A 192,662-nucleotide genomic window follows, 5' to 3' on the forward strand; every position below is an offset into this window, starting at 1 on the left:
CCTGTGGATGCGTTGGTGCATTGACTAAAGCACGATGTCGAGTCGCCTTGACCGTGCCATCGACATCAAAGATTACCCATCGCGCTCCAGTGCGGTCACTCAATCCCATTGCGGTGTTCATTTCAATTGGATGTGCCAGTAAATCCATCTCAAATAAGCTTCGCAACTGTTCAACAGCAGATTCATCGACATCGGCTAGAAAACGACTCAAGGTCGCTGCGACTGGACACCTTGCTCGTTTCCAGACTGACATTAGCACAGGTTTAACGCTCTCTAGCTGCTCGAAAAACAACTTTAACGTTTCGACTCCACTGACCGCATAAGCGAGAAGTAAAAGCACAAAGTCACACACCTCATACTGTCCCATGCGTCCGCGACTGACTCGAACCTGTTGCTGCAACTGTTCGAGTAAGCCACTCTGATTCCAGTATTGTCCTACCAATAGTGCTTCCGCTAACCAAGTTGGAATGGCAAGATTGGATTGTTCTGTGGTGGTAACTTCTAACAAACCTGCTACAGTAAAGCTAACATTGTTTTCTGACATCGGGAACTGCCTCCATGCAGGACAACTCGATGTCTTTTCTTAGCGAATTTAGCGAACTTTAGAATCCCCTCTCTGTCTTGTTTCTAGCATTTATCTCTGCACTGGTTGCGTATCTCGTGGGCACAGGGAGTTAAACCTGAGTCTGGCTAGTGGGGCTTTCACCCACATCAAATCAAGAGTTCAACCTTAATGGTTGGTGTAGTTATGGATTCACCTCACAACGAATCGCACAATTTTTCGAGATGCCCCTTGCTATAAGAGGCTGATACTATCCTAAATCGCAAATTTTGCCTGGTGCAGCGTTACAACTCTATTAAAGTAAGCACGCCTGAAAAAAGCTATCAAACGGATTTTAAGAGATCACCAACCTTAATTTCTATTGTTGACGCTGCACTACTCATCATTTTGCAATAATCGCGTAGATGAAGCCAAACATTTTGGCAATTCTATCTCTTTATCGCTTCAAAGGGTACATTCTGAACCTAGGAAATGCAGTGGCAGCGTAGTTGATCAGCAGCTTCGCTTATCTGTCGTGCTTGAACCCAGTTTAAGCCTTGATGTAGTGAGAAGACTTGAGGCAAACAATCTTCCTGTCTTCGTTGTTTCCTAAAGCCCTCTGAATTGATGCCCAACTGAATAACACATCCTCAGCACATCGGCTGTATGCGCCTGAAGAGCGAAAGCTGAGTAAAGCTATTGAGTTGGAATCAGCGATCCAGATAAACTAGAAGATGACCTACCAGTTCGTGAAGGACTAGATGTTGAACCAATAGCCTTCAACTTCGCAACTCGCTGGTTTAAAGCCTCCAACTTTCCCTGAAGCTCTTTAAGACTAGCCACAGTTGCCATATCTGCTGTTGCTGCGGCGATTAACTCATTTACTCGATCAAAACAAGTATTCAAATCCCGCACAAACTCCCCGCGCCTTTCCTGAAGACCTCCACCGGTAGTCCCATCCGAAAACTTTGCCCAGCAGCCATATCGGGTCTCTAATGATCCGAATGCTTGCCAACGGGGATCATCGGGTAGTAGATCAGCAAAATAAAGATTCTTTCGCTCTGCCTTGGTCATATTATCGCCAGTATCCTCATGTTGCTTGGCAAACTTGAGGATATTCTCCTCTCTAGCGGTTGATAATTCAAGACGTGGTGCAGAAGGAGTGAAGGCGGCTAGATATCCTTGTTTCTCTCCGGGTGCTTTTGTAGATTGAAGTTGAATAAATTGTCCAATGTCGATCGCATAATTGTCCCCTGATCCGATCGGGTCCTTCTCCCCTTGCCCTTTACCGTAAATTCCAATCAAACCTCCATCTCGGTTAAAGACATGACCACCACTAATGCCTTGCTTTCCTCGAATTGTGGTTTCGAGCGTATAGTTGCCTGGAATCTGCCCGACTGGAATAACTTGTTTAATCTCCCCAATCAAATTTCTTCTAACTCGCTTACCCTTTGCACTTGACTGAGGCCAGCCAGATACTAGAATCGGCTCAGACAGTGCAGAAGATACATCTGCTAGAGCTACAGTTGGATACTTTTTGTCATTATAGAATGTAAGAACAGCTAAGTCTGTTCCACGAAAGCAGTCTTGGTCTATTAAGTTAGCATTGTCGCAGCTCTGTCCAAACCGATAAATTTGAGGAATGTGTTCAAAGATCTTTTCTGACTCCTTTAATGTATCTCCTGAAATCCCTCCTTCTGGGTGAACTGCTCCATCAGCCGTGCGGATGCCGTATCGTGTATCTACCAGATCAACGACATGGGCATTGGTAATCACCCAATATCGATAAAGAGAGCGAATCTTTGGATCTCGCTTCGCCAAAGAAGAGGCGCGGTTTAACTCTCGTGCAATAATAACACCAGAACCAGCATCCTTTGCCTCTTCCGCTGACTCAACTTGTCCTTTGCTCAAGTCACGCCCAATCAATACAGTTGTTGCTCTGGCAACTGCATAAGCATTTTGAGAAATCGGCACCCTTGCTTGAGCTAGATGCAGAATGGTCGCTTGAATAGGCGAAGAAAAGGCAAAAATACAGAGAAGGAATACAACAGTAATCGCCCACGTCTTTTTGAGAATCATCATTCAGGATTACCTTAAAGTTTAGCGGGGTCGGAGTTGCTGTTCAAGTGCCTCAACTTGAGCAAGCGTTTGCTTATATTGCTGATTGAGTTCAGCAATCTCATTCTTCTTGGCTAAATCTGCTGTTGCAGCCGCAATCAATTCATTTAACCGATCAAGTCCAGTTGCGAGCCATTCGGCAACGTCTGCTCTTACTTCAGGGTGCTCACTGCCGCGCCATCTGCCATTTTTACATGCTATTCCTCTACCAATTTCATACCGTTCAATTAAACTTTGAACAGTCTGAAACTCCGAAGACCCAGGGCTGAGTCCACGGCACTGAGACATTGACGTGACTTGAGCAAGAAGTTGACTAGACAGCGGTGTTGATCCAACCCACACTACTAGCCCAAATAAGATTGCTCCTAAAGTAAGGCTAATTGAACGCCATTGTTGCTTAGTCATAGATTATGCTATTTCCTTAGAGATGTAACTGTAGTACGAATCTGATCTAATAGCCGCCTCGATATCTTTAAGTCGTCAGATTTTGCTAAATCTGCTGTACTTACTGCTATTAATTCATTCGCCCTATCAAGACAAGCATTGAGTGTACCTGCCAACTCGATTCGGGTGAGCGGTCTGTAGCCCCGAAATGTTCCATCTGTGAAAGCGGCAATACAACCGTATCTTTCCATCATCGATTTCAGCGCTTGGAAATAAGGATCATTGGAGTCAACATCAGTGACTTTATCGATGCTAGTCACCTGAGCAATCAACGCTGGTGGAGTCGCAGCTTCTGCACCACCAATTAGTAGTTGACCTATGAGTAGAAATAGAGTAACAAGAACTGCTGTTAGCGATAAGGCAATTGTTCGCCAAATTTGCTTAGACATAAAACACCGCGCAAGAAATAGTAAACAATGGTCTACCTGCCTATTTGACAGTTCGCAGCAGCGCTATACTAAACCTGGGCAGGAAGAGAAAATTTCTGCGGTTAAGCTGCGAATTTGAGTTGAGAACTCATCTCGATTTTTGTCTTGTGGCACAGTCAGCAGTAAATTGCTTGAATGACCGCTTTCTCACCACTGCGGATGATTGAAATAAAATGCGCTACAACTATGAGAATCCCAACACCTCTAGGGTCGATCGCTTGTTACATACGCATTGAAATTTGGTTGCAGGTCTGACAATTTCTTGAGTATCTACTGTAGCTAGATCGGAATTTTAAACTACCAAAAACCTGAATCCATTAGTCTGCCACCAACGCTGAAGGACGAATGTTCTAGCCTCTTTTAACGGGGAAAAGATTATTGCAAACAGCGTTGCTATCCACTCTAGTGTCAAGCATAAAAAATTTCTTGTGCCGCTCATCACAACTTGTCCTCAATGCTACCAGGATCGCAGAGCCGCACTCACCAAGCTAATTCCAAAGAGTGCTAGAGATACTTACTATACTTATTTACAGTAATTTCTCAGTTTATCGAGAATTCTCTACAAAAATTTAAGAATGTTATTTTGTTAATCCGGTCTTCAACTGAAGCATTCAGATACACAGCGCATAATTTGAAGAAGATGAGTGACTATACCAAGGAACGAACGAGCGTAACCCTCTAAGCCGAGCGATCGACATCTTGAATCGTCTCCCTTCAATTACGCCAATTCCGGCAGATGAGTAGTTAGCTTCGATTGATACTGCGATCTCATCCATCCCCATTTAGCCTTGCCCTCCATCCACACAGCGCAGCTTACTGTGTGAAGGTTTATTCACAGAAGACCCTCAGAAGCAAATCACCTAGAATTTTCAAGCGATCGAACACACTATCCGAGCCTATACGCTTTACACGCTGAACGCATTCAAGAGCGCCGCGATCACAGAAGTCAGCGAAGTCACCCTCAAATTTAGCATCAACAGTGAAGCAGGGGTTCCCTACATTGCCAATGCAAGAGGCGGCTGTAACTTGGAAATCAATGTCAAATGCCAATTTCCCAAGAAAGTGGAGTAGTAAGCATTGGTTCTCTTTGCGATCGCTGTTTCACGCTCGATTTCATTCAGTGATCGCTCTATCTAAACCTGCTCTTTTGCCGACTTAACCCAACGCTCAATCCCTCGCCGCGTTAGAACTCCCTTCTCTGTAAACGCCCGAACTTCTCGCTTGTGTTGCGTTCCATAGCTGACGTGAATCGGTCGATCGCTGCCATAGAAATACAGTGAATCAAACGGCGATCGCTGTTCCAAAATCCACTCGACAAGCCGATCGCTCTCCACCCCCACAATCCGAAAATCACAGGCAGCACCTAAGCGATCGCAGTAATACTTGCCGTTTCGATTCTTCTCATGCGCCATGTGCTGATCTCGACTCGGATCAACTCGTCCGTTTTTGATGCCTGTCTCTGGATCTTTCTGACTCAGAAACCGCTTTAAGTTCTTTGAGCAGAAGCCATAGGTCAACTGGAACCGCTCCCGACCAAAGTGAGCGATCGTAGGATCGAGAATATGTTGACATAGGGCTTCTAATGCTGGAATTGTCTCTTGCAGGTTCTCAGGGTAAGGATTAATCTGAGCCACATACTTTTGGTATGTTTGTGTACAGGTACATAACTCTTCAAGCGTCAGATATTGCCCGAGCCGCATTTTTCGCACTGCCTAAGTTGGATGAAGCGGGTATGCTCGATTCTCTGTCGTATCTGATCTTACCTGTTGGGACGCAAGCCGTAGGTCGCATTGAATGTCAAAACTGTGTAATGTGTTTGCAAGGTGAAGTCAGAGCCATCGTGAAAAGCCTAACCGAACGTTCTCATACCTACTTGTTGCACCTTGTTGCTGAAGCAAATCCAACACTAAATCTATCACTCGCCGTTCGTCATTGGCTTCGGAATGCCAAACTTTCGCGCCACTTGAGGGAAACGTTGGACTACCTCTGCGGCTGTCCAGGAATTGCCGGTGAGCAGGGATAGCTTATCTCTACATCAGGAATCATCTCATCTGTGACGATCTCATACGCTTCCACTCCCGCATAGAATAATTCTTTGCATTCCACCTCACGTCCGTTACATTTCTTCTTTGCACCGAGCTTACCAATATTGAAGCTTACTAGCACGACTGAGCCATACTCACGCTTCGGCAATCCGTATGTGTAGGGATTCTGAGTAAATTCTGTGCTGATTCTCTCCCATTCTTTTGCTATGAATTTAGCAATCGTTGCACCTACTCATCATTTTATCGACAAGTTCCTATCAAATGAAATGCGAGCGCTTTGCGGTCTTGTAGGAATTTTACCGGTAATGTTATGGGTTGCCGTCGTCTACCTCTTGGGTAGTGGCATTGCTCGAATAATCGAACAATGAAGTACTTTCGCTCAACTATCCTGATGCTTGGTAGCCATCAAAAATTGGAGCCGTGTTTGATGAAGTTCCATCATGAGATGTTGTTATGCCCCACTTGTTCACAGTTTTCTAACAAGGCGGATATCTTGATACCACTTTTGGAAATTGCTCAGCGAGTTGTCCATCTGTCCACCGTTCGCCTGCTGGATGTCTGGGATAGTGAACGTCAAGCTCTGGTATAATCTCACCTGTCATCGCTTCATAGGCGAAAAGAGCAGCATAGAATAGCTCCTCACATTCAATCATCTGGTTCTGATGATCGAGCAGATCAGCGACTGTTTCTGGATCTGCGATCGCATTGACAAACGCCTCGCGTCCCTGACCGACTAACCAGCGACAAAAGTACTCAAAGCCATCATCCGAACAAAAGCCTTGAATCAGCGCTGCGACTCCCCACAAATCCCATCGGTATGCTTCAACAATCTTGTCATGAAAAATCTGCTGAAATTGAACAATCCGATCCGGGGAAAGCTGAGAAAGAATCTGCTGTAACTGAATAGTTTGTGTGGCACAATCATTCACTTCCGGTCGGCTCTGCTCAATCAACTCCCAAAATTCTACTTCAGTCATGAGACTCTCCGTTTTAGTGCTTGGTCTTTCAAAACTCGCTTGACTGATGGCTTCAACCTCGCAGATGCACCCACTCTGATCCTCTTCATTTAGTAGGAGAGCCAAATTAAACCGCTCGTTGGGTTTGGGTTTCGACTGCGCTCAACCCTCGAAGAATCGGGTGTTGCGCGTTGAGCGGAGTCGAAACGCATCTTACGATTAATCTCACCCATCTACTTTCTATCTGTCACAACACGATTTCACTCAGCCAAGCATTGTTTGTAGAGGTTCAAGCGCGATCAAGTGATAGGTCAACTTCAGTTGATCAATGGGCGGTGGGTATCGAGTTGTTGCTTCGGCATCTCGATCTCTGCTAGGGTCGCCATCGCATATTCCTCCACAATACAGTTCAAACCGGAGTTGCCATGATGATGGCTGTAAGCCTGTTCAGACTGAGGTCGTACCGAATCCGAGAGGTGTGAAATCGATTTTGCTTAGACTAAACTGACAGGGAACGAACGATCACTTCACACGGGTTGAGCAATGCCTGCTAAAAACTCTCACAGCGGTCTTGCCACAGCACTTCATAAATGCCGCGTTCCAGTGCCTCATCGGCGGCTTGGCGCTGCTGTTGCCGCCGTTGGATCTCTTCTTTCCTCAGGGTTGGCATCATCCGTATTCTGTACTGCTCGATCGGTCCTCGATAGACGTAGTACTTCGAGGACAACAGTGCCATCACGTCTTGTACCACTTGTTTGACCTCTGCCTCAGTGGGCGGAACGGCTCCTTGACATGCCATTGTTCCTTACCTCTTGCTGTGTTGGAAATGATTCAACGATGACGATGAAAAACTCGCTTGGGAACTGAATTCACATCGATAGCGATTCACAAGATTTTGCGGATCAACTAGTCCTTGGCAATAGGCTGGCTTGGCCTGAACGATTCGCTATCGGCAGAAATATTCAAAACCGTCATTACAGCAATCCTGTTTGATTGAATAACTCTGGATACTCATCGGCGTAAACCACCCTACCGGGAACTTCTCGGTACTGTCCATCCGAGAAACAATGTCGCCAATGTTCATGGTTGTCCTGAAACACATCAATTCTAGGATTGCAGCTTGTGTCTACAAAGGGCGAGATTGCTGCAAATAGCACAGACTCATCTCCAGCTTTATCAGCCCGATACTCTATGATCGCAACACTGCCATCCGGTTCCTGCACAGCCCCCAATGACCAAGCCCTTAATGCTTCAATCAACGTGGTAAACCCCTCAACTGGCGGCAAATGTCCCCCTCGATAGCCTTTTTTCGTCGTATTGGTCGTGCGGTCGTAGGTCATAGCTGTGCCGAACTGCTCGATCATCTCTGGCTGGTAAAGCGTGTGAATCGCCGTGAGTGCTGCCGCAACCTGAGTCTTAGGAATACGAACGTGATGAAATGAATAGTAAACTAAGTGCCCCATAACCCTATTTCTCCTGACCTAGTATCTTGCTTGTTCTCATTCATGCCGATTGGCGACTGTTTGAAGACAGAAACTTCCTTTTAGTTCGCTATCTGTTTTGCTTTTTCGCCCACTTGTCTGCCACGATTCCGCCATGACTCATCTGAGTGGAACTGAGGCGTAACCAGTGTTTGAATGCGCTGAATCTGCTGGCGAATTTGCTCACTGGTCTGACCATTCATGCGGCTTTCCAGCACGATCGGGACGTGGGGCGGAAATTGTTCGATATGTGGAACCCACCACGTCGTTGGCGTAACCATTGTGTGATTGTCTTGATAACCATCGTTGTCCGAGATGTGAATTTCCAGCACCCGATTTGGGGCGAGGTTCAAGACCTGCAATTTCTCAGCAAGGGTCTCACGATGCCACAGATTCAAGTGTGCTAGGTCTACTACAAGCTCGACGTTCGGAAGTACTGCAAGCAGAGCTTCGACCTCTTGTGCAGTTTGCAGCAGATATTGTCCAGCGGAATCAGACGGGTCTGGATACATTGTTTCTACTCCTGGCCGAATACTGCGATGCCTTTGGCACACGGGTACGTGCTCGTAACAGAGTGCTTGAAGCTGTTGGAGATGCCGCAAAAATCTTTCCCAATCTGAGATCGCATCGTGCTGAGCAAGTACGCGACCTGCATGGACAGAATACGCTTCGATTTGCATCACCGCCAGCCAATCGGTCAACCGCTCAAAATAGCCTGCATCAAAGCGCTGTGCCAGGTTGACCGATCGATGTTCCTGCCAGCCGATCGCATGATGCGCGCGATACTGCATTCCCCGTTGCCGATAGTGCTGTAGCACGGCAGTCGTATCCAGGGTCGGTTTGACTCCGAACTCGCTTCGCGAGAGCCAAGGCACCGCTAACTCCACTTGCCGAGTGCCTGCTGCCCACAACACGTCGAGCGCAGTGCGCGTCGTGACTCCCCCATAGGTCGATAAACTGATCCACAAATTACTCATACACTTGCCTCCATCAGGGACTTCAACTGCACTTGTACGGGCGTACGCATGAGCAAGCGAACGGCGCAGCCCAAGGGATAACAATCTGTCAATCAATCGATCGAGCGTCGCATCGGATAGCGGAATGTCGCAACTAGGGGGTGCAGGGTGAGTAAATCGCCGACAAATGCCAAGACACAACTCAGTTCTTGGCGTAATTGCTCTTGTTGCTCGATCGACCAATCCAACTCCGTAAACTGGGGGGCGGGTAGCTCACTCCAACGCTGCGTCGGCTTCAATTGATACGCCAGTTCGTACTGCTGCTGCTCGAATTCACACCGGCGATAGTGCATCGGATTGCCTGGAATTAATTGAGAGATCGCCGCTCCGATCGATCTCGTCCAACTCCCGATCCCGATCACCAACTCATACCGGTACTCCGTGTAGTAACTTTCATCGTTGTATGCCCAGTCATCCACATCGACTCGGTGTTCGATCAGCACAACGGGAAACGGTAAATCATGCAAGATCCAAGTCTCGAAATCTGCACTGAGTTCCGGTTTGTCACTCGCTAAGCGCGAGCCAGTGGAGAACCCATCCGTCATCTGGTTGCGAAAGGCGACTTCCCCCAACAAACAACGAACATCAGGGGCGATCAGGGACTGCAATTGTGCAATCACAACGGCAGACTGCTCAATGAAACCGTGTTCTTCCGCGTCTAATGCCTGGATCTGCTGAGTGATGGTCTGACTCAGTTGAGCGAGACGAGGTTCGATTTGGGCTTGATGGGATCGGCGCAAGGCTTGGTAGCCCTCAAGGTCAAGAGAAAGTGTCATAACCGTAGAAGGATAAAGTGAGTATCGTACATTTGTATTGCTTTCCCGAGTTCAGATCAACCGTAATGGGGCAAGGAGCTGAGTGACTTAATCCCACCACGCCCAGACGATCGGAGCGGGGAGACCTGTCCCCAACAATCGTTCTGCTTGCTCCAACGTGTATTGCCCCACTCCGCACCCCCAAGCATCCGCCATCTGAAGCAGTGGAGCAACACTCGCTTCGGATTGTGCCAGGATGTACAGCGTGTCTAGGTTCCAGTGTTGTTCTAAGTCCCGTAGCGGCAGTAAGCCGCAGGCTGGCAGTCCGGCTTCATCGCCCCGCAGAAACGGTCGCCCCATGAGGAACGATCTCCACAAGGAGCGATGCGCTTCGAGGTCGCGCAACACTTGAGCCGCATCAAAGCGTCCGGAGCTAGCATTGATCAACTGCGCGATCGCAATTTCTTGACTGCTACAGTCACCAATTGGCTTCGTATTGTTCCACAGCATCGTTTTACTCTAAAACAGGGTGCCCACCACAGTTGATCACACCATTCCTGGGTCTGGAACGCGATCGATTAATCTAGGTAAGAAGAAAGTTTGTGCCACAAATACCACAATTGCAGTCAGCTCTTGTACTACCAACGCTTGCAGTTCAACAGCGATCGTCATATTTGCAAGCGTTGGCTCAAATTGCTCCAGAACCTTCTGCCATTGCACTGTGCGATCAACCGCATCCGGTGGAACAGCAAACGAGACTTGCACCGATTGCACCCAAGTACCAAGTCGTACCTGCATCTGTACCTCGACCGAAGCTGATGCGATCTCATATGTAATCGACTGAATTGCTTCAATCTGCACTGGCTGATCGCCCAGTATCCACTGCTCGAAGTTATCTGACAAGCCCCAAGGCGCAGCCGGATGCAGCGTTAGTACTTCCTTAACAAACTGTTGAAACACCGCCGTCTTGAACAGCGATCGTGCATCCGCAGCAAGATATGAACGGAGCTGGGCGAGTTGAGTGGTATGAGCTGCCATTAGTACTTGCTCTTGGTGATGCAAGTGCTGCATCTGCTCAGCAAAGTAGCGGTGAATTTCGTGCAGGTGTGCTTTCAGTGTTTGACGATCGCGCCAGCGAGACTCCGCGATTTCGGCGAGCAAAGTATCGAGCGATGTGGGCAGAGTCGATGAAGTTATTTTGGGAATTGACTCGATGATCCAGGAGCCGAGCATTGACCAACGGGTGTGAAGTCGGAGATTGGGGAGTGTTTGCACTTCAATGGGGACAATTCGCACTTGTTCGGCAGAATCTTGATAAGAATCGGTGCGATTGATCTGTTCGATTAGGGCTTCGGTCAAAAGCGATCCTTGCTGAAGTCGTTCCCACAGCGGTTGGCGATCTTCCGGGGTATAAGCTTGAGCGAGAAGTGGGTACCACAGTTGAGAATGAGTCAGAATATGAGCGGCAATTTCTGTTTCGGACTCAGCTTCGACAATGCTGCAACTGCAAGGATGTAAACCTTCGGCATCGGCGTGGAGAATGGCAAATAAAGACATCGTTCTTTCCTCGAATAGTGAGTTCGGTGGACTGTGAGAAAACGTCGCGATCGGAGTCGATCGAGCAATGCTGGTCACGCGCTATCGCGTTGTCGTTTTGCTGAGGTACCAACTACAACACGACTGCTACGGGGATGAATCTCAATCCAATTGCCACTTAGTTCTTTTCCCATTGCTTTGGTTACTAATTCAAACAAGGCTACGGTACGAGCAGTGAGAAAAGCTTCAAAATCATCACTCCATAGCGTTTCTGGCTCAATACAATGCGATCGTAGAATTGCATCCAGTCGAGCTTTGGGAATGCCTTGATTGACTAGAGCTTGTAAATACTGGCTAGGCGCTTTACTCCCAATGCGCTGGTTACTCAATTGTGACAAGGGTGTGCGGTTGACCAAACAGTTATACTGAGTCGCTAGAATGCCTTGGTCTTTGCAATATGCAATCGGGAAAACGTGATGACTGTCGATCGCAGCACGAAAGCCTTGCACATCTGCCAATGTTTCTCCAGTGGCAAAGTCGATCGCGCCTTCTCGTCGGAGCAGTGCATTGACACTCTTAAAAATTGCCCCATGCCGTCGCTGTACTGCTAGTAACCGTGAGGGCGTGAACGATGCTTCGAGAATCGTAGAAGGAACAGCGTGATCTGTGAGCAACCAGTCTGGAACCTCTACCATGTCTTTTGATGCTCGCACTTCATGCCAGGAAGTATAAAGCGCGGTACAACTACCACACCAAAACCATTGCGCTAATTTTGTGCGGGCTTGCTCGGTCGGGTATCCCGTCACAGTTAAAATCGCGGCAAGTGCAACCAGTTGAATCTGATATGGCACTTCTTCAGCCGCTAACACTTTTTGTCCATGTAGAAATCGTGCTGCCGCTTCGTAGCCGATCGTTACTCGCTCGGCAAGGTTACGATACTCATCGACAGATAGATCGAGGACTTCGGCTCGTCCACAGGCAACCGCAGGCAGCTTTTGTGGCAGGGCGTTGGTTTGCTTTAGCAAGGTTTTAAGAACTTGCTGTCGTCGGGTATAGGTAGCAACCAAGGTAACGCAGGCTAAGAAGTCCATGTCGCGCAGGGATTGCAGGACTTGATGCTGCTTTATGCGCTGTTCGCGCATAATCCAATCGTCACGCAAGGAAAAGTCCGCACCTGCAAAACACGCAGTCGCTAAGTCAAAGAAGTTCAGTTCGGTACTTTGTGTATTCGTTTTTTCAAACACGCGACATACCGCAACTTTGGGCAGTTCAGGTTTGAGTTGAATCACTGGAATTTGATAATGCTCGAAGCGTTTGATAACATCTTGCTCGAACCGATCTAGCAGCGCTAACTTCTCTCGACAGTAGTTCCAGTACTGCGAGTATTGCTGCCGCCATTGAGCATAAGAAAAGACTTGTGCTACCGGAAATAGGGCGGATTGGTACTGTGTTTCTGCGGAAAAACCGGAAGTAGATTCACTGGTTGTACGAGACGATCGACAAGCAACACTGATAATCGCAGCTTCGCGATCAACTGTGGTATCGATCGCTTTCGCCATATCGAGGTAGTAGCAGCGCCGACTCGTTTTGCGGGTTCGCTTATCTTTAATAAGAACTGGTGCGTTAGAGAACAACGTCATAAACAAGGCGGTTGCCCGCTGTTGCCCATCTAAAATCAAGTGCGTCGGTATCACATTTGTGCAGTGTGTTCCCTCAACCGGACGCGGTCGAAATTGCCGATTACCGGATTTTGTGTCGTGAGCAGCATCGTTAGTTTGCTCTAATAACAGAATCGAGCCAACGGGCCAACCCTGACTGACACTCGCAAGCAGTTGAATCACGAGATCATCTGTCCAGCAAAAACTGCGCTGCAAGTCGGGAATCTGTACTTTGCCTTGACTGATTCGCAACAGTAGATCTGGCAGCGCTTCTTTCGTAATGTCGAAATTGGAAATGATCGAATTCACCATTGAGTCCTGTAGGAGGTGAGCGAGTAATCAAAACAAAGCGGTGGATTTAAATGGTTTTGAGCAATGATTGCCGAATGCAAAATTGGCATTACAAAATTACGATCGAGAACTCTCACTGATTCAGTGCAGTCTTGATCTCTAAAACCTGTGTACTATCGTCATGCTGTAGCTTAAAGACTGAGTTAAACAAATTCAAGGCTTTTTGCGGTGACTTACTCAGACATCATGATTTTTTATTCATGCAAGGAGTCGTGTGGGACGGTGATCACACCCGTCTGATGAAGATGTTGAAACTGATTGAGCAAATCAACTTGCCGGAGTAGATACAGAACTGCTTTGGGGCGGCGCTGAAAATTCGGTCCCCAATTCTCAATCGTGCCTGGACTCAGTTTGGTTGCCTGAGCCAGCGCTCGAATACAAGCTTTTCGATAACTTTGTGCCGGATCGATCGTGACCCATCGTTCACAGTACTGCGAGGGTTCCAGCGGGCATTGACGCAACACTGAGATCGCCGTTAGTACTGATAAATTTTGTTTCGCCATGCCATTGCCATCACACCACACTCCGGTTGAATGCAACAACAAGACCGAAATCGCAGCGGTCTCCACGGTCTTCGCTGATCAGACTGTGCCCGTTCTACGATAGTCTAGTCGTCTCAAGTGATTCAACCAACACCAGAAGTCAAGCTAGCACCGGGGACCAATCCAATCCTAGCTTGACGGATTTTGAGACTATATAGCCTCTGAAAGCAATTTTAAGCCATTCAGTCACTATATAGCCTCTAACTTGTCATATAGTGTGAGTAAGAGGCTCATGCCTAAAAAAGGGCAGAAAAAATTGCGCGGACAGCCAGAACTGTACGATGAGGTGAAAGGGCAGGTGAATTTATCGCTGACCAGCACCAGTGTGCAAGGACTTGATGAGCAGGCGGCAGCGATCGGGCTGTCGCGATCGGAGTTTGTGGAGCAGATCGGGCGACGGCTCTTATCTGTGATTTCTGATGCGGACAAGGAAATACTTCGTGAGGCACTTCAGCATCTAATTGAGAGGGCTGAGGCAGAATTATCAGACCGATTGCAGGAGTCCTCAACGACAAATTCTGGAGCGGAAACAGTCCAACAGCAAATTGAGCAGTGGAGGCAGATGTTAGCCAAACTTGTGTAAGGAAGACATTTACAGGGGAATATTGCAATGTTGAGAAGCTGATATTCCAGTGATTAGCGTACTTATTTCAAGATTTCCTGACAAGGTTGCCCGTTGCCTAAAGTCGATGCGCGATCACAATGAGTGCAGAATTATACTCGTCTAGCTCCGATCTCTAGTTTCGAGTAACAATGGAAAAAGAGATTATCCAAGACTAAGGAAAAGAGAACCATTCAGTAGTAGAAATTTGAGTGTGTCCAAGTTTCAGCCTTCGTGATGCCCTCTCTAAACCAATGCTATCAATCTGAGCCAAATTTATAGCGCCTTACATCCTATATATCCTCTGAACTTCTGTAGGATAGGCATTAAAGCCAAGACTAACCACTCGACTTTCGCATCTTTGCTACCCCCACCCGTGGAGAGACAGACAAGTGGAGAAAAAACTACTGCGAACGATTCACGCATGGCTGAAAGCCCCCGAAAGCGTTCTCGAAATCCTTTGGAAGTACAGCGTAACCTACACGCTATTGATCAACAAATTGTTTCAACAAATTCCCCAAGAGCCTAATTTTCCAAAGTGGCAAGCGGAGGGTGAAGTTGAGAAAGCTGCCGTTGATCGCCTGATTGCACCCTGGAAAAAGCAGGGAGCGTTTGCGGGTATGCCTCAGCGCTGGTACGCCTCAGCAGGACATCTAGTTACAGACTGCTACAAAGCTTGGTTTGCTCAGCAAAGCAAGACCATTTTGTCGCTCAAAGGAAGTCAAAGATGGCTTGCTGCTTTGCTGCTTTACTCAGAGTATATGCCGCTTCATAAGTTTAGCGAATCCCAACTCTTGGACACTGCACAGCAAGTCTTAAACGCAGCGCGTCAAGAGGTTTTGGAGGCGACCGAATCCCGACCTGGAACAGACCCAAAACGTAGCCTGTTCAACACCCTCCTGCAACACCATGAAACAACGTCTAGTGCGCTGACGCAGTGCGCGATCGTCTACCTGATTCAGCGCCAATACGAGGTGGGCGAACCGATGTTGGAGCCAGACGAACTTCAAAAAGCGATCGCAATTAAGCAGAAAGAAATTGAGAACTTAGAGCAGCAGCTAAAAGCCCAGTATCCAAAGGGGCGCGATCCATTGGGAGATCGGTTTGAGGCAGAAATCAATGCTGCGATCGCAGGTCCAGTTTTGAGCGGAGGTCCAGAAGCATATCAAGCAGACCTAGAACGCTGGTTGATTCGGCGACAAATTGATCCGAGGCTCAAGACACCCCCCGATTTGCAGTTTGAAGGCGATGCAGAAGTCGATCAAAGAGAGTTAGAGAAATGGAGTGAGCAGCGGCAAATTCGGTTGTTTGAGGAAACGCCGTATCCTCTGATGTTTCGCACGGGAACCGATTTGCATTGGTCAAAGGAACCCGTCGTTCGGCAAGCACGATCCGTCGGAACCTCGCAGAGCGAATCGCTGCCTGAACCTGTTCCTTCCACTCGACCGAAAAAGCGTCGCAGCAAACGCCAGAAGCGCCGCAGAGTGCCGCAAGAGCGTATCTGCGTCTCATTTCACTCGATGCGGAAATATCAATTTCAACTGTTTTGCGGACATCGGCAATTGGGCAGCAATTCTCATTATGACTTTTGACTATCCAAAGCCATGAGAACGCGGTAGGGTAAAAGAGTCAAAAGCCCCTTCAGTGAGTCGAAAACGTTGACCCCGACCCGCAAGTTTGACGGCATCATTGGGTTCTTTCGCGACGTGCTGCAAACGTTACCGGACAAGCGCACGGGAAAGAACACGCGGTACAGCATGGAAGACGCAGCATTAAGCGCGTTCAGCGTGTTCTTTACGCAAAGCCCGTCGTTCTTGTCGTATCAGCGGACGATGGCAGACACAAAAGGAAAAAGCAACGCCCAGAGCTTGTTTGGGGTACATCAAATCCCGTGCGACAACCAAATTCGGGAGTTGCTGGATGGGGTGGAACCGCAATGCGTTTTTCCAGTGTTTGAGGAAATTCTGCGGGTGCTGGACGAAACCGAACACTTGAACGAGTTGCGGGCGGTTCAGGACACCCTGTTGGTCGCAATGGATGGGGTGGAGTACTTCAGTTCCCACACGATTGCGTGTCCTCAGTGTTCGACGCAAACGGCGAAAGATGGGACAGTGCGGTACTTCCACGCTGCGGTCACGCCCGTCGTCGTTAGCCCAGGACATTCGACGGTGCTGCCGTTAGCGCCGGAGTTCATCGTGCCGCAAGATGGACACCACAAGCAGGATTGTGAGATCGCAGCGGCAAAACGCTGGTTGACCCAATAGACCTCCTGCACGAATCCTGATCACAGATTTGAACTCCTGAAAAGAGGACTAGATGCCACTCAGGAGACTGATCAAATGTACGATCGCATTCAACACCTGCCACCAAAATCGTTCAAACGCAAGTGCGGAGTGAAGCGTGAAACCTTCGAGAAAATGGTTGAAATTCTCAAACCCAAGCTGATCCGAAAAGGCAAACGAGGCGGACAAGGCAAGTTTGGAGTCGAAGATCAACTCTTGATTGCGATGGAATATTGGCGCGAGTATCGGACTCAGTTCCACATCGGACAAAGTTGGGGGATTCATGAAACGACCGTGGGGCGCATTGTGCGGAAAGTTGAGAACAGTTTGATTCGGTCGGGCGAATTTCGGCTTCCGGGCAAGAAGGCGCTGCACTCGCCTGATGCAGGGTGGAACCTCCTGTTAGTTGATGTCAGCGAAAGTCCGATTGAACGTCCAAAAAAAAACAGCGACCTTACTACAGTGGTAAGCAAAAATGGCACACACTAAAAGCGCAAGTCGTCGTAGACTATTTCAGCGGTCAAATTGTCTGCACCGCATTTGGCAAAGGGCGCAAGCATGATTTCCGCTTGTTCAAGGACTCGCAGTTGCCGACCCAACTTGAGCAACTCTGGGTGGCAGACCGAGGCTATCAAGGCATCGCCAGACTTCATGCTTACAGTTGTACGCCCTACAAAAAATCGCGCAAGCGTCCGCTCTCCAAGCAAGAACGTCAGTTTAATCGACAATTAGCGCAAGTTCGTATCACGGTGGAGCATACCTTTCGCAAGTTGAAGATTTTTCGCATCTTATCGGAGCGCTACCGTAACCGTCGCAGGCGATTTGGGCTACGGTTCAACTTGATCGCAGGCTTGCTGAACTATGAGCTTGCTCATCCAATTTGATTCGTGCAGGAGGTCTAATATGCCGAGACGTATCGTTCGCATCGAATCACGGTCTTGGGCGATGACCTCTACTGTCACGAACCGTTCGCTCAGGATCTGTTGCGCGAGTCGTTTCATTTCATTCTGGTCTGCCGTCCCGACTCGCACAAAACCCTGTATGAGCATTTGGAGGGCATTGCCTTGCCTACGGTCGAGCGCAACCGCTGGACTGGAAAAACCGAGGAAACTTATACCTATCGCTATCTCAATCAAGTGCCGTTGCGCGACGACGATGAGGCGCTGTTGGTCAACTGGTGCGAACTGACGATCACTCGTGCTGACGGCAAGCAACTCTACAAAAATGCCTTTGCCACGGATCATCTCATCACTGACGAAACAGTCGAAGCAATCGTTGAATCGGGTCGCACTCGTTGGAAAGTAGAAAACGAAAATAACAACACCCTTAAAACCAAGGGCTACAACCTAGAACACAATTTTGGGCATGGCAAACAGCATCTTGCCTCACTGCTGGCGACTTTCAATCTCTTGTCGCTGCTGTTTCATACGCTGCTGGACTTACTCGATGACAAGTACCGCTTGTTACGGCAACATTTGCCCACGCGCAAAACGTTCTTCGACGATCTGCGTGCCTTAACTCGCTACTTATTGTTCGAGAATTGGGATCATTTGCTGACCTTTATGATTGAAGGACTGGAGTTAGAAGTCCCGCCCAACTCCAGTTGATTTTTCATAATGAGAATTGCTGGCAATTGGGTGACTTCAAACAGATTGTGGATGACCACTGTACAAGAGAAGCGTTGAAAGAGCAGAAGTTTGATGCTGCATGTCTACTCTTACGATCAGCAACGCTCGTTTGGGAAAAAGATGAATCGCTAGAGCGCCAGCATCAAAAGCGAATCAAACGGCAATCCAACGGTGAAGGCTCTGATGAGACAATTCCACCGTGGTTAACTCATCGCTTGTCGTTGCACTGCGCGATCGACGATGAAGTGATGACTGTCGAAGGCATTCAAGACGTTCTACAACGAAAGCTTGAACCAACCATCAAAACGTTGAAGACCCTGAAGAAAAATCGAAGAGAACTGCTGAAGGTGGCAGAAAGCGAGGCGCACTCAAAACCAGCGGAGGGCGACGTTCAATCGCGATCGCCAAAAACACCTCGGAAGACCACTCAAAAGAAGGAGCAGAAAGCACTATCAAAGACAGAAGAAAAGACGCTCAAGCAGCAGATCGACGATCAGCAATCGAGAATCGCGGCGGCAAAAACAAGGCTGCGATACCTCCATCAAGCTCCTCCTAATCGCCCACGCAAGCCGATCAATCAGAGGCAAGACCATCTCACGATGGGAATCAGTTTCGGACGCAAAGATCCGATCGCACTCGCGACCATTGATAGTCGCAACGATTCAGTCGTGCTGGAGTGTTCGACCGAGACTCTCCTCGATATTGCAAATCAAGGCAGCACCTATCAACAAGTCACTCAACTGCACAAGCAGCATCAAGCGATCGTCGAAAAGCGATCTCAACGTCAAAAACGACAGCGATACGAAGAGCGTTCTTCAGAAGCAAACGCCAGAGAGTACACAGCACGGGTAATTGCATCCGCGATCGTGGAGTTAGCGATCGAACTTCAGGTTGGCAAGATCGTTTTGCCTAACTTAGATGGGATTCGTGAACGGGTGGAAGCAATGATTCGTGTGGAGGCTGAAGCGGCTCATCCCCATCATGTTGAAGCACAGAATCAGTACTGTAAGGACATCCGAGCGAGTTACCATCGCTGGAACTATGGTCAGCTTGCAACCGCGATCCAGCGTCGATCGGCAAAATCCGAGCTTCCAATTCGCTTTGTGTCTCAGCCTGTCGCTGAATCGATGCTAACGATCGCAGCGTCAATGGCAAGATTGACCGATCAAAACCAGGAGCAGACCGCCTGATTTGAAAGAGGCACACATCTCTAAACAGAACCAAGAAAACTGCATACAGCTTGCCAAGCTTGGTGTTTTCATGGTAGACAAAAACTGGGTCGTTTTCGTGCTTTCCGTCCCTGTACGTCGCTTGCCGTTCAACCGAGGTTCATTTAATTGTGAATGAATTAGATTCCCATCTCACGTCGGAAGAACCCTGCCAAGGAGTTTCGGCTACCTTGGTACGGGGGTATACTGGCTTGCGGCTCAAAACGCGCCACATGGCTTGAGCCTATCTCTCATCATATCTGACAAACCGAAGCGGGAGCAAAATTCCTGGGAGGTTTGGCGAAGTGATTGAACTGCTAATGTAACGTTCGATCTCTCTGATTCTACCAATTGAAAACCTTTGATTCTGGGCAATTTCAGCCGAAGTTTAATGAATCGATCGAGGATTGGCAAAACGCAAGCAGAATCGCAAGTGATGTCAGGGATTGAGCATGCTAGGGTTTCTGTGGAAATCTTGGTCATGCACAGGCTGAAAGATTGCTGCTAATCTGCATGTCGTAGGCTTCTGCCAAGGTTTTTGTGGAAATCTTGGTCATGCACAGGCTGAAAGGCTTACATTCCAGAACAGTCCGTACTACCCACGCCCGTTTCCGTAGAAATTTTGGTCATGCACAGGCTGAAAGTAGCGTCTCGAACTTCAGCTTCAGAGCTAACGGGTTTTCGTGGAAATCTTGGTCATGCACAGGCTGAAAGATTGGCATGATAGAGGTCAAGAAGACGGTCGCAAGTTTCCGGCGCGATTCTGGTTGTGAACAGACTGAGATGATGATTTTTGAGATAGGTTGAAAGGACTGCCTGACCCTGGGCAATACGAGTTTGGCATTTACCAAGATGACGGGCTACTCGATCGTCCTAGTTCACAAGGTTTTGAGCAAATAAATGGTTAAAAAGTTGCAAGTCGTTTCTAATTTAGATTGAAAAAGTGCAGCAAAGCCTAAAATCCTCTTGGTGCTTGATTTTGAGCAAATAAATGGTTAAAAAGTTGCAAATAAATGGTTAATTGCCAACAACAAACATAAAAAATTGCCTGACTCTTAAAAGCCCCCAGAGTCAGGCAGTCTACCTGTAAGGACGCTCTTGACCGGATACGCTAAACAAACTTAGTTGCCCCCTAGTTGCTTAGTTTTTCCGAGTGCGTTCCTCAGATTTGAATCTATTCTCAGTTACACACCGACCGAATCCCCTCGCAAAAAGTACTTATTTTTACGTCAACCAAAAGTCGAATGCGCGATCGCTCTCCGTGATTTCTCCCTGCACACTGACTGAAAATCGGCTCAATCCAGGCGGTCTTCGTCGAGAGCGGATAAAATTGAAGGACTTCTGGTTTATCGATCGATTTATGCTCGTTCCTCTTAGCCGTAAAAAGTTTGAAGATCTGATCCCGTTTGTGGGAACTGGCGCTCAGTATAAGTATTGCTGGGGAAAGTTTCCAGATGTTCTTAGACGAGTTTTGATCTCGATTTCAGCGTTGGCAGTGGTGCTGCTGATTCGGGTGTTCTTCGGAACTGGGGAACTCCAGGACGTTTTACAGGCGGTGACATTCTTTATTTCGCTGTTTGCGTTGGTGTATTGGTTGTGGAGTCCGGCAGTTCAGGCAGCGCTCAAAAATGCCGAGTGTCGGCGCTATAAGTATGCGGGATTTTTCCGGGGTGAAGTGTTTGACGTGTTCGTTACGGATGAAGTCGTCAGTACTCAGGAGAGCGTGAATAATCGGGGCGATTTGGTGGTGACGGAGAATCGCGAACGGCGGATTAATGTCGAGGTCGGAGATGAATCGGGGTTTGCCACGCGGATTCAAGTGCCACTGAAACGGGAACACCAAGCGATTCGGATCGGGGATACGGCGGAAATGGTGGTGATGTCCGATCGACCGGATTTAAGCCGAATTGCGAAAGTCAGCGATGTATTTGTGAGTCGGGTTGGGGTTTGGGTGAGCGATTATCCGTATTTGCGGCGGGATGAATTTGAGTCGGTGAGTCGGAAATTGGTCGCGATCGAGGTTGAGGATGAGTACGAAGAGCGTCCTCGACGGGCAGAGCGCTATGAGGAACAGTTTGAGGAACCGCCTGTGAGGAAGCGGATTCCAAAATCGAAGCGTCGATCGCGCAGATAAGCAAGGGGTGTGAGGGATGTAGAATTTTTCCTCACACCTATTTTTTAATTGACGTTCGTTCCACCGTAAGCTTGCCAAGCAAGATCAACCAGTGCATTGACGATCGCTGCTGCGACAACGGCACTGCCTTTTCTGCCTTGGGTACGGATATTTGGAACCAGTGAATCACTCAATTGCGCTTTAGCCGTTTCGACATCTAGAAATCCGGAGGGAGTGGCTACGACTAAAGTAGGCTTAATTTCTTCGGCTTGAATGAGGGCAGAAAGGGTCATCAATGCGGTTTGAGATTGACCGACGACGAAGATTCCTTCGGGGTAGCGTTTTGCTAAGGTTTCGATTCCCCAGGCTGCGCGAGTTTTTTCTTTTTGGGGACGGGTAATCGTCTCCATGCTGCAATAGATTGGATTGGCGAAGGTGTTTTGGATATTGGTATTGATGCCAACTTGAACCATTGGGACATCGACAATGATTGTGGTTCGAGCCGCGAGGGCTGCTGCACCGGATTGTAGGGCGAGATCAGAGAAGTGAATCAGAGATTTGTAGTCGAAGTCTGCTGTAGCGTATATGGCGCGGCGAACGATTTCGTATTCAGCCGGGGAAAGTGTGTGATCGCCTACTTCTCGATCGATGATTGCCAAACTTTGTGCGTCGGTCGGATGCCACTCCATAAGCGTTAACCGTGAAGGTGAATGATTTTATGTTACTTTTTTTACATTAATTCGGAGCTTTTTCAGTGTACTCGGATTTCGCGAAATTGCATGGCAAAATCAAAGGATTGCCATTGCTGAAAGCTTATGATTTTCGATGCGCGTCACTACTGGATTAGAAATGCTCATGTGCCTGCTTCGATCGTAGTGAATGGGAATAAATGGACGAGTCGAAAATCCCCCAATGATAATTTGCTGCACGTCGATTTAGAGATTGTCGATGGGGCGATTTCGGCAATTTTGGCAGCGGGAACGTATCAGAATTATGCGTTTCCGTCGATCGATTTGCAGGGTGGAATGGTTTGGGCGTGTTTTGTCGATTTGCACACGCATTTAGATAAAGGTCATATTTGGGGACGGGCTGCAAATCCTGATGGAACATTCGACAGTGCATTGATGGCAGTTCGGAAAGATTTTGAAAAAAATTGGACTGCTGAAGATGTCTATCGTCGGATGGAATTTGGTTTGAAATGTAGTTATGCTCACGGAACGAAAGCAATTCGGACTCATTTGGATTCGGCAGGAAAACAGGGCGCGATTAGTTTTGAGGTGTTTCGGGAACTGCGGGAAAAATGGGCAGATCGAATGATTTTGCAAGCAGTTTGTTTAGTTTCATTGGATTATTTCTTAACACCTGAAGGAGAAAAACTTGCGGATCTCGTTGCAGAATCAGATGGAATTTTAGGCGGAGTAACCTTTATTAATCCAGAGATCGATCAGCAGATCGATCGCGTTTTTTCAATGGCGAAAGAACGCAAGCTAAATTTAGATTTTCATGCTGATGAAAATGATGATCCGAACTCAGATACATTACGCCGAGTTGCGGAAACTGCGATTCGACAAAAGTATCGTGGGAAAACGGTTTGCGGGCATTGTTGTAGTTTGGCTGTTCAGGAAGAAAGCGAGGCGGAAAATACGATCGCACTCGTGAAAAAAGCAGGAATCGGGATTGTTAGCCTGCCAATGTGCAATCTTTATCTACAGGGCAGACGACCCGGAAAAACTCCGAGATGGCGCGGTGTGACGTTATTACACGAGTTAAAACAAGCGAAAGTTCCAGTTGCGATCGCGTCGGATAATTGCCGCGATCCGTTTCATGCCTATGGCGATCATGATGCGTTAGAAGTGTTTAGCCAATCCGTGAAAATTGCTCAGTTAGATCATCCATTTGGGGATTGGGCGAATGCGGTTACGTCCACGCCTGCGGATTTAATGGGATTGCCGAATGTGGGACGAATTGGGGTGGGATTGCCAGCGGATTTGGTGTTATTTAAGGCGCGGAACTATCGGGAATTGTTATCGAGATCGCAGCACGATCGAATTGTCCTGAGAGACGGGAAAGCGATCGATACAACTTTGCCGAGTTATGCCGAACTAGATGATTTACTCGAAAAATAGAGAAAGTTATAGAATGGGAACAAATCTTAGGCTCATCGACTTTTGGAGGAGATGCAGCAAATGACAGAGCAGCAGCAAATTCTTGAATACATTGAAGCGCTTCCGGGTGAATCGGTAAAAGCGATCGTGCGGGAATGGGTGAAACAGCCTGATGCGACGTTAAACAATCTGCGACAACTTGCAGAAGCCGCACATCGTCACAAAGATATCGATACAACGGTTGGATTTCCGAATCTGACCGAAGACGAAATTTTAGAAGAATGCGAAGCCCGCCTGATACAACATTCTCAAAATCAGCGCGGCATTCCTCACGATCAGGTAGCGCAATGGCTTCAGAGCCTCAGTAGTGATGATCCATTGCCATGTCCCAAGTCACTTGGCTAGAGCAAGCTCTAAGCGACATTCAGAGGCATATTGAAGCTTTACAGCAGAGTTCACCGGATGCGGTTAGCGAGTTTGCTGATGTAATTATCACTGCGGGGAACAGTCTTGCAACCTTTCCAAAGCGATATCCAGTAGTGCGTCAGAATTCCGTGATTAGAAGAATGCCTGTTCCATTTGGAAAATATGGCTATTGTCTCTACTATGTCGTGAGTGACGATGATGTGCTAGTTCTACAAGTGATGCACGGGCGAGAACTTAGTCCCTATTAATGAAGCCTGTCATCGTGTGCGAATTTGTCGGTAAACTTGTTAAGCTAATCGGATTATTGATGATATGGGTATTCAAGCGACTCGCGGAACACGAGATATTTTGCCGGAAGAGATCGGCAACTGGCAACGAATTGAAGCGATCGCTCGTGAAACATTATCACGCGCCGCTTATCAGGAAATTCGGACACCGATTTTTGAGCAGACCGATTTATTTGAACGAGGCATTGGGGAAACAACCGATGTCGTTGGGAAAGAGATGTATACGTTCAAAGATCGGGGCGATCGATCAATTACGCTCAGACCAGAAGGAACGGCGGGAGTGGTGCGATCGTATATCGAGCACGGAATGCAGGCTCAGGGCGGAGTTGCCAGGTTGTGGTACACAGGAGCCATGTTTCGGTATGAGCGTCCCCAAGCAGGTCGGCAGCGACAGTTCCATCAATTAGGGGTGGAGGTTTTAGGAAGTGGGGATGTGAGAGCGGATGTGGAAGCGATCGCGATCTCTACCGATATTCTGCAAGCGATCGGATTGAAAGATCTTACCTTGCAATTGAACTCGATCGGGAACGCAGACGATCGACAAAACTATCGCACTGCATTAATTGACTATCTCACTCCGTTCAAAGATAAGCTTGATCCGGATTCTCAAACGCGACTAACTAAGAATCCGCTGAGGATTTTGGACTCTAAAGATGCACAGACGCAAACAATCTTAGAAAATGCGCCAAGTATTTTAGAGTATTTGAGTGCAGAATCGAAAGAGAGATTCGATCGTGTTCAAGCTTTACTGCAAGATTTGGGAATTCCTTGCAATATCAATGCGCGATTAGTTCGGGGCTTGGACTATTACACGCATACTGTTTTTGAGATTCAGTCGGACAACTTAGGCGCACAGGCGACCGTTTGCGCGGGTGGACGGTATGACGGATTAGTTTCGCAGTTGGGCGGAGCGGAAACACCAGCGATCGGGTGGGCAATGGGATTAGAACGATTGGTGATTTTGTTGCAGCAACTAGAGCAAAATCGACAAAGCACAATTGATTTCTATGTTGTTTCTCGTGGAGAGAAAGCAGAAGCACAAGCATTAAAGCTGGCTCAAGCAATGCGGCGGAATGGATTTGCAACTGAGCTAGATATGAGTGGGAGTGCGTTTGGAAAGCAATTCAAACGGGCGGATCGTTCTGGTGCGAAAGCTTGCTTAGTTCTGGGAGATGCGGAAGCTGAAAATGGAACAGTGCAGATTAAATGGTTAAAGAGCGGGGAACAAAGCGCGATCGCACAATCTGAACTGCTGGAGAATGTCGATCGACTCAGGCAACAACTTTCAGAAAGTTAGTCTCGTTGCGTTCGTGGATTGTTCGTTTACCCGCTATCTCGCCCGGAAATGAATCTCCGGGCTAATTGAAGAAACCCCTCTAAAGAGGGCTGAAACTGCCTCTTAGGGGGCTTCAGTCTCCTTTCGTTCAGTAGGAAGTAAACGCTCCGGGCGGACTCCATCGCAGCAATCAACTCTCATACACAAAATTTCGGACAAACTCACCTCACCCGTTTGCGGAACTATCCAGTCTAGTGATGTATCTCTGAAATAGAGAGCTATGCAATCTTCAATTCGCCTCACTTAGAATTGAAATTCCTTCTCCTGCGTCTGCCGTTGATTAATGTATTGCGATTCGGATTGAGAAACTTACATTACAGCGCCATTCCAAATTCCTGAAATTCATCACCACAGTTTCGCAAACATGGCTAACTTAAAATTCTTTGCCGGGATTGGCACTGCTCTGATCCTCAGTAGTTGTGCAGCTTTGAATACAGTTGCACAAAATACAGTCGCACAAACTCCAGCAGCAAAACCAGCTAAAAATAATCTGATTGGGCTTTTTATTGTTAAACGGGACAATCTGAAGCAGCAATATCGAGGAGAAATTTTCCCGATCGCACGTTACAACAATGGACGTTACACCGATGCGAGTGTTGATGTCACGCTGGATATGCGACAAAACGCGAACGAGGCTGAAATCGTCAAACGCAATGCAGCGAAAAGCGTTTTGAACACCAAGCCGACTTTTAATGCACTCAATTCTCAAGGCGGTTCAATCGGTAAATTCAGCGTCGATCGATTAGGAATCGGTCAGTTTGCTTGTTCATCGGTTTTGATTGGACGTGGCAAATTGACCGGGCAACCGAGTGTTCAAGCTGCATTTAACCAGCTTCCAACCTTAAGTGAAAGGCAATTGCGTGGTGTCTCGAACGGTCGCGAGTTTGATGAAACTTGGCGATCGACAATCGCAACCCAACTGACTCCAACTGCTGCTCCTGCACTCAAAGTCACTACGCCTCAATTCGATCAATATCGCAAAGATCTCCTGCGGATTGGAACAAGTGAAATTGCGAAAATTAAAGAGGCGCAAGCCGTTCAAGGATCGGTCGAGTTGATTGATGCACAGGTGTTTGATCTCGATCGAGATGGTAAACATGAAGTGTATGGCAAACTGCGGAAAGCTCCTGCAACTCCAGTGAAACCTCCTGTCGATCGAGCGATCGTCACCTCGATTTATGCCAATGTTTGGTTGGGGTACGCTGCACCCCAAGCGAAAGTGCTATCAACTCAGGTCGTGCCTTACTATGTTCCTTCGGGTGAAGTTGCAAGAGCTTATCAGGTGCTTGGTACAATTGATGCAAATGGTGACGGTAAACAAGAAGTGCTGATTCAGAACAATGGTTATGAGTCGATTACTTTCAGCATTCATGAACTGCAAAACAATCAGCTTAAACCTGTGTTTACGGGTGCGGGTTACGGGTGTTAGGCATATGTCTAAAATCCGGTGACAACGAGAGTTTAGTGTAGAGCGGGTTTGCGGATGAATAAACAGATCAAACTTCGCAAACCCGAACATTGCTCAAACGGGATGAATGCGATCGCATTCAGAATTCTTCGGGACCTGGATTTGCAATGCAGAATAATTTGTTGGCATAAAAGCAAGCCAATTGAACAGAAATCATGTTCCCACAAATTCTGCTGTTGTCTATCACCGTTCATAGAGTAAGGCTGCTAGTTAATGTTCCCTAACGTCATAACGGTTCCAATCAGCGGCGACGAGAAAGCTGGAAACGAAGCGCGAAAACTTTGCTCGTCCGCTGCATTGGGGTTGTTATGGCGTGTCCTCACGACTAACTTCCCGTAGGATCGACCCACTCAATTTTGTGTCGGGTTATCTATCTGCTGTTGAAGTTGCTGTAACTCTTCAATTGACAGCCCTGTGATACGAGCGACAATTGCGATCGGTAAGCCTTCACGTAAAGAGTTAGTAGCAATCTCTCTCTGTTTCTTGACCTCGCCCTCCGCGAGGATTGATCGATAAACCGTAGACTCTTGCATAATGTCCCTCCGCAATACCCGATAAATGATCTCGTCTTCCAATTTTAACCCAGCTAAAATCCCTGACGCTGCCATCAAATTTGCCTGAGTTTGAGAATCGCTAATCTGATCCACTTTCTGGGCAGCTTGGCGCAATGTCTCCTCGGCATCTGCACTCTGCCCTAGAACTGCAAAGGGAATCAGCCCAGGATATTGCAAGAACAGTGAAGCAGGTTGCTCCCACAAGCGAATCACATCAAACTCATGCCGAGTGCGTTCCATCGTGAAGCTCGTCTGATAAACCAAAGGGGATGCGGTCTGCTTCAGATAAATGACTACTTGGTGCATCGGCTTGGTCGAATCTCTTCGGTATCCGCGCAACCGATAATCTGTCACGCGAAATGGAATATTGTCTTTCGGAAGCGTCTGAAACTCGATGTGCAAGATGGCTTCGTCTGATTCGAGGAAAATCAAGGCATCAGCCCGAATTGGATCAAGGGAGAGTTCAGAGGGTTGGAGTTCTGTCATGGTGACAGGTGTTCCCATGAGCCAACTGGCGAAGTCAGCGGAGAAATGTTCAGCGAGGAATCGGCAGGTATCGTCGTACATAGAAACAGTAAGATTGTACGCCCTATGAGCCGATTTAGGTTTGAGAGAATCTAAAGTTTGATTAACGCTCGTATATTGCTTCTAGTCGAATTAGTTATCGAGCAATTGCGGTCAATGCCTCAATGTAAGTGAACTGTTTTATTGCAGCGCTGCCACATTGGGCATATTCGATCTTCAAACGGCGACCTGGAACCATGATTACTGGTATCCAACTAGCTGTAACGTTAGCAATGTCTTTATCAAGATAAATTTTTACTTGAACACCCTTTTCATCAATTAAATAGAAATGAGGCGGTTCGCTTCCACTGTATAGGTCATCCTGCCCAGCTTCAACCAGAGTCATTATGTGACTATTGCCTTCTGGGTAACAACCTGATGCAGTTCCAAACTCTGACGAAAATAATTCTTGTGCTGTTAATGCTGGTGCTGCTATATCAGGAGGAGGAGAAGGAAATCCAGAATTTGTGTGGTTAATCGTTGTATTGTTGTTAGTCGTATTGTTTGTAATGCTGTTATTATTACCAACTTGAACATTGCTATTAGGTGCATTTATATTTGGAGTGGCATTACTTTTAGTAACTTGCTGTGTACTAGATTGTGTATTAGAAGGAGCAAGAATGGTATATCCAAGCGCAATCATTCCTGCCAAACCTGCAAGAACACTTACTGCTACGACTACAGGATGGTCTCCCCAATTTTTCCACGTCATGTCCTGCCTCGCGACATACGCCAATCTTGAGCCAATTTAACTTTGAACACTAGAAGACACACCTTCATCGAAATTTTATCAAAAATTGAACGGCATAACTATTATTTCTTCTGATTAGAACTTCTCTATCGGAATAATATGCTTCCGCAAGGAATTATCTGGTTTGGAATCGGCATAAGTCCCTATTCTTTAGGATTTATACCAATTCTAAACCGGATAACTTCTCAATATGAGCAATTATACAGAGTGGGTCTGCCGTTCCTTGCTCTTACTTGGAAGAAAAATCTCTTCTCTATTCCACAAAATCCTCAGTGTTCTCAATTATAAATTGAGCCATTTCGTTAAAGTCTGGAACTGAGCTAACTTTGAAAAAAGACCCAGTTCACGATCGAATAAAAGCTTGAGTCTCAAAACCCGCTCAATCTCTATCCGCAGCATCAACTCGTGATCATTCATCGAAACATCACCGTAAATTCTGCCTGAAAAAATCCCGCCTTCCATAAAGAAAACGGGATCAAAATTGAAGTGTCAACTCAACCTAAACCGTCTGCTTCTCACGCGCTAAGAACTTCTCCAATTCAGTCAGCGCATCCGCATCCACTTTTGTTTGCATTGGGCAGAATTTAGGTCCGCACATCGAGCAGAATTCAGCCGTTTTGTAGATATCAGCAGGTAACGTTTCATCGTGGTACTCTTTAGCGCGTTCTGGATCAAGCGACAGTTCAAATTGCTTGTTCCAGTCGAAGTTGTATCGTGCTTTCGACAGTTCATCATCTCGATCGCGTGCCCCCGGTCGATGCCGCGCAATGTCCGCCGCGTGTGCAGCAATCTTGTACGCGATCAATCCGTTGCGAACATCTTCAGCATTCGGTAGTCCTAAATGTTCTTTTGGCGTGACATAGCAGAGCATTGCAGTTCCGTACCAACCTGCCATCGCAGCCCCGATCGCAGAAGTAATGTGATCATATCCAGGAGCAATGTCAGTCACAAGCGGACCCAACACATAGAAAGGTGCTTCAGAACACTCTTCCATTTGCTTACGAACATTGAACTCGATTTGATCCATTGGAACATGTCCAGGACCTTCGACCATCACTTGCACATTGTGTTCCCAAGCTCTGCGAGTCAGTTGTCCTAAAGTTTTAAGTTCGGAAAGTTGAGCTTCGTCAGAGGCATCGTGAGTACAACCCGGACGGAGAGAATCGCCTAGGCTAAAGGACACATCATATCTTTTGAAGATTTCAATGATGTCATCGAAGTGCGTATAGAGTGGATTTTGCTTGTGATGATGCAACATCCAGCGAGCAATGATACCGCCACCGCGAGAGACAATTCCAGTAAGGCGCGATCGCACCAACGGCAAGTATTCGATCAACAACCCAGCATGAATTGTCATGTAATCGACTCCTTGCTGAGCATGTTTCTCAATCACATGCAGAAAATCATCAGGAGTCAAACTTTCGAGATTGCCGTGAACACTTTCGAGAACTTGATAAATCGGAACCGTTCCGATCGGAACTGGAGAAGCTTTGATAATCGCCGTCCGAATCTCATCCAAGTTGCCGCCACCTGTGGACAAATCCATCACGGTATCTGCGCCATATTTCACCGCTAATTGCAGCTTGGCAACTTCTTCACTCAGATCGGAAGAATTGGGCGAAGCACCGATGTTGGCGTTGACCTTACACTTGGAGGCAATCCCGATCGCCATCGGTTCCAGATTCGGGTGATTGATGTTTGCTGGAATGATCATTCGACCCCGCGCAACTTCATCGCGAATCAATTCAACTGGGAGATTTTCCCGTTGGGCGACATAGTGCATCTCTTCAGTGATTACACCATTTCGGGCATAGTGCATCTGAGAAACGTTGTCCTGCCCTTGACGTTTGGCAATCCAATCTGTCCGCATAAATTTTTCCTCTAATAAGTCGCTTCCCTTCGCTGGCATTACCCAGTCTCAGGTTCTAAGGGTTTGTTCTCAGCCCATGTGGACACCCCTAGCTTGATTGCTTATGGTATCAGGTTGGCGACAAAAATACTCAACTTGTACAGTTCGTTGCTGATGTAAAAAGATTGATGTCGAAGTGCGATCGCTAATTTACTCGAATCGAAGTTTCCGGCAGATTCGCCAAGCCCCATTTAATGATTGATCTCAACACAGGACGCAAGCTCTCGCCTTGCTCAGTGAGTTGATAGTTCATTCTGCGCGAATGATTGCTATAGGGTTGTTTTTCGATCAGTTCTAGTTCTTCAAGTTTACGGAGTCGATCGCTCAAAATATTGGTCAAATGCCTTCAGGAGATTCAACAAATTCCACACTGACCTAATTCCATTACAGATTTTGAAACGTTTACAAATCTCTACCGCTGGCTAGGTGAATTTTCCCGGTCGAGATTCTATAAGTACGATAGGTAAGCTGTGACTTGATGGAAGCCGTTGTTTTGGTGTAATTGGAGTTACTGATTTCTCGTCCATCGAGTCGCGTGAAGTGAGTCAAACTCTAGCCACTTGGTGGAACGTTGTTATGAATCAACTGATTTCAACTGTTTTGCAAAACTCTGAAGAAAAAGCAGTTCTTCAGCACATCATCGATCGATTTCGTCGATCGGATCAGCGATACATTCTAAAAAATGACATTCTCCAAGCTTTTGCTGAATACTGCCAAGAAACTCGCAAACCTGCACACTTTCTACACGCTTCACATCTAGCACATCTGATTCAGTACAGTCACGAACTGTTACTCGAAGACGATCGCGTTTGGGTAATTCTGCGATCGTGGATTGGCAGTCAGGAAATTTGGGCACTCGATTCTGCACTGACTGAATGTGAGGTGATGCCGCCAAAAGCCTTGCTCGAAGCTCGCGATCGCTTTGTGGGTCGTCCCCAAGCCAATTTATTCGAGATCGATGTTACTCCTTTCTATGAGGGAAGTCCGACGATCAATGATCCGCGCAACATTGGTGAGGGTGTTGGCTTTTTGAATCGCTATCTTACCAATCAAGTGATTGACGATCGCGATTATTGGTTGAACATTCTGTTTGATGTGCTAAATCGACATCAGTATGATGGCATTCCATTGTTAACCAACACTCAGATTCAGTCTGGGGAACAGTTAGCGAAGCAGATTAAACAAGCCATTCAAATTCTCCGATCGCGCCCTGCTGAAGAGCCGTATGAAAAAAGTCATCTAGAGTTACAAACGCTCGGATTTGAGCCTGGATGGGGCAACACAGCGGAACGTGCACGAGAAATGATGGAATTGTTGGATCAAATGATCGCAACGCCTCAAAGCGCGATTCTGGAGGCATTTGTTGCACGATTTCCTTCCGTGTTCCGAGTTGTATCTATTTCGATTCATGGTTGGGTTGGGCAGGAGGAATTAGGACGACCGGAAACCCTTGGACAAGTGGCGTATGTGCTGGATCAGGCACGCAACCTCGATCGACAATTGCACGAGAACATTGAACTGGCTGGATTGAACATTCTCAACATTCAGCCTCAAGTTATTGTTCTGACTCGATTGATTCCGAACTGTGAAGGAACTAGCTGCGCCTTGCCGTTTGAAAAGATCGATGACACGGAAAATGCTTGGATTCTGCGGGTTCCATTCCGAGAATTTAATCCGAAGGTCACAGACAATTGGATTTCTAAATTTGATATCTGGGGCTATTTGGAGACTTATGCGATCGATGCCCAAGCTCGACTACTTCAGCAAATGGGCAGTAAGCCTGATCTGATTATTGGAAACTACAGTGATGGAAACTTAGTTGCAGCATTGATGGCACGTCAGCTTAACGTGACGCATTGCAACATTGCTCACTCACTCGAAAAGCCAAAACATCTATTTAGTAACCTGTACTGGCAAGATCTAGAACCGCAGTATCATTTTTCCGCGCAATTTACCGCAGATTTAATCAGCATGAATGCGGCTGATTTTATTGTCACTTCGTCGTATCAAGAGATCGTGGGTTCTCCGGAGACGATCGGGCAGTACGAATCTTATAAGTGTTTCACCATGCCGCAGCTTTATCATGTGACCAACGGAATTGAATTGTTTAATCCGAAATTCAATCGCGTTTCCCCCGGAGTGGATGAGCGGGTCTTTTTCCCGTATACAAATCCGCGATCGACCCAAGACCGCGATCGCATTTCGGATCTGATTTTCGAGCAAGAATCTCCGACCATTTTTGGCAAGCTTGCTGATCCCCAACGCATTCCTCTGCTTGCGGTTGCGCCATTGACCGCTGTGAAGAATTTATCGGGACTCGTGGAATGTTTTGGTCGGAGTCCCGAACTTCAGCAGCGTTGTAATTTAATCCTTGTCACTAATAAACTTCGCGTTGAAGAAGCCATTAACGCACCCGAAGCCGAAGAGATTGAAAAATTACACCGTCTCATTGACCATTACCAATTGCACGATCAAATTCGTTGGATTGGCGAACGCCTGTCTAATCCTGATCTCGGTGAAATGTATCGCTGCATTGCCGATCGCCAAGGAATTTTTGTTCATTTTGCTCGATTTGAAGCATTTGGCAGAGTGTTGCTCGAAGCGATGATTTCTGGACTACCATCATTTGTAACTGCATTCGGAGGAACCACGGAGATTATCGAAGACGATAGACATGGATTTTTGATTAACCCTACGGATTTGGAGGGTTCGGCGCGGAAGATTCTAGAGTTCATCGATCGTGCCGAAGCTGACCCCGATTATTGGCAATTGATGTCAAATCGCAGCATTCACCGGATTCAAGATGAGTACAATTGGACACGACATACGCAGCGTCTTTTACTGCTGACCAAACTGTATAGTTTCTGGAACTATGTGCATCGTGATAGCCGAGAGTCTTTGCTGCACTATCTAGACGCTCTATTCCATCTGATTTACAAACCCAGAGCCGAACTGATTCTAGAACAACACCAAAACCAATAACTCCCGGAGTTTTTGTGCCATGACCCAGACCGACCGCTCTCTCTTGATCTACACCGACTGGACAGTGATCGAACCCGAATTCGATCCAAAATTGCTCAATTCCCGTGAAACTGTTTTTACGATCGGGAATGGCTATCTTGGTACTCGCGGCAGTTTTGAGGAAGGCTTTTCTCAATCCCAGGCTGCTACTTTGATTCACGGTGTTTACGATGATGTTCCTGTCGTCTATACCGAGTTGGTGAACTGTCCAGATTGGTTGCCGCTGTTGATCATTGTGGACGGCGATCGCTTTCGGTTGGATCAGGGTGAAATTCTCAGTTACGAACGTCAGTTAGATGTGAAGCGGGCGGTATTAACTCGATCGGTAAAATGGCGTAGTCCAAATGGAAAAACTGTCTCATTAAGCTTTGAACGATTCGCAAGTCTGGCAGATGAGCATGTTGTCGGATTGCGCTGTCAGATTACACCCGAACAAGATGCGATCGTTGAAGTACAAGCAAGTATCAATGGTTATCCAGAAAATCAAGGTTTTAACCATTGGGAACAGTTAGGACAAGGAAAAACCGAGCATGGTGTTTGGTTGCAAGTCCGCACTCGTACTTCACATATTGAGCTTGCAATGGCTTCGAGCTTGTCATTAATTGGTGCAGAAGGAGCAGTTCAAACGACGAATGTTCCAGGCTATCCAACGCTGATGACAACATTCATGGCTCAGGCTGGAGAAACGATTACGATCGAGAACTTGATCACAATCTACACCTCTCGCGATGTCGAAGCTCCAGTAAAATTTGCTCAGTCTAAACTTGCTGCACTCCCTGACTATCAAACGCTTTTTGCAGCCCATGAACAAAGCTGGGCAGAAACTTGGGAGCAAAGTGACATCATCATCGAAGGTGACTTACGTGCTCAATTTGCAGTTCGATATAACTTATTCCAATTGTTGATTGCCGCTGCTCGACACAACGATCGAGTCAGCATTCCTGCGAAAACGCTTTCTGGATTTGGCTATCGCGGTCACGTTTTCTGGGACACAGAAATCTTTATTCTGCCGTTCTTTACCTTTACTCAGCCGCATCTCGCTCGAAATCTACTCACCTATCGCTATCACACGATCGAGGGCGCACGTCGTAAAGCTGCTTACTATGGCTACAAAGGCGCAATGTACTCCTGGGAAAGTGCGGATACAGGCGACGAAGTGACTCCGAGATGGGCATTACCAAAAGATCCGTATGGGGAAGACATTCGGATTTGGTGTCGCGATCGCGAGATTCACATCAGTGCCGATATTGCTTATGCTTCTTGGTACTACTGGCAAGCGACCGAAGATGATGAATGGATGCGCGATTATGGTTGCGAAATCATTCTCGATACAGCAGTGTTCTGGATGAGCCGAACTGAGTGGAGTACACGCTATGAACGCTACGAAATCCGCGAAGTGATTGGTGCAGATGAATATCATGAGCATGTGGATAACAATGCTTTTACGAACCGAATGGCACAGTGGCATTTGGAAAAAGCAATCTATATCTATGATTGGCTAAAAGAGTGTTATCCAGAGCGATTAGAAGACTTGTGCGATCGATTAAAGATCACGCCAGAACGTCGATCGCGCTGGCAAGATATTGCAACGAATATTTGGATTTCGTACCATCCGTCAGGCTTGATCGAACAATCAGAAGATTTCTTCAAGCTCAAAGATATCAACCTTCAAGACTATGAGCCGCGTACTAAATCAATGCAGGCAATTCTTGGGATTGATGGAGCAGATAAAGCTCAAGTTCTGAAGCAACCAGATGTATTAATGCTGCTTTATCTCATGCGGCAATCTGAAGAGTTTCCTTACTCAAAAGAAGCTTTAGAAACGAACTGGAACTATTATGCACCTCGAACCGACATCACCTATGGATCATCTTTAGGTCCTGCGATTCATGCGATCTTAGCTTCAGATCTAAGCATGACCGTTGAAGCTTATGAGAGATTCATGCAGGCTGTGTTAGTCGATCTCGAAGATACTCGCGGCAATGCTCATGAGGGTATTCATGGCGCGTCCGCAGGTGGCATCTGGCAAGCCGTTGTGCTTGGCTTTGGAGGTGTCCAATTTGGCGATGAACCTTTTGCACACCCGCATCTTCCCCCCGGTTGGACGCGGCTAAAATTCCGCCTGCATTGGCGCGGCAAATGGCACGACTTTGATCTAAGACCTGATTCATCCAAAACAATCATGACTGATTCTTTGAACATTCAAGGCGCAATCTTCGACCTCGATGGGGTCATCACCGATACAGCCGAATATCATTACCGCTCTTGGCAACGACTTGCAGACGAGGAAGGCTTGCCCTTCGATCGACAAGCCAACGAAGCTCTCCGAGGCATTTCTCGCCGTGAATCTCTGATGAAAATCATTGGCGATCGTTCTTACAGCGAGGAGCAAATCCAGGAAATGATGGAGCGTAAGAACAATTACTACGTTGAATCGATCGGGACTATTTCACCGGATAATTTGCTGCCTGGGGCAAAAGAATTGCTTAAAGAACTGAAACAAGCAGGGATTAAGATTTCTCTCGGTTCAGCAAGTAAGAATGCTCTTCCTGTGATTGAGAAGCTAGGAATTGCAGATTTGTTTGATGCGATCGCAGATGGTCACAGTGTAGAACGTCCCAAACCTGCTCCTGATCTGTTCCTGTTTGCTGCAAAAGAACTTGGACTTGCTCCAGAACAGTGCGTTGTGTTTGAAGATGCTGCTGCGGGAGTCGAAGCTGCTTTAGCAGGACACATGTGGACAGTGGGATTAGGTCCAGAAGAGCGTGTCGGTGAAGCTCACGTAGTATTGTCCAGCTTAGAAATTCATTGGACGGATTTACTTGCACAATTGCAGCAAGCCGCGAAAGAAGAAGATAGACAGGCGGAATTGATTCGATAGTGTTTGGATGAGTAGAAGAGGTCGATTATCTACCGATCGCTTCTACTCATCAATTGACTAAATCGCTTTAGAAAACGTTGGAGTCGTTTGCTCACCAAGGTATTGATCGAAGACTGCTGCAATATTACGAATCAACAATCGTCCAACTGAGGTAACTTCGATTCCATCGCTCGATCGCTCGATCAATCCATCCGCTTCTAGTGTCTCAAGTCGTGGAAGCGCTTCATCAATATAATCACTGAAATCACGATTCGAGAGTTGAAACTGACACATTAACTCCATAATCACTTTCCGCCGAATCAGATCATCTTGACTCAGCAAAACTCCTTTCTCGATCGGGAGGTTGCCAGCATCGATCGAACTATAGTAGTCGTTCAAACGCTTATGATTTTGCACATAGACGTTTTGCAACATACTAATCGAAGTGACACCAAAACCGAGCAGATCCGTTTCAGGCTTGGTTGTATAGCCTTGGAAGTTGCGATGAAGTTGTCCGGCTCGTTGTGCGATCGCTAATTCATCATCCGGTTTAGCAAAGTGATCCATGCCGATAAAGACATAGCCTTTCTGTGTCAATTGCGCGATCGTTTCTTGCAGAATCTTGAGTTTTTCAGCAGAATTCGGCAGTGTGCTCTCCGAAATTCGTTTCTGAATTGGTTTGAGCCAAGGGACATAGGCAAAGTTGAACACAGCAATGCGATCGGGATCTAAAGCGATCGTCTTCTCAACGGTTTGTTGAAATGTTTCTGCGGTTTGAAACGGTAAGCCATAGATTAAATCTACATTCACGCTTTCAAATCCAGCTTCTCGAATCCACCCCATTGCCTCGAATAACAGAGCTTCAGGCTGAATTCGATTGACCGCAGCTTGTACTTGGGGATTAAAGTCTTGAATGCCAAAACTAATGCGATTAAAGCCAATCTGTCTGAGAAAGTGAACTGTACTACGATCGAGATAGCGCGGATTGACCTCGATCGAGAGTTCTGCGGCATCATCTATCTGGAAATAACGATGCAATTGGTTCCAAAGAAACTCAATTTGCTGTTGATCTAGATAGTTCGGTGTGCCGCCGCCCCAATGGAGTTGGTGAACTTTGCGATCGGAGTTGATCAATTGAGCCGTTTGGCGAATTTGACGTGCCAGATAGCCTAAATAAGGTTCTGCTACTTCTTTTCGCTGCGTGATGATCGTATTGCAACCGCAGAAGTAACAAGGCGTTTCGCAAAATGGAATGTGACAGTAAAGGGAAAGAGGCGTTTGCTGACTGTTGCCGAGTTCGATCGCGGCTCGAAAATCATCAATGTTAAAATCAGCACTTAACTCTGTAGCGGGTGGATAGCTCGTGTAGCGAGGTAGAGGCTGATTGTATTGATTCAACAATGTCGCATCGAATTCGACAGTCTGTGATAGTTGTTTCATCAAAGTATTCCTTATTGTTGCAAAACGGATTCTCGTGGGGTTGAATGCGCTGTGCTACCAGGACGATCGTATTGAATTAGCAAATTCAAAGTTTGCGGATCGATCGCAGTTCTCACATCGGTTTCAAGTTCATGTAGCACATCTCGATTCAGTCCAAACGCAGAATTCGCTTCTGCAACTATTTGTTCAATCTCAAGGCTGGTTAAAGATAAGCTGTCTAAGGCTTGGCGATATTGTTCTTTGAACGATCGTCTCGCTTCAGGAGTCGCAATTTGATCGAACTCGTAGAATTGAGTTCCTTGATTCGGAGGGAGCGACAAAGTAACTCGAATCACATTCTTCAGATGTTGTCCACCAGACAAATCGCCCATGTAGCGCGTGTACGAATGAGCAATAAGCAATGCAGGATTCGTATTCGCTAAAGTTTGAATGCGATCGACATAACACAATCCAGCCTCAGAAGCGGTAATCTGCGATCGCCAATTTTCACCGTAATAAAATTCCAAATCGCTCGCCAAAGCTTCAGTCCGATTCAGTGCTGGAAAGTAAATGGCATGAAGAATCGGATTGTCTTTTCGCTTTAATGCTGCTTCCAAAGTGCTGTAAACAAAGTACAGATTAGCAAACAGCTTGCGTAATGGTTCCCGTTCAACAACGCCTTTGGTAGCACACTTCATAAAGACCGTGTTTTCTGCAAGCGTGTGCGCGTTTTGAGTTTCTTCTCGCAAACGAATCGATAAATCAGACATGATGATTATCTCCTAATGAATTTCAGAGCGGGATAGTTCAGCATCAATTGAAGGCAGGAAAAAGAGTCGTAACATCTGCCAAACAATCACCGCAATCCAAGGTAGTTTTTGAATCAGTTGAATGAACTTCGGACGAGCAGAATTCGAGATATCTGTTAGATGTTGATTCGCGATCGCACATTTTTCCAATCGAGGAAAGAACTGCGGATGCTCCGTATCTAAAACACTCGGAAAAGCCCGTTTTGTAGTTTCATTCGTGTGTTGAATCACATCTTTGTTGTACTGCTGTGGATCAATTCCCAGCGAATCGTAAAACGACGATCGCTCTAACACAGTCAAAGTGTGAGTCACAAATACAGTGAGCAGAAAAAATCTCGCCCAGAGTTTCGATCTCCAACCTTTCCAGAGCTTAGACTGCGATCGCAACAACACTTTGAAGAAATCACCATGCCGATTCTCATCCTGACACCAATGCTCAAAGTAGCGGAACAATGGATAGAATTGCAGATCGGGATGTTGTTCAAGATGGCGATACACCAAGATATAACGCCAGTAACCAATCTTCTCTGATAGATAGACCGTGTAGATCACCCATTCTGGCGGGAAAAAGGTATAGGTTCGATGCTTCGTGAGATAGCCCAAATCTAACGACAGTCCAAAATCTGCCATTGCTTTGTTCAAAAATCCCGCATGACGCGCTTCATCTCGTGCGAGTAGATGAAATGCTTCTGAAAGGAGCGGTTGGCTAGTTTTGAGCTTGCGAGACAGTTCCTTGAACAATAAGAAGCCAGAAAATTCTGACGTGCAGGAACGCTCTAGAAAATCAATAAAAGCTCGGCGCGTTTCTCCACTAATCTGAGTCCAGTCTTGCTCAAACGTGTTGTCGCGAACAAAGTGATAGCGATTGTAATCTGCCCGAAGTTCTGCGATGACAGCTTCGAGTTCTGCTGCTTGCTCAGATAAATCCATCTGAGCTACTGCATCAAAATCAGTCGTGTAAAATCGAGGCGTTAATAGTGTTTCTTGAACAGGTGTTTTGATCCCAGAAGTTTGATTCGGTAATTCAGGGCGAGAAGTTGCACTGACCATAGCGCGAAAGCTCAAATGACGTGACTTGCATCACTTTCTCTGAATCTGCGATCGCTCACAAGTATGTTACCTCTTGTTCTAGATAGTTACTTCAAGTAAAGCATTGAGACGCACACAGGCTTAGAGTCGTTTCTAAAGAAATGTTGATTGAGCAATTTTCCAACAGTCCTGTGCGATCGCCCAATCTTCCTCGGTATGAATCACCAGCACTCGAACTTTCGACGATGACATTGCAATATCTTGATCCACAGGTGAAGCTTCATTTTTAGCTTGATCAATTTCAATCCCTAACCAGCCAAATGCCTCACAAGTGCGCGATCGTATCATTGCAGAATTTTCACCCACACCAGCAGTAAACACGATCGCATCGACTCCCTCTAAGCTTGCGATCATTGCGCCAATGTGCGATCGCAGTCGATGAATGTAAGTATCAATTGCCAGTTTTGATTGTTCTGTGTTGGCATTGAGGACTTGCCGCAGATCGCTCGAAACTCCGGAGATTCCAAGTAAGCCTGATTGCTTGTTTAACAGCTTTTCAAGTTCATCGATCGAATAATGACCTTCTCTCATCAGATACAACACAACACCCGGATCAATTGAACCCGATCGGCTTCCCATCATCAAACCTTCTAGTGGCGTGAATCCCATTGTTGTATCAATGCTCTGACCATTCCGAATCGCAGCTAACGAGCAACCGTTTCCTAAATGACAAGTCACTAACTTTAAGCTATTCAACTCGCGCTCTAGCAATTGAGCCGCACGATTCGCGCAATACTGGTGACTAATTCCATGAAAGCCATATCGCTGGACTCCTTGCTCGTACCATTCATAAGGAATGGGATAGATGCTTGCTTCAGGAGACAAAGTTGAGTGAAATGCGGTATCAAATACTGCAACTTGAGGAACATCCCCTAAACTTTGCTCGATCGCTTCAATGCCTTGCAAGTTTGCTGGATTGTGTAACGGCGCAAATCGAGCGAGATCCTGAATCGTTTCTTTCACCGATCGATCAATCAGAGTACTTTGACGATGCTGTTGTCCTCCGTGAACAATTCGATGTCCAACGATGTCAATTTCGCTCTTGTGCTGAATCACTTTCGTCTCACCTTCAAACAGCGTTTTCAGCATTTGTTGAGTGTCGGTTGCTCGATCGCTTGAATCGATCGTTTGTTCAATCTTCTTTCCGTTCGCTTTGATTTTCAGCACGGCTTTTCCAGATTGAACTGTCCAATCGATCTGAGCTTCCCATAAAGGATGTGGCGGATCGATCGGTAGTGATTCATTCAGATCGTAGAGACAGCTTTTTTGACTGCTTGAACCAGCATTGAGAACGAGAACTTTCATCAATAAGCCTCCAAATTCGTCAATCGAAGCGACTCTACTTTAACGGTTCCATCCTTCAAACAGCATAAAAGAAGCCAAAGAATCACTTCTCTGGCTCACAATCTTTGAGTAAAACCAATAAAGCACAGACCGACGTTAGGAGATTTATCGAAAACAAATTACCCGCTGTCTTCGGCTTCGCTCAGTCAGCTAGAAATTGCGCCCTGAGCGAAGCCGAAGGGCAGTCTCTCAGACGGTAAGCTCTTTCGTAGAAATCTCCTTAGAGAACGCCCATATTCGACAAGCCGAGAATCACACCTGCACCGAGAATGTGACCAAAGCAAGTACTTCCGATCACCGCAGGCAAGCCAAAACCCCCAAACATATTCGAGGCTGGCATTGCAGGCGGCGCACTCGGAGCTTTGATTGTGAACTTCGCAAACGCGATCGCGAATACATTACAGGCGATCATCACTGCGGCGACGGTGGGACTCCACTCTAACGTTCTCGGCGCAACTGCCAGAATAGTAGAAGTTAACAAGATCGTTTCTCCTCTTCTTTCACAACACAATGTTTTGAATAGTGAATTTCTACCAGAATCGCTAATCTCACAGTCTAAATCGCAGTAATAGTTAATGTTTCTATGCAGTCTGATACAAAGACTCACTGAGTTATATTTATTACACCCATTAATCTACGTATCATTCCGAAAAAAAATAGAGTGTTCTATCTAATACACAAATCTCCGAAATTGCGATTATTCATTGATTAGTTTCTATTTTCAAATGATATCGATCGCTGTATTTTGTCTCACAAGTTCAAAGCAAGTAGAAACAGTGAACAATTCGGCGAAATCGCTTAAAACCCAATAGAGGTAGGAAACTTCAGGCGCGATCGCATTAAGTTCAATTAAAAAAATCGGTATATCCCACTACATTCAGTATGAAAAACATACAGATATTACTTGATTATTTGGTAAAGTTACCAGTACCCTAAAGATGACCTGAAATACTGAGGGTTTTAACTCTGATTCCCTAAAATATCGCCATCTCGATCGTAGTTAAACTAAAACAGTTCCTGCGATCGCTTTCCGTCATTCGTCAGGAGTTGATACCGAATTGAGTGAGCAAACAAAATCGCGATATCAATTCGGGTGAATCTTAATTTTTCGTTGGAGGAAGTATTCGGAAATCAACATCAGGTCAGCGAACTATCGTTTAGGTGGTTCGGATTTTTGTATTTACGAATGGAGAACTAAAGTATGAGGGAATTCCTCTATCTTCATCAAGTTTCTATTAAGATGGCACGAATGTTCTTTGTCCTGATAGGCTTCCTATAAGTGAATTGCCGTCAGCTTTTCCGCCGATCACCGAATAAACTTTGTCGATGAGAAATGCACCTGCAATCTGTGTAGAAGCGAACTTTATCGATCGAAAACTTCGCCTAATGTTTATGGTTAGCTATGGTTAGTCACAGACCGTTTCAACGCCTCCAACCGATGCCACTGTTGGCACAATTAATTAGCCGTCGCGTCGATGGATGCTTACAAATTATGAGCGGCTCGACCTCTTGGTTACTGTATTTGGATGAGGGCAAGCTCGCCTTTGCAACCAATTCAGCACAACCCTTCGATCGACTCGATCGCGTCCTCGACCAGATGATCGATCACGTTCCTTCGCTCAAACTCCTGAATCGATCGCATTTACGGCAGTTTGAAGCGGTGTCTGGTAGCTATCCGGCAAATAGCGCAGATTATCAAGCCATTCAATGGTTGCTGGATCAACGGTTTTTAGAACTATCGAGCGCACGGGAACTAATTGAGTTGATTGCGATCGAAGCTCTGAAACCGTTTCTCACCGTGACCGAAGGAATCTATGAAATCATCGCAAAATCGAGTTTCTTAGACTATCCCGATCTTTGCCAATTAGATTTACGCCCGATCGTAGAGCGCTGCCATACAGAACTACGAAGAGTGACAGTTCCCAAAGCCACCAGTTCAGATGCAGCCCTTCCTTTACCCAGCCCAGTTCCAAGCATTCCCGCTTCACAGACGAGACCTTTAAGCTTTGCACCTCCCACAGAACCCGCAACGGCAAGAATTCCAGTTCCGACCACTCCAGTCCCTCCTGCGGTAGCAACTCCGACCGCTCAGGCACAATACACGATCGCTTGTATCGATGACAGTCCGACCGTCTTACAAGCCATCAGCACCTTTTTAAATGACTCTAGTATGTCGGTGATCATGATTAACGATCCGGTAAAAGCCTTGATGCAGGTGGTTCGGAGCAAACCGGACATTATTTTGCTCGATGTGGGAATGCCGAATTTGGATGGATACGAACTTTGTTCTTTGTTACGTCGGCATCCAAACTTTAAGCAAACTCCGATCATTATGGTGACAGGACACACTGGATTCATCGATCGAGCCAAAGCCAAAATTGTCGGAGCCACGGGCTATCTGACGAAACCCTTTACCCAATCGGAACTGGTGAAAACTGTGTTTCGATACCTCAGTTAATTCATGCCCCTTTTTATTTGCTGTGAACTGTTATGAGCCTAACTTTAATGGGAACGGTTTTAGTCGTTGAAGATACGCCCTCCGAAATGGAACTACTGAGCCATTATTTACGCGAAGGTGGCTATAGTGTGATCGGGGTTGTCTCTGCCAAAGATGCACTCACGAAAGCGATCGAGATTAAACCCGATGTGGTCATTACCGATGTGGTGATGCCGGGAATGAGCGGATTTGAACTATGCCGCAGTTTGAAGAAAAATCCCGAAACTCAGAAAGTGCCGATTATTATCTGTACTTCTAAAGGACAGGAAATCGATCGCTTGTGGGGAATGCGACAGGGTGCGGATGTCTACATCACGAAGCCATTTACACGAGAGCAACTGATTCGCGCTGTGCGATCGGTCGGAGGATAACCCGTGGATAACTCAGTTTTGACCCTAGCAACGACCCGTCGCGGCGAGATTACGCCCCCGAATCTAGGAGAAAGCTATCTCAAATTTGAAGTCGGACAAGGCACACAAGTCGGCTTACCGATGCGACAGGTTCAGGAAGTGATGGTACTGCAACCGCGCTACCTCACCCCGATCCCGAACATGATGCCAGGACTTCTAGGCTTGATGCACCGTCGCAGTAAAGTCTTGTGGGTGCTTGATCTGGCAATGCTACTGGATGTTGGCAGATTAGATTACAGTCCGCAGCAATATGACATCGTGATTTTGAGGACGGGATCGATCGCAGTGGCGGCAGCCGTAAAACGAGTCGATGGCATTGCTTGGGCGCTCCCAGATACGTTGCAACCTGTTCCGAGCCATGTGACAAAAGGACTGATTCCTTATTCCCGCGCCTGTATTTTGCAGGCTCAAGACGTGATCTTCATGCTGGATGGTGAAGCGATTTTACAAGCGCCGCTCCTCCAGCATTCTTAATGTTTGTTCTCTGTGTTCTATTCATCAGGCGATCGTATGCACTTATTTCTCATCTACCCTACCTACCCGTTCAAGAACTTTGACTTATGGTTGATCAACTAAACACAGCCCAGCGGGATCAGCCCGTCCAACCTGCTGTGATCGAATTGCCCTCAAAAGCTACGACTGTAAAACGTCCGACCCTGAATCAGGTTCCCTCAGTCGCAGCTTTGAAGCGATTAAGCCTGAAAACGAAAGCGACCCTTCTCGCGATCGCAATTGGAACGCTGCCTGTTCTGGCAATTGGTACGATCGCATACACCTTTGCGAATCGATCGATCACCAGACAAATCATTGCCGCAGAAGAAACATTGGCAAGTACGCTGAGTCAACGAGTGACAAGCTTTATGGCAGAGCGGACGGCGGATGTCCAGTCACTCTCAAGCATCCCGGTGTTAACGGTTCCAGCGGTTCGAGATGCGGTCTCACAAGATGAGAAACGAGCGCTCCTCGAACAATTCATTGAAGCGCATGGAGTCTATGAAGGCGTAGCCCTGTTCGATCTGAATGGCAATGTGGTGCTGCAAAACGATCGCAGTTCGATCGGGTCACAAGCGGATCAGGATTATTTCCGTGCTGCTGTTCAGTCGAATCGTGTCTTGATCAGTCGTCCGATTCGTTCTGATAGCACTGGCGCTTATATGGTTTACGTCACGGCTCCGGTTCAAGAAAGCGGAACCAATCGACGGACTGGGATTATTCGGGCTGTGATGCCAATTAAAAGTTTGGCATCGGAACTACAAAACTACAATCGAACAGGGGCAGAATTTAGCATCTTAGATGCGAGTAATCAGATCTTCCTCTCCTCGCAAGAAGCTAAGATCGGACAGATTGCAACTTCGGTGTATTCGCAGTTTTCGGAAATTCAATCGCGTCGATCGCTCAATTCTCGCGTGATTAATTCTACGATTGGCAACGATACTGAGGAAGTTCTCACGAGCTTTGTACCGTGGACGGGACGCGATCGCTTACCTGATCTCGGCTGGGATGTTGTACTTTCTGTACCGACTGAAATCGCCTATGCTCCTCAGAGACAGCTACTTTGGACATTTTTATTTGGAACCGGAGCGGCGGTTGTTCTAACTGGATTGTTGGCGAAATGGTTAGCCGATCGTGCAACTCGTCCGATTCTGGCAGCAACGAGCGCAGTGAAAGAACTTGGAGAAGGTAAGTTAGACACACGCCTGACGGTTCGGAATGAAGATGAGATCGGCGTTTTGGGACGCAACATCAACTTGATGGCAGGACAGTTGCAAACCTTTGTCGATCAGCAAACCGAAAGTGCCGATCGCGCTCGATTATTGAATCAGATCGTGGTGAAAATTCGTCGATCGCTTTCTCCGGATGATATTTTCACTGCGGGTGTTGATGAGATTCGAGATTTTATCAAAGTCGATCGCGTCGTCGTCTACCGATTTGCACCGGACTATCAAAGCGGCACGATTACGACAGAATCGATCGCTCCCGGTTGGACAAAGGCACTGGGTAAGATCATTAACGATCCGATGGAAGCTTCTTTAGTCGATCGATATCGCGATGGTCGAGTTTGGTCGATGGAAGACTTGCGGAAAACGAGCCTAACGCACTGTCACTGTGAGATTTTGGAACGTTTAGAAGTTCAAGCGAACATTGTGGCTCCGATCATGCAGAACAAAGAATTGATCGGGTTACTCTGTGCTCATCAATGTTCAGGTCCGCGTCAGTGGAAAGCTGAGGAAATCGACTTCTTCGGACAGTTAGCGGCTCAGATCGGATATGCACTCGACCAGGCGATCTTGCTGCAACAAACTGACGAAGCCAGAAAAGCCGCAGAACTACTCTCCGAGGAACGGCAACAACAAAAAGAAGAATTGCAAATGCAACTTATTGATCTGTTGAGCGATGTTGAAGGGGCAGTAGACGGTGATTTAACCGTTCGGGCAGATGTGACCGCTGGAGAAATTGGAACGGTTGCAGACTTCTTTAACTCGATCGTAGAAAGTCTCCGTCAAATCGTCACCCAGGTGAAAACAGCAGCCGTTCAAGTGAACGATTCGCTGAACACTGATGAGCAAGCAATCCGCCAACTTTCAGCAGAAGCCGTCAAACAAGCGGATGAAACGACTCGAACGCTGAACTCTGTCCAAAACATGGTGCGATCGATTCAAACGGTTTCGCGCAGTGCCCAACAAGCTGCCGATGTTGCCCGTGAAGCTTCTTCGACCGCTGAAGCAGGCGGAATCGCGATGGAGTTAACGGTACAGAACATTCTTGGCTTGAGAGATACGATCGGTGAAACCGCGAAGAAAGTGAAACGCTTAGGTGAATCTTCTCAGCAAATTTCTAAAGTGGTTTCGCTGATCAATCAAATCGCGATGCAAACGAACTTACTCGCAATTAACGCTGGGATTGAGGCAGCGCGGGCAGATGAAGGCTCTCAAGGTTTTGCTGTTGTCGCAGAAGAAGTGGGGGAATTGGCAGCACGATCGGCAGCCGCAACTCGTGAAATCGAACAAATTGTTGCCACGATTCAGCGTGAGACTTCAGAAGTGGTCGAAGCGATGGAACAAGGCACCTCTCAGGTCGTGGAAGGAACGAGACTTGTGGATAACGCGAAACAGAGTTTAGAGCAAATTCTGTTAGTGTCCCGACGCATTGATGATCTGGTGCAGTCGATTTCAGATGCAACCGTAACTCAGGTACAAACCTCAGATGCGGTCACACAGTTGATGCAGGACATTGTAGAAGCAGCGGGACGAACTTCTGCGGCTTCGCTCGATGTTTCTCGATCGCTGCGGGGAACCGTGGATGTGGCAAAAGAGCTACAGGAATCAGTGGGCGCGTTTAAGGTGAGCTAACCGATGAAGCAAGATAGAGAGCTTGAAATTCGCCGCCAGTTTCTCGACGAGGCGCAAGAGTATCTAGACACGCTGGATGCCACGATTTTGGGAGTGTCGAGTCATCCGATCGATGCTGCCAAAGTGAATGCAGCATTACGAGCCGCGCACTCGATCAAGGGGGGTGCGGGAATGATGGGGTTTCAGGTTCTCAGTGAGCTTGCCCATCGGCTTGAAGATTCCTGGAAGGTGCTGAAGATTGATAAATCGATCGCAGTTACTCCGAGATTAGAGAATTTGTTGTTAGCAGCGGTCGGCTGTTTGCGGCAGGTGGTGGAGTTCGATCGAGACTCATTACAGCGTCATCAAGCTTCTTGTGTGGATGCGAATTGGCTCTCGGTTGAAGCCTATCCCGTATTTGATGCGCTGCACTCAGAATTGGGTGATCCCCAAGAAGAAAATGCAGCATCGGTACTGTCTCCCGAAGAAGGTCAGGACATTGTGCCATTGCTGTTCGAGAGTGAAGTCGAGGGCTGTTTACAGCGATTGGAAGCCGTTTTAGCGACACCAGATCAGCCTTGTTTGCGCGAGGAAGTTTCGATTCTGGCGCAAGAATTGGGCGGACTGGGTGAAATGCTGCAATTGACCCATTTTATTCATCTTTGTCGATCGATTTCGCAACAGGTTGAAAATTCAGAAGTCGAAACGATCTGGCTTGCTGAAAATGCGCTGAAGTCTTGGCGAACGGCTCAGATGTTTGCGATCGCAGGTCAATACGATCAGATTCCCGTGTCGATCGAGGGTTCACTTCCAGACCTCTCTGACTTCACCGAAATGTCGTCTGTGCTTGAACCGAGTGTTGGGGATTGGTTTACTGAAGCACTCGATACGATTGACGAAGCAGGATACACCGATTTTCAACCGATTCCGGCTCCTGCAAGATCGGCTCCTCCTGAACCTCAAGTGACTGATTTCAAAGTGCTGGAAGCAGAACCCGAACCTGTTTCAGTTGCACAGGATGAAGATGCAACAGTGCGCGTTCCGGTGCGGCAGTTAAATCAGTTGAATGATTTATTTGGGGAATTAACGATCGATCGGAATGGTTTGGATCTGTATCACAAGCGATTAAGAGCACTGTCAAGAACCTTGCACGAGCGAGTACAAACCCTCGATCTGGTGAACTCGAAACTGAGAATGGCATACGATCGCGTCACTTTAGTTGGACAGCGAGCGTTAACCGATGGATCAAGCCGTCGAGCGGGATTTGATGCGTTAGAACTCGATCGATATGGCGATTTGCACTTGCTTTCTCAGCAGGTGATGGAAACGATCGTACAGCTTCAAGAAGTTACCGAAGATATCGATCTCAGCTTGGATGATACGGATCAAGCTGCTCGGAATTTGAACAAGACCGCGAAACAGATGCAGAGTGGTCTGTCTCAGTTGAGAATGCGCCCAATTTCGGACATTTTGAACCGTTTTCCTCGTGCCTTGCGGGAATGGTCATTGCAATATGGGAAGCAAGTTCGATTTGATATGGGCGGTGCGGGGACATTGATCGATCGTAATATTCTCGAAACTCTAAGCGATCCTTTGATGCACCTATTACGCAATGCGTTTGATCATGGTATTGAATCGCCGAACGTGCGGGAAACTCGTGGTAAATCCCCGGAAGGAGTGATCGAAATTCGAGCTTCAAATGAAGGAAATCGAACGGTGATTACGGTTCGAGATGACGGGGAAGGAATCCCGATCGACAAAATTCGCGATCGAGCCGAACAGATGGGGCTTGATCCCGTGTTACTTGATGCGGCTCGTGATGAAGAACTGTTGTCGCTGATTTTTGAACCTGGATTTAGTACGAGCAGTCAAGTCACAGCTTTATCCGGTCGCGGTGTTGGAATGGATGTGGTTCGGAGCAATCTCAAACAAATCAGGGGCGAGATTAGCGTCAACACAAAAACAGGAGTGGGCACAACGTTCACGCTATCTGTTCCATTCACGCTTTCGACGGTCAAAGTATTGCTCGTGGAAAGTGCTGGAATGTTGCTGGCATTCCCGACCGATGTGGTGTCTGAACTGTTCTTACTGCAACCGGATCAGGTCATTCAAACACCTGGTAGTGAAGTATTGAACTGGCAAGCTCACATGGTGCAACTGGTTCGACTGCAAAAATGGCTCCGGTTCAACTGTCCGCGAATTCCACACGGCTATGAAACGCCTTCCACGATCGCATCTCCGAGTGTGATCATTCTCCATCAAGACCCACAATGGTTCGGAGTTCACATCGATCGCTGTTGGGGCGAACAAGAAGCAACCATTCGGAAAGTAGAGGGCAACTTAGGCTTACCCACTGGATTTAGTGGTGCAACGATTCTCGGTGATGGTCGCGTTGTCCCGCTCGTGAATGTCACAGAATTGATTCGGTGGATTACAAGCTGTGAGCGATCGGAAGCCCAACCCGCGATCGACAACACATTCCGTGATCAACTTAGAGCCAGCTTAACGCCCCGTCTAGAACTTCCCGGAAGTTCAACCCCAACTGTTTTAGTGGTAGACGACTCGATCAATGTACGGCGCTTCTTAGCATTAACGCTAGAGCGATCGGGCTATCGAGTCGAACAAGCCAAAGACGGACAGGACGCGATCGAGCGCCTCGAAGCAGGTTTAGCCGTACAAGCGGTCATCTGTGATATTGAGATGCCGCGATTAGATGGTTATGGATTTTTAGCAAAACTGCGATCGGACAATCAACTCTCACAGCTTCCCGTGATGATGCTAACTTCTCGGAGTGGCGAAAAACACCGAAAGCTTGCTGAGAACTTAGGCGCATCGGCATACTTTTCAAAACCCTATAACGAACAAGTTCTATTACGAACTTTGGAAAATATGGTTCAATCGGCTGTCCCAGCGTGAGGGTTTTCGTTTGGCAATTTCGTCTGAAATGTTGTCAAAGAAAACACTCGAATTGCGACAAAATCCCTTTTAATAACTCTAAGAACGTCTGTTCGATCAAAGTTGTTTGCTGCGTGACAAATCCGGGAAGCCCCCTAAATCCCCCACGAGTGGGGAACTTGAAGTCAGATTTGTTTTGAACTTTCAAAGTCCCCCATTCTGGGGGATTTAGGGGGCAGAAGCCGATTGCAACGAAGCGAAACTGTCGATCGAACACCCGTTCGAGGAGTGATTTGTTCCCCCGCGCCATTTTTCTATGTTAGACACCCCACCCGCTTCCATCACCGCTCAATCTCGCCGCGCTCCAACCTCGACAAATTGGTTTCACAACTTATCGATCGGACGAAAACAGCTTGTCGCGCTCTTAGTCTGTGAGCTAATTCCAATTATCGGACTCGGCATCGGTTCTACGATCGTACTGACGAATAGTCTCCGCACTCAGCTACTTTCGCAAGCCAAATCAGAAGTTGCGGTCACTGAAACGAACTACAACATCAAAATCAATCAAATGGGCTTCGGATCACGTGGACAATCCGACAATCCAGCGATTATTACTGCGGCTAGAAACCATCAGCGCAACGAAAATCTCGCACCCGATTTGCAAACTCAACTACAACAAATTCTGCAAAACGAAGTCAAAGCGCGACGGATGGAATATGCAACCTTAATCGGCAAAGATTTACGCATTGTCGCAAATGCTAACAAAGCTCGATCGAAAGAAACGGTCACAAATTCAGGTCTAGTTCCTCTCATTCAACAAGTTCTCAAAGATGGGCAACAAGTCAAAGCAACCAGCGTCATCAGTTGGGATGAACTCAGCAAAGAATCACCGCCTTTACCGGATGGATTCGCGAAGCAAGACGCACTGATTCGCTATGTTGTCACTCCAGTGCGCGATCGAGAAAATTCAGAACTCATTGGTGTTCTCGTATTCGGAGACATTGTAAATCGCAAATTACCGATCGTTGAAAATACAATCAACGCCTTTGATGGTGGCTACAGTGCTGTGTATTTTCGACGCGAGAACAATGAATTTGGTGTAGCAACTGCACTGAGAAGAGATACGAACAAACAGTCTCAGATTGATATTGCGTTGTCTGATCCAGCAATTCTAAAATCTGCGATCGAGGCAAAAGGCGAACCTGTCACACAGCGAATTGATATCAATGGGCAAACCTACACCGTTGCAGCCAAAGCAGTTCCCAACCGCATTGTCGAAACACCAGAGGGCGCAGTTCCCGTGATTGATGAGAATTCAAGTGCAGTAGTGGTACGAGGAACTCCAGAACAGAACTTGAATCAATTGTTGTGGAACAGTCTTCAACAAGAAGCGATCGTATTTGCATTAGTGATCGCGGCAATCATTATTTGGACAATGATCTTCCGTCGCATTGTGCTTAAACCGATTCAGGAATTGCAGCAGACTACGGAAGCTTTTGCAAACGGAGATCGAACGGTTCGTGCTCAGATTTTTGCTAAAGATGAAGTTGGACAACTAGCGATCGCATTCAATCAGATAGCGGATAGTATTAACGATTCCGAAGTCTCTTTAGCAAATGAAGTCGCAAGACAAGAACAACAAACGCGAGAAGCTGGAGCCTTGAGCGAAATTACAGTGAGAATGCGTCGATCGCCCAATTCAACACAGATTTTACAAACTGCGATCGATGAAACTCGGAGCTTTTTGAAGCTCGATCGGGTTGTGGTTTGTCAGTTCACGCCAGGTTCAGTAAACGGAACAGTGATTGCTGAATCGCTAGAAAATCAGAATCTCAGCGTTCATCAGAAGTCGATCGCAGCACCTTTGGGAGTCGATCAATTAGAACAATACAGCACTCAATCCGCTTGGGTGATCAAAGATGCTGATAAAGAGATGAACGAGAGCTATCGTCAGCAACTTGCAGCATTTAACACCAAAGCTGAAATTGCTGTACCACTTAAACAAGACGATCGTATTGTAGGTCTTGTTTGCGCTCAGAGTTGTGAACATGCTCGTGATTGGCAAGCCTCCGAAATTACCTTTTTCACACAGCTTGTTGCTCAGATGGGCTATGCCTTGGATCAAGCAAAATTACTGCAAGAGCGGCAAGCTGCGCTACAAGATGCTGAAATTCGGAAAAGCTCGATTCAACAACAAATCATTCAACTTCTGGGCGAGATCCAGAATGTTTCTGCTGGAGATCTAACAGTTCGAGCGAATGTTAGCGCAGACGACCTCGGAACAGTTGCCGACTTCTTTAATGCTGTCGTTGAAAGCTTGCGAGATCTCGTTCTCAAAGTCAAACATACTTCAACTCAAGTCAGTCATCTCGTCAGTCAAAACGAAGATGAGGTAAACCATTTAGCCGAGCAAGCCCGCCAACAAGCGCAAGAAACAACTCGCACTCTAGATTCAGTTGAACAAATGACTTTATCGATGCAAACTGTTGCTGAACGCGCCCAAAAAGCCGCGATCGTGGCACAGAACGCCACCAATGCAGCCAAATCTGGTGAGAGCGTCATGGATTCCACCGTTACCAGCATCTATAGTCTCAGAGCAACGGTAGAAGATGCCACCCGCAAAGTAAAACAGTTGGGCGAATCTTCTCAGCAAATCGGTCGCGTGGTTTCCTTGATCAGTGATTTAGCCACTCAAACCGATTTGCTGGCGATCAATGCGAGTATCGAAGCCACTCGTGCAGGTGAACATGGTCGCGGTTTCGGCATCGTCGCGAATGAGATTGGGGAACTCGCTTCTCGATCGGCAACTGCGACTCGTGAAATTGCAGCATTGATTGAAACCACGCAGCAACAGATTACCGAAGTCGTGGAAGCAATGAACCGAGGAGCGACACAGGTTGTAGAAGGTGCACACCTCGCCCGAAATGCTAAGCAAAGTCTCATTCATGTGGTTCAAGTTTCCGAGCAAATGGATAGCTTAGTCAATTCGATCTCTGAAGCAATGATTTCTCAGGCAAATACTTCGCAATCGGTCACGGAATTGATCAAAGAAGTCGCTCAAGTTTCGACTCTGACTTCAGATTCATCAGTACGAGTCTCGAAAGCATTGCGGCAAACGGTCGATGTAGCAGATGAACTTCAATCCTCGGTTGGAATGTTCAAGATACAAGCAGGCGATCGAGATTAGACGTTCTCTAAGAGGGTGTTTTAACAGTAGTCGTTGATTGCCACATCCGCCCGTGATTAGAAATCACGGTCTATCAGCACAAAGTCCGTTAGAAACGGACTAAAGCAGGACGATGAGGGAATTCAACCCGTTTGAACGGGTTTCTCTCCGATAGACCGTGATTTGCAATCACGGGCGAATGCAATCGCAGCAACGGGTCTCTCAATTCCTTTAAAGCATCGACTAAACAAGGAGGTCTATTGTTTAGTCGATCGAGGTTTTAAGGAAACCTGAACTTGACCCCTGCTCTATAAATCGATGAACGTCATTCACACGGCTGGCTGTTTTCTCCCAGATACCTACGGCGGTACAGAAGTTTATGTCGCTGAACTCGCACAGCATTTAGACCATCAAGGCATTTCGTCGATCGTGGCGGCTCCGCGTCCCGGTGAAGTCGAACACTTCTATCACCACGGCAATATTGAAGTTTATCGCTATCCCACTCCAGCAAATCCTTCGACCTCAGAATGGCGCGAAATCGTTCCGCATGAAAATTTCGATCGCTTTGCAACCTGGCTCAAACACCAATCGGCTGAAGTCTATCACCAACATTCTTATCGATTCGATTGTGGTTTCCATCATCTACAACTAGCAAAGAAATTGGGTATGAAAACGGTTGTTACCGTTCACATTCCCGAACCTGTCTGTTTGCGGCAAACCATGATGTACAACGGCACTGAAGCGTGTAACGGCAAGATCGATGAAGCTCAATGTGGAGTCTGTTTAGGAATGTCTGACAAAGTACCCGTTACGATCGCACAGACACTCGGCAAGCTTCCTCTCTCGATTGGACAAGCTGCAAAACGCAGACTCCACAAAGCATCCTCGCCAAGAATCCGACAATTGGGAACGACGATCGCGACTCCCGCACTGGTCGCAAACCAACGGCGCAAAATTCAGCAAATGGCGGAACTTGCCGATCGCTTAATTATGGTGTGCGAATGGATGTACGAAGTCTTTGTCAGAAACGGAGTTCCTAAAGAGAAATTAGTCCTCTGCAAACAGGCTTCTCCAGTTCCCGCACAGTTTCATCTCAAGCGACCCAGACCCACAAATGCACCTTTACGAATCGGATTTCTAGGACGATGGCACGAAACGAAGGGAATTCACATCTTGGTGGAAGCGATCCAGCGATTGCCAAAAGACATTCCCGTTACGCTGATCATTCATGGTTCGCTACACGGCAAGTTTCATTCTGGTGGCGAAATCCTCGCACGAGTGAAGACCTTAGCAGAACAAGATCCTCGAATTCAGATCAAAGACCTGTTGAAACGAGATGAAATTGCTGATGCGATCGCACAATTTGATCTCTTAGCGGTTCCCTCTCAATGGATGGAAACGGGACCATTGGTGGCAAAAGAAGCTCATGCCGTTAAAACTCCAGTCCTCGGCTCACACTTAGGCGGCATTCCAGAGTTAGTTCAGCATGGAGTCGATGGCTGGCTCGTTCCAGCGCGAGATGTGGATGCTTGGAGAGATGCGATCGCACATTTAGCGACTCATCCTGAAATTGTCGATCGACTTCAGCAAAATATTCGATCGATCAGAACCTTTGCTGAAGTCGCAACAGAGATGAAAACGGTTTATGAAGCTCTTTTAAAGTAAGCAACGGAGAGCCAGTTCTGAATTGCTTGGCTCTCCTACAGATGCTCACGATTCGTCGTAGGCTTCGAGATCGAGTAGGTAAAGATACTGTTCGACCAGTTCTGGGCGTTGGAATGCGATCGCTCTTAACAAATGCCAATCCTTCAGCCCTTCAAACGCATCAGTATAGGCATCTTGCTCCAAACGTGTTGCCAATTCTGCAATATCGGTCTCGGTCAATGTGGACACGTTAAGATGTCCCAAGCTAAATGCAGTCATCATACTGACCTCCCGCTAGTTTCCCCTTAATCCAAATTTTACTTCAGAAGCTAGAGGCAGAATCAGAATAAAATTTTCGTTAACGATCGATCCGGTTGAAAACTTTACAAATTTATCATGACCTTCACCGAGAAATTAGTTTAGGAGAGATAAAACCCAAACTTCCATCAACCGCCCGGAGTCTTGCCAATACTGTGCCGCAGATTGAAGAATGTCTTGAGCAATCTGCCACTGATCAGGTTGGGATTTTGCAAAGATATCGGGTCGATCGTAGATCAGGATATATTTTCGAGCAGGCAACCAACTTAAATCGCGGATGCACTCATCAAACGCATCCCAATTCTTACCAAAATAAGCTGGAAAGCTCATGACTTCAGCCGCCTCACGCAGAAAATCTTCTTTAGTAGCAATCTTTCTGCCATCTAAATAGAAAACTTTTGCTCCCTCTTGAGAAGCACTTTTTACGGCTTCCGCCTGAAGATCAAGTGCGGAACGTTGCTGCAACTGCACAGGTTTCCTCCGTTAACTAAGGGGTCATTAAGACCTCCTGAAAACTATTGTAGTGGTCATTTGTGTAATAGATCCCGCCACCTTGACCCATTACGATTCGTCTCGCTCCACGATCGAGACTTCCAGGAGTTTCAACGGTGTACTCCCGGTAGTAATTTGAAGGCTTAACAGGAAGCTTCTTCTCTAAATTCTTGAAGACAGAACCATCTTGAGGATAAGAAAAGCTTCCTCTAGATTGAATTTGCTGGAGAGTCGCTTGGGCTTCAGGAGTTAAATCACTCACTTTTACCTGTTGCATATCAAGACAATTGACTTTGCACAAATTTGTATACTTCATTCAGAACGAGAGGCGAAATCTCGTGTCCAATATCGAATTCGTGATAGTCGATCGACGTTTCCAATTTTTTTAAATTCGCTTTCGCCCGATGCGCTGCTGCCAGTGGCACAACTTGATCCTGCCGTCCATGCACCATCAAAATCGGTGAAATTTTCGCTCCAGGACGTAATGCGCCATGTTGATATCCGCTCAAAATCATCAATCCTGCTAACGGCAAAGACAATCCGACATCTAACGTCATTGCGCCCCCTTGAGAAAATCCGCCCAGAATCGTCCGCGATAAGGGAACTCCAGTCTGTTGCTCCAGAGAATTGAGCCAATCTGTTAACTCTCGTCGGCTCGTTTGCAAATCGGATTGCTGAGTGAAATCGGTTTGAAAATTGGCATTCGAGAGGTCGTACCACATTTTTCCTTCAACGCTGTAGGGATGCGGAAATGGGGCATCGGGGAGAAAAAATTGGACATCAGGCAGATCGAGCAAAGAGCAGAGGAAAGCGACATCTTGAGCATTTGCGCCCCAACCGTGGAGCATAACGATCGAGGCTTTGGGCGTTTCAGATTTTGCAGGAATCGCGATCGCGTTCAACATAGAATTTCACATCTCATCCAGTCGATTGTAAGCTTATAAGGCTGGCAAGCCACAGAGTTCGACACTTCCAGAACTCTTCATAGAATCTGCTCCGATTTTGGCGTACATTTGAATGAATGGTACAGGCTGAAAAACCGCTAGGACGTGACTATACAAATCTGGGGTGTCCCCACACGACCGCCTAGAAAGCAGTAATACCAAGAGGTAGGAACGTCCTCTCTAAAAACCGAGCTATCCAGCAGATAGCGCCAAACCTAGAAAAAGCAAAACTTGGTTACGGAACAGTACGGCGGGGCACGCCGGAACTGGGGGAGAAAGGCGTAACGTTGGTTGCGTTGAAGCGTACCCGAAAGCTTGAGGAGAGCCGCCCTCTAGGTCTTTTGCGAATCAGACTAGACATCTCGTGGCTTTGACACGATTGCTTGGTTTGAGTACTGCCCGTGTACTCTCAGCGAGGGGAATAGGGACGTAAAGGTTTACGGCAGACTCGAAGATCCAAGAATCCCACGCTGTTCACAGGTGGGAGTGTCAAAGATCTCTTTCTACTTGGGAACTAAATCGATGGCACGTTTGGCACTTCTTAGCGTCTCCGATAAAACTGGATTGGTCGAGTTTGCGAAGCAGTTAGTTGAAGAATTTGGCTTTGATATTATCAGCAGTGGCGGAACGGCTCAGACCTTGAAAGCGGCAGGTTTGCCCGTGACGAAAGTTTCAGATTACACGGGATCACCAGAGATTTTGGGCGGACGAGTCAAAACGCTGCATCCTCGGATTCATGGTGGAATTTTGGCACGTCGAGATTTACCAGAACATTTGGCAGATTTGGAAGCGCAAAATATTCGTCCGATCGATTTAGTCGTGGTCAATCTCTATCCATTTGAGCAAACGATCGCGAAACCGGGTGTGACCTTGGAAGATGCGATCGAGCAAATCGATATTGGCGGACCTGCAATGGTTCGAGCTTCCGCGAAGAATTTTGCCAATCTCACGATTTTGTGTAATCCGAATCAGTATGGAGCTTATTTAGAAGAGCTTCGGGCGAATGGAGAAGCTTCGATCGCATTTCGGCAAAATTGTTCGCTTCAGGCTTTCAAACATACGGCAAGTTATGATTCTGCGATCGCAGCGTATTTAGAAAAGCAAACGGAAGCAACATCGTTCACGCTAACCGGAACGCGAATTCAAGAGTTACGCTATGGAGAAAATCCACATCAATCTGCGGCGTGGTATCAAACTGGAGCCGTTCAAACTGGATGGGCAGCGGCGACGAAGCTTCAAGGAAAAGAACTGAGCTACAACAATTTGGTTGACTTGGAAGCGGCTCGATCGATTATTGCTGAGTTCACAAACGATGATCCCGCTGCAACGATCATTAAACATAACAATCCTTGCGGATCTGCAATGGGCGCAACGATTTCCGAAGCGTATGAGAAAGCGTTTAATGCAGATTCTACTTCGGCGTTTGGTGGCATTGTCGCATTGAATCGTGCGATCGATGTTTCCACTGCAACCGCACTAACCAAGACCTTTCTCGAATGTGTCGTTGCACCCGGAATTGATCCAGAAGCTCAAACGATTCTGCAAGCGAAACAGAATCTTAGAGTGCTAGTACTTCCCGATTTGAGCAATGGTGCAAAAGAAAACATCAAACAGATTGCAGGCGGATTCTTAGTTCAAGCCGCAGATGATATTGTTGCTGATCCGAATAGTTGGCAACTGGTGACTGAGAAAAAGCCCACTCCAGAACAGCTTGCAGAATTGCTGTTTGCTTGGAAGATTTGTAAGCATGTTAAATCCAATGCGATCGTTGTGACTCAAAATCGCACTACGATCGGAGTGGGCGCGGGACAAATGAATCGCGTTGGATCTGCCAAAATCGCGCTTGATCAAGCAGGCGAAAATGCCAAAGGTGCAATCCTTGCCTCGGATGGATTTTTCCCGTTTGATGACTCGGTGAGAACGGCAGCAGCAGCGGGAATCAGCGCGATCGTACAACCGGGCGGAAGTATGAGAGATAACGACTCGATCGCGGCTGCCAACGAACTCGGAATTGTCATGGTTCTCACCGGAATTCGGCATTTTCTTCACTAGAAATTGTGATAAGTTTTATTACAATCCTCACAAGAAGAACACGCTCTTATGTCCCCTGAATTCCTTAACACCCTCAAGGTCTACAGTCAGTTTGTCCATCCAGTTTTGATGTGGGTTTTGCTTGCGTTGACTAGCTATGCGCTGTACACAGGATTTCAATGGCGACGGACTCGATCGGCACAAGGCGATTTGAAAAAAGAACTGATCAAGCAGAAGTTCAACATCAAACATCATCAAATTGGTGCGATCGTGCTGTCTTTGATGGTGGTTGGCTCGATCGGTGCAATGGGCGCAACTTATATCAATAGCGGTAAGTTATTCGTCAATCCTCACTTGATTGCTGGACTTGGCATGACCGGATTAATTGCAATTTCAGCATCACTCACACCGTTTATGCAGAAAGGGCAAGAATGGGCACGAGTTAGCCATATCTTGATCAATGTTGTGATTACTGGACTGTTTGGTTGGCAGGCTGTGACTGGAATGGGAATTGTTCAGAACATCATCAATCGAATGTAAGTCGAACCATTGATGCAATTGAATCTGCATGATCCGGTGATGGGAACTGTCCTATCACCGATTTTTTTGTGTCCGAAATCTGAGAAAATTTTCCTCAAAATATTACAGGGTCGCGACAACAGTTCGAGTCATTGTCCTTTAGCTGTGAAATCACGAGGTTGCCATGAACCCCAACCCCTTTCGTATTCCGCTCATTCTCCTGTCACTCACTGGTTTGGTTGCGTGTTCTTCCGCCAGTCAAACATCCAGTAAAACCGAATCTTCTCCAACCACTTCTGAGCAAGTCACTCCAGTTAAATCTGAAGAAAACACGAATGCAGCGGAAGCTTATTATCAGCAGCTTTTAAGCCAGTATGGACAGGACTGTTTAGAGTGTTTGAAGCCTTTAGAATTTGACTTGAAACAAGCGAAACGACCCGGTAATGCTTCTGGAAGTAATGCAGAAGACAACCGCCAAGTGAATGTTCTTGTCGCATTGGATTCCTCTGGATCAATGGCAGAAACCGCAGGCGGACAGGTCAAAATGGATTCGGCAAAAAGCGCGATCGATAAATTCGTCAATCAACTCCCCAAAGCCTCGAACGTAAGCCTCTTGCTTTACGGACACAAAGGATCGAGTCAAGCCGCAGACAAAGCCGTTTCTTGTGCGGGAATTGAAACGGTCTATCCGCTGTCGCCCTTGAATGCCCAACGGTTTCAAAGTGTGGTGAATGCGGTTCAACCGACTGGATATACTCCGATCGCAGCAGCACTCCAAAAAGCCAGTACCGTTTTTGCAAATGCGAATGGGGATAGTAATCGAAACATTGTCTATGTCGTTTCTGATGGCTTAGAAACTTGTGGTGGTGATCCGGTTACAGTAGCCCGACAGCTACAGAGTTCTAATGCAAAAGTGATTGTGAATGTGATTGGTTTTGATGTGGATAATGAATCGCAGCGACAATTAAAAGCGGTTGCAGAAGCAGGCGGCGGAAAATTCATCTCGGTTCGCACCGCTAAAGAACTCGACAATTCACTAGACGAGTTCAACAGAATGATGGATTTGACTAACTATCGATTTACAGCAGGCATGAATCAAACGAATGTTCGCTTTGACGCGGGGCGGGTAATCACGAACTTCCGATTCTGCGTTGGTCGCAAATTGACCGATGAACGATTCGACATCATGAGAGCGGTAACAAATGCCCGATCTAACCAAGAGCCGAATGCGGTTCATGCGAACTATGTTGAGGAACAGTTGAAGAAACGCCATCAGAATCTTGAATCGTGGCGAGATCGAGTCGTTCAAGGGTTTGAATCTCAGCGGGATGTGACATTGGAGCAGATTCAGCAGGACTTGAATCAAGTATTGCAGCAAAGTCCCAATCCCTGATTATTTGCGATTCGATCGATTTTTGATCACCCGTCCAGGACTAATAAAGGAAATGCCTTGATTACCACCTGTGTTGATCATGACTGCTTCGATCGCTGGATTTGAGATATCTTTCTGAGCGACCCACTCCACAATAAAAGAAGCCCCTGATCCCCCAGTTCGATCGGCTTCTGCAATCACAAAATCAGTAGCGGCGAGGGCATTGAGTTCGATCGGTTTCTCCAAATACTTGCGGACGAGTTTGCCATTCGTATCGTAGTAGTTTGCAGAAGTCACGGTCATTGGCTGAGACAGATCGGTATTTCGGACACTCAGCGTTGCAGTTAGATCCATTCTGCGACCTGCCTCCACCATGTAGATGTGCGAATAGATTGGAACATAAACCGTTTGACCTTCAGCGATTTTCGTCTGATCTACGGTGACTGTTTTTAATTGGGGGGTCGGAGGCTGTGAGACGGATGGAGCTTGCACTTGATCACAAGCCGTTAAACAGGCAAGCGCAAAATAGAGCCAGAAATATCGCTTCATGATTCGGGGTTGCCTCTGCTTCAAAGGAATCGATCCGAATCGTACTGATTTCCCGGTCTTGCTTCAAGCGATTCGATTCCCGTTGGGGTGTTAAACTGTAAACAGCATTTAACCCTCGAACAATGCGCTGGCAAGACGTTCTAAATGACCCAAATCTACAAGATCTTCCCTTCAAGATTGAGCTTAATCAGTGGGGACAGGTTGTGATGAGTCCTGCCAAACCCAAACACAACATTTATCAAGGCATTATTCAAAATCGCTTAAACGCATTATTAACAGGTGGATTAGCGTTACCAGAGCTTGCAATCCAAACGGCGGATGGCGTTAAAGTTGCAGATGTCGTTTGGGCATCGAACGCACGACTGGATCAGCTTGAAGAGGAAGAAGTGGCTTCGATCGCACCCGAAATCTGTATCGAGGTGAAATCGGGAAGCAATACGATCGAGGAAATGCTGACGAAAAAGAACTTGTATCTCGAAGCGGGCGCGATCGAGGCTTGGTTGTGCGATCAAGCGGGAAACCTGAAATTCTTCGATCGGACTGGTGAACTTGAGCGATCGCGAATTGTTCCCGATTTTCCCGATCGTATTCAGCGTAGATCTTGATCCCTGCCTGATCCCCGACTTTGAAACTGATCCCCAATTAACAAAACTTAGTCACAATTTTGCCGTACAATTTGGGCAACGATCCGCCCACTTACCCCAGAATCCCTATGAGCATTGGATATGTTGCCTTAGTGCTGCACGCTCACCTCCCCTTTGTGCGTCATCCTGAAAGCGACTTTGTACTAGAAGAAGAATGGCTCTACGAGGCGATTACTGAAACTTATATTCCTTTAATTCAGGTGTTTGAAGGCTTGAAGCGCGATGGCGTAGACTTCAAAATCACCATGAGCATGACTCCGCCACTGTGTTCAATGCTGGCAGATCCGCTTCTACAAGATCGCTACGACGAGCATTTATCAAAACTCGAAGAACTGGCAGAACTGGAAGTCGAGCGTCATGCTCATTCCGGTCACATGAAGTATTTGGCAGAACACAACGCCAAAGAATTCAATGCGGTTCGCAACACTTGGGAAAAGTACGATCGTAATTTGATCACGGCTTTCAAACAGTTCCTCGACTCGAACAATCTCGAAATCATCACCTGTGGTGCAACTCACGGTTATCTCCCGCTGATGAAGATGTATCCGCAAGCAGTCTGGGCGCAGATTCAGGTTGCGTGTGAGCATTACGAGAAAACTTTTGGTCGTCCGGCAAAAGGAATTTGGCTGCCGGAGTGCGCTTACTACGAAGGCGTAGAACGGATGTTAGCCGATGCTGGATTGCGCTACTTCCTCACGGATGGACATGGAATTCTCTATGCGCGTCCTCGTCCGCGATATGGTAGCTATGCTCCGATTTTCACAGAAGCAGGGGTCGCAGCATTCGGACGGGATCACGAATCATCACAGCAAGTTTGGTCATCGGAAGTTGGCTATCCTGGAGCCGTGGAATATCGAGAGTTCTACCGCGATTTAGGTTGGGATGCAGATTACGAATACATCAAGCCGTATGTCATGCCCAATGGTCAGCGGAAGAATGTCGGCATCAAGTACCACAAAATTACTGGAAAAGGGTTAGGACTAGGCGATAAGCAGCTTTACGATCCATACTGGGCGCGGGAAAAGACAACGGAACACGCCGCTAACTTTGTCTATAACCGAGAAAGCCAAGTTTCACATTTATTCAACATCATGCACCGTCCGCCGATCATTGTTTCACCTTATGATGCGGAACTGTTTGGGCACTGGTGGTATGAAGGTCCGATGTTCATTGACTATCTGTTCCGCAAAGCCTGGTTTGATCAAGAAACGTTTGAGATGACGCACTTAGCGGACTATCTGAGAAAGCATCCGACTCAGCAAGTTTGCCGCCCATCTCAATCGAGTTGGGGTTACAAAGGCTTCCATGAATATTGGCTGAATGAAACGAATGCTTGGATTTATCCCCATTTGCATAAAGCTGCTGAGCGCATGATCGAGCTTGCAAAACGCGAGCCTGCGGATGAATTGGAGTGGAAAGCATTGAACCAGGCAGCACGAGAATTGCTGTTGGCACAATCTTCTGACTGGGCGTTCATTATGCGAACCGGAACAATGGTTCCTTATGCAGTGAGAAGAACCCGATCGCATTTAATGAGATTCAACAAAATCTACGACGATCTAAATCACGGCAAAGTCGATTCGGGTTGGGTTGAGAAAGTTGAAGCGATCGACAATATCTTCCCAGACATCAACTACCGCGTTTACCGCCCGTTGTAACCTGTGGAAGCGCAACCGAGAGAACTGGTTTTATATGTTACGGATCAAGGCAATTGTCCGTTTGAAACTTGGCTTTCTGGGTTGCGCGATCGACAAGCCCGAATTCGGATTAGAAAGCGGCTCGATCGGGTCGAAATGGGAAACTTAGGCGACTACAAATCCGTTGGTTCTGGTGTTTTTGAACTTCGGATTGATTACGGACCGGGATATCGAGTTTATTTTGCTGAATCTGCGACGACGATCGTGCTGCTCTTGTGCGGTGGAGACAAAAGCACTCAAGATCGAGATATCCTGGTAGCAAAGCAGTATTGGAGCGATTTTCAAGCCAATGCCAACGACTAAAAGCTACCATACCTTTCTCATTGAGTCTTTGAGAGATCCAGAAGAAGCAGCGGCATATCTGGATTCTGTTTTAGAAGATGGCGATCCGCAACACATTCGTTTAGCTCTGAAAAATGTGGTGGAGGCTCGTGCCCAAGCGACTGAAGTAGAAGAGGCTGCAAAGTGGCAACACTGCTATGAATCGCTAGAGAAAGGAGAAATGCCAGATTTATTGATGTTAGTTGAGCTTTTGAATCAATTGAATATGAGATTGTCGATCGCTCAGAAATCATAACAATGCAAGTTCTCCATATCAATCAGAAAGATATTGCAGGGGGAGCCGCGATCGCTGCAAATCGCCTGCATCAAGGACTACTAAAACAAGATATTGATTCTCGATTCCTAGTTAGCCGCAAAGAAACAGAGAGCGATCGCGTTTCTCTGATTCCCGCTGCATCCCGCACTGAGAAACGAATTCAGCGATTTACTGATCCATTGGGATTTACGCAGATTCATTTACTTTCTACTTTCAATCTCGGAAATCATCCAGCCTACCAAGCTGCGGATGTGATCAACTTTCATAACTTACATGACGGGTACTTTAACTATTTAGCGATCGCACACCTAACCCGCAACAAACCCGCAGTGCTCACAATGCACGATATGTGGTCGGTGACTGGACATTGTTCATTTAGCTTCGGATGCGATCGCTGGAAAATTGGATGTGGGCAATGTCCAGATCTAACAATCTTTCCGCCAATGAAGCGCGATCGAACTCGGTGGGAATGGAAGCTTAAACAATGGAGCTATCAGAACGCAAAATTAGCGATCGTGGCTCCGAGTCGATGGTTAGCTTCAGTTGCAAGAGAAAGCCCATTGTTTCAACATTTTGCAGTGCATCACATTCCGTATGGGATTGATACTGAAGTGTATCGACCACTTGATCCAGAGCAATGTCGGAGACGATTGAACATTCCGAAAGGGAAGAAAGTTCTATTGTTTGTAGCAACTCATCTTCAGGAATGGCGCAAAGGTGGAGATTTATTATTTGCTGCACTGCAACAGTTACCCGAATCGCTGAAAGCTGAAACTGTGTTACTGATGTTAGGTGATGGAACTGTGCAAGAGATTGGAATTGAAACTATCCCGCTCGGTTATGTTCAAGATGAGAACTTGAAAGCGATCGCATACTCAGCCGCAGATTTATTTGTATTTCCGACTCGTGCGGATAACTTACCTTTAGTGCTTCAGGAAAGTCTCGCTTGTGGAACACCGATGATTTCTTTCGATATCGGTGGAGTGTCGGACTTAGTGCGACCAGGAACTACTGGACATTTAGCAAAACTGGAGGATGTTGATGATTTAACTCAGGGCATCGTGACGTTGCTGGAAGATGGAAAATTACGATCGCAGATGAAACAACAGTGTCGATCGATTGCTCTTTCAGAATATCGACTGGAGTTGCAAGCAGAGCGATATCTAGAACTGTATTCAGGTATAAGTTCTCTCGATCGGTAGACAGGAAACCGCGATCGTCCATCGTAGGATAGAGCAGAATCCTAGACGAACTGCGCCTTTCATGACCTCACAGCCTCTCAAATCCTTGAGCGAATACCAGCGCTTGCCGCGATCTGCAACTGATACTCAGTACTACAAACAGTATCTAGAGACCGTCTGCAATAATGCAACGTTGGCACTGTTCGTCATGGATGAGTATCAACAGTGTGTATACATGAATCCCGCCGCTGAACAGCTTACGGGGTACACATTAGCAGAAGTCGAAGGGCGGACATTACACGATGTGATTCATCACACGCGACCCGATGGAACGCCTTATCCATTGTGTGAATGTCCAATCGATCAGGTGTTTCCCCAAAACAATCAGGAACAAGGCGAAGAAGTGTTTGTGCATCGAGATGGACACTTTTATCCGGTCGCTTATACGGCAAGTCCGATTCGAGAAGAAGGACGCATCATTGGAACGGTAATCGAAGTACGCGACATCACTCAAGAAAAATTAGCCCAACAAGCCCAGAAAGGAGCAACCGAACGAGAACGGCTCTTGCGCCAAGAAGCAGAAACCGCTAAAGAACGGGCAGAAACCTTGCTGCAAAGTATTACCGATGCGTTTGCGGTTCTCGATCGCGATTGGCACTATGTTTATGTCAACGAAGCGGCAACAAAATTACTAAATCGCACCGAGGCACAACTGATCGGGAATCGAATGTGGGATGTGTTCCCTGATCTAATTGGAAGCACGATCGATACCGAATATCGTCGAGCCGTACAAGAACAACGCACGATCGGTTTTGAATTTTTTTATCCGAGTTGGAATCGTTGGTATCTCAATCGCATTTATCCGTCCAAAGCTGGAGCTTCGATTTTCATCACCGATATTACCGATCGCAAGCAAACCGAACAAGCATTGCGCGACAGTGAAGCGCGATTTCGGAGCTTGTTCGAGTGCAACATGATTCCGATCGGGATTTGGAAAGTCAACGGCGAATTGGGCGATGCGAATGATGCACTCCTTGATTTGATTGGCTATACGCGCTCAGAACTCGAATCGGGACAAATCAGTTGGAAAGAGCTTACCCCGATCGAATGGGCAGAACGAGACACCCAAGCGGTTGAAGAAACTATCGCTCAAGGATACTGTACGCCTTATGAGAAAGAGTTTTTTCACAAAGACGGACGGCGTATTCCGATTTTGATCAGCGGTGTGAAAGTGCGTGGGGATTCTTGGGGTGGATTTTTCTTCGCGATCGATCTCACGCAACTCAAGCAAACGGAAGCCGAACTGAGAGAAGCTGATTCGATGTTGGCTTCCGCATTAACAGCAGGTTCTATCTATACTTGGCGTTGGCGAATTCAGGACAATTTAGTTTCGACGGATGCGGCTTTTGCAAATTTGTTCGGAGTTGATCCAGCCGCCGCCGCGAAAGGTTTACCGATCGAGTTTTTCCTAGATGGAATGCACCCGGACGATCGAGAACCTGTTGCGACTGCGATTCAAAAAGCGATCGCCACGGGTGAGGACTATTTAGCAGAATACCGAGTGCGATCGGCAGATGGCAAACTCCGCTGGGTTGCAGCACGAGGACGAGTCGAATACGATGCGGAAGGCAAGCCGCTCTCGTTCCCTGGTGCGATTTCCGATATTACTGAGCGCAAACAGATCGAGGCAGAACTCGAAGAAACTGAAGAACGGTTGCGACTTGCGATCGAGTCTGCAAAGCTCGGAACTTGGGATTTCAATCTGACGACCGGACGAATTATCTGGAACGATGATTGCAAAGCGATGTTTGGTGTCCCACAGGATGTCGAAATTACTTATGAGATCGTTGAACGAGGAATGCACCCAGACGATCGAGATCGCGTGAATCAAGAAGTTCAGGCAGTCTTCGAGCAAAGGAGTTCAGGCGAACAAGTGATCGAATACCGAGTGATTGGGCAGTCCGATAGGGTGGAACGCTGGGTTTCATCACGCGGTAAGGTCTTTTATGCAGCCGATGGCACACCGCTCCGCTGGATTGGAACTTTGTTAGATATCACCGAAGTGAAACAGCGAGAAGTAGAACGACAGCAATTGCTCGATCGAGAAAAACGTCTGCGCGAACAAGCTGAACAAGCAAACCGGATCAAAGATGAATTTCTCGCGGTGCTGTCTCATGAACTGCGAACGCCGCTGAATCCGATCCTGGGCTGGGTTCGGATGTTGAGAGCCGATAAATGTCCTCCAGCTAAAGTTCCACAGGCATTAGAAACGATCGAGCGCAATGCTAGACTCCAATCGCAACTCATCGAAGATTTGCTCGATGTCTCGCGAATCCTTCAAGGCAAGCTGACTCTAAACACAGATTTAGTGAATTTAGTAGACACGATCAAAGCTGCCTCAGAAACCGTACAACTTGCCGCAGATGCGAAAGCGATCGAACTTGTTCTCAATTTTGATCCGAATGTTGGAGCGATTCGAGGAGATGCTAATCGCTTACAACAGGTGTTTTGGAATTTACTCTCGAATGCAGTGAAGTTTACACCTGCTGCCGGACGAGTTGAGGTATCCCTCTCGCAGATTGGCACTGATGCAGAGATTCGGATTCGTGATACTGGAAAAGGAATTCGATCGGAAGTGTTGCCATATATTTTCGATCGCTTCCGTCAAGCCGATTCTTCTACCACGAGGCAGTTTGGCGGATTGGGATTGGGGTTAGCGATCGCACGTCATTTGGTCGAGCTTCATGGTGGAACGATCGCGGCTGAGAGTCTGGGTGAAAATCAAGGCGCAACGTTTACGGTAAAATTGCCAATTTCAAAATTTCAACTGCAACAAGACACTCCAGAGTTGCCAGAATCGAGCCGTAATTTGGCTGGAATCAAAATTCTCGCAGTCGATGACGAACCCGATAATCTTGATTTCCTGGTGTTTTTGCTAGAGGCAATGGGCGCGATCGTACAAAGTGCCTCGTCTGCGATGTCTGCGTTCGAGAAGCTGGCTGAGTTTCAACCAGACTTATTAATTAGTGATATTGCCATGCCAGATCTTGATGGCTATCAATTGATTCAGCAGATTCGAGAGCAAAGTGATGTGCCTGCGATCGCGCTTACTGCTTATGCGGGCGAAACCAATCAGCGGCAAATTCTTGCAGCAGGATTTCAGCAACATTTAGCCAAACCTGTTGACCCGGATGAATTAGTCAATGCGATCGTAGCTTTGTTGAACTAAGAAAAGGGCTGTTTGTCAGTCAGTCCACAGGCTGCACAACTGGTTCTGATGACAAACAACGCCCACTCAACTGCTCGAACAGTTCCACGATAAGCAATTCTTTGGGTCAGCCACATTCCCCAGACGGGTACTTTTCGCGATCGAAGTCTCCCCACAGATTGACGGATTCTCTCGTGTCATCCGAAACAATAGGAAGACTTACAGCGTTAAGGTCTGACTATGGCGAACACAACAGAGACAGCAAATATTGATGAAACGATCGCGCTTTTACAGTCTGGATTAGTCTCGATCGATCCTGATGTTGCGGTTGACATGATTGAATCCTGGCAGCAACAGCTAAAAGGCACAGAATTTGCAGAAACGTTAGGAGAACTAAAACTAGCGATCAATGGTGGAATTCGCAGCGGTGAGATTGGCTCGATCATGGCGGATCTCGGTAAGCAGTTAAACACGGCTGCAAGCTCACAAGAGGGCGAAGTGGCTTCCAAGCTTCAGCAGTTAGCACAAGTTATTTCTAGTGCAATGCAATCGTAGATCACGATCGCAATACAATCACAACGCTAAGAAGTAGTACTATACCTTCTTAGCGTTTTTTGATTCTTAGAGGGTGTTTGAGAAGCAACTGTTCATCGCATTCACCCGCCCGGAAATGAATCTCCGGGCTAATCGGGGGGAAGCCCACTAAACTGGGCTAGGAACTCCGCATTACTCTCTTAGCCCGCTTCAGCGGGGTTTCCTCCATTAGCTCGGAGATTCATTTCCGGGCGGACTGGCAACGCAGCAAAGCCGCTTTTTATACTCCTCAAACATCCTCTTAGTAGAGAAACACAGAACCGTTACTTTCAACGCGCATGGTTGGACTATCAATGCCTAGATCCGTAGTAGCATCCAGCGTCACCTCGATCGTATTTGGTGCAGATTGTTTCGGAGTGATGTTGAGCAAGCCCGAATCTTGTCGATCGAAAGTCAAAGTCGTTGGAACTCTCAAGCCTTGCAGCAACACAGTTCCCCGTCCTGGTAAAGTTCTAATCTGTGTATCTCCGATCGCTTGATAAGAAATCGCAGCATTTGTGAGATTGATCAACGTGACGTTTACTCGATCGCCATTTAGCGTGATCTGTGCTTTAGGTTGAAATTGAGATTCGAGTGGGGGATTCACGGTAGGTTTAGCTTGAGCAAACACAGGCGCAACTGATCCACCCACTGTTACAAGCGTTGCTAAAATTCCAAATCCGATTTGTTTTCGCATCATTCATCTCCGAAGTATTTGAGCTTAACCGAGAAGTGATATGTTTCTTCTCATCATCCACATCATACCCAGCCAATATCATCGATATCATCCTTTCAGTGTTTGAATTTTGTACATAAAAAAGGGGCAATCCTAATCGATCACCCGTTGTTAAATTCCTGATTTTATCAATTTCTAAAACAATGATCTATCGCTGCAAGACCGCTGGAACACTTTTGCTGTGTCCATTTCGCTCGAATCTCTCAGCTAACAACTGGCGATAAACTGCTTCGTAACCATCGACCATTTGTTTCACGCCAAAGTTGTTTTCAATATGCTTCCGACAAGTGAATCGATCGATTAAATTAATTCGTTGCACTGCTGCCACACATTCGTCAACGTTTTGACATAAAAATCCTGTTTTCTCATCGACAATCACTTCAGAAGTTGCACCCAATTCCAGAGCGATCACAGGCGTTCCTGCTGCCATCGATTCGATCATCACAAGTCCAAACGGTTCACGCCACGTAATTGGAAATAGAGTTGCGATCGCATTTCCCATCAATTGATTCTTCTGCACATGATTCGCTTCGCCTAAATATTGAATCTGTTCACCATCAATGTGCGGTTTGATTTCCTGCTCGAAATAATCCACATCCACTCGATCGACTTTGCCCGCCATTTTCAGCGGATAGCCTGAGCGTTTCGCAATCTCGATCGCATGATGCGGACCTTTCTCCGGAGAAAGTCGCCCTAAAAAAGCCAGATACGGGGGTGCATCTGGCTCGGAATAGAATTGATGAGTAGAAGGATCAATGCCGTTATAAACCGTGGCTACATAGTTCAATCCTAATCGGGGTTCTCGCTGCGTATTAGAAATACTCACATACGGCTGTGATTTGGCGAAACTAAAGGCTTTCTGATTATCAAAACTGAACGTTCCGTGTAGCGTGTGAACCGTTGGCGTTTTTACCAATTGAGAACAGGCTAAAGCGCCAAATCCAATATGTGAATGAATAATGTCAAACTCATGAGCATTTTGGTAGACGCGGTTCAACTGAATCGCTTCGTAAACGGAATGCTCTTTCACAGCAGGATCAAGGCGTAACGCACTCGGATGAATTGCCTCTAAATTTGCCTGAGTCGTCGAATCTCCAGTCGCGAACAAGGTCACTTCATGTCCCCGACGAACTAGCTCCTCGGTTAATAGACTCACGACTAATTCCGCTCCACCATAAGCAGGCGGCGGAACCGTTTCCCACAAAGGAGCAATCTGAGCAATCCGCATTGTAAGCCTCCGAACTAAAGTGATTAGTCCGGACAGTACGCGATTCTGCGGAATTTCCACATCTTGCTACAGCATTACACCTACGGATGGAGGTATTGAACGTTGCTAATCACACAAGTAGAGGCTGCCATCCAATCAAAGGTTTGTTCAAGCTCAGTGAGGTTAATCAAGCCATACTGCCATAGAACGATCGGGAGTAAATTGGGTGACTGTTCGCATTGTTGAAGCGCCAATGCGATCGAGTTGGATGAAACCTTCAATTCATCCGTAAGAAATTGGATTAAGCGGGTCGGTTCAGGCATGAGACTCTTCAATCACTTGGATTCGACCAAGACGAATAGCATAAAGTAAGCGATCGATGGCTTGTTTCTCTTCGTCGCTGATCTGGTTTTCGAGTCGCACTCGTTTGAGTTGTTCGCAGTCTTGAGCGGTCATTTTGCCGCTGCTGCTGACTTCTGCGAACAAATCAGAGAGTAGATCAGATGGGAGGGGCAAGTCGTTCATCGGGAATCCTAGTAAGGCACTGTGATATTACTATCGGCTCTTTGGCGGAAAACTTCGGTGACAGAATTAAAGCTTGTCCTGTGACTTTTTATTCCCTAGAGAGTGATAGATATCACGCTTTTAGGAGGAAATCCGATGACGACTGTAGTGAGTTCGTATTTGCCTGATACTGGATTGGTTCAAGCAGCAATGAGCGCGATCGATGCGTTTGAACAATCGAGCGCAGCGGGAGTTTGGGCGTGTTTGGATAAACCGACGATCGTTGCAGAACTGCGATCGCGGGTGAGCAATCCATTTCAAATTGATCAAGGAGGACAACCATTTTGTGGTCCTGCCAGTGTTTTATTTGAACTGGTTCGTAAACAACCGAGTCGCTATGTGCAGATTTGCCGAAATTTATTTGAAAGTGGCGGATTTCAAGGCAAAACTCAATGGATTCGAGCAGATGAATCTCTGCGGGGAAATGTCGATCGTAATCTGCGAATGAGCCAAGCAGATTGGATGGTGTTGGCGACTTTACGCGAATCCGAAACGCTGCTGTTTCCAGTAGAGCCGAATGCGCCTGATCTAATTCGTAACTTGGCGGGAATGACGAAATCTTGGGAGATCAAAGGCTGGATTCGAGAGCTTTTGGGCTATTCGAGAACGAATTATCATCAGGCGTATTTGTTCAATGATGTGGAGGCGATGAATCAGTCGATCGCGGCGATTCAAGCAGGTGGCGTTGCAATGTTGCTGATTACTGCTGAAGGACTGTTGCAAGATAATCCGCCGATTCCGTTTCCGAGTCATTGGGTGACGTTGTTGGGCGGGTTCGTGGTGAATGGCGATCGAGTCCAGTTTGATGTTTACACTTGGTCGAAGCAGGTAACGATTCAGACTGATATGAACTCGTTTAAGAAATACTTCTGGGCGAGCGTCACGGGGCTGTAATCCAATGCGAGGCGGACAAAAAATCTGTCTCGCAAATCGATCAAAAAATCGCGAACTTTGTCGATAGAATAAGTACCTGTTCTATCCGGGCTAGAGTTTATGTCTGTCCTGTCATCTGCGCCATTCTCCGCTGCTGAAATTGCTTCTGAAGGGATTAAGCCTGAAGAGTACGAGGAGATTGTGCGGCGCTTGGGTCGCCATCCGAATCAGGCTGAATTGGGAATGTTCGGCGTGATGTGGTCGGAACATTGCTGCTATAAGAATTCGCGACCGTTGTTGAAGCAGTTTCCGACGGAAGGCGATCGCGTTTTAGTCGGTCCCGGTGAGAATGCTGGAGTCGTTGATCTCGGTGATGGTTTGCAGTTGGCGTTCAAGATCGAATCGCACAATCACCCGTCTGCTGTGGAGCCGTTTCAAGGCGCAGCGACAGGCGTTGGCGGAATTCTGCGGGATATTTTCACGATGGGTGCAAGACCGATCGCGCTTTTGAATTCGCTAAGATTTGGAACGCTTGATGATGCCCGGACTCGCAGAATTGTAAATGGCGTTGTGGCTGGAATCTCACACTACGGGAACGCGGTCGGGGTTCCCACGGTTGGCGGTGAAGTGTATTTTGATCGAGCTTATTCCGGCAATCCTTTAGTCAATGTGATGGCATTGGGATTGATGGAAACGACTGAGATTGTGAAGTCGGGCGCGAAAGGATTGGGAAATCCGGTGCTGTATGTGGGATCGACTACTGGGCGAGATGGGATGGGCGGTGCGAGTTTTGCGAGTGCGGAACTGAGTGATGAATCGATCGACGATCGACCCGCTGTGCAAGTGGGTGATCCGTTCTTAGAAAAGTCCTTGATCGAAGCCTGCCTCGAAGCGTTCAAAACAGGTGCAGTCGTCGCGGCTCAAGATATGGGCGCAGCAGGCATTACTTGTTCAACTTCAGAAATGGCGGCAAAAGGCGGAGTTGGAATCGAACTTGATCTTGATTTGATCCCAGTTCGAGAAACGGGAATGGTTCCGTATGAGTATTTACTTTCAGAATCCCAAGAGCGAATGCTATTTGTAGCAGAAAAGGGACGCGAACAAGAACTGATTGATGTTTTCGAGAAATGGGGACTTCATGCGGTTGTTGCAGGGAAAGTGATCGAAGAAGAGATCGTTAGAATTCTGTTTCAAGGTGCGATCGCGGCTGAAATTCCCGCAACGGCTCTGGCAGATAACACTCCGATCTATCATCGAGAGTTACTGAGCGAACCTCCTGAATATGCTCAGAAGGCTTGGTCTTGGACAGATGAGAACTTACCAAACTGTGATGAAAAGGGAATTAACAATCACTCTTGGAATCAAGTTCTGACAACTGTACTCAATGCTCCAACGATCGCATCAAAACGTTGGATTTATCGCCAATACGATCACCAAGTTCAAAACAATACGGTGTTACTTCCTGGTGGTGCAGATGCCGCAGTGGTACGAGTTCGACCGCTTGCCAATTCTCAAAGCGCTTCGGTCACTCCTGATCCAGCCACATTAAACAGAGGAGTTGCAGCCACCGTCGATTGCAATCCGCGCTATGTCTATCTCCATCCCTACGAAGGTGCGAAAGCTGCGGTCGCAGAAGCGGCTCGGAATCTGAGTTGTGTTGGTGCAGACCCGATCGCAATCACGGATAACTTAAACTTCGGTAGTCCAGAAAAGCCGATCGGATACTGGCAACTGTCCGAAGCCTGTCGCGGATTGTCCGAAGCTTGCCGAGAATTTTCCACTCCAGTAACAGGCGGAAACGTTTCGCTATACAACGAGACTTTAGATTCTGAAGGTAAACCAGAGCCGATCTATCCGACTCCAGTAGTAGGCATGGTTGGATTTATTCCAAACCTCGATCGTATTGTTGGACAAAGCTGGAAACAAAGCGGTGACGTGATTTATCTGCTTGGAGTGAAGCTTTCAGAATCGCTCAGTTTAGGAGCTTCTGAATATCTCGCAACAGTGCATCAGACGATCGCAGGAAAGCCCCCAACCATCGATTTCGATCTAGAGAAAAAAGTTCAATCTGTAGTTCGATCGAACATTCGTAGCGGTTTGATCCAATCGGCGCATGACTGTGCAGAAGGAGGAACCGCGATCGCGCTTTCCGAATGTTGTTTCGGACATCAACTTGGTGCAGACATTCAAATCTCTGAGACTTCTGCTCGACTGGATCAAGTCCTCTTTGCAGAAGGTGGCGCGAGAATCATTGTTTCCGTCAAGCCTGAATCTGCCGCAGAATTTGAAGCTGTCTTAACTTCGGAACTCGGCAATCAGTGGCAAAAAATTGGGATTGTTGGCGGAGGATCATTGCAGATTTCGATCGCCCAAAAACCGATTATCAACGCTACGATCGCAGAGTTATACGCGGGTTGGTCGAGTGCGATCGAGAAAGGGCTAACCGAATAGCTCTCCGTTGTGTGCGATATTAAGGAAATGTTAAGACCCTTGTGTTCTTCAACGTTCTGATTGCTGTCTAATTACGCAAAACCAAGCCTATGCTACCTGACGATCGGTTTTCTGTAGATCCTGTTGAGCATCGTCCTGATAAACCAGAAGAAGCTTGTGGGGTGTTTGGGGTTTACGCGCCAGGTGAATCTGTGGCGAATCTAGCTTATTTCGGATTGTTCGCCTTGCAGCATCGTGGTCAAGAGTCCGCTGGAATCGCAACCTTTGAAGGAGATCAGATTCATCTTCACAAGGAAATGGGCTTGGTGACTCAAGTATTTACCGAAGGAAAGTTGAAGGAGATGCCCGGAGATTTAGCGATCGGGCATACTCGCTATTCGACAACGGGATCAAGTCGCGTCGTCAACGCTCAGCCTGCATTGGCAAAATCACGTTTAGGAACGCTGGCGCTAGCACATAACGGAAACTTGGTGAATACGAAAGAACTCCGGGAAGCGTTAGCCGAAACGAATCATGATTTCGTCACGACAACGGATTCAGAAGCAATTGCATTAGCGATCGCAGAAGAAGTAAATCACGGCAATGATTGGATTCAGGGATCGATCAATGCGTTTAAGCGATGTCAGGGAGCGTTTAGTTTAGCGATCGGCACTCCAGACGGAATGATCGGAACCCGCGATCCAAACGGTGTTCGTCCGCTCGTTCTTGGAACTTTGGCGCAAGAATCTCACAATACGCCGCTTAGATATGTTTTAGCCTCAGAAACTTGTGCATTGGATATCATTGGAGCCGATTACGTTCGGGACATTCAACCGGGCGAAATGGTTTGGATCACCGAAGAGGGTGTGCAGTCGATTTTCTGGGCAGAGCAACCCGCTCGAAAATTGTGCATCTTTGAAATGATCTACTTCGCACGTCCAGATAGCTTGATGCACGATGAAACGCTTTACAGCTATCGACTGCGAATCGGACGGCAGTTGGCGAAAGAATCGACCATTGATGCCGATATCGTGATCGCAGTTCCAGATTCAGGAATTCCAGCAGCGATCGGGTTTTCTCAAACTTCTGGTATTCCGTATGCAGAAGGCTTGATCAAAAATCGCTATGTTGGGCGCACCTTCATTCAACCGACTCAAGGAATGCGAGAGGCGGGAATTCGGATGAAGCTGAATCCGCTGAAAGACGTGCTGGCTGGAAAGCGGGTAATCATTGTCGATGATTCGATCGTGCGCGGAACCACGAGCCGCAAAATCGTGAGAACACTTCGAGATGCAGGCGCGATCGAGGTTCACATGAGAATTTCCTCACCTCCTGTAACGCATCCTTGTTTCTACGGCATTGATACTGATAGTCAGGATCATCTGATTGCGGCAACCAAATCGATCGAGGAAATTGCCAAGCAAATCGAAGTCGATTCGCTGCAATATCTCAGTTGGGAAGGTATGTTAGACGCAACCAGAGAGAATCCAGGCGAATTCTGTTCAGCGTGTTTTACCGGAGATTATCCGATCGCAATTCCTGAAACGATTAAGCGATCGAAATTAATGCTGGAAAAAACCGCGAAGTAAGACAACCCGAATTCGTAAATTCTTCTGGTATTAGATGCTTCTGGGTTCGCCCCCTAAATCCCCCATTCTGGAGAGCTAATTCATTCTAGCGAAAGTCTTTTCTGCCCTCACCCTAGCCCTCTCCCCAAGGGAGAGGGAACAAGATTTCTAGCTCCCTTCTCCCCAAGGGAGAAGGGTTGGGGATGAGGGCAGAAAGGCTGAATCGGAGCAGAAAAAATCATCTGACTAAAATGAATCAGCCCTACCATTCTGGAGGACGTTGAAGGAAAAAAATCTCTAGAATTCGAGTAATTTTTCTTGTTCAAAGTCCCCCAAATTTGGGGGATTTAGGGGGCATTAGCTGCTCCAAACGAAGCAATTTACTTTACCAAAATCGGGCTAAACCCAAACACAGAAATGCCTCCGGCTCAGTTCAAGCCGGAGGCATTTTTCATCTCTTCTAAATCTTACGATTCCGGTTTCACCTGCGGCAATCCCAAGCTATAATTCAAAACCCGACTCTCCAAATTGTAAGAAATCTCACCTTTGTTGAGCAACGATCGAACAAGATGCTCCAGATCCGATCCAATTCGCCGCAAATTGTAATCCGTCAGCGCTTCACCGCTATAAGACTCAACCAACTCATCAAATTTGCTGTATACCTTTTGCAGTGCATCTTGATTCCAGACCAACTCATTATCCGGATCGATATCGAGCGTTAACACCTTATCACTCGGCACTAGCTCATTGTCTTGCACTTCCGCCGAAAAAATATGGATATGGCGAGTCGTAGATTTGAGTAACATAAACAGACCTGGATTCACGTAGCTTGCTTAATAGAAATTGTAAATGCAGTTTCCACCAAAACACGCGATCGCACGAAATCCATCTCTCAATCCTTTCCATTGACTTCCTCCCATGTCCAAAGTTCTCAAGCTGTTATTCATCCGTCACGCTCAATCGATCGGCAATATCGAAAAACGAATGCAAGGTCACGGCGATTACGAATTGTCTCCGCTCGGTCGTCAACAGTCGGAAAGACTGGCGAGACATCTCAAAACCGAATCATGGAGACCGTCTCACGTTTATTCAAGTCCTCTAAAACGAGCAGCCCAAACGACAGAAATTCTGCTGTCTTATTTTCAGAAGCCGCATTTGCCCGCAGCGGTGAGCGATTTGATCGATCCAGAATTAGAAAATTCGCCAGAAGATGAACCCACACCGAGAAAAATCCCGATCGAATATGCCGAAGAATTAAAAGAATTTCAGAACGGAATCTTTCAGGGATTAACCTGGGCAGAAGCGCAATCTCGTTACCCAGATTTATGCCGAAAATTAGAAACTTCTCCCGATTGGATACCGATTCCTGAAGCTGAAACCCTCAACAATGCACGCGATCGCTCACGTCAATTTATCGATCGCATTATGAAACGTCATCGAGACGGGGATCAGCTTTGGATTGTGAGTCATAGTTGGATTTTGCAACACTTAATCGCTGAATTACTCGGAAGTGATAGATCGTGGCGATTACGCGCCCACAATACCGCCATGTTTGAGTTTTGGATCGATCGATCGCGCTGGGAATTGCAAAATCAAAATCGATTTAATACTGACTTGTGGCAAATTCGCAGATTCAATGATTTTCGCCATTTGCATTAGAAAATCCGCAATTAACGCGATCGCTTTGTCAGAAAAACTGCTTTTTTGAAAGTTATGCTTGCTCTTAAAAGCACAACAGGCGATATAGTATCCTAGTGTCTTCCAAGTCAGGGTTTTTCGTTAGCTAATCAATAAATCCCATGATTGTGAATGCGGTCAACGATATCTACAAACAAGCTCACCAAGGAAGTGTAGCGGCAATCATTCAAATTCTGAATGATAAGCTGTCAGATTCCGGGGTGAGAACTCGCGCCATTTTTGCCAATGGTGTCCTTCAGCTTCTTTGTGAAGCAGCAACGCCCGACCAACTTGATCGAGCTTCTCTGACCGAACGCATCCGCAAAATTCTCGAATCGATTTCACCGCGCAATATCCGCCGCGTGAATATCAACAGCCGAATCGTGCGCGAACAGCAGCTTCTTTGGTTTGAGGAAATCAATCGCGATCCAGACGGTCAACTGCTTTGGGCGCAGGAAATCTCGCTCAGACGACCGAATTTTATCAAAGGTATGATTCAGGATTGGCAAGAAGCGTTCAGCGATCGAGACGATTTACCTAAAACGCTTTCCCCCCAAGCCGTTCGCGAGAAACGTCAATTCACCAAAGGCATTTTGGGTGGCGTAGTTATCAGTGCCGCAGTGCTTGCCGCTGGTTGGGGAGTGTACGCCTGGAATCAAGGTAAGCTCTTTGCAGGTGAACAAAATCAACCCGAAGCCAAGACCACTCAACCGCAGTGGAAAGAAACAATCAAGCAAGATGGCGATTCGTTTGCCACAGCGGTTCGAGTTGCAGAACGGGCAGCAAAAGCTAGTAAAGCTGCAAAAACTCCCGCTCAATGGCAGGAAGTCGCGGCTATGTGGGGCACTGCATCGCGCTTGATGTCTGAAGTGCCTAACAGCCATTCTCGCGCAGATGTGGCAAAAAATCGCACTGTTGCCTATCGCAAGAATCAAGAGATTGCATTGAAGAACGTAAAATAATTCGTCAATTTTTTAGCAATCAAAATCTCAGAGATACAAACAAAATTTGTCAAAACGATCGTTTTGATTAGCAGTCCGCCTGACGCGGACTTCGTTTGTTCTGCCTTTGGCAGACAGATATGTAGTGCCGCGAATTCGATTCGCCAGGGCAATTCCGCGATCGACCAACCTCCTAATTGACACTGCGATCGCTGGACGTGTTGATCTACGATCAACTAATCAATGCTACGACCGCGAACCGTCTGCGATCGACGTGGAACCGCGACAGGTGCAAGATCAATTTTGCGCTCCTGAACACGATGACTCTCAAAATGTTTCTGCCACATTGCCGGAGCATCCAACGTTTCTCCACCATGTTTCGTCAATCGCTGGCGAACCTTACACAACACAGGCGTATTCACACACGCGCCAGAAATAATAATTTGCCCCTTCGTCAATGCGGGTAATTCCTTCAGCAAATCTCGTCCCGCCGCTTCCACTCCGTATTTCAAACTTTCTTGATCCACCGGATTCACGATTCGCATGAGAAACTGACTCATACACTGAGACAGAACATCCGCATCCAGCTTTCCAGGACGTTGTGTAATCAATCCCACACCTAAACCAAATTTTCGCCCTTCACTCAAAATCGTCCGCAAAACCGACTTACAGCGAGAAGGCTCATGTGCGGGTGCGAAACGGTGCGCCTCTTCAATCAGGATAAACACGGGGTAAGGCAAATAATTCTCATCCTGTGGCGAAATCAGTTCTTTCTGAGTACTCATCCGAGCCTGATTTACTTGCCTTAGAACCGCTGCACAAATGACTTGCTGTTCTTCCTGACTAATCTCGTTCATCTGAAGCACTGTCACTTGTCCAGGCTGAAATAGTTCCTTCGGACTAACCGTGTGTTCTAAGTTGTGGAAATAGTGCGATCGATCAATTTTCTCTAATTTCCATTCCAATGCTGGAGCCGATGAGCCCTGTCGTTCATTCCCGTCATCATCGACTTGGACATCCGCTTCCCGCACTGCCGCAATCAAATCCTGAATTCCCCAGCGATAATCGCCTTTTCGGTGACTCTGAAGAATCCGGAACGCTTTACTAAGCATCGCTTGTTGTCGATCGCTCATTTCCGGCAGCAACGCCAAAATATCGTAATAATCCAGCGAGGACACTCGAATTCTCACGTCATCCGGAGTTAGTACTTTCACTTTTGGCGAATATCCATCCGGTGCAGCAAACGCGGGATGTCCACGCATTTCAGATAGAGTTCCATATTCTCCATGTGGGTCAAAAATCAGAACTGCGGCTCGATTGTGCGGCAACAAAAGCTCCTCGATTAAAACCCCTGCGGTGTAGGACTTTCCTGAACCCGTTCCCGCCAAAATCGCCATGTGTGTACTTACAAGCTCCTTCACATCAAGCGCGATCGGAACTGCTCCCATCTCCCGCAGCAACAGTGATCCAATATGCGCTGAACCGATTTCTTGAGGCTGACGACGATTGAGAATACTTTGTAGCATCTCATCACTTGCCAAAATCACCTTTGCGCCCGGATTGGGACTTTTCCGAGGATTCATAAAACCGAGTGACGGCTCGAAATATCCGATCACATCGACACTCACCTCATAAATTTCTGGATTGTCGTAAGTAAAACCGACTAAAGCCGCGATCGCTTCTGGGCTGATCTCCGTATCCGCAAAAATACGATCGGGTAAGTGATCGATCAAGCGTCGATCGGAAATTTTCCCCAGGATTTTACGGAGAACGCCCGCCTCTTGCACCTCGTAGTAGACATATTCACCAATGCGGACATACCGATTGTCAGACGTGATGAAAACGTATTGATTGCCGTTTTCACCAGGTCCTTTCACCGTACCCACAACGCTCGTCGGGTTTGAAGCAGGCTTTAGGCTCATAAGAGGGGAGAAATCCAGGAGGAATTTCGTTCAAGTGTACTATTAAAAGCGAGAAGGTCAAGCGATCTGACTTAATTTATCGAACTTTTGCTTCATTCGATCTTCATTTCCTCGATCGTAAAAATTTGAGAAATTAATGATCTGGGACTTGTGATCGAGGGAATTTACGGATACCTTGTACGCATTCAGACGGTAATCTTGGACTAACGGTGTAATTAATTGCAGCAAATGGAATGCAGTATTGGTAAAACATTACCGATTCTCTTTTCGATACAGCGCTACGCTGCTCCCCTTACTGAGTGACTGGAGCTTTGTGAAGGGAACTCCCCTAAAGTGACACGGGCAGGCATATCACAGGATGCAAGCAAAAATTTCGCGATCGAGATCAATAGAGTCGCAGGAAGTTGTGGGGCGAGTCATGGATGTTGTCAACACTACAAGAGAAGAAGTAATTCGCCTAGAGTCGGATCGGCTTGCTTCACTGTCTACTCATTCACTTGATCCAGTGCCGCATCCTAATGCCTTTTCATCGCCGTTAGCCAACGTCGAAGCCACGATCGGACGCAAGATTGCCCAAGCGCTCAGTCGAGCCACACGCCCCGATGCAATTTTGCCGGAGGTAGCCGCTCTATTAGGTGAGGCGTATGGGGTTCAAGCTTGTGTGATTTCGGTTCCGTCTGTCTCTGGCAGTTCCCAAACAGCTTGGTTTTCAAAGTCGCACCTTAGTGGAACTCAGCAGAAGGAAATTTTATCGAGTTATGCGATCGTTGAAGCGGAAACGCTAAATCACGGTAAATTAATTGCCTCTGATCTCACCGTCAGCGAAATTACTTACGCATCCAAAGCATTACCGATTCGAGCAGTCCTAAGTCTGCCGACTCTATTTCAAGGTCAACCGAACGGCGTTGTAAGTTTGATATGCACTCAGCCGCAGCGCTGGACGGATCTCGAAATCGATACGCTGACTCATGTGGTCGATCACATTACGATCGCGATTTCCCAAATTTCGCTCCAGCAAAAAGTCGCGAAGCAGGCTCAATATCAAAGGTTGATCCGAGAAGTGACGATGGCAATTCAGAATTCTCTGGAGGTGCCGCAAGTTCAACTCTTGGCGCTAGAAGGATTGGCGCAATCGCTAGAGATTGATCAAGCCTTTGTCTTGAGAGCGAAGTTCTGGGACCCGCGCCAAAGTATTCGATCAAATGACGATCGGATTCCAAGAGTTCGGATGATGGTTGATAGCGAATGGAGACAGCATCCCATTGATCCAGATCCAGAAGTGTCTTTGAGCCAATCGTTTTGGGTGGCGGACTGTGGAGTTTGCCAAATCGCGGTTCGTAGCACCGCTAAATCGTTTGTATTCGACGATTTGACCGAGCTTCCAGAAGAAACAGTCATCGCTCCGATTTTTGATTCCCAGAACATGCCTGCTCTCATGCTCGTTCCATTGGAGAGTAAGAACCGACTGCTGGGGTTTATCGCAGTGCAGCAAAGTCGATCGCGCCAATGGCAACCGGAAGAAATCGAGCTAGTGGAATTATTGAGCGCTCAGATTAGTGCAGCAATTATCCAAACTGAAACGCTGCGCCAAGTCGAATCGCTGGTTGAAGAACGAACCGCACAACTGCAACAAAGTTTAGAACTGCAAGCCAAGCTGTACGAGATCACCCGTAAACAAATCGAGAAACTGCGGGAAATGAATCAGCGTATGGATGAGTTCCTCAGTACGCTGAGTCACGAACTCCGGACACCGCTGACTAGCATGATGTTAGCAATCCGAATGTTGCGAGAAGCCAATCTCACTCCCGATCGTCGTCAGCAATATTTGAATATTCTGGAGCAGCAGTGCGCTCAAGAAACCAGCTTGATCAATGATTTGCTGGCACTTCAGGAATTAGAAACCAAACAGGTCGCATTCCAGCTTGAGAAAGTCGATTTGAAACAAGCGATCGGCGATGTTTCACAATCTTTCAGTCAACGGTGGGCATCGAAAGGACTCGCACTCGATCTGAAGTTGCCGGATCGATCGCCTGTGTTTAATACCGATCGCGACAGTTTCAATCGCATTTTGCTGGAATTACTAACGAATGCAGGCAAATACGCTGATCCAAACAGCACGGTTCATCTTCAGGTCACAGTACAACCTGGACAACAAATCAAGCTGGCATTGTCGAATATTGGTTCGGCAATATCGGCAGAAGAACTGCCGCACATCTTCGAGAAATTCCGGCGTTGTCAGGGCATGACCCAAAATGCAGTTCCAGGAACAGGATTAGGATTAGCGCTGGTCAAGAGTTTAGTCCAACACTTAAATGGCACGATCGAGGCAACGAGTGTCGCAACTTCAGATTCTCAATCCTACGAAACTTGCTTTACCGTGACATTGCCCCAGAATTTAGAAATCATGGGGGCGTAGCTTTCCGTTACAATCCTGACTAGAGTTTGTTGAAGGCGAATTAAGGTTTCAGCATTTTCTGAAAGTGTGCTGTGCTGCTCACCTTATAAGGGATGAGACTGGGTATAATATCTGAAGTTATGTTACAAGCTGCTGTCCCTCCCACTCAATCTCTACGCTGGCAACGGCAAATTTCTTCTCCACTGGCGCGACAAGTGGATATTTCCGTGTCGGCTGCAAAATTGACGTTTTATCTCTGGTGGGATCGGCAAGTTTCTGGGAAATCTGCTCATCACCGCAATCGACGCGCTCAATGGTTGGTAGGGACGCTCCTGGACTTAGGACCTACGTTTATCAAAATTGGACAATCGCTTTCGACACGGGCGGATTTGCTGCCGCTGGAATACGTCAAGGCGCTGGGACAACTTCAAGACCGCGTTCCTGAATTCGACTCGAATCAAGCCGTTGCGATTATTGAATCCGAGCTTGGATATCCGCTTCATTTTCTGTATCAGGAGTTCGATCGCACTCCGATCGCGGCTGCCAGTTTAGGGCAAGTCCACCGAGCGAGACTCCACACAGGCGAAGAAGTGGTCGTCAAAGTTCAGCGTCCGGGGCTTGATCAATTGTTTGCAATGGATTTCCAGATTATCGGGCGGCTTGTCCGCTGGATCGATCGCATTGTGCCGGTTGCACGACATTACAACCTTGAGGAGATTCACGGAGAATTTTCAGAAATTCTTGGTCGTGAAATCGACTATGTTCAAGAAGCAATGAATGCCGATCGCTTTCGACACAATTTCGCGGATCACGATCGCATTGTGGTTCCAAAGATTTATCCGAAGTACACGACGCGGCGCGTATTAACGATGGAATATGTGCCGGGGATTAAGGTCAACGATCGACAAAGTTTACTTGCGATCGGGATCGATCCTCGTGAGATCAACCATCTGGGAATTTGCGCCTATCTAAAACAATTGCTACAAGACGGATTTTTTCAAGCTGATCCGCATCCCGGCAATATGGCAGTCAGTCACGATGGCAAGCTGATTTTCTACGATTTCGGCATGATGGCAGAGGTGCAGCCGATCAATCGAAATCAGATGGTGCAGACCTTTTTCGCAGTTCTGAAGAAGGACACGGATCAAGTTGTCAGTACGCTAGTCGATATGGGCTTGGTCGAGCCGATGGCAGACATGACTCCGGTGAAGCGGATTGTGAATGTGTTAGTCGATCGCTTTGCGGATAAGCCTGTCGAGTTGCAAGCCTTCAAAAGTCTGCGAAACGAACTCTATTCAGTGTTTGAACAACAGCCGTTCCGGTTGCCTGCCAAGATGACGTTCATTATTAAGGCGTTGACAACTTTGGACGGGGTAGCGCGTGACCTTGATCCGCAATACAACTTACTGTCAGCCGCGAAACCGTTCGTGAAAAATCTCGCCACGATTCCCGCTCGTCAAGGGAGCGGAGTCGGAGAACTCGCACGTCAGGCGAAGGATTATTTGGCGTATCGATTGAATAAGCCGAATCCAACCCAGAGCGCGATCGAGCGATTGGAAACGCGGCTCGAACAGGGCGAGTTGAAGATTCAGGTGAACTCGATCGAGCACAATCGCGCTCTCAAAACTTTGAATCTTTCAGTTAGAGCTTTGTTGTATGCTTGCATTTCAGGATTTGCCGCACTGACTGGAGCAATTTTATTAGTCGGTCAGATTAGCGGCGGTGCGGTGTTTGCGTTTACGATCGCGGCAGTTACAGGTTTGTTTTTGATCCGATCGCTGATTCGATTGATGTGGCGCGATCGAGTCGATCGGATGATCGATTCATAAATCTGCAATTAAAGAACAGAAATCGCGTAAGAGGATAAGATCTCTCTAAATTTGCGCGATCGAGCTATTAGAACGGCGTATAGTTCACCGAGAAATAGAGTCCGCGTTCTTGCAGCGATCTCTTTTCGCCACTGGTGGAAGTGAGCGGCAGTCCCCAATCGAGTCGAACTGAAACGCGATCGCTCTGTCTCCAAATTAGTCCCAATCCTGCACCGACTAATGTATTCGAGCTTGGGGTATCGCTGCCAATGTTCCATCCAGTTCCCACATCGATGAAGGGTGCGAGTTGGAACGTTCCGAGATTGCGCGATCGTACAATGGGAAAGCGAAATTCAGCCGACATCAAAGCGCCACTATCGGTTAACAAAGCATCTTGTCGAAATCCGCGCACTGTCACCTGTCCACCGAGTCCGAATTGTTCAAGCGGAACCATCGAATCGCCTGAGAGTTGAACATCGCCACGAACTAGGAAGACGGTTTCGGGAGCGACTTGACGAAGCCATTGTGCTTGACCGCGCCATGAGAAAAAGCGGCTGTCTGGAGCGTTTTCGTTCACGGTTGCATTTAGCCAATTCACACCAAGGCTGAACTGCGATCGTAAAGCGAAAACGTGCTGCGTACTGCGCTGAGTATATTCCTGGAAAAAGCGTAAAGCAGAAACTCTGGTGCGTCCTTCTGAATCCGCTCCCGGAGACAGCGGGAAGCCACCAATGTTATCGAGTCCGAGTGCGGTTTGGCTTTCTTGACGAGAGAAGAGGAAGCCGATCGCGAAATCAGTTGAAGTGCGCTGAATCAAGGGTTGGCGAAATCCGAGTTCGTAATAACGCGATCGAGATTGAATATCCAACACGGTAAACGGTTCTTCGATCACATTGTTGCGACCGGAACCATAGCTCAACCAGGCTGCACCATTTCTGGCATTGATGGGAACGGTGTAGTTTAAATCGATCGTGTTACTGCCTCTGGTATTCGAGTAGGCAACAGTCAAAGCATCTCCGAAACCGAATAAGTTGCCTTCTCTAAGTTCGAGTTTGCGACGGAAGCTTCCCACACTGGGCGATCGACCATTATCGAATGAGGTTCCAATGCTGAAAGTATCCGCTTCTCGAACATCAACTTGGAGCAAGTTTGTGCCGGGACGAACTCCTGATTGCAGATCCGCAGAAACATTGCTAATTCGTGGATCGAGGCGGAGTTGCTGGAGATTTTCGAGCAGTCGGGAAACATTAAGCGGCGTTCCCACTCCGAGTTTGATGCGATCGCGAATGTACTTCGGATTCAGACGATGGTTTCCGGTCACTTTAATGTCTTCAAGTGTTCCTTCCACGACTTGAACTTTGACCACTCCATCCTCGATCGTTTGGGGCGAAATCATTGCGCCCGTGGTGGTGTAGCCTTGATCGATATAGAGTTTTGTAATTGCCGATCGCGCTTCGAGCAATTGAGCAAACGTGAGATCTTTACCCACATAAGGAGCCGTAGCCGTTTTGAAATCTTCGGGCTTGAAGCGGGTACTGCCTTCGATTTCAAAGCGATCGACGCGAAACGTTCCGGTTGCTACTTCTGTTGTCTCTGGTAGCTTGGGAGCCGGGAGCGTTGAGAGTTCAGGAGATTTTGGTTCGGTATCTTTGAGTTTGAGTGGTTCTAAAGATAGATCGCCCGTGAATTTACCAACTGCGGCAGGATTGGCGAAAGCGGGAGTTTGAAGACCAATACCAGCAAGTGCGAGTAAGCCAAGCGTCCAGGGGGTTTTGGAAGACATAGAAGTGACTTGAGTTCGATCGAGATTACTGGCAGTGTTCCCCGACCAAATCGCGAAGAATCAGCAACAACGGTGCGATCGCGCTACGATCGATTTCACGAATTTTGAGTGATAAATCATGGCGCAAGATAAACTTCCTCAGTCGGGCGGTGGAATGGCAGTCGTGCAATATTGGGCGGAACATACTTTGTCGCCTGATGGGGTCAAGATTTGGCAGACGCTATTTCATAAAAGTGCGTGTTTGTCCTGTGCTTGGGGAACAGGCGGACAGAAGGGCGGCTTTGTGAATGAGGATGGGGAAGTGTTGCAGCGATGCGCCAAGAGTGTGGAAGCGATCGCTTCTGAGCTTCAACCTGCAACAACGTTTGAACAGCAATATACGATCAAACAGTTGCAAGCTTTAACTTCCCAAGAAGCGAATAATTTAGGGCGTTTGAGCCATCCGCTGATTTTGAGAAAAGGAAGCGATCGCTATGAGCGACTTAGCTGGGATGAAGTGTACCGAATTGCAGAAGAAGCCTTTCAGAAAGCTCCAGAACGAGTGGCATCTTATAGCTCTGGGCGTTCCTCGAATGAGGCGGCGTATCTATTGCAGTTGATGATGAGAGCATTCGGATCGAATAACTTAGCGGATTGTTCGGATCTGTGTCATTCTGCTTCAACAGTCGGGCTAAAGAATATGTTTGGATCGGGCACTTCGATGGTGAGCTTGGAGAGTCTGAAACAAGCAGATTGTGTGGTGCTGATTGGATCGAATGCACCTGCGAACCATCCGCGATTGATGAATGAATTGATTCAATTGCGCGATCGAGGCGGCAAAGTGATTGTAATTAATCCAGCGATCGAGGTTGGTTTAGTCAAATTCGGTTCTCCTGCTTTCCCAATCAAATCGATGCTGAGTGGTGGTTCTGAGATTTCCTCACTATACTTACAACCAATTCCAGGGAGTGATGTTGCATTGTTCGTTGGATTGCAGAAAGCATTAATTGAACAAAATTTAGTACAACAAAACTTTCTCGAAGCGTATGTAGAACAATGGGAAGCCGCGATCGACTATGCAAAATCACTCTCTTGGGAAGTGATTACAGAAGCTTGCGGTGTTTCTAAACCTGAGATTGATCTTGCTGCGAACATCATTGGAACTTCAAAGGGAGTCGTATTCGCTTGGGCAATGGGTGTCACTCAGCAAGTAAATGGAGTAGATAACATCTATAGCATTGCGAACACTGCTTTGCTCAGTGGCAATGTGGGGAAAGAGGGAGCGGGAACAATGCCTATTCGGGGACACTCGAACGTGCAGGGCTTTGGTTCAATGGGTGTTACCATTCGCTTGAAAAAAGAGATTCAGCAAGCTTTAGAAAAACTATTACAAAAGCCGCTAAGTCGAGTTCAGGGCTATGATACTCGCGCCTTGATTGATGCTGCTGATACCAATCAAGTTGATACTTTGATCTGTTTGGGCGGCAATCTGTATGCTGCAAATCCAGACCTGACTCAAGCAAAACGCGCTTTAGGGAACATTAGAACAATTTTCTATGTTGCAACTAAGCCGAATTTAGGACATTTCCACGGATTAGCAAAACACAATACCATTATCATTCCTGTGTTAGCTCGATTTGAGAACCCGCACAAAACAACGGCTGAATCTGGTAATAACTTTGTGCGATTAAATGATGAAGGTCAAACCCATTTGAAAGATGCGGACTTAGTTTCTGAAGTGGAATTCTTGGCTGAAATTGCCGATCGTATTCTCCCCAACTCCCCCGTTGAATGGCGCAAGCTGCAAGATACAAAATACGTCCGAAAGCTAATTGCCCAAACGATTCCGGGGTATGAAAAGATTGGCTCGATCGACGAAACCCAAGAAGAATTTACGATCGCCAATCGCGTCTTTACGACTCCTACTTTTCCAACTCCAACCGGAAAAGCTTCAATGTTCATCACGCCTTTACCCAAACTAACAGTTCCCACCAAAGCTGATTTTGGTTTATCCGAATCTGCACCCGGAATTGTTCTAATTTTAGGAACCGGACGCAGCTACACGCAGCACAATACTGTGGTGTACAAGCCTGGGGACAAATATCGAGCAATGCCGCACCGCAATTGTATTTGGATGAATCAAGAAGATGCAGAACGAGCCGGATTCAAAGAGCATCAACGGGTCACAGTTCAAGGCGATGCTGGAAAGATGGAAGACGTTGAAGTGATCTATGGAATGATTCGATCGGGGGCTGCAATGATGTTCTATCCAGAAGTGAATGCGATCTTTAAAGCGAAAGTAGATCCGCGATCGGGAACTCCAGCTTATAAGCGTGTTCCGGTGGTAGTTTATTAACTTACTTCATCGCGCCCATTGTATTCTTCCACGCAAGCTCTTTACACAATACAATCAGCGCCCGTTCTTCGGCTCCCTGGAAGAGTTTTGTCTCGATCAATTCCTCTAAAACCTGATGCGTTAACTGCACTGAGAACGTTCCACCACAGTGCAGTAAATGGCTGTAGTAACAAAACTGCGATCGACCCATCTTATTGAGATGAAAATGGTAAATCTCTTCCCAAGTCATTTTCTGGACAGGTGTATTTACCGGAACGACGACTCTCGGAATTCCCTGAATACCGTAGGGCTTACCATTGTATGTGTCTAACTCTCCGACTAACACAGTCCAAAGCAATGTTCGTACTTCTTGAACCTGATCGGGTGTGAACAATGGATCGGGTTCACTGGTCAATCGAATTCCTGTATTCAGAAACAGCGGATTGAATAGCTGTGAGTTGTAGACAATTCCAACTGCCCAATGTCGATCGTCTTCGAGTTTCACAAACGTGCCAAAGCCGTAGTCATCAGGGAGCGGAGCCTGAGCAAAATCCATTGAGTCATCCACTTGCACAATGTAATCACAATGCGAATTCGACTTCACCACTTTTCCGAGTCGCATGACTTTCTCCCCGTACATTCACAGGCATTTTACAGTGCTGTGAGTTTTTGTACTATAAATTTGATCAATTTGCCAATCGATCGAGTGCCACTGCCAAACTATTTAGCACCAAAGCCTCTGGTTTACTGTACGCCTGATAGTAACGATAGTTGTTCATCATCATGCGCGATCGCAATCCTGCATCCTGAAACAGTCGTACAGTCACTTCAGCACATTGCTCTGGTGTTTGGAACTCTAGATAGTTTTTCTCGTTGGCAAAATTTCCTGGAAGCTGATAGTTGAGGGTTTCGCTGACGATCGCTTTCGATTGCGCGACGTATTCTGCCATTTTCCATCCGATCGAGCGATGCAATCCAGTCGTGGCAACACAAATCGGAAACTGCCGCAGTTGCTTCATGTATTGTCCTTGCTTGGATAGTTTTGGCTGATCGAGAAGCAAGTCAGGATAATGTTCTCGTGCATAGTCCCCGTAGAATCCGCCAAAGAATGCACTCCCAAATTCTCGCTTAAGCGACTGGAGACAGCGCGATCGCATTTCATTGATATGGTGATACTCCTCTTGTTTCTCTCTTGTGCTCATTGCGGCTGGGTCCCAAGCTCTTACCATGAATAAGACTTTCGGTTCCTGCTCGAAGTTTGGATATTCTCCAAAATGCTGAACTCTTGGAGCAAACAGATGATTTGAAAACAGAAAATCGAAACCAATGCTGTATAAAAGGCTTTTGATTTTATCTTTCTTTTGATCAAGTTTGATGCGATCGGCAAAGAGCAAATCAATTCCTTTGCTGTATACGGGAAAAATTAATCCGAGCGGAAAAACTTTCTCGGTTGCCTCTATCGATCGAACATACGTTTCGCTAAAACTTCGTTTGAAATACAAATCTGCTTTTTCTAATGCTTTGTGATTGACTTCATAGCTGTCATGCAAATCATAATAAAGCAAATACTGATTGTTTAAAGTCACGCTAATGTGATGCCGCTGCGCGTCTTGTAGGTGCACAGTCTGTGAAAGATCAATGAGATTTTCTTGAACGATCCGCTGTTCTAAATCAACGACTTTTGCATCGCGTAACGCTTTAAACCCAGTATAAATTAGCTGCAACGCATGAAGATTAGACCGACTTTGCAGCTCACAAGTGATAGAATTTTTCATAATTTCAAATGACTGAGACAAAGGCAAGATTAGCAAATTTATCTTTTACTCAGAGTCACGATTTGACGATAAGAAACCGATCTACTTTTCCAACTCTTTCGCATGCTAAGAGGGATTACAGTAGATGACAAGTAATTATTTGGACATAATTGCAAAACAGTGATCCACGCTGAGGTGGAACGTTTTATAGAATCTCAGAATGTGGATCAATGCAAGAGTACTGATTCTGCGCGTTCTTGCCCCAAAGTTGATAGAGTGAAAAACTGATGACTCTTACAGGAACGCGATCGATGAATGCAGACCCCGTAACAATGATGAAGCAGCAAGTTGGTTATGCTGCGGCAGCGAAAGTACAATCTAATTCGATCGTTGGATTAGGAACAGGTTCTACGACTGCTTATGCAATTCAAGCGATCGGAGAACGATTACAGTCCGGTGATCTGCAAAATATTAAAGGAGTTCCGACCTCGTTTCAAGCGATCGTGCTTGCCCGTCAGTTTGGAATTCCGTTGACGACTTTAGATGAAATCGAAAAGATTGATATTGCGATCGATGGTGCTGATGAAGTTGATCCTCAAAAGAATTTGATCAAAGGGGGTGGCGCAGCCCACACTCAAGAAAAGATCGTGGATAGCTTGGCAGATCAGTTCATTGTTGTGGTGGATAGTGGGAAATTAGTCGATCGATTGGGTTCGACTTTTCTGCTGCCTGTTGAAGTGATTCCGATGGCAGTGACTCCGGTGATGAAAGCGATCGGGAAACTTGGCGGCAAGCCTCAATTGAGAATGGGCGTGAAAAAAGCAGGTCCGGTTGTGACTGATCAAGGCAACTTAGTAATTGATGTGAAGTTCGATCAGATTGATAATCCGGCTGAACTGGAGAAGACGCTGAACAATCTGCCAGGAGTGCTGGAGAATGGCTTATTTGTGGGTGTGGCGGACATCATCATGGTTGGAGAAGTGAAAGACGGTCAGCCGAGTGTCAGAGAGTTTTAAAGTTTGACAGATTCTTTGGGTGGCGGATAAACAACCGCTACCTATTACTATTTCCTGGTATTTGTAACAGTCGCACCTTTACTTTTGCGTTTCGCGGTTACGTTCGTTTTCACCGCAGGAGCGCGACGCACCAGCACCCATTCGTCTGTAATGCCTAAGAACTGCATTTGTTTCTGAGGAATCTTTTCTAAAGTGGGTCGATCGATTAACAAATGAGGATGAGGATCTTCGCGCCAGTGTTTTAACAAGGTTTCAGGAGGCGCGGGAATAATCGATCGCTCACTATAAAAGTTCAGCGACGGACGGAAATAAGGATAAGACGTATAAATTGTTTGCCCTCTAGTAGTGGCTCGTTGAATCATTACGCCCACAGGCTTAGCTGCGAAGGTTTCTTGCAGTTCCCACAGCCAATGATTCGACATCATCAGCACCAATAACGTAAGGTAAGTTCCCCAAATGAGAACAACGATAAATTGGATATCTTGGCGGGCAATTAAGATTGCAGTAACGGTCAGTGTTAGCGCCAATGTTGCGAAGATTAGCTGTAAATCTGGCTCTTTTAATCCAACTGTGTAGTAGATTGCGCCTGCCCAAGCCACGATCGATAAAACCAAAAACACTGTTACCCAAATCCGCGCTTTCTGAACTGGTTTCGCATTTAACGGAGGTTGCCAAAATCGCTGCAACTGAGCACCAATCATTAAGGCAAACGCAGGATAGAGCGGCATCGCATACCAGGGAAGCTTCGTCTGCATGATCGAAATCACGATGAAGTAGATTCCGCTCCAAACTAGAGACAGTTTCGCCCAACTGAGCGTTCGATTTTCCCAAGCATTACGAAGTGCGATCGGTAAAAATACAACCCAAGGAACGCCATGCTTGAGGATTTCCCAAAGGTAATACGTCACAAAGCCTTGATTGTTCTCAACCGAATCCGAAACGCGCTTTAAGGACTGATTCCAAAAATGCGCCTGTACAAACGCATCCCCGTAGCGATAAATCTGTGCGCCGTACCACAGTGCTACCGGAAAACAGCCCAGTCCAAAACCTGCCCAGAGATACGGCGAAGTCAACAATCGCGGCGTATCCCAAACGATGAATGCGATCGCGATCGCCAGCAGCAAAATTCCGAGAATTCCCTTCGTTAAGCAGAGACAGCCAAACGCGACACCGATTCCCAGTCCCCAGCGCAAATCTCGACGCGATCGCAGTAAGCAAAATACCAACGCCAAGAAAAAGCACAATACTGCCCCGTCCAGCATGGCTAACCGTCCCTGGCGCACCACAGGCAGCGAAGTGAGATACACCAACGCTGCAAACACAGCCGGACTCCGCTGGAAAAAGATTTCTCGACCAATTCCATACAGAAGAGGAACGGAAGTTGCGGTTAATAGCGCTCCAGGTAGGCGAGCTGTCCACTCATTCACGCCCCAAACATGGAAGCACAAAGCCACCATCCAATGAATCAGCGGGGGTTTATTAAAATAGGGTCCGCCGTTCGGCTCAAAAGGAAACAACCAGACAAAAGCATCAAAAGGATTACTGGCAATTTCGCGGGCAATTTGAGCGACGATGCCCTCATCCCAATCGCGTAGAGGAAGACCGCCCAGATTGATTGTGAAAAGAACGATCGCAACAATCCACAGTCCGATCGTCCATCCTGGGTCAATCCACGCTTGATACCGGGACGTGCCTGATTGATTTCCGGTTGAAATCTCGCGATCCATTTTGCTTTGATCCACTACACCGACTCATTGTGCACCATAAGCAGTCATTTGACGGAGTTCATAGACAAGAAGCACGATCGCACACTTAATTTTTCTACCTTTCGATCGATTAATTTCAGCAATAAGCAATGCTGAAAAATCATTTGTTGAGAAGCCGTTAAATTACTTGTCTACTCTGGCTTTGATCGCCCACAATGAGAATAGAGAAATAAAAGTTAACTTAATTGTTACCCTCCCTGCCGTGCCTCCCATTCTGCCACCCAAAGTCCTGTTGCCTGATTCCGCGTCTGCTCCTCAATCTCGCTTTTCTGGTCTATTTTCTCGCTTTCAACCACACCCGGACACGATCGTTCTCATTTTGGCGGTCGTGATTGGGGGTGGGGCTGGTTTAGGTGTGCTTGCGTTTCGCTTTTTGATTGAATGGATTCACCGTCTCATGCTCGAAGACCTGATGGGAACGATCGGGCATTTTGGTGCGTGGACGTTAGCTTGTGTTCCCACGCTTGGCGGTGTGTTCGTTGGTTTGATCCGCTGGCTGACCAAGGAATTTAGTCCCGGTATTTCTAAGCTGATTGCGAATGTGCAGGCAGGTCAGGAAATGTCGGCAACTCGTCCGATCGCGAAAACGATCGCGGCGGCGATTTCACTTGGAACGGGGGCTTCACTAGGTCCTGAAGGTCCAAGTGTGGAAGTTGGCGCGAATTTTGGTTTGTTCGTGGGGCAGATGTTGAAAGTGTCCCGCGATCGACAACGGTTGTTACTAGGTGCGGGAGCCGCTGCGGGTTTGGCAGCCGGATTTAATGCGCCGATCGCGGGTGTGTTCTTTGCGCTGGAAGTTGTTTTGGGAACTACGTTTGAAACTTCTGCGGCGAGTATTGTTCTGCTTTCTGCGGTGGTGTCTGCGCTGATTGCTCAGATCGGATTAGGGGGACAGCCTGCATTTGATTTGCCTGCGTATGAAGTGCGGAGTCCTTTAGAATTGCCGCTCTATTTAGGGCTGGGATTGTTTGCTTGTGTGGTGTCGATCGCTTATACGAATTCTCTGAAGTGGTCGAGCGACTTTTTTAAGGGCAATATTCCTGGCTCGACTTGGATTGCGAAAGTTCCACGCGAAGTTCAACCGATTTTAGGTGGATTGTGCGTCGGATTAGTTGCGCTCAAATTGCCGCAAATTTTAGGTGTGGGATATGACACTGTAGAGGCAATGCTCAGAGATGTAAAGTTCTCATTGGTGTTGCTGATTTCTTTGCTAATCACAAAACTATTGCTTACTGCGATTAGTTTGGGAAGTGGTTTAGTGGGTGGAATTTTTGCACCTGCAATGTTTCTGGGAGCATCACTTGGAGCAGCTTACGGAAAAGTGTTGCCTTCAGTGTTTCCGATGTTTGCAGGGAGTATTGCGGCTCCTCCTGCTTACGCGATGGTGGGAATGGCGGCAGTATTGGCAGCGAGTGTGAATGCACCTTTAACGGCGATTTTGCTGCTGTTTGAAATGACGCGGGACTATCGGATTGTTTTGCCGCTGATGGCTGCGGTGGGGTTAAGTGTATGGCTCGTGAACTTGTTTAAATCGAGTCCAGAACAGCCCTCGAACTTACAGCAAATTGAAGCGAAACGCGATCCCGATCCGATTCCGAATTCGGCACTTCATCATCAAGAAATTCTCAGAAATCTATCCGTTGCGGAAGCAATGCAGCCTGGATTTTTACAAATTTCTGATTCGCTTCCATTACTCGAAGCGGGATTGCAACTGATTCAGAATCAATCTCACAGTGCATTAGTCGTGAATGACGATCGACAATTTGTTGGCATCATCACACTCCAAGACATCAATCGCTCGATCGCTCGTTGGGAAACAGAACCCAATCACTCAGATCACGGATTAAATCAACGCACGATCGCGGAAGTTTGCACGACTGAGATTCTGTATGCTTATCAAGATGAACCCTTGACTGATGCGCTCGATCGCATGGCAACTCGTGGATTGCATCAGTTACCTGTGATCGATCGAGACAATCCGAATCATATTTTGGGACTGTTGGAGCAAGAAGGCATTACGCTTGCTGCGAATCTTGCCTTAACGCGAGTGCGATTGATGCCCTATCTGCATACAGAAAAGGCAAGCCCGACCGAAACCGAACTTGCCTCACACATTGGTGCATTAAACTAACCGGAACAAGCAGAAATCTTTATTTATTTCTGCTTGTCCAAATTCCTGTAAACATCATCAGCATTCCGCCTAGAAAAATCGCGATCGCGAGACCTGCCGGAGCCGCAGTTGACCAATCAATATTTTCCATTTCATTAAGCCGAGAGTTCTTCTCGATCGAGTTGTTTCAAATGGATATGTTTACGACCGAGGGAAATCTCAAATTCATCCCCAGGTTTCAACTCCATCTGTTTAGTATACGCTGCTCCAATGAGTAGGTTTCCGTTTGATTGGACACTGATTCGGTAGCTTGCACTCCGTCCACCGCGTCCATTGGTTCCTTGTTTGCCGTCTAGTTGAATTCCCTCTGCATCAATTAACGCATTGAGGAATTTCATCATATTCACGCGCTCTACACCGTTTTTTGTCACTGTGTAATAGCCGCACTCTTTAGCCTTTTCTTCTTTATTGAGATGATCGAGTTCCTTCACTTTTTTAAGCAAGGATTCTCCGACCAATGGCTCAATCTTTTTCTTTTTAGTCATCAACCCGAAATCTGAATGATGTGGACAGCAATCGCATTTTGGGATACTCACAGACCCGCTAAATTACGACAATTCAGCCTCCTGCCAGTCGCCCCACTCATATTACACTGGCATCGCAGATTTTTGACACGAAAATGTTGAGCGATCGTGCCTCATTTCTGACAACTTCTATTCAGTTGTTTAAATAGATAAAAAAAGAAGCAGATCCTCTGCCTTGAGCGATGGCGGCGATCTTGACGGCATCATCAATTTCGACACCAGATAGATCAAAAACCTTTAATTCGCTCTAGCAGCAACCTGCTCTTACCATTCATTCACCTGTGATAATTAAGTTATCAATGGGACTTGTCAACGCTGTGTGTTCCTCATGAAGTTCAAATGACAAGTTAGAAGTGCCGACTGGAGCACAGATTGGGGCAGATCTGAAACTAAATTGCCGTTTCAGCGTCATACAAACTGATTACATTAAAGATATGAAGCTGCTCATCTTGCGTCTCGTTCTCGAACCGTTGAGAATAATGATGAAGGCTTCTGAATCGACTGGGGACGCACCATAAAGGAGAGTGACACACCGATGACGACACCTGGAAATACTTGGAAACAATCTGCTATCTATTTCATGCTGCCGCTGGTGGGAGCGGGTACAGCGCTTGTAGGCAACCGTTTGCTCTCTGAAAATCCGATTACGCCACCCGCGATCGCACAAACCACGAATCGCACCAGCACGATCGCTGATCCAAACTTTATTGCCGCAGCGGTCGATCGAGTGGGTCCAGCAGTTGTGCGGATTAATGCGTCTCGAACGGTTCAATCTCGTGTTCCTGAGATCTTTAATGATCCATTTTTCCGTCAGTTCTTTGGCGCGGATGTGCCAAGTCAGCAGCGTCGAGTCGAGCGCGGTACGGGATCAGGATTCATTATTAGTAATGATGGTTTGATTTTGACGAATGCTCACGTCGTCAGTGGTGCAGATACCGTGAGTGTGACGATGAAGGATGGACGCGAATTACGGGGTCGAGTGGTGGGACAAGATCCCCTCACAGATGTGGCAGTGATTCGGGTGCAGGCGAATAATCTACCGACTGTCGCGCTTGGAAATTCGGACACGTTGAAACCAGGAGAATGGGCGATCGCAATTGGCAACCCGCTCGGACTGGACAATACTGTGACAGCGGGAATTATTAGCGCAACAGGTCGATCGAGTTCTGAAGTTCGTGTCCCGGACAAGCGGGTGAGCTTTATTCAAACCGATGCGGCGATTAATCCTGGAAACTCTGGAGGTCCGTTGCTGAATCAGCGCGGTGAAGTCATCGGAATGAATACGGCGATTATTGGTGGAGCGCAAGGATTAGGATTTGCAGTTCCAATCAATACGGCTCAACGGATTTCGCAGCAGTTGATTACTAAAGGTCGCGTGGATCATCCATATTTGGGGATTCAGATGCGTGGATTGACGGCAGAATTGCGAAATCAAATTAACAGCGATCGACAACTCGGTTTCCGGGTGCAGGATGATCAGGGTGTTGTTATCTTCCGCGTGATGCCAAATTCTCCAGCGGCGAGAAGTGGCTTACGTGCGGGTGACGTGATCAAGCGAGTGAATGGTCAAGCTGTGACTAAGGCGGATCAGGTTCAACAAGCCGTTGAGCAAGCTTCAGTCGGTGGAAATCTGCAACTTGAGGTGAACCGCAATGGTCGATCGACGACGATCAGTGTTCAACCGGGAGCATTCCCAACCCAAACGGCTCAGGGGAACAATGAATAATTCTCGTTAGCGATTGAGTACGATCGAACTCCGGATAAGTCATTCGGAGTTTTTCTAATTTAAGGAGATAGAAATGGCTGAAATTCTTGACATCATTGAATTAGGGCATCCAATTCTTAGAGAAAAAGCTCGATCGATTGACAACATCAAAGCCGATCGTATTCAAACCCTAATCGATAACTTAATGGCAACCGTTCAAAAAGCGAATGGTGTTGGAATCGCTGCCCCCCAAGTTGCCGAATCTTACCAATTAATGATTGTTGCTTCGCGTCCGAATCTGCGTTATCCGAATGCTCCAACAATGGAACCGATGCCAATTATTAATCCGAAAATTTTGGCACATTCTAATGAAACGGTGAAAGGTTGGGAAGGTTGTCTCAGCATTCCAGGAATTCGTGGAAATGTGCCGAGATATCAAGCGATCGAACTGGAATTTACCGATCGTTTTGGTAAGCTTCAAAAAATGGAAATGACCGATTTTGTTGCCCGAATCTTTCAGCACGAATACGATCACTTTAATGGAATTGTGTTTGTCGATCGAGTCGAAAGTACAAGGGATTTGATCACCGAAAAGGAATACCAAAAAATTATCCTGACAAAAGAGTAGTTTATTCCTTCACCGATTTACTCTCGAAGCAGTCCACTGAGGTGGGCTTTGTTTTTATTTAGATTCGTTGAGAAAATTTAGAAATATCTCACTTTTTATCGAATTACACTTGCATCCGTATTTCTTGAAACGATTGCGTAAATCTATCTATAGAGAGATGGGAACTTGCAATCCAGGAACTAACGCTGTCACGGGCGAAGCCACAACGTGATCGAATTGCCATTTTCCAGTCCCTTTCTTGCCATTCTTATCCCTACATTCCCCAAAGGTTTCTGGTTATGTCCACGGCTTTGATGTCCGAACTGGATTACGGTACTACTGATGCGGCAGCATGGAACATTCTTGAAACAGAATTTAATCCAGCTAAGCTCCACGCGCAAGAAACAGTCTTTACGATCGGCAATGGCTATCTCGGTACAAGGGGCAGCTTTGAAGAAGGATTTCCAGGCGATCAAGCCGCCACATTGATTCATGGAATCTTCGATGATGCTCCGATCGTTTCAACCGAATTGGTGAACTGTCCGAACTGGCTACCGTTCACGATTCAGTTAGATGGCGAAACGTTTCGGCTCGATCGAGGAGAGATTCTGCACTACGATCGACAATTAAATCTCAAACTTGGATTGCTCACTCGATCGATTCGCTGGCGCAGTCCGAACGGTCATACTTTAGAGTTTCGCTTTGAGCGATTTTGCAGTTTTGCAGATCAGCATTTGATGGCAATTCGGTGTCATATTTTGTCGATCGACTTTACTGGAGAAATCTCGATCGAATCCGGTTTCGAGCCACATCCGACCACGATGACGATCCCGCACTGGATGACTCTAAAATCTGGATGTTTGGAGAATCTAATTTGGCTTTCAACCGAAACATTGCACACTGGCTTAGAGTTAGGGTTAGCAGCAAAACTTAATGTCACCAAAGACCGTGAGATCTTGAATGTGAATAGCAATGCCTTAACGCTGTCCACTTCAACTCAAATCGCTCCAAATCAATCGATTACCGCTGAGAAGATCATTTCGATTTATACTTCACGTGATACTGCCTATCCACTAACGGTTGCACTCCGACGATTAGTAAAAGTTTCAAGTTATGCAACACTCTTCGCGGCTCATATTACCGCGTGGGCAATCACTTGGAAAAATGCTGATATTACGATCGAAGGCGATCCTAAAGCCCAAATCAGCATCCGATACAATCTATTTCAACTGATGATTGCGGCTCCTCGAAGAGACGATCGAGTAAGCATTCCCGCTAAAACGCTCTCTGGATTTGCCTATCGAGGTCACGTTTTTTGGGACACGGAAATTTTCATCGTGCCGCTTTTTGCATTAACGCAACCTACGATCGCGAAGAATCTCCTAACTTATCGCTATCACACCTTATCGGGCGCACGTCGCAAAGCTAAAGAACTCGGCTACGAAGGCGCATTATACTCCTGGGAAAGTGCCGCTACAGGCGATGAAGTGACACCTCGCTGGGTTCCGGGTGCAAAAGGCGAATTGATTCGGATCTGGTGTGGTGATATCGAATATCACATTGCTGCTGATGTTGCGTATGGCGTGTGGCAATACTGGCGGATCACAGGCGATGATGAATGGATGCGTGACTATGGTGCAGAAATCTTGCTTGAAACTGCAAAGTTCTGGGCGAGTCGAGTGGAATGGAATGGAGAACGCTACGAGATTAATGATGTGATTGGTCCTGATGAGAACCATGAACACGTTAATAACAACGCATTCACCAATGCAATGGCGCAATGGAATCTCAGTTCTGCAATTATGCTTTGGGATTGGTTAGCGCGATCGTATCCCTCAACGGCAGTCCGATTACAACAACAATTGGATCTCAACGTCGATCGCTTTTCTGCTTGGACAGCGATCGCTCAAAATCTAACCATCTCTGCTAATCCTGAAACCAAGCTAATTGAGCAATGTGACGGCTTCTTCGATTTAATCGATGTGAATTTGGCAGACTATGAACCGCGCTCCAAATCGATGCAAGCCCTTCTCGGTGTCGAACCCACCAATCAACGTCAAATTCTCAAGCAACCCGATGTATTGATGTTGCTCTATCTCTTGCGGCAACAGTTTGATCATGAAACGCTGCAAGCAAATTGGGACTATTACACACCTAGAACGGATCATGTTTACGGATCATCTTTAGGTCCTGCGGTTCATGCAATTCTGGCGTGTGATTTGAACAAAGCCGATGAAGCGTATGAACACTTTATGCGATCGGCATTAGTCGATTTAGAAGATGTGCGCGGCAATGCAGCCGAAGGAATTCATGCGGCTTCAGCGGGCGGTGTTTGGCAAGCAATTATCTTTGGATTTGCGGGAATTCGCATCACTGAATTTGGGTTGGTTGCCTGTGCAAATTTGCCTGCACATTGGACACGACTGAAGTTCCGCCTGTGTTGGCAGAATCAATGGTTTGAGTTTGATCTATCGCAGAATGGTGCGGTTTGTGAGACGATCGAGCATTCGATTCAAACAGAATTTGCACCGCTATGAAATCGCAATGGGATTGTTTGCTGGAGAATCTAGGCGTGTGGGAAGGTTCGTTTACGCGGCTTTCCCCGTCCGGTGAAATCTTAGAAGATATTTCTTCGATCGTGTCTTTCACCGGACTGAATGATAATCAAACAATGCGTCAAATTGTCCGTCTTTCTCCAGCAAACCAACCCGTGAGCGAGAAAGTTCTCGAATACAGTTCGCTCGGTCGAAATATCTTACTGTTCGACAATGGCGCGTTTTCTCTGGGAACAATCCAATTTGCTCCATTCTCAGAATTTGGTGCAGAGTTGGGCTTGATTGATAGCGATCGACGACTCCGATTAGTTCAACTCTTTGACAAACAAGGCAAACTCACCGGACTCACTTTAATTCGCGAAAAACTATCCGGTTCTGAAACGCCAGAACGCCCACCGCTTCAGGTTGAAGACTTGATTGGAGAATGGAGCGGAGAAGCAACTACGATTTATCCAGATTGGCGATCGCCCGATTCGTACACAACGACTTTGAAAATTCAACGAGAAGGCGATCGCTTACATCAAGAACTGAACTTTGGAAGGTCGATCGTGACCACTGCCCTAATTGAAGGCTCAATCCTAAAGTTTGATGCTTCCAATGTTCAAATTCTGCTTCTCCCTGACGGTGCTTCCTCGAACTGTCCAACAGAAATTCAACCCCGTAAACCTTTCGTTCTCGAAGTCGGCTGGCTGATTCAACCTGATTTAAGACAGCGATTGATTCGTACTTATAGCGCCAAAGGTGAATGGGTTAGTCTTACATTAGTGACAGAGCGTAAAACCAGATGACGCTTACAGCCAAGCATTTAGAGGAGTTTCAAGCTCAATATCCGGACTATCGAATGGAGTTGGTCAATGGAGAAATCATTGTTTCGAGTCCATTAGGCTATCAAGCTGCTGAAGTTGCTGTCGAAATCGCAATTCAACTCGGAAATTGGATAAAATCCCGCAAACTAGGCAGAGTGACAGGTTCTAATGCGGGTTTTCTTTTGAATAACTCAAATATTCGCGCTCCGAGTGCTGCTTTTGTTCAAGCATGGCGATTGCGCCGAAGTCCTCAGAGCTTTGCTGAACTTGCTCCGGATCTAACCATTGAAGTTAAATCACCAACTGACAGCATTACCAAACTCAGAGATAAAATCGATGAATTTCTTGAACTCGGAACAAGAGTCGGAATTCTAATCAATCCAGAAAAAGAATGGGTCGAAATTCGCCGCAGTGGACAAGCTCCGATCGTGCTTCAAAACGGCGACATCATCACAGTTCCCGATCTCTTACCTGGATGGGAAGTCAAGGTCGAGGATCTTTGGTCGCCGCAGTTTGATTAGAGAATCGAACAATCCCGCTCTAATGCCTGCCGCAGCAAATCCTTATAGTTCCGATTGTTAACAATATAAGCCCCGAACCGCTCTAAGTGCGGATTCATCATCTGAGCATCGAACAAAACGAAATTCCGCGATCGTAGATGTTCCACTAATTTCACCATCGCCACTTTCGAGCCATCCGGAATCCGAAAAAACATCGACTCCCCAATAAATGCACCTCTAAGCGACAGCCCTAAAATTCCACCTGCAAGCTGATCCCCTTGCCAAGTCTCAAAACTATGCGCCCATCCCGCTTGGTGTAGCTTCCAATAAATCTCTTTTAGATCACTTGAAATCCAAGTCGTATCGCGATCGGCGCACCCTTCTACAACTTCCTCAAATGCTTTATCGATCGCTACTGTAAATCGATTTTGATTCAGTATCCGCTGTAGTGATTTGGGATACCGAAACCGTTCATCCAGGGGAATCAGCGTTCGTTCGCGACTGGTATACCAGGCTAAATCTTTACCTGATTCGTCGGACATCAAAAAATAGCCTTGTGCATAGCCTTCGAGAATCGAAGACACATCAATTTGCATAACGTAGCTCCGGGAACGTTGTAACAGGGATACTGAAACGATATAGTTTGAATAACCTTGTCTGTTGGGGGAAAGTACTATGGTTGAACCTATCCCACCGATTACATTACCGCCTGCGAAGCATCCGGAGCAGGAAGCCGCTTGGCTTGAACAAAAATTACAGCGGTGGCTTGATGAAGAGTTTCTTCCAGAACCCGCCAACCAAAGGATTGCACAACGCGCAGCCCAAATCTATAAGCGCCACCGCATGGAGGACGAAAACGATTTGGGGTCGCTTGTGATTGCGATTATTGCAGAAATGCAGGCGTTTGATTTTTCAGACAGTTTTTATGGAGAATTCGCGATCGCCAACGCAGTCAGCGATCTCCTAATGGACAGCTTGGGAATCGATCGCTGTTGTGGTCAATAAAATTTTGGATTCCAGACTGATCCGAAATCCAAAATTCTTTCTACCAGCTTGATTTGACGACACCGGGCAACAATCCCGCGTGTGCCATCTCGCGAATACAGTGGCGTGATAGTCCGAAATCACGATACACACCTCTCGGACGACCCGTTGCCCAACAACGATTCCGCACCCGCACTTTTGCGCTGTTGCGGGGAAGCTGTTGAATTTTGCGATGGATCTCCAGCTTTTCGGCTTGAGTCGTGGCGGCTGCAAACTGTTCCTTCAAAGCACTCCGCTTTTCGGCGTACTTCTCGACGGTACGTTCGCGCTTCTTCTCACGCTCAACCATGCTCTTCTTAGCCATGAATGATTTTTGAACCTTTGATAAAAGACACTATTTTTGATTCTACTCAAAAATCGCAGCTTTCTACGTAGTTGTGAGAGATTCCTTGATCGGCAGCATAATAAGCGGTGATTTTATCGTCCGGGATGCAAATCGCCCCAACTTGGTCGAAGATTTTATCTGTTCACCGAAATTTTGAAATTCATACCGTCATCCCTTAGCTCCCTGCTGGATCAGAAAATCAATCACATCGTCGTGCCTCCACCAACCTGCAACCTGAAGCGGCGTTTCGCCTCGCCAAGCTTTAGCATTCACTTCCGCACCCGCAGCCACCAGTAATTGAATAACTTCCAAATGTCCCCATATAGCAGCGTGATGTAGGGCTGTTCGCTTTCTTGTATCTATTCCAGCGTTGACATCTGCTCCTACCGATAGCAAGGTTTTCACCATCGCTGCGTCGCCACGTTCAGCAACTGCTTCTAGAGCCGTGTCTATGTCATAAGCTCTGATGTTGGGATCGAAGTTGTGGTTCGCTAAAAACTGAACCATCTCAGGGTGTCCATTGAGTGCTGTCCAGTAGATAATCTCCTTGGAAATAATGAAAGCACCTTGAGCCATCAAAAACTCTAGCGTTTCCAAATGCCCACCGATCGCGGCAGCATCAGCAGGATTCCAGCGACAATCATCACATTGAACGGCAAGGTTATACCGCTCAATCAGAAACTTCACAAGCTGCGTATGTCCACCAGTAGCGGCTTCCCAAACCAACGAAGATCCTATTTCAGCACCATTCTCAATTAAGAGCGATACCATTTCGCGATCGCCAAGCTGACAAGCGGTTTCAATGTCGCGATTATCTTGTTCACAGTTCATGTCAATCGTAGCGCCCGCTTGAATTAGGAGTCTAGCGACTTCAAGCTGATGATGAGTGGCTGCGATGTAGAGCATCGGACATCCATAACCACTTCCTAACCGAATGTCCGGATCTCCACCTGATTTGAGGTACTGCCCGATCGTTTCCACTTCTCCGATCCCGGCTGCAACATGAAGACTTTTGGTTGCTCCGTATCCCAATAGCAAATCAATCATGTCCCGATACCCCATATACGCCGCAATGTCGATCGGGGTTCGGTGACTCCTACTGTTGGCATTAATCTCGGCTCCAGCCTGGATGAGAAGTTCAACGATTCTGGGCTGTCGTTGCCAAACAGCGCGATGTAAGGGAGTATCGACATTACCTAAACCACAGTTCCAATTAATGTCGGCTCCATGATCGATTAAAAGTTGAATTAGCTCTAGAACTTGATCTGCGATCGCATTCTCGTCGTCATCAGGCTTCCATTCACGAGTTCGCCACTCGGTTGCAGCGTCGATCGCATGATGAATCGGAGTTGCTTGATGCGAATCGACAGCATTAGCGTTCGCGCCTCTCCGAATTAAAACTTTGGCAATCTTGAATTGTGACCATTGAATGGCAAGAGAAAGCGGAGGTTGACCCTCATCTCCAACTGCATTAATATCTTCTCCCCGATCCAGAACTGCAATGACGCTATCAACATTTCTGAATCGAATCATCTGACAAACATTAGCGCACATCTTGAGGATAAAAATATTATCGTGTTGCGATTCAGTCCTAAATTAGAATACTCCCACCAATACGAAGTCTATTCTGCCCCACAAAACTAAGACGAGTTTTGCCGCTAAATCGTGACGTGGTAGGCGGTAATTGCCACTGCACCATCCGGACTATAAATCGCTTCAACTCGTGGATAGGTTGGATGTGTCCACCAAATCTTCAAGCGATTTCCCTGAGCAGGAGCAGAACCAATCTTGTCGTATCCTGCTTCAATCAGCATTCGATCGAATTCTTCAGCAGGTAGAGTTTTTGTTGTGATTTGGGAAACGCCCTCGATCTTGTGTTTATCGAGGGTCATAAGTGCCGTGGTAAGTGGTGTAAATTCGGTAGCCTGGTAGGACTAGGGCAATTCCCATGAGACTATGCAATGTTCCCGGATAAGTAGGTTCAGCGATACTTCCACCGATCCGGATCTTAAGAATACCCCACCAAAAGTAAAATCCTGGGATCAAAGCATCCATGCTGTAAGCGATCGATCGAAGTGATTCATCGCTGGAGATTGGTTTTGATTTGTCGATTTGAGTAGACATAATTGGAAGTTTTACAGGTGAATCGGCAAATAAAAGCAGTTTCACAACGAGGCTACGAATAACTTTCTCTCCCGATCCGCAGCAAAAGCAAGACACGCTTTGATATCCTGCGACGTGAGTTCAGAAAAATCTTCCAAAATTTCCGCCTCGGTCATCCCTCCTGCCAAATATTCTAAGATGTCGTACACTGTGATTCGCATTCCCCGGATACACGGCTTGCCACTCCGCTTTCCAGGCTCAATCGTGATGATCTGTTGGTAGTCCATAAAAGTGGCATGAGTAAGAATACTGCTCAACATTATATCTAGAACGCTTGCTGCTAGAGTTTATCGGCAATGTGTTGAGCCGCTTTTGATAACTACGAGATTTTTACAGGTGGATCGGCAAGATGGGCGGAGGGACAGAGATCAGCGAGAATACATCGATCGCATTGCGGACTTCGAGCGTTACACACGGCGCGCCCGTGATAGACCAACCGAATCGACCAGTTTTCCCAATCCGGTTGCGGTAAGAGCTTCATTAAATCCCGCTCGACTTTCACAGGCTCGGTGTTCTTGGTTAAGCCCAATCGATAGGTTAATCGCTTCACGTGCGTATCAACTGTGACTCCAAGATTGACTCCGAACGCATGAGCAGATACAACGTTTGCAGTTTTGCGGGCGACTCCGGGAAGGCTGGTGAGTTCTTCCATCGATCGAGGAACTTCGCCGCCATATTTTTCCATAATCATGCGACAGGCAGCCTGAATATTTTTGGCTTTGTTGCGATAGAAACCTGTCGATCGGACTAAAGTTTCAAGCTCAGAAACGTCAGCGCCTGCCAATGCCGCCGCATCAGGAAAGCGGCTAAACAAGGCAGGCGTAACCGTATTCACTCGTTCATCGGTGCATTGAGCCGCGAGGATCGTTGCCACCATTAACTGAACTGGAGTTTCATAATCCAACGTGCAAGGAGCTTCTGGATAAAGCTTTTTCAGCCGCACCAGAATTTCTAATGCCCGTTGTTTTTTTGCTGAGAGTCTTCGAGTAGTTGTCACTGTGGAATGAGATTCACCGTGTCACGGATGATCAGAAAAACGCCTAATCCCAGTAATAGCATTAATCCGGTCTGCATCACGCCGTCCTGAATTCCAGACGGAACGGGTTTTCCGCGAACGCCTTCAACTAATAGAAATGCGAGTTGTCCACCGTCTAATGCAGGCAGCGGCAAGATGTTGATAATCGCCAAATTGATGCTGATTAAAGCGGTGAAATTGAACAGGCTGGCAAAATCAGTTTTGGCAATTCTCGCGCCTGTTGCCACGATCGCGACAGGTCCCGCAACTTGATTCGCTGTATTGCTAAAGTTGCTGATTAACTGACCAAATCCCTGAACCGTTAGAACTACAATCCGTTGGAACTCGTTCGATGCCATTGTGAAGACTTCGATCGGGTTTCCGGGACGCTTGTAGTAGACGATCTTTCCATTCGGCTGAGTCTTGAAATGGGGTTGTAGCTTGACTCCGATCTTTCCTTTGCCGTTGTCATCTTTGGGGGTGACGTTCACGGTTACAGGCTGACCTTTGCGCTCGATCGACAATTCCAGCGGTTGTCCTGGACTGGTTTCGATCGTTTTTTGCAAGGTTCGCATCGCAGCATCAGACGCACCCAGCGACTTACCGTTAATCCCAACGATCACATCACCGCTCCGCACTCCCGCTTGGGCTGCCACATCTTGCGCGATCGCTTCGGGGACAATTACGCCCGGATTGTATTCGATCGTGGGCAGTCCGACGAATGCCATTTGCCCAACGAGGATGAAATAGGCAAATACTAAGTTTGCGATAACTCCAGCGCTGATCACGATGGCTCGATCGAGCACCGGGCGATTTTTCAATAAGTTTGGATCATTTGGCGGAATCGTACTCTCTGGATCATCATCCGGGAATCCCACAAACCCACCCAGAGGTAACGCTCTCAGCGCATACTCAGTTTGTTCACCCTGATATCTAAACAAAATGGGACCAAACCCGATCGAGAACCGATTCGCATAAATGCCCTGAAGCCTCGCTGCTAGGAAATGACCGAGTTCATGCACGAAGATCAGAACTGCCAAAAGAAGAATAACCGCCAGAACAGACATAAGCAGTAATGTTTAAGCCACGACGAAAATGTTCTTTTATTCTAGAGGGTCAATTCCACCGTTACGAATCTTTACGGCACAAATCGGTTGAAAGGAGTAGTTAGGGAGTGCGATCGCGCTTTTGATGAACCGAACTTTTGAACTAAAATGAAGCCAATCCGCTCAAAGAACAGTCTCATGAGTCAGTTAAATACTCTAGTGCAGATGGAAACCTGGATTCCGATGACCTGGGAGGAGTTTATCCGAATCACGGACGACCCTGCCTATGAGAAAGTCAAGGCTTACTATTACAACGGACGCATGAGGCTAGAAGGGATGGCAGCACTGGGAAATCCGCATTCTCGCGATCACTACATTGTCATTGCTGCTATTTCGATCTTTACCGGGCTACGAGGTCTGGATATTGATGGTCATGATAACTGCACTTATCGCAAGACTGGGGGCGCTGAGGTTCAGCCCGATGTATCGTTCTATATTGATGCGAATGCGGAAGTTGTACCTTGGGAAGCGACGATTATTGATTTGGATGTTTATCCTGCTCCAGACTTGGTAATTGAGGTGGCGTACTCGTCCTTGACCGACGATCGAGGAGAAAAACGATTACTGTATGAGTCGCTAGGTGTCAAAGAATACTGGATTATCGATGTGCAGAATGCAAGCATCTGGGCGTTTGCGATCGCGGATCGGGGAAGTCGGCGCATCGATCATTCTCTTGTGTTACCAGGTTTAAAGATTGCTGTATTAGAAGAGGCATTTCGTCGCAGTCGTGAGATGAATCATGGCAAGGTGAGTACTTGGTTGATGACTCAGTTTCAGACTGGGATTGAAGAATGAACTTTCCAATGCTGAAGTTTGGCAGAAAGCTTTCGACGAGAAGACATTTAAGCGGATTGGTTCAAATAGAGATTGCGAATTGTGCGATTGACGAAGCTTAAGTAATCGTCGATCGCTTCGTAATGATCAAGTTCTTGATTTTCCTCTGTTGTAAGCCTTTCAATCTGCTGTTTGTCCAGTAAGGTTTCGATCCGATCTTGTACGCTGCTTGAAGCTTTAAAGATCGGGATGCCTTCTGCTAATTCAATGCGAACGGCTCCTTCGATTGGAAATGTAGCGGGAAGATTTTGTAAGGCTGGAAGCAGGTTTGAAGACATAGAGATTTAAGATGCGATCGCAATTACGATTATTTTCGCTGAAATTCTAGGAAGAAGCGCGATCGACGTTCTGAACGCTGCCCCAAACAAACCTTGTAAAATCAACAGTACCACCCGCGATTCGAGAATTTTTGCCATGATTGCTGAACTAAGGTCGCCAATCGTTACTTGGGAAAAGCTTCCTGCGGATTATGTCCTTCCCAATGATCCTGTGGATAATATCACTCAACCGATGTTGGCAATGGCTTTGACCGATAGCCTCGCTCAAGCTGGAAAACTTTCTGAAACGACATTGACCCCGACTAATTACGGGATTTGTGCCACGATCGATTCCAAAATCGTTGTGAAAGCGCCCGATTGGAGCTTTGTGCCTCAGATTACCGTTCCCCGATCGGAGGTCGAACGGTCTTATACGCCGAATCTTCAGGGCAGCATTCCCGTCATTGTGATGGAATTTTTATCACATACAGGTAGCGAACCGTATTCGATCAAGCCATCCTATCCACCAGGGAAATGGTACTTCTATGAGCAAATTTTGCAGGTTCCAAATTATGTCATCTTTGAGCCTGAATCGGGCGAGATGGAGGTTTATCGCTTAGATGAAAAAGGTTTCTATCGCCCACAACTCACGGATGAGAATGGACGATATTGGATTCCTGAGATGCAATTGTTTTTGGGAGTGTGGCAAGGAGAAAGAGACAATCGTTCTGGGTACTGGCTTCGCTGGTGGGATGAATCAGAGCAATTATTGGCATGGGGAACAGTCGCCGCAGAACGTCAGCGATCGCAGCGTTTAGCCGAAAAGCTCCGAGAATTAGGAGTCGATCCAGATCAGCTATAGAACTTCTCGTCCTAGATAAGGCTGCAATGCTTCTGGAATTTTCACGCTTCCGTCTGCTTGCTGATAGTTTTCGAGGATTGCCGCCATTGTTCGCCCGATCGCTAATCCTGATCCATTCAACGTATGGACAAATTGCGTTCCCTTCTGACCTGTCTTGAATCGAATGTTGCCTCGACGGGCTTGGAAATCCATGAAGTTCGAGCAGCTAGAAATTTCGCGGTAAGTTCCTGCGGAGGGCAACCAAACTTCCAAGTCGTAACATTTCGCGGCTCCGAATCCTAAATCTCCAGTGCAAAGCTCAACAGTTCGATAAGGCAGTTTCAAAGCTTCCAAAATTGCTTCTGCGTTCTTCACTAAGCTTTGATGTTCCTGCTCAGAAGTTTCAGGATGAACAAGCTTAACTAATTCCACTTTGTTGAATTGATGCAGTCGAATCAAGCCGCGTGTATCTCTGCCGTAGCTGCCTGCTTCCCGACGAAAACACGGTGTGTAAGCACAGTGATGAATCGGTAATTGTTCAGCCGGAATAATCTCATCGCGGTACAAGTTTGTGACTGGAACTTCCGCAGTTGGAGCTAACCAGAGATCATCTTCAGCACATTTGAAGCTTTCTTCTGCAAATTTAGGCAACTGTCCGGTTGCAGTCATCGATCGAGAATTAATCAACACTGGAGGAATGACTTCGACATATCCCGCTGCAATTTGCTGATTCAACATGAACTGAATCAATGCTCGTTCCAATGCCGCACCTGCACCCATTAGAATCACGAATCGGCTTTGAGCAATTTTTGTCGCCCGTTCGGTGTTAAGAATTCCAAGCTTCTCAGCAATCTCGTAATGGGGGAGAACGTCAATGGACGGTTTAAGCTCATCGCCCCATCGCTTCACCTCAACATTTTCGGTTTCATCTTTCCCGATCGGAGTTGTTTCACTCGGCAAGTTCGGAAATGTCAACAGCAACGACTCAATCTGATCGCGAATTTCCTTTTCTCGCGGCTCTAATTCGCTTAATTTTGCCTTGATCGAATTTCCTTCATCTCGAAGCGGCTGGACTTCAGGATTTTTCGGATCAGCTTTCATCATCTGACCAACTAATTTCCCGATCTCGTTACTGCGGGCTTGGAGTTGCGATCGCTCGACCTCTAATTCGCGACGTTGACGATCGAGAGACGCGATCGCAGAAATGTCATAACTCCCGCCGCGCTGATTCAGCTTGGTTTGCACAAGGTCAGGATTTTCACGAATTAGCTTCAGGTCTAGCACAATAAAACATCCAAAATAGCTCCCTAACCAGGATACATCGTTGATTGGAAGGCGAGAAACGCAATCTAAACTCAGAAAATCAAAATCGTCTTAACAAAGCGAAACAGTACTTTTCGCTAAATTTCGCAATCATTCGTTACAGACTTGAGTTTTGCTTGTAGGTCTTACAAGTTCTACAAATCAATCGCAGCCGCAATTTTGAGAATCTTAAATGATCCTTAAGTTTACAAAACACTACAAAAATGACTCAACTTCTCTCAGAAAAGCAGAAATAATTTAGCTTTGATCCCCGTCAATCCCTGATTTAGCAACACTTCTGGCAAATATTTCGTTGAGCGTGATACAAATCAACAACTTGTAACAAACTCAAGCACTTCAGCATTGTATAAAAGGAAATCGAAGGGGAAAACAAACAAAACAGACCCGCTTAAAACACTATCTGAATAGGATTTGCGCTTTCTCATAGAAATGTGACAATCTCTCAGATTTCTTAAAAAACTCAATTTGTCTCACTCGATACAAGTCGAGTTTTTCGAGAAACTGGATTCAGAGAGTGGGGTTTAACGCCTCTTCAGGCATTCAAACCTCCAAATGGCTTCAGAAACACCTTCCAGTTCTGAACCAAACCGAACTCATACCCAGTTTTTAGGAGAATTCCAATGTTAGATGCTTTCGCAAAGGTGGTCTCTCAGGCTGATGCCAAAGGCGAATTCCTTAGCACCGGACAACTCGATGCTTTGACCTCCGTCGTTCGTGATGGCAGCAAGCGCCTTGACACCGTGAACCGCATCACCAGCAACGCATCGACGATCGTTGCAAACGCGGCTCGTGCATTGTTCGCAGAACAGCCCCAATTGATCGCTCCCGGCGGAAACGCTTACACCAACCGCCGTATGGCAGCTTGTCTGCGCGACATGGAAATCATCTTGCGCTATGTCACCTATGCAACCCTCGCAGGTGATGCAAGCGTTCTCGATGATCGTTGCTTAAACGGTCTGCGCGAAACCTACCAAGCATTGGGCGTTCCTGGTGGATCGGTTGCTGCTGGTGTTCAAAAAATGAAAGAAGCTGCTGTTGCATTGGCAAACGACCCGAACGGAATCACCAAAGGTGACTGTTCGCAATTGATGTCGGAAGTTGCTTCCTACTTCGATCGTGCGGCTGCTGCTGTTGCATAGTTTCTGAGTTTTACCACTCAACTCTTTTACTTTTTTCCTCAAAACGATAAACCCAAAGGGAGAGACTGAACAATGAAGACCCCGATTACTGAAGCGATCGCTGCTGCGGATACCCAAGGACGTTTCTTGAGCAACACTGAACTCCAAGCAGTCAACGGACGCTTTGAGCGTGCAGTTGCTTCGATGGAAGCGGCTCGTGCATTGACCACCAACGCACAAAAACTGATTGATGGTGCTGCAAACGCGGTTTATCAGAAGTTCCCTTACACCACCCAAATGCAAGGTTCGCAGTACGCTTCGACCCCCGAAGGAAAAGCGAAGTGTGCGCGTGACATCGGATACTACCTCCGCATGGTCACCTACTGCTTGGTTGCAGGTGGAACGGGTCCGATGGACGAGTATTTGGTTGCTGGTTTGGCTGAAATCAACCAAACATTCGACTTGGCTCCCTCCTGGTACGTCGAAGCTTTGAAGAACATCAAAGCAAGCCACGGTCTGAGCGGACAAGCTGCAAACGAAGCAAACACCTACCTCGACTACGCGATCAACGCGCTGAGCTAATTTAGCTTCCCCTTGCCCGGAAAGGTATGCGGTTCGCTGGCAAGTGCTGGCTATTGTTTACCCTTCCGGGCATTGTTTTATCAAAATTTGGGTTAGCGATCGAGCCAAAACCGATGGCAATGTCGCTAACAAGAGCTTAAATTCACGTTCGCCGTTGTTTTTGGAGAACTCGATAGATGGCTATTACAGCAGCAGCAGCGCGGTTGGGTACTGCGCCGTTCCAAGAAACGCCCAAGGTAGAACTGCGCCATCCTTGGACGGATGATGATGTTGAAGCAGTGATTCGCGCTGTGTATCGTCAGGTGTTGGGCAATGATTACCTGATGAAAGCAGAGCGTTTAACCAGTGCAGAATCGCTGTTACGTAACGGCAAAATCTCAGTCAGAGAGTTTGTTCGTGCGGTGGCGAAATCAGAATTATATAAAGAGAAGTTTTTGTATAACAACTTCCAAACTCGTGTGATTGAGCTAAACCACAAGCATTTGCTGGGTCGCGCTCCATTCGATGAGTCGGCAGTGATCGAACACTTGGACATCTACGAAACTCAAGGGTTCGATGCGGAAATCGATTCTTACATTGATTCCGAAGAGTACGAGGCGAACTTTGGCGACAACGTGGTTCCGTACTATCGCGGCTTCCAGTATGAGACGGGCGCAAGAACGATCGGCTTTACGAATATGTTCCAACTGTATCGCGGCTATGCGAACAGCGATCGCTCTCAAGCGGCTGGAAAGAATCCTCGCCTAGCGCGGAATTTGGCGACGAATACTTCGTCGTCGATCGCGTCTCCGTCTCAGGCAGATGGCGGCTGGAGACATTTCAGCGCGTCTGATGATCTGGCTCCGAAGAAAGCACTGGGCGGATCGTATGGCGAAAGCGGTCGGATCTATCGGGTAGAAGTGGCTGGAGTCTTGTCTCCGGGCTATCCGAAAGTTCGTCGATCGAGCACCGCGTTCCTCGTACCTTACGAGCAACTGTCGAATAAGATGCAGCAAATTCAGCGCACAGGCGCAAAGATTGTCAGCGTCACACCAGCATAGTTTGGTAGGGAGTAGGGAGTGGGGAGTAGGGGGACGTAAATTCACCCCACTCCCCACTCCCCACTCCCCATTCTTTATCCTCAACTCTAAAGGAGTCTTGAACCATGTTCGGTCAAACCGCAGTGGGAAGCGCCGCAAACACTCCGTCAGGCGCACGAGTCTTTCGTTATGAAGTGGTGGGCTTGCGTCAGAACGACCAAACCGATCGCAATAACTATGAAATCCGCAATAGTGGCAGTGTGTTTATCACGGTTCCTTATAACCGGATGAATGAAGAAATGCAGCGGATTACCCGTTTGGGGGGTCGCATCGTCAACATTGAACCGCTAACTGCTGAGTAATCATCGTGATTGAATCGAACTCTGAACTCGAACCGCAACCTGGAGCCGAACCGTTAACGGTGGAAAGCGCGATCGCAAATTTATCGTGTCCCGATACGAGTTTGCGATATTACGCGGCTTGGTGGCTGGGGAAATTTCAGGTTAAAGATTCAAGCGCGATCGAGGCTTTGATTAGCGCGTTGGAAGACGAAGACGATCGTACTGAACTGGGTGGCTACCCGTTGCGGCGAAATGCAGCGCGGGCGTTGGGGAAATTAGGCGATCGTCAAGCGGTTCCTGGGCTGACTCGCTGTCTTGAGTGTGATGATTTCTACGTCCGGGAGTCAGCGGCTCAAGCCCTGGGATTGCTTGGCGATTCGTCGTGTGTTCCTCAACTCATGGCACTGCTCAAGGGCGGGATCGAAATGGCTCAGTTTGTTCCGGGTCGTCCGCATTTAGTCCAGCCTGTCGAGGCGGTACTAGAAGCATTGGGCGCGTTAGGGGCAACTGAAGCGATCGATCTTGTTCGTCCGTTTCTCGATCATCCGGTGGCACGAGTTCAATATGCGGCAGCGCGATCGATGTACCAGTTAACACGCGATTCAGTTTATGGAGAGCGACTGGTCGAAGCGCTGCAAGGAACCGATGTGCAACTGAGACGATCGGCGTTAGCGGATTTGGGTGCGATCGGATATCTTCCGGCTGCTGATGCGATCGCGGCTTCTCCAGTGGAAAACAGCTTTAAGCTGCTGTCTTGTAAAGGTTTGCTGGATTATCATCTACGAGAAACGGGCGATCCGTTGTCTTCAGATGCAATCAAGCTTATGACCCTCATGGATAACCTACTGTGAACTGGTAAGCGGTGATTCGGGAGCGAGGCTCTCGATCGCGGATCGCCAAATTGCCCCATCACGAGAATTCTATGATTGCAACTGATCCCACAATTCAATCGTTGATTCATGCTGTCGAAGTGGCAGATTCTCCCGCCAAATTGGTTGGAGCCGTTTACGCTTTGGCAAATGCTCGATCGACTGAAGCAATACCGACGCTGATTCGCGCTCTAGGATTTAACAATCCGGGGGCAGCATTGGCGGCGGTTTCTGGTTTGGTCGCGTTGGGAGAGGTCGCAGTCCCCGAATTGTTAGCGCAAATCGATGGCTACAACTATGGGGCAAGGGCTTACAGTTTACGAGCACTTGCCGCGATCGCTGATCCACGTGCCTTAGAAGCTCTGATCAAAGCTGCCGAAGCCGATTTCGCTCCGAGCGTCAGACGAGCCGCAATCAAAGGTTTAGGACAAATTCGCTGGCAACAACTTGAACCCACAGCCCGCGAGTCTGCTCAATCCCAAGCTTTGAACACGCTCTTATTTGTCGCACAGGATGTCGATTGGGCAAATCGGTACGCTGCGATCGTCGGTCTACAAAACTGGATTAGTTCTGCGGATTGTGTCGATCGTCAGAGCGCGATCGCACAACTCGATCAGATGCTCCAGGCTGATTCTGATGGTGCGGTTCGAGCGAGAGCCGCCCTTGCGAAACAGCAACTTTCATAAGTTCACTTTATTGGGTTTCTCCTCATGGCAATCCCACTTCTCAAAGTAAATCCCAAAACTCAAAATCAGCGCGTCAATGGTTACGACGTGATTGATGAAGACGATCCGGTGATTTACCGTTTGTCAGATGCTCGATCGGCAGAAGATGTCGATCGAATTATCTGGGCAGCGTATCGCCAGATTTTTGCTGAACATCTCATTCTCAGAAGCAATCGTCAAACCTTCCTCGAATCGCAATTGCGAAATCGAGCGATCGGCGTGGCTGATTTTATTCGCGGCTTGGGTAAATCTGATGTTTACCGCGAATTAGTAGCGGATACGAACTCGAACTATCGCTTGGTGGATATCACCCTGAAGCGATTTTTGGGACGGGCATCGTATGGTCAAGATGAACAGATCGCTAAATCGATCGTCATTGCGACCAAAGGATTACACGGTTTCATTGATGAAATCATCGATGGTGAAGAATATCGCGAGAACTTTGGCGATGACATTGTTCCGTATCAACGTCGTCGGTTAGAAGGTCGTCCGTTTAACTTGACCAATCCACGTTACGGCGACTTCTGGCGCAATCGGTTGTTAGAACGGGAATTGGCGACTCGATCGTACTATCAAGTTCGCAGCTACAATTCGGGCGATCTGGATAAAGCGGTGATTCGTCAGGCGATTCCGTTCACGTTCTTGAATATGGCGCAAACGATGAGTACGCCGCATCTCGATACGCAACGCCATGTGGCACGAGCAACATCGAGCGCGATTCAAGTCCCCGATTCGAGCCGTGAAGCTGCTGAAGTGACCAAACCAACGGTCAGCCGTCCGAAGGTGAATTTGCCTTATAGCTATCTTCCGGGCACTGCGAAGGTCTAAGAGCATGTTTGAAAAGTATAGAAAGTCATTTCGCTACGATGTCCTCTCGCCCCGGAATGGAATTCGGGGCTAACAGAACGAAGTCCACTGAAGGGGACTGGGAGCCGATGTCAGCGTCTTGAGTCCCGTTTACTGGACTTCGCACCGTTAGCGCCGACTTCTAGTCCGGCGCGGGTAAATGTGTCCGAACGGCTACTTTTCAAACACCCTCTAAGAGAATGTTTGAGGAGTATGAAAAGCGGCTTTGCTGCGTTGCGAGTCCGCCCGGAAATGAATCTCCGGGCTAATAGAGGAAACCCCGCTGAAGCGGGCTAAGAGAGTAATACGGAGTTCTTAGCCCAGTTTAGTGGGCTTCCCACAATCAGCCCGGAGATTTATCTCCGGGCGGGTGAACGCAACAAACGATTACCGCTCAAACACTCTCAAACACTCTCTAAGTATCTGGCAGGTGGAATTCGCCCTGTACAAATGTGATTGAATTCACCTCTTAGTGTGCGAAGGCACACTTCGTCTGTATAGCCGCGAATTCTATTCGCTAGGCACAATATTCGCCAAGGCACAACAAGCCAAACAACTCGCTTTCTAAAGCGCGATCGCACATCCCCTTTTTTACCCTTGATTAACCATGTCGATTCCCTTACTTGAGTACAAACCCTCCTCGCAAAATCAGCGAGTGGATGGTTACGAAGTTCCAGGCGAAGACACTCCCTATATCTATCGTCTTGAAGATTGCATCGATCAAACCGACATCACAAATTTGATCTGGGCTGCTTATCGTCAAGTGTTCAGCGAACACGTCATTTTACAAAGCAGTCGCCAAAAGAATCTCGAATCCCAACTGAAGAACCGAGCCATTACCGTTCGCGACTTTGTGCGCGGATTGGCAAAATCGGAAACCTTCAGAAGCCTCGTAATCGACAAAAACTCGAACTATCGTTTAGTTGATATTGCTCTGAAGCGCCTACTGGGTCGATCGGCTTACAACAATGAAGAAACGATCGCTTGGTCGATCAAAATCGCGACTTTGGGCTGGGATGGCTTTGTAGATACACTTCTCGACAGTGAAGAGTATGCGACTGCGTTTGGCGATAACACGGTTCCTTACCAACGTCGTCGCTACAAAGGTCGTCCATTTAACTTGGTGACTCCAAGCTATGCGGACTACTGGCGCGACCAGGAAGAATCGAGCCGCTACAAGTGGGGCGATATCAACAACTTCCGGGATTTGGCTCGATCGCTCAACATCAAAACCGTCGAATACAAACCCGTTTCGACCGCAAACATCAGCATTCCTGACACCACTCGTACCACCGCTCCAAACGGCACTCCAACTTCGATTAGCACAGCCGCCAGTTTCCCATTGCGCTAACGCTGCTGTTTCAACAGACGTAGTTAAGGAGATTTTTATGGGAACAAAACTTTCGGTCTTGGAATACAGACCCACCACTCAAGACCAGCGGGTTCAGAGCTTTGGTCGGGCTGATCTGAATGAAGATAGCCCGTATCGGTATCGCATCGAAGATAGTACGACTCCCTCTGAAATCGACGCGCTGATCTGGGCAACGTATCGGCAAGTATTTAACGAGCAAGAAACGTTGCAGTTTAATCGGCAGATTACTTTGGAAACTCAGCTTAAGAATCGTGCGATTACGGTGCGCGATTTTGTGCGCGGGTTAGCCAAATCAGAGCGGTTCTACCGTCTGGTGGTCGAAGCGAATAATAACTATCGCCTCGTAGAAGTTTGCCTCAAACGGTTGCTGGGTCGTTCGCCTTATAACAAAGAAGAAACGATCGCTTGGTCGATCCAAATTGCTAATTTGGGTTGGCACAAATTCGTTGATGCTTTGTTGGACAGCGAAGAATATCTCGAAGCCTTTGGAGAAAATACGGCTCCTTATCAGCGCAAACGAGTCACTGAGCGTCCTTACAGCTTTACACCGCGCTACGGGGCTGACTATCGCGATCGACTCCCCAAACAAGAGTTCAAACCGTCTGCCCAACTCGCTGCGTTCACGCCGCAGTTTGATCAATTTGAACCCTTTAACTGGGAAAAATTTGTCAGAACTTCGGATTGGAGAATGGTATCGGCGGTGTCGATCGCGACGGGCGGCTTGATTTTCTTCTTGCTGCTGTTTTCGGCTGTGAATGCGGTGGGATAAATGCTCACAGCAGTACCATTTTCGGACACCAGACGCGAGATAATGGTTTTACGCGACTTGGATTTCTAATATCAAATCCATCATCCAAAATTTACCTGCCGTTTATATTACGAGGGAGATTCTGACATGGCATTGCCATTGTTAGCTTATAAGCCGACCACCCAAAACCATCGGGTGAAAAACTTCGGCATTGCTGACCAAAACGAAGACACTCCTTACATCTATCGAATCGAGGATGTAAGCTCTGTGACTGATATGGAATCGCTGATTTGGGCGGCATATCGTCAAGTGTTCAGTGAACATGAAACGTTGAAGTTCAATCGCCAAGTGGCATCTGAGTCTCGTGTGAGAAACGGTGCAATCACAGTGCGCGACTTCATTCGTGAATTGGCAAAATCTGAGCGCTTCTACAGCACTGTGGTGGAAGTGAACAACAACTATCGCTTAGTGCAAATCTGCCTGAAGCGCTTCCTGGGTCGTGATTCTTACGATCGAGATGAAGAAATCGCTTGGTCGATCGTGATCGGAACCAAGGGCTTTAATGGGTTTGTCGATGCTTTGCTCGATAGCGAAGAGTACACCAACGCATTTGGCGACTACACCGTTCCGTATCAGCGTCGTCGGATGGAAGCGCGTCCGTTTAACTTGGTGACTCCTCGTTATGGCGAAGACTTCCGCGAAACGGCTGGAACCGTGAAGAACGATTGGCAGTTTGTGGTGCAGAACTACTACTCCAAGCGATCTCAAGACCGTCGTTTGCCTGAAGGTGATCCGCGTCGCTTCCTCAGTGTGGCAGCCGCGATCGCGCCGAAGCAAAACTATGGTAGCGTCACTACTTCGCTGGATTATATGAGCAAAGTGCCGAACCGCAGTCGTCGTTGAGATTAGAGCAATCATACTTTCATTGTGGGCTTGATGCTCAGTTTCAATCTGTCGCTGATGGATTGAAACTGAGCATTAAGCCCACTTGTTTTGTGTCGCTGATTAATTTTTTCTTCGACCCCCTGCCCAAGGCGGCGGTCCACCGGGTTGACGAATTTGAAGAACTTCGCCGTTACTGCGAGTAATAGTATAAGCATCAAAATCAGCATCGTCATACTCACCTGTAACTTTGACCCGTTCACCAGCAGATAGGTTTAGTTGGTGATACCAGCGAGGTCCAGCATCGACAATCATTTGCCCAGTCCCGTCATCCAAAATGAACTCGTTACCCACAACACTGAGAATTTGTCCTGAGATTGCAACACCTGAATTGCGCTGAAGATCGCGAATTGGAACTTGAGCTTGAGTTGCAGACATTCCGATTAACGAAACAGCCGTAGAGCCGAGAGCGAACCAGATAGTTAACTTCAGCATGAATCCTCTTTGATCAATTTTGATCAATGTCTTTTAGGGCTGAGTTTAACAAAGTTGTTATCTTTCATGGAGTGCGAATGTCAATCGTTTTTCTCTAGTGTTCTCTATTCTTGTTTCTTTGAGTAATAAAGTTCGAGCATAATCAGCAACTATGATGAAGTGAATTTAATGCGTCGATCGATATGATTCAAGTCCCGAAACCACCTGTCAGTTTCGATGAATTCCTCGAATGGTATCCGAATCTTCCGGGTGTTCATTATGAATTACGTCGAGGAATCATCCTTGAAAGATCGATGCCGAGTGGCAAGCATTCAGAGATTGCAGGACTTCTCGTACTGCCTATTGGAATCGTGATTCGGCAATCAAAGTTAGACTACTTCATGCCAAAGGACTGTGTTGTAAGAGCAGAAAGGGAATCTGCATACGAACCGGATGGAATCGTTCTTGATAGTCGCGAAATTGCGAATGAGCCAAACTGGGAAGAATTCTCTGCTGTCGAGCATTGCAAAACAATCAAACTGATCATCGAAGTCGTCAGTACAAACTGGCGCGATGACTACTACACCAAATTTGCAGCTTATGAAGCTTTAGGCATTTCAGAATATTGGATTGTAGACTATGCAGCATTAGGAGCGCGAAGATTTCTGGGCAATCCCAAGGAGCCAACACTTTGGGTGTGTGAATTGATCGAGGATGAATATCAAATGAATGCGTTTCGGGGAAACGATCGCATTATTTCCCCCACGTTTCCAGAATTACAATTAACGGCTGCACAAGTGTTTCAAGCAAATACTATCTCGACTTAAGGAAGTCTTGTACAACTTGTTTTACGTCCTCTTTTTTACCATCGACTCGATAGTTCAATTCCTGCATTGTTTTGTCAGAAATCATGCCGCCCAGTTGATCCAACGCTTCTTTTAGTTCTGGATGTTTTTGGAAAGTTTCGCGGCGAACGACTGCGGCAGCTTCATACGGCGGGAAGTAGCGCTTATCGTCTTGTAAAACCGTTAAATCGAGGGTTGAAAGTAAACCATCTGTAGTACTTCCAGCAACGATATCGACTTGTTTATCTTGCAGCGATCGATACAATAATCCCAAATCCATCACCTTCGGCGCTTGTTCAAATTTGAGATTGTAAGTCTTCGCAAGTCCAGGAAATCCATCTTCACGATTGAGAAATTCTGGACCAAAACCCGCTGTCCACTTTGGAGTATGAACGGCTGCTTGGGACAGAGTTTGAATCTTTAGCTTTCTCGCATCTTCGCCTCTGACAACCATTGCAAATGAATTGTTAAAGCCGAAAGGTTTTGTCCAAAGTAGTTGAAAATCTCGTTCAAATCGACTCTTTACGGTTTCCAGTGTTTTCTTCGGATCGCTTTCTGCACCTAATTTTAGAATCGCACCATAGGCAGTTCCAGTGTATTCGGGATAGATATCGAGTTCACCGTTTCTAATGCCTGTTAAACATACGAACGTTCCGCCCAAATTGAATTTACGATCGACCTTTATGTTCGTTTTACGCTCGATTTGTTGCGCTAAAATTTCGCCTAAAATCACTTGCTCGGTGAAGTTCTTCGAGCCAATGACCACTCGATCTCCGCCACCTTGACACGCGACGATCGAGAACATTAAACAGAGTGCCAAAAGCCCAAGTGCGAGAAATCTTTTCATCTTTTAATCGTTAACCGTCTTTCAATCCAACCTAATCCCCAATCTGCACCCAACGCAACGATCGCTGCCGGAACTGCTCCAGCGAGAATCAGTTGATTATCAACGATCGCGACACCTCGAAAAATAAATTCGCCCAGTCCTCCGGCTCCGACTGCCGATGCAATTGTAGCAAGTCCAACTCCGATCACAGTTGCGACTCTGACTCCTGAAAGGATTACGCCCATTGCTAACGGGAGTTCGACTTGAAATAAGAGTTGTCGATCGCTCATTCCCATTCCCCGTCCTGCTTCTCGAATCGCAGGATCGACGCTGTTAATTCCGACGGCTGTATTCCGAATGATTGGGAGCAAGGAATAGAGGATTAGAGCGACGATCGCAGTTCTCGCACCAATTCCCCCGATGATTGGAATCGGTAGTAGAAACCCAAATAATGCCAAACTTGGAACCGTTTGCATCACATTGGCAAATCCCAAAATTGGTTTGCCTAAATTTGGGCGGCGAGTAATCAAAATGCCCAAGGGAATGCCGATAAGAATTGCGATCGAGGTTGCTACCCCGACTAGAAATAAATGCTCTCCCAGTCGGGCTAAGATTTCATTCCCGTAGCGGGTTAGGAATTCCATACGTTCAAAAATGCTTTGGCTTCAGGATGTATCGATCGAGCAAATTCGTCAGGCGTTCCCAATTCTACTAACTGTCCTGCCTGCATCAGTCCGATTCTTGTTCCGAGCTTGAAAGCTTCATGAATATCATGCGTGACAAATACGATCGTCTTTCCTAACTGGCGTTGCAATTGTAGGAATTCTCGCTGAAGTTCCGATCGTGTAATCGGGTCTAATGCTCCAAATGGCTCATCCATTAGCAACAGAGGAGGATCAGCCGCTAATGCTCTCGCGACTCCGACTCGTTGCCGTTGTCCACCCGATAACTGATGGGGATAGCTGTCTTTGAAGCGTTGCGGCTCTAATCCGACGAGTTCTAAGAGTTCAACGACGCGATTTTCAATTCGATCGCGTTCCCACTTCTGAAGCGATGGAACCACTGCAATATTCTGTGCAACCGTGAAATGGGGAAATAAACCAACTTCTTGAATCACATAGCCAATTCGTCTACGAAGTTCGATCGCATTCCAGGATTTTGTCGATCGATCATTGACTCGGACTTCACCTTCAGTCGGAACGAGCAGCGCATTAATCAACCTCAGCGTCGTCGTTTTTCCACATCCACTGCGACCAAGTAGCACCAACGTCTCTCCTGAGAAAATAGTAAAACTCAAGTTAGCAACTAATAATCTTCGATTTAATTGGTAGCAAACTTGACAAAATTCGATCGCATTCATTGAATTAACGCACTAATTGGAGAAACACGGGCGTAAAATTTGATATCCCTCACCCAGTTGGGGGAAGCCGCTGGAGAATATCCCTTTTACTTTAGGGTAGTTGGTGTTCCTGAAGCTCGTGGTTAAATCGTCCCTCAGTTACGGAGATTGGAAGCATGGCAAGCCTCAAATGCCTGACTATCGTGCCATGTGGCTAAAACAGTCAAAGCTTATCCTGTCATTGTTGTCGATCGCGCTCATTGCGATCGTCTACTTTGTCAGCGCCAAGCTTGCTTTCATCTTCATTCAACTGGATGCGACCGCTCAAGCTTCCGTGTTGTATCCGCCCATTGGAATCGCACTGGCTGGCGTGATCTTGCTAGAGCGCTTTTCTTGGATTGGCGTTTTTATTGGTGCGGTGCTGTTTGGTCGATCGCTTGACAACGTGACTTGGCTCACTGCGATCGTAGCGGGATTGGGTAGTACGCTCGAAGTTCTCGTCGCGATCGGGCTACTGAAGCGCGTTGGATTTTGTCGATCGCTAAGGCGGGTGCGAGATGTGCTGGCGTTAGCAACGATCGGCGCAGTGTTAGCACCGAGTCTGAATGCCAGTATTAGTACCGTTAATGGCTATCTGTCTGGGATTGTTCCGAGCGCTGAGATTCTTGGGAATTGGATGGTGGTTTGGCTAGGAGATGCGGTTTCGATTTTGGTATTGACTCCTGCGATCGTCGTTTGGGGAGGTCGATCGATTCGGATTCCAAGATCTTGGAATGAACTGCGTCGGCAGGTGAAACAGGCTCTATTTCGGCAACGAGTCGTTGAGTTTGTGGTTTGGTTGGGGTTGATTGTGATGTTTAGCTGGATGATTTTGAATTCCCCATTGGCGTACCTTCCCGCATCGGCAACGGGCACAATGGCGACGTTACGCGGTACGGTTACTCCAATTTTGCAGTATTCGCCGTTCCTATTTATTGTGTGGGCGGCGCTGCGATTGGGTCAGCGTGGGACTGTAATTTGCCTGCTGATTGCGTCATTTATCTCGATTTGGGGCGTGTCGCAGAACTATCGATATTTTGGGGAATCGAACAGTGAAACGCTTCAGAATGCACTGTTTCAGGTTCAGATTTTTGTTGGTGTGATGGCAACGATCGCGCTGGTGTTGGCGGCTGCGATCGCGGAACGGCATCGGGTGGAATCGTTGCTCAGACGGCGCATCGAGCAGGATCAATTTTTGGCGGAAAGTACGCTACGAATTCGTCGATCGCTTGATGTAAAAGAGGTTTTAGATACGACGGTCGCGGAAGTTCGAGCTTTTCTGAATGCCGATCGCGTCTATGTCAGCGTGTTTGATGAGCAAGGCTTTACGGAAACGGTGGCAGAATCGGTAGCTTCTCAGTGGAGTCCGATGCTGGGAACGCGATCGCCACGTCCGATTCTGCCAGATATTCAAGAGATTTTTGCTCAAACTCCGATTCGAGTAAATGCAGATTCTGAGAAGACTGAAACGAATGAGTTTCTCAAAATCTATTACCAAATGTACCAAATCAAAGCGAGTATTGGCATTCCGATTTATCAAGATGGGCGCTTGTATGGGGTGCTGAATGTGAATCAGTGCGGTGCGCCGAGAGAATGGCGATCGTTTGAGGTGGAATTGCTCGAACGATTAGCGACTCAAGTAGAGTTAGCGCTGCAACAGGGTCGATTGTACGAAAAGGTTCAAGGATTTGCAGCGGATTTAGAATCTCAAGTGGAAGATCGAACCGCAGAATTACAACAGAGAATGTTGGAACTGCAATCGCTAAATCAAGTAAAAGACACCTTAGTTCATGCGGTCACTCATGATTTGAGAACACCTGTGATCGGGATGTTGATGGTTTTAAGACGATTGCAATCGAAGACAGAAGATACGATTTCGTTGTCCCGATCGACGCTCGATCGCATTGTGGATAGCAGTAATCGTCAGCTTGATCTCATTAGTTCACTGCTCGAAGACTACTCACACGAACCGCAGAAAATTGTAATCAGTCCTCAACCGATTTCGTATTCGGAAATGGTCGATCGAACATTAGTCGATTTAGAGCCATTATTCGTTCAAAATCGAATTGAGTTAGTGAATGAAATTCCTAATGATTTACCGATGATTTCTGCTGATCCGACTCAGTTTAGAAGAGTGCTTGATAATCTGATTACGAATGCAATTAAGCACAATCCGCCTGAGATTACATTAACGTTGCAGGCTGAAAAAGTAGGGGCTGAAGTGAAATGTACGATCGCGGATAACGGAGTTGGAATTTTGCCGGATCAGTGCAATCAATTATTTAAGAAACCTTATCTTCGGGGATCACAAAATCAGCATCGAACGGGATTAGGTTTGGGCTTGTTTTTGTGTAATCAAATTATTGCGGCGCATCGGGGTCGAATTGGTGTTTCGAGTAAACCCAATCAGGGAACGCAGGTTTGGATTTGTTTGCCGATCGCTTAAAAGGGTGTTTGAAAAGCAATCATTCATCGCATTCACCCGCCCGGAAATGAATCTCCGGGCTAATCAGGGAAGCCCACTAAACTGGGCTAAGAACTCCGTATTACTCTCTTAGCCCGCTTCAGCGGGGTTTCCTCCATTAGCCCGGAGATTGATCTCCGGGTGGACTCGCAACGCAGCAAAGCCGCTTTTTATCCTTCTCAAACATCCTCTAAGACCTATCAATTTAGAAGTCGGCTGCGGTTGGAACGAAGCAAAAAAATCCTAAGAAAAAAGCCCGATCGCATTAAACAATCGAGCTATTCAGCACAACACTTTGAATGTGACTTAATACTCTAAAAACAGAGTATTTAACGCCGAATCAGGAGCAGAATTCTTTGAAACCGGAGCCAATTTGGGAGCCGATACGTGAGTCGTCTGCTGCATTTCTGCAACTTGACTTTCGAGAAAAGATAGACGTTTCTGAATGCGATGCCGACGTTGTTCGATCGAGTCGAGTTCGTGTTGAAGTCGTTTTTTCTCGATCGCTAACTTGTACAGATTGAGATAAGCGGTAGCCTCCGTTTGGGGACGGGGCATCGTGCTGATCTTGGGGCGGGAATCAGTCAATGAGGTAGGACGCATAAGAACACCTGGTGTGTAAGTTGCGAAGCTTACGTTATCTCGATCTCGTCGTTCGCATAGGACAGCAACTCTCGCTCACGATGGCGTAGAGGTTCCGTAAGTTTCATATTCATAGAGTGCCTCAGTGTTTTTATTTTTTAACAGGTTAACTTCATCTTTTTTTCATATTGGAAGAGTAGCGCTTTTGGCAACGAATCGTGTTAGCTTAGTACACAAATACTATGATTAGTCAAGTGTCTAAACCTTGGCTGAATATTTTGTAATGCAAACACCGCTGTCTGTAGATACTGTTTTGGTCGATCGCTTTTGCATTCTGAAAGTTCTACATCAGAGTGCAGCAGGTTGGGTGTATCTAACAATGGATCAAACGACAAAAGGTTTTTATGTTTTAGAAGAAGTTCCAGCGATCGATTCGGGAGCATTGCCCGTTTTGCAGGAACAATTTACAGAACTATTATCTGTTTTGAAACTGAAGTACTATCAAAACGCGATCGCAGATATCGATCGACTTTTTCTCGTTCGCGACTATGTAGAAGGTCATTCCTATCGCGAATTGTTCGAGCAAAACCGTATCTTTTCAGAAAAGGAAGTTCTCCGATTTCTGAAGCAGGTTTTATTGTTATTACGATCGCTTCACCGCAAAGAAATCGCGCACCAAAATCTTACGTTTAATTCAATTTTTCAGCGTTTAGACGGTTCTTTAATGCTGGCTGAATTCACGCAAGCGGACTTTGTAGAGCAAGACTTTGATGTAGATTTGTATGCATTGGCGGTGATGTCGATCGTGCTTCTTACCGGATGCGAACCGAAGGAACTCTATGATGAGACAACTCAAATTTGGAAATGGCACGATCGCATCAGTGTTCAACCGCGACTACAACAAGTTCTCGATCGAATGCTTTCCCCGCATCCCCAACAACGCTATCTTTCTGCTGCGAAAGTACTTCAAGCTTTGTCTGCACCACCGGATTTTGCATCGATCGTCTTTACTTTTGTGCTCATCGGGCTTGCTGCAATTTCAGCGTATCGATTGATCAATCATCTATCGAATTTGCAACCCGCAATGGTGTCACCTTCGATCGTGGTTGATGCTGCAACGACACCAAAACCAAGAGAAACTGCACAACAGCGATCGAAAAGATTAGGACTACGCGATGATGCTCTTAAACTACTCCTAAATGGAGCGAATAGAACGATCGATCAATTATTAGATCAGTTAGAACCTTTGAGCCAGGAAGCTCGAAGCGGAATTGGAACATACAAGCGTATTCATTATGATGCTTGGTTATCTACTGCAAAAGTTAGCCAGAAGGCGATCGAACTTCTCACAGATGCTCAATTTGTTCTCCGCTTTCCTGAACAGAAAGGGAAAGTCCTCAATCCAAGAACATCTGGGCAAATCTGGTATGCGATCGCTCGTGATCAAATTACAAAAATACAGCCCGAAACTTTGTCGTCTCTGGCAAGTGGAACCTTGAAAAATGGAGTAGGCAAAATCTACCGAGCTTCATTTAAGCAAGGTCAAACGATTAAGCTGAATCTTAAATCTGATACAGTCTCGGTTTGGATCTTTTCAGTTGACACTACATTGCTCAAGAACTTTAACCAATCGGATTGGACAGGGAAAGTTAATCGATCGAGCAATTATGAGATCGTGATAGTTCCGAACACAGTTAGTACAGCGGAGTATGAATTGTCGATCGACATTAGCTCAACTTCTTCAAAATAGGCTGATGCTGTGTCGATCTCTGAATCGAGCTACAACGTAATCTAGAGTAAGCGACTGCACCATAACCGCTGTAGGTTCGATAGTCCCGGTAGATAGATACTAGAAATGGAACACTAGAAGACTTTCTAGAGTAAGCAATAAAACGATTCATTGTTCACACTCACAATTGATTGTTCAAATTTTTGATAACTGATGCACAGGGAACAGTGGGAAAGCAAAATACTCATCCTACAACCAGCCTTGTGGAGTGTTTTGAAAGTAGTCGTTCATCACATGAACCGCCCCTCGAATAGAATTCGGGGCTATCGGAACAAAGTCTGTTGAAACAGACTGAAGAGCTTTCTACAAATAGCTTTCAGTCCCCTTCAGTGGACTTTGTTCCGATAGCCCGTGATTTTCAATCACGGGTGAACTGCAACGAAGCGAAACTGCTTCAAAACTTCTCTCACAACTCATCTCCTACAATCCCAATGCAAGCTGCAATTCAGGAGTAGCACTCACCGTCGTTGGTAACGGAGCAGGATCAAGACTCACCGCAGAACAATACCGAGAATAAGCACATCGATCGCATTGTTTCCCTGGCGTAGGTTCCCATGTTTCATCATGTCGCAACCGTACCGCCAAATCTGAAATCACCGCTTGCACTTGCTTTTTATGTCTACGAGTCGCTCGATAGCGAACTTTCTCGCCCGTTCTCAAATACAGCAAGGTCAAATACTTCAGACTTTGTTGATAGGTCTGCTCCAACGCCAGGTAATACAATCCGATCTGCAAATCCATCTCATCAGATTCTGGAACCTTCAGCTCTCGGCTCGACTTGTAATCAATTAGCTCCAACCCATCATTGAGATAGTCAATTCGATCGTATCTTCCCGTAATGCAGAATTCGAGGCTTTCAACTCTCAGAAACGCCTGAATTCGCCCTTCAACAGCTAACGGCTGACGCAACGATGGAGCATCCAAAATGAACTTCTCGTAGTAGCGATCAAGAATCGATCGACCATCTTCAATTTGACCTGGAGTTAAGCCAGTGGAATGTTCTTCCCAACAGCGATGAACCCATTGCAAATCGGGTGCGGCTTCGTGGTAGTGCCAATCCCGATAGACCATCGCTAAAGCTTGATGCAACGCAGTTCCTAATGCTGCTGATCCGAAGAAATCATTGCTAGTAAGTCGTCGCTCGTACCGCAAATAGTACGCATAGGGACAACGACTATACGACTGAAGTTTTGTGGCAGAAATCTGATAAGGCATGATTAGAGGCAAACAAGGTTATAAAGCGGAAATCCGAAACGGTTAAATCTGTTCGACTGGACGCTTGAAAATCGAATCGAGATAAATTCTTGCGGTTGCTCGATCGGTCTGACGTTCGTTCGCCGGACGATTCTGCAACAAGAACAAAGACAACGCCGCAGACATCACTCGATCTTGATCCCAATCTGGGCGTGTATCGAGGAACGATTGAAACGATTGATGCAGCGCTTCAGGAATTTCGACAAAAAGACTAATGTTGCTATCCATATCCATCAAACCTCAAAAATGAATCGCAGTAGGTGAATCCCAACCGTCCGATTTCCGCAAAATTTCGCAACAGAAATCCACGCCAGTCCGATCCGATCTTCCGATCTCCAACTTGTGGAAATCTTGTCTCGCGGTCGTCTGAGCGCTTTTGGGTTAGTCGCTACATTCTGCGCGATCGCAGGAAGAAGATCAACATCAAGAAAAGTAACAACCGCTTGCTAGATCAAAATTACTGAACGGCAGAATCGGCATTCCAGCCATTTTTTCGTTACTTGACTTCATAAACTGAGCGATTTTAGGCTGGGGAATACGATCTCGATCGACTTTTCCACAGTCCTCCGAAAAATGACGATCCTAGCCCGATCCCCTGTGGAAAACTTTCAATTCGATGTGGAAAAGGTGTGGAAAAGAAATCTCCAACTTGTGGATAGCCTGGGGAAAACCTGGGGAAAACCCAGTTAATTGTAAAGTTTTGTTAAGATTTTCAGAGAACTAGACTTTCGGCTGTGAGTTTAGGAATCAAATTGGGAATTCTCTATTTCCAGCGTGGAAACATCCGTAAATCTACGATCGTTGCGGACTTCCGTACCTCTTTCGGTCATCGCCAATCTAGACATAAGGAGAGATAATAGATTGTTCGTTTGTTGCCGATCGTGAAAGTTCTCGCATGATAGACATCGATTTACCTGCCCAACTCAATCCCCAAACCTTCTTGCTCTTGCTCGTTTTGGTGGCGTTAGAGTGCGTCTTGTCGGCTGACAATGCGATCGCGCTTGCTGCCATCACTCAAGGCTTGCAAAACCCGAAACTAGAGCGCCGCGCTTTAAATATTGGTTTGGTGTTCGCCTATGTTTTACGGATGTCGCTAATTTTGGCAGCCTCGTGGGTGATCGGATACTGGCAATTCGAGTTGGCGGGTGCGCTTTACCTTCTATGGTTGGTGTTTCAGCACTTCAAGCCCTCCAGCGAGGATGAGGAAGGAGTTCATCACGGACCTCGATTTGCGTCGCTTTGGCAGGCGATCCCGGTGATTGCGCTGACCGATTTGGCGTTCTCGCTTGATAGTGTCACGACTGCGATCGCGGTTTCCCAAGACACCTGGCTGATTCTGCTTGGAGGCACGATCGGGATTGTGGCACTGCGATTTATGGCAGGTCTATTCATTGTCTGGTTGGAAGAGTTTACGCATTTAGAAGATGCGGGTTATGTCACTGTGGCGTTTGTGGGCATTCGACTATTGCTGCGGGTGTTTAATGACCAACTTGTGCCGCCGGAATGGTTGATGATTTCGCTGGTTGCGATCGTCTTTGCTTGGGGATTTTCTAAGCGGAATGACATGGCGCAACTTGAAGCGATCGCAAAATCTCAAACTGAAACACTGCCAGATGTTGAACCTGTCTCAGAGAAAGATCCAGTTTAGGAACGCTTAACGGGAATAAGGCTGTGCTGTCACAAGATTTGGAACGACTCGGTAATGCTTCACGTTAAACGTACAAAGCGTTAGATTGTGTCCGACAGCACAAGCCGCAATCAGAGCATCAATTAATCCCAAATTATCTGATAAGTGATAGGCGGTGAAATCTGATAATGCACGAGTGCAATCGGTTTCAGTTGCCCAAACTATCGGTAAAGGAGCAACTAATTTTAGTGCTTTGCGAACGCCTTGCAGATTTCGAGAATCTTGTACCAATTCCATGACAACGAAACCAGGAACGCTTGGTATTTCTGTAAGACTTGCAAACCAAGCGTTAGACCGCAGGAACATTACAATGTAAGAGATGTGGAATCATAATACTCATTACCATAGCCATCTGTTGCACCAGATTCCCAAGCGTGTCTACCGTACACTAGATGTAGGCTGTGGGCTAGGTCTTTTTGCACAAAAACTGGCTGAACGTTCTGAGATTGTGGATGCACTAGATGTTGATAGTGCCGTTCTAGCAGAAGCATCAATTCTTAATCCTGCTCCCAATATTTTTTACTCAAAGGCTGACTTTCTTGTAGCCGACTTACCAGCAGATTACGACGTGATTGTGGCGATCGCTACACTGCATCACATGGACATAGAAGCAGCTTTGAGTAAGATGAAGTTACTACTGCGCCCTGGTGGTAAACTGCTAATTCTAGGGCTTTATCAAGAGAAATCCCTGATCGATTACGCTTATAGCGCAGTTTCCATTCCGCTCAACTTTGTGTACTTGAAATGGCATCAAGTATTAATTGCAAAACTGACTACGACTGCACCGACTCGTCCTGCTCAGTTGTCACTAAAACAGATTAGAAAAGTTGCAGACGTTGTTATTCCTGGTTTCCGTCTCCGAAGGCGTTTGTTCTGGCGCTACTTATTGATTTGGCAAAAACCTTAGCTTCTCACATCTATCCAATGAGTTAAGATCGAACTGTTTGTGCTCGGCTGGGTATGAGTGAAACTGTCTATATCGAAACCAGTATTTTAGGCTATCTGACTGCTCGACCTAGCCGAGATATTGTTGTGTCTGCAAATATTCAAATAACGCGAGAGTGGTGGGATACGCGCCGCAGTGACTTCCAACTCTACTCATCTCAAGCAGTTGTGAGGGAAACTTCTCAAGGGGATGCCGAGATCGCCTCTGAGCGGCTAGAAATCCTTCGCGATTTTTCGCTCCTAGACTTGAACCAATCTGTACTTGATTTAGCAGAACAATTCTTGGGACGTAGTAACCTTCCCGCAAAAGCTGATGTTGACGCTGTTCATATTGCAGCCGCAACCGTTCACGGCATGGATTATCTGTTGACCTGGAACTGCAAGCACATCGCCAATGCTCAAATCCAGGGAAAGTTGGCAGAGATCAGCCTTGATTTTGGATACGAGTTGCCAATTCTTTGTACACCCTATGAACTTCTAGGAGGTTGATTATGTTTCAGGATGAGATTGTAGAAGAGATCCATAGAATTCGTGAAGAGTACTCTCGTTCATTCGATCATGACTTGAAAGCCATTTTTGCTGATTTACAGAAACAGCAAGCTGAAAGTGGTAGGGAAGTTGTCAGCTTGTCGCGAAAGCCCGGTCTAACAACACGTTGGAGCGGACGGACGAGAGATCTTAGTGAAGATGCAAAGGGTGCTAGCCGCCGCTCAACTTAGCCGATCGCAGGCTCATGACCCCGTTGGATGTCGATCAAAATATCGGTGTCTAAAAGGTGCATGGTTTACGATCGCGTTTCTGCATCGTGCCGCAATCGTCGTGCATGAGCTTGGCTATCCGTGATATCAGGTCTCGAATAAATTACAGCTTCATTTTGCCAATATGCCACCAGTTCGGCTCCTGTTTTCGGTGGATTGTTCAGCGGTTGGCGAATCAATAAAACACGCAAAATATATTCTGATAAAGGCAGGTTTAATCGATCGGCTTCGCTGGACAGTTCATGCTCCAATTCCGGTGGCAAGTCTAGACGAATGCTCATTGCGGGTTCCTCGGCTTCTATGCTGATCCTAAATGAAAGAACCCCAAATCAGCTTGAGGTTCTATCTTTCGTGTCGATCGCGATTTATTCGTAAATCCAATTCAACACGGTTGGTTGCCAATTCACCAATTCTTCATCCTTAAACCACAGCGCAATTTCGCTTTGAGCGGTTTCCGGTGCATCCGATCCATGAATCAAATTCCGTCCAATATTCGCGCCAAAGTCACCCCGGATCGTTCCCGGTTCAGCGGAGAGCGGATTCGTTGCGCCGATCACTTTCCGCGCCCCTGCAATCACGCCATCGCCTTCCCAAACCATTGCGACAATTGGACCTGAAGTAATAAATTCGACCAAGCTACCGAAAAACGGACGTTCGCGGTGAACACCATAATGGCTTTCTGCCAGTTCGCGACTGACATTCATAAACTTCAGACCTACGAGAGTAAAGCCCTTCGTTTCAAAACGGCGAATGATTTCACCGATCAGTTTGCGCTGTACGCCATCGGGCTTAATGGCTAAAAATGTGCGTTCCAAGCTGGACTCCCAAAAATGAAGTGAAATTTACAAACCCTAGATTAGCCTATCGTGATCCGTTTGGGTGATAGCGGATGGGGTGGGGAGTGGGGAGTAGGGGGTGGGGAGTGGGAAGATTGAGCGAAAACGATCGCTTTCATAGCAGCAAAAAAAACAACCCCCACTCCCCACTCCCCACTCCCTACTCTCCTTCAGTAATGCGAAACACGTCCGTTTTTGATAGACCGCGATAGACTGAATCTTGAAGATTCATTGCAATGAGGACAAACCACGATGGGAGGACGCTCCGCGACTGCCAAGCCTGAAAAACAAGTACCTGATCAGGGTTTGACAGATGAGGATTTGAACGCCAAAAACGGCAAATCAAATGGAAAATCGAACGGGAAAGCTCTAACACCCGAAACGACTCCGAAAAAATGGTCGATCGAAGATAGCGAAGAACTTTATCGCATCCAAGGCTGGGGCGATCCGTATTTTTCCATTAATGCCGCTGGGCACGTCACCGTTTCACCGAAAGGAAATCGGGGCGGATCGTTGGATTTGTTTGATTTGGTGAATGCTCTGAAGCAGCGAAATCTTGGATTACCGTTGCTGATTCGGTTCTCGGATATTTTGGAAGACCGGATCGAGCGGATTAATTCGGCATTTTCTAAAGCGATCGCACGTTACAGCTATCCCGGCGTTTACAAAGGCGTTTTCCCGGTTAAATGCAACCAACAGCGGCATTTAGTCGAAGATTTGGTTCGCTTCGGTCAACCGCATCAGTTTGGACTAGAAGCCGGATCGAAACCGGAATTGATGATCGCGTTAGCATCGTTGAAAACTCCAGGTGCGTTGCTGATTTGCAATGGGTACAAAGATCGCGAATACATTGAAACAGCAATGTTGGCGAGACGATTGGGACAAACGCCGATCATTGTTCTGGAGCAAATTGAAGAAGTTGGACTCGCGATCGAAGCCAGCAAAAAACTCGGCATTAAACCGATCTTGGGTGTTCGAGCAAAATTAAGCGCGAGAGGCATTGGACGCTGGGGAACTTCGGCAGGCGATCGAGCAAAATTCGGTCTAACCATTCCCGAAATCATTAATACTGTGAATCAGTTGAAAGCGGCAGATATGCTTGACTGTCTTCAACTGTTGCATTTCCACATTGGTTCTCAAATCTCTGCAATCAGTGTGTTGAAAGAAGCCATGCGGGAAGCCAGCCGCATCTATGTTGAACTGGTGCAACTGGGTGCGAGTATGCAGTACCTTGACGTGGGTGGCGGTCTGGGTGTGGACTATGACGGTTCACAAACGAACTTTCACGCCTCGAAGAACTACAGCACTCAGAACTATGCCAATGATGTGGTGGCAGCGGTGAGAGATGCTTGTGCTGCTGCTAGTATTCCAGTTCCGACCTTGATTAGTGAAAGTGGAAGAGCGATCGCATCTCATCAATCGGTCTTAGTCTTTGATATTCTCGGAACCAGTGATGTCGCGGCTGAAAATCCTGAAGCGCCTCAAGCAGAAGAACATATCATCATTCAAAATCTCTACGAAACCTACACCTCGATCAATGCTGAGAACTTTCTAGAGATGTACCACGATGCCACTCAGTTCAAAGAAGAAGCTGTGAATCTCTTCGGATTCGGCTATCTCACTTTAACTGAGCGGGCACGAGCAGAGCGTTTATATTGGTCTTGCTGCCACAAGATCATTACGTACTCGCGGCAACTTGAGTACATTCCTGATGACCTCGAAGACCTTGAGAAAATCATGGCTTCGATTTACTACATGAATCTCTCCGTGTTCCAATCGGCTCCAGATATTTGGGGGATTGATCAACTATTCCCGATCATGCCAATCCACCGTTTGAACGAAGAGCCAACTAAACGAGCAACCTTAGTCGATTTGACTTGTGACAGTGATGGCAAGATTGATCAATTCATTGATCTACGCGATGTGAAATCGGTGTTAGAACTGCATTCGCTCAAACCTGGAGAGCCTTACTATGTGGGAATGTTCCTGAATGGTGCATACCAGGAAATTATGGGCAACTTACATAATTTGTTTGGTGACACTAACACGGTTCACATTCAACTGACTCCGAAGGGTTATCAGATTCAGCACGTCGTTCGGGGAGATACGATCGAGGAAGTGTTGGGCTATGTGCAATACGATGTGGAAGACATGATCGAAAGCATCCGTTTGCAGACTGAACATGCACTGGAAGACGATCGGATTACCTTACAGGAATCTCAATTGCTGCTCCAAAACTATGAGCGCAGTTTGAGCGGTTACACTTACTTGCTGTCTTAAGAAAGGCTGGAGAGATGCAACCTTTACCAAGGAAGTATCTCTCCATTTGCGTGCCAGAAAGTTCCTGTGTTCTCTAATGTCAATTGATCAATTCGATCGAGTAATCCACTGACCGATTGTTCGGGTGTAATTCCGCCTGCTGTAAAGTTCGTCATGCGAGTTTGAACGAGTCCAGGATGCAGAATTGCAACTGAGATTTCACGTGGCTTGAGGTCATGTGCCAGAGATTTCCCCGCCATTGATAAAGCCACTTTCGACATTCGATAACCATAGGAACTACCCGAAGTATTGTCTTCGATCGACCCCATTCGACTCGTCATCAATACAATTTTGGAGCCTGATTTGAGATTAGGTAACAATGCGTGAGTCACCCGCAAAGCACCTAAAGCATTGACCTCGAATTGTTCGCGAATGCTATCGAAGTCTAAGTTATCTAAAGTCACCCGTTTGATGATGCCTGCATTGTTGATCAGAACGTCGATAGATGTATTGTTTAAGCGATCGCACAATTCCGCGACGGAAGCCTCTGAGGTGATATCAATCCCTGTTTCAACTTGGATTCCAAGCTGCTGCAATTCCTCAGAGGCAGAGCGACAGATTGCAATGACTGTTTCGCCTCGTGCTTTTAATTGGCGACAGTATTCGTAACCAATGCCGCGATTCGCACCTGTGATCAGATAAGTTGCCATTAGCTTGCTTGTTGCAGTTCGTCTAATTTTGCCAGAACTTCACGGCTGTGAATGATTGGATTGACTCCAGTAAACGTTGCTCTGAGCGTTCCATTTGGATCAATGATGAAGGTATGACGAGACGAACGAATTCCTAACCAAGAACCGTAAGCCTTACTAATCTTGCCGTTGGCATCTGCAAGCAGCGGAAACTTTAAGCCTTCAGAATCGCAGAAATCCGCGTGAGAATTGATATCATCTGCACTGATTCCGAGAATTTGAGTGTTTCGATCGAGATATTTCGGCATATCCTCCTGAAACTTTCGCGCTTCGAGGGTGCAACCCGGCGTAAAGTCCGCAGGATAAAAATAAGCAACGACCCATTTTCCACGATAGTCCGAAAGCGAAACAGTTCCATCGCCTTCATTGCTCGGTAACGTGAATTCGGGAGCGGGTTGATCGATCGACGGTAAGGTTCCACCCAGTGCAAAGGCAGGAAGCGTAAAGTTTAGACTGGCAGCGATCGCTAAAACACTAACGAGTAAAGCTCTGAGCAAGTTTCGGCGCGACATAACAGCATTCTCGAAATAAAACTTAATTAAAGTTTACCGTGAATGTGAAAGTCTATCTTGAAAAAATGGGGGCAGAAGTTTTCGATTCTACCCTCGTTGAGAGCATGTTTGAAAAGTATAGAAAGTCATTTCGCTACGATGTCCTCTCGCCCCGGAATGGAATTCGGGGCTAACAGCACGAAGTCCACTGAAGGGGACTGGGAGCCGATGTCAGCGTCTTGAGTCCCGTTTACTGGACTTCGCACCGTTAGCGCCGACTTCTAGTCCGGCGCGAGTGAATGCGTCCGAACGGCTACTTTTCAAACACCCTCGTTAAGATTAAACCGTTTGAGGAACTTGATAAGGATTGGTCAACTTCTCAAGCTGTTGAACTAGCAAGCTCAAGAACAATCCCACATCAGTAACGACTCCAACCGACTCGATCGAACCTCGATCGCTTAATTTCGTCACAACCGCTGGATTGATATCGACACAAACCATCTTCACGCCCGATGGAGTCATGTTGCCAACCCCGATCGAGTGCAACATCGAAGACAACATTAGAATCATGTCTGCCCCTTCAATCAGGCGAGCATAATCTTCTTGCGCTTCGATCAGATCCATTTTCGTATCCGGTAATGGTCCATCATCTCGAATCGATCCTGCTAACGAGAACGGAACGTTATTACGAACGCACTCGTAAAGGATGCCACCTTTGAGAACACCCGCCTCAACAGTTTTGGTAATACTTCCGTAACGCCGCACAGTATTGATCACCTTCAAGTGATGGCGATGTCCACCTCGGACGGAAACACCACGCTTCATATCAACGCCAAGCGATGTTCCTAGCAGCGATTGTTCCATGTCGTGGACTGCGATCGCATTTCCCCCTAAAAGCGCTTGCACATAACCTTCTCGAACCAACTTAGCTAAATGCTCACCGCCCCCCGTATGAATTACCACAGGTCCAGCAGTGACCACAACACGACCGCCTTGATCGCGAATTTGCCGGAGTTCCCAAGCAATCTGTTCAACGACTAATTCAACCCGCCGTTCGCTCGATACGCCTGCACCCATAAAGCTAAATTCTTGAGTGTTGCGCTGATCACGAGTAGAAGACTTACGAATCGTGCGAATTCCTTCAACACCAACAACCACTCGATCGCTAGTGGTCAAATCCCGAAGTAGCTTACATTGAGCGCTCTTACCATCTGCGGAAACAGCGATCGCGCCGTCCATTCTTTGTCGATCGACTTTCACCCATTCACAGTTCACGCGAACTTCAGTCGGATAGATAGTCGTCACATAGAAATCATCTGGTGCGACTCCATCTTGCACAACAGCTTCAAGCTCTGCATCACAGATTTCTTGCGGACGTGGTAATGCTCCAAGGTCAATCAATTGCGACATGATTGTTTCCATCACGTCATGAGAGGGAGCAGTCACTTTCACTTCTGCCGATGAAGTACTTTGCCGCTGAGTTCCTAAGTTAAAGTTCAGAACTTGGAAGCTACCACCTGCTTCAACAATCACATCAAGCGCACGATTGATCACACCGGAATCGAGTAAATGTCCTTCGAGTTGAACGACCCGACTCTCGATCGTGGCACTTGCATGAAGTTCAACGCGCACAGGTTCAGTCACCCGTAGAGTTAAACATTTCGCGGCTCCTCCAGCTTTGAGGAATTCAGTGAGCGGTGTTTCGAGAACTTCAAACCCTGCATTGGCTAACTGTTGCTTTAGGTCTTTGCTTGCTTTGTTCATGATCACAATGTGATCAACATTCACCGCATTACAAGCAAAGTTCACCGCATCCGGTTCAGCGATCGCAATTCTCTTTTCTGCGGGTACTCGCATCTCGATCAATCGATTTGAGTACGCATCGAACGCAGGCGGATAGTACAAGAGATAACCATCTTTCAAGGGACAGAAGCAAGTATCAAGGTGATAAAAGCGATCGTCCATCAATCGCAGAGATAGCACCTCAACATCAAGCCATTTTGCTAAATATGGATGCGAATCGAGTTCCGAGCGGAAACCATATCCAGCCCAGAGCCAGCGACCTTCTCGATCGAACAGTGCATCTCCCGCGCCTTCAAACGGCAATTCTGGCGGTAGTTCGTGAACTGTAAAACCATTCTTCTCAAACCAAGCTTTGAAGTATGGCTCTTCACCTTGGCGCTCTTTGTGATAGAACCGACTTAACACTGCTGTATCACCGAGAACTAAGCCTGCATTCGCGGTAAAGACCATATCTGGCACACCTTTTTCGGGAGTTACCAAATCTACGATCGCGTGTTGCTTGATCAGTTGATGAAGTCCTTGCCATTGTTCCACAGCGCGATCGCGAGAAGACTTGTGGAGATTCCCTTCCATCCACGGATTAATCACATAATCCACGTCGTAATGGTCAGGCGCACACATCAGAATCCGAATCGAGGAGGTCATAGAGAAAAATCTGGGTAAATGTGTAATCTAGGCAATTCAACCTAGTGAAGTTGAGATTGATCCGTTGAGTTGTATCGGGCAATACGGAAAAGGGCGGAGGCTGACATCCGATCCATTGTAGGGAAAAGGGGACGCGATCGAGAGTGTCAGAAATTTCGGGTCAGGGTTTCAATAGATTTGAAGCGGGATCAATTTAGACAATAAAAAACCCAGTAGCGCGACACCACTGGGCTGGTAGCTGTGAAAGTTGATACTCTCTAATGAAATGACTTATGTGCTAATCATCTCAGTCTGACTCGAATTCCTCATCTGTGGATTTACGGGAATGTATCCTAAAGAACGAAGAGGATTTTGAAGTGGCTCAGAGAGAATCCGTATTCACACGGTGTATTTTTGCTGTCAATGAGAAGAGAATTGAAAGTTTTGCGCTAAATTGCGGAGAAGCAACACTTTGAAAGCTTAGTTCACCGTTTGCAAATCCATCGTGGTCTGAGTAATTTTACCCGTTCTCAACCAAGACTCCAATTCGGCTGGTGCTTGCACTCGACTTAATTCAGCCCGCAGCGCTTCACCTTCAAGGACTTCTTGATTCAGCAAGGTGTGAGAAAGTTCCTCAAGCAGCGATCGATTCTGATTCAAAATCGCCAAAGCAATATGATGGGCGTTATCGACGATCGTTTTCACTTCTCGATCGATTTCTTCAGTAACTTTTGCACTAATCTGACGACGCGAAGGACTATACCCTTCAATGAATTGCTGCTGTACTTTTTCAAAAGCAACCGGACCTAATTCACTGCTCATTCCATAAATCGTGACCGTTCGTTCTGCCAAATCAGTCGCTTTTTGAATATCATCACTAGCTCCAGTCGAAACCTTACCAAAGATGACTTCTTCTGCTGATCGACCTCCAAGCAAGACCGCAATCCGTCCGCGAATTTCATCTTCTGCCATCAAGAAACGATCTTCTTCAGGAAGTTGCAGCGTATAGCCTAATGCACCGACTCCACGAGGCACGATCGAGATTTTTTCAACCTTACCGCCACCCGGCATCAATGCACCGATCAAAGCGTGTCCAACTTCGTGATGGGCAACGATCTTCTTCTCGGTTTCGTTCAGAATCCGCGATCGCTTTTCAAGTCCAGCAATCACACGCTCGATCGCTTCATTGAAATCTGCCATTACAACCGAATCCCGATTGTTTCGAGCCGCGAGTAATGCTGCTTCATTGACTAAGTTCGCTAAGTCAGCCCCTGCGAATCCAGGAGTCCGAACTGCGATCGCGCCTAAATTCACATCTTCCGCCAATTTCACAGTCCGAGCATGAACATTGAGAATAGCTTCCCGTCCGATTTTATCCGGTCGATCGACTAAGACTTGACGATCGAACCGTCCCGGACGACGCAATGCTGGATCTAACACTTCAGGACGGTTCGTAGCTGCCAAAAGAATCACTCCCGTATTGGCATCGAAACCATCCATCTCAGTCAGCAATTGATTCAAGGTTTGTTCGCGCTCATCATTGCCGCCGACAAAGTTACCCGAACCCCGCGATTTTCCTAAAGCATCCAACTCATCAATGAACACGATACAAGGGGCTTGCTGTTTCGCTTGTTCAAACAAATCCCGAACTCGTGAAGCACCGACACCAACGAAGAGTTCGATAAATTCAGAACCAGAAATCGAGAAGAAAGGAACACCTGCTTCACCCGCGATCGCTTTCGCTAACATGGTTTTCCCGGTTCCAGGAGGTCCCACGAGCAGCACACCTTTGGGAATTTTTGCACCCAAGCGCGAATACTTCTCCGCATTCTTGAGAAAGTCCACAATCTCTTGCAGTTCCGTTTTCGCTTCATCTACTCCTGCCACATCGCCAAATTTGACTCCTGTAGTTCCTTCAGAATAGATTCGAGCCTTACTTTTTCCTACAGTCAGTGCTGCGGCTCCTCCACCTTGGCGATTGATGAAGAAACTATAGACTCCGAAGAAAATCAGCGGAGGAAGCACCCAACTTAAGATCGTGCCAATCCAACTGTAAGGGCTAGGAGTCGGGGCGCTAAATTCCACATTATTATCGCGGAGAATCTTCGGCAGATCTAAATCGATCGCCACTGGAGTTGTCGCAAATACCTGAGCGCGAGTCCCATCTGAGGCAGGCTGCGTCGATTTCAGCGTAAATTCAATCTTGTCATTTCCAATAATCGCTCGATCGACATTCCCCGATCGAACCTGGGAAACGAAATCACTATAAGCGACCTGCTGATTTTGCGATCCAAAGCTTGGAACCACAAAATTAAGCAGCAATAAGAGCGTGAATACAATCAGCAACCCGCCCCCAAACTGCCTGGGACGCTGAGTACGTTTATTGTTTGTTTCTACTGGCATTGCGGATTTATCCCGAATGGTTTTACCCATATTGTAGAAAATGCAACGCGATCGCTCTCGTCAGAAAGCTCTGCCAAAAGGTAAGGATTTCCGTACTTTTAGAAGAACGTTCTCACTCGCTCTGCTGTCCCAAGAAAGTTGAAAACGCCAGTAATTCAGCCCGAACCTGAGGAAACAGACTTGGAAGCGTTTCAACAAGCGGTTGGATTCGTTCTGCATCAAATTGCTGTGTGTAAAGGTGGCGAACAATATGCCGAAATCTGCGGTAGTCATCCAGAATGACGCGATTTCTTTCAGAGATGACTGCGGGACGGACTTCTTGAACTTCGTCTGCCATCTGATTTAGCAGTGTTTGATGCCAATTATTTCCCTCTGGACGGGAGCGATCGATTGTTGCTGCAATGAGTTCAAATAACCGCTCCATCCCGTTGTAAAAGCCATGCAAATTTAACGCGACGCTATCGACGTAAAGATCATCTCCTGACTGTTGAAACCGCTGCCAACTCTGTTGAGTTCGATCGACAACGGTTTCAATTTCATTCAATTCAGTGACAATACGATCGGCAAGCTCCCGTAGAATCTCGCTCAAACGACGACTCCTGTTTGCTCGATCGCTTGCTTCACAGATGAGCGACAGAACGGATCGGTCGGATCAACGAGATCAACTTTGAAATCTGAACTGACTTCGTTCAACACACCAACCGCAACATAAAACCGCTTTGGCTCAATTCCCCAAACGGCTAGGTCAATATCTGACCAAGGTGTATAACGATTTTTATCAGTCAATGAGCCAAAAACGACAACTCGTTCAGCCGCAAACTGCTCTTTGAGAAGAGTTACCAATCTGGGTACTAATTCCCAAGCTTTCTGCCAATGTTCGTCTGCAAATTGAGGATCAATTCGCTTGGCAGGATTGTAGTGACGTAACTCTTCGGAAGTCAGATCTAGCGCTGTTTTCGTCATGAGTATCCTTGCGTTTCTGGACTCATTATAAATCGCTTCTTCAACTACATCGATCGACTTGTGCAGTTTGCAGCACGATTTGATCGATCGCGCTTGCCAGGGCTGTCCCTGATTGTCCAGGCTGATTCACCACAATGCTAAACGCGATCGTGCCATAGCTCGGATTCTCTAAATAGCCAGAAAGCGCTCTCACGCCGCGTAATGTTCCGGTTTTGCCGTGAAGATTGCCCTGAACTAGAGTATTACGGAATCGATTTCTGAGTGTTCCATTCACGCCAGCAACGGCGAGAGAGCGATAAAACAATTCGTTCTGAGGTGCGGTAAACATGGCTTCTAATAAAGTCACCAGTGCGGATGGAGTCACTCGGTTACTCCGGGAAAGTCCTGAGCCGTCTACCTGTGCATAGCTACTGGCATCAATTCCCAAACCTGCTAGGGCACTTCTAATCGCGGTTTGACCTCCGATTCGACGACGTAGGGCATCGGCTCGATCGTTGTCGCTGTATCGATTCACAACCGTCAGCCAATTTTGAAAATTAGCCAGGGGATTACGATCGGCAATTTGAAGCGCGGCGGCTGTGGTTAAGAGCTTGACATTCGAGGCGGGAATCAGGGAAAGATTCGGATTGCGCTGGTAGAGAATTGTGGATTTCTCGATCGGTTTAATTACGATGCCCCAGCGAGCAGTGCGAAATCTGGGTTGCTGGATAATGCGATCGATTCTAGATGCGAGATCGCTTGAACAGAAACTTGTAATTGGAGCAAGACTTTGATTCGTTTGAGCGATCGCGGCTTCGGGACGGTTCCAAAATCCTAAACTTAGACTGGCAATAATCGCAGTCGCTTTTATTACTTGCGAAGTTCGGATTCGGGCGGTTTGATCTGATTTTTGCATCGGGCTAATCGTAGAATTCACTGAGATTTTCCGTAGCAGAATCTGTCCTGCCGCGAAGCAATATATCACAGGATTGGACATCGATCGCGGTTCTAAAATCTGTTGGGATGTTAGAGAATAAAGAAGTTAAGAACACAAAATTATGCTTCTAGACCTAAAGCGAATTGAAGTTCCACCAGGGCAGCGGGTTCTACTCCAGGATGTTTCATGGCAAGAATTTGAGCGGATTTTAGAAGAATTGGGCGATCGACGTTCTGCCCGAATTGCTTATGAAGACGGAATTTTGGAAATTATGACCCCATTGCCCGAACACGAAGTAAATAAAGAAGTCATTGGAGACTTGATTAAAGCTTTACTAGAAGAATTAGAGCTTGAATTTCTAACGTTAGGTTCAACAACGTTCAAAAATCAGCAAATGCTCAAAGGAATTGAACCAGATCAATGCTTCTATATTCAAAATGAAGCTAGAGTGCGAGGAAAAGATCGATTAGATTTAAGCGTTGATCCACCTCCGGATCTGGCGATCGAAATTGATTTAACTTCTCGAACTCATCCCAGCATCTATCAGGCATTAGGAGTTCCAGAGCTATGGCGATTTGAGAAAGGGCAACTCCAAATCAATGTATTGAGAAATGGTCAGTATGAAGTTTCAGAACAGAGTGAGCTTTTTACGTCTTTATCAATTGCACAAACTATTCCATACTATCGATCGCAGTGTCGCACAATTGGAAGAAATGCAGCCTTGAAAGCATTTCGACAATGGGTAAGACAGCAGATCAATTCGTAGTGGGCGCGATCGGTAATTCAATCCGAAATTCTGAACTTTCTCCAAGCTTTGAGAAACATTCAAGTTTTCCACCATGTTTCTCGACAATAATTTGGTAGCTCACGGAGAGTCCCATTCCTGTTCCTTATAGCATTCAAGTTTTGTCAGGTCAGCCGATTTCCGAAACCTGCGGCAAGATAAGATAATTAACGCAATTGTTGAAATTTCTTGACCAATGGCTACTCCTCTTAGCGGCGCTCAAATTCGGCAAACGTTTCTCGACTTCTTCGCACAGCGTGGACACCAACCGCTTCCGAGTGCGTCGCTCGTGCCTGAAGATCCGACGGTGTTATTAACGATCGCGGGAATGCTCCCGTTTAAGCCGATTTTTCTCGGTCAGCGACAATCAGAATTTCCTCGTGCCACGACTTCGCAGAAATGTATTCGCACGAATGACATCGAGAATGTGGGACGCACAGCGCGACACCATACGTTCTTTGAAATGTTAGGGAATTTCAGCTTTGGAGATTACTTCAAGTCGCAAGCGATCGCATGGGCATGGGAGTTGTCTACGAAAACGTTTGGTTTGCCTCCAGAACGAATTGTGGTGAGCGTGTTCGAGGAAGATGACGAAGCGTTTGCCATCTGGCGCGATGAGGTTGGCATTCCTGCCCATCGAATCCAAAGGATGGGTGCAAAGGATAATTTCTGGAATTCGGGTCCTACTGGTCCATGTGGTCCTTGCTCGGAGTTGTACTATGACTTCCATCCGGAGCTAGGAGATGATCATCTTGATCTCGAAGACGACACTCGATTTATTGAGTATTACAACCTGGTATTCATGCAATACAACCAGGATGTTGACGGGAATCTAACACCGCTGCAAAACAAGAACATTGATACTGGAATGGGCTTAGAGCGGCTGGCACAGATTCTTCAACAAGTGCCGAATAACTATGAGACGGATCTGATTTTCCCGATCGTACAAACTGCCGCGAAGATTGCTGGAATCGATTACGCAACCGCAGATGAATCGACAAAAGTATCTCTCAAAGTGATTGGTGATCACGTTCGTGCAGTCGTTCACATGATTGCAGATGGTATCACCGCATCGAATGAAGGACGCGGCTATGTGTTGCGTCGATTAATTCGTCGAGTAGTACGACACGGGCGATTGATTGGAATCGATCGAGATTTCACACCTGAAGTTGCAGAAACTGCGATCGCGCTTTCTGAGTCGGCTTATCCGAATGTGCGAATGAAAGAAGTCGCGGTAAAATCGGAACTTAAGATCGAGGAAGAACGCTTTAGAAAGACGCTCGATCGTGGTGAAAAACTGCTAGAAGACCTCTTGAGCAAAGAAACCAAGCAAATCTCAGGCAAAGATGCGTTTGAGCTATACGATACTTACGGTTTCCCAGTTGAACTGACTGAAGAGGTCGCAGCGGAAAAAGGTTTAACCATTGACATGGAAGGCTTTGAAGCTGAAATGGAAGCTCAACGGCAACGCGGTCGGGATGCACATAAGACCATTGATCTAACCGTTCAAGGAACACTCGACACCTTAGCTGAAACACTCCAGGAAACAGAATTTCTAGGCTATAAACAACGATCGAGCCAATCAGAGATTCAACTGTTGCTCGTCAATGGTGAAACGGTCGATCGAGTCGAATCTGGAACCGAAGTGCAAATCGTTCTAAACCAAACGCCGTTCTATGCAGAATCGGGTGGACAAATTGGCGATCGAGGTTATCTCTCTGGCGATGATTCTGTGATTCGGATCGAAGATGTCAAGAAAGAATCTGCATTCTTCGTTCACTTTGGACGAGTCGAGCGTGGAACTGTTCAAGTCGGCGATCGCATCACGGCTCAAATCGATTTATCCTGTCGTCGTCGCGCTGCTGCAAACCATTCGGCAACTCACTTACTCCAAGCTGCACTCCGCAGGATTGTTGACGATGGCATCTCTCAAGCGGGATCATTAGTAGACTTCGATCGCTTAAGATTCGACTTCAACTATTCCAAGCCGCTAACTGCTGAACAATTGCAGCAAATTGAAGAACAGATCAACACTTGGATTGCAGAAGGACACCAAGCGGAAATTGCAGTTATGCCGATCGCCGATGCAAAGGCGAAAGGCGCGATCGCAATGTTTGGGGAAAAATACGGCGATGAAGTTCGCGTGATCGATTTTCCAGGCGTTTCGATGGAGCTTTGTGGCGGAACTCATGTGAGCAATACCGCAGAAATTGGACTATTCAAGATTGTTTCTGAAGCGGGTGTTGCTGCTGGAGTTCGACGGATTGAAGCGATTTCTGGAGCTTCGGTTTTAGAGTATCTGAATGTTCGAGATACCGTAGTCAAAGAGTTAAGCGATCGCTTCAAAGTCAAACCTGAAGAAATCAGCGATCGTATTACTTCACTGCAAGCTGAACTGAAGAACACTCAGAAGCAGTTGGAAGCAGCTAAGGGACAGTTAGCGATCGCAAAAGCGGATCAACTCTTAGCCGAAGCTGAAACGGTTGGAGACTTCAAAGTTCTCGTCTCTCAGCTTGAAGGCGTTGATCCGGCAGCACTTCAAAAAGCGGCAGAACAATTGCTGCAAAAAGTGGGAGAAGGCGCGATCGTGTTAGGTTCAATTCCTGAAGCTGGGAAGGTGAGCTTTGTCGCGGCATTTAGTCCGGCTGTGGTGAAGAAAGGGCTGCAAGCAGGTAAGGTCGTGGGAGCGATCGCAAAAATCTGCGGTGGTGGCGGTGGCGGTCGTCCGAATCTTGCACAGGCGGGAGGACGCGATACTAGCAAGCTACCGGAAGCATTGGCGGCAGCAAAGCAACAGTTAGAAGCTGGATTAGTCTAGTGGTCAGCCAGATCATGAGGGGTAGGGAGTAGGGGGTAGGGAGTAAGAAAAACAGTAACTCGCCTCCCCACTCCCCACTCCCCACTTTTCTATTCCTCATTCTCAATTTGACTAACCACTAGAGAACCTGCTCCACTAAAATCTATTACAGTAGGGCAAATGTTAGATTGAAACTGTGCTATCTCTCAGGAGAAGATTCTATGTCTTCGATTCAACAGGTCATTCTCGAAAAGCTGCAAAAACTTCCACCTGAGAAACAAGGAGAAGTTCTGAGCTTTATTGAATCGCTGCAACCTGAAGCCAAGCAAGAACGATCTACTCCTAGAGGCATCTGGAAAGAGGGAGCAGAAATCACAGAGGATGATATTGCCCAAATTCGACGAGAAATGTGGGCAAATTTTCCGAGAGAGATCGAATGAGTTCAATTCTTCTCGACACCCACGCGATCGTTTGGTATCTCCGAAACTCTCCGAAACTTTCAGCAGTTGCAGGCGAGAGAATTGACCAAACGATTCGTTCCGGTGATTTTGCTTATCTTGCAGCAATTTCGCTTGTAGAATTGATTTATTTGATTGAAAAGGGAAAAGTTACGGATTCAGAATTTTCAGCATTGATTGACCTAACATCGAGTAGTTCAAGCGGAATTGTGGTAGCGTCCCTAACGACAGAAATCGCGATCGCACTTCGACAAATTTCCAGAGCAACCGTTCCCGAATTGCCCGATCGTATTATTGCTGCAACTGCGTTATCGTTGAGCCTGCCCCTTGTCACTTGCGATCACAAGATACAAGCTTTAACCAATATTGAAACAGTCTGGTGATGAAAATGAAGTGGCTTTTGAAAGGGCTGAAAAGCGCATTGGTAATCTATGTAATGGTCTGTTTCGTCCTCTTTCTCATTCAATCGCGCTTTATTTTCTTTCCTACTCGAACCATTTATAAAACACCGATCGATCTCGGTTTGCCTGCTCAAGAAGTCTGGGTTCCAGTAAAAAACTGGCTTGGTCAAACTGAGCGAATTCATGCTTGGTGGCTTCCGGGTCGCGATGCGAAATTAGGCACTGTACTTTACTTTCATGGTAATGGTGGAACGCTTGGCGGCGTTGACCAGATGGAGCGAATTCACGAACTAGGATTTTCCGTGATGGTGATTAGCTATCGGGGATATGGCAAAAGTGAAGGCGGATTTCCCTCAGAATCTCAAGTGTACGAAGATGCTCAAGCGGCTTGGAATTACTTGATTAACGATCGCAAAATTCCCCCGAATCAAATCACGATTTATGGCTATTCGATCGGAGGTGCGATCGCGATCGATTTAGCCTCGAAACAGCCCGATGCGAGAGCGCTGATTGTTCAAAGCTCGTTCACGTCGATGCGAGATATGGCATTGCTCCAGAAGCCGTTTCGATTATTTCCGATCGAGCTAATTTTGACGCAGCGATTTAACTCGATCGACAAAGTGAAAACGCTTAAAATGCCTGTGCTGTACTTCCACGGAGATGCAGATGAGATTGTTCCGCCCAGAATGAGCCAAGCGTTGTACGATGCCACTCCAACTCCGAAACAATTATTATTTATTCGAGGTGCAAATCATAACGACGCAGAATTTACAATTGAACACTTAGAAGCGATTCGGAAGTTTGTGGAAGGCGTTCGATAATTCGGAGTGCGATATGTCAGGGAAAAAAACCGACGATTATAGTAACCAGCTAAGACATGAGTTTGGAGAGTTAATCGACTCACTGGATCTCAAAGAGCAACGCAGCAGAGAATATCTTCGGATGCGCTGGCTCGATCAAGTGATGTGGATGGAAAAACGAGCCGGAGAAATGCGCGATCGACATCGACGCTTGAGATTGAGTGTGATTATCTGTAGCGCGATCGTGCCGATTATTGTGGCGATGAACTTTAATCAAGACAAGGAAGTTGATAAAGTTCTCAAAGTGACCGTGATTGCTGTGAGCGCAGTTGTGACGGTGAGTTCTGCGATCGATGAATTTTATCAATTCGGCAATCGCTGGTATAGCTATCGTAAATCAGCAGAACTATTGAAAACTCAAGGTTGGCAGTTTTTTCAACTCAGTGGTGCATATCGCAACTACGAAACACACGAGGAAGCGTTACCGATTTTTAGTGATGAGATTGAAGGTATCATTCAGCGAGATGTCGAAATCTATGTTTCTGAAGGTATGCAACAATTGAGTGCACAAGAGAAAACCCCTGAACTTCCACCAACTGATCCTACTCTATGACTGATTTGCCATCCTTAAACGCTGATACAATTTGGGCGATTTTGAACGATACGATCGACGATACGATCGCGAATCGCCTCGTTTGTCATTATCTGGGGTATGACAATGGAACCGTTGATCCGCAATGGTTAGAAGCTTATCCTGAACCACCGAACTTTATTGAAAGTCGTCCAGCAGTTGTGAAATTAACGCGATCGATTCCTCCAGAAAACAAGCAACTGTTGAAAGAGCAGCTTGGATTTGGTGGCTATAAAGTCGATGAACTTGTTCCACGCAAAACTCGACGTGCAACAATGGCGAACTGGTTGTTAAGCTACATGCAGCAGAATCAAATTCCACTTTAGGAGACGACTGTTATGGGAATCGAACGCCGAATGTCGAGAGCTATGTTTCTGCCCGCTGAAACGGTTCAACTTCGTCAAATGTGCTTTACTCCTGGAAAAGTGTATCAACCGGGTCGCTACATTGCAGGAGAGTTGCCCGATGTTGCGTTTGAAATGGGTTTAGTCGATAAACTGCCTCCGGTGCGCGGTAAGAGTGCTGAAATTCGCGAGCAACCGGATGAAGAATGATCCTTATGCTTGGATAGGACAATCATTAAGTGCGATCGACCGCGCAGGCTGGCATCGATCTGTTAAAACTATCGATCGTCCAGGTGCAGTGATTCAAATTGAAGGTCGCACTTATCTCAATTTTGCTAGTAATGACTATCTAGGACTTGCAACAGACGATCGATTGATTCATGCTGCGATCGAAGCTACTCAAAACTATGGTACAGGTAGCACAGGATCGCGATTGCTCACAGGACATCGACCGCTACATCGAGCATTAGAAACCGCGATCGCACAACTGAAACAAGCTGAAGATGCGATCGTATTTAGCTCTGGATATTTAGCGAACTTAGGCGCGATCGCGGCATTGGTCGGCAAACGCGATCTCATCTTATCGGATCAATACAATCATTCGAGCTTGCGAAATGGTGCAATTGTTAGTGGAGCAACAATTTTAGAGTATCAGCACTGTGATATTGCAGATTTAAAGACCAAGTTAGAACAACAGCGATCGCACTTCCAAAGATGCTTGATTCTAACTGATACTGTGTTCAGCATGGATGGTGATCTTTGTCCTTTGCCTGAGATTTTAGATTTAGCAGATCATTTTGAGTGCATGGTGCTAGTCGATGAAGCTCACGGAACAGGCGTAATGGGCGCGACAGGTGCGGGATGTGTAGAGCATTTTGGTTGTACTGGACGTGCAATTGTTCAGATGGGAACCTTGAGCAAAGCATTAGGAAGCTTAGGAGGTTACGTTGCTGGATCGACTGCATTGATTGATTTTCTGAGAAATCGTGCTCCGAGTTGGATCTATACGACAGGACTTTCTCCGGCAGATACGGCGGCGGCGTTGTGTGCAATTAGAATTGTTCAATCAGAACCGGAACGTCGATCGCAGCTTTGGCAGAATGTAACTTACCTCAAATTAAAACTATTGCTACCTTCAGATTCACCAATTCTCTGCTGGCAGTTGCCCGATGTTCAAACTGCGCTTCAAACTGCACAGTTACTCAGCGATCGAGGTATTTTTGCTCCTGCAATTCGTCCTCCGACTGTTCCAACCAGTCGAATTCGCATGACTGTAATGGCAACACATACGAGAGAACAACTCGATCGACTAATCACAGCACTAAATTAATACTATGAATTCCTCCGATCGCCAATTTGCTCCTGCGACCCAACGCAACCGCGAACCAATTCTAGAAGTCTTACGCGAAGTTTTGCCACCGACTGGAACTATTCTAGAGATTTCTAGCGGCACTGGAGAACATGCAGTGTTTTTTGCGCCGCATCTTGCTCCTCGAAAATGGCAACCTTCTGATCTAAACCCGATCGCGATCGCGAGTATTGCTGCATGGCGTGAGTTTGAACCTGCTGAGAATTTAGCGGCTCCGATTACGATCGATGCTCGTGACTCGGTTTGGAATATTGAAGAGCCAATTAGCGCGATCGTGAACATCAATATGATTCACATTTCGCCCTGGTCAGCCTGTTTGGGCTTGATGGCAGGCGCAAATCGAATACTTCCCTCTGGTGGAATCTTGTATCTATATGGTCCTTACAAGCAAGGTGGAACTCATACCGCACCAAGCAATGAGATGTTTGATGAAAGTTTACAATTACAAAATCCAGAATGGGGTGTAAGAAATCTAGAGGACGTTGTTGCTACGGCTGAACATCAAAAACTGGCACTGTTGAAAGTAGTTGCAATGCCAGCTAACAATTTATCAGTTGTGTTTCAGAAACAGTGATTGATTCAAATCTTGTTCCGTCGAACTCTGACTGATACCGTTCTGCCAAAGCTCATGTTCACTAATATCAATTTCATCATTCCAAACTAGCCCATATCCCCCAAAATCAACCTTAAAATTCCTAAAAAAGTGCGGATTTTGCAAGGGTTTGAACATTGGTTTGTCCAATAATTTAGAAATATCGTAATGCTTAATCTCGTGATTGGAAAATTCAACTAATAGAGTACGATCGTCGATCGCTTGAGCAGACACAATTTTTGGAGGCTTCATCTATCAATCTCCAATTACTTCAAGGGTGGAAGCTTACGAAAGAATCGTGTGACCTCTGTATGAATCTTCCACCATAGAATTTAGAATTGACCGTCGATCGCTGGAACACATCGCTCACACAACAATGGATGTAAGGAGGATTTCCCAACCTGAGTCGAATAGTTCCAACAGCGATCGCATTTCTCACCCTCTGCTTTAACAACACCAATTCCCAAGCTTTCTGTTTGAGTGGTGTACTTAGCTTCGGTTAATCGATCTGATGACTCTAACAGTTCAACTTGCGAAGTAATAAACAGATAGCGCAATTCATCCACTCGATTTCCGCTCAAACTATCAGCAGGATTCAGCAGTTGTAGCACTGATCGTAATTCTGGATCAGTCACAAACAACAATAATTTTGCTTCGAGTGAAGACCCGATCGCTTTATCGGTTCGTGCTTGTTCCAGTACTCTATTGGCTTCTCCACGAATGTCACGCAGCTTTTCCCATTTCTGCGAGAGTTCCGGATTGCGCCATTGATCGTCCAGCTTCACCCAACCCGCTTCAAACACCGATTTGTAAGGTGTTTCGTAAGGTAAGTACTGCCAGATATCTTCTGCCATGTGCGAGAGAACAGGCGCGATCGACTTCGCTAAGTTCTCAAGCGCGATCGCTAATACAGTCTGACAACTCCGACGACGTTCTGCATCTACAGAACTGATGTACAACCGATCTTTTGCAATGTCGAGGTAGAAGTTCGACAAATCGACTGCACAGAAGTTTTGAACAGTTTGGAAAAATCGGAAGAATTGATACGTCTCAAACGAGTCCTGGATCTCGTCAAATACTTCCGTCATGCGGTGCAGCATATATCGATCGAGTTCCGGTAACTGATCGTAAGCAACCGCATCTTTTGCTGGATCAAAGTCGTGTAAGTTCCCTAGCAAGAATCGGGCTGTGTTGCGGATCTTCCGATACACATCTGACATTTGCTTCAGGATGTTTTTACCGATCGGTACATCTGTGGTGTAGTCTACCGATGACACCCACAAGCGCAGAATGTCCGCACCATAAGGCGGTTCTTGCTGTTGGTTCTTACCGCCATTAATCACAATCATTGGATCAACCACATTACCCAACGATTTACTTTGTTTGCGTCCTTGCTCATCCAAAGTAAAACCATGAGTCAGCACTGTTTTATAAGGTGCTTGTCCCTGAGTTGCAACACTCGTGAGTAAGCTCGATTGGAACCAGCCACGATGTTGATCTGAACCTTCGAGATAGATATCGGCGGGATAGCGCAACTCTGAACGCTGTTCGACGACTGCTGCCCAAGAAGAGCCAGAATCAAACCAAACATCCATTGTGTCTGTACCTTTGCGGTACTTCTTGCCGTGGTACTTTTCGGGGAGAAGTTCCTCGATCGACATTTCCCACCAAGCATCTGAGCCTTTTTCCGCCACGATCGCTTGCACGTGTGCGATCGTTTCTTCATTCAATAATGGCTCTCCAGTTTCCTCGTCGTAAAACACTGGAATCGGTACACCCCAGCTTCTTTGACGAGAGATGCACCAATCCGATCGCTCTGCCACCATTGAGGTAATCCGATTCTCTCCTTGTGCTGGAATCCATTGCACTCCAGAAATTGCTTCCAATGCTTGATCTCGGAAGCCTTCCACTGACGCAAACCATTGTTCAGTTGCGCGGAAAATTGTTGGCTTTTTAGTCCGCCAATCGTAAGGATATTTATGTTGATAGGGTTCCTCTTTTAACAGCGATCGAGCTTCTTGCAAGGCTTCAATCACCGCAGGATTACCATCACCCAATACATTCAAACCTTGGAACTGTCCCGCTTCTTCGGTAAAGTTGCCATCATCATCCACCGGAGACAAGATTGGCAATCCATAGCGTTGTCCAACTAGATAGTCATCTTGACCATGACCCGGAGCTGTATGAACTAATCCTGTCCCAGATTCAGTCGTGACATAATCACCACCGATTACGATTTCACTAATACGATCGAACAGTGGATGCCGATAGGTCGTATGCTCCAACAATCGACCCATCATCGTTGCTTTGACTTCGAGAGAAGTACCGAGAACTTCAGATAAGCGATCGACCAAATCTTTCGCCACGATCAGATACTTAAATCGTCCAGGTTCATTCTCCCCAACTTCTACCACCGCGTAAACCAATTCGGGGTTCACACTCACTGCTAAGTTTGCCGGAATCGTCCAAGGTGTCGTCGTCCAGATTGCTACCCCCAACTCACCCAAAAATGGATCAAGTGGCATCTGCAAATCTTTCGACAGATTCAGCACTTCAAACGCAGCATACAAACTTCGAGAAGTATGACCTTCTGGATATTCCAATTCTGCTTCTGCAAGTGCCGTTTTAGAACTCGGACTCCAGTGAACAGGCTTTAATCCGCGATAGATATAGCCTTTGAGAACCATTTGCCCAAACACACCGATCTGAGCCGCTTCGTACTCAGGTTTCAAAGTTAAGTAAGGATGATCCCAGTCACCCCAAACTCCGTAACGTTTGAAGCTGGTTGCTTGTTGAGCCACTGTGCCGATCGCGAAATCTCGTGCTTTCTGCCGTAGCGATAACGGAGTCAATTGTCGCCGCTCTTCGGGCTTGAGAGTTTGTAGGACTTTTAGCTCGATCGGCAATCCATGACAATCCCATCCGGGCACGTAGCGAACCTTTCGCCCTTTGAGCAGTTGATACTTATTGATCGTATCTTTGAGAATTTTGTTCAGTGCGTGACCGATGTGGAGTGCGCCATTTGCGTAAGGCGGACCGTCATGCAGAATGAACTCTTCACCCGGATTCTCTTGCGACAGGTGTTCGTAAATCTGTTGCTCTGCCCAAAATTTTTGCAATTCAGGCTCACGTTTGACGGCATTGGCACGCATATCAAACTTGGTTTGGGGCAGGTTCACGCTGTTTTTGTATGAACCGGGTTCTGTCGCAGTCATAAGAAAAGGGGCTAAAAATCACATATCCGTCTATTTTGTCAGGAATTTCGCCACTGTGGAGAGAAGCGCGAAATTTGTTTCGGATTTCCTGGGCAGTTTAAATATGTCAGAATTGAGGAACGAATCATTAATCTCACCACTGCACAAGCGTTCAAATCCGTTGAGGTTTGCCAAAGTCTCTCGAATATGCTGCGGGATATCCATCTTTTCCGATTTGATCACCTGACTGGAAACATTTACATCCTAGCTTCCGAAAGCATCGAAATCGTGATTAATCAAAATGGAGAGATGAATTTTGTATGACGAAACCAGACTTTAAAGCAATGAGTAAAGATGACTTAAGAGCTTATGTATTGGCTCATCGCGAAGATGATGAAGCAATTCGCGAACTGTTTAGCCGTGGAAATCCAAATGCGGTGAGGTATAAAACGAATTCTTTTGAGGAAACTTACGAAATCATTCGGAAGAAAATCCAAGGCGAAATTTAGTTAGGAAAGGGATCGCAAATCGATCCCTTTTTAATTCTGTTCGTCCTGTTCCTGCATGAAGCGTTCAAGATCAGCGAAGGCTTGTTCGATGTCGAGTGACGGTTCTTCCAACTCTGCTGGTTCAGCTTCAGGAGTACAAAGCGTCTGCTGTAATTTATTCAGCGACTCGGCAAAGTCTTTGGCGGCGCGGGCGCGTAATTCTCGCTGTTGTCGATCCATAAGGTTACTCCTTCACAGTTTGAGACAGATTGCCTCAAGGCGATGTTCTCTTTTTTCTCAGTGACTTCGCTTGAATCAGGATGCCCAGTTCGAGAGAAACGGTTTCACTTGAGGGAATCGGTACGGGAGAAATCGGATTCCTGTATTGTCGAATCGACGCTTTGCAGATGAGAATAAATAGGCATTGAGAACGGGAGGGAACTGTGGCTTACGATTACGATTTGGTTATTGTTGGTGCGGGCGTGGGAGGTCACGGCGCAGCACTTCACGCGGTGGATTGTGGTCTGAAGACTGCAATTATTGAAGCGGCGGATATGGGCGGAACCTGCGTCAATCGGGGCTGCATTCCTTCTAAGGCACTGTTGGCGGCTTCTGGACGAGTCAGAGAATTACAAAACGCGCATCATTTAAAGTCGCTGGGGATTGAGGTGGGCGATGTCGCGTTCGATCGAGCGGCGATCGCGAATCATGCAATGTCGATCGTGACAAAACAGCGCGAAGGCTTGATCGGCAGTCTCAAACGACTCGGAGTCGATGTGATTCACGGAAAAGCACGAGTCGCGGGCAAGCAGAAATTAGTCGTTTCGACTCCAGAAGGCGAGAAGAGCGTTACCGCGAAAGATATTATTCTGGCTCCAGGTTCGATCCCATTCGTGCCGCCGGGAGTTCAGACCGATGGCACGACCGTGTTTACGAGCGATGACGCGATTAAGTTGGAGTCGTTGCCGCCTTGGGTTGCGATCGTGGGTAGCGGTTATATCGGGCTTGAATTCTCGGATGTCTACACTGCGCTGGGTTGCGAAGTCACGATGATCGAAGGACTCGATCAATTGATGCCGGGATTTGATCCGGATATTGCAAAGTTGGCTCAAAGAATTCTGATTACCCCACGCGATATCGAAACGAAAGTTGGTGTGTTTGCGGCGAAAGTGACTCCAGGATCTCCAGTGACGATCGAGCTAATTGATGCCAAGACGAAAGAATTGGTCGAAGTGCTTGAAGTCGATGCTTGTCTCGTGGCTGCGGGTCGAATTCCGTATGCGAAAGAGTTGGGCTTAGAAATGGTCAATGTTGAACTCGATCGTGGTTTCATTCCAGTCAACGACAAGATGCAGGTGTTATCGAAAGGCAAACCTGTATCGAACCTATGGGCGATCGGGGACGCGACTGGGAAAATGATGCTGGCTCATGCGGCTTCGGCTCAAGGAGTCGTGGCGATCGAGAATATTTGTGGACGGAAACGTGAAATTGATTACCGCAGTATTCCTGCTGCCGCATTTACCCATCCTGAAATCAGTTTCGTCGGATTGACCGAGCCACAAGCGAAGGAATTAGCGAAGAAAGAAGGATTTGAAGTTGCGGTTGTACGGACTTACTTCAAAGGAAACGCGAAAGCGATCGCAGAAGGGGAATCGGAAGGAATCGCCAAAATCGTGTATCGCAAAGATACTGGAGAAGTGTTAGGAGCGCATATCATCGGGCTACATGCGGCGGATCTGATTCAAGAAGCGGCGAATGCGATCGCGAAACGGGAATCGGTTCGATCTCTGGCGTTCTTGGTGCATACGCATCCGACACTTTCGGAAATTTTGGATGAAGCGTACAAACGGGCGGCGGTACACGCCTAAATGAGCGCTTCGTTTTAGTTCTTCCAGCCCCCTAAGTCCCCCACTCGTGGGGGACTTAGGGGGCAAAGCCCGATCATTCCGAACTCAAAGAAAATCCCTAACCCTCGCAATAATTAATGGAAATTCGTCGTCGTTCTCCTAATCCCGCTGTCGCTGTCCAAGAATTGCGCTATCAAGCCAAAGTTCCCGACAGCGAACCCCGCAGCATTCTCGAAGAAATCGTCTGGCACAAAGAAACCGAAGTCGATCAACTGCGGGAAAAAACGCCCTTAATCGAACTCCAACGCAAAACCAAAGATTTACCTGCACCCAAAGATTTCCTGGCAGCGTTGAAAAATAGCCAAACTAAGCCTGCTGTAATCGCAGAAGTCAAAAAAGCATCACCGAGTAAAGGCGTGATTCGGGAAGACTTTGACCCAGAAGCGATCGCACAATCTTACCAATCCGGTGGCGCATCCTGTCTCTCTGTTCTCACTGATGCCAAATTCTTCCAAGGTAGCTTTGAGAACTTAGCGAAAATCCGCGCCGTTGTTGATCTCCCGCTGTTGTGTAAAGACTTCATCGTGTATCCGTATCAGATGTACTGGGCACGATTACACGGAGCCGATGCAGTCCTTCTGATTGCTGCGATTCTGTCTGATAAAGACTTGCAGTATTTCCTCAAGATTGTGAAAGCGATGGAAATGACTGCATTAATTGAAGTGCATACCCTGGAAGAACTCGATCGCGTTCTCGCACTCGATGGAGTTACGCTTGTCGGGATTAACAATCGCAATCTCAAAACCTTTGAAGTCAATTTGCAAACCACTGAAGATCTGTTGCGCGATCGAGCTTCGGTGTTAGCAGAAAAGAACATTACGATCGTCAGTGAATCTGGACTCTATACCGCTGCTGATTTAGCGAGAGTTTCGCAGGCGGGAGCGACTGCCGTTTTGATTGGAGAATCGATCGTCAAACAGCCTGATCCTGGACAAGCACTCGCACAATTGCTGGGCAAATGAACCTGAGCATTTCTGCGCTAGACTGTACTGCAATAATTTTTTAGAGTAAACCTTGAGTTTCTAGGGATTCAGCATATACAGTCTAGACAGTGTTCTCTACTATTCCAATCCTTCCTGGTAGGTCTTTCATGGAACCGATCCCCTTGCCATCGCACATTCATTATGAATTGCTCTTACAACTGTTAGAACGTCAGACAATGTTTGCGGTCGATGCGAAACACCGAGACCAGGTTCAACAACTGATCATCGCCCTCCGCAAAGCGCTCTCTCAGCAAAAACGTCTTGAAGGCGAATTAGAACGATTGAATATCTCGATCGAATATCGCTGGTCGCTTAATAGTGCCGAAATGCCCACCGAAGCTGTGACCTTGCCTCCAGAACCGAAACACTGAGGCGCAAATCTGAGACTGCGTGTACGTTGGTAGTCGAGTTTTTGGAGATTCGAGCGGTGTCAGAACCGGAACAACTCAGTTTGAGCTTTGAGGATTCTGCTGCTCCGGACTTGTTGCAACAGGTTCAAGCCCAACAGCGACGAATTCGTGATCTAGAACAAGCCCTCGATCAGTCGATCGCGAGTTTGGAAGAATTGCGATCGCAAGCGGTGAATCAGCATTTCCTCGAACGGCAATTAGCTTCGACTGAGGAAATTGCCAATGTGCAACAGCAAGCGATTCATCAACTCAAACTGCTATTTTCCCAACAAAAAGCGGAACTCGAACTCAAAATCCAACAGGCACAACAGCGAGAACGGGATTATCAAGCGCTTTTAGCGGCGGCAGAAGCACGACAAACTGAATCGGCGGATGTTCAACCGTTTGCGATCGAACAACAGTTTCAAGTGCTTCAAACCGATTTGCAACTAAGACGACAACAGTTACAAGACCTCGAATCCCAAAAACAAGAAGATCAAGCGCGAATCATCGAACTCGAAGCGCAAGTTGAAGCGTTAGAATCTCGAATTGCGCGACACATGACCACTCAGGCGCTCCTTCAGCAAGTCTGTCAGGAATTAGAAGTCGATCGAGAACAAAGTCAAACTCGTATCACGGAGTTAGAGAGTCAAACTGCCGAAATGCAGGAACAGATTCTCAGTCAGGCACAGCAGGCGAGTGAATATGAAACGGCAATTCAGCATTGGAAGACTCGATTTCAGGGATTGCACGAAACCGCGATCGCGCTGAAGCAAGCTTTGACTGATCAAGAATTGCCGCCAGAGGTAAGAGCGTTAGTCGATTCGATCGATACCACTGCGCCACCGGATTTAAAGTCGATGCCTCGATCGAATTCTTTCAAAACCGAGAGCGATATTCCTGAATTTTTGGTACGTCGCCGCACCTATCGCACTCGGAAAAGTTAGGTTTAAGATTTTGTGCCGATGATGGTCTGTCGCTGCGATGAAGTCCGCCCGGCGCTAAACCGACCGGGCTAATGTAGGAAAGGAGGCTGAAGCCCCCTCAGATCGCAATCTTAGCCCACTTCAGTGGGGTTCCTTCGATTAGCCCGGAGGTTTAGCTCCGGGCGGGTTCGCGGATGAACGAACACACCAACGTCTACAAATCCCTAAAGAGCCGCGACAAGAGCATCCCCAATCGCTTGACACCCAACAAGCGTTTTACCCTCAGACATAATGTCCCCAGTCCGATAGCCCTGATCCAGAACTTTCAAAACGGCTTGCTCGATATGTGTTGCAGCTTCCGCTTGATCAAAACTGTATCGAAGCATCATTGCAGCACTAAGAACTTGTGCCAACGGATTCGCTTTATCTTGTCCAGCAATGTCGGGAGCGGAACCATGAACAGGCTCATACACACCCGGATTCGACGCGCCTAAACTCGCAGAAGGCAACATTCCAATACTGCCCGTTAACATTGCCGCCGCATCTGAGAGGATGTCTCCGAATAGATTGCTGGTGACGATTGTATCGAACTGTTTTGGCGCGCGAACCAGTTGCATCGCAGCATTATCCACGTAGAGATGCGTTAGTTCAACATCGGGATATTCACTCGATAACGCAATCATGCGATCGCGCCAGAATTGTGAGACTTCCAGAACATTCGCTTTATCAACTGAGCAAAGACGCTTCGATCGTTTCTGAGCGGTTTCAAAGGCGACTCTACCAATTCGATCGATTTCTGATTCGGTGTAAGCCATTGTATTCACACCGCGTTTTTCGCCTGTTTCAGTCGTAAATACACCGCGTGGCTGACCGAAATAAATTCCGCCTGTTAGTTCCCGCACGACCATGATATCGACCCCTTCTACGACTTCGCGCTTTAGAGTAGAGGCATCAATCAGTTGCGGCAGAATCGTTGCAGGTCGAAGATTTGCGAACAACTGTAAGCCCGATCGTAGTCCTAATAATCCGGTTTCAGGACGCAAATGACGCGGGAGAGAATCCCATTTGTAGCCGCCAATTGCCGCGAGTAAGACCGCATCGCTATTTTTGCAAGTTTCGAGTGTGGCAGCAGGGAGCGGTTCGCCAGTCGCATCGATCGCAGAACCTCCGATCAGCGCTTCTTGAAACTCGAAGTTCAGATCAAACTTTTCACCGATGGTTTTGAGGACGCGAACGGCGATCGACATGATTTCAGGTCCAATGCCGTCACCGGGAAGAAGTGTGATTCGATACTGCTGTGTCATGGCGCGTTTCTCAAGTCTGCGGAGAGTATCATATCGCTAAAAGCAAAGGAATTCTCTGAAACTCTTGGGTTTAACTTCAGAAGACGATCGATAAGACAAATCGCCGCCGTTTCAGGGCTTTGGAACAATTTAGATCCGTGAAGGTCATAAGATGAGAAATCTTAATGCTATTTTTTGCACGTATTTTTCCCGTCGAAGCCGACTCGCCGCGTAGATGGGATAAGAGAAATCGGATTATTGTAAATTCGATTATTTTCGCGTGATCAATCAGGATGTAATCGTTAACGTCGTTTCGGTTGGTCATCTTTCTTGTTTCTCTACCAGAACGAGAAAGACAGTCAACATCGCAAAAGTGCCACATGATTTTCGAGTCGAATCACTGCCCGGAGGATAGTCGTGTCGAAACCCAATTTTGTCAAAACTTAATTGCTCAAGCGCAGATCGATCGAGCAGTGACTCCGGAGCGATCGACGCAAGTATCGCCCGATTCAACGCGCCCGAATCCAGCACAGCGAGAGACGGAAGAGATTCGGCAAATGATTCTATTCACACCGTCTAGGGCGAGTAATCCACAACTTCAGGCGGCATTGGTCAAAGTACAAAATCAGGTGGCGGCAGAACTGCGATCGAGAGGGTTAACGGTTCAGATTGTGCCGCCCGGACTCGATTCAACGGGTGCGATCGCGTGGATTAATCGACGTGCAATTCCTGGCACTCTGGCGTTATCGCTGCAAACAGATGCGTTTCTGAATCCGGATGCGAGAGGGACAGCAGCATTTTATCGAGCAGGAGATTTGAAGCGGCAACAGCAAGCTCAAGACCTGATTCAGCGGATTGTGGTCACGGTTCCAAATTTGGTCAGTCGAGGAGTGCGACCGGATACCGAAACTGCATTTGGTCGTCTTCCGTTTGTGCGTCAGCTTCGGATTCCAGCGATCGTATTGTCGATCGGATTTTCGACCAGTCCACAAGATCGCACGATTTTGTTGAATCGCTCAACTGCGATCGCACAAGGAATCGCGAATGGACTTGCACCAAAACCTGCTCAAGCGCGATCGACTACTGCCCAAGTTCCGATTCGGATTCGCTTGAATGGAGAACTTTCTGAGAATCAAGGCTTTGTTTTAGGAGGCAATGCTTATTTACCGATCGCATTACTTAACGGAGCGATCAATTTTAATCGTCCTGGAACAGCGCAATTAGTCACTTATCGCAATACGACTTATGTAAGAGCAATCGATTTACGTAATGCAGGCGTTGTTGTCGGTTGGAATCAGCCAGAACGAACACTCGTGCTACAAACCAAAACTCCCACTCGAATTGGGCGCGTGATGGGACGCGGATATCTGTCAAAAGCAACGATCCAAGCTTTTTTACAGCAGAACAATCCACAAGCGCTGAAAACTTTTCCTCAAATTATCGATTTGTATTTAGAAGAAGCTTCGATCGAAGGTGTGAATCCGGATATTGCATTCACTCAAGCGTTGTTAGAAACCAATTTTTTTCGCTTTGGCAATACTGTACAACCAACTCAGAACAATTTTGCGGCTTTGAGAGAAGTGGGAGCTTCCGATACCGCAACTTTTCCAAATGCGAGAACGGGTGTTCGTGCTCATATTCAGATGTTAAAAACTTACGCCAGTACAGAGCCATTCACCCAAGAATCGGTCACTCCAAGATTTCGCTTCATTGCACGAGGCATTGCTCCGCAAGTGGAACAGTTAGGCGCGTTCTATTCTGCCGATCCGCTCTATTCCCGAAAGCTCATTTCAACTTTGAAACAGCTTTATCAATATCAATTCGATCGATTAAGTTAGGAGGGTGTTTAAGAAGCGATCGTTTATTGCACAAGTCGCCCCTCGAATAGAATTCGGGGCTATCGAAACAAAGTCTGTTAGAAACAGATTGAAGAGTTTGCTGTCATTGAATTGTAGTCCCCTTCAGTGGACTTCGTTTCGATAGACCGTGATTTCCAATCACGGGCGAACAGCAACGCAGCGAAGCTTCTTATTTATGCGCTTTAAAGTGTTCTCTAAGATGCGATCGCAATTTCTTGTGTAGCTGCCCATTGAGCTAAATCCTGACGATTGATCGCGGCTGCCATCAAATCAGGAAATAGATCGGGAGTGCAAGCAAATGCAGGAACACCTAGAGATCCAAGAAATTTTGCATTGCTGTGATCATAGTAGGGTGCGCCATCATCATTCAGCGCGAGAAGCGTAATGAATTGAATGCCTGATGACACGATCGAACTCATGCGCTTTCTCATCTCTGTTTGATTGCCCCCTTCATACAAATCACTGATTAGCACTAAGATTGTTTCCTGGGGTTGTCTGACCAATCCCTGACAGTAAGACAAGGCTTGATTGATATCCGTTCCGCCGCCTAACTGTGTTCCAAACAGAACTTCGACGGGATCTTGCAGCATTTCAGTTAAGTCAACCACAGCCGTATCAAACACAACGAGATTGGTTTTAACCGCAGGAAGAGAAGCCAGAACTGCACTAAAAATCCCAGCATAAACGACAGAAGTTGCCATCGAGCCGCTTTGATCAACACAGAGAATAATGTTTCGCAATGCCGATCGCTTGCGCCCGAAACCGATTCGACGCTCAGGAATGATCGTTTTGTACTCTGGTTGATAGTGTTTTAGATTCGCTCGAATTGTTCGATGCCAATCGATTTCAGAATGACGTGGGCGATTGTTCCGAATAGCACGATTAAGACTGCCAAGAACAGCTTGACGAGTTGGATTTTCAAGTTTTCGGATCAATTCTTCAACGACTCGACGAACGACAATTCGTGCAGTCTCTTTGGTCTTTCCGGGCATCACATTGCTCAGAGACAATAGATTCGAGACGAGGTGAACATCAGGCTCAACAGCTTCTAATAGTTCCGGTTCGAGCAGCATTTGGCGCAAATTCAAACGCTCTAGAGCGTCTTGCTGCATGACTTTAACGACTGAGGTAGGGAAATAAGTGCGAATATCTCCGAGCCATCGTGCCACTTTGGGAGAAGACGCACCCAGCCCACCGGATCGATCGCTGTCATAGAGTGCTTCAAGCGTTTGGTCGATCGCTTGATCTCCAGTACTTAATCCGCCTGGGATTGCAATGCCATCTGCTGCTCCTCCCCCTAATAGCAATCGCCAGCGTCGTAATCGTTCTGTTTCAGCACTCATGATTGAACTCCTAACAATTGAGCAAGTAAAGGCAGAATCGCATCGGCTCGATCGACATTTAATTCACTGATCTGCGTTTGAACAGTTGTTTCTCCCTGTCGAACTTGCTCGCCCATCTGTCGCCGTTCAGCAGGTGCGAATGTTGAAAAGGTTCGACGTAACAATGGCAGAATGGCAATGAATGTTTCGGATGGTAGTTGAATAATCCATCGATCGACAACATTCCAAAGTTCAAGATTATGCAATAACAATAGTCCACTGCCTGAAAGAAATCCTTCAATCCAAGCCGCAGCTTGAGCGGGTTCAGTTGCCGTTGAAAGTGCAAGTCCTAATCGTCTTGATGTTTCTTCAGTATCAAAGAAATTTGCTTCAAATAACAATCGACAGCAACGACCTGCAAGCAATCCATGTAATCCTTTTTGGTCTGAGAGCGTTGCTAATACTTGCCGCCATGTCTCTAAAGCTTCATTGTTCTGTAGCAATGCGATCGCACTATTTACTAAGATAATCAACTCATAGAACTTAGCAGCGGCATCATCATCTAAGCTGCTAACTGCGATCGGTAAACCAATGCAAATCCGAGCAATCAATCCATCAACAACGTGCTGAACGATTTGAGCATCAAACTGGCGCACATTCCCATAGCGAATGATGTTCACCAATGGCAGTAGAGCTTCCATGAGATGCGTCATATCTGATGCGATCGCGGCTTCCGATTCTAACCGAGTCATCAAATGCGAAATTGCGATCGGTAAGTTTGCCAGCAAGGTTTGATCAATCAGCTTGGTTAACTCTGGAAGATTCGCCCGATTTGCTCGATCGCAGGTTAGAGCACTGGAAGCATCTTCGATCGTATTTCCCCAAATGCCTGCCTCGATCAATTTCAAGGTAAATTCCGGTTTCCAGTGCAATCGCCAAGATTCTCGGAAGGTTCCCTTCCCTTTCACAGCTTGAGTTTTGCCCCAAGGAAGACCAAGAAGCAGCAATCGATGGAGAAACTGCGATCGATCTAAATCCGTTGCTTTGCGTAAATCCAATTCTAAATTCGTTTCGATCGCTTCAGGCTTGAGTCTCAATCGTTTCTGTTGCTTCTGAAGATCCTGTTGCAGCGGAACCATCGGAGTTTCATCAGGAACTTTGCCCAGTCGTTCTCCTACAATTAACTGCTGATGGATTAACTGCATGGGAAGTGAATCACCGAAGCAGAGAACTGTTTGAGTTGCTTCATTGAGTTCTTCTAAACCGGGAAGAGCGCGATCGCGTAATGCTGCCAAACTTTCTGCGAGTCGAACTGCTTCGATCACACTCGCAGAAGAAGCATCTAAATCTTGTTTACGCAACAGTCTTGCAACCTGCGTCATCCAACGAATTGAACTATTCAAAGTCGAAGCATTCTTTCGTTCTCCTTGTTTCCAGAGATGATGATACCAACCTGGAGAATGAATGCCTGCACCATAGCCGCTACTCATCGACAAGCGCCCATAAGTCCAAGGAACCCAAGTTGTTTCGACTTTCAGTTTTGGTAATCCTTTGAGCAGTGCAGTATCTTCTTTTGCAGGCGGCATCTTCACTAAAGCAGGACTGTGCCAAGCTCCACACACCACGGCAATGTTTTGGAATCCTTGTTTTTCAGCTTCGCGGATTGTTTTTCGCATAAAAGCTTCTCGATAATTCTCGATCGATTCACCTTCCGATTGAACTTCATTCCGCAAAACTGTCATTGCTTCTAAAATTGCAGTAAATAGCTCGGTACTCTCTTGCCGTTGTTCGACGAGATGTTCCCACCAGCGTTCGCCATCTTGGTAGCCTGCGGCTTCAGCGAGTAGATTCAGGGGATCAATTTTTGTCGATCGCTCTAATTCCGGTTGAGTTTGAGCGAGTGCAAACTGATGAGACTGCGGCAAATCCATAAACCGTACTGGGATTTGCTGCTGTAGTCCATACTGAATCGCTTGCCACTCTGGAGAAAAGACTGCAAACGGATAGTAAACAGCTTGCTCTGGATGATCCACAACGTAGAGCAATAAAGCAGCCGGAGGACGCATCTCAGCATGAATCAACAAAGGTAGGCGTGATTCTGCATCGGGTGGACCTTCGACTAAAACAATGTCCGGTTGCAAGGTTTCCAGGGCTTGACGCAAGCTACGAGCAGAACCAGGACCGTGATGACGAATTCCAAAAACATGGATTGACATAGTTTGCTCCTAGAGCATTTCCCGACTGGCGCGATACAGATCTTTCCAACCATCCCGCTCTTTCACAACGGTTTCAAGATATTCTTTCCAAATCACTTGATCTTGAACAGGATCTTTCACGACTGCCCCAACCAATCCAGAAACTAGATCGCTTGCTTTCAAAGATCCATCACCAAAGTGAGCCGAAAGCGCCATTCCACTGTTCACGACCGAAATTGCTTCTGCGGTGCTTAATGTTCCCGATGGTGATTTCAGCTTCGTTTTGCCATCACTTGTCATCCCATTCCGAAGTTCTCGAAAGATTGTTACCACTCGCTGAATTTCTTCAAGCGCAGGAACTTCCGCAGGTAATTCTAGCGCCCGTCCTAGACTTTCAACTCGTTGCCGAACAATTTTAACCTCGGCTTCAATGCTATCGGGAACAGGTAGAATCACAGTGTTAAATCGGCGTTTTAGAGCGCTCGATAGTTCATTCACACCTCGATCGCGATTATTCGCCGTTGCAATCACATTAAAGCCCTTATTCGCCTGAATTTCTGCATTCAGTTCAGGAATCGGTAAGATTTTCTCAGACAAAATCGTGATCAGCGTATCTTGCACATCTGACGGAATTCGCGTTAATTCCTCGATTCGAGCCATCTTACCGTCAGACATCGATCGCATCATCGGACTCGCGACTAACGCATTCATCGAAGGTCCCTCAGCTAACAATCGTGCATAGTTCCATCCGTACCGAATTGCTTCTTCGCTTGTTCCTGCCGTTCCTTGAATTAGCAAAGTCGAATCGCCAGAAATAGCAGCGGCTAAATGTTCAGACACCCAAGATTTTGCAGTGCCCGGAACACCGTAGAGCAGAAGAGCGCGATCGGTTGCGAGAGTTGCGATCGCAACTTCCATCAGTCGCCGATTGCCAATATATTTCGGAATCACTTCAAAGCCATTGTCTAACTTTCCACCCATAAGATAGGTAGAAACTGCCCAAGGTGAAAGCTTCCAGTTCGGCGGACGTTGGCGAGAATCCGCTTTCGAGAGTTCATCAAGCTCCTGTGCGAATTGTTGTTCGGCGTGTTGACGGAGTAAGGTAGCCACTTTTGTTTTTGCCATTGTTAGTTCTCGAAGGATTGAATCATGTCTTGACGGAATTTTAGAATTGCGATCGCAAAGTTCAAGGCTGCTTGTGTATAGGCGGGTAAGTCATCTTTGATCATGTTCTCCAACTGCACGATCGCGCTAGGAATGATGCTCCTGGGAAATCGCCTTGTCCATCCTTTCAGACGGCGCTCTAATTCCCAGTAGAACTCAAACTCAGTAACATGAGTAGACAGACTTTCTAGAAAGTGCTGTGCTAATTGTTCACTCCAGTACGAGTCGATTTTTCCTAGTTCTTCAACGACAACGAAAATATAGGGATCTCTGATGCCACTTGGGGTTTTCTCAAAGAGTTGACAGAGCCAGTGATCGCGCTGTTCAGGCTGTAATATTTCTAGGAGCGATCGTAAATTCGTAGTATCCATCGCAAATTTAGAATCTTGCAGTAGAACTTGCGCCCATTCCGCGCTGTTTTGAGCTTTTGCGGCTTGTTGCCAACCTTCTCTCAGAGCGGTGTACCATTCGCTTCTTTTCCCTTGCTCAACGATGGTTGCAAGGTTCATCAAACCTGATTGAGTTTGCCAAACTGTTAATGGAGTTGCAGCAACTAACTGTAATAACCACCAAGCTTTATTTCCATATTGTTTGTTGCTTGGCGGTTTTGGCTCAAGTCCATCTCGCTGCATGGAACTATCACAAGATGCTGGAACAGTAATCTCGATCGCATTTGATTTTGGTTTGATCACATTTGATTTTGGTTTGATCAATGGAGTGAGACGCTGAATCATGCGATCGCAATATCGCGAATCCGGTAAGCGAACCAGCAAATCAGCGGCTTTCCGTCGAACCGCTTTACTACGATCGTTGAGTTGCTCTTCTAAAAATGGCTCATCTGCCATACTTAATTCGATGTGGAGAACTTCAAGGAACTGAGTTCTTACCTCTGCCGATTCCTCTTTCCAAGTAGACTGTAAAAGCTCTCTCGCTTGATCAGGTTGAACTTGTCGCAATTGTCTGAGATAGACCCGTCGAGCCTTTTCCGTACTGGTCTCCCAATCAATCTCGGTGAAAGGGTCGATCGCAGTATTCCACTCTGAATTTTGAGCCGCTAACCAACGTCCTCGCTCTCCCAGAATCGGTAAAATTTTCTGTAGTCGATTACCTGATGCTGCTAGTGTCAAAAGGCGAGATAAACATTGCTCTGGAACTCTCTGTTCTTTTTGTGCTGCAAGCTCTAACCATTCCGATAAATGCTCAGAATGAGTGCTTCCTGATTCAAGAATTTGCTGTAGAAAACTAGCAGCACGAGGACGACAACAAGGCTGATCATTCAGGTCGCAAGCAGGAAATGGAACTGTCGAATCTTTCTGGGGTTGCTGTCCAGCCTGTTGATAGAGCGAAAGAATTCCGGCAGACAGGAGCAAAGCGGATTCAGACGATCGTGTTTCATCCATCTGCAAAATCTGTCCGAGTTTGCCCGATGTTACGATCGACTTGAAGGGCTGTCGTTCTGTACCCAGCAATGCGGCTGAGGTGATCTCTTTCCACAAGTTAGAGTCCATAGAGTTCGTCTCCTATCCAGCTACTCAGTAATCGAAATTCTTTGCCGTTCCACTCTCCGAACGCAGTGAATGAATGTCCACCACTGAGCGCTAAAAGTGTCCAATTATCCGTGTCTGAGCGGTAAGGGAGATAGTGTTCTTCAGCATCTCGAAGCATCCAGCAATCTCGATCTCTCACCAAAATTACAGAGGATAGAATCATGGGCATTTGTTCGATCCAGGGGCATTGTGCGATCGCGCTTCCATACTTTCCAATTGCTTCTGAAACACTCATTCCTAAAGGTGCTCTTGTCAATTGAGCCGCTTCCTGTCGAGCTTTGATTAATGCTCTCAAAGGATAAGCACTAGGATAGAACACGATTTCTGCTTCTAAGCAAGTTCCACTGATCCAATGTTCGGAAAACGGTTGATTACCATGTGCAAAATCTAATAACAATGCAAATCGATTGGATTGAATTCCAAAGAGCCAAGTGCGTCGAACTTTCAAGCGTTCCTCAACTTCGGTTCGTTGTCCCACTACCAGCCAAAGATCAGTTTGCGAAGGCTCTTTCAGAACTTCTTCTTGGCTCATTGTCCAACCAATTTGAGTTCTTAAATCGGCTTGAACTTCTGGAGGTAAGCTTTCAATTCGCTGATACCCTTCTGTAATCAAATAAAGCTGTCCTAATTGTTCAAGTAACAGTTGATGACCACTTGAACCAAGGTGAACAATACCCGCTAAATCTCTCAATCTTCGAGCCAGTCCGGGTGCTTGAGCATCCACCATTCGGGCTGCAATACTATCCCACACTTGATAAGAGTCTTGTTGAACTGCGATCAGTCCTTGTCGAATTCGATCTTCTAGCCACAGTCGTAACTCTTGGATTCCCGCACTGACTTTATCTTGACGGGCTGCCGCTCTTTTTGCTTGAGCAATTGGATCAGCGGATTGTTCTTTCTTCTGTGCCTGCTTCTCTGCTTTTTGCGATCGACTCCCAATCCAATCCGTCACCCAATCAGGCGGCTCACTTTCCAAAATCTGATTCGATTGTTCTGCCAGAATCAAAAACAATCCCAACCCATGCTTACAAGGAAATTTCCGACTCGGACAGCTACACCGAAACGCAGGTTCGCTGAGATTAATCTGAGTTCGATAAGGATTCTTGCCGCTTCCCTGACATTCTCCCCAAATAAAAGTTTCATGGCTCCCCAAAGCAGTCCATTTACTTAAGGTTGCTAATCCTCGCCCGTTCTTTGCTGAGGACGCATCTGGGGCAAGAGCTAACACCTGTTCAGATGTCCACGGCATAGTTACTCCACAAGATGTTTGGGATTGTTCTTCCTGATACTCGTCACGGGGCGCGATCGCCATCCGTGTTTTTCCTTTAATTCAAATAATAGTATTTCTGTACCAATTTGGAAACTCCCCTGAATAAATCTTTTCAAGTTCTTTATACGTACCGCTCTGATGATGGTCGTGCGATCGAGATGGTGATGCCAGGAGATCGAGTGAAATTGTCGATCGGGCTTCAAGATGCGATCGCGATCGAACCCGGAATGCAATTTGCCATTCGCGAAGGTGGTACACGGTTGGAGCGGGGGTGATTGCTCGAATTACCGCCTAAAGGATTGGGACTGTGGGAAACCTCTTACAGTCCCAATTTACTGTTCACGGATAGATGCCAAGATAGTTTCAACCCAGTGTTGATCAGCCTGAGAGAGCATCGGAGGCGGTAAAGGTTGTGTGTAATCAATGCGACTACGATATCGAGCGCGATCGTAGACCTGAGTAAACACAGTTTGGAGTTCTACGATCGGTTCAGTTTCTCCAGCTTTGAGCGGGATTGGAAGATTCGGCAGAGCTTGATCGAGCATCACTGCATACAAATTTGCGCGTGGACGTTCAGAACTTCGACTGATGAGAATTCGATAGGGTGAAGGGGTTTGAACTCCTTGCATTGCCATTGGTTTTGCAGCTCGAAGTAGATCAATTTCCACTAAATGAGTTTGGCTACTCAAAATTTGCCGTCGCTTCTTTTCATATTCTGCCCGTCCATCTTTTGCGCGTTTGTTGGTTGGTGATAGCAATTCGATTACAGCAATCACATCATCTGTGCCCATTTCTCGCACTTCTAAATAGCGTTCTTTTACTTCAATTGGCAACGGAACGAAAACAGTTTCAGGCTGAGTAGCAACCGCAGTTTCAGAAGTTGAACCAGCAGATCGATTGGATTTCTCAGCAAAGACGATCGCATCGGGAATTCCAATCAAAATCTCTTCACCCGCTTCGCTTTGATAGGTTCGCGACTCTACTTCAACGTAGTAGTTGGAACTCAATTGAGGTTCGATCGCATCCGCGATCGCGACAATGAATCGGGTATGAAACGAAGACCAGAACGCAGGATATTCTAGATAAGGGTCCATGCCAGGAAACGGGGAAGGCATAAATTCTCCATCACTGCTGATAGTTCTATCTTATTTCAGCAAATCGACCAGTTCGATCGTTTGAGCAGGATCAACGATCGTATTTGCACACAAAATTCCCGAAGCCGCCACCGCAGGCACTCCAATCCCAGGCATCGTACTATCTCCAACTCGGTAAAGATTCTGAATCGGAGTGTGACAACTCGGAAACAAACCTTGTCCGGCTGGAATTCCTGCTCCGTAAGTTCCTTGATATCTTCGCAAGTAACGAGCATGAGTTAACGGAGTTCCAATTAGTTCTAGAACAATACGATCGCTCAAATCTGGAATGACTTTCTGAACTGCTTTGAAGAGAGAGTGCGATCGCGCTTTCTTTTTCTCTTCGTATCCCGAATCTTTGATCCAGCCATCAAACGGCTCCAAAGTGTAGGCATGAACCACATGATGATCCGCAGGAGCAAGGTTCGCATCCCAAACAGACGGAATTGAAATCATGCAGGTATTTCCGGGGACGGTAATATCTCGATCGTCATGTACCACGACATGATGCCCGGTCAAATCTGCTAATCCGTCTGCTCGAATGCCTAAGTGCAGGTGCATAAAGCTATCGATCGCAGGTGTTTTTAGTGCATTCTGTCGGTAAGACTTTGGAAGATCGTTTGGTTCTAGCAATTGAGAATAAGTGTCCCAAATTGTTGCATTGGAAATGACGATCGATGCCAATAATTCCTCTCCATTCCGCAATCGAACGCCGCGAACTTTCCCAGATTCGACCAAAATCTTTTCAACGTGTGTTCCTAGTCTGAGTGTGCCGCCCCATTTCTCTAAGCCGCGAATCAGAGCATCTACGATCGAGCCACTTCCACCGATTGGATAATCAATTACCGATCGCGTTCTTTCTCCAAACATAAACGCAACTTCAGGTGCAATCGTGCCATGTGCTTTAAGTCCAGAAAGCAAGAAACACTCTAAATCGATTAATCGCCGCACCCAAGGATCACGAATTGTTTGATCCATCAAGTCGCCAACCGAAGCTTGAATCATTCCCAGATTGGGAAGCAATTTGAGAAGCGAGGGGAGATACCGAGAAATCAAGATCGGGGCTAACTTCCAATCGGCTCTAAGCGCTAAAGTTGGAATGCCTCGTAAGCCTTCGTAGAGCGCGAGGAAACGTTTTTCGAGTTCGACAAGCTCGATCGCACCTTGGGGAGAGATTTGGGAAATTGTCGATCGATACTTTTCCAAATTTCCATACACCGGAAGCGTCGCATCGGGAAAGTGGTAATGTCCAAACGGATCATAAGGAACCGCTTCGACCGATTCGCCCAAAGCATCTAATACTTGACGCAATGGATTTACAGAATTTGGATCGCTCAATCCACAGTAAAACGATGCACCTGAATCAAAATGGAATCCTTGCCGCGAAAAGCTGTGAATTGCTCCTCCTGCAATGGTGTGACTTTCACAGACAATCACTGACTTTCCATATCGCGCTAATAACGCACCTGCAACCAGTCCACCGATTCCGCTGCCAATGACGATCGCGTCCGCATTTTGCATCATTTCTACCCTAGAGTTCTTCCATTTCTAATCATTATTGTTAAAGTGAATTGTCGATGTGAAACAATTTACTATGGCACAGGCAAAATTAGGTGATACCGTCCGCGTACACTACACAGGCAAGCTCGATGACGGTACAGTATTTGACTCTTCCGCCAATGGAGAACCCTTAGAATTTACGATCGGAGATGGCAATATCATTCCAGGATTCGAGAAAGCCGTCGTGGGAATGAGTCCGGGAGATGCAAAAACAGAAGTAATCCCGGCAGAGCAAGCATACGGCGAGCATCGGGAAGAAATGGTCGTGATTGTCGATCGTGCTCAGATGCCGCCCGAAATGCAACCCGAAGTTGGACAACAGTTAGAAATTCGGCAGCCCGATGGCGGGACGATTCCGGTGGTCGTTACGGACATCTCTGAGGCGGACATCACTTTAGATGCAAATCATCCTTTGGCGGGAGAAGATTTAGTTTTTGATATCCAACTGGTTGAAATTGGTTAGAAAAACTGATTAATCGGAAAAAATACGGCTTTGTGGCAAAAGTTTTTGTTCGCAAAGCCGTTTTGTTTGTCAAAATTCCGTAATCTGTTCAAAACCATGTGAAGTTCTCTCGTGATCCGGATTTGTTTGTTTACGAGAGAAATCTATTAGCAGAACGGCTCTACATCCTAAGCAATCTTACTCAGACACTCAAAAGTAGAAACAGTAAGGTTTTGAGTGAATTCGATCGTCGATTTTATTCCTCTGCGGATTTGACAACTTCTGTAACACGTGGTTTCTATCTATTGAGAACCCTTTTAGGTTGTTAAAAAACTGTTATGCGTAAGGGACTGCTGCACAAGCCCGTTTCGGTCTTCGGTCCGATTCTTGACAAGATTGTTTTAACGCATCTTGTCGTGATCGGTCTACCGACGGTGCTGTATTACTACATTCTGGAGAACGGCTGGGATCTGTCGTTTCTCCATGTTCTGATTCCGGTTTTGTATCTGGTGACATCGATCGTGGTGATTGGAGAAGCAGTGTCAACGGCGATCACGTATCGTCGAGGTCACGTCGCCAAGATGCCAAAATTTGGAATGGTGCAGCGGTTTATGCGTTCTCCCAGAACTCAACCGCTTTATCCATTATTGCGATCGAGCGGAGACATTCCAAGAAGTTCGCTGATTGTGGCAGCCTATCTGCCCAACGAGCAGCAGATTATTCTCGAAACGCTGGAACACATTCTGAAAACCGTGGAACGTCCTGAAGACGGTTTGGAAGTGATTTTGGCGTATAACCGACCGGAACGCTTGCCCGTGGAAGACCGACTGGAACGAATGGCAGAGCAGTATCCGGAGTTGAAATTGCTGTGTGTTGAAGGCAGTCGATCGAAGGCGCAAAACATTAATGCGGCTCTAGAAATTGTGACCGGGGAAATAACCGGAATCCTAGATGCGGATCATCATCCAAATTCGGATTGCTTTACTCGTGCATGGCGCTGGTTATCGAATTATCGATATAGCGCAGTGCAAGGACGCAACGTGATTCGCAATCAGGATGTGAACTTCATGACGCGGATGATTGCGGTGGAGTTTGAATGTATATACGGTGTGAGCCATCCTGCCAAATCTTTGCTGGTAGATACGGGCGTGTTTTGTGGGGCGAATGGCTACTGGAGAACTTCGGTTCTAAAACGCATTGGGTTTTCGTCACGTATGTTGACGGAGGACATTGACGCGAGTTTTAGAACTTTGTTGAGCGGTCACAATATTGTGCATGATCCAACGATCGTAGTTACAGAGCTTGCTCCTGTGGATGTTCGATCGTTCTGGTTCCAGCGGAAACGATGGGCACAAGGTTGGCTCGAAGTGACGCTGAAGTATCAAGCCACGATCTTGAGAACAATGCGGCTAGATGGTTGGCAAAAGTTCTATTGGACATTACTTTTGGTCTATAGTGCAGGCTTCCACTTCATCGCATTACAAGCCTTTCCAATTACGTTTAGTTTGGCGTTAACAGGTTCAGAAGCACCGAACATCGCACCCGAATATATCTGGACAATGACGATTCTCACGTTAGCGAGCGGTCCGTTGCAAACTCTAGCAGCTTGGATTGTGCGAACTGATGCAGTCAAGCAACCTGCTAAGGATTATTGGGTCTATTGCTTATTTATTCCGTTCTACTGTGTGTTCAAAAGCGTAATTGCAATTACGGCAATCTATGATCATGTGGTTGGAAATAATGAGTGGGTGGTGACTCGTCGATCGACAGAGGAAGCATTGCCAGAAGCAAAATAATCCCTCTGGAAGTCTATCCAGAGGGTAGTATCTCAGGGGGTAACATTGCAGCCAAGATCAATTTATCCGCCTTGATTGGTTGAAGCTCGTGTCCCAGTCATGGCGAAGGTTTCGGTTGAATTAGCACTCAGCACTTCAGCCGTTCCTTGCAATTTGTTGTTCACAATCTGAGCATTCACACGAACTCGCATCTCTTGACCATTGATTTTCTGACGATGCTCGAATGTTAAGCGATCTCCCACCAATTTAATCTGAGGCAAACTCACGGTAGTACCAGCAATTTCTGCCATTGCGCGGGCATTCTGGAACGACTGCGTTACTTGCATTTTGTAAGGAATCGATTGTCCTGATTGCGTTGAAAGTGTTCCTGTCCAAGTACCTTCGACTCGTGCCGGAATAATCCAGAGATAGGCAGTGCGATTATCCACAGTGACTCGTCTATCCGGTTGCCAATCTCCCATCGAAAACGCATGAGAAACGACTCGGCTTCCGGGTCTCAGTTCGCTCAGGAGCTTCGGACGCAGTTCAAGATTAATCCGAGGTAAGAGATACAGCGTCACTACGGTTGCTTCTCGAAAATCAGATTTGAAAAGATCTTGATTGAGGAACTGAACGCGATCGCCAACTCCTGCTTCTTTTGCATTCTCCCGACTTTTGTTCACCAATCCCGGATTAATTTCAATTCCGACTCCCCTTCTGGCTCCAAACTTCTGAGCCGCCGTAATCACTAATCTGCCATCTCCAGAACCCAAATCGTAAACCACATCTTCGCGTCCCACATTCGCAAGCTCCAACATTCCCATCACAACCTCTTCAGGAGTTGGAACATAAGGGACAGCGGGATTACCCAGTCCAGGCTTTTCAGCTTCTTGGGCGTGAATCTTTGGAACGGGGGCTGCAACAACAGTGAGCGCAGCGAGAATACTTAGAAACTTTAGCGATCGACGCATGGGGAACTCCTCACTAGAACTCTGGGAAGATTTAGCGCGTTCGACCTTTTCCCCGCATCTATCGCAAAGTGGATCAAATTTGTGAATTCAGTTGGAAAATTTATTCTCAAAGCGGGTCTAATGTTTTAATGAATTGGATCGAGAATGAAGCATCGATCGCACATAGATAATCTTTGAGATCACAGAAATGGCACGTACCAAAGCGCAAATTGATGATTCTGAAACAACTCCTGATGAAGAGTTGGAAGTTGTAGATTCTGGAAATGGAAGTTCTGAAAGCACCTCTGAGGCAGTAAAAGATCCTCAAGATATTGATGAAATTTTGAACTCGCTCAAAACCTTGTTGAGCACCGTGGAGAAATTGCAGAAAGTTCGGCAAGAAGTGGGCGATATCAAGCCGCTGATGTTGAGAATGCTTGATGGCGAGTTAATGAGCGGCGAAGATTTAGAACAACTCAAAACGGGTGTCGGTGGATTGACAAAATTAGTTCGTGCTCATAGCGATCACCAAGCCGCACTGGTGAAGGCGCAAGCGGCAAGGGATTTGTTGGATGAAGTGTTGAAATTTTGAGCGAATTGACGAACTTTGAAGAATATTCGAGAGCAGTTATCGGGCTTTAAGGAGTGGTTTGGCAGTAATCGGTTATCGCATGAATCGCCCCTCGAATAGAATTCGGGGCTATCGGAACAAAGTCTGTTAAAAACAGACTGAAATGCCTATTGTTATTCAGCTACAGTCCCCTTTAGTGGACTTTGTTTCGATAGACCGTGATTTCCAATCACGGGCGGATTGTACCGCAGTGAAATAACTCTCTCAAATCTCTAAAAAAAAGCAACAAAAAAGAAGGGTGCAATGCCCTTCTTTCAAGTTCTGAATCAATGCTGATTAGTCTTCGCGTTTGTCAAACGGATTAGAAATCTGTTCTGCTTCGGGGCAATCATCCGAGACCAGCGGATCGACACATCCTTTCGGTACAGAGGACAATTTTTGAGTCACAGCCCCAATACTTTCGAGCCGAACCATTTCTTCCCAAGAGCAATTTTCGTCTTCTTCATCGGTTTCGTAGCGCAACGTGACCAAATCTCCTTCGATATCTAGAATTTTGGCGCGTTCGATCCAGCGCTGTTGATCCCGCAAGAAGATCCAGACTTCGCGACCATCACAACAGAGTTGATAGATCTTGCGGTGTAGCATTATGCTTCTCCTGAGCGAATTACTCGAATTTCACTAAATTAGACCGTAGCTTGAGATTTACCACAGTCTTCCATTAAACAGAATCGATCGCATTTTCACGGATGAGCCGCGATCGACAAACAATCGGTCTGATCCAAAGGGAGGTGATTCATTACATTAAGCCTAGCTTTGAATCAGGCAAAAGCTCTCTCACCAAGGACGGGATTTGAAGCGCAACACGGTCGCAGCTTGGGAGTCGGGACTGAGGAGACACTTTTAAATTCATTGTTGAGGCAGTAAAGGGACTGAGCGCAACGCTTGAATGGATGGTGATTCCCAATTCAAGAGGGTAGAGAACACAGGGGATTGGGGGCGAATTCGGGGTCCGAACCCTTCCCAGAGGCAATCCGCCCGTTGGGTATTCAATTCTACTCTTATTTTAGCGAACCCATCGCTGTTTGAATAGAACATTTTTACTATATTTCGATTCTTCTGCGCGTTCCTATTAACAAAATAAAAGGATGTGGCAGAAACGTCACATCCTTTAAGAAATCTTATACCGAATTAAACGGTGTTGAGCGATGCCCATTTCAGTTGTGCTTTGAGATGTTGCCACAAGCGCTCAATCGGGTTGAGTTCTGGACAGTAAGGCGGTTGAAACAGCAAAATGATGTTCTCTGGCACGACCAAATCCTTGCTGGTGTGGAATCGCCCGTTATCGACTTGCAGAATGTTCAGACTGTCCGGATACTGCCGCGAGAATTCGTTGAGAAACTGCTGATAGCAATCCGTGTCCACCTGTGAAAACTGTAAGAAAAAGCTGTCTCCGGTTGCAGGTTCAACCGCTCCGTAAATCCAGAAGGCTTTGAATAACCATTGCCATGTGCCAATCGGTTTGACTCCACAAGCTGTAATCACCCGCCCCAGCAATGTTTTCAGCCCAAAGCGACTCTCATCTTCGGCAAAGTAGCGAATCGGGCGCAGGTCTTGGCGGACTTGCCGAGCATATTGGCGAATCAGGTTCAGGTCATCGGTAAGGTTTGCTTAAACCCCTCCCGCTTGGACTACTGTGTATACACAAGTCGTTTTTGCTGCAGAACGAAATTTTGCAACCGCTCGAATACTGAATTATTTCTTTACAGTCTTAGCTCGGCAATTCTCAATACCGCGTCCGCAACCAGTCTAAATATAACGCTGGTCTCAAGCAACGCGGAAGGCTCACTTTCTGGCGCGATGAAACAGTCCTGAGTCAGTGAATTGTTCCAAACTTAAGCAGTCAAAGGGGGTGCAGCGGTGTTCTACAGTGACAAGCGCTGCAATCATGTTCGCGCTATTTCTTGGTCCTTGCGCTGTTCAAGAATCATTTTAGGTGTCACACCAAGCAGTCGCTTGTACACATTCAAATACGCTTGAGCTATATCAAGCGACGGGGGTTCCTGAACAATCTCTGCAAATTCAGGTGACGCAAAAATGCGGTTTCGGTAGACATAATCTCGTGATTTACCAAAACTGGGCTTATGCTTAATCGACCACCTTTGCCTATCTTGTGGGCATCGGTGGGAGTTTTTTGACTACTTGATCTGGAATTGCAGCCACAATTTCTTCAAAGCAGTAGTTGTTAACCAAGGCGCTTAAGCTTTTCGCTAGTGAGGAATTGGATTCAGGAATTTGCTGAATTAAGTGAAGGAGTTGCGTTGCATTCACTTTCATTGCAGCATCGTGTAGTTGATTGATCCAATCGATCGACATTTCCTGAAGATCTGAAGGTGTCAAACTAGGAGACAGACCTGTATCGATCACAGTGCTTTGATTGTATGTTTGTGGAACGACTCCAGCTTGAGATATGGCTTTTTCTGCATAACAGTAGCGAACGCCCAAATGCTCTGCCATCTTCTCAAAAATTACGTCTGCATAGACAGGTTTGCGAACAAAATCATCACAGCCTGCGGATAGCGCAGTGACCCGATCTTCTTCAAAAGCACTGCCCGTTAGAGCAATGATAATCGGGGCGGGATGAGTGAATGCTTTGATGCGTCGAGTCGTTTCATACCCGTCTAAAACAGGCATTCGCATATCCATCCAGATCAAGTCAGGCATCCAGTCTCTTAAAAGTTCGATCGCGGCTTGACCCTGATTCACCGATCGTACTTCAAACCCGATCGGAGTCAGCAATTCGAGTAAGAGTTGCCGATTTTCTGCTTTGTCCTCTACGACTAGGATTCGATAGATTCGCTGTCCAGGTGCTAGTCCAATTACTTCGCGAGATGGGGGTTGAACGGGCAAGGTGTCGGGTTCTACCGCACGAGTCCGAATCTCAAAGGTAAACATTGCGCCTTTGCCTAACTCACTTTTAACGGTTAGCGCTCCGCCCATCATTTGCACAAATCTTTGACTAATGGGCAAGCCTAGTCCAGTTCCTTGCTGAGATTTAACTCCCGCTTCGGTTTGTACAAAGGGTTTAAACAACAGTTCGAGATCGCTTGAAGAAATGCCCGGTCCAGTATCTTCCACGCTAAACGCAAGACGCAAATCAGGATTTTCTTTGCTCACTCTGACCCGCAACATCACACTGCCGCTTTGCGTGAATTTGATCGCATTGCCAAGCAGGTTTAGAAGCACCTGGCGCAGTTTGCTTTCGTCGGTATGAATGTATCGAGGGACATTGTTCGATCGATCTAAAATCAACCGCAAGCCTTTGAGTTGAGCTTTGAGCTGAAACATTTGCTGCGATCGATCAAGCAAACTATAAAGGTCGATATCCGATTCGTTCAGCGTGATTCGACCCGCTTCAATTTTCGACATCTCTAGCACATCGTTGATTAGCGCCAGTAAATCTTCGCCGCTGCGGTTAATCGTGTCTAAATAAGCTGCTTGACGGGTGCTGAGTGTTCCTTCACCTGTCGATCGATAACGAGATAGCAACTGAGTAAAGCCTAGAATCACATTCAGCGGTGTTCGTAGCTCATGACTCATATTCGAGAGAAACTGGCTTTTAGCAAGGTTTGCTGCATCAGCCGTTTCTTTTGCTTGCTTGAGTTGAGCATTCCTAACACCAAGTTCTGTCGTTCGTTGAGCAACCCGATCTTCTAGCTCTTCATTGGTGCGCTCTAGCTTAGAAAAAGATTCGCGCAACTGAGCCGCCATTTGATTGAACGATTGTCCTAACTGGTTTAGCTCGTTGGTGCTGTGGATAGAAACGGTTTGATCGAGATCGCCACTTGCGATCGCAGAAGCGGCACGTCCCAAGCGTAGAATCGGTTTCGTAATCCAACGAGCGGTGAGAATGCCGAACAGGGTTGCAAGTCCAAAAGCTCCAATACACAGCAAAATTGTGGTGCGAGTATTGGCTTGGATTTGATCCATAAAGTCCGATTCAGGAACAACGACGACAATTAGCCAATCTAAACCCTGTTCGGTCTTGAGCGGTGCAACTTGTAAAAACTGCCGCTGACCGTTGACCTCAAAATCGAGTTGTTGTCGATCGACAATCTGATTTAAGCTACCGAAACGTTGTAATAGATATTGAGTCGTGCGTCCTGTCCAGGGATCAGAACTATCAGTCGCCTTGACTCGATTCGATTTCTGTATTGTTTTTGGTGCAGACGGATTTTCAACGACATAGGGTTGCTGATTCGCTGAATTTGCGACTAGCAATCCGGTTTGTCGTTCAATGATAAACGTTTCGCCAGAACGCCCAATTTTCATGCTTTTGAGGAAGTTGCTGATTCGTTCTAACGAGAAATCGACAGCGGCAACACCGACGAGATTTTTACGATCGTCAAAGATCGGTAGACTTGCATTTAGTACATAGGTTGGAGCAGCAAACAACTTGTAGATTTCTCCCCAGTTTGCTTTGCCTTTTTGCACCGCAGTTTTATACCAAGGGCGAAGCCGAGCATTAAAATTCGGTTTTGCCTTCAATAGTTTTGTTCGACTGAGATTTTGGTCAACCGCGTAGAATCGAACTTCATGCCCGGTTGCATCTCCTGAAACCTTAACTTGAAGAGTGCCATCGTCTCCGCGCTCTGCGCCAATATGGGAGCCATCTTGTTCAGTGCCCACATAAATTGCTCGCACCGATTCAAAGACTTGAATCTGATTGATGAAGTGTCGTTCTAGCTGATCGAAGTCTTGCAGATTAAGCTGATTGAGCCGAATCGCATCGGCATTCACGCGATTAATCTGGTGGGGAGTTGTTACATAGGTTTCTAAGTACTGCTCAATTCGAGCCGTGATCTCGCTGCGAAGTTGACTTGCAACATCGTTTACCGCTTGTTGTCCATTCCGAACAGAGAGCCATCCGGTTAGTCCCACCGCTAAAGAGATTTGTAGAACAAATGGAACCACTAGAACAGGATGTAATGATAAGCGCTTTGTGAAATTTGAAAGGCGATGGGAGAGAGGTCGCATTTCCACACTCCTCGATTAAATTGTTTCAATTAAAGCATTCGGTAGAGACTGATCTGAATGCGTTGCAAATCTTGCTCATGCTATCGATGTTTAGCATAAAGTGAAATTACCCGTTCGGGTGACAAAACGCCGAAAAGCTTAACATAAGCAAAGTGGAGCTTTAACACTGAACAGTGTTAGAGTTTCTAGTATTAGAGTTTCTAGTGTTCGAGCCAAACTATCCATTCTTCAGAACATGGCATGAACTATCATAGAAAAGGTGACATTCTCCTAGTCGATGATACCTTAGACAATCTTCGACTACTATCAGCAATGCTGAATGAACAAGGCTACACCGTTCGCAGTGTTACGAACGGATCAACGGCACTGATGGGGATGCGGGCGCAACCTCCTGATCTGGTGTTGCTAGATATTACAATGCCAGGTATGGATGGATATGAAGTTTGTCAGCACTTACGAGAAGATCCAAACACTCAAGAGATTCCAGTCATTTTCATCAGTGCTCTTAATGAAGCGATCGATAAGATTCGAGCGTTTGCAGTCGGCGGAGCAGACTTCATTACCAAGCCGTTCCAGGTCGAAGAAGTGATTGTGCGAGTTGAACATCAACTGAAGCTCTGTCGGTTGAAACAACAGCTTCAAGAGCAGAATCGCCGCCTACAAATCACAGAAGAAGAACTTCGTCGATCGCTCAAACAAGAACGCGCTCTGAATCAAAGAATCGAGGAAATGGTCGCAATCGAAGAGCGTAACCGCATTGCCCGCGATATTCATGATTCTTTGGGACATTTGCTCGTCGCTCTCAATATTCAAATCGAAACAGGACTCACCTTGTGGGATTTTGATCTCGATCGAGCGCATAGCTTTTTAGCTGAAGCGAAACAGTTGGGATCACAGGCGCTACAAGCAGTGCGACAATCGGTTTCGGACATTCGATCTGATCCGCTGCAAGGGCAGTTGTTGGAAAGTGCGATCGTCAAACTCACCGACGAATTCCACCTAACAACAGGAATTTTGCCCGATTGCTCTGTTGACTTATCTCAGATGCTCTCTAACACTGTCAATCATGTTGCTTACCGGATTGTGCAAGAAGGCTTAACAAACATTTGTAAGTATGCAAATGCGACCAGTGTTGAGGTTCGTTTGCAATCAACAGCGGACGGATTAGCACTCGTGTTGAAAGATAATGGCAAAGGATTTTATCCTGATGAACCTTCGGTGGGGTATGGACTGCGAGGAATGCAAGAACGAACAGCGGCAGTGGGTGGAACACTCAGGATTGAGAGTTCACCTGGAAACGGTTGCTGTATCAGTGCAGAATTGCCAGGGGCGGAGGATTCACGATGATTCGAGTGATGCTGGTCGAAGATCAAGAGATTGTGCGTCGGGGCTTAAAGACGATTCTGGAAACAAAGCCTGATCTTGAGATTGTTGCTGAAGCGGAGAACGGACAACGAGCGATCGAACAATTTAAAGCATTACAGCCAGACTCTCCTGATGTAGTGTTAATGGACGTTCGGATGCCTGTGATGGATGGAGTACAAGCGACTCAACAGCTCTGCCAGCAATTTCCAGATGCCAAAATTTTAATTCTCACGACTTTTAATGATACGAACTATGTAGCTGAAGCGTTACGGTTTGGAGCAAAAGGATATTTGCTGAAAGATACGCCTGCGGAGGAACTCGCGAAGGCAATTCGATCGATCGAGCAAGGCTATACTCAGTTCGGTCCTGGCATTGTTGAGAAGGTAATCGCTCAGGCTCAAATACAGGAGCTATCAATACCACCTGAACTCGACGAATTGACCGATCGAGAACGCGATGTGCTGCAACTGATTGCGACTGGGGCAAACAATCGAGAAATTGCTCAAGCGCTGCATCTTTCTGAAGGCACTGTGAGAAACCACATTTCGCACATTCTCGATCGATTGAAAGTCCGCGATCGTACTCAAGCTGCGATCGTTGCCAATACTTATTCTACTTGGCTAAAAAAGCCAAAGCAATGACAAATGTAATGTGTCAGTCGTGACATTCATTCGATGCGATCGCAGTTCACTTTCGCATAGATTAAACAGTGTTAAATCTATCTCAACCAGATTGGGGAGGATAGTACAAAGAGGCAGAACCGATGCAATCTCCTGAATCTCCTCGAATTCGCGTCTTGCTAGTGGATGATCAAAGCTTGATTCGGCAAGGACTCAAGGCGATGCTAGAACTAGAACCCGACCTACAGATTGTAGGCGATGCGGACAATGGTAAAGTTGCTTTAGAACTGGTGGCACACCTTCAGCCTGATGTTGTGCTGATGGATATCCGAATGCCAGAAATGAGCGGACAAACGGCAACCCAGTTGATTACGCAGGAGTTTCCCACAGTCAAAGTTTTGATTCTCAGCACCTTTGATGATGATGCTTATATTGCAGGAGCGATGCAGGCAGGGGCGAGAGGGTATTTGCTCAAAGATATGCCATCACGCGAACTTGCAACCGCGATTCGATTTGTGCATCAAGGTTATACGCAGTTTGGTCCGGGACTGTTTAACAAGTTGTCGATCGCATCTTCTCCAGAGGCTCAAAATCGTCCAGAAGCGACTCCAAAGATTCCAGACCTGACACCCAGAGAACAAGAAGTTTTACACCTGATCGGGCGCGGCGCAACAAACCGCGAGATTGCCCAACAACTCTACATCACAGAAGGCACTGTTAAAACTCATGTGACCAGTATTTTTAATCGGCTCAATCTTAGGAATCGATCGCAAATTGCAATTTACGCCAATTCTGTTCTTCGTCCGAAAGCATCAAACAGCGACAAACCAAACTTAGATTGATAAAACACCTGCCAAAATCAATTCTGGCAGGTTTAGCTTTTGTCGTTAATCTCAAGCGGCTGCCATTGATAAAAACTGCTTTAGTGCATCTGGATGCGTAAAAGCGAGATACTGTGTCGCGAATGTGGGTGGCAGGAACTCTAGCAACTGTTGATTTTCAATCCAAACCTCAATCACTTGAAAGAATCCCTCGCGATCGCAAGTCTGCACTTGCCAACCTTCGCGCTGAGCAATCTGATGAATTTGTGCTTCAGAGGTTGAAACTGAAACTGCGGCGTGAAAGGCAGTGTAGCGAGAACCCTGCTCACAAGGAGGCAGTTTAATCTCTCCAATCGGCTTTAGTTCTGTTCCTTGTGGGTGAACTTCGATCAGTGTTCCATGCGAATCGAAGGTTAACACAATGTAGCTACCTTCGTGGTAAGGAAACGGCATTGCTTGTCCTTGACAGAGTTCTGCCAGCACTTCAGCAACGTGTTGGGGGTAAAGGGCTGCGATCGAGATGTGATGAATCATGAAATATTTCTCCTTTGTGGTCTAAATTTTACTGATGTGGGCAGCAATAATCTGCCAAGTTCCATGCTCAGAAATTGCCCAAACGCGAGTGTAGCGAAAGTCACCGTTTGCTGGACTGTTATTGTAGCTGCCCATAAGTTGCATTCGGACTGACACGATCGCGATCTCTCCATGCAGTTGAATCCTCTGCTCTGAGGGGTTCAACTCTTGTATCTTGAACAAACCAGATTGATGTGCAGCGAGATCATCTTGTTTGCTGAGTAATTCTCCAAGGTGACTGGTGATGATAATTTCGGGGGCGAGTAGTTCATTCAAAACATCGACATCAGACGCAAGCATGGCTTGTCTCAGTCGTTCTTCGATATTGATAATTTGAGCTTTGATAGCTTCGGTCATGGTAATTCTCAACCTGCATTTAGCAGTAGAGGGTAACATCTTCTCCACACTGATCGGCTAAGTACATCAGTGATTTGAAGCGAATTTCGACGATTTGATCATAGAACGGATTCAATTTACAAAGGGGTGGAATTGATGCGATCGTGCGATCGAAGAGTTTAATTTCTCGCTCAAACGGACACCGAGCCGGAATCATTTTGCACAACAATCGTGCTGTTTTAGGTTGCTGAATCTCAATGGATTCGAGCCATTGACGAATCGGAGAAATGAGACTGTTTTTGAAGCGTTGCATCAGGTTGTACCTCGATTGGGATAGCTCCATCTTAGGAACTCTCCCTGCTGTAAACCTCTGAAAAACGTCTTGAACTGGATTGCACAAAGTCATGATGCTGATCTAACTTTTGTCACTTGCTCGTCTATGAGGATTGTCATGAGTTAGAAAGAAATACACGATCGAGCATCGGTACGTAACACAGATTGTTGCTGAAATGTGCTTCGGTATGCTTCTCGAATGTGCTCGATGCGGCGGTTACTTTCACCGTCAAAGGGATAAAGCAACAATAATACCTTTGATTCTTCTTTGATCACTTTTGCGTTCGAGTCCTTGAACTGTCCGATCGCGGTTAGTACCGTTAGCCCATTCGGAAACAGCGGCGTGATTTCTTGGTCCACGAAGCGCTGAAACTCTTTTTCAGTTACAACAGAGCCATTTGGTTTTGATAAGCCAAACAGTAGCTCAGTTCTATTCAGTGGGTTCCCGTGTTGAGCTTGGCAGACACTAGCGGAACTTTCGATACGGCTTGGATCAGTAGGCGGATTGAGAAGCGCGATCGCAGTAAATCCCAATCCAGCAGCAAGAAAAAGATTGGTAATTATCCTAAATTTCATTGAATAGCTCCCATTAGATTTTTTGTCGTTCGATCAATTGCGCGAATAGTCCCGCTTGATTTGATAGTTGATCGAAGTTGCCTTGTTCAACGACTCGACCGTTTTGAAGGACATAGATCCGATCGGCGTTGCGAATCGTGCTGAGACGATGAGCGATCGCAATTCGAGTGACTTTGAGTCGTTCTAGACTTTGAGATACGATCGCTTGAGTGCGATTATCGAGCGCACTGGTCGCTTCATCGAATAGCAAAATTTTGGGCTTGAGAACCAGCGATCGGGCAATCAATAACCGCTGCCGTTGTCCACCCGAAAGATTAGTTCCACCTTCGCTAATGACCGTGTGCATTCCCATTGGCATCGATTCAACGTCTTCAGCAAATCCCGCCATTCGAGCAGCTTCCCAGGCTTCGTCCATTGTTACTAGCGCCCCGCTTGCAATGTTCTCAAAAAGCGATCCTGACATCAATCGGCTATTTTGCATTACCACCCCTAACTGACGACGCACCGCATTCACATCGAGTCCAGATAAATCCTGTCCATCAAAGTAAATCGTTCCAGATTCAGGCACATCAAAGCCGAGTAGCAATCGAAACAACGTTGATTTACCACTGCCTGAAGGACCCACCAAGGCAATAAACTCCCCAGGTTCAGCTTCGATGCTGACATCATCAAGCGTTAAAGGACCATCATCTCGATAGCGAAAGATTGCATGATCGACCAGTAATCGACCCGTTAACCGACCCGGATCAGCCTTATCTGTATCAACTTCAGGGCGAGCTTCTAAAATCGGTTGTGCCCGCTCCCACAACGGAACAATCTTTAGCACATCCACTACTGTTGTACTTAGACTGGTTGCCCCCGCAATGAATGTTCCAAAAGCGGCATTAAACGCAAGAAATGTTCCAGTTGAAAAGCCGCCACCTTGAGTTTGTGATTGTTGTAGTAATGTCGTTGCAAACCAAAATAGAATTGCTGTTGTTAGAGCAGGAAGCGTCTTGTTCAAAACGGCAAGCACATCTTCAACGCCTTGTGTGCTGAGCATCCATTTAATCTGCTGACTGTATTGTTTGCCCCAGTGTGCGAAGGCGCGTGATTCGGCTCCAGCAACCCGCAGTTTGGTCACTCCATTGATCATCTGCACCATCACCCCAAAGAGTTGTCCCTGCAATTCGAGCAAAGGACGAATTTTACGAAGCGTCATCACACCAGAGACGATCGTGACCGTAATATTTACCAACGCAACCAATACAGCAATCAAGGTAAGTGCCCCACTGTAGTAGAACAATAATCCTAGATTTAACAATGAAAACAAGCTAGTAAAAATGCTTCTGAGAACGGTGCTACTGAGCTTCTGACGGATTTGGCTGACTGCACTGACCCGCGAGTTTAAATCCCCGATCGAGTATTGCCGAAAGAAGGATGCTTTCAAGTTCAGCAACCGATCCCAAACTGCCGCCTGTGTAGACGAATCCGCAAAAGTTTCCATTCGCATAATCGCGCTACCTTGAGCCAGTTGAAACAGCGTTCCACCAAACGCAGTCGCAAGCAAACCCAGAGCAATCTGAACGAGTAAACTGCGATCGGCATCGGGAATTGCGTTATCAATCAAGACGGCTGTAGCTTGAGGAGTCACCATTCCAAGCAGTGTTGTTGCCACGCCTGCTACGAGAACAACAATGAGTTCGTGATAGTGTCCTCGTAGCGCAAACTGAAGTAAATCAAGTGTTTTTAGCGCTTTATCCGGCAATGGACGGTAAAAAGTGTAAGCGGTTGAAGTAAGATTAGCTGCATTTCGATTGTTAACGGTAATCCGTGTTTGTTGGAGCGGATTATAGATCTCATAGCGCGTATCTGATATGGGTAGAATTGCAACTGGTTGATTTTCGTCTGAAGTATAAGCGAGCATTGCACCGCAGTCTTTTTTCCACCACTGATCGCGGAGTGATACTTGACGCATTCGCAATCGAGAAGACCGAGCGATCGCAATCAATGGATCGCCGACTCGTTTGAGATCTTCCGACTTTGCTGGAGGACGAATGGTAACACCCAAAGCGTGACCGACTGCTCCCGCTGCCATGAGTAGCGCTTGTTGTGGGTCGATCGCAGCAGGTTGAGAAATGGTTGTCCCAGGAGCTTTAAGTAATGACACCAATTCGCCTAGCGTTTCGTCCATCACTTGCTGATTCAATTGTTGCCGCTCTTGAAAGCGCGATCGCTCTGCTTCAGCATCTTGTTGTTCTAGTTGCTCGATCGCTTGAAGAAAATAGATCTGAAGCTGGGTTAAACCTGCAATTAGTGTTTCTAAATCGTCAATTTCTAGCGTTGTTTGGGCAGAAAGCTCGATCGTAGATTCTGCTTGTAGCCAAAGATTTGAACTAAACGGTAATAGTTCAGAATCAGGTGTAAGCAATCGTTCCTCGAATCCCATCCAGGTCGCGTAGCCTTGTTGAAGTTGTACCCAAGCGATCGTGTTTCGCTGTGGCTGAAACACTTGATGGGTTGCGAGTGAGAAATAGCGTGTTCCTTCTTCTTGAGCGGGTAGCTCAGGCGGCACAATGTCTGAGAGTGCAAGTCCGAGATGTTCAATCCAGTCCTCGATCCAATTGATCGCTTGTCCCTCACCCATGAATTCTTGCAGCGACACTTTTAGGAGTTCGGTTTCCTCGATCGACACTGCTAAAATCTGCCGCCTTGTGTTCGATGCAGTCGCGAACATTGCCTGCTGATTTCTAACTGTGAATAGATAGCGGCGAGTTCCTTCGATCGTACCGTTCTGGCTTTCAACTGCAAATAACGCAAACGATCCCGATTTTACAATCCAAACATTTTGCGGATCATCAAGCAAAATCGGTTCATTGCCCTTTAATCGATGTGTTTCTCCGCGCAAACTTGCAACTCTAACTTGGTCAAGCATAGTAATAACCTTCCTCTACAGCGCTTCTCCTTCGCTCCGAATCAATTGCAGATACTTTCCTTCAACTTGTCGCAGTTCATCATGACTACCGCGTTGCACCACTTTTCCGCGATCGAGCACAATAATCTCGTCACAATCTCGAATCGTGCTGAGTCGGTGCGCCACAATAATGCAGGTACAGCCTCGCTCCCGTAGCTTTTGATCAATGAGCTTCTCAGTTTCAGAATCTAGCGCACTCGTGGCTTCATCCATCACTAGAATCGATGGATTGTTCACCAGCGATCGAGCAATTTCTAATCGTTGTCTTTGACCACCACTTAAATTCGTTGCACCTTCAGCAAGGTCAGCATTGTAGCCACCCGGCATCGACAGCACGACATCATGAATCGCAGCATCTTTACAAGCTCGAACTAAGTTGTTTTGAGGAATCGTCGCATCCCAGAGTGTTAAATTATCGCGAACACTACCGGAAAACAGCGAAATATCTTGTTCAACAAGCGCGATCGAGTTCGTAATCACTTCACGCCGAATCTGTGTTCTCAGTTGATGATCAAACAGAATCTCACCCGACCAAGGCTCATACAAGCCACAAACAAGCTTTGCAACGGTTGATTTACCCGAACCACTCCCGCCCACAAGCGCAACTCGTTGACCCGGTTTTAAGTGAAAGCTCAGATTCTCGATTAACGGTTTTCCTGCGCGATTGTAGCCAAACGTTAAGTTACGAAGCTCAACATAACCTTGAAGTCGAACCGTTGAGGTAGAAAGTGATTTAGGTTGGTTCAAAGCAGCATCGATCGGGTTTCGCAACACATCATCTAATCGATTGAGATTGCCTTCCATTTCTTGCAGTTCGCCCGCAAGTGACACTAAACTGTTCACAGGTTCTAGAAACTTCTGCATCATGGCTTGAAATGCGACTAACATCCCAATGCTCAACACGCCATCCATCACGCGCAAGCCTCCAATCACCAGCAGTAACATCGAGGTAATCGAAGTCAGAAAAGAAGGCAGAACTCCCAACGTTTGATTGGTTGTATCCATTTCCTGACGTGCGTTGATTGCTTTCGCGTAGTAGCCTGCCCAGCGTGAAAAGAAATCAGACTCTAGCCCTGATGCCTTTAGTGTTTCCATACTTTGCAGACCAGAAATCGAAACCCCACTGACTTTACCTTGTTCTTGCATCAGTCGCATATTGGCATCAACTCGCTGGCGAGAGACCCATCGCCAAACTGTGATATTTACTGCGACAAACGCAATCCCGATCGAGGTTAAAACCACATCGTATTGCAGCATCACAAACGCATAGAAAAAGACCGTTACGGCTGAAATCATTGTGGTTGCAAGTCGTCCAGACAGCAACGCGGCTAAACTATCGTTCAACCGCACTCGACTGCTAATTTCTCCAGCAAATCGCTGATCATAAAAGCTGACAGGCAAACGGAGAATATGCCAGAGAAATCGGCTTGACATTCCAACTGCAAGCTTAATCCTCAAGCGTCGGAGGAACTGAAGTTGTAGCAGTGTGAGAAATCCATTCAAGACAGATGTAAACAAAATTCCGAGAATCAGCGGGCGAATCCAATCATCGCGCCCCTCGATTAGAACATTATCCACAAAAGCTTGAGAGAACGCGGGTAAAGCTAATCCAGGAATCACTAATAACAACCCCGCAGCAACACAATAAGCTAACGCACCGATCGAACCTTGTAAGCGATCCCATAGCGCTAAAACTGTACTCGGTTTACGTCCACCCGGTCTAAACTCTGCACCTGGTTCAAATACGAGAACTACGCCTGTATAAGACTCATTAAATTCTTCAGTAGAAACGGTGCGTGGTCCAGTTGCAGGATCATTGAGATACACCTTATCTTTAGCGAAGCCTTCAACCACTAAGAAATGATTGAAGTTCCAGAATACGATATATGGACACTTTAGCTTTCTGAGTGCTTCTAACTCGGTTTTGAAGCCTTTTGCTTGTAACTGACAGCTTTTTGCAGCACTAAGAACATTCGAGGCTTTGCTGCCATCGCGTGAAACCCAGCAATTCTCATTATGAAAAATCAACTGGAGTTGGGCGGGACTTCTAACTCCAGTCCTTCAATCATAAAGGTCAGCAAATGATCCCAATTCTCGAACAATAAGTAGCGAGTTAAGGCACGCAGAT

Annotated in this window: 182 protein-coding genes, 3 pseudogenes and 1 riboswitch; of the genes and pseudogenes, 93 read left to right on the forward strand and 92 right to left on the reverse strand. The window is 46.8% G+C overall.

All coding sequences use genetic code 11. The annotated features are described in order from the left end of the window. The 4 genes from ACQ4M5_RS19740 to ACQ4M5_RS19755 form a co-directional block, all read right to left on the reverse strand. The coding region (locus ACQ4M5_RS19740; RefSeq protein ID WP_430677384.1) for a hypothetical protein at positions 1–544 on the reverse strand (544 nt) is incomplete at its 3' end. A 693-nt stretch (positions 545–1,237) separates the two neighbouring features. Continuing rightward, positions 1,238–2,623, reverse strand: coding sequence for a trypsin-like peptidase domain-containing protein (locus ACQ4M5_RS19745; RefSeq protein ID WP_430677385.1), 1,386 nt, complete (start codon positions 2,621–2,623; stop codon positions 1,238–1,240). Positions 2,624–2,641: 18 nt separating this feature from the next. Further along, a complete protein-coding gene (locus tag ACQ4M5_RS19750) occupies positions 2,642–3,064 on the reverse strand; it encodes a hypothetical protein (RefSeq protein WP_430677386.1) in 423 nt (140 codons plus the stop codon). 8 nt (positions 3,065–3,072) lie between these two features. Further along, complete coding sequence (locus tag ACQ4M5_RS19755; protein ID WP_430677387.1) at positions 3,073–3,492, reverse strand: iron uptake porin; 420 nt, start codon at positions 3,490–3,492, stop codon at positions 3,073–3,075. Positions 3,493–4,407: 915 nt separating this feature from the next. Between ACQ4M5_RS19755 and ACQ4M5_RS19760 the strand changes: the two genes are divergently transcribed. After that, positions 4,408–4,602, forward strand: a complete 195-nt coding sequence (locus tag ACQ4M5_RS19760; RefSeq protein ID WP_430677566.1) for a CU044_2847 family protein — start codon at positions 4,408–4,410, stop codon at positions 4,600–4,602. A gap of 62 nt (positions 4,603–4,664) precedes the next feature. On the opposite strand, the gene ACQ4M5_RS19765 is transcribed toward ACQ4M5_RS19760, so the two are convergent. Continuing rightward, positions 4,665–5,231 (reverse strand): hypothetical protein, encoded by a 567-nt coding sequence (locus ACQ4M5_RS19765; RefSeq protein WP_430677388.1) that lies wholly within the window; start codon positions 5,229–5,231, stop codon positions 4,665–4,667. 32 nt (positions 5,232–5,263) lie between these two features. Between ACQ4M5_RS19765 and ACQ4M5_RS19770 the strand changes: the two genes are divergently transcribed. Next, positions 5,264–5,554 (forward strand): hypothetical protein, encoded by a 291-nt coding sequence (locus tag ACQ4M5_RS19770; RefSeq protein ID WP_430677389.1) that lies wholly within the window; start codon positions 5,264–5,266, stop codon positions 5,552–5,554. A 498-nt stretch (positions 5,555–6,052) separates the two neighbouring features. On the opposite strand, the gene ACQ4M5_RS19775 is transcribed toward ACQ4M5_RS19770, so the two are convergent. The 9 genes from ACQ4M5_RS19775 to ACQ4M5_RS19815 form a co-directional block, all read right to left on the reverse strand. Next, a complete protein-coding gene (locus tag ACQ4M5_RS19775) occupies positions 6,053–6,553 on the reverse strand; it encodes a DUF4240 domain-containing protein (RefSeq protein WP_430677390.1) in 501 nt (166 codons plus the stop codon). 529 nt (positions 6,554–7,082) lie between these two features. Then, entirely contained in the window at positions 7,083–7,331 is a 249-nt protein-coding gene (locus tag ACQ4M5_RS19780; protein WP_430677391.1) for a hypothetical protein, read from the reverse strand. Between the two features lie 175 nt (positions 7,332–7,506). Beyond that, on the reverse strand, positions 7,507–7,995 hold the full coding sequence (locus ACQ4M5_RS19785; RefSeq protein WP_430677392.1) for a hypothetical protein: 489 nt from the start codon (positions 7,993–7,995) through the stop codon (positions 7,507–7,509). A gap of 80 nt (positions 7,996–8,075) precedes the next feature. Then, the gene (locus ACQ4M5_RS19790; RefSeq protein WP_430677393.1) at positions 8,076–8,990 is read right to left on the reverse strand and encodes a TIM barrel protein; all 915 of its coding nucleotides are present in this window, start codon (positions 8,988–8,990) and stop codon (positions 8,076–8,078) included. A 92-nt stretch (positions 8,991–9,082) separates the two neighbouring features. After that, the gene (locus ACQ4M5_RS19795) at positions 9,083–9,805 is read right to left on the reverse strand and encodes a hypothetical protein (protein ID WP_430677394.1); all 723 of its coding nucleotides are present in this window, start codon (positions 9,803–9,805) and stop codon (positions 9,083–9,085) included. Between the two features lie 87 nt (positions 9,806–9,892). Beyond that, positions 9,893–10,294 carry a hypothetical protein gene (locus ACQ4M5_RS19800; RefSeq protein ID WP_430677395.1) on the reverse strand — a complete coding sequence of 134 codons (402 nt, stop codon included), beginning with the start codon at positions 10,292–10,294 and terminating at the stop codon, positions 9,893–9,895. A 36-nt stretch (positions 10,295–10,330) separates the two neighbouring features. Next, positions 10,331–11,419, reverse strand: coding sequence for a hypothetical protein (locus tag ACQ4M5_RS19805; RefSeq protein WP_430677396.1), 1,089 nt, complete (start codon positions 11,417–11,419; stop codon positions 10,331–10,333). Continuing rightward, positions 11,416–13,290, reverse strand: coding sequence for a GmrSD restriction endonuclease domain-containing protein (locus tag ACQ4M5_RS19810; RefSeq protein ID WP_430677397.1), 1,875 nt, complete (start codon positions 13,288–13,290; stop codon positions 11,416–11,418). Before ACQ4M5_RS19810 ends, ACQ4M5_RS19805 begins: the two co-directional genes overlap by 4 nt. A 233-nt stretch (positions 13,291–13,523) precedes the next feature. Continuing rightward, positions 13,524–13,898: a hypothetical protein gene (locus tag ACQ4M5_RS19815; protein ID WP_430677398.1), complete on the reverse strand. Its 375-nt coding sequence runs from the start codon at positions 13,896–13,898 to the stop codon at positions 13,524–13,526. 205 nt (positions 13,899–14,103) lie between these two features. On the opposite strand from ACQ4M5_RS19815, the gene ACQ4M5_RS19820 reads away from it, so the two are divergent. From ACQ4M5_RS19820 to ACQ4M5_RS19850, 7 genes and pseudogenes are all read left to right on the forward strand, one after another. Further along, the gene (locus ACQ4M5_RS19820; protein ID WP_430677399.1) at positions 14,104–14,454 is read left to right on the forward strand and encodes a hypothetical protein; all 351 of its coding nucleotides are present in this window, start codon (positions 14,104–14,106) and stop codon (positions 14,452–14,454) included. A 410-nt stretch (positions 14,455–14,864) separates the two neighbouring features. Continuing rightward, complete coding sequence (gene cas12k, locus ACQ4M5_RS19825; protein ID WP_430677400.1) at positions 14,865–16,064, forward strand: type V CRISPR-associated protein Cas12k; 1,200 nt, start codon at positions 14,865–14,867, stop codon at positions 16,062–16,064. 93 nt (positions 16,065–16,157) lie between these two features. Beyond that, positions 16,158–16,733 (forward strand): annotated as a pseudogene (locus ACQ4M5_RS19830) (ISNCY-like element ISAtsp9 family transposase); the annotation flags it as partial. Positions 16,734–16,811: 78 nt separating this feature from the next. Next, a protein-coding gene (locus ACQ4M5_RS19835; protein WP_430674732.1) for an IS5 family transposase occupies positions 16,812–17,638 on the forward strand; the annotation gives its coding sequence in 2 pieces (ribosomal slippage) (positions 16,812–17,199 and positions 17,199–17,638; 828 coding nt in all). Between the two features lie 33 nt (positions 17,639–17,671). Then, positions 17,672–18,361 (forward strand): annotated as a pseudogene (locus ACQ4M5_RS19840) (ISNCY family transposase); the annotation flags it as partial. 26 nt (positions 18,362–18,387) lie between these two features. Then, positions 18,388–19,572, forward strand: a complete 1,185-nt coding sequence (gene cas12k / locus ACQ4M5_RS19845; protein ID WP_430677401.1) for a type V CRISPR-associated protein Cas12k — start codon at positions 18,388–18,390, stop codon at positions 19,570–19,572. Positions 19,573–20,743: 1,171 nt separating this feature from the next. Next, a complete protein-coding gene (locus tag ACQ4M5_RS19850) occupies positions 20,744–21,724 on the forward strand; it encodes a phosphate ABC transporter permease (RefSeq protein ID WP_430677402.1) in 981 nt (326 codons plus the stop codon). A gap of 44 nt (positions 21,725–21,768) precedes the next feature. On the opposite strand, the gene ACQ4M5_RS19855 is transcribed toward ACQ4M5_RS19850, so the two are convergent. After that, on the reverse strand, positions 21,769–22,392 hold the full coding sequence (locus ACQ4M5_RS19855) for a precorrin-8X methylmutase (protein ID WP_430677403.1): 624 nt from the start codon (positions 22,390–22,392) through the stop codon (positions 21,769–21,771). Positions 22,393–22,518: 126 nt separating this feature from the next. On the opposite strand from ACQ4M5_RS19855, the gene ACQ4M5_RS19860 reads away from it, so the two are divergent. From ACQ4M5_RS19860 to ACQ4M5_RS19880, 5 genes are all read left to right on the forward strand, one after another. Then, complete coding sequence (locus ACQ4M5_RS19860; RefSeq protein ID WP_430677405.1) at positions 22,519–23,829, forward strand: cytosine deaminase; 1,311 nt, start codon at positions 22,519–22,521, stop codon at positions 23,827–23,829. 60 nt (positions 23,830–23,889) lie between these two features. Beyond that, positions 23,890–24,213: a hypothetical protein gene (locus ACQ4M5_RS19865; RefSeq protein WP_430677406.1), complete on the forward strand. Its 324-nt coding sequence runs from the start codon at positions 23,890–23,892 to the stop codon at positions 24,211–24,213. Beyond that, positions 24,192–24,482: a type II toxin-antitoxin system RelE/ParE family toxin gene (locus ACQ4M5_RS19870; protein WP_430677407.1), complete on the forward strand. Its 291-nt coding sequence runs from the start codon at positions 24,192–24,194 to the stop codon at positions 24,480–24,482. The genes ACQ4M5_RS19865 and ACQ4M5_RS19870 overlap by 22 nt, the downstream gene beginning before the upstream one ends. A gap of 64 nt (positions 24,483–24,546) precedes the next feature. Beyond that, positions 24,547–25,818 carry a histidine--tRNA ligase gene (gene hisS, locus ACQ4M5_RS19875; protein ID WP_430677408.1) on the forward strand — a complete coding sequence of 424 codons (1,272 nt, stop codon included), beginning with the start codon at positions 24,547–24,549 and terminating at the stop codon, positions 25,816–25,818. Positions 25,819–26,221: 403 nt separating this feature from the next. Continuing rightward, positions 26,222–27,286 carry a hypothetical protein gene (locus tag ACQ4M5_RS19880; RefSeq protein WP_430677409.1) on the forward strand — a complete coding sequence of 355 codons (1,065 nt, stop codon included), beginning with the start codon at positions 26,222–26,224 and terminating at the stop codon, positions 27,284–27,286. A 389-nt stretch (positions 27,287–27,675) separates the two neighbouring features. Here ACQ4M5_RS19880 and ACQ4M5_RS19885 read toward each other — a convergent pair whose 3' ends face one another. The 4 genes from ACQ4M5_RS19885 to ACQ4M5_RS19900 form a co-directional block, all read right to left on the reverse strand. Then, a complete protein-coding gene (locus tag ACQ4M5_RS19885; RefSeq protein WP_430677410.1) occupies positions 27,676–28,446 on the reverse strand; it encodes an Rpn family recombination-promoting nuclease/putative transposase in 771 nt (256 codons plus the stop codon). Between the two features lie 94 nt (positions 28,447–28,540). Next, on the reverse strand, positions 28,541–29,155 hold the full coding sequence (locus tag ACQ4M5_RS19890) for a hypothetical protein (protein ID WP_430677411.1): 615 nt from the start codon (positions 29,153–29,155) through the stop codon (positions 28,541–28,543). 538 nt (positions 29,156–29,693) lie between these two features. Then, positions 29,694–31,064, reverse strand: coding sequence for a phosphomethylpyrimidine synthase (gene thiC, locus ACQ4M5_RS19895; RefSeq protein WP_430677412.1), 1,371 nt, complete (start codon positions 31,062–31,064; stop codon positions 29,694–29,696). A 7-nt stretch (positions 31,065–31,071) separates the two neighbouring features. Then, positions 31,072–31,164: riboswitch (TPP riboswitch) on the reverse strand. An 84-nt stretch (positions 31,165–31,248) separates the two neighbouring features. Beyond that, positions 31,249–31,443, reverse strand: coding sequence for a winged helix-turn-helix transcriptional regulator (locus tag ACQ4M5_RS19900; RefSeq protein ID WP_430677413.1), 195 nt, complete (start codon positions 31,441–31,443; stop codon positions 31,249–31,251). Between the two features lie 236 nt (positions 31,444–31,679). On the opposite strand from ACQ4M5_RS19900, the gene ACQ4M5_RS19905 reads away from it, so the two are divergent. Next, entirely contained in the window at positions 31,680–34,085 is a 2,406-nt protein-coding gene (locus tag ACQ4M5_RS19905; RefSeq protein WP_430677414.1) for a sucrose synthase, read from the forward strand. 19 nt (positions 34,086–34,104) lie between these two features. Further along, positions 34,105–37,005, forward strand: a complete 2,901-nt coding sequence (pgmB, locus tag ACQ4M5_RS19910; RefSeq protein ID WP_430677415.1) for a beta-phosphoglucomutase — start codon at positions 34,105–34,107, stop codon at positions 37,003–37,005. A 57-nt stretch (positions 37,006–37,062) separates the two neighbouring features. On the opposite strand, the gene hemN is transcribed toward pgmB, so the two are convergent. The 5 genes from hemN to psaK form a co-directional block, all read right to left on the reverse strand. Continuing rightward, positions 37,063–38,424: an oxygen-independent coproporphyrinogen III oxidase gene (gene hemN, locus ACQ4M5_RS19915; RefSeq protein ID WP_430677417.1), complete on the reverse strand. Its 1,362-nt coding sequence runs from the start codon at positions 38,422–38,424 to the stop codon at positions 37,063–37,065. An 11-nt stretch (positions 38,425–38,435) separates the two neighbouring features. After that, positions 38,436–39,173, reverse strand: a complete 738-nt coding sequence (locus ACQ4M5_RS19920; protein WP_430677418.1) for a heme oxygenase (biliverdin-producing) — start codon at positions 39,171–39,173, stop codon at positions 38,436–38,438. A 12-nt stretch (positions 39,174–39,185) separates the two neighbouring features. After that, the gene (gene acsF / locus ACQ4M5_RS19925) at positions 39,186–40,262 is read right to left on the reverse strand and encodes a magnesium-protoporphyrin IX monomethyl ester (oxidative) cyclase (RefSeq protein ID WP_430677419.1); all 1,077 of its coding nucleotides are present in this window, start codon (positions 40,260–40,262) and stop codon (positions 39,186–39,188) included. Between the two features lie 132 nt (positions 40,263–40,394). After that, entirely contained in the window at positions 40,395–41,606 is a 1,212-nt protein-coding gene (locus tag ACQ4M5_RS19930; protein ID WP_430677420.1) for an acetate/propionate family kinase, read from the reverse strand. Between the two features lie 259 nt (positions 41,607–41,865). Beyond that, on the reverse strand, positions 41,866–42,126 hold the full coding sequence (gene psaK / locus ACQ4M5_RS19935; protein ID WP_430677421.1) for a photosystem I reaction center subunit PsaK: 261 nt from the start codon (positions 42,124–42,126) through the stop codon (positions 41,866–41,868). 921 nt (positions 42,127–43,047) lie between these two features. Between psaK and ACQ4M5_RS19940 the strand changes: the two genes are divergently transcribed. The 7 genes from ACQ4M5_RS19940 to ACQ4M5_RS19970 all read left to right on the forward strand — a co-directional run bounded on the left by ACQ4M5_RS19940 (position 43,048) and on the right by ACQ4M5_RS19970 (position 55,607). Further along, positions 43,048–44,103: a response regulator gene (locus ACQ4M5_RS19940; protein ID WP_430677422.1), complete on the forward strand. Its 1,056-nt coding sequence runs from the start codon at positions 43,048–43,050 to the stop codon at positions 44,101–44,103. A 32-nt stretch (positions 44,104–44,135) separates the two neighbouring features. Then, the gene (locus tag ACQ4M5_RS19945) at positions 44,136–44,513 is read left to right on the forward strand and encodes a response regulator transcription factor (protein ID WP_430677423.1); all 378 of its coding nucleotides are present in this window, start codon (positions 44,136–44,138) and stop codon (positions 44,511–44,513) included. Between the two features lie 3 nt (positions 44,514–44,516). After that, positions 44,517–45,026, forward strand: coding sequence for a chemotaxis protein CheW (locus ACQ4M5_RS19950; RefSeq protein ID WP_430677424.1), 510 nt, complete (start codon positions 44,517–44,519; stop codon positions 45,024–45,026). A gap of 86 nt (positions 45,027–45,112) precedes the next feature. After that, entirely contained in the window at positions 45,113–47,902 is a 2,790-nt protein-coding gene (locus tag ACQ4M5_RS19955) for a methyl-accepting chemotaxis protein (RefSeq protein WP_430677425.1), read from the forward strand. A gap of 3 nt (positions 47,903–47,905) precedes the next feature. Next, positions 47,906–50,797: a hybrid sensor histidine kinase/response regulator gene (locus ACQ4M5_RS19960; RefSeq protein WP_430677426.1), complete on the forward strand. Its 2,892-nt coding sequence runs from the start codon at positions 47,906–47,908 to the stop codon at positions 50,795–50,797. 295 nt (positions 50,798–51,092) lie between these two features. Next, a complete protein-coding gene (locus ACQ4M5_RS19965; protein ID WP_430677427.1) occupies positions 51,093–53,963 on the forward strand; it encodes a methyl-accepting chemotaxis protein in 2,871 nt (956 codons plus the stop codon). Positions 53,964–54,260: 297 nt separating this feature from the next. Further along, positions 54,261–55,607 carry a glycosyltransferase gene (locus ACQ4M5_RS19970; RefSeq protein ID WP_430677428.1) on the forward strand — a complete coding sequence of 449 codons (1,347 nt, stop codon included), beginning with the start codon at positions 54,261–54,263 and terminating at the stop codon, positions 55,605–55,607. 45 nt (positions 55,608–55,652) lie between these two features. Here ACQ4M5_RS19970 and isiD read toward each other — a convergent pair whose 3' ends face one another. From isiD to ACQ4M5_RS19990, 4 genes are all read right to left on the reverse strand, one after another. Next, positions 55,653–55,868 (reverse strand): DUF2555 domain-containing protein, encoded by a 216-nt coding sequence (isiD, locus tag ACQ4M5_RS19975; protein WP_430677429.1) that lies wholly within the window; start codon positions 55,866–55,868, stop codon positions 55,653–55,655. A 132-nt stretch (positions 55,869–56,000) separates the two neighbouring features. Beyond that, on the reverse strand, positions 56,001–56,375 hold the full coding sequence (locus ACQ4M5_RS19980; RefSeq protein ID WP_430677430.1) for a barstar family protein: 375 nt from the start codon (positions 56,373–56,375) through the stop codon (positions 56,001–56,003). A 16-nt stretch (positions 56,376–56,391) separates the two neighbouring features. Then, complete coding sequence (locus ACQ4M5_RS19985) at positions 56,392–56,673, reverse strand: ribonuclease domain-containing protein (RefSeq protein ID WP_430677431.1); 282 nt, start codon at positions 56,671–56,673, stop codon at positions 56,392–56,394. Between the two features lies 1 nt (position 56,674). Next, entirely contained in the window at positions 56,675–57,301 is a 627-nt protein-coding gene (locus ACQ4M5_RS19990; RefSeq protein WP_430677432.1) for an alpha/beta hydrolase, read from the reverse strand. A gap of 561 nt (positions 57,302–57,862) precedes the next feature. Between ACQ4M5_RS19990 and purH the strand changes: the two genes are divergently transcribed. The 3 genes from purH to ACQ4M5_RS20005 all read left to right on the forward strand — a co-directional run bounded on the left by purH (position 57,863) and on the right by ACQ4M5_RS20005 (position 61,283). Beyond that, the gene (purH, locus tag ACQ4M5_RS19995) at positions 57,863–59,392 is read left to right on the forward strand and encodes a bifunctional phosphoribosylaminoimidazolecarboxamide formyltransferase/IMP cyclohydrolase (RefSeq protein ID WP_430677433.1); all 1,530 of its coding nucleotides are present in this window, start codon (positions 57,863–57,865) and stop codon (positions 59,390–59,392) included. Between the two features lie 48 nt (positions 59,393–59,440). Beyond that, on the forward strand, positions 59,441–59,911 hold the full coding sequence (locus ACQ4M5_RS20000; RefSeq protein ID WP_430677434.1) for a DUF4079 domain-containing protein: 471 nt from the start codon (positions 59,441–59,443) through the stop codon (positions 59,909–59,911). A 163-nt stretch (positions 59,912–60,074) separates the two neighbouring features. Then, positions 60,075–61,283, forward strand: a complete 1,209-nt coding sequence (locus tag ACQ4M5_RS20005; protein ID WP_430677435.1) for a vWA domain-containing protein — start codon at positions 60,075–60,077, stop codon at positions 61,281–61,283. On the opposite strand, the gene ACQ4M5_RS20010 is transcribed toward ACQ4M5_RS20005, so the two are convergent. Beyond that, positions 61,284–61,811: a DUF3124 domain-containing protein gene (locus tag ACQ4M5_RS20010; RefSeq protein WP_430677436.1), complete on the reverse strand. Its 528-nt coding sequence runs from the start codon at positions 61,809–61,811 to the stop codon at positions 61,284–61,286. 122 nt (positions 61,812–61,933) lie between these two features. Between ACQ4M5_RS20010 and ACQ4M5_RS20015 the strand changes: the two genes are divergently transcribed. From ACQ4M5_RS20015 to ACQ4M5_RS20045, 7 genes are all read left to right on the forward strand, one after another. Beyond that, on the forward strand, positions 61,934–62,416 hold the full coding sequence (locus ACQ4M5_RS20015; RefSeq protein ID WP_430677437.1) for a Uma2 family endonuclease: 483 nt from the start codon (positions 61,934–61,936) through the stop codon (positions 62,414–62,416). 107 nt (positions 62,417–62,523) lie between these two features. Next, a complete protein-coding gene (locus ACQ4M5_RS20020) occupies positions 62,524–64,113 on the forward strand; it encodes a glycoside hydrolase family 57 protein (RefSeq protein ID WP_430677438.1) in 1,590 nt (529 codons plus the stop codon). A gap of 3 nt (positions 64,114–64,116) precedes the next feature. After that, positions 64,117–64,455 (forward strand): type II toxin-antitoxin system RelE/ParE family toxin, encoded by a 339-nt coding sequence (locus ACQ4M5_RS20025; RefSeq protein ID WP_430677439.1) that lies wholly within the window; start codon positions 64,117–64,119, stop codon positions 64,453–64,455. Next, complete coding sequence (locus ACQ4M5_RS20030; protein WP_430677440.1) at positions 64,442–64,729, forward strand: DNA-binding protein; 288 nt, start codon at positions 64,442–64,444, stop codon at positions 64,727–64,729. The genes ACQ4M5_RS20025 and ACQ4M5_RS20030 overlap by 14 nt, the downstream gene beginning before the upstream one ends. Before the next feature lie 2 nt (positions 64,730–64,731). Then, the gene (locus ACQ4M5_RS20035; protein WP_430677441.1) at positions 64,732–65,952 is read left to right on the forward strand and encodes a glycosyltransferase family 4 protein; all 1,221 of its coding nucleotides are present in this window, start codon (positions 64,732–64,734) and stop codon (positions 65,950–65,952) included. Between the two features lie 61 nt (positions 65,953–66,013). After that, on the forward strand, positions 66,014–69,160 hold the full coding sequence (locus ACQ4M5_RS20040) for a hybrid sensor histidine kinase/response regulator (RefSeq protein ID WP_430677442.1): 3,147 nt from the start codon (positions 66,014–66,016) through the stop codon (positions 69,158–69,160). Between the two features lie 219 nt (positions 69,161–69,379). Next, a complete protein-coding gene (locus ACQ4M5_RS20045; protein WP_430677443.1) occupies positions 69,380–69,694 on the forward strand; it encodes a hypothetical protein in 315 nt (104 codons plus the stop codon). Between the two features lie 280 nt (positions 69,695–69,974). Here ACQ4M5_RS20045 and ACQ4M5_RS20050 read toward each other — a convergent pair whose 3' ends face one another. The 4 genes from ACQ4M5_RS20050 to ACQ4M5_RS20065 form a co-directional block, all read right to left on the reverse strand. Beyond that, positions 69,975–70,412 carry a hypothetical protein gene (locus ACQ4M5_RS20050; RefSeq protein WP_430677444.1) on the reverse strand — a complete coding sequence of 146 codons (438 nt, stop codon included), beginning with the start codon at positions 70,410–70,412 and terminating at the stop codon, positions 69,975–69,977. 184 nt (positions 70,413–70,596) lie between these two features. Then, the gene (locus ACQ4M5_RS20055) at positions 70,597–71,676 is read right to left on the reverse strand and encodes a glycosyltransferase family 4 protein (RefSeq protein WP_430677445.1); all 1,080 of its coding nucleotides are present in this window, start codon (positions 71,674–71,676) and stop codon (positions 70,597–70,599) included. Between the two features lie 80 nt (positions 71,677–71,756). Then, on the reverse strand, positions 71,757–71,978 hold the full coding sequence (locus ACQ4M5_RS20060) for a DUF2949 domain-containing protein (protein WP_430677446.1): 222 nt from the start codon (positions 71,976–71,978) through the stop codon (positions 71,757–71,759). Then, positions 71,971–72,180 carry a hypothetical protein gene (locus ACQ4M5_RS20065; RefSeq protein WP_430677447.1) on the reverse strand — a complete coding sequence of 70 codons (210 nt, stop codon included), beginning with the start codon at positions 72,178–72,180 and terminating at the stop codon, positions 71,971–71,973. Before ACQ4M5_RS20065 ends, ACQ4M5_RS20060 begins: the two co-directional genes overlap by 8 nt. 135 nt (positions 72,181–72,315) lie before the next feature. On the opposite strand from ACQ4M5_RS20065, the gene ACQ4M5_RS20070 reads away from it, so the two are divergent. The 3 genes from ACQ4M5_RS20070 to purF all read left to right on the forward strand — a co-directional run bounded on the left by ACQ4M5_RS20070 (position 72,316) and on the right by purF (position 77,111). Next, positions 72,316–73,113: a hypothetical protein gene (locus ACQ4M5_RS20070; protein ID WP_430677448.1), complete on the forward strand. Its 798-nt coding sequence runs from the start codon at positions 72,316–72,318 to the stop codon at positions 73,111–73,113. A gap of 99 nt (positions 73,114–73,212) precedes the next feature. Continuing rightward, positions 73,213–75,543 (forward strand): phosphoribosylformylglycinamidine synthase subunit PurL, encoded by a 2,331-nt coding sequence (gene purL / locus ACQ4M5_RS20075; RefSeq protein ID WP_430677449.1) that lies wholly within the window; start codon positions 73,213–73,215, stop codon positions 75,541–75,543. Between the two features lie 89 nt (positions 75,544–75,632). Next, positions 75,633–77,111 carry an amidophosphoribosyltransferase gene (gene purF, locus ACQ4M5_RS20080; protein ID WP_430677450.1) on the forward strand — a complete coding sequence of 493 codons (1,479 nt, stop codon included), beginning with the start codon at positions 75,633–75,635 and terminating at the stop codon, positions 77,109–77,111. A gap of 446 nt (positions 77,112–77,557) precedes the next feature. Here purF and ACQ4M5_RS20085 read toward each other — a convergent pair whose 3' ends face one another. Further along, on the reverse strand, positions 77,558–77,896 hold the full coding sequence (locus tag ACQ4M5_RS20085) for an NAD(P)H-quinone oxidoreductase subunit M (RefSeq protein WP_430677451.1): 339 nt from the start codon (positions 77,894–77,896) through the stop codon (positions 77,558–77,560). 112 nt (positions 77,897–78,008) lie between these two features. On the opposite strand from ACQ4M5_RS20085, the gene ACQ4M5_RS20090 reads away from it, so the two are divergent. Together ACQ4M5_RS20090 and ACQ4M5_RS20095 are read left to right on the forward strand one after the other, a co-directional pair. Beyond that, positions 78,009–78,749 (forward strand): histidine phosphatase family protein, encoded by a 741-nt coding sequence (locus ACQ4M5_RS20090; RefSeq protein WP_430677452.1) that lies wholly within the window; start codon positions 78,009–78,011, stop codon positions 78,747–78,749. Positions 78,750–78,889: 140 nt separating this feature from the next. After that, positions 78,890–79,729 (forward strand): hypothetical protein, encoded by an 840-nt coding sequence (locus ACQ4M5_RS20095; RefSeq protein ID WP_430677453.1) that lies wholly within the window; start codon positions 78,890–78,892, stop codon positions 79,727–79,729. On the opposite strand, the gene ACQ4M5_RS20100 is transcribed toward ACQ4M5_RS20095, so the two are convergent. Both ACQ4M5_RS20100 and ACQ4M5_RS20105 read right to left on the reverse strand, forming a co-directional pair. Continuing rightward, entirely contained in the window at positions 79,699–79,944 is a 246-nt protein-coding gene (locus tag ACQ4M5_RS20100) for a hypothetical protein (RefSeq protein ID WP_430677454.1), read from the reverse strand. The two genes, ACQ4M5_RS20095 and ACQ4M5_RS20100, sit on opposite strands and share 31 nt — an antisense overlap. Next, complete coding sequence (locus tag ACQ4M5_RS20105; RefSeq protein WP_430677455.1) at positions 79,945–81,630, reverse strand: ATP-binding protein; 1,686 nt, start codon at positions 81,628–81,630, stop codon at positions 79,945–79,947. Between the two features lie 358 nt (positions 81,631–81,988). On the opposite strand from ACQ4M5_RS20105, the gene ACQ4M5_RS20110 reads away from it, so the two are divergent. Beyond that, positions 81,989–84,046 (forward strand): GAF domain-containing sensor histidine kinase, encoded by a 2,058-nt coding sequence (locus ACQ4M5_RS20110; protein WP_430677456.1) that lies wholly within the window; start codon positions 81,989–81,991, stop codon positions 84,044–84,046. Positions 84,047–84,165: 119 nt separating this feature from the next. Next, positions 84,166–85,854 carry an ABC1 kinase family protein gene (locus ACQ4M5_RS20115; protein WP_430677457.1) on the forward strand — a complete coding sequence of 563 codons (1,689 nt, stop codon included), beginning with the start codon at positions 84,166–84,168 and terminating at the stop codon, positions 85,852–85,854. A gap of 67 nt (positions 85,855–85,921) precedes the next feature. On the opposite strand, the gene ACQ4M5_RS20120 is transcribed toward ACQ4M5_RS20115, so the two are convergent. Next, on the reverse strand, positions 85,922–87,616 hold the full coding sequence (locus ACQ4M5_RS20120; protein WP_430677458.1) for a ShlB/FhaC/HecB family hemolysin secretion/activation protein: 1,695 nt from the start codon (positions 87,614–87,616) through the stop codon (positions 85,922–85,924). A 118-nt stretch (positions 87,617–87,734) separates the two neighbouring features. Here ACQ4M5_RS20120 and ACQ4M5_RS20125 point away from each other — a divergent pair, with 118 nt between their 5' ends. Beyond that, the gene (locus ACQ4M5_RS20125; protein ID WP_430677459.1) at positions 87,735–89,951 is read left to right on the forward strand and encodes an FdhF/YdeP family oxidoreductase; all 2,217 of its coding nucleotides are present in this window, start codon (positions 87,735–87,737) and stop codon (positions 89,949–89,951) included. 1 nt (position 89,952) lies between these two features. On the opposite strand, the gene ACQ4M5_RS20130 is transcribed toward ACQ4M5_RS20125, so the two are convergent. Both ACQ4M5_RS20130 and ACQ4M5_RS20135 read right to left on the reverse strand, forming a co-directional pair. Next, positions 89,953–90,552 carry a hypothetical protein gene (locus ACQ4M5_RS20130; RefSeq protein WP_430677460.1) on the reverse strand — a complete coding sequence of 200 codons (600 nt, stop codon included), beginning with the start codon at positions 90,550–90,552 and terminating at the stop codon, positions 89,953–89,955. 64 nt (positions 90,553–90,616) lie between these two features. After that, positions 90,617–91,705, reverse strand: a complete 1,089-nt coding sequence (locus tag ACQ4M5_RS20135) for a hypothetical protein (protein WP_430677461.1) — start codon at positions 91,703–91,705, stop codon at positions 90,617–90,619. 266 nt (positions 91,706–91,971) lie between these two features. Here ACQ4M5_RS20135 and rpiA point away from each other — a divergent pair, with 266 nt between their 5' ends. Next, complete coding sequence (gene rpiA / locus ACQ4M5_RS20140) at positions 91,972–92,700, forward strand: ribose-5-phosphate isomerase RpiA (protein ID WP_430677462.1); 729 nt, start codon at positions 91,972–91,974, stop codon at positions 92,698–92,700. Positions 92,701–92,747: 47 nt separating this feature from the next. Here the strand turns inward: rpiA and ACQ4M5_RS20145 are convergent, their stop codons facing one another. Continuing rightward, positions 92,748–94,427, reverse strand: a complete 1,680-nt coding sequence (locus tag ACQ4M5_RS20145; protein ID WP_430677463.1) for an ArnT family glycosyltransferase — start codon at positions 94,425–94,427, stop codon at positions 92,748–92,750. A 241-nt stretch (positions 94,428–94,668) separates the two neighbouring features. Between ACQ4M5_RS20145 and ACQ4M5_RS20150 the strand changes: the two genes are divergently transcribed. Next, positions 94,669–96,597, forward strand: coding sequence for a chloride channel protein (locus ACQ4M5_RS20150; RefSeq protein WP_430677464.1), 1,929 nt, complete (start codon positions 94,669–94,671; stop codon positions 96,595–96,597). A gap of 134 nt (positions 96,598–96,731) precedes the next feature. Here the strand turns inward: ACQ4M5_RS20150 and ACQ4M5_RS20155 are convergent, their stop codons facing one another. Beyond that, the gene (locus tag ACQ4M5_RS20155) at positions 96,732–97,121 is read right to left on the reverse strand and encodes an AbrB family transcriptional regulator (protein ID WP_068390470.1); all 390 of its coding nucleotides are present in this window, start codon (positions 97,119–97,121) and stop codon (positions 96,732–96,734) included. Positions 97,122–97,695: 574 nt separating this feature from the next. On the opposite strand from ACQ4M5_RS20155, the gene ACQ4M5_RS20160 reads away from it, so the two are divergent. The 5 genes from ACQ4M5_RS20160 to ACQ4M5_RS20180 all read left to right on the forward strand — a co-directional run bounded on the left by ACQ4M5_RS20160 (position 97,696) and on the right by ACQ4M5_RS20180 (position 103,354). Beyond that, the gene (locus ACQ4M5_RS20160) at positions 97,696–98,886 is read left to right on the forward strand and encodes an HhoA/HhoB/HtrA family serine endopeptidase (protein ID WP_430677465.1); all 1,191 of its coding nucleotides are present in this window, start codon (positions 97,696–97,698) and stop codon (positions 98,884–98,886) included. Positions 98,887–98,959: 73 nt separating this feature from the next. Then, positions 98,960–99,493 (forward strand): peptide deformylase, encoded by a 534-nt coding sequence (gene def / locus ACQ4M5_RS20165; protein WP_430677467.1) that lies wholly within the window; start codon positions 98,960–98,962, stop codon positions 99,491–99,493. Positions 99,494–99,771: 278 nt separating this feature from the next. Further along, on the forward strand, positions 99,772–102,009 hold the full coding sequence (locus tag ACQ4M5_RS20170; protein ID WP_430677468.1) for a glycoside hydrolase family 65 protein: 2,238 nt from the start codon (positions 99,772–99,774) through the stop codon (positions 102,007–102,009). Next, positions 102,006–102,815: a DUF3598 family protein gene (locus ACQ4M5_RS20175; protein WP_430677469.1), complete on the forward strand. Its 810-nt coding sequence runs from the start codon at positions 102,006–102,008 to the stop codon at positions 102,813–102,815. The genes ACQ4M5_RS20170 and ACQ4M5_RS20175 overlap by 4 nt, the downstream gene beginning before the upstream one ends. Beyond that, positions 102,812–103,354 carry a Uma2 family endonuclease gene (locus ACQ4M5_RS20180; protein ID WP_430677470.1) on the forward strand — a complete coding sequence of 181 codons (543 nt, stop codon included), beginning with the start codon at positions 102,812–102,814 and terminating at the stop codon, positions 103,352–103,354. The genes ACQ4M5_RS20175 and ACQ4M5_RS20180 overlap by 4 nt, the downstream gene beginning before the upstream one ends. On the opposite strand, the gene aat is transcribed toward ACQ4M5_RS20180, so the two are convergent. Then, the gene (gene aat, locus ACQ4M5_RS20185) at positions 103,351–103,929 is read right to left on the reverse strand and encodes a leucyl/phenylalanyl-tRNA--protein transferase (protein WP_430677471.1); all 579 of its coding nucleotides are present in this window, start codon (positions 103,927–103,929) and stop codon (positions 103,351–103,353) included. The two genes, ACQ4M5_RS20180 and aat, sit on opposite strands and share 4 nt — an antisense overlap. A gap of 79 nt (positions 103,930–104,008) precedes the next feature. On the opposite strand from aat, the gene ACQ4M5_RS20190 reads away from it, so the two are divergent. Then, positions 104,009–104,338 carry a hypothetical protein gene (locus tag ACQ4M5_RS20190; protein ID WP_430677472.1) on the forward strand — a complete coding sequence of 110 codons (330 nt, stop codon included), beginning with the start codon at positions 104,009–104,011 and terminating at the stop codon, positions 104,336–104,338. A 40-nt stretch (positions 104,339–104,378) separates the two neighbouring features. Here ACQ4M5_RS20190 and rpsN read toward each other — a convergent pair whose 3' ends face one another. From rpsN to rseP, 7 genes are all read right to left on the reverse strand, one after another. Next, positions 104,379–104,681 carry a 30S ribosomal protein S14 gene (rpsN, locus tag ACQ4M5_RS20195; protein WP_430677473.1) on the reverse strand — a complete coding sequence of 101 codons (303 nt, stop codon included), beginning with the start codon at positions 104,679–104,681 and terminating at the stop codon, positions 104,379–104,381. Between the two features lie 189 nt (positions 104,682–104,870). Further along, positions 104,871–106,235, reverse strand: coding sequence for an ankyrin repeat domain-containing protein (locus tag ACQ4M5_RS20200; protein WP_430677474.1), 1,365 nt, complete (start codon positions 106,233–106,235; stop codon positions 104,871–104,873). 125 nt (positions 106,236–106,360) lie between these two features. Further along, positions 106,361–106,594, reverse strand: coding sequence for a hypothetical protein (locus ACQ4M5_RS20205; protein WP_430677475.1), 234 nt, complete (start codon positions 106,592–106,594; stop codon positions 106,361–106,363). Next, on the reverse strand, positions 106,581–106,826 hold the full coding sequence (locus ACQ4M5_RS20210; protein ID WP_430677476.1) for a hypothetical protein: 246 nt from the start codon (positions 106,824–106,826) through the stop codon (positions 106,581–106,583). Before ACQ4M5_RS20210 ends, ACQ4M5_RS20205 begins: the two co-directional genes overlap by 14 nt. A 41-nt stretch (positions 106,827–106,867) precedes the next feature. Then, positions 106,868–107,092, reverse strand: coding sequence for a DUF433 domain-containing protein (locus ACQ4M5_RS20215; protein WP_430677478.1), 225 nt, complete (start codon positions 107,090–107,092; stop codon positions 106,868–106,870). A gap of 92 nt (positions 107,093–107,184) precedes the next feature. Next, a complete protein-coding gene (gene nth / locus ACQ4M5_RS20220; RefSeq protein ID WP_430677479.1) occupies positions 107,185–107,862 on the reverse strand; it encodes an endonuclease III in 678 nt (225 codons plus the stop codon). After that, the gene (gene rseP / locus ACQ4M5_RS20225; RefSeq protein ID WP_430677480.1) at positions 107,859–108,947 is read right to left on the reverse strand and encodes an RIP metalloprotease RseP; all 1,089 of its coding nucleotides are present in this window, start codon (positions 108,945–108,947) and stop codon (positions 107,859–107,861) included. The genes nth and rseP overlap by 4 nt, the downstream gene beginning before the upstream one ends. A 177-nt stretch (positions 108,948–109,124) precedes the next feature. Here rseP and ACQ4M5_RS20230 point away from each other — a divergent pair, with 177 nt between their 5' ends. Then, positions 109,125–109,781, forward strand: coding sequence for a Uma2 family endonuclease (locus ACQ4M5_RS20230; protein WP_430677481.1), 657 nt, complete (start codon positions 109,125–109,127; stop codon positions 109,779–109,781). A gap of 47 nt (positions 109,782–109,828) precedes the next feature. Here ACQ4M5_RS20230 and ACQ4M5_RS20235 read toward each other — a convergent pair whose 3' ends face one another. Next, positions 109,829–110,098 (reverse strand): hypothetical protein, encoded by a 270-nt coding sequence (locus ACQ4M5_RS20235; RefSeq protein ID WP_430677482.1) that lies wholly within the window; start codon positions 110,096–110,098, stop codon positions 109,829–109,831. Positions 110,099–110,104: 6 nt separating this feature from the next. Next, positions 110,105–110,236, reverse strand: coding sequence for a hypothetical protein (locus tag ACQ4M5_RS20240; protein WP_430677483.1), 132 nt, complete (start codon positions 110,234–110,236; stop codon positions 110,105–110,107). Between ACQ4M5_RS20240 and ACQ4M5_RS20245 the strand changes: the two genes are divergently transcribed. Further along, positions 110,235–110,939: a Uma2 family endonuclease gene (locus tag ACQ4M5_RS20245; RefSeq protein ID WP_430677484.1), complete on the forward strand. Its 705-nt coding sequence runs from the start codon at positions 110,235–110,237 to the stop codon at positions 110,937–110,939. The two genes, ACQ4M5_RS20240 and ACQ4M5_RS20245, sit on opposite strands and share 2 nt — an antisense overlap. Here ACQ4M5_RS20245 and serS read toward each other — a convergent pair. Then, positions 110,934–112,202 carry a serine--tRNA ligase gene (gene serS / locus ACQ4M5_RS20250; RefSeq protein WP_430677485.1) on the reverse strand — a complete coding sequence of 423 codons (1,269 nt, stop codon included), beginning with the start codon at positions 112,200–112,202 and terminating at the stop codon, positions 110,934–110,936. The two genes, ACQ4M5_RS20245 and serS, sit on opposite strands and share 6 nt — an antisense overlap. A 659-nt stretch (positions 112,203–112,861) precedes the next feature. Between serS and ACQ4M5_RS20255 the strand changes: the two genes are divergently transcribed. From ACQ4M5_RS20255 to ACQ4M5_RS20300, 10 genes are all read left to right on the forward strand, one after another. Continuing rightward, positions 112,862–113,380 (forward strand): phycocyanin subunit beta, encoded by a 519-nt coding sequence (locus ACQ4M5_RS20255; RefSeq protein ID WP_430677487.1) that lies wholly within the window; start codon positions 112,862–112,864, stop codon positions 113,378–113,380. Positions 113,381–113,452: 72 nt separating this feature from the next. Next, complete coding sequence (gene cpcA, locus ACQ4M5_RS20260) at positions 113,453–113,941, forward strand: phycocyanin subunit alpha (RefSeq protein ID WP_068390518.1); 489 nt, start codon at positions 113,453–113,455, stop codon at positions 113,939–113,941. Between the two features lie 176 nt (positions 113,942–114,117). Beyond that, positions 114,118–114,981 carry a phycobilisome rod-core linker polypeptide gene (locus tag ACQ4M5_RS20265; protein ID WP_430677488.1) on the forward strand — a complete coding sequence of 288 codons (864 nt, stop codon included), beginning with the start codon at positions 114,118–114,120 and terminating at the stop codon, positions 114,979–114,981. Between the two features lie 104 nt (positions 114,982–115,085). After that, positions 115,086–115,322: a phycobilisome linker polypeptide gene (locus ACQ4M5_RS20270; RefSeq protein ID WP_058997668.1), complete on the forward strand. Its 237-nt coding sequence runs from the start codon at positions 115,086–115,088 to the stop codon at positions 115,320–115,322. Between the two features lie 5 nt (positions 115,323–115,327). Further along, entirely contained in the window at positions 115,328–116,152 is an 825-nt protein-coding gene (locus ACQ4M5_RS20275) for a HEAT repeat domain-containing protein (protein ID WP_430677489.1), read from the forward strand. 71 nt (positions 116,153–116,223) lie between these two features. Then, positions 116,224–116,856, forward strand: a complete 633-nt coding sequence (locus tag ACQ4M5_RS20280) for a HEAT repeat domain-containing protein (protein WP_430677490.1) — start codon at positions 116,224–116,226, stop codon at positions 116,854–116,856. A 24-nt stretch (positions 116,857–116,880) separates the two neighbouring features. Continuing rightward, positions 116,881–117,723, forward strand: a complete 843-nt coding sequence (locus ACQ4M5_RS20285) for a phycobilisome rod-core linker polypeptide (RefSeq protein WP_430677491.1) — start codon at positions 116,881–116,883, stop codon at positions 117,721–117,723. Positions 117,724–118,348: 625 nt separating this feature from the next. Continuing rightward, positions 118,349–119,092 (forward strand): phycobilisome rod-core linker polypeptide, encoded by a 744-nt coding sequence (locus ACQ4M5_RS20290; RefSeq protein ID WP_430677492.1) that lies wholly within the window; start codon positions 118,349–118,351, stop codon positions 119,090–119,092. 37 nt (positions 119,093–119,129) lie between these two features. Continuing rightward, positions 119,130–119,882 (forward strand): phycobilisome rod-core linker polypeptide, encoded by a 753-nt coding sequence (locus tag ACQ4M5_RS20295; protein WP_430677493.1) that lies wholly within the window; start codon positions 119,130–119,132, stop codon positions 119,880–119,882. A 126-nt stretch (positions 119,883–120,008) separates the two neighbouring features. After that, complete coding sequence (locus ACQ4M5_RS20300) at positions 120,009–120,764, forward strand: phycobilisome rod-core linker polypeptide (RefSeq protein ID WP_430677494.1); 756 nt, start codon at positions 120,009–120,011, stop codon at positions 120,762–120,764. A 102-nt stretch (positions 120,765–120,866) separates the two neighbouring features. On the opposite strand, the gene ACQ4M5_RS20305 is transcribed toward ACQ4M5_RS20300, so the two are convergent. Then, entirely contained in the window at positions 120,867–121,238 is a 372-nt protein-coding gene (locus ACQ4M5_RS20305) for a NirD/YgiW/YdeI family stress tolerance protein (RefSeq protein WP_430677495.1), read from the reverse strand. Between the two features lie 182 nt (positions 121,239–121,420). Here ACQ4M5_RS20305 and ACQ4M5_RS20310 point away from each other — a divergent pair, with 182 nt between their 5' ends. Beyond that, positions 121,421–122,044: a Uma2 family endonuclease gene (locus tag ACQ4M5_RS20310; protein ID WP_430677496.1), complete on the forward strand. Its 624-nt coding sequence runs from the start codon at positions 121,421–121,423 to the stop codon at positions 122,042–122,044. Here the strand turns inward: ACQ4M5_RS20310 and ACQ4M5_RS20315 are convergent. From ACQ4M5_RS20315 to ACQ4M5_RS20325, 3 genes are read right to left on the reverse strand one after another with little or no spacing between them, the layout of a single operon-like run. Beyond that, on the reverse strand, positions 122,031–122,909 hold the full coding sequence (locus ACQ4M5_RS20315; RefSeq protein ID WP_430677497.1) for a glycine betaine ABC transporter substrate-binding protein: 879 nt from the start codon (positions 122,907–122,909) through the stop codon (positions 122,031–122,033). The genes ACQ4M5_RS20310 and ACQ4M5_RS20315 overlap by 14 nt on opposite strands. Beyond that, a complete protein-coding gene (locus ACQ4M5_RS20320) occupies positions 122,906–123,532 on the reverse strand; it encodes an ABC transporter permease (protein WP_430677498.1) in 627 nt (208 codons plus the stop codon). The genes ACQ4M5_RS20315 and ACQ4M5_RS20320 overlap by 4 nt, the downstream gene beginning before the upstream one ends. Next, a complete protein-coding gene (locus ACQ4M5_RS20325) occupies positions 123,520–124,248 on the reverse strand; it encodes an ABC transporter ATP-binding protein (protein WP_430677499.1) in 729 nt (242 codons plus the stop codon). The genes ACQ4M5_RS20320 and ACQ4M5_RS20325 overlap by 13 nt, the downstream gene beginning before the upstream one ends. A gap of 118 nt (positions 124,249–124,366) precedes the next feature. On the opposite strand from ACQ4M5_RS20325, the gene ACQ4M5_RS20330 reads away from it, so the two are divergent. Continuing rightward, positions 124,367–126,712: an MASE1 domain-containing protein gene (locus tag ACQ4M5_RS20330; protein ID WP_430677500.1), complete on the forward strand. Its 2,346-nt coding sequence runs from the start codon at positions 124,367–124,369 to the stop codon at positions 126,710–126,712. 324 nt (positions 126,713–127,036) lie between these two features. On the opposite strand, the gene ACQ4M5_RS20335 is transcribed toward ACQ4M5_RS20330, so the two are convergent. Continuing rightward, positions 127,037–127,333 carry a hypothetical protein gene (locus tag ACQ4M5_RS20335; RefSeq protein ID WP_430677501.1) on the reverse strand — a complete coding sequence of 99 codons (297 nt, stop codon included), beginning with the start codon at positions 127,331–127,333 and terminating at the stop codon, positions 127,037–127,039. A gap of 244 nt (positions 127,334–127,577) precedes the next feature. On the opposite strand from ACQ4M5_RS20335, the gene ACQ4M5_RS20340 reads away from it, so the two are divergent. Next, positions 127,578–129,062, forward strand: coding sequence for a serine/threonine protein kinase (locus ACQ4M5_RS20340; protein ID WP_430677502.1), 1,485 nt, complete (start codon positions 127,578–127,580; stop codon positions 129,060–129,062). Here the strand turns inward: ACQ4M5_RS20340 and ACQ4M5_RS20345 are convergent. The 3 genes from ACQ4M5_RS20345 to ACQ4M5_RS20355 all read right to left on the reverse strand — a co-directional run bounded on the left by ACQ4M5_RS20345 (position 129,040) and on the right by ACQ4M5_RS20355 (position 130,583). Next, entirely contained in the window at positions 129,040–129,213 is a 174-nt protein-coding gene (locus ACQ4M5_RS20345) for a hypothetical protein (protein ID WP_430677503.1), read from the reverse strand. The two genes, ACQ4M5_RS20340 and ACQ4M5_RS20345, sit on opposite strands and share 23 nt — an antisense overlap. Before the next feature lie 308 nt (positions 129,214–129,521). Beyond that, a complete protein-coding gene (locus ACQ4M5_RS20350) occupies positions 129,522–130,316 on the reverse strand; it encodes a RecB family exonuclease (protein WP_430677504.1) in 795 nt (264 codons plus the stop codon). Between the two features lie 42 nt (positions 130,317–130,358). After that, on the reverse strand, positions 130,359–130,583 hold the full coding sequence (locus tag ACQ4M5_RS20355; RefSeq protein ID WP_068390575.1) for a DUF2811 domain-containing protein: 225 nt from the start codon (positions 130,581–130,583) through the stop codon (positions 130,359–130,361). A gap of 667 nt (positions 130,584–131,250) precedes the next feature. Between ACQ4M5_RS20355 and ACQ4M5_RS20360 the strand changes: the two genes are divergently transcribed. Continuing rightward, entirely contained in the window at positions 131,251–132,003 is a 753-nt protein-coding gene (locus tag ACQ4M5_RS20360) for a TerC family protein (protein WP_430677505.1), read from the forward strand. A 6-nt stretch (positions 132,004–132,009) separates the two neighbouring features. Here the strand turns inward: ACQ4M5_RS20360 and ACQ4M5_RS20365 are convergent, their stop codons facing one another. After that, a complete protein-coding gene (locus tag ACQ4M5_RS20365) occupies positions 132,010–132,348 on the reverse strand; it encodes a PIN domain-containing protein (RefSeq protein ID WP_430677506.1) in 339 nt (112 codons plus the stop codon). 13 nt (positions 132,349–132,361) lie between these two features. Here ACQ4M5_RS20365 and ACQ4M5_RS20370 point away from each other — a divergent pair, with 13 nt between their 5' ends. The 3 genes from ACQ4M5_RS20370 to ACQ4M5_RS20380 are packed head-to-tail and all read left to right on the forward strand — an operon-like array spanning position 132,362 to position 133,706. Next, the gene (locus ACQ4M5_RS20370; RefSeq protein WP_430677507.1) at positions 132,362–132,949 is read left to right on the forward strand and encodes a class I SAM-dependent methyltransferase; all 588 of its coding nucleotides are present in this window, start codon (positions 132,362–132,364) and stop codon (positions 132,947–132,949) included. 53 nt (positions 132,950–133,002) lie between these two features. Then, positions 133,003–133,476, forward strand: a complete 474-nt coding sequence (locus ACQ4M5_RS20375; RefSeq protein ID WP_430677508.1) for a type II toxin-antitoxin system VapC family toxin — start codon at positions 133,003–133,005, stop codon at positions 133,474–133,476. A gap of 2 nt (positions 133,477–133,478) precedes the next feature. Then, complete coding sequence (locus ACQ4M5_RS20380) at positions 133,479–133,706, forward strand: hypothetical protein (RefSeq protein ID WP_430677509.1); 228 nt, start codon at positions 133,479–133,481, stop codon at positions 133,704–133,706. A gap of 65 nt (positions 133,707–133,771) precedes the next feature. Here ACQ4M5_RS20380 and ACQ4M5_RS20385 read toward each other — a convergent pair whose 3' ends face one another. Continuing rightward, a complete protein-coding gene (locus ACQ4M5_RS20385) occupies positions 133,772–134,026 on the reverse strand; it encodes a hypothetical protein (protein WP_430677510.1) in 255 nt (84 codons plus the stop codon). A gap of 84 nt (positions 134,027–134,110) precedes the next feature. Beyond that, positions 134,111–134,560, reverse strand: a complete 450-nt coding sequence (gene ndk, locus ACQ4M5_RS20390) for a nucleoside-diphosphate kinase (RefSeq protein ID WP_430677511.1) — start codon at positions 134,558–134,560, stop codon at positions 134,111–134,113. Positions 134,561–134,833: 273 nt separating this feature from the next. Between ndk and speA the strand changes: the two genes are divergently transcribed. Then, positions 134,834–136,861 (forward strand): biosynthetic arginine decarboxylase, encoded by a 2,028-nt coding sequence (gene speA / locus ACQ4M5_RS20395; protein ID WP_430677512.1) that lies wholly within the window; start codon positions 134,834–134,836, stop codon positions 136,859–136,861. A gap of 23 nt (positions 136,862–136,884) precedes the next feature. Here the strand turns inward: speA and ACQ4M5_RS20400 are convergent, their stop codons facing one another. The 7 genes from ACQ4M5_RS20400 to ACQ4M5_RS20430 form a co-directional block, all read right to left on the reverse strand. After that, positions 136,885–137,550, reverse strand: coding sequence for an SDR family oxidoreductase (locus ACQ4M5_RS20400; protein WP_430677513.1), 666 nt, complete (start codon positions 137,548–137,550; stop codon positions 136,885–136,887). Further along, entirely contained in the window at positions 137,550–138,101 is a 552-nt protein-coding gene (locus tag ACQ4M5_RS20405; RefSeq protein ID WP_430677514.1) for a peroxiredoxin, read from the reverse strand. The genes ACQ4M5_RS20400 and ACQ4M5_RS20405 overlap by 1 nt, the downstream gene beginning before the upstream one ends. Before the next feature lie 318 nt (positions 138,102–138,419). Then, positions 138,420–140,528: a bifunctional arginine dihydrolase/ornithine cyclodeaminase gene (locus ACQ4M5_RS20410; RefSeq protein WP_430677516.1), complete on the reverse strand. Its 2,109-nt coding sequence runs from the start codon at positions 140,526–140,528 to the stop codon at positions 138,420–138,422. A gap of 459 nt (positions 140,529–140,987) precedes the next feature. After that, the gene (ftsH, locus tag ACQ4M5_RS20415; protein WP_430677517.1) at positions 140,988–142,910 is read right to left on the reverse strand and encodes an ATP-dependent zinc metalloprotease FtsH; all 1,923 of its coding nucleotides are present in this window, start codon (positions 142,908–142,910) and stop codon (positions 140,988–140,990) included. A 112-nt stretch (positions 142,911–143,022) separates the two neighbouring features. Further along, positions 143,023–143,499: a hypothetical protein gene (locus ACQ4M5_RS20420; protein WP_430677518.1), complete on the reverse strand. Its 477-nt coding sequence runs from the start codon at positions 143,497–143,499 to the stop codon at positions 143,023–143,025. Beyond that, a complete protein-coding gene (locus ACQ4M5_RS20425; protein WP_430677519.1) occupies positions 143,496–143,873 on the reverse strand; it encodes a nucleotidyltransferase family protein in 378 nt (125 codons plus the stop codon). Before ACQ4M5_RS20425 ends, ACQ4M5_RS20420 begins: the two co-directional genes overlap by 4 nt. A 40-nt stretch (positions 143,874–143,913) precedes the next feature. Next, positions 143,914–144,789 carry a D-alanyl-D-alanine carboxypeptidase gene (locus ACQ4M5_RS20430; protein ID WP_430677520.1) on the reverse strand — a complete coding sequence of 292 codons (876 nt, stop codon included), beginning with the start codon at positions 144,787–144,789 and terminating at the stop codon, positions 143,914–143,916. A 121-nt stretch (positions 144,790–144,910) separates the two neighbouring features. On the opposite strand from ACQ4M5_RS20430, the gene ACQ4M5_RS20435 reads away from it, so the two are divergent. Next, entirely contained in the window at positions 144,911–145,555 is a 645-nt protein-coding gene (locus tag ACQ4M5_RS20435; RefSeq protein ID WP_430677521.1) for a Uma2 family endonuclease, read from the forward strand. Here the strand turns inward: ACQ4M5_RS20435 and ACQ4M5_RS20440 are convergent. Then, positions 145,545–145,670, reverse strand: a complete 126-nt coding sequence (locus ACQ4M5_RS20440; protein ID WP_430677522.1) for a hypothetical protein — start codon at positions 145,668–145,670, stop codon at positions 145,545–145,547. The genes ACQ4M5_RS20435 and ACQ4M5_RS20440 overlap by 11 nt on opposite strands. A 99-nt stretch (positions 145,671–145,769) precedes the next feature. On the opposite strand from ACQ4M5_RS20440, the gene alaS reads away from it, so the two are divergent. The 9 genes from alaS (at position 145,770) to ACQ4M5_RS20485 (ending at position 152,947) form a co-directional block, all read left to right on the forward strand. Next, positions 145,770–148,391, forward strand: coding sequence for an alanine--tRNA ligase (alaS, locus tag ACQ4M5_RS20445; protein WP_430677523.1), 2,622 nt, complete (start codon positions 145,770–145,772; stop codon positions 148,389–148,391). 200 nt (positions 148,392–148,591) lie between these two features. Then, the gene (locus tag ACQ4M5_RS20450) at positions 148,592–148,810 is read left to right on the forward strand and encodes a DUF2281 domain-containing protein (RefSeq protein WP_430677524.1); all 219 of its coding nucleotides are present in this window, start codon (positions 148,592–148,594) and stop codon (positions 148,808–148,810) included. Continuing rightward, positions 148,807–149,211, forward strand: coding sequence for a type II toxin-antitoxin system VapC family toxin (locus ACQ4M5_RS20455; protein WP_430677525.1), 405 nt, complete (start codon positions 148,807–148,809; stop codon positions 149,209–149,211). The genes ACQ4M5_RS20450 and ACQ4M5_RS20455 overlap by 4 nt, the downstream gene beginning before the upstream one ends. A gap of 5 nt (positions 149,212–149,216) precedes the next feature. Further along, complete coding sequence (locus ACQ4M5_RS20460; protein WP_430677526.1) at positions 149,217–150,050, forward strand: alpha/beta hydrolase; 834 nt, start codon at positions 149,217–149,219, stop codon at positions 150,048–150,050. A 13-nt stretch (positions 150,051–150,063) separates the two neighbouring features. Then, positions 150,064–150,642 carry a DUF4231 domain-containing protein gene (locus tag ACQ4M5_RS20465; RefSeq protein WP_430677528.1) on the forward strand — a complete coding sequence of 193 codons (579 nt, stop codon included), beginning with the start codon at positions 150,064–150,066 and terminating at the stop codon, positions 150,640–150,642. After that, positions 150,639–150,986, forward strand: a complete 348-nt coding sequence (locus ACQ4M5_RS20470) for a DUF1823 family protein (protein ID WP_430677529.1) — start codon at positions 150,639–150,641, stop codon at positions 150,984–150,986. Before ACQ4M5_RS20465 ends, ACQ4M5_RS20470 begins: the two co-directional genes overlap by 4 nt. A gap of 12 nt (positions 150,987–150,998) precedes the next feature. Further along, complete coding sequence (locus ACQ4M5_RS20475) at positions 150,999–151,214, forward strand: hypothetical protein (RefSeq protein ID WP_430677530.1); 216 nt, start codon at positions 150,999–151,001, stop codon at positions 151,212–151,214. Beyond that, entirely contained in the window at positions 151,204–152,334 is a 1,131-nt protein-coding gene (gene bioF / locus ACQ4M5_RS20480) for an 8-amino-7-oxononanoate synthase (RefSeq protein ID WP_430677531.1), read from the forward strand. Before ACQ4M5_RS20475 ends, bioF begins: the two co-directional genes overlap by 11 nt. 4 nt (positions 152,335–152,338) lie before the next feature. Further along, the gene (locus ACQ4M5_RS20485) at positions 152,339–152,947 is read left to right on the forward strand and encodes a DUF938 domain-containing protein (protein WP_430677532.1); all 609 of its coding nucleotides are present in this window, start codon (positions 152,339–152,341) and stop codon (positions 152,945–152,947) included. On the opposite strand, the gene ACQ4M5_RS20490 is transcribed toward ACQ4M5_RS20485, so the two are convergent. Together ACQ4M5_RS20490 and ileS are read right to left on the reverse strand one after the other, a co-directional pair. After that, a complete protein-coding gene (locus tag ACQ4M5_RS20490; RefSeq protein WP_430677533.1) occupies positions 152,924–153,217 on the reverse strand; it encodes a DUF2442 domain-containing protein in 294 nt (97 codons plus the stop codon). The genes ACQ4M5_RS20485 and ACQ4M5_RS20490 overlap by 24 nt on opposite strands. 80 nt (positions 153,218–153,297) lie before the next feature. Beyond that, the gene (gene ileS, locus ACQ4M5_RS20495; RefSeq protein WP_430677534.1) at positions 153,298–156,180 is read right to left on the reverse strand and encodes an isoleucine--tRNA ligase; all 2,883 of its coding nucleotides are present in this window, start codon (positions 156,178–156,180) and stop codon (positions 153,298–153,300) included. A 126-nt stretch (positions 156,181–156,306) separates the two neighbouring features. Between ileS and ACQ4M5_RS20500 the strand changes: the two genes are divergently transcribed. Then, positions 156,307–156,483, forward strand: a complete 177-nt coding sequence (locus tag ACQ4M5_RS20500) for a DUF6888 family protein (protein WP_430677567.1) — start codon at positions 156,307–156,309, stop codon at positions 156,481–156,483. Continuing rightward, positions 156,480–156,668: a DUF6887 family protein gene (locus ACQ4M5_RS20505; protein ID WP_430677535.1), complete on the forward strand. Its 189-nt coding sequence runs from the start codon at positions 156,480–156,482 to the stop codon at positions 156,666–156,668. Before ACQ4M5_RS20500 ends, ACQ4M5_RS20505 begins: the two co-directional genes overlap by 4 nt. Positions 156,669–156,698: 30 nt before the next feature. Here ACQ4M5_RS20505 and ACQ4M5_RS20510 read toward each other — a convergent pair whose 3' ends face one another. After that, entirely contained in the window at positions 156,699–156,887 is a 189-nt protein-coding gene (locus tag ACQ4M5_RS20510; RefSeq protein WP_430677536.1) for a hypothetical protein, read from the reverse strand. Between the two features lie 203 nt (positions 156,888–157,090). On the opposite strand from ACQ4M5_RS20510, the gene lpdA reads away from it, so the two are divergent. From lpdA to ACQ4M5_RS20530, 4 genes are all read left to right on the forward strand, one after another. Next, entirely contained in the window at positions 157,091–158,515 is a 1,425-nt protein-coding gene (lpdA, locus tag ACQ4M5_RS20515; RefSeq protein WP_430677537.1) for a dihydrolipoyl dehydrogenase, read from the forward strand. 116 nt (positions 158,516–158,631) lie between these two features. Next, positions 158,632–159,516, forward strand: a complete 885-nt coding sequence (gene trpC / locus ACQ4M5_RS20520; RefSeq protein WP_430677538.1) for an indole-3-glycerol phosphate synthase TrpC — start codon at positions 158,632–158,634, stop codon at positions 159,514–159,516. 128 nt (positions 159,517–159,644) lie between these two features. Next, on the forward strand, positions 159,645–159,908 hold the full coding sequence (locus ACQ4M5_RS20525) for a DUF5340 domain-containing protein (protein ID WP_430677539.1): 264 nt from the start codon (positions 159,645–159,647) through the stop codon (positions 159,906–159,908). Between the two features lie 56 nt (positions 159,909–159,964). After that, entirely contained in the window at positions 159,965–160,873 is a 909-nt protein-coding gene (locus ACQ4M5_RS20530) for a hypothetical protein (RefSeq protein WP_430677540.1), read from the forward strand. A gap of 203 nt (positions 160,874–161,076) precedes the next feature. Here the strand turns inward: ACQ4M5_RS20530 and leuB are convergent, their stop codons facing one another. Next, positions 161,077–162,156 (reverse strand): 3-isopropylmalate dehydrogenase, encoded by a 1,080-nt coding sequence (gene leuB / locus ACQ4M5_RS20535; RefSeq protein ID WP_430677541.1) that lies wholly within the window; start codon positions 162,154–162,156, stop codon positions 161,077–161,079. A 359-nt stretch (positions 162,157–162,515) separates the two neighbouring features. On the opposite strand from leuB, the gene ACQ4M5_RS20540 reads away from it, so the two are divergent. Continuing rightward, positions 162,516–163,973, forward strand: a complete 1,458-nt coding sequence (locus ACQ4M5_RS20540) for a glucosaminidase domain-containing protein (protein ID WP_430677542.1) — start codon at positions 162,516–162,518, stop codon at positions 163,971–163,973. Between the two features lie 215 nt (positions 163,974–164,188). On the opposite strand, the gene ACQ4M5_RS20545 is transcribed toward ACQ4M5_RS20540, so the two are convergent. The 5 genes from ACQ4M5_RS20545 to ACQ4M5_RS20565 are packed head-to-tail and all read right to left on the reverse strand — an operon-like array spanning position 164,189 to position 171,534. Next, positions 164,189–165,337: a VWA domain-containing protein gene (locus tag ACQ4M5_RS20545; protein ID WP_430677543.1), complete on the reverse strand. Its 1,149-nt coding sequence runs from the start codon at positions 165,335–165,337 to the stop codon at positions 164,189–164,191. Continuing rightward, positions 165,334–167,532, reverse strand: a complete 2,199-nt coding sequence (locus tag ACQ4M5_RS20550) for a DUF5682 family protein (protein WP_430677544.1) — start codon at positions 167,530–167,532, stop codon at positions 165,334–165,336. Before ACQ4M5_RS20550 ends, ACQ4M5_RS20545 begins: the two co-directional genes overlap by 4 nt. Positions 167,533–167,541: 9 nt before the next feature. Next, the gene (locus ACQ4M5_RS20555) at positions 167,542–168,636 is read right to left on the reverse strand and encodes an ATP-binding protein (RefSeq protein WP_430677546.1); all 1,095 of its coding nucleotides are present in this window, start codon (positions 168,634–168,636) and stop codon (positions 167,542–167,544) included. Between the two features lie 2 nt (positions 168,637–168,638). After that, positions 168,639–170,183: a DUF5691 domain-containing protein gene (locus tag ACQ4M5_RS20560; protein WP_430677547.1), complete on the reverse strand. Its 1,545-nt coding sequence runs from the start codon at positions 170,181–170,183 to the stop codon at positions 168,639–168,641. After that, positions 170,173–171,534 carry an SWIM zinc finger family protein gene (locus ACQ4M5_RS20565; protein ID WP_430677548.1) on the reverse strand — a complete coding sequence of 454 codons (1,362 nt, stop codon included), beginning with the start codon at positions 171,532–171,534 and terminating at the stop codon, positions 170,173–170,175. The genes ACQ4M5_RS20560 and ACQ4M5_RS20565 overlap by 11 nt, the downstream gene beginning before the upstream one ends. Before the next feature lie 44 nt (positions 171,535–171,578). On the opposite strand from ACQ4M5_RS20565, the gene ACQ4M5_RS20570 reads away from it, so the two are divergent. Continuing rightward, entirely contained in the window at positions 171,579–171,767 is a 189-nt protein-coding gene (locus ACQ4M5_RS20570; RefSeq protein WP_430677549.1) for a hypothetical protein, read from the forward strand. Positions 171,768–171,824: 57 nt separating this feature from the next. On the opposite strand, the gene ACQ4M5_RS20575 is transcribed toward ACQ4M5_RS20570, so the two are convergent. Together ACQ4M5_RS20575 and ACQ4M5_RS20580 are read right to left on the reverse strand one after the other, a co-directional pair. Next, entirely contained in the window at positions 171,825–172,607 is a 783-nt protein-coding gene (locus ACQ4M5_RS20575; protein ID WP_430677550.1) for a DUF4058 family protein, read from the reverse strand. Between the two features lie 30 nt (positions 172,608–172,637). After that, positions 172,638–174,149 (reverse strand): phytoene desaturase family protein, encoded by a 1,512-nt coding sequence (locus ACQ4M5_RS20580; protein WP_430677551.1) that lies wholly within the window; start codon positions 174,147–174,149, stop codon positions 172,638–172,640. Between the two features lie 91 nt (positions 174,150–174,240). Between ACQ4M5_RS20580 and ACQ4M5_RS20585 the strand changes: the two are divergent. Together ACQ4M5_RS20585 and ACQ4M5_RS20590 are read left to right on the forward strand one after the other, a co-directional pair. Next, positions 174,241–174,648, forward strand: a pseudogene (locus tag ACQ4M5_RS20585) (FKBP-type peptidyl-prolyl cis-trans isomerase); the annotation flags it as partial. A 317-nt stretch (positions 174,649–174,965) separates the two neighbouring features. Continuing rightward, positions 174,966–176,423, forward strand: a complete 1,458-nt coding sequence (locus tag ACQ4M5_RS20590) for a glycosyltransferase (protein ID WP_430677552.1) — start codon at positions 174,966–174,968, stop codon at positions 176,421–176,423. Positions 176,424–176,485: 62 nt separating this feature from the next. On the opposite strand, the gene ACQ4M5_RS20595 is transcribed toward ACQ4M5_RS20590, so the two are convergent. Continuing rightward, positions 176,486–177,373: a class I SAM-dependent methyltransferase gene (locus ACQ4M5_RS20595; protein ID WP_430677553.1), complete on the reverse strand. Its 888-nt coding sequence runs from the start codon at positions 177,371–177,373 to the stop codon at positions 176,486–176,488. 187 nt (positions 177,374–177,560) lie between these two features. On the opposite strand from ACQ4M5_RS20595, the gene ACQ4M5_RS20600 reads away from it, so the two are divergent. Beyond that, complete coding sequence (locus ACQ4M5_RS20600; RefSeq protein ID WP_430677554.1) at positions 177,561–177,944, forward strand: hypothetical protein; 384 nt, start codon at positions 177,561–177,563, stop codon at positions 177,942–177,944. A gap of 315 nt (positions 177,945–178,259) precedes the next feature. Here the strand turns inward: ACQ4M5_RS20600 and ACQ4M5_RS20605 are convergent, their stop codons facing one another. The 3 genes from ACQ4M5_RS20605 to ACQ4M5_RS20615 all read right to left on the reverse strand — a co-directional run bounded on the left by ACQ4M5_RS20605 (position 178,260) and on the right by ACQ4M5_RS20615 (position 182,957). Then, entirely contained in the window at positions 178,260–178,568 is a 309-nt protein-coding gene (locus tag ACQ4M5_RS20605) for a DUF6679 family protein (protein WP_058999925.1), read from the reverse strand. 543 nt (positions 178,569–179,111) lie between these two features. Then, positions 179,112–179,522: an IS630 family transposase gene (locus tag ACQ4M5_RS20610; protein ID WP_430677568.1), complete on the reverse strand. Its 411-nt coding sequence runs from the start codon at positions 179,520–179,522 to the stop codon at positions 179,112–179,114. A 564-nt stretch (positions 179,523–180,086) separates the two neighbouring features. Next, positions 180,087–182,957: an ATP-binding protein gene (locus tag ACQ4M5_RS20615; RefSeq protein WP_430677555.1), complete on the reverse strand. Its 2,871-nt coding sequence runs from the start codon at positions 182,955–182,957 to the stop codon at positions 180,087–180,089. A gap of 240 nt (positions 182,958–183,197) precedes the next feature. On the opposite strand from ACQ4M5_RS20615, the gene ACQ4M5_RS20620 reads away from it, so the two are divergent. The 3 genes from ACQ4M5_RS20620 to ACQ4M5_RS20630 all read left to right on the forward strand — a co-directional run bounded on the left by ACQ4M5_RS20620 (position 183,198) and on the right by ACQ4M5_RS20630 (position 185,784). Beyond that, entirely contained in the window at positions 183,198–184,304 is a 1,107-nt protein-coding gene (locus ACQ4M5_RS20620; RefSeq protein ID WP_430677556.1) for a response regulator, read from the forward strand. After that, positions 184,301–184,963, forward strand: coding sequence for a response regulator transcription factor (locus tag ACQ4M5_RS20625; protein WP_430677557.1), 663 nt, complete (start codon positions 184,301–184,303; stop codon positions 184,961–184,963). The genes ACQ4M5_RS20620 and ACQ4M5_RS20625 overlap by 4 nt, the downstream gene beginning before the upstream one ends. A 122-nt stretch (positions 184,964–185,085) precedes the next feature. Next, complete coding sequence (locus ACQ4M5_RS20630; RefSeq protein ID WP_430677558.1) at positions 185,086–185,784, forward strand: response regulator transcription factor; 699 nt, start codon at positions 185,086–185,088, stop codon at positions 185,782–185,784. Positions 185,785–185,835: 51 nt separating this feature from the next. On the opposite strand, the gene ACQ4M5_RS20635 is transcribed toward ACQ4M5_RS20630, so the two are convergent. The 6 genes from ACQ4M5_RS20635 to ACQ4M5_RS20660 form a co-directional block, all read right to left on the reverse strand. Then, positions 185,836–186,297: a hypothetical protein gene (locus tag ACQ4M5_RS20635; RefSeq protein WP_430677559.1), complete on the reverse strand. Its 462-nt coding sequence runs from the start codon at positions 186,295–186,297 to the stop codon at positions 185,836–185,838. A 21-nt stretch (positions 186,298–186,318) separates the two neighbouring features. Next, the gene (locus ACQ4M5_RS20640) at positions 186,319–186,693 is read right to left on the reverse strand and encodes a nuclear transport factor 2 family protein (protein WP_430677561.1); all 375 of its coding nucleotides are present in this window, start codon (positions 186,691–186,693) and stop codon (positions 186,319–186,321) included. 19 nt (positions 186,694–186,712) lie between these two features. Then, a complete protein-coding gene (locus ACQ4M5_RS20645; RefSeq protein WP_430677562.1) occupies positions 186,713–186,985 on the reverse strand; it encodes a Mo-dependent nitrogenase C-terminal domain-containing protein in 273 nt (90 codons plus the stop codon). Positions 186,986–187,128: 143 nt separating this feature from the next. Beyond that, complete coding sequence (locus tag ACQ4M5_RS20650; RefSeq protein ID WP_430677563.1) at positions 187,129–187,581, reverse strand: DUF3574 domain-containing protein; 453 nt, start codon at positions 187,579–187,581, stop codon at positions 187,129–187,131. Positions 187,582–187,594: 13 nt separating this feature from the next. Beyond that, entirely contained in the window at positions 187,595–190,495 is a 2,901-nt protein-coding gene (locus ACQ4M5_RS20655; protein WP_430677564.1) for an NHLP bacteriocin export ABC transporter permease/ATPase subunit, read from the reverse strand. 15 nt (positions 190,496–190,510) lie between these two features. Then, on the reverse strand, positions 190,511–192,562 hold the full coding sequence (locus ACQ4M5_RS20660) for an NHLP family bacteriocin export ABC transporter peptidase/permease/ATPase subunit (protein ID WP_430677565.1): 2,052 nt from the start codon (positions 192,560–192,562) through the stop codon (positions 190,511–190,513). Positions 192,563–192,662: the final 100 nt, after the last annotated feature.

The sequence above is a fragment of the Leptolyngbya sp. AN10 genome (assembly GCF_050565645.1).
Taxonomy (GTDB): Bacteria; Cyanobacteriota; Cyanobacteriia; order Leptolyngbyales; family Leptolyngbyaceae; genus Leptolyngbya.

Excerpts from the sequence above, each read along its gene's own strand:
- ACQ4M5_RS20655 (WP_430677564.1), bottom strand. The coding sequence starts at position 190,495 with ATGCTTGACCAAGTTAGAGTTGCAAGTTTGCGCGGAGAAACACATCGA.
- ACQ4M5_RS20290 (WP_430677492.1), top strand. The coding sequence starts at position 118,349 with ATGTCGATTCCCTTACTTGAGTACAAACCCTCCTCGCAAAATCAGCGA.
- ACQ4M5_RS20345 (WP_430677503.1), bottom strand. The coding sequence starts at position 129,213 with ATGAATCGTTTTATTGCTTACTCTAGAAAGTCTTCTAGTGTTCCATTT.
- ACQ4M5_RS20270 (WP_058997668.1), top strand. The coding sequence starts at position 115,086 with ATGTTCGGTCAAACCGCAGTGGGAAGCGCCGCAAACACTCCGTCAGGC.
- hemN (WP_430677417.1), bottom strand. The coding sequence starts at position 38,424 with ATGAAACAACTATCACAGACTGTCGAATTCGATGCGACATTGTTGAAT.
- ACQ4M5_RS20470 (WP_430677529.1), top strand. The coding sequence starts at position 150,639 with ATGACTGATTTGCCATCCTTAAACGCTGATACAATTTGGGCGATTTTG.
- ACQ4M5_RS20125 (WP_430677459.1), top strand. The coding sequence starts at position 87,735 with ATGGCGCAAGATAAACTTCCTCAGTCGGGCGGTGGAATGGCAGTCGTG.
- ACQ4M5_RS20650 (WP_430677563.1), bottom strand. The coding sequence starts at position 187,581 with ATGAAATTTAGGATAATTACCAATCTTTTTCTTGCTGCTGGATTGGGA.
- ACQ4M5_RS19800 (WP_430677395.1), bottom strand. The coding sequence starts at position 10,294 with ATGCTGTGGAACAATACGAAGCCAATTGGTGACTGTAGCAGTCAAGAA.
- ACQ4M5_RS20200 (WP_430677474.1), bottom strand. The coding sequence starts at position 106,235 with ATGATTCGATTCAGAAATGTTGATAGCGTCATTGCAGTTCTGGATCGG.
- ACQ4M5_RS19765 (WP_430677388.1), bottom strand. The coding sequence starts at position 5,231 with ATGCGGCTCGGGCAATATCTGACGCTTGAAGAGTTATGTACCTGTACA.
- ACQ4M5_RS20115 (WP_430677457.1), top strand. The coding sequence starts at position 84,166 with ATGTTACAAGCTGCTGTCCCTCCCACTCAATCTCTACGCTGGCAACGG.
- ACQ4M5_RS20600 (WP_430677554.1), top strand. The coding sequence starts at position 177,561 with ATGGCACGTACCAAAGCGCAAATTGATGATTCTGAAACAACTCCTGAT.
- ACQ4M5_RS20630 (WP_430677558.1), top strand. The coding sequence starts at position 185,086 with ATGCAATCTCCTGAATCTCCTCGAATTCGCGTCTTGCTAGTGGATGAT.
- ACQ4M5_RS19775 (WP_430677390.1), bottom strand. The coding sequence starts at position 6,553 with ATGACTGAAGTAGAATTTTGGGAGTTGATTGAGCAGAGCCGACCGGAA.
- ACQ4M5_RS20640 (WP_430677561.1), bottom strand. The coding sequence starts at position 186,693 with ATGACCGAAGCTATCAAAGCTCAAATTATCAATATCGAAGAACGACTG.
- ACQ4M5_RS20145 (WP_430677463.1), bottom strand. The coding sequence starts at position 94,427 with ATGGATCGCGAGATTTCAACCGGAAATCAATCAGGCACGTCCCGGTAT.
- ACQ4M5_RS20205 (WP_430677475.1), bottom strand. The coding sequence starts at position 106,594 with ATGACCCTCGATAAACACAAGATCGAGGGCGTTTCCCAAATCACAACA.
- hisS (WP_430677408.1), top strand. The coding sequence starts at position 24,547 with ATGGGTATTCAAGCGACTCGCGGAACACGAGATATTTTGCCGGAAGAG.
- aat (WP_430677471.1), bottom strand. The coding sequence starts at position 103,929 with ATGCAAATTGATGTGTCTTCGATTCTCGAAGGCTATGCACAAGGCTAT.
- ACQ4M5_RS20055 (WP_430677445.1), bottom strand. The coding sequence starts at position 71,676 with ATGCGGATTGCTCAGATTGCTCCTTTGTGGGAAACGGTTCCGCCGCCT.
- ACQ4M5_RS19865 (WP_430677406.1), top strand. The coding sequence starts at position 23,890 with ATGACAGAGCAGCAGCAAATTCTTGAATACATTGAAGCGCTTCCGGGT.
- ACQ4M5_RS20035 (WP_430677441.1), top strand. The coding sequence starts at position 64,732 with ATGCAAGTTCTCCATATCAATCAGAAAGATATTGCAGGGGGAGCCGCG.
- ACQ4M5_RS20085 (WP_430677451.1), bottom strand. The coding sequence starts at position 77,896 with ATGTTACTCAAATCTACGACTCGCCATATCCATATTTTTTCGGCGGAA.
- rseP (WP_430677480.1), bottom strand. The coding sequence starts at position 108,947 with ATGTCTGTTCTGGCGGTTATTCTTCTTTTGGCAGTTCTGATCTTCGTG.
- ACQ4M5_RS20265 (WP_430677488.1), top strand. The coding sequence starts at position 114,118 with ATGGCTATTACAGCAGCAGCAGCGCGGTTGGGTACTGCGCCGTTCCAA.
- ACQ4M5_RS20590 (WP_430677552.1), top strand. The coding sequence starts at position 174,966 with ATGCGTAAGGGACTGCTGCACAAGCCCGTTTCGGTCTTCGGTCCGATT.
- ACQ4M5_RS20525 (WP_430677539.1), top strand. The coding sequence starts at position 159,645 with ATGGAACCGATCCCCTTGCCATCGCACATTCATTATGAATTGCTCTTA.
- ACQ4M5_RS19750 (WP_430677386.1), bottom strand. The coding sequence starts at position 3,064 with ATGACTAAGCAACAATGGCGTTCAATTAGCCTTACTTTAGGAGCAATC.
- acsF (WP_430677419.1), bottom strand. The coding sequence starts at position 40,262 with ATGGTCAGTGCAACTTCTCGCCCTGAATTACCGAATCAAACTTCTGGG.
- ACQ4M5_RS20595 (WP_430677553.1), bottom strand. The coding sequence starts at position 177,373 with ATGCGTCGATCGCTAAAGTTTCTAAGTATTCTCGCTGCGCTCACTGTT.
- ACQ4M5_RS20070 (WP_430677448.1), top strand. The coding sequence starts at position 72,316 with ATGACGACTGTAGTGAGTTCGTATTTGCCTGATACTGGATTGGTTCAA.
- ACQ4M5_RS19755 (WP_430677387.1), bottom strand. The coding sequence starts at position 3,492 with ATGTCTAAGCAAATTTGGCGAACAATTGCCTTATCGCTAACAGCAGTT.
- ACQ4M5_RS20375 (WP_430677508.1), top strand. The coding sequence starts at position 133,003 with ATGAGTGAAACTGTCTATATCGAAACCAGTATTTTAGGCTATCTGACT.
- ACQ4M5_RS20175 (WP_430677469.1), top strand. The coding sequence starts at position 102,006 with ATGAAATCGCAATGGGATTGTTTGCTGGAGAATCTAGGCGTGTGGGAA.
- ACQ4M5_RS20095 (WP_430677453.1), top strand. The coding sequence starts at position 78,890 with ATGATTGTGAATGCGGTCAACGATATCTACAAACAAGCTCACCAAGGA.
- thiC (WP_430677412.1), bottom strand. The coding sequence starts at position 31,064 with ATGCGGACAGATTGGATTGCCAAACGTCAAGGGCAGGACAACGTTTCT.
- ACQ4M5_RS20190 (WP_430677472.1), top strand. The coding sequence starts at position 104,009 with ATGGTTGAACCTATCCCACCGATTACATTACCGCCTGCGAAGCATCCG.
- ACQ4M5_RS20560 (WP_430677547.1), bottom strand. The coding sequence starts at position 170,183 with ATGGACTCTAACTTGTGGAAAGAGATCACCTCAGCCGCATTGCTGGGT.
- ACQ4M5_RS20000 (WP_430677434.1), top strand. The coding sequence starts at position 59,441 with ATGTCCCCTGAATTCCTTAACACCCTCAAGGTCTACAGTCAGTTTGTC.
- leuB (WP_430677541.1), bottom strand. The coding sequence starts at position 162,156 with ATGACACAGCAGTATCGAATCACACTTCTTCCCGGTGACGGCATTGGA.
- ACQ4M5_RS19790 (WP_430677393.1), bottom strand. The coding sequence starts at position 8,990 with ATGAGTAATTTGTGGATCAGTTTATCGACCTATGGGGGAGTCACGACG.
- ACQ4M5_RS20545 (WP_430677543.1), bottom strand. The coding sequence starts at position 165,337 with ATGAGTGCTGAAACAGAACGATTACGACGCTGGCGATTGCTATTAGGG.
- ACQ4M5_RS20425 (WP_430677519.1), bottom strand. The coding sequence starts at position 143,873 with ATGACGAAAACAGCGCTAGATCTGACTTCCGAAGAGTTACGTCACTAC.
- ACQ4M5_RS20005 (WP_430677435.1), top strand. The coding sequence starts at position 60,075 with ATGAACCCCAACCCCTTTCGTATTCCGCTCATTCTCCTGTCACTCACT.
- purF (WP_430677450.1), top strand. The coding sequence starts at position 75,633 with ATGCTACCTGACGATCGGTTTTCTGTAGATCCTGTTGAGCATCGTCCT.
- ACQ4M5_RS20645 (WP_430677562.1), bottom strand. The coding sequence starts at position 186,985 with ATGCAACGCTTCAAAAACAGTCTCATTTCTCCGATTCGTCAATGGCTC.
- ACQ4M5_RS20060 (WP_430677446.1), bottom strand. The coding sequence starts at position 71,978 with ATGCCTGAACCGACCCGCTTAATCCAATTTCTTACGGATGAATTGAAG.
- ACQ4M5_RS20440 (WP_430677522.1), bottom strand. The coding sequence starts at position 145,670 with ATGGGACTCTCCGTGAGCTACCAAATTATTGTCGAGAAACATGGTGGA.
- ACQ4M5_RS20335 (WP_430677501.1), bottom strand. The coding sequence starts at position 127,333 with ATGCGTCCTACCTCATTGACTGATTCCCGCCCCAAGATCAGCACGATG.
- rpiA (WP_430677462.1), top strand. The coding sequence starts at position 91,972 with ATGACTCTTACAGGAACGCGATCGATGAATGCAGACCCCGTAACAATG.
- ACQ4M5_RS20235 (WP_430677482.1), bottom strand. The coding sequence starts at position 110,098 with ATGTCTTCAAACCTGCTTCCAGCCTTACAAAATCTTCCCGCTACATTT.
- ACQ4M5_RS20255 (WP_430677487.1), top strand. The coding sequence starts at position 112,862 with ATGTTAGATGCTTTCGCAAAGGTGGTCTCTCAGGCTGATGCCAAAGGC.
- ACQ4M5_RS20635 (WP_430677559.1), bottom strand. The coding sequence starts at position 186,297 with ATGATTCATCACATCTCGATCGCAGCCCTTTACCCCCAACACGTTGCT.
- ACQ4M5_RS19960 (WP_430677426.1), top strand. The coding sequence starts at position 47,906 with ATGAAGCAAGATAGAGAGCTTGAAATTCGCCGCCAGTTTCTCGACGAG.
- ACQ4M5_RS20285 (WP_430677491.1), top strand. The coding sequence starts at position 116,881 with ATGGCAATCCCACTTCTCAAAGTAAATCCCAAAACTCAAAATCAGCGC.
- ACQ4M5_RS19795 (WP_430677394.1), bottom strand. The coding sequence starts at position 9,805 with ATGACACTTTCTCTTGACCTTGAGGGCTACCAAGCCTTGCGCCGATCC.
- ACQ4M5_RS19955 (WP_430677425.1), top strand. The coding sequence starts at position 45,113 with ATGGTTGATCAACTAAACACAGCCCAGCGGGATCAGCCCGTCCAACCT.
- trpC (WP_430677538.1), top strand. The coding sequence starts at position 158,632 with ATGGAAATTCGTCGTCGTTCTCCTAATCCCGCTGTCGCTGTCCAAGAA.
- ACQ4M5_RS20465 (WP_430677528.1), top strand. The coding sequence starts at position 150,064 with ATGTCAGGGAAAAAAACCGACGATTATAGTAACCAGCTAAGACATGAG.
- ACQ4M5_RS20385 (WP_430677510.1), bottom strand. The coding sequence starts at position 134,026 with ATGAGCATTCGTCTAGACTTGCCACCGGAATTGGAGCATGAACTGTCC.
- ACQ4M5_RS20030 (WP_430677440.1), top strand. The coding sequence starts at position 64,442 with ATGCCAACGACTAAAAGCTACCATACCTTTCTCATTGAGTCTTTGAGA.
- ACQ4M5_RS20365 (WP_430677506.1), bottom strand. The coding sequence starts at position 132,348 with ATGTTCCTGCGGTCTAACGCTTGGTTTGCAAGTCTTACAGAAATACCA.
- ACQ4M5_RS20490 (WP_430677533.1), bottom strand. The coding sequence starts at position 153,217 with ATGAAGCCTCCAAAAATTGTGTCTGCTCAAGCGATCGACGATCGTACT.
- ACQ4M5_RS20410 (WP_430677516.1), bottom strand. The coding sequence starts at position 140,528 with ATGACCTCCTCGATTCGGATTCTGATGTGTGCGCCTGACCATTACGAC.
- ACQ4M5_RS19920 (WP_430677418.1), bottom strand. The coding sequence starts at position 39,173 with ATGTCTGATTTATCGATTCGTTTGCGAGAAGAAACTCAAAACGCGCAC.
- ACQ4M5_RS19770 (WP_430677389.1), top strand. The coding sequence starts at position 5,264 with ATGCTCGATTCTCTGTCGTATCTGATCTTACCTGTTGGGACGCAAGCC.
- ACQ4M5_RS20105 (WP_430677455.1), bottom strand. The coding sequence starts at position 81,630 with ATGAGCCTAAAGCCTGCTTCAAACCCGACGAGCGTTGTGGGTACGGTG.
- ACQ4M5_RS20215 (WP_430677478.1), bottom strand. The coding sequence starts at position 107,092 with ATGGACTACCAACAGATCATCACGATTGAGCCTGGAAAGCGGAGTGGC.
- ftsH (WP_430677517.1), bottom strand. The coding sequence starts at position 142,910 with ATGCCAGTAGAAACAAACAATAAACGTACTCAGCGTCCCAGGCAGTTT.
- ACQ4M5_RS20625 (WP_430677557.1), top strand. The coding sequence starts at position 184,301 with ATGATTCGAGTGATGCTGGTCGAAGATCAAGAGATTGTGCGTCGGGGC.
- purH (WP_430677433.1), top strand. The coding sequence starts at position 57,863 with ATGGCACGTTTGGCACTTCTTAGCGTCTCCGATAAAACTGGATTGGTC.
- ACQ4M5_RS20090 (WP_430677452.1), top strand. The coding sequence starts at position 78,009 with ATGTCCAAAGTTCTCAAGCTGTTATTCATCCGTCACGCTCAATCGATC.
- ACQ4M5_RS20120 (WP_430677458.1), bottom strand. The coding sequence starts at position 87,616 with ATGTCTTCCAAAACCCCCTGGACGCTTGGCTTACTCGCACTTGCTGGT.
- ACQ4M5_RS20295 (WP_430677493.1), top strand. The coding sequence starts at position 119,130 with ATGGGAACAAAACTTTCGGTCTTGGAATACAGACCCACCACTCAAGAC.
- ACQ4M5_RS20325 (WP_430677499.1), bottom strand. The coding sequence starts at position 124,248 with ATGAATGCGATCGAATTTTGTCAAGTTTGCTACCAATTAAATCGAAGA.
- pgmB (WP_430677415.1), top strand. The coding sequence starts at position 34,105 with ATGACCCAGACCGACCGCTCTCTCTTGATCTACACCGACTGGACAGTG.
- ACQ4M5_RS20355 (WP_068390575.1), bottom strand. The coding sequence starts at position 130,583 with ATGGATAGCAACATTAGTCTTTTTGTCGAAATTCCTGAAGCGCTGCAT.
- ACQ4M5_RS19855 (WP_430677403.1), bottom strand. The coding sequence starts at position 22,392 with ATGGAGTGGCATCCGACCGACGCACAAAGTTTGGCAATCATCGATCGA.
- ACQ4M5_RS19905 (WP_430677414.1), top strand. The coding sequence starts at position 31,680 with ATGAATCAACTGATTTCAACTGTTTTGCAAAACTCTGAAGAAAAAGCA.
- ACQ4M5_RS20455 (WP_430677525.1), top strand. The coding sequence starts at position 148,807 with ATGAGTTCAATTCTTCTCGACACCCACGCGATCGTTTGGTATCTCCGA.
- ACQ4M5_RS20370 (WP_430677507.1), top strand. The coding sequence starts at position 132,362 with ATGTGGAATCATAATACTCATTACCATAGCCATCTGTTGCACCAGATT.
- ACQ4M5_RS19785 (WP_430677392.1), bottom strand. The coding sequence starts at position 7,995 with ATGGGGCACTTAGTTTACTATTCATTTCATCACGTTCGTATTCCTAAG.
- ACQ4M5_RS20620 (WP_430677556.1), top strand. The coding sequence starts at position 183,198 with ATGAACTATCATAGAAAAGGTGACATTCTCCTAGTCGATGATACCTTA.
- ACQ4M5_RS20315 (WP_430677497.1), bottom strand. The coding sequence starts at position 122,909 with ATGAAAAGATTTCTCGCACTTGGGCTTTTGGCACTCTGTTTAATGTTC.
- ACQ4M5_RS20555 (WP_430677546.1), bottom strand. The coding sequence starts at position 168,636 with ATGGCAAAAACAAAAGTGGCTACCTTACTCCGTCAACACGCCGAACAA.
- ACQ4M5_RS19930 (WP_430677420.1), bottom strand. The coding sequence starts at position 41,606 with ATGAAAGTTCTCGTTCTCAATGCTGGTTCAAGCAGTCAAAAAAGCTGT.
- def (WP_430677467.1), top strand. The coding sequence starts at position 98,960 with ATGGCTGAAATTCTTGACATCATTGAATTAGGGCATCCAATTCTTAGA.
- ACQ4M5_RS19890 (WP_430677411.1), bottom strand. The coding sequence starts at position 29,155 with ATGACGTGGAAAAATTGGGGAGACCATCCTGTAGTCGTAGCAGTAAGT.
- rpsN (WP_430677473.1), bottom strand. The coding sequence starts at position 104,681 with ATGGCTAAGAAGAGCATGGTTGAGCGTGAGAAGAAGCGCGAACGTACC.
- ACQ4M5_RS20485 (WP_430677532.1), top strand. The coding sequence starts at position 152,339 with ATGAATTCCTCCGATCGCCAATTTGCTCCTGCGACCCAACGCAACCGC.
- ACQ4M5_RS20550 (WP_430677544.1), bottom strand. The coding sequence starts at position 167,532 with ATGTCAATCCATGTTTTTGGAATTCGTCATCACGGTCCTGGTTCTGCT.
- ACQ4M5_RS20240 (WP_430677483.1), bottom strand. The coding sequence starts at position 110,236 with ATGGCAAAAATTCTCGAATCGCGGGTGGTACTGTTGATTTTACAAGGT.
- ACQ4M5_RS20015 (WP_430677437.1), top strand. The coding sequence starts at position 61,934 with ATGCGCTGGCAAGACGTTCTAAATGACCCAAATCTACAAGATCTTCCC.
- bioF (WP_430677531.1), top strand. The coding sequence starts at position 151,204 with ATGAAGAATGATCCTTATGCTTGGATAGGACAATCATTAAGTGCGATC.
- ACQ4M5_RS20400 (WP_430677513.1), bottom strand. The coding sequence starts at position 137,550 with ATGGCAACTTATCTGATCACAGGTGCGAATCGCGGCATTGGTTACGAA.
- isiD (WP_430677429.1), bottom strand. The coding sequence starts at position 55,868 with ATGATGACTGCATTTAGCTTGGGACATCTTAACGTGTCCACATTGACC.
- ACQ4M5_RS19990 (WP_430677432.1), bottom strand. The coding sequence starts at position 57,301 with ATGTTGAACGCGATCGCGATTCCTGCAAAATCTGAAACGCCCAAAGCC.
- ACQ4M5_RS20360 (WP_430677505.1), top strand. The coding sequence starts at position 131,251 with ATGATAGACATCGATTTACCTGCCCAACTCAATCCCCAAACCTTCTTG.
- ACQ4M5_RS20540 (WP_430677542.1), top strand. The coding sequence starts at position 162,516 with ATGATTTTCGAGTCGAATCACTGCCCGGAGGATAGTCGTGTCGAAACC.
- ACQ4M5_RS19820 (WP_430677399.1), top strand. The coding sequence starts at position 14,104 with ATGCCTAAAAAAGGGCAGAAAAAATTGCGCGGACAGCCAGAACTGTAC.
- ACQ4M5_RS20045 (WP_430677443.1), top strand. The coding sequence starts at position 69,380 with ATGGCGAACACAACAGAGACAGCAAATATTGATGAAACGATCGCGCTT.
- ACQ4M5_RS20565 (WP_430677548.1), bottom strand. The coding sequence starts at position 171,534 with ATGGCGATCGCGCCCCGTGACGAGTATCAGGAAGAACAATCCCAAACA.
- ACQ4M5_RS20230 (WP_430677481.1), top strand. The coding sequence starts at position 109,125 with ATGAGTCAGTTAAATACTCTAGTGCAGATGGAAACCTGGATTCCGATG.
- ACQ4M5_RS20380 (WP_430677509.1), top strand. The coding sequence starts at position 133,479 with ATGTTTCAGGATGAGATTGTAGAAGAGATCCATAGAATTCGTGAAGAG.
- ACQ4M5_RS20320 (WP_430677498.1), bottom strand. The coding sequence starts at position 123,532 with ATGGAATTCCTAACCCGCTACGGGAATGAAATCTTAGCCCGACTGGGA.
- ACQ4M5_RS19970 (WP_430677428.1), top strand. The coding sequence starts at position 54,261 with ATGAACGTCATTCACACGGCTGGCTGTTTTCTCCCAGATACCTACGGC.
- ACQ4M5_RS20050 (WP_430677444.1), bottom strand. The coding sequence starts at position 70,412 with ATGATGCGAAAACAAATCGGATTTGGAATTTTAGCAACGCTTGTAACA.
- ACQ4M5_RS20280 (WP_430677490.1), top strand. The coding sequence starts at position 116,224 with ATGATTGCAACTGATCCCACAATTCAATCGTTGATTCATGCTGTCGAA.
- ACQ4M5_RS20405 (WP_430677514.1), bottom strand. The coding sequence starts at position 138,101 with ATGTCGCGCCGAAACTTGCTCAGAGCTTTACTCGTTAGTGTTTTAGCG.
- ACQ4M5_RS20435 (WP_430677521.1), top strand. The coding sequence starts at position 144,911 with ATGCTTCTAGACCTAAAGCGAATTGAAGTTCCACCAGGGCAGCGGGTT.
- ACQ4M5_RS20475 (WP_430677530.1), top strand. The coding sequence starts at position 150,999 with ATGGGAATCGAACGCCGAATGTCGAGAGCTATGTTTCTGCCCGCTGAA.
- ACQ4M5_RS20170 (WP_430677468.1), top strand. The coding sequence starts at position 99,772 with ATGTCCACGGCTTTGATGTCCGAACTGGATTACGGTACTACTGATGCG.
- ACQ4M5_RS19870 (WP_430677407.1), top strand. The coding sequence starts at position 24,192 with ATGTCCCAAGTCACTTGGCTAGAGCAAGCTCTAAGCGACATTCAGAGG.
- ACQ4M5_RS19880 (WP_430677409.1), top strand. The coding sequence starts at position 26,222 with ATGGCTAACTTAAAATTCTTTGCCGGGATTGGCACTGCTCTGATCCTC.
- alaS (WP_430677523.1), top strand. The coding sequence starts at position 145,770 with ATGGCTACTCCTCTTAGCGGCGCTCAAATTCGGCAAACGTTTCTCGAC.
- ACQ4M5_RS19945 (WP_430677423.1), top strand. The coding sequence starts at position 44,136 with ATGAGCCTAACTTTAATGGGAACGGTTTTAGTCGTTGAAGATACGCCC.
- speA (WP_430677512.1), top strand. The coding sequence starts at position 134,834 with ATGGGAGGACGCTCCGCGACTGCCAAGCCTGAAAAACAAGTACCTGAT.
- ACQ4M5_RS19745 (WP_430677385.1), bottom strand. The coding sequence starts at position 2,623 with ATGATGATTCTCAAAAAGACGTGGGCGATTACTGTTGTATTCCTTCTC.
- ACQ4M5_RS20300 (WP_430677494.1), top strand. The coding sequence starts at position 120,009 with ATGGCATTGCCATTGTTAGCTTATAAGCCGACCACCCAAAACCATCGG.
- ACQ4M5_RS20460 (WP_430677526.1), top strand. The coding sequence starts at position 149,217 with ATGAAGTGGCTTTTGAAAGGGCTGAAAAGCGCATTGGTAATCTATGTA.
- ACQ4M5_RS19965 (WP_430677427.1), top strand. The coding sequence starts at position 51,093 with ATGTTAGACACCCCACCCGCTTCCATCACCGCTCAATCTCGCCGCGCT.
- ACQ4M5_RS20575 (WP_430677550.1), bottom strand. The coding sequence starts at position 172,607 with ATGCCTTCCCCGTTTCCTGGCATGGACCCTTATCTAGAATATCCTGCG.
- ACQ4M5_RS20130 (WP_430677460.1), bottom strand. The coding sequence starts at position 90,552 with ATGCGACTCGGAAAAGTGGTGAAGTCGAATTCGCATTGTGATTACATT.
- ACQ4M5_RS19885 (WP_430677410.1), bottom strand. The coding sequence starts at position 28,446 with ATGTACGACGATACCTGCCGATTCCTCGCTGAACATTTCTCCGCTGAC.
- ACQ4M5_RS20450 (WP_430677524.1), top strand. The coding sequence starts at position 148,592 with ATGTCTTCGATTCAACAGGTCATTCTCGAAAAGCTGCAAAAACTTCCA.
- ACQ4M5_RS20180 (WP_430677470.1), top strand. The coding sequence starts at position 102,812 with ATGACGCTTACAGCCAAGCATTTAGAGGAGTTTCAAGCTCAATATCCG.
- ACQ4M5_RS20305 (WP_430677495.1), bottom strand. The coding sequence starts at position 121,238 with ATGCTGAAGTTAACTATCTGGTTCGCTCTCGGCTCTACGGCTGTTTCG.
- ACQ4M5_RS20155 (WP_068390470.1), bottom strand. The coding sequence starts at position 97,121 with ATGACTAAAAAGAAAAAGATTGAGCCATTGGTCGGAGAATCCTTGCTT.
- ACQ4M5_RS20210 (WP_430677476.1), bottom strand. The coding sequence starts at position 106,826 with ATGTCTACTCAAATCGACAAATCAAAACCAATCTCCAGCGATGAATCA.
- ileS (WP_430677534.1), bottom strand. The coding sequence starts at position 156,180 with ATGACTGCGACAGAACCCGGTTCATACAAAAACAGCGTGAACCTGCCC.
- purL (WP_430677449.1), top strand. The coding sequence starts at position 73,213 with ATGTCTGTCCTGTCATCTGCGCCATTCTCCGCTGCTGAAATTGCTTCT.
- ACQ4M5_RS20615 (WP_430677555.1), bottom strand. The coding sequence starts at position 182,957 with ATGCGACCTCTCTCCCATCGCCTTTCAAATTTCACAAAGCGCTTATCA.
- ACQ4M5_RS20160 (WP_430677465.1), top strand. The coding sequence starts at position 97,696 with ATGACGACACCTGGAAATACTTGGAAACAATCTGCTATCTATTTCATG.
- ACQ4M5_RS20245 (WP_430677484.1), top strand. The coding sequence starts at position 110,235 with ATGATTGCTGAACTAAGGTCGCCAATCGTTACTTGGGAAAAGCTTCCT.
- ACQ4M5_RS20605 (WP_058999925.1), bottom strand. The coding sequence starts at position 178,568 with ATGCTACACCGCAAGATCTATCAACTCTGTTGTGATGGTCGCGAAGTC.
- ACQ4M5_RS20065 (WP_430677447.1), bottom strand. The coding sequence starts at position 72,180 with ATGAACGACTTGCCCCTCCCATCTGATCTACTCTCTGATTTGTTCGCA.
- ACQ4M5_RS20040 (WP_430677442.1), top strand. The coding sequence starts at position 66,014 with ATGACCTCACAGCCTCTCAAATCCTTGAGCGAATACCAGCGCTTGCCG.
- ACQ4M5_RS19860 (WP_430677405.1), top strand. The coding sequence starts at position 22,519 with ATGATTTTCGATGCGCGTCACTACTGGATTAGAAATGCTCATGTGCCT.
- ACQ4M5_RS20110 (WP_430677456.1), top strand. The coding sequence starts at position 81,989 with ATGCAAGCAAAAATTTCGCGATCGAGATCAATAGAGTCGCAGGAAGTT.
- ACQ4M5_RS20010 (WP_430677436.1), bottom strand. The coding sequence starts at position 61,811 with ATGAAGCGATATTTCTGGCTCTATTTTGCGCTTGCCTGTTTAACGGCT.
- ACQ4M5_RS19985 (WP_430677431.1), bottom strand. The coding sequence starts at position 56,673 with ATGCAACAGGTAAAAGTGAGTGATTTAACTCCTGAAGCCCAAGCGACT.
- ACQ4M5_RS20310 (WP_430677496.1), top strand. The coding sequence starts at position 121,421 with ATGATTCAAGTCCCGAAACCACCTGTCAGTTTCGATGAATTCCTCGAA.
- ACQ4M5_RS19810 (WP_430677397.1), bottom strand. The coding sequence starts at position 13,290 with ATGGTGAATTCGATCATTTCCAATTTCGACATTACGAAAGAAGCGCTG.
- ACQ4M5_RS20510 (WP_430677536.1), bottom strand. The coding sequence starts at position 156,887 with ATGGATCGACAACAGCGAGAATTACGCGCCCGCGCCGCCAAAGACTTT.
- ACQ4M5_RS20580 (WP_430677551.1), bottom strand. The coding sequence starts at position 174,149 with ATGATGCAAAATGCGGACGCGATCGTCATTGGCAGCGGAATCGGTGGA.
- ACQ4M5_RS20135 (WP_430677461.1), bottom strand. The coding sequence starts at position 91,705 with ATGAAAAATTCTATCACTTGTGAGCTGCAAAGTCGGTCTAATCTTCAT.
- ACQ4M5_RS20020 (WP_430677438.1), top strand. The coding sequence starts at position 62,524 with ATGAGCATTGGATATGTTGCCTTAGTGCTGCACGCTCACCTCCCCTTT.
- ACQ4M5_RS19940 (WP_430677422.1), top strand. The coding sequence starts at position 43,048 with ATGGTTAGTCACAGACCGTTTCAACGCCTCCAACCGATGCCACTGTTG.
- ACQ4M5_RS20350 (WP_430677504.1), bottom strand. The coding sequence starts at position 130,316 with ATGCCTTATCAGATTTCTGCCACAAAACTTCAGTCGTATAGTCGTTGT.
- ACQ4M5_RS19780 (WP_430677391.1), bottom strand. The coding sequence starts at position 7,331 with ATGGCATGTCAAGGAGCCGTTCCGCCCACTGAGGCAGAGGTCAAACAA.
- ACQ4M5_RS20505 (WP_430677535.1), top strand. The coding sequence starts at position 156,480 with ATGACGAAACCAGACTTTAAAGCAATGAGTAAAGATGACTTAAGAGCT.
- cpcA (WP_068390518.1), top strand. The coding sequence starts at position 113,453 with ATGAAGACCCCGATTACTGAAGCGATCGCTGCTGCGGATACCCAAGGA.